This is a genomic window from Agrobacterium sp. FDAARGOS_525 (genome assembly GCF_003938925.1).
Classification (GTDB): Bacteria; Pseudomonadota; Alphaproteobacteria; order Rhizobiales; family Rhizobiaceae; genus Agrobacterium; species Agrobacterium pusense.
The window spans coordinates 1,224,037-1,454,722 of record NZ_RKIU01000004.1 but is presented as its reverse complement, the minus strand read 5'-3'; the positions used below and the strand labels follow the sequence as shown (position 1 = coordinate 1,454,722).

The 230,686-nt window shown below is 58.1% G+C and carries 211 protein-coding genes, 2 tRNA genes, 1 other RNA gene and 7 pseudogenes (2 of these 221 running past the window's edge); 100 read left to right on the top strand and 121 right to left on the bottom strand.

The features are described from left to right. From EGT36_RS23120 to istA (EGT36_RS23055), 14 genes are all read right to left on the bottom strand, one after another. Nucleotides 1-65 carry the 5' end (the start) of a head-tail connector protein gene (locus EGT36_RS23120; RefSeq protein ID WP_125271125.1) on the bottom strand. It extends 517 nt beyond the left edge of the window, so 65 of the gene's 582 nt are visible here — the first part of the coding sequence; it begins with the start codon at nt 63-65; its stop codon lies beyond the left edge, outside the window. Between the two features lie 3 nt (nt 66-68). After that, on the bottom strand, nt 69-260 hold the full coding sequence (locus EGT36_RS23115; RefSeq protein WP_086132836.1) for a hypothetical protein: 192 nt from the start codon (nt 258-260) through the stop codon (nt 69-71). Nucleotides 261-325: 65 nt separating this feature from the next. Further along, nucleotides 326-1,534, bottom strand: a complete 1,209-nt coding sequence (locus EGT36_RS23110) for a phage major capsid protein (RefSeq protein ID WP_045534037.1) — start codon at nt 1,532-1,534, stop codon at nt 326-328. Nucleotides 1,535-1,562: 28 nt separating this feature from the next. Beyond that, nucleotides 1,563-2,228, bottom strand: a complete 666-nt coding sequence (locus tag EGT36_RS23105) for an HK97 family phage prohead protease (RefSeq protein ID WP_063950524.1) — start codon at nt 2,226-2,228, stop codon at nt 1,563-1,565. A 5-nt stretch (nt 2,229-2,233) separates the two neighbouring features. After that, nucleotides 2,234-3,463 carry a phage portal protein gene (locus tag EGT36_RS23100; RefSeq protein WP_125271047.1) on the bottom strand — a complete coding sequence of 410 codons (1,230 nt, stop codon included), beginning with the start codon at nt 3,461-3,463 and terminating at the stop codon, nt 2,234-2,236. Continuing rightward, the gene (locus tag EGT36_RS23095; protein ID WP_125271124.1) at nt 3,460-5,142 is read right to left on the bottom strand and encodes a terminase large subunit; all 1,683 of its coding nucleotides are present in this window, start codon (nt 5,140-5,142) and stop codon (nt 3,460-3,462) included. Before EGT36_RS23095 ends, EGT36_RS23100 begins: the two co-directional genes overlap by 4 nt. Further along, nucleotides 5,142-5,459 carry a hypothetical protein gene (locus EGT36_RS23090; RefSeq protein ID WP_125271123.1) on the bottom strand — a complete coding sequence of 106 codons (318 nt, stop codon included), beginning with the start codon at nt 5,457-5,459 and terminating at the stop codon, nt 5,142-5,144. Before EGT36_RS23090 ends, EGT36_RS23095 begins: the two co-directional genes overlap by 1 nt. Before the next feature lie 743 nt (nt 5,460-6,202). Next, nucleotides 6,203-7,021 carry a hypothetical protein gene (locus EGT36_RS23080; protein ID WP_125271043.1) on the bottom strand — a complete coding sequence of 273 codons (819 nt, stop codon included), beginning with the start codon at nt 7,019-7,021 and terminating at the stop codon, nt 6,203-6,205. A gap of 102 nt (nt 7,022-7,123) precedes the next feature. Continuing rightward, nucleotides 7,124-7,384, bottom strand: coding sequence for a hypothetical protein (locus tag EGT36_RS23075; protein WP_125271042.1), 261 nt, complete (start codon nt 7,382-7,384; stop codon nt 7,124-7,126). Further along, entirely contained in the window at nt 7,371-7,640 is a 270-nt protein-coding gene (locus EGT36_RS23070; protein ID WP_125271041.1) for a hypothetical protein, read from the bottom strand. Before EGT36_RS23070 ends, EGT36_RS23075 begins: the two co-directional genes overlap by 14 nt. A gap of 30 nt (nt 7,641-7,670) precedes the next feature. Then, nucleotides 7,671-8,087 (bottom strand): hypothetical protein, encoded by a 417-nt coding sequence (locus EGT36_RS23065; RefSeq protein WP_125271040.1) that lies wholly within the window; start codon nt 8,085-8,087, stop codon nt 7,671-7,673. 663 nt (nt 8,088-8,750) lie between these two features. Next, nucleotides 8,751-8,820, bottom strand: a tRNA-Met gene (locus tag EGT36_RS30375). A 227-nt stretch (nt 8,821-9,047) separates the two neighbouring features. Continuing rightward, the gene (gene istB, locus EGT36_RS23060) at nt 9,048-9,782 is read right to left on the bottom strand and encodes an IS21-like element helper ATPase IstB (RefSeq protein WP_003501246.1); all 735 of its coding nucleotides are present in this window, start codon (nt 9,780-9,782) and stop codon (nt 9,048-9,050) included. Between the two features lies 1 nt (nt 9,783). Next, the gene (istA, locus tag EGT36_RS23055) at nt 9,784-11,283 is read right to left on the bottom strand and encodes an IS21 family transposase (RefSeq protein ID WP_052821263.1); all 1,500 of its coding nucleotides are present in this window, start codon (nt 11,281-11,283) and stop codon (nt 9,784-9,786) included. 127 nt (nt 11,284-11,410) lie between these two features. On the opposite strand from istA (EGT36_RS23055), the gene EGT36_RS23050 reads away from it, so the two are divergent. Then, complete coding sequence (locus tag EGT36_RS23050) at nt 11,411-11,896, top strand: helix-turn-helix transcriptional regulator (RefSeq protein ID WP_172965699.1); 486 nt, start codon at nt 11,411-11,413, stop codon at nt 11,894-11,896. A gap of 4 nt (nt 11,897-11,900) precedes the next feature. Here the strand turns inward: EGT36_RS23050 and EGT36_RS23045 are convergent, their stop codons facing one another. Further along, the gene (locus EGT36_RS23045) at nt 11,901-12,365 is read right to left on the bottom strand and encodes a hypothetical protein (protein WP_125271121.1); all 465 of its coding nucleotides are present in this window, start codon (nt 12,363-12,365) and stop codon (nt 11,901-11,903) included. A 108-nt stretch (nt 12,366-12,473) separates the two neighbouring features. Between EGT36_RS23045 and EGT36_RS30625 the strand changes: the two genes are divergently transcribed. The 5 genes from EGT36_RS30625 to EGT36_RS23025 all read left to right on the top strand — a co-directional run bounded on the left by EGT36_RS30625 (nt 12,474) and on the right by EGT36_RS23025 (nt 15,115). Beyond that, on the top strand, nt 12,474-12,644 hold the full coding sequence (locus tag EGT36_RS30625; RefSeq protein WP_172965698.1) for a hypothetical protein: 171 nt from the start codon (nt 12,474-12,476) through the stop codon (nt 12,642-12,644). Between the two features lie 73 nt (nt 12,645-12,717). Then, nucleotides 12,718-13,518, top strand: a complete 801-nt coding sequence (locus EGT36_RS23040) for a phage antirepressor KilAC domain-containing protein (RefSeq protein WP_125271120.1) — start codon at nt 12,718-12,720, stop codon at nt 13,516-13,518. A gap of 57 nt (nt 13,519-13,575) precedes the next feature. Then, the gene (locus EGT36_RS23035; protein WP_125271119.1) at nt 13,576-14,028 is read left to right on the top strand and encodes a hypothetical protein; all 453 of its coding nucleotides are present in this window, start codon (nt 13,576-13,578) and stop codon (nt 14,026-14,028) included. Continuing rightward, a complete protein-coding gene (locus tag EGT36_RS23030; RefSeq protein ID WP_125271118.1) occupies nt 14,025-14,693 on the top strand; it encodes a hypothetical protein in 669 nt (222 codons plus the stop codon). Before EGT36_RS23035 ends, EGT36_RS23030 begins: the two co-directional genes overlap by 4 nt. Continuing rightward, nucleotides 14,690-15,115, top strand: a complete 426-nt coding sequence (locus tag EGT36_RS23025; protein ID WP_125271117.1) for a hypothetical protein — start codon at nt 14,690-14,692, stop codon at nt 15,113-15,115. Before EGT36_RS23030 ends, EGT36_RS23025 begins: the two co-directional genes overlap by 4 nt. On the opposite strand, the gene EGT36_RS31150 is transcribed toward EGT36_RS23025, so the two are convergent. Then, on the bottom strand, nt 15,112-15,375 hold the full coding sequence (locus EGT36_RS31150; protein ID WP_286084330.1) for a hypothetical protein: 264 nt from the start codon (nt 15,373-15,375) through the stop codon (nt 15,112-15,114). The genes EGT36_RS23025 and EGT36_RS31150 overlap by 4 nt on opposite strands. Between EGT36_RS31150 and EGT36_RS23020 the strand changes: the two genes are divergently transcribed. After that, nucleotides 15,262-16,848: a recombinase family protein gene (locus EGT36_RS23020; RefSeq protein WP_286084344.1), complete on the top strand. Its 1,587-nt coding sequence runs from the start codon at nt 15,262-15,264 to the stop codon at nt 16,846-16,848. The genes EGT36_RS31150 and EGT36_RS23020 overlap by 114 nt on opposite strands. Here EGT36_RS23020 and EGT36_RS23015 read toward each other — a convergent pair. The 24 genes from EGT36_RS23015 to ruvC form a co-directional block, all read right to left on the bottom strand. After that, nucleotides 16,805-16,881: transfer RNA gene (locus EGT36_RS23015), tRNA-Met, on the bottom strand. The two genes, EGT36_RS23020 and EGT36_RS23015, sit on opposite strands and share 44 nt — an antisense overlap. A 136-nt stretch (nt 16,882-17,017) precedes the next feature. Beyond that, the gene (gene mnmA, locus EGT36_RS23010; protein WP_004445712.1) at nt 17,018-18,214 is read right to left on the bottom strand and encodes a tRNA 2-thiouridine(34) synthase MnmA; all 1,197 of its coding nucleotides are present in this window, start codon (nt 18,212-18,214) and stop codon (nt 17,018-17,020) included. Nucleotides 18,215-18,420: 206 nt separating this feature from the next. Continuing rightward, complete coding sequence (locus EGT36_RS23005; protein WP_037094639.1) at nt 18,421-19,611, bottom strand: OpgC family protein; 1,191 nt, start codon at nt 19,609-19,611, stop codon at nt 18,421-18,423. 448 nt (nt 19,612-20,059) lie between these two features. Continuing rightward, complete coding sequence (locus tag EGT36_RS23000; protein WP_022563039.1) at nt 20,060-21,133, bottom strand: Tim44 domain-containing protein; 1,074 nt, start codon at nt 21,131-21,133, stop codon at nt 20,060-20,062. A gap of 217 nt (nt 21,134-21,350) precedes the next feature. Next, a complete protein-coding gene (gene serA, locus EGT36_RS22995; RefSeq protein WP_003506257.1) occupies nt 21,351-22,946 on the bottom strand; it encodes a phosphoglycerate dehydrogenase in 1,596 nt (531 codons plus the stop codon). Between the two features lie 82 nt (nt 22,947-23,028). Further along, nucleotides 23,029-24,207, bottom strand: coding sequence for a phosphoserine transaminase (locus EGT36_RS22990; protein ID WP_022563040.1), 1,179 nt, complete (start codon nt 24,205-24,207; stop codon nt 23,029-23,031). Nucleotides 24,208-24,419: 212 nt separating this feature from the next. Next, the gene (locus tag EGT36_RS22985; RefSeq protein ID WP_004445720.1) at nt 24,420-25,259 is read right to left on the bottom strand and encodes an outer membrane protein; all 840 of its coding nucleotides are present in this window, start codon (nt 25,257-25,259) and stop codon (nt 24,420-24,422) included. Between the two features lie 186 nt (nt 25,260-25,445). Further along, nucleotides 25,446-26,798 (bottom strand): phosphoglucosamine mutase, encoded by a 1,353-nt coding sequence (glmM, locus tag EGT36_RS22980; RefSeq protein WP_004445721.1) that lies wholly within the window; start codon nt 26,796-26,798, stop codon nt 25,446-25,448. Nucleotides 26,799-26,988: 190 nt separating this feature from the next. Next, nucleotides 26,989-28,953, bottom strand: coding sequence for an ATP-dependent zinc metalloprotease FtsH (gene ftsH, locus EGT36_RS22975; protein WP_004445722.1), 1,965 nt, complete (start codon nt 28,951-28,953; stop codon nt 26,989-26,991). A 154-nt stretch (nt 28,954-29,107) separates the two neighbouring features. Further along, entirely contained in the window at nt 29,108-30,448 is a 1,341-nt protein-coding gene (gene tilS / locus EGT36_RS22970; protein WP_125271116.1) for a tRNA lysidine(34) synthetase TilS, read from the bottom strand. Nucleotides 30,449-30,479: 31 nt separating this feature from the next. Continuing rightward, complete coding sequence (ybgF, locus tag EGT36_RS22965; protein ID WP_022563043.1) at nt 30,480-31,487, bottom strand: tol-pal system protein YbgF; 1,008 nt, start codon at nt 31,485-31,487, stop codon at nt 30,480-30,482. Nucleotides 31,488-31,645: 158 nt separating this feature from the next. After that, nucleotides 31,646-32,179 carry a peptidoglycan-associated lipoprotein Pal gene (gene pal / locus EGT36_RS22960; protein ID WP_004445728.1) on the bottom strand — a complete coding sequence of 178 codons (534 nt, stop codon included), beginning with the start codon at nt 32,177-32,179 and terminating at the stop codon, nt 31,646-31,648. Nucleotides 32,180-32,388: 209 nt separating this feature from the next. Beyond that, nucleotides 32,389-33,696 carry a Tol-Pal system beta propeller repeat protein TolB gene (gene tolB, locus EGT36_RS22955; protein WP_004445729.1) on the bottom strand — a complete coding sequence of 436 codons (1,308 nt, stop codon included), beginning with the start codon at nt 33,694-33,696 and terminating at the stop codon, nt 32,389-32,391. Nucleotides 33,697-33,716: 20 nt separating this feature from the next. Beyond that, nucleotides 33,717-34,886 (bottom strand): cell envelope integrity protein TolA, encoded by a 1,170-nt coding sequence (gene tolA / locus EGT36_RS22950; protein WP_072493288.1) that lies wholly within the window; start codon nt 34,884-34,886, stop codon nt 33,717-33,719. 9 nt (nt 34,887-34,895) lie between these two features. Next, entirely contained in the window at nt 34,896-35,357 is a 462-nt protein-coding gene (tolR, locus tag EGT36_RS22945; protein WP_004445732.1) for a protein TolR, read from the bottom strand. A 57-nt stretch (nt 35,358-35,414) separates the two neighbouring features. Beyond that, nucleotides 35,415-36,134, bottom strand: a complete 720-nt coding sequence (gene tolQ, locus EGT36_RS22940; RefSeq protein WP_003523238.1) for a protein TolQ — start codon at nt 36,132-36,134, stop codon at nt 35,415-35,417. Nucleotides 36,135-36,395: 261 nt separating this feature from the next. Continuing rightward, the gene (gene ybgC, locus EGT36_RS22935; RefSeq protein WP_004445735.1) at nt 36,396-36,836 is read right to left on the bottom strand and encodes a tol-pal system-associated acyl-CoA thioesterase; all 441 of its coding nucleotides are present in this window, start codon (nt 36,834-36,836) and stop codon (nt 36,396-36,398) included. Beyond that, the gene (locus tag EGT36_RS22930) at nt 36,833-37,369 is read right to left on the bottom strand and encodes an NUDIX hydrolase (protein ID WP_006697168.1); all 537 of its coding nucleotides are present in this window, start codon (nt 37,367-37,369) and stop codon (nt 36,833-36,835) included. The genes ybgC and EGT36_RS22930 overlap by 4 nt, the downstream gene beginning before the upstream one ends. Further along, nucleotides 37,366-37,890: an NUDIX hydrolase gene (locus EGT36_RS22925; protein ID WP_125271115.1), complete on the bottom strand. Its 525-nt coding sequence runs from the start codon at nt 37,888-37,890 to the stop codon at nt 37,366-37,368. The genes EGT36_RS22930 and EGT36_RS22925 overlap by 4 nt, the downstream gene beginning before the upstream one ends. Further along, the gene (locus EGT36_RS22920; protein WP_004445740.1) at nt 37,887-38,468 is read right to left on the bottom strand and encodes a DinB family protein; all 582 of its coding nucleotides are present in this window, start codon (nt 38,466-38,468) and stop codon (nt 37,887-37,889) included. Before EGT36_RS22920 ends, EGT36_RS22925 begins: the two co-directional genes overlap by 4 nt. A gap of 33 nt (nt 38,469-38,501) precedes the next feature. Next, nucleotides 38,502-38,720 (bottom strand): hypervirulence associated TUDOR domain-containing protein, encoded by a 219-nt coding sequence (locus EGT36_RS22915; RefSeq protein ID WP_004445742.1) that lies wholly within the window; start codon nt 38,718-38,720, stop codon nt 38,502-38,504. A gap of 52 nt (nt 38,721-38,772) precedes the next feature. Next, the gene (ruvB, locus tag EGT36_RS22910) at nt 38,773-39,813 is read right to left on the bottom strand and encodes a Holliday junction branch migration DNA helicase RuvB (protein ID WP_004445743.1); all 1,041 of its coding nucleotides are present in this window, start codon (nt 39,811-39,813) and stop codon (nt 38,773-38,775) included. Nucleotides 39,814-39,935: 122 nt separating this feature from the next. Next, nucleotides 39,936-40,553, bottom strand: a complete 618-nt coding sequence (gene ruvA, locus EGT36_RS22905; RefSeq protein ID WP_037091966.1) for a Holliday junction branch migration protein RuvA — start codon at nt 40,551-40,553, stop codon at nt 39,936-39,938. Nucleotides 40,554-40,582: 29 nt separating this feature from the next. After that, nucleotides 40,583-41,095, bottom strand: coding sequence for a crossover junction endodeoxyribonuclease RuvC (gene ruvC, locus EGT36_RS22900; protein WP_004445748.1), 513 nt, complete (start codon nt 41,093-41,095; stop codon nt 40,583-40,585). Between the two features lie 223 nt (nt 41,096-41,318). Here ruvC and EGT36_RS22895 point away from each other — a divergent pair, with 223 nt between their 5' ends. Beyond that, the gene (locus EGT36_RS22895) at nt 41,319-42,320 is read left to right on the top strand and encodes an LLM class flavin-dependent oxidoreductase (protein ID WP_004445749.1); all 1,002 of its coding nucleotides are present in this window, start codon (nt 41,319-41,321) and stop codon (nt 42,318-42,320) included. Between the two features lie 55 nt (nt 42,321-42,375). Here EGT36_RS22895 and EGT36_RS22890 read toward each other — a convergent pair whose 3' ends face one another. Continuing rightward, entirely contained in the window at nt 42,376-43,122 is a 747-nt protein-coding gene (locus EGT36_RS22890) for a YebC/PmpR family DNA-binding transcriptional regulator (protein ID WP_004445751.1), read from the bottom strand. Between the two features lie 198 nt (nt 43,123-43,320). On the opposite strand from EGT36_RS22890, the gene EGT36_RS22885 reads away from it, so the two are divergent. Next, a complete protein-coding gene (locus EGT36_RS22885) occupies nt 43,321-43,824 on the top strand; it encodes a pyridoxamine 5'-phosphate oxidase family protein (protein WP_125271114.1) in 504 nt (167 codons plus the stop codon). 37 nt (nt 43,825-43,861) lie between these two features. Here EGT36_RS22885 and EGT36_RS22880 read toward each other — a convergent pair whose 3' ends face one another. The 4 genes from EGT36_RS22880 to EGT36_RS22865 all read right to left on the bottom strand — a co-directional run bounded on the left by EGT36_RS22880 (nt 43,862) and on the right by EGT36_RS22865 (nt 47,593). Then, nucleotides 43,862-44,704 carry an MBL fold metallo-hydrolase gene (locus EGT36_RS22880; protein WP_034497294.1) on the bottom strand — a complete coding sequence of 281 codons (843 nt, stop codon included), beginning with the start codon at nt 44,702-44,704 and terminating at the stop codon, nt 43,862-43,864. 112 nt (nt 44,705-44,816) lie between these two features. Next, nucleotides 44,817-45,641 (bottom strand): TIGR00282 family metallophosphoesterase, encoded by an 825-nt coding sequence (locus EGT36_RS22875; RefSeq protein WP_004445757.1) that lies wholly within the window; start codon nt 45,639-45,641, stop codon nt 44,817-44,819. A gap of 72 nt (nt 45,642-45,713) precedes the next feature. After that, nucleotides 45,714-46,331, bottom strand: a complete 618-nt coding sequence (locus EGT36_RS22870; protein WP_037091970.1) for a 5-formyltetrahydrofolate cyclo-ligase — start codon at nt 46,329-46,331, stop codon at nt 45,714-45,716. Continuing rightward, nucleotides 46,331-47,593: a hemolysin family protein gene (locus tag EGT36_RS22865; protein WP_004445761.1), complete on the bottom strand. Its 1,263-nt coding sequence runs from the start codon at nt 47,591-47,593 to the stop codon at nt 46,331-46,333. Before EGT36_RS22865 ends, EGT36_RS22870 begins: the two co-directional genes overlap by 1 nt. Before the next feature lie 1,223 nt (nt 47,594-48,816). Here EGT36_RS22865 and EGT36_RS22855 point away from each other — a divergent pair. Genes EGT36_RS22855 through EGT36_RS22840 form a run of 4 tightly spaced genes read left to right on the top strand, consistent with a single transcriptional unit; the run spans nt 48,817 to nt 52,102 of the window. Continuing rightward, entirely contained in the window at nt 48,817-49,851 is a 1,035-nt protein-coding gene (locus tag EGT36_RS22855) for an SIR2 family protein (RefSeq protein WP_125271113.1), read from the top strand. Continuing rightward, entirely contained in the window at nt 49,851-50,480 is a 630-nt protein-coding gene (locus EGT36_RS22850; RefSeq protein ID WP_172965697.1) for a hypothetical protein, read from the top strand. The genes EGT36_RS22855 and EGT36_RS22850 overlap by 1 nt, the downstream gene beginning before the upstream one ends. Continuing rightward, nucleotides 50,477-51,196, top strand: coding sequence for a hypothetical protein (locus EGT36_RS22845; RefSeq protein ID WP_125271111.1), 720 nt, complete (start codon nt 50,477-50,479; stop codon nt 51,194-51,196). Before EGT36_RS22850 ends, EGT36_RS22845 begins: the two co-directional genes overlap by 4 nt. A gap of 27 nt (nt 51,197-51,223) precedes the next feature. Beyond that, nucleotides 51,224-52,102: an RNA helicase gene (locus EGT36_RS22840; protein ID WP_125271110.1), complete on the top strand. Its 879-nt coding sequence runs from the start codon at nt 51,224-51,226 to the stop codon at nt 52,100-52,102. A gap of 100 nt (nt 52,103-52,202) precedes the next feature. Here EGT36_RS22840 and EGT36_RS22835 read toward each other — a convergent pair whose 3' ends face one another. After that, nucleotides 52,203-52,778: a recombinase family protein gene (locus tag EGT36_RS22835; protein ID WP_125271109.1), complete on the bottom strand. Its 576-nt coding sequence runs from the start codon at nt 52,776-52,778 to the stop codon at nt 52,203-52,205. A gap of 950 nt (nt 52,779-53,728) precedes the next feature. Between EGT36_RS22835 and EGT36_RS22830 the strand changes: the two genes are divergently transcribed. Beyond that, on the top strand, nt 53,729-55,153 hold the full coding sequence (locus tag EGT36_RS22830; protein ID WP_125271108.1) for a hypothetical protein: 1,425 nt from the start codon (nt 53,729-53,731) through the stop codon (nt 55,151-55,153). A gap of 111 nt (nt 55,154-55,264) precedes the next feature. Here EGT36_RS22830 and EGT36_RS22825 read toward each other — a convergent pair whose 3' ends face one another. Both EGT36_RS22825 and EGT36_RS22820 read right to left on the bottom strand, forming a co-directional pair. Then, the gene (locus EGT36_RS22825) at nt 55,265-55,525 is read right to left on the bottom strand and encodes a DUF3892 domain-containing protein (protein ID WP_286084329.1); all 261 of its coding nucleotides are present in this window, start codon (nt 55,523-55,525) and stop codon (nt 55,265-55,267) included. A 161-nt stretch (nt 55,526-55,686) separates the two neighbouring features. After that, nucleotides 55,687-56,424, bottom strand: coding sequence for a hypothetical protein (locus EGT36_RS22820; protein ID WP_125271106.1), 738 nt, complete (start codon nt 56,422-56,424; stop codon nt 55,687-55,689). A gap of 329 nt (nt 56,425-56,753) precedes the next feature. Between EGT36_RS22820 and EGT36_RS22815 the strand changes: the two genes are divergently transcribed. Beyond that, nucleotides 56,754-57,002: a hypothetical protein gene (locus tag EGT36_RS22815; protein WP_125271105.1), complete on the top strand. Its 249-nt coding sequence runs from the start codon at nt 56,754-56,756 to the stop codon at nt 57,000-57,002. A gap of 57 nt (nt 57,003-57,059) precedes the next feature. Here the strand turns inward: EGT36_RS22815 and EGT36_RS22810 are convergent, their stop codons facing one another. The 3 genes from EGT36_RS22810 to EGT36_RS22800 all read right to left on the bottom strand — a co-directional run bounded on the left by EGT36_RS22810 (nt 57,060) and on the right by EGT36_RS22800 (nt 59,478). Then, nucleotides 57,060-58,409, bottom strand: coding sequence for a hypothetical protein (locus EGT36_RS22810; RefSeq protein ID WP_125271104.1), 1,350 nt, complete (start codon nt 58,407-58,409; stop codon nt 57,060-57,062). A 68-nt stretch (nt 58,410-58,477) separates the two neighbouring features. Next, complete coding sequence (locus tag EGT36_RS22805) at nt 58,478-58,810, bottom strand: zinc ribbon domain-containing protein (protein WP_125271103.1); 333 nt, start codon at nt 58,808-58,810, stop codon at nt 58,478-58,480. Between the two features lie 11 nt (nt 58,811-58,821). After that, entirely contained in the window at nt 58,822-59,478 is a 657-nt protein-coding gene (locus EGT36_RS22800; RefSeq protein WP_125271102.1) for a hypothetical protein, read from the bottom strand. Nucleotides 59,479-59,695: 217 nt separating this feature from the next. Between EGT36_RS22800 and EGT36_RS31365 the strand changes: the two genes are divergently transcribed. Next, a complete protein-coding gene (locus tag EGT36_RS31365; RefSeq protein WP_112540194.1) occupies nt 59,696-59,911 on the top strand; it encodes a helix-turn-helix domain-containing protein in 216 nt (71 codons plus the stop codon). Nucleotides 59,912-60,194: 283 nt separating this feature from the next. On the opposite strand, the gene EGT36_RS22790 is transcribed toward EGT36_RS31365, so the two are convergent. The 4 genes from EGT36_RS22790 to EGT36_RS22775 form a co-directional block, all read right to left on the bottom strand. Then, entirely contained in the window at nt 60,195-62,081 is a 1,887-nt protein-coding gene (locus EGT36_RS22790) for a site-specific integrase (protein ID WP_125271101.1), read from the bottom strand. A gap of 68 nt (nt 62,082-62,149) precedes the next feature. Then, nucleotides 62,150-62,308: non-coding RNA, 6S RNA (ssrS, locus tag EGT36_RS22785), on the bottom strand. A gap of 76 nt (nt 62,309-62,384) precedes the next feature. Continuing rightward, nucleotides 62,385-62,762 (bottom strand): cell division protein ZapA, encoded by a 378-nt coding sequence (locus EGT36_RS22780; protein WP_004445763.1) that lies wholly within the window; start codon nt 62,760-62,762, stop codon nt 62,385-62,387. A 10-nt stretch (nt 62,763-62,772) separates the two neighbouring features. Continuing rightward, nucleotides 62,773-63,045, bottom strand: coding sequence for a DUF4164 domain-containing protein (locus EGT36_RS22775; RefSeq protein WP_037091971.1), 273 nt, complete (start codon nt 63,043-63,045; stop codon nt 62,773-62,775). A 324-nt stretch (nt 63,046-63,369) separates the two neighbouring features. On the opposite strand from EGT36_RS22775, the gene tkt reads away from it, so the two are divergent. The 5 genes from tkt to EGT36_RS22750 all read left to right on the top strand — a co-directional run bounded on the left by tkt (nt 63,370) and on the right by EGT36_RS22750 (nt 71,093). Next, on the top strand, nt 63,370-65,352 hold the full coding sequence (tkt, locus tag EGT36_RS22770) for a transketolase (protein ID WP_004445766.1): 1,983 nt from the start codon (nt 63,370-63,372) through the stop codon (nt 65,350-65,352). Between the two features lie 62 nt (nt 65,353-65,414). Beyond that, nucleotides 65,415-66,425, top strand: a complete 1,011-nt coding sequence (gene gap / locus EGT36_RS22765) for a type I glyceraldehyde-3-phosphate dehydrogenase (protein ID WP_004445768.1) — start codon at nt 65,415-65,417, stop codon at nt 66,423-66,425. A gap of 315 nt (nt 66,426-66,740) precedes the next feature. Next, complete coding sequence (locus EGT36_RS22760; RefSeq protein WP_022563051.1) at nt 66,741-68,606, top strand: potassium/proton antiporter; 1,866 nt, start codon at nt 66,741-66,743, stop codon at nt 68,604-68,606. A gap of 67 nt (nt 68,607-68,673) precedes the next feature. Continuing rightward, the gene (locus EGT36_RS22755) at nt 68,674-69,876 is read left to right on the top strand and encodes a phosphoglycerate kinase (RefSeq protein WP_037091973.1); all 1,203 of its coding nucleotides are present in this window, start codon (nt 68,674-68,676) and stop codon (nt 69,874-69,876) included. Between the two features lie 191 nt (nt 69,877-70,067). Then, nucleotides 70,068-71,093 carry a class I fructose-bisphosphate aldolase gene (locus tag EGT36_RS22750; protein ID WP_004445772.1) on the top strand — a complete coding sequence of 342 codons (1,026 nt, stop codon included), beginning with the start codon at nt 70,068-70,070 and terminating at the stop codon, nt 71,091-71,093. 54 nt (nt 71,094-71,147) lie between these two features. Here EGT36_RS22750 and EGT36_RS30620 read toward each other — a convergent pair whose 3' ends face one another. Then, nucleotides 71,148-71,303, bottom strand: a complete 156-nt coding sequence (locus tag EGT36_RS30620; RefSeq protein WP_004445774.1) for a hypothetical protein — start codon at nt 71,301-71,303, stop codon at nt 71,148-71,150. A gap of 137 nt (nt 71,304-71,440) precedes the next feature. Here EGT36_RS30620 and EGT36_RS22745 point away from each other — a divergent pair, with 137 nt between their 5' ends. The 3 genes from EGT36_RS22745 (at nt 71,441) to rcdA (ending at nt 73,835) form a co-directional block, all read left to right on the top strand. Then, a complete protein-coding gene (locus tag EGT36_RS22745; protein WP_004445776.1) occupies nt 71,441-72,730 on the top strand; it encodes an MFS transporter in 1,290 nt (429 codons plus the stop codon). Continuing rightward, nucleotides 72,727-72,918, top strand: a complete 192-nt coding sequence (locus tag EGT36_RS22740) for a DUF1192 domain-containing protein (protein WP_004445779.1) — start codon at nt 72,727-72,729, stop codon at nt 72,916-72,918. Before EGT36_RS22745 ends, EGT36_RS22740 begins: the two co-directional genes overlap by 4 nt. A gap of 401 nt (nt 72,919-73,319) precedes the next feature. Continuing rightward, nucleotides 73,320-73,835 (top strand): protease adaptor protein RcdA, encoded by a 516-nt coding sequence (rcdA, locus tag EGT36_RS22735; RefSeq protein WP_003506184.1) that lies wholly within the window; start codon nt 73,320-73,322, stop codon nt 73,833-73,835. A gap of 152 nt (nt 73,836-73,987) precedes the next feature. Here rcdA and rpmE read toward each other — a convergent pair whose 3' ends face one another. Then, nucleotides 73,988-74,209 carry a 50S ribosomal protein L31 gene (gene rpmE / locus EGT36_RS22730; protein WP_003497640.1) on the bottom strand — a complete coding sequence of 74 codons (222 nt, stop codon included), beginning with the start codon at nt 74,207-74,209 and terminating at the stop codon, nt 73,988-73,990. Between the two features lie 260 nt (nt 74,210-74,469). Here rpmE and EGT36_RS22725 point away from each other — a divergent pair, with 260 nt between their 5' ends. Next, nucleotides 74,470-76,269 (top strand): ABC transporter transmembrane domain-containing protein, encoded by a 1,800-nt coding sequence (locus EGT36_RS22725; RefSeq protein WP_037092114.1) that lies wholly within the window; start codon nt 74,470-74,472, stop codon nt 76,267-76,269. A gap of 1 nt (nt 76,270) precedes the next feature. Here the strand turns inward: EGT36_RS22725 and EGT36_RS22720 are convergent, their stop codons facing one another. From EGT36_RS22720 to EGT36_RS22695, 6 genes are all read right to left on the bottom strand, one after another. Then, the gene (locus EGT36_RS22720; protein ID WP_037091976.1) at nt 76,271-77,917 is read right to left on the bottom strand and encodes an FAD-binding dehydrogenase; all 1,647 of its coding nucleotides are present in this window, start codon (nt 77,915-77,917) and stop codon (nt 76,271-76,273) included. 89 nt (nt 77,918-78,006) lie between these two features. After that, nucleotides 78,007-79,038: a peptidoglycan -binding protein gene (locus EGT36_RS22715; RefSeq protein ID WP_004445789.1), complete on the bottom strand. Its 1,032-nt coding sequence runs from the start codon at nt 79,036-79,038 to the stop codon at nt 78,007-78,009. 2 nt (nt 79,039-79,040) lie between these two features. Continuing rightward, complete coding sequence (locus tag EGT36_RS22710; protein ID WP_037091978.1) at nt 79,041-80,057, bottom strand: hypothetical protein; 1,017 nt, start codon at nt 80,055-80,057, stop codon at nt 79,041-79,043. Nucleotides 80,058-80,258: 201 nt separating this feature from the next. After that, nucleotides 80,259-81,059 (bottom strand): inositol monophosphatase family protein, encoded by an 801-nt coding sequence (locus tag EGT36_RS22705; RefSeq protein ID WP_004445792.1) that lies wholly within the window; start codon nt 81,057-81,059, stop codon nt 80,259-80,261. A 164-nt stretch (nt 81,060-81,223) separates the two neighbouring features. Then, the gene (locus EGT36_RS22700; RefSeq protein WP_022563054.1) at nt 81,224-82,324 is read right to left on the bottom strand and encodes a tetratricopeptide repeat protein; all 1,101 of its coding nucleotides are present in this window, start codon (nt 82,322-82,324) and stop codon (nt 81,224-81,226) included. Between the two features lie 8 nt (nt 82,325-82,332). Beyond that, nucleotides 82,333-82,986, bottom strand: coding sequence for a thiamine phosphate synthase (locus EGT36_RS22695; RefSeq protein WP_034497636.1), 654 nt, complete (start codon nt 82,984-82,986; stop codon nt 82,333-82,335). Between the two features lie 104 nt (nt 82,987-83,090). Here EGT36_RS22695 and EGT36_RS22690 point away from each other — a divergent pair, with 104 nt between their 5' ends. Beyond that, entirely contained in the window at nt 83,091-83,855 is a 765-nt protein-coding gene (locus EGT36_RS22690) for a sulfite exporter TauE/SafE family protein (protein ID WP_006697178.1), read from the top strand. Between the two features lie 101 nt (nt 83,856-83,956). Here EGT36_RS22690 and EGT36_RS22685 read toward each other — a convergent pair whose 3' ends face one another. Beyond that, nucleotides 83,957-84,133 carry a YdcH family protein gene (locus EGT36_RS22685; protein ID WP_003506164.1) on the bottom strand — a complete coding sequence of 59 codons (177 nt, stop codon included), beginning with the start codon at nt 84,131-84,133 and terminating at the stop codon, nt 83,957-83,959. 234 nt (nt 84,134-84,367) lie between these two features. Here EGT36_RS22685 and EGT36_RS22680 point away from each other — a divergent pair, with 234 nt between their 5' ends. The 5 genes from EGT36_RS22680 (at nt 84,368) to EGT36_RS22660 (ending at nt 87,168) form a co-directional block, all read left to right on the top strand. Continuing rightward, the gene (locus tag EGT36_RS22680) at nt 84,368-84,571 is read left to right on the top strand and encodes a YdcH family protein (RefSeq protein ID WP_003497661.1); all 204 of its coding nucleotides are present in this window, start codon (nt 84,368-84,370) and stop codon (nt 84,569-84,571) included. Nucleotides 84,572-84,619: 48 nt separating this feature from the next. Beyond that, nucleotides 84,620-85,087: a 5-(carboxyamino)imidazole ribonucleotide mutase gene (gene purE / locus EGT36_RS22675; RefSeq protein WP_034497641.1), complete on the top strand. Its 468-nt coding sequence runs from the start codon at nt 84,620-84,622 to the stop codon at nt 85,085-85,087. Nucleotides 85,088-85,098: 11 nt separating this feature from the next. Beyond that, a complete protein-coding gene (locus tag EGT36_RS22670) occupies nt 85,099-86,175 on the top strand; it encodes a 5-(carboxyamino)imidazole ribonucleotide synthase (protein WP_037091980.1) in 1,077 nt (358 codons plus the stop codon). Between the two features lie 146 nt (nt 86,176-86,321). Next, nucleotides 86,322-86,447, top strand: a complete 126-nt coding sequence (ykgO, locus tag EGT36_RS22665; protein WP_003497670.1) for a type B 50S ribosomal protein L36 — start codon at nt 86,322-86,324, stop codon at nt 86,445-86,447. 100 nt (nt 86,448-86,547) lie between these two features. Then, nucleotides 86,548-87,168: a tetratricopeptide repeat protein gene (locus EGT36_RS22660; RefSeq protein WP_037091982.1), complete on the top strand. Its 621-nt coding sequence runs from the start codon at nt 86,548-86,550 to the stop codon at nt 87,166-87,168. Between the two features lie 69 nt (nt 87,169-87,237). On the opposite strand, the gene EGT36_RS22655 is transcribed toward EGT36_RS22660, so the two are convergent. From EGT36_RS22655 to EGT36_RS22645, 3 genes are all read right to left on the bottom strand, one after another. Beyond that, entirely contained in the window at nt 87,238-87,495 is a 258-nt protein-coding gene (locus EGT36_RS22655; protein WP_006314683.1) for a DUF2312 domain-containing protein, read from the bottom strand. A 147-nt stretch (nt 87,496-87,642) separates the two neighbouring features. Beyond that, on the bottom strand, nt 87,643-87,948 hold the full coding sequence (locus EGT36_RS22650) for a DUF1244 domain-containing protein (protein ID WP_006697181.1): 306 nt from the start codon (nt 87,946-87,948) through the stop codon (nt 87,643-87,645). Between the two features lie 15 nt (nt 87,949-87,963). Continuing rightward, nucleotides 87,964-88,752 carry an N-formylglutamate amidohydrolase gene (locus EGT36_RS22645; protein WP_037091985.1) on the bottom strand — a complete coding sequence of 263 codons (789 nt, stop codon included), beginning with the start codon at nt 88,750-88,752 and terminating at the stop codon, nt 87,964-87,966. A 292-nt stretch (nt 88,753-89,044) separates the two neighbouring features. On the opposite strand from EGT36_RS22645, the gene EGT36_RS22640 reads away from it, so the two are divergent. Both EGT36_RS22640 and pyk read left to right on the top strand, forming a co-directional pair. Next, nucleotides 89,045-89,431 carry a DUF1036 domain-containing protein gene (locus tag EGT36_RS22640; protein WP_318252556.1) on the top strand — a complete coding sequence of 129 codons (387 nt, stop codon included), beginning with the start codon at nt 89,045-89,047 and terminating at the stop codon, nt 89,429-89,431. Further along, complete coding sequence (gene pyk, locus EGT36_RS22635; protein WP_004445813.1) at nt 89,431-90,870, top strand: pyruvate kinase; 1,440 nt, start codon at nt 89,431-89,433, stop codon at nt 90,868-90,870. Before EGT36_RS22640 ends, pyk begins: the two co-directional genes overlap by 1 nt. 82 nt (nt 90,871-90,952) lie before the next feature. On the opposite strand, the gene EGT36_RS22630 is transcribed toward pyk, so the two are convergent. From EGT36_RS22630 to EGT36_RS22625, 3 genes and pseudogenes are all read right to left on the bottom strand, one after another. Further along, nucleotides 90,953-92,824, bottom strand: a complete 1,872-nt coding sequence (locus tag EGT36_RS22630) for a peptidoglycan L,D-endopeptidase MepK (RefSeq protein ID WP_037091988.1) — start codon at nt 92,822-92,824, stop codon at nt 90,953-90,955. A 209-nt stretch (nt 92,825-93,033) separates the two neighbouring features. Next, a pseudogene (locus tag EGT36_RS31540) lies at nt 93,034-93,204 on the bottom strand (helix-turn-helix domain-containing protein); the annotation flags it as partial. A gap of 183 nt (nt 93,205-93,387) precedes the next feature. Further along, nucleotides 93,388-94,578 (bottom strand): annotated as a pseudogene (locus EGT36_RS22625) (sigma-54-dependent transcriptional regulator); the annotation flags it as partial. Between the two features lie 170 nt (nt 94,579-94,748). Between EGT36_RS22625 and EGT36_RS22620 the strand changes: the two are divergent. Both EGT36_RS22620 and EGT36_RS22615 read left to right on the top strand, forming a co-directional pair. Then, nucleotides 94,749-96,599: a M3 family oligoendopeptidase gene (locus tag EGT36_RS22620; RefSeq protein ID WP_112637017.1), complete on the top strand. Its 1,851-nt coding sequence runs from the start codon at nt 94,749-94,751 to the stop codon at nt 96,597-96,599. A gap of 101 nt (nt 96,600-96,700) precedes the next feature. Further along, nucleotides 96,701-97,336: an aminotransferase class IV family protein gene (locus EGT36_RS22615; protein WP_037092115.1), complete on the top strand. Its 636-nt coding sequence runs from the start codon at nt 96,701-96,703 to the stop codon at nt 97,334-97,336. Here the strand turns inward: EGT36_RS22615 and EGT36_RS22610 are convergent. Beyond that, nucleotides 97,333-98,241 carry a GGDEF domain-containing protein gene (locus EGT36_RS22610; RefSeq protein ID WP_037091992.1) on the bottom strand — a complete coding sequence of 303 codons (909 nt, stop codon included), beginning with the start codon at nt 98,239-98,241 and terminating at the stop codon, nt 97,333-97,335. The genes EGT36_RS22615 and EGT36_RS22610 overlap by 4 nt on opposite strands. Nucleotides 98,242-98,493: 252 nt before the next feature. Here EGT36_RS22610 and EGT36_RS22605 point away from each other — a divergent pair, with 252 nt between their 5' ends. The 6 genes from EGT36_RS22605 (at nt 98,494) to EGT36_RS22580 (ending at nt 105,557) form a co-directional block, all read left to right on the top strand. Further along, nucleotides 98,494-99,939: a homospermidine synthase gene (locus tag EGT36_RS22605; protein ID WP_125271100.1), complete on the top strand. Its 1,446-nt coding sequence runs from the start codon at nt 98,494-98,496 to the stop codon at nt 99,937-99,939. Between the two features lie 146 nt (nt 99,940-100,085). Then, complete coding sequence (omp10, locus tag EGT36_RS22600; protein WP_003506132.1) at nt 100,086-100,460, top strand: outer membrane lipoprotein Omp10; 375 nt, start codon at nt 100,086-100,088, stop codon at nt 100,458-100,460. Between the two features lie 217 nt (nt 100,461-100,677). Further along, entirely contained in the window at nt 100,678-102,594 is a 1,917-nt protein-coding gene (locus tag EGT36_RS22595) for a 5'-nucleotidase C-terminal domain-containing protein (RefSeq protein ID WP_125271099.1), read from the top strand. Nucleotides 102,595-102,947: 353 nt separating this feature from the next. Continuing rightward, nucleotides 102,948-103,982, top strand: a complete 1,035-nt coding sequence (gene hemH / locus EGT36_RS22590) for a ferrochelatase (protein ID WP_006697190.1) — start codon at nt 102,948-102,950, stop codon at nt 103,980-103,982. 58 nt (nt 103,983-104,040) lie between these two features. Continuing rightward, nucleotides 104,041-105,090, top strand: a complete 1,050-nt coding sequence (locus EGT36_RS22585) for an SPFH domain-containing protein (RefSeq protein ID WP_037092008.1) — start codon at nt 104,041-104,043, stop codon at nt 105,088-105,090. A gap of 2 nt (nt 105,091-105,092) precedes the next feature. After that, on the top strand, nt 105,093-105,557 hold the full coding sequence (locus tag EGT36_RS22580) for an NfeD family protein (RefSeq protein WP_004445832.1): 465 nt from the start codon (nt 105,093-105,095) through the stop codon (nt 105,555-105,557). 34 nt (nt 105,558-105,591) lie between these two features. Here EGT36_RS22580 and EGT36_RS22575 read toward each other — a convergent pair whose 3' ends face one another. Continuing rightward, the gene (locus EGT36_RS22575; protein ID WP_004445833.1) at nt 105,592-106,587 is read right to left on the bottom strand and encodes a KpsF/GutQ family sugar-phosphate isomerase; all 996 of its coding nucleotides are present in this window, start codon (nt 106,585-106,587) and stop codon (nt 105,592-105,594) included. A gap of 58 nt (nt 106,588-106,645) precedes the next feature. After that, a complete protein-coding gene (locus EGT36_RS22570; protein ID WP_006697194.1) occupies nt 106,646-107,011 on the bottom strand; it encodes a PAS domain-containing protein in 366 nt (121 codons plus the stop codon). Nucleotides 107,012-107,424: 413 nt separating this feature from the next. On the opposite strand from EGT36_RS22570, the gene uppP reads away from it, so the two are divergent. Next, nucleotides 107,425-108,918: a polysaccharide biosynthesis protein UppP gene (gene uppP, locus EGT36_RS22565; protein ID WP_125271098.1), complete on the top strand. Its 1,494-nt coding sequence runs from the start codon at nt 107,425-107,427 to the stop codon at nt 108,916-108,918. 58 nt (nt 108,919-108,976) lie between these two features. On the opposite strand, the gene galU is transcribed toward uppP, so the two are convergent. Continuing rightward, on the bottom strand, nt 108,977-109,864 hold the full coding sequence (galU, locus tag EGT36_RS22560) for a UTP--glucose-1-phosphate uridylyltransferase GalU (protein ID WP_037092012.1): 888 nt from the start codon (nt 109,862-109,864) through the stop codon (nt 108,977-108,979). 195 nt (nt 109,865-110,059) lie between these two features. On the opposite strand from galU, the gene EGT36_RS22555 reads away from it, so the two are divergent. The 4 genes from EGT36_RS22555 (at nt 110,060) to EGT36_RS22540 (ending at nt 114,857) form a co-directional block, all read left to right on the top strand. Further along, nucleotides 110,060-111,283: a lytic murein transglycosylase gene (locus EGT36_RS22555; protein WP_125271097.1), complete on the top strand. Its 1,224-nt coding sequence runs from the start codon at nt 110,060-110,062 to the stop codon at nt 111,281-111,283. A gap of 65 nt (nt 111,284-111,348) precedes the next feature. Beyond that, entirely contained in the window at nt 111,349-112,584 is a 1,236-nt protein-coding gene (locus EGT36_RS22550) for an SGNH/GDSL hydrolase family protein (protein ID WP_004445840.1), read from the top strand. A gap of 246 nt (nt 112,585-112,830) precedes the next feature. Continuing rightward, nucleotides 112,831-113,505 carry a response regulator transcription factor gene (locus EGT36_RS22545; protein WP_004445841.1) on the top strand — a complete coding sequence of 225 codons (675 nt, stop codon included), beginning with the start codon at nt 112,831-112,833 and terminating at the stop codon, nt 113,503-113,505. Beyond that, complete coding sequence (locus EGT36_RS22540; RefSeq protein WP_035208593.1) at nt 113,502-114,857, top strand: sensor histidine kinase; 1,356 nt, start codon at nt 113,502-113,504, stop codon at nt 114,855-114,857. The genes EGT36_RS22545 and EGT36_RS22540 overlap by 4 nt, the downstream gene beginning before the upstream one ends. Nucleotides 114,858-114,940: 83 nt before the next feature. Here EGT36_RS22540 and EGT36_RS22535 read toward each other — a convergent pair whose 3' ends face one another. Continuing rightward, nucleotides 114,941-116,395 carry a glutamate synthase subunit beta gene (locus EGT36_RS22535; protein ID WP_004445843.1) on the bottom strand — a complete coding sequence of 485 codons (1,455 nt, stop codon included), beginning with the start codon at nt 116,393-116,395 and terminating at the stop codon, nt 114,941-114,943. A gap of 179 nt (nt 116,396-116,574) precedes the next feature. After that, entirely contained in the window at nt 116,575-121,320 is a 4,746-nt protein-coding gene (gltB, locus tag EGT36_RS22530; RefSeq protein WP_125271096.1) for a glutamate synthase large subunit, read from the bottom strand. A gap of 370 nt (nt 121,321-121,690) precedes the next feature. Between gltB and EGT36_RS22525 the strand changes: the two genes are divergently transcribed. Continuing rightward, the gene (locus EGT36_RS22525) at nt 121,691-122,743 is read left to right on the top strand and encodes a threonine aldolase family protein (protein WP_004445845.1); all 1,053 of its coding nucleotides are present in this window, start codon (nt 121,691-121,693) and stop codon (nt 122,741-122,743) included. Nucleotides 122,744-122,773: 30 nt separating this feature from the next. Here the strand turns inward: EGT36_RS22525 and EGT36_RS22520 are convergent, their stop codons facing one another. The 9 genes from EGT36_RS22520 to EGT36_RS22485 form a co-directional block, all read right to left on the bottom strand. After that, nucleotides 122,774-123,463 (bottom strand): response regulator transcription factor, encoded by a 690-nt coding sequence (locus tag EGT36_RS22520; RefSeq protein WP_006697199.1) that lies wholly within the window; start codon nt 123,461-123,463, stop codon nt 122,774-122,776. 49 nt (nt 123,464-123,512) lie between these two features. Next, the gene (locus EGT36_RS22515) at nt 123,513-126,227 is read right to left on the bottom strand and encodes a DUF4118 domain-containing protein (RefSeq protein WP_125271095.1); all 2,715 of its coding nucleotides are present in this window, start codon (nt 126,225-126,227) and stop codon (nt 123,513-123,515) included. A 54-nt stretch (nt 126,228-126,281) separates the two neighbouring features. After that, entirely contained in the window at nt 126,282-126,848 is a 567-nt protein-coding gene (gene kdpC, locus EGT36_RS22510; RefSeq protein WP_022563077.1) for a potassium-transporting ATPase subunit KdpC, read from the bottom strand. A gap of 12 nt (nt 126,849-126,860) precedes the next feature. Continuing rightward, nucleotides 126,861-128,945 (bottom strand): potassium-transporting ATPase subunit KdpB, encoded by a 2,085-nt coding sequence (gene kdpB / locus EGT36_RS22505; RefSeq protein WP_125271094.1) that lies wholly within the window; start codon nt 128,943-128,945, stop codon nt 126,861-126,863. 43 nt (nt 128,946-128,988) lie between these two features. Further along, nucleotides 128,989-129,153, bottom strand: a complete 165-nt coding sequence (locus EGT36_RS30615; RefSeq protein ID WP_004445852.1) for a hypothetical protein — start codon at nt 129,151-129,153, stop codon at nt 128,989-128,991. 9 nt (nt 129,154-129,162) lie between these two features. After that, nucleotides 129,163-130,866: a potassium-transporting ATPase subunit KdpA gene (gene kdpA / locus EGT36_RS22500; RefSeq protein WP_037092025.1), complete on the bottom strand. Its 1,704-nt coding sequence runs from the start codon at nt 130,864-130,866 to the stop codon at nt 129,163-129,165. Nucleotides 130,867-130,899: 33 nt separating this feature from the next. Continuing rightward, on the bottom strand, nt 130,900-130,989 hold the full coding sequence (gene kdpF / locus EGT36_RS22495; protein WP_003506089.1) for a K(+)-transporting ATPase subunit F: 90 nt from the start codon (nt 130,987-130,989) through the stop codon (nt 130,900-130,902). A 319-nt stretch (nt 130,990-131,308) separates the two neighbouring features. After that, complete coding sequence (locus tag EGT36_RS22490; protein ID WP_006697206.1) at nt 131,309-132,256, bottom strand: asparaginase; 948 nt, start codon at nt 132,254-132,256, stop codon at nt 131,309-131,311. Next, a complete protein-coding gene (locus EGT36_RS22485) occupies nt 132,253-133,704 on the bottom strand; it encodes an amino acid permease (RefSeq protein ID WP_037092026.1) in 1,452 nt (483 codons plus the stop codon). The genes EGT36_RS22490 and EGT36_RS22485 overlap by 4 nt, the downstream gene beginning before the upstream one ends. 270 nt (nt 133,705-133,974) lie before the next feature. On the opposite strand from EGT36_RS22485, the gene EGT36_RS22480 reads away from it, so the two are divergent. Beyond that, nucleotides 133,975-135,402: an aspartate ammonia-lyase gene (locus EGT36_RS22480; protein WP_286084328.1), complete on the top strand. Its 1,428-nt coding sequence runs from the start codon at nt 133,975-133,977 to the stop codon at nt 135,400-135,402. Here EGT36_RS22480 and EGT36_RS22475 read toward each other — a convergent pair. The 4 genes from EGT36_RS22475 to EGT36_RS22460 all read right to left on the bottom strand — a co-directional run bounded on the left by EGT36_RS22475 (nt 135,371) and on the right by EGT36_RS22460 (nt 141,505). Next, a complete protein-coding gene (locus EGT36_RS22475) occupies nt 135,371-136,087 on the bottom strand; it encodes a FadR/GntR family transcriptional regulator (protein ID WP_037092030.1) in 717 nt (238 codons plus the stop codon). The two genes, EGT36_RS22480 and EGT36_RS22475, sit on opposite strands and share 32 nt — an antisense overlap. 188 nt (nt 136,088-136,275) lie before the next feature. Continuing rightward, nucleotides 136,276-139,347 carry an efflux RND transporter permease subunit gene (locus tag EGT36_RS22470; RefSeq protein ID WP_125271093.1) on the bottom strand — a complete coding sequence of 1,024 codons (3,072 nt, stop codon included), beginning with the start codon at nt 139,345-139,347 and terminating at the stop codon, nt 136,276-136,278. Beyond that, a complete protein-coding gene (locus EGT36_RS22465) occupies nt 139,344-140,429 on the bottom strand; it encodes an efflux RND transporter periplasmic adaptor subunit (RefSeq protein WP_037092034.1) in 1,086 nt (361 codons plus the stop codon). The genes EGT36_RS22470 and EGT36_RS22465 overlap by 4 nt, the downstream gene beginning before the upstream one ends. Then, nucleotides 140,429-141,505 carry an efflux RND transporter periplasmic adaptor subunit gene (locus EGT36_RS22460; RefSeq protein ID WP_037092116.1) on the bottom strand — a complete coding sequence of 359 codons (1,077 nt, stop codon included), beginning with the start codon at nt 141,503-141,505 and terminating at the stop codon, nt 140,429-140,431. The genes EGT36_RS22465 and EGT36_RS22460 overlap by 1 nt, the downstream gene beginning before the upstream one ends. Nucleotides 141,506-141,803: 298 nt before the next feature. On the opposite strand from EGT36_RS22460, the gene EGT36_RS22455 reads away from it, so the two are divergent. Beyond that, nucleotides 141,804-142,418 (top strand): TetR/AcrR family transcriptional regulator, encoded by a 615-nt coding sequence (locus EGT36_RS22455; RefSeq protein ID WP_112637020.1) that lies wholly within the window; start codon nt 141,804-141,806, stop codon nt 142,416-142,418. A gap of 53 nt (nt 142,419-142,471) precedes the next feature. Here EGT36_RS22455 and EGT36_RS22450 read toward each other — a convergent pair whose 3' ends face one another. Beyond that, the gene (locus EGT36_RS22450) at nt 142,472-143,506 is read right to left on the bottom strand and encodes a LacI family DNA-binding transcriptional regulator (RefSeq protein WP_004445871.1); all 1,035 of its coding nucleotides are present in this window, start codon (nt 143,504-143,506) and stop codon (nt 142,472-142,474) included. Nucleotides 143,507-143,646: 140 nt separating this feature from the next. Here EGT36_RS22450 and EGT36_RS22445 point away from each other — a divergent pair, with 140 nt between their 5' ends. The 6 genes from EGT36_RS22445 to EGT36_RS22420 all read left to right on the top strand — a co-directional run bounded on the left by EGT36_RS22445 (nt 143,647) and on the right by EGT36_RS22420 (nt 149,798). Then, nucleotides 143,647-144,681, top strand: a complete 1,035-nt coding sequence (locus EGT36_RS22445; RefSeq protein WP_125271092.1) for a Gfo/Idh/MocA family protein — start codon at nt 143,647-143,649, stop codon at nt 144,679-144,681. A 12-nt stretch (nt 144,682-144,693) separates the two neighbouring features. Beyond that, nucleotides 144,694-145,596, top strand: a complete 903-nt coding sequence (locus tag EGT36_RS22440) for a sugar phosphate isomerase/epimerase family protein (RefSeq protein WP_037092039.1) — start codon at nt 144,694-144,696, stop codon at nt 145,594-145,596. 61 nt (nt 145,597-145,657) lie between these two features. Continuing rightward, the gene (locus tag EGT36_RS22435; RefSeq protein WP_037092041.1) at nt 145,658-146,890 is read left to right on the top strand and encodes an ABC transporter substrate-binding protein; all 1,233 of its coding nucleotides are present in this window, start codon (nt 145,658-145,660) and stop codon (nt 146,888-146,890) included. Nucleotides 146,891-146,998: 108 nt separating this feature from the next. After that, a complete protein-coding gene (locus tag EGT36_RS22430; protein WP_125271091.1) occupies nt 146,999-147,901 on the top strand; it encodes a carbohydrate ABC transporter permease in 903 nt (300 codons plus the stop codon). Continuing rightward, nucleotides 147,898-148,725 carry a carbohydrate ABC transporter permease gene (locus EGT36_RS22425; protein WP_037092042.1) on the top strand — a complete coding sequence of 276 codons (828 nt, stop codon included), beginning with the start codon at nt 147,898-147,900 and terminating at the stop codon, nt 148,723-148,725. The genes EGT36_RS22430 and EGT36_RS22425 overlap by 4 nt, the downstream gene beginning before the upstream one ends. Next, nucleotides 148,722-149,798: an ABC transporter ATP-binding protein gene (locus tag EGT36_RS22420; protein WP_037092044.1), complete on the top strand. Its 1,077-nt coding sequence runs from the start codon at nt 148,722-148,724 to the stop codon at nt 149,796-149,798. The genes EGT36_RS22425 and EGT36_RS22420 overlap by 4 nt, the downstream gene beginning before the upstream one ends. A 182-nt stretch (nt 149,799-149,980) precedes the next feature. On the opposite strand, the gene EGT36_RS22415 is transcribed toward EGT36_RS22420, so the two are convergent. The 4 genes from EGT36_RS22415 to EGT36_RS22400 form a co-directional block, all read right to left on the bottom strand. Beyond that, nucleotides 149,981-150,757 (bottom strand): ABC transporter permease, encoded by a 777-nt coding sequence (locus tag EGT36_RS22415; protein WP_004445883.1) that lies wholly within the window; start codon nt 150,755-150,757, stop codon nt 149,981-149,983. Next, entirely contained in the window at nt 150,744-151,511 is a 768-nt protein-coding gene (locus tag EGT36_RS22410) for an ABC transporter ATP-binding protein (RefSeq protein WP_034497358.1), read from the bottom strand. Before EGT36_RS22410 ends, EGT36_RS22415 begins: the two co-directional genes overlap by 14 nt. 63 nt (nt 151,512-151,574) lie before the next feature. Further along, nucleotides 151,575-152,576: an ABC transporter substrate-binding protein gene (locus EGT36_RS22405; protein ID WP_022563095.1), complete on the bottom strand. Its 1,002-nt coding sequence runs from the start codon at nt 152,574-152,576 to the stop codon at nt 151,575-151,577. A gap of 46 nt (nt 152,577-152,622) precedes the next feature. Further along, complete coding sequence (locus tag EGT36_RS22400; protein ID WP_172965696.1) at nt 152,623-153,705, bottom strand: 4-oxalomesaconate tautomerase; 1,083 nt, start codon at nt 153,703-153,705, stop codon at nt 152,623-152,625. 105 nt (nt 153,706-153,810) lie between these two features. On the opposite strand from EGT36_RS22400, the gene EGT36_RS22395 reads away from it, so the two are divergent. Further along, the gene (locus EGT36_RS22395; RefSeq protein ID WP_125271089.1) at nt 153,811-154,707 is read left to right on the top strand and encodes a LysR family transcriptional regulator; all 897 of its coding nucleotides are present in this window, start codon (nt 153,811-153,813) and stop codon (nt 154,705-154,707) included. An 83-nt stretch (nt 154,708-154,790) separates the two neighbouring features. Here the strand turns inward: EGT36_RS22395 and EGT36_RS22390 are convergent, their stop codons facing one another. Then, nucleotides 154,791-155,501 carry a DUF2161 domain-containing phosphodiesterase gene (locus EGT36_RS22390; protein ID WP_037092049.1) on the bottom strand — a complete coding sequence of 237 codons (711 nt, stop codon included), beginning with the start codon at nt 155,499-155,501 and terminating at the stop codon, nt 154,791-154,793. 85 nt (nt 155,502-155,586) lie between these two features. Next, nucleotides 155,587-156,870: a cystathionine gamma-synthase family protein gene (locus EGT36_RS22385; protein ID WP_125271088.1), complete on the bottom strand. Its 1,284-nt coding sequence runs from the start codon at nt 156,868-156,870 to the stop codon at nt 155,587-155,589. Between the two features lie 123 nt (nt 156,871-156,993). Here EGT36_RS22385 and EGT36_RS22380 point away from each other — a divergent pair, with 123 nt between their 5' ends. From EGT36_RS22380 to EGT36_RS22360, 5 genes are all read left to right on the top strand, one after another. Further along, a complete protein-coding gene (locus EGT36_RS22380) occupies nt 156,994-157,461 on the top strand; it encodes an Lrp/AsnC family transcriptional regulator (protein ID WP_006697222.1) in 468 nt (155 codons plus the stop codon). Between the two features lie 159 nt (nt 157,462-157,620). Continuing rightward, complete coding sequence (locus tag EGT36_RS22375) at nt 157,621-158,586, top strand: MYG1 family protein (RefSeq protein ID WP_037092051.1); 966 nt, start codon at nt 157,621-157,623, stop codon at nt 158,584-158,586. A 152-nt stretch (nt 158,587-158,738) separates the two neighbouring features. Next, nucleotides 158,739-160,007, top strand: coding sequence for a sugar ABC transporter substrate-binding protein (locus tag EGT36_RS22370; protein ID WP_037092054.1), 1,269 nt, complete (start codon nt 158,739-158,741; stop codon nt 160,005-160,007). Nucleotides 160,008-160,018: 11 nt separating this feature from the next. Then, nucleotides 160,019-161,107, top strand: a complete 1,089-nt coding sequence (locus EGT36_RS22365; RefSeq protein ID WP_037092055.1) for a carbohydrate ABC transporter permease — start codon at nt 160,019-160,021, stop codon at nt 161,105-161,107. Beyond that, nucleotides 161,104-161,985, top strand: coding sequence for a carbohydrate ABC transporter permease (locus EGT36_RS22360; protein WP_081950644.1), 882 nt, complete (start codon nt 161,104-161,106; stop codon nt 161,983-161,985). Before EGT36_RS22365 ends, EGT36_RS22360 begins: the two co-directional genes overlap by 4 nt. An 84-nt stretch (nt 161,986-162,069) precedes the next feature. Here EGT36_RS22360 and EGT36_RS22355 read toward each other — a convergent pair whose 3' ends face one another. From EGT36_RS22355 to EGT36_RS22330, 6 genes are all read right to left on the bottom strand, one after another. Then, nucleotides 162,070-163,368, bottom strand: coding sequence for a hypothetical protein (locus EGT36_RS22355; protein WP_037092057.1), 1,299 nt, complete (start codon nt 163,366-163,368; stop codon nt 162,070-162,072). Between the two features lie 95 nt (nt 163,369-163,463). Beyond that, entirely contained in the window at nt 163,464-165,428 is a 1,965-nt protein-coding gene (locus EGT36_RS22350; protein WP_037092059.1) for a glycosyltransferase family 2 protein, read from the bottom strand. Between the two features lie 148 nt (nt 165,429-165,576). Then, nucleotides 165,577-167,031: an HlyD family secretion protein gene (locus EGT36_RS22345; RefSeq protein WP_004445911.1), complete on the bottom strand. Its 1,455-nt coding sequence runs from the start codon at nt 167,029-167,031 to the stop codon at nt 165,577-165,579. A gap of 500 nt (nt 167,032-167,531) precedes the next feature. Continuing rightward, nucleotides 167,532-168,569: a sensor histidine kinase gene (locus tag EGT36_RS22340; RefSeq protein ID WP_037092062.1), complete on the bottom strand. Its 1,038-nt coding sequence runs from the start codon at nt 168,567-168,569 to the stop codon at nt 167,532-167,534. 4 nt (nt 168,570-168,573) lie between these two features. Then, complete coding sequence (locus tag EGT36_RS22335; RefSeq protein WP_004445914.1) at nt 168,574-169,011, bottom strand: response regulator; 438 nt, start codon at nt 169,009-169,011, stop codon at nt 168,574-168,576. Continuing rightward, nucleotides 169,008-170,462 (bottom strand): sensor histidine kinase, encoded by a 1,455-nt coding sequence (locus EGT36_RS22330; RefSeq protein ID WP_125271087.1) that lies wholly within the window; start codon nt 170,460-170,462, stop codon nt 169,008-169,010. Before EGT36_RS22330 ends, EGT36_RS22335 begins: the two co-directional genes overlap by 4 nt. Nucleotides 170,463-170,672: 210 nt before the next feature. On the opposite strand from EGT36_RS22330, the gene EGT36_RS22325 reads away from it, so the two are divergent. Next, nucleotides 170,673-171,047: a response regulator gene (locus EGT36_RS22325; protein ID WP_006699868.1), complete on the top strand. Its 375-nt coding sequence runs from the start codon at nt 170,673-170,675 to the stop codon at nt 171,045-171,047. Nucleotides 171,048-171,091: 44 nt separating this feature from the next. On the opposite strand, the gene EGT36_RS22320 is transcribed toward EGT36_RS22325, so the two are convergent. From EGT36_RS22320 to EGT36_RS22300, 5 genes are all read right to left on the bottom strand, one after another. After that, nucleotides 171,092-172,084: a sensor histidine kinase gene (locus EGT36_RS22320; protein ID WP_125271086.1), complete on the bottom strand. Its 993-nt coding sequence runs from the start codon at nt 172,082-172,084 to the stop codon at nt 171,092-171,094. A gap of 13 nt (nt 172,085-172,097) precedes the next feature. After that, on the bottom strand, nt 172,098-172,553 hold the full coding sequence (locus EGT36_RS22315; protein WP_037092067.1) for a response regulator: 456 nt from the start codon (nt 172,551-172,553) through the stop codon (nt 172,098-172,100). After that, nucleotides 172,546-174,756 carry an ATP-binding protein gene (locus EGT36_RS22310; protein WP_037092069.1) on the bottom strand — a complete coding sequence of 737 codons (2,211 nt, stop codon included), beginning with the start codon at nt 174,754-174,756 and terminating at the stop codon, nt 172,546-172,548. Before EGT36_RS22310 ends, EGT36_RS22315 begins: the two co-directional genes overlap by 8 nt. A gap of 119 nt (nt 174,757-174,875) precedes the next feature. Continuing rightward, a complete protein-coding gene (locus EGT36_RS22305) occupies nt 174,876-175,916 on the bottom strand; it encodes an SAM-dependent methyltransferase (RefSeq protein WP_125271085.1) in 1,041 nt (346 codons plus the stop codon). Beyond that, nucleotides 175,913-176,701 carry a DUF1295 domain-containing protein gene (locus EGT36_RS22300; protein WP_037092072.1) on the bottom strand — a complete coding sequence of 263 codons (789 nt, stop codon included), beginning with the start codon at nt 176,699-176,701 and terminating at the stop codon, nt 175,913-175,915. The genes EGT36_RS22305 and EGT36_RS22300 overlap by 4 nt, the downstream gene beginning before the upstream one ends. A gap of 188 nt (nt 176,702-176,889) precedes the next feature. On the opposite strand from EGT36_RS22300, the gene EGT36_RS22295 reads away from it, so the two are divergent. From EGT36_RS22295 to EGT36_RS22265, 7 genes and pseudogenes are all read left to right on the top strand, one after another. Beyond that, a complete protein-coding gene (locus EGT36_RS22295) occupies nt 176,890-178,263 on the top strand; it encodes an NAD(P)/FAD-dependent oxidoreductase (protein ID WP_125271084.1) in 1,374 nt (457 codons plus the stop codon). Next, nucleotides 178,260-179,077: pseudogene (locus EGT36_RS22290) on the top strand (DUF1365 domain-containing protein). Before EGT36_RS22295 ends, EGT36_RS22290 begins: the two are co-directional and overlap by 4 nt. Further along, nucleotides 179,064-180,296, top strand: coding sequence for an SAM-dependent methyltransferase (locus tag EGT36_RS22285; RefSeq protein WP_037092078.1), 1,233 nt, complete (start codon nt 179,064-179,066; stop codon nt 180,294-180,296). The pseudogene EGT36_RS22290 and the gene EGT36_RS22285 overlap by 14 nt, the downstream one beginning before the upstream one ends. A 27-nt stretch (nt 180,297-180,323) precedes the next feature. Continuing rightward, the gene (locus tag EGT36_RS22280) at nt 180,324-180,701 is read left to right on the top strand and encodes a DUF2147 domain-containing protein (protein ID WP_037092089.1); all 378 of its coding nucleotides are present in this window, start codon (nt 180,324-180,326) and stop codon (nt 180,699-180,701) included. 73 nt (nt 180,702-180,774) lie between these two features. Next, on the top strand, nt 180,775-181,206 hold the full coding sequence (locus tag EGT36_RS22275; RefSeq protein ID WP_004445929.1) for a DUF2177 family protein: 432 nt from the start codon (nt 180,775-180,777) through the stop codon (nt 181,204-181,206). Between the two features lie 125 nt (nt 181,207-181,331). Then, nucleotides 181,332-181,874, top strand: coding sequence for a sigma-70 family RNA polymerase sigma factor (locus tag EGT36_RS22270; protein WP_037092120.1), 543 nt, complete (start codon nt 181,332-181,334; stop codon nt 181,872-181,874). Then, nucleotides 181,871-182,581: an anti-sigma factor gene (locus EGT36_RS22265; protein WP_004445932.1), complete on the top strand. Its 711-nt coding sequence runs from the start codon at nt 181,871-181,873 to the stop codon at nt 182,579-182,581. Before EGT36_RS22270 ends, EGT36_RS22265 begins: the two co-directional genes overlap by 4 nt. Before the next feature lie 157 nt (nt 182,582-182,738). Here the strand turns inward: EGT36_RS22265 and EGT36_RS22260 are convergent, their stop codons facing one another. From EGT36_RS22260 to istA (EGT36_RS22250), 3 genes are all read right to left on the bottom strand, one after another. Continuing rightward, nucleotides 182,739-183,155, bottom strand: coding sequence for a hypothetical protein (locus EGT36_RS22260; RefSeq protein WP_004445933.1), 417 nt, complete (start codon nt 183,153-183,155; stop codon nt 182,739-182,741). A gap of 192 nt (nt 183,156-183,347) precedes the next feature. Then, entirely contained in the window at nt 183,348-184,082 is a 735-nt protein-coding gene (gene istB, locus EGT36_RS22255; protein WP_003501246.1) for an IS21-like element helper ATPase IstB, read from the bottom strand. Nucleotide 184,083: 1 nt separating this feature from the next. Further along, nucleotides 184,084-185,583, bottom strand: coding sequence for an IS21 family transposase (gene istA, locus EGT36_RS22250; protein ID WP_052821263.1), 1,500 nt, complete (start codon nt 185,581-185,583; stop codon nt 184,084-184,086). A gap of 507 nt (nt 185,584-186,090) precedes the next feature. Here istA (EGT36_RS22250) and EGT36_RS22245 point away from each other — a divergent pair. Beyond that, entirely contained in the window at nt 186,091-187,173 is a 1,083-nt protein-coding gene (locus tag EGT36_RS22245) for an ATP synthase subunit B family protein (RefSeq protein ID WP_006699858.1), read from the top strand. 78 nt (nt 187,174-187,251) lie between these two features. Here EGT36_RS22245 and EGT36_RS22240 read toward each other — a convergent pair whose 3' ends face one another. From EGT36_RS22240 to EGT36_RS22220, 4 genes are all read right to left on the bottom strand, one after another. Then, nucleotides 187,252-189,135, bottom strand: a complete 1,884-nt coding sequence (locus EGT36_RS22240) for a PAS domain-containing HWE histidine kinase family protein (RefSeq protein ID WP_245280351.1) — start codon at nt 189,133-189,135, stop codon at nt 187,252-187,254. Nucleotides 189,136-189,467: 332 nt separating this feature from the next. Further along, nucleotides 189,468-189,761: a DoxX family protein gene (locus EGT36_RS22235; RefSeq protein ID WP_037092095.1), complete on the bottom strand. Its 294-nt coding sequence runs from the start codon at nt 189,759-189,761 to the stop codon at nt 189,468-189,470. A 561-nt stretch (nt 189,762-190,322) separates the two neighbouring features. Continuing rightward, nucleotides 190,323-190,592: a hypothetical protein gene (locus tag EGT36_RS22225; protein WP_034497418.1), complete on the bottom strand. Its 270-nt coding sequence runs from the start codon at nt 190,590-190,592 to the stop codon at nt 190,323-190,325. Between the two features lie 60 nt (nt 190,593-190,652). Beyond that, a complete protein-coding gene (locus EGT36_RS22220; RefSeq protein ID WP_037092101.1) occupies nt 190,653-191,426 on the bottom strand; it encodes an SDR family oxidoreductase in 774 nt (257 codons plus the stop codon). Nucleotides 191,427-191,560: 134 nt separating this feature from the next. Here EGT36_RS22220 and EGT36_RS22215 point away from each other — a divergent pair, with 134 nt between their 5' ends. Then, complete coding sequence (locus EGT36_RS22215) at nt 191,561-192,484, top strand: LysR family transcriptional regulator (RefSeq protein ID WP_035208651.1); 924 nt, start codon at nt 191,561-191,563, stop codon at nt 192,482-192,484. A gap of 362 nt (nt 192,485-192,846) precedes the next feature. Next, nucleotides 192,847-194,603, top strand: a pseudogene (ggt, locus tag EGT36_RS22210) (gamma-glutamyltransferase). 98 nt (nt 194,604-194,701) lie between these two features. Here the strand turns inward: ggt and EGT36_RS22205 are convergent. Further along, nucleotides 194,702-195,283: a TetR/AcrR family transcriptional regulator gene (locus tag EGT36_RS22205; RefSeq protein WP_022563124.1), complete on the bottom strand. Its 582-nt coding sequence runs from the start codon at nt 195,281-195,283 to the stop codon at nt 194,702-194,704. Between the two features lie 306 nt (nt 195,284-195,589). On the opposite strand from EGT36_RS22205, the gene EGT36_RS22200 reads away from it, so the two are divergent. After that, nucleotides 195,590-196,546, top strand: coding sequence for an XdhC family protein (locus tag EGT36_RS22200; protein WP_479829886.1), 957 nt, complete (start codon nt 195,590-195,592; stop codon nt 196,544-196,546). 158 nt (nt 196,547-196,704) lie between these two features. On the opposite strand, the gene EGT36_RS22195 is transcribed toward EGT36_RS22200, so the two are convergent. Then, a complete protein-coding gene (locus EGT36_RS22195) occupies nt 196,705-197,097 on the bottom strand; it encodes a winged helix-turn-helix transcriptional regulator (protein ID WP_022563258.1) in 393 nt (130 codons plus the stop codon). Nucleotides 197,098-197,178: 81 nt separating this feature from the next. On the opposite strand from EGT36_RS22195, the pseudogene EGT36_RS22190 reads away from it, so the two are divergent. After that, nucleotides 197,179-197,909 (top strand): annotated as a pseudogene (locus EGT36_RS22190) (SDR family NAD(P)-dependent oxidoreductase). An 87-nt stretch (nt 197,910-197,996) separates the two neighbouring features. Here the strand turns inward: EGT36_RS22190 and EGT36_RS22185 are convergent. Further along, nucleotides 197,997-198,749, bottom strand: coding sequence for an SDR family oxidoreductase (locus EGT36_RS22185; RefSeq protein WP_037092199.1), 753 nt, complete (start codon nt 198,747-198,749; stop codon nt 197,997-197,999). 96 nt (nt 198,750-198,845) lie between these two features. Here EGT36_RS22185 and EGT36_RS22180 point away from each other — a divergent pair, with 96 nt between their 5' ends. The 4 genes and pseudogenes from EGT36_RS22180 to EGT36_RS22170 all read left to right on the top strand — a co-directional run bounded on the left by EGT36_RS22180 (nt 198,846) and on the right by EGT36_RS22170 (nt 200,952). After that, nucleotides 198,846-199,796, top strand: coding sequence for an AraC family transcriptional regulator (locus tag EGT36_RS22180; protein ID WP_037092201.1), 951 nt, complete (start codon nt 198,846-198,848; stop codon nt 199,794-199,796). A 22-nt stretch (nt 199,797-199,818) separates the two neighbouring features. Further along, nucleotides 199,819-200,038, top strand: a pseudogene (locus EGT36_RS22175) (IS3 family transposase); the annotation flags it as partial. 525 nt (nt 200,039-200,563) lie between these two features. Continuing rightward, nucleotides 200,564-200,695, top strand: a complete 132-nt coding sequence (locus tag EGT36_RS31145) for a hypothetical protein (protein WP_255447022.1) — start codon at nt 200,564-200,566, stop codon at nt 200,693-200,695. After that, complete coding sequence (locus EGT36_RS22170; protein WP_125271083.1) at nt 200,692-200,952, top strand: hypothetical protein; 261 nt, start codon at nt 200,692-200,694, stop codon at nt 200,950-200,952. Before EGT36_RS31145 ends, EGT36_RS22170 begins: the two co-directional genes overlap by 4 nt. A gap of 432 nt (nt 200,953-201,384) precedes the next feature. Here the strand turns inward: EGT36_RS22170 and EGT36_RS22165 are convergent, their stop codons facing one another. Both EGT36_RS22165 and glgP read right to left on the bottom strand, forming a co-directional pair. Next, nucleotides 201,385-201,591: a hypothetical protein gene (locus EGT36_RS22165; RefSeq protein ID WP_125271082.1), complete on the bottom strand. Its 207-nt coding sequence runs from the start codon at nt 201,589-201,591 to the stop codon at nt 201,385-201,387. Between the two features lie 76 nt (nt 201,592-201,667). After that, nucleotides 201,668-204,172: an alpha-glucan family phosphorylase gene (gene glgP / locus EGT36_RS22160; RefSeq protein WP_125271081.1), complete on the bottom strand. Its 2,505-nt coding sequence runs from the start codon at nt 204,170-204,172 to the stop codon at nt 201,668-201,670. An 814-nt stretch (nt 204,173-204,986) separates the two neighbouring features. On the opposite strand from glgP, the gene EGT36_RS22155 reads away from it, so the two are divergent. The 3 genes from EGT36_RS22155 (at nt 204,987) to EGT36_RS22150 (ending at nt 206,833) form a co-directional block, all read left to right on the top strand. Next, a complete protein-coding gene (locus EGT36_RS22155; protein WP_125271080.1) occupies nt 204,987-205,223 on the top strand; it encodes a DUF2934 domain-containing protein in 237 nt (78 codons plus the stop codon). Between the two features lie 420 nt (nt 205,224-205,643). Beyond that, a complete protein-coding gene (locus EGT36_RS31140) occupies nt 205,644-205,910 on the top strand; it encodes a transposase (RefSeq protein WP_003507130.1) in 267 nt (88 codons plus the stop codon). Continuing rightward, nucleotides 205,793-206,833, top strand: coding sequence for an IS3 family transposase (locus tag EGT36_RS22150; RefSeq protein WP_235915193.1), 1,041 nt, complete (start codon nt 205,793-205,795; stop codon nt 206,831-206,833). Before EGT36_RS31140 ends, EGT36_RS22150 begins: the two co-directional genes overlap by 118 nt. 15 nt (nt 206,834-206,848) lie before the next feature. Here the strand turns inward: EGT36_RS22150 and EGT36_RS22145 are convergent, their stop codons facing one another. Continuing rightward, entirely contained in the window at nt 206,849-207,352 is a 504-nt protein-coding gene (locus tag EGT36_RS22145) for a TetR/AcrR family transcriptional regulator (RefSeq protein ID WP_097143511.1), read from the bottom strand. 227 nt (nt 207,353-207,579) lie between these two features. On the opposite strand from EGT36_RS22145, the gene gltS reads away from it, so the two are divergent. The 7 genes from gltS to EGT36_RS22110 all read left to right on the top strand — a co-directional run bounded on the left by gltS (nt 207,580) and on the right by EGT36_RS22110 (nt 216,424). Continuing rightward, on the top strand, nt 207,580-208,776 hold the full coding sequence (gene gltS, locus EGT36_RS22140; protein WP_097143510.1) for a sodium/glutamate symporter: 1,197 nt from the start codon (nt 207,580-207,582) through the stop codon (nt 208,774-208,776). 813 nt (nt 208,777-209,589) lie between these two features. After that, the gene (locus tag EGT36_RS22135) at nt 209,590-210,657 is read left to right on the top strand and encodes an HlyD family secretion protein (RefSeq protein ID WP_097143512.1); all 1,068 of its coding nucleotides are present in this window, start codon (nt 209,590-209,592) and stop codon (nt 210,655-210,657) included. Further along, nucleotides 210,654-213,443: a ribosome-associated ATPase/putative transporter RbbA gene (gene rbbA, locus EGT36_RS22130; protein WP_125271079.1), complete on the top strand. Its 2,790-nt coding sequence runs from the start codon at nt 210,654-210,656 to the stop codon at nt 213,441-213,443. Before EGT36_RS22135 ends, rbbA begins: the two co-directional genes overlap by 4 nt. A gap of 3 nt (nt 213,444-213,446) precedes the next feature. Further along, nucleotides 213,447-214,559 (top strand): ABC transporter permease, encoded by a 1,113-nt coding sequence (locus EGT36_RS22125; RefSeq protein ID WP_125271078.1) that lies wholly within the window; start codon nt 213,447-213,449, stop codon nt 214,557-214,559. A gap of 247 nt (nt 214,560-214,806) precedes the next feature. Further along, nucleotides 214,807-215,472, top strand: a complete 666-nt coding sequence (locus tag EGT36_RS22120; RefSeq protein ID WP_097143469.1) for a sigma-70 family RNA polymerase sigma factor — start codon at nt 214,807-214,809, stop codon at nt 215,470-215,472. A gap of 2 nt (nt 215,473-215,474) precedes the next feature. Beyond that, nucleotides 215,475-215,945, top strand: coding sequence for a hypothetical protein (locus EGT36_RS22115; protein ID WP_097143470.1), 471 nt, complete (start codon nt 215,475-215,477; stop codon nt 215,943-215,945). Continuing rightward, nucleotides 215,942-216,424 (top strand): periplasmic heavy metal sensor, encoded by a 483-nt coding sequence (locus tag EGT36_RS22110; RefSeq protein WP_235917010.1) that lies wholly within the window; start codon nt 215,942-215,944, stop codon nt 216,422-216,424. Before EGT36_RS22115 ends, EGT36_RS22110 begins: the two co-directional genes overlap by 4 nt. 40 nt (nt 216,425-216,464) lie before the next feature. Here EGT36_RS22110 and EGT36_RS22105 read toward each other — a convergent pair. Continuing rightward, nucleotides 216,465-216,842 (bottom strand): annotated as a pseudogene (locus EGT36_RS22105) (transposase); the annotation flags it as partial. A gap of 355 nt (nt 216,843-217,197) precedes the next feature. Between EGT36_RS22105 and EGT36_RS31135 the strand changes: the two are divergent. The 12 genes from EGT36_RS31135 to EGT36_RS22045 all read left to right on the top strand — a co-directional run. Then, complete coding sequence (locus EGT36_RS31135; protein ID WP_235906872.1) at nt 217,198-217,521, top strand: hypothetical protein; 324 nt, start codon at nt 217,198-217,200, stop codon at nt 217,519-217,521. Nucleotides 217,522-217,604: 83 nt separating this feature from the next. Next, the gene (locus EGT36_RS22095) at nt 217,605-218,222 is read left to right on the top strand and encodes an SH3 domain-containing protein (protein WP_097143472.1); all 618 of its coding nucleotides are present in this window, start codon (nt 217,605-217,607) and stop codon (nt 218,220-218,222) included. A gap of 267 nt (nt 218,223-218,489) precedes the next feature. Next, entirely contained in the window at nt 218,490-219,113 is a 624-nt protein-coding gene (locus tag EGT36_RS22090; RefSeq protein WP_235906873.1) for a DUF3313 domain-containing protein, read from the top strand. 232 nt (nt 219,114-219,345) lie between these two features. Further along, on the top strand, nt 219,346-220,374 hold the full coding sequence (locus EGT36_RS22085) for an efflux RND transporter periplasmic adaptor subunit (protein ID WP_097143476.1): 1,029 nt from the start codon (nt 219,346-219,348) through the stop codon (nt 220,372-220,374). 112 nt (nt 220,375-220,486) lie between these two features. Then, entirely contained in the window at nt 220,487-221,467 is a 981-nt protein-coding gene (locus tag EGT36_RS22080) for an efflux RND transporter periplasmic adaptor subunit (protein ID WP_151610257.1), read from the top strand. Continuing rightward, nucleotides 221,464-224,514, top strand: coding sequence for an efflux RND transporter permease subunit (locus EGT36_RS22075; RefSeq protein ID WP_097143473.1), 3,051 nt, complete (start codon nt 221,464-221,466; stop codon nt 224,512-224,514). Before EGT36_RS22080 ends, EGT36_RS22075 begins: the two co-directional genes overlap by 4 nt. A gap of 118 nt (nt 224,515-224,632) precedes the next feature. Then, nucleotides 224,633-225,805, top strand: a complete 1,173-nt coding sequence (locus tag EGT36_RS22070) for an alpha/beta hydrolase (RefSeq protein ID WP_235906878.1) — start codon at nt 224,633-224,635, stop codon at nt 225,803-225,805. Nucleotides 225,806-225,856: 51 nt separating this feature from the next. Beyond that, nucleotides 225,857-226,045, top strand: coding sequence for a hypothetical protein (locus tag EGT36_RS31130; RefSeq protein ID WP_235906875.1), 189 nt, complete (start codon nt 225,857-225,859; stop codon nt 226,043-226,045). Nucleotides 226,046-226,397: 352 nt separating this feature from the next. Then, nucleotides 226,398-228,806 carry a phosphoketolase family protein gene (locus tag EGT36_RS22060; protein ID WP_125271077.1) on the top strand — a complete coding sequence of 803 codons (2,409 nt, stop codon included), beginning with the start codon at nt 226,398-226,400 and terminating at the stop codon, nt 228,804-228,806. Nucleotides 228,807-228,879: 73 nt separating this feature from the next. Further along, nucleotides 228,880-229,074 carry a hypothetical protein gene (locus tag EGT36_RS22055; protein WP_125271076.1) on the top strand — a complete coding sequence of 65 codons (195 nt, stop codon included), beginning with the start codon at nt 228,880-228,882 and terminating at the stop codon, nt 229,072-229,074. Between the two features lie 119 nt (nt 229,075-229,193). After that, on the top strand, nt 229,194-230,201 hold the full coding sequence (locus EGT36_RS22050) for a GGDEF domain-containing protein (RefSeq protein WP_125271075.1): 1,008 nt from the start codon (nt 229,194-229,196) through the stop codon (nt 230,199-230,201). A gap of 143 nt (nt 230,202-230,344) precedes the next feature. Beyond that, on the top strand, nt 230,345-230,686 hold the beginning of the coding sequence (locus EGT36_RS22045) for a LysR family transcriptional regulator (protein ID WP_125271074.1). Its footprint extends 591 nt past the window's final position; only the first 342 of its 933 coding nucleotides appear in the window; its start codon is at nt 230,345-230,347; its stop codon lies off the right edge, out of view.

Sequence of the window (230,686 nt, the reverse complement as noted above, 5' to 3'; positions counted from 1 at the left end):
TTTTTCACCTCTTCGAGAGAGATTGGCAGCGCTTCTGGCGCGGTAACGCGGACGGGACGGTGCATGGATCAAGCGCTCTTGTTTTTCGGGGCGGCCTTCTCGGCCTTGTTCGACGGCGCGGGATCAGCCTTAGCTTTCGTCTCGCGCAGCACGCCGTTGTTGATCAGGTGCTGAACTTCGCCCTGCGCGGCTTCGCGGGTGTCTCCCGGCATGTACATCTTGTCGCCGAAGTGCTGGCGAAGGACTTCATAGGTTTTCATGATGGCTCTCCTTCGGTTCATAGAGAGGGCAACCGAAGCTGCCCTCCTTGATGAGCCGAAGCCGATCAGGTCACGCGACCGAAATCGCCGTAGATGAAGGCTTCAGGACGATAGACCGCCAGAGCGAGACGCTCTTCCGCAAGGATCGTGATCAGGTTGCGAATGAAGTCGTCATCGACGTAGGCCGCCTCGATCCGGGCATCCCAGCGGTCGAACACCTGGGCGCCGAGCTTGAACGCACCGACGAGAACCTTGTCGACCGTCATCGCCTGGGTTGCCACGACCGGCAGGCCCCACAGCGTCGGGCTGATGGTGCCCTGCGGATTGCCGATGATGTAGCGGCCGGTGGTGTCCTTCAGCGTCTCGATCCACGCCCAATCGCTCGGGTGCATCACGATACCGGTGGACGGATACTCGGCCAGCGCCGCCTGGAGCATCATCAGACGGATCATGTCGATGCTGGTCGGAGAAGCCAGAGTGATCGGCGCCGAGTAGGCGGTTGCCTGCGGGATGATACCGTTCAGGTTCTGGCCGGTTCCATCGCCGTTGAGCAGCTGGTTTTCTTCCACATAGGCGAGGCCGTAGAGGAGGCGCTGGTCGATCATCGAGCGGAGCTGCGAGATATCGTCCAGAACCTGCTTGGATGCCTTCATCCAGTGGGCGATTACCTTTGCCGACGTCGTCACCAGATCGAGCTTGAGATCGGACGAAGGCTTCAGAGCGCCTTCGGCGACACCAGCCGCGTTGTTGGTGAAGCCGGTTTCCTTCACGTATTCCAGCGTGTTGCCGTCCATTCGGCCCTGCGAAAGCAGGTCGCGAACGGTGAGACGGCGCTGGGGCAGCGGAAGGATGCCAGGCAGGCGAGTATTGGCGATTGCGTCACCAACGGAGCCGGCAGCATCAGTCGTCGCCGACGTCAGCGTTGCCTTCACCTTCAGGTCAGCGCCGCGTGCGCTCTTGGAGAACTTGCTGTCCTGGAACGACTTGAAGCCTTCCGATTCAACGAACTGCTCACCGAGAGTTTTGGCGGGATCGTCACCGCCCTTGCCGCCGCGGGCCATCTTCTGTTCCAGCTCGGCCATCTGCTCGGTCAGGCCGTTCATCTTCAGAAGGGCTTCGTCGGCCTTTTCCTTGAGAGAAGCCGTCAGTTCTTCGCCGGACTTCGCCTTGCCAAGGGCTTCCTCGGCAATCGCCTTGACAGCGTCAACCGCCTGGCGCTGCTCAGCCTTGATCTCGGCGGCGAGATCGGCCACCGACTTGTTTTCGTTGCTCATGGTTTTCTCCTAAGAGCGATGTTGGGGATTAGCTGGCCCGCAGAGCTTTCAGGAACGCAGCCGTGTCATTCGCCTTATCGCCCTCGGAATCGCTCCGAATGGCCTTGGCATAGCCGTGCGAGGCGATCGCAACAGCCATGCTTTTCGGAACCCCTGCCTCGCGCAGGATGTCCTCGAAATCCTTGATCGGCATGGGATCGCCGTCGCGCAGTCGGCGGGCGAACTCATCCATGCGTTCTGATTTGACGCTCTCGATCCGGGCGCGGCGGTTGGCCGGGAATGTCACCGGAGAGATTTCGTAAAGATTGAGCTTTTTCAGGAGCCGAACGGCGCCGTCTTGGTCGGTATCTTCCTCACGATAGCCGATGGACAGACCGCCGATGGCCTTGTTTTTGGCAAGCGTGTGGACCTCGCGCGCCCGCTGGATATCAAGCAGGAACCGGCCCTTGCCCCACAGGCCCTTTGCGTCCTCGGCCAAATCCTCCCAGACCCCGATCGGCTGGTGGGCATCATGGTTCCAGAGCATCAGGACGTTGGAGCCTTCACGCTTGTGCTTGGCCAGGCTCTCAACGAAAGCGCCGGGCATCACCTTTTCGCCGTAGCTGTCGATGTTCCCAAAGATGGAACCGTAGCCTTCAAAGGTGCCGTCTTCCGACAGGTCTTTGACCTGCAGGGCGAAATCCTTCGTTTTCATGTCGTTCATTCCTCGTTGGGAGGGGGCAGTTGGGTCTGCGTTCCGGCCTGAGTGATCGGAACGTTCTGCATCTGCATACGCGGGACATCGCCGCCATCGACGGCAGGCATGTTTTCGAGCGCTCTGACTTCGTTGATCGTCATCCAGCCGTTGGTGAGGCCAGACTGATAGAAGCTCGCCCTTGCCGCGCTATCGCCGCGCAGGAGGCCTTCAAGGTTGAACTCAATCGTGATACCGCTGGCTCGGTCTTCCGGCTTGAGCAGTTGCTTCTCCAGCGCCTGCTCGATGCGCTTCAGCCGGCGGCGAAGTGTGAACTTCTGGAACGCCAGGGTTTGCTGCTCAAGGCCCGTTCCCCAACTGGTGGACTTCTCAGTCCGGCCAACCATGTGAGGAGGCACGCCAAAGAACCGGCAGATTTCCTCTACTGAGAAACTGCGAGATTCCAGCATCTGCGCGTCTTCAGGCGTTATCGTGAGCTGCTGCCACTTCGTGTCGCCTTCGAGAATGAGTGGTCGACCGGAGTTCATCGCGCCGAGATAGTTCTCAACGAGATTGGTTTTCGCGATCTCTCGCTGCTCTGGCGACAGCCATGCTGCGAAAGTCAGCACGCCAGATGGGCGCAGACCATTTTTGAACGTACTGCCAGCCGAGCGATCAACCGCCCGCGCCAGGCTGAAGGTGTTCCGGCCGAAATGCAGCGTCGACATGCCGCCAAGCGGGTTGCCGCCGAAGCCGCGGATATGCATCATGGCACCGTCTGTCTCGACATAGGACTTGCCATCCTCGGTCCAGCGGTATTCGATCGATCCATTGCTCAGCCTGCGAACCGAAACAAGGTTCGGCGCGACGGGATGAAGGCCAGAGACTTGGCCGCCGCTGCGCTCGATGCGGGCATAGGCGTTGCCCCACAGTTCGAGCGAGGCACTGACGAACTCCCAGAAGTCGACCGCCGTCTGGTCATAGTTCGGGCTGTCGTGAAGCACACGATAGAGCCGATGGTCGCGCGCCACTGTGCGCTTTCCCTGCGCATCGGTGCGATAGACCATCAATGGCAGGCTGGCGATGGTGCCGGCAAGCAAGTTGACGCAGGCCCAGACAGCCGACAGAGACAGCGCGGTTCTGTCCGTCACCAGTTCGCCCGCATCGCCGCGCATCGCGTCAGGATACCAGCCGTCCGGCTCCCGAACGGTCAGGCGCCGAACAATCGCGCTCTTGATCTTCTGGATTGCGTTCACGCTGCACCTGCCAGGCTCTTGAAATAATCGTCCATTCCGGCCCCCGGTGCTTCTGGGTTTCTGCTCATGACCGTCACGGCGTCAAAAAGCGACATGACAGGGTCAATCTTTGCATCGCCCGCATTCTGTTTCGTCGCCCGAATGGCCGTAGCCGTGGGCTCGATCTTCAGGTTTGACACGCACCAGTCCATCAGAGCGGACGGAGCATGCTTCAAGGTGCCGTTCGCAAGCTTGCGCTCAGCCGTCTTGATGCTGTTCATCATCGCGTAGCCCTGAGGCGCGCCGACGAGATTTCCAGCCTCCTGCGTCACGTCGATCTCGGCCAAAGCTTCGATCATCTCGCCAAGGCCGGCCGGGTCAACAGCGACAGAGGCCAACAGCCCGCGGGCCTTGATGTCGGAGATGATCTCCACGATCTCGGAGATATCCTTCAGCTCGTCATCAACGATTCTCAGTAACCCGTCGCGCTTGAAGTCGTTGAGCTTCGAGGCAATCGACTTGCGCCGCTCCAAGACGCCCTTGTGGCACCACGCATGCGACCAGGACAGCCAATCGCGGGAGCCTCGTTCACGTCCCAGCACCGTCAGCCCGAAAAGGTCATCGAGGCCGCCGCCATCGATCCCGACCACGACAACCTCCGAACGATCCAGAACGCTTTCCAGATCGATTGTGTCATCGGCCTTGTCGGCCCAGAAGTCGGCACCGGCCCAGCGGTTAGACCGGAGGTTCATTCCGATCTCGATGTTCAGGTGTTTGGCCAAGAACGTGTTGCGCGTCTCGCTGTCCTTGGCAACTTCCTTGACCAGTTCCTCCTCGATCCACTCGGCGCTAACAGAGCGGCCAAGGTTCGGGTTTGTGATGTAGAAGTTCAGCGGATCGAGATATGATTCCGCCTCGATCATCGCCTTCGGAAACTCATAGATCACCCCGAGGCTCTTGCGATCGGCGATCTTCCCGTCGCGCACATCTCGGAAGTAATCGAGCTTTGCCTTAAAGACGCCCGCTGGCGGCGCATCGCTCTGCGTCGATAGATAGATCACAAATCCCTCTGGACGCGACACAAGGCCGCCTGTGGCCTCCCTGAGCATGGCATCCGCGTTGTTGCGCTTGCCGAAGATCCAGAGTTCGTCCACTAGGACGAAAGCAGCCTTCTTGCCGCCTACCGTATCAGTGTCAGCCGCCACCACCTTCAGCTTCGCTCCGGTCACCCGGTGAGTGATCGTGCGGAAGTTATCCTGAATGTGCAGAAGGTCAGTCAGATCGGGATCAGCGCGCACCATGTCCGCGGCCGGTCCATATGAGTTGTTCGCGATCTCGATCGTCGGCGCCAAAATCAGCAGTTCTGCCGAGTGTCGCCAGTTGCGGATCAGTGCCGTCAGCATAATGCCGGCGGCGATGGTCGACTTCGAGTTCTTCTTCGAGATCAGCAGGAAGAACTCGCGGATATTCCGTTTCGCGCTATCATGGTCATAGGCGCCGAAGATGGCCTTGACGAAATCGAATACCCACTCCTCGCAAGCCTCCCCGAACGTCGGGCTGCCAGGAGCATCCACGATCTTGAGGGACTTGAAGACGTCAAGCGCTGCTTCAGCTTCCTCTGGGAACAATGGATCGAACGGGATGAGCGATTCACCGGCGACAATGCGCCGCTCCCAATCCTGACAGCTTGTGTCCCACATCAATCATTGCTCACGATCAGCTTCGGTGCGGACGGCGTTGCAAAGCGGCCACCGACGCTATGGGCGGCCAGCTTCTGCTCTTGCTTCTTGCCCATCTTCTCCGGCTTCGGAGCGCGCTTCTCCTGCGCTTTCACGGCACCAACCTGCTCGAGCATCTTGTTCTGGGCCGTCACATTGCCCTTCATGGCTTCGGAATAGCGCGCCATCAGAATGTCAGCCGTCACCTTTGCGCTTGCGATTTCCATGTCAGCAGAAAAATGAACCACCAACGTCTTCACCGAAATGCCGATCGCCTCTGCAATTGCCTCCTGAGACATGCCGCTTGCCCGAAGAACTCGGACTTTGTTGCGATCATCATCAGAAGGCGCAAAAGGCAGCCGACCGCTGTTTTTGTTACCTGCCATGGCTCCAAATTCTCGCTTCGGTAAAAAAATTGTGCGCGTGAGTGGGGCGCGGGTCTAGAAAGACATGCCTTTTCAAGGTTTTGCCTACCCCCCCGGTATTTGCTTTAGGGCTAGACCTATGCGCGTCGCTCTTCGCGTTGCTTGTCGCTGTTATGACAGTGCGCGCACAGCGTCTGGAAGGGACCAGACCAGAACCTAGCCTCATCTCCACCATGTCTCTCTGTATGGTCGCAGTGCAGACCGTTCTTGGAGACATCGACCCTGCCGCATCGCCGGCATGTGAAGTTATCCCTTACCAAGATCGACCATCTGAGCTTCTGCCATCTGCTGGTCTTGTACCATTGGCGCCATTGCTGCGAGGTATCGCGCTCACGGTGCCTTGCCTTCTCATCCCCTGTTGCTCTGCCTATCAGTGGCTTGATGGTGGCGATCTGGGGTTTGAGGGTGGTTAGCTTAGCCATTCTCGCTCATATCGACCCCTAAAATAGGAGGAAATAGCTACATCAACTACATGCCCATAGAAGCAGTCCGGTATTGGACAACTCCTGCATCCGAAGGCGACCTAATTGAGCTCCTTTTACCCCGACCCTCTGCGCGTTACTGAGGTCGCTGAGTAGCTCTGCACCGACTAAGGGCATACGGATTCCGAAAACAGCTCAAAGCTTTGGCGCTTTAGTCTGATTGCCATATCTTTGTGAATCGACAAAATTATCAAACCGTGGCTTCCACTTTTCGATCTCTTCTTGAAACCTTTTGCGGCCCACCAAATAGGTGCGATAGTCGTTCAAATAGCTCGAAATGCTGCACACGCGATCGGGCTCTTGCCGGCAGTTGTATAAGTTGAAAGTCAACGACATACCGACTCCAGATCGATAGATATCGTAAATTTCTTCCGCGTAAACATCGCGATTATCCAAGATAGGACGCTGGTAAAAAACTGCTTTTTGAGACGTTTTCTCAAAATTTGGTCCGAGAACATAAACGATGTTAGCGACGCCAGTCTTCAGCTCTTCATTGTTAGGTTTCCCGTACTTTGCATGGATAGCGTCAAGCGCACTCGACAACGAAGGTGCTTTCCGCGCATCCCAATACTTAGTGCTCCTCGATATGGAAACTGCGGCCTCGGCTACCAAAGGAAACGAACAAGTAATATTGACGTCGTAACTGGCTTCTTCATCCTTGTGACGAAAAATAACTGTGCCCAAGAAAGGTTCTGTCTGCCTGACAAGATACTGTCGAGTGACGAAATTCACTTGCTCGACTATTTTCTTTTCTTCCCAAGTGCCTGCGGGCTTTTCAAGTTCACTGCAGCGTGTCCTCGTCTTGAAACCGCCGACATCGAAGCAATTCTCGCAAGGCATGATTTTAGTCGGTGTAAATGGAAGAGGTATTTCTTTTGGTATTTCTTCAGCGTACGCCGCTAAAGTGAGAAACACAAAAAACGCAAAGAAAAACGGCCCAAATATTTTTTTCATCTAAACCTCACCTTAATCCTATGTTTCGGCAGTTCCTGAATTAAGCTGGTTCAAATCGCTAACGCAACCGATATTCCCTCTCCCGCTCTTGCTCGGTGGTGGTCATGGGGTGGGGAACGCGGAATATGCGACATCACCGCTAAATTGCCCAACCGTCGGGTCATAAACGATGCCGTCGACTTCAACCCACACATGACCAATGCCATTAGCTTCTCCACGAACGATGGCAGCAGAGAAGCCCTGTAAAGACAGAACCTTTGCCAACACATCTGAAGCGGCTCCGCATCGATAAGTACCTTGGTGAAGGCCTACCGTCTCAGAAATAAGTTGGCACCAATCAGCCGGGCTTTCAGGCAGGTTCATAGGTGGCACCGAATATGGCGGGCTTGCACGGGTATAGCTCACCTTGGACACCCTTGATAATCCAGTCACCATAGTCGGCACGCATCTCACCTTCGAGCGTCTTGATCGAAAAGTAGCCGTGGTATCCACCAGACCAAAATACTGTGCCGTTCGCCAGCGCCTCAGAAAGCCAACCGGGCATCTCGCTTCGATGAGGCTTATCTTCTGTATTGCACCATGCCTCTATCTCGACAGGCTTCTTGCGGAACCAAGGCATTGCTCTCTCCATGTGGGCGGGTGAATGGGGTTAGTGGAGATGAACGCCAGTTTCTGAGGGGTTGCGAGCAGCCGAGGGCATCGCCTCGACCTGTCGCTCAAGCTGGCGAACACGCCGATTCAGCGTCTCACGCTCATCATCGGCGCGCCAAAACATGTCGCGATACCACATCGGAGATTGACGAGTGAAATGCAGACCATGCCAGAACAAGCACACGTCCCAAGTCAGTCCGTTGTTGGTTCGATAGGCATATGCGGAAATGAGAGTGCCAAATCCTGCGCCGATGCCATCCTTGCTGCGGCGGGCATAGAACTTTGGCCGTATCACCTCATGGCGACGGAAGCTAAGTATCCACGACCAAGTGAGGCTGTGAGGCGAGTGGAACGAGGCGACGTTGAATGTCTTCTTGTCGCTCGTCTTGCTGAAAAGCTTCAAGCCCTTGAACATCTCTCATCCCCTGAAACGATTGCAGCCCCACCTTGTTACGGGCGGGGCTGGTGATACATGCCTGCCTAAAGGCTTACGGATAGGCGAGACGGCTTCCACGTCTCTCCGGGTATATCGCTCCCGGTGCTTCTGGTCAGGAATGCCGGGGATTATCCGGACCATACCTCCCTTACTCAGCGGCGCATTTTCGCGCTTGGCCTTTTAGAGATTCCTGATTTGCTGCGAGGGGTGCAACCGGGGTATTGGCCCGGGGCGGACTTTTCGCTTTACAGCGCCGCCTCGCATTCCGTTGCCCTGTTGGGCGAATTGGTGCCCCTCCTAGGTCTCCAGTTATTCCCCGGCTGGGGAGACTCCACGCGACGGGTTTACCGTTTCTGCTTTCGCTTCATCAGGCGTTAGCGCCGGGCCAGATGTTCCAATAGTCTGAGGGGCGTGTTGGAACCCACGCTTCGTTGCCCATCGGGCGAATGTTGGAGCAGAGTGACGGGATTGCACCGCCAGCTTAACCGAGTGTCGCAGGAAGGCTGATCAATTCCCACCGCTCTACCAATATACCCTCTAGGGTTCTGCTTGATCGCATGCCGAGCGCCAAACACTCGGATTACTCTACACCCTTGCGGGGAGGACGGCCTTGGCTGATTACCGCGTCGTCATGCGATTGGTTGCAGGCTCCGGAATTGAACCGGATATTTCGAGGTTATGAGCCACGCGGCTTACCGTTTGCCCTGCCTGCTCTGTTTCTGCCGCTGTTTCCCCGGGCGTCCATGTGTCCCAGGCTGTGGCTTTAACCCGGCTTAGTCCCGCATAGGGCGCCGGGTGTCAATCGGCGTCGTAACGGGACCCCTTATCGGCTCCCAAAAGGGACCCCTGCCTCTAGTTGCATCGGGTCAGCGCGCGTAGGCCCGGGGCTCTCCATTTAGCGCAAGGGCCTGCGGGCGCGGGTTGTTTGTCTTTTCGGCTTTAGCTTTGAGAGCGGTTTTTAAAGCGCCAGGATTCGTTCCCGGTTTCCACGATCTCGCAATGGTGGGTGAGCCTGTCGAGCAGAGCGGCGGTCATCTTGGCGTCGCCGAATACGGCCGGCCACTCGCCGAAGGCCAGGTTCGTCGTGACGATGATGGACGTCCGCTCGTAGAGCCTGCTGATGAGGTGGAAGAGGAGCTGGCCGCCCGCCTGGGCAAATGGGAGATAGCCCAGTTCGTCCATGATGACGAAGTCGAGCCTGGTGATGAAGTCGGCCAGCCGTCCCTGTTTGCCGCTACGTGCCTCCGTCTCGAGCCGATTGACGAGGTCGACGACGTTGAAGAAGCGGCCGCGTGCGCCATTGCGGATCAGAGCACGAGCAAGGGCGATGGACAGGTGAGACTTTCCCGTGCCGGTTCCGCCGACCAGAACGATATTGTGCTGCTCGGCGAGGAAGGCCCCGGTTGCGAGTTGGCGCACCAGGCCTTCGTTGACCGGCGTGTCGGTGAAGTCGAAGTCGTCGATGTCCTTGGCCAGCGGCAGCTTGGCGACGGTGATCTGGTATTTGATGGAGCGCGCTTGCTTCTCGGCGATCTCCGACTGAAGCAGGTCACCGACGATGCGCGGCGGTTCGTGCTGTCGCTTGATGCCGGAGGCCATGATCTCGTCATAGGCGCTACGCATGCCGAACAGCTTCAGCGTGCCCATCATGTCGAGGATTTGGGATCGTTCCATATCAGCTTGCCCTCCTCAGGCTGTCGTAACGGGCGCAGTCGGCCAGAGGCTCATGGGTCAGGCGAAGCGCATCGGGGATGGAAAGGATGGCGGCCGGCTGCGGATCACGCTTGCGGGCCAGAATGTTGATGATGACGGCGGCCGAGAACACGCCCTGATCGATCGCCTCCTGGCAGGCCGCTTCGACGGCGGGGAGCCCGTCCAGGCCCACGCATTCGAGGATCGACACCATCTGCCGGTCGCCGTCATGCATTGCCTTCAGCCGGCGGCGCACCTTCTCCATGGCGGCGGGCAAAACCCAGTCGTGGAACGGCGCACCGTTGCGCAGTGCTCCCGGTTTGCGGGTCAGGACCGGCACGTAATGCCAGGGATTATAGATCGTCTCGCCACGGCCGAAGCAGCGATCGTGTTGGCCGATTTCCACGCCATCCTGCCGGATGACGATGCGATCTGCATAGGCATGTATCTCGGCAGGGCGGCCGACTGCCGTAGACAGTACCGAGTATTTGTTGTTGTCGAAACGCACGAGGCAGGTCTTGCCGATCGAGGCCTGCACAGCGTGGAAGCCGTCGAATTTGCCGGGATAGCCGACCAGGTGCGGCCGCTCCGCATCGAACACCTCCCAGATCGTGCGCTCCGTCTGATCGACGTGCTTATGAGCGCGGGCGTAACTGATGCACTTGTCCAGCAACCAGCCATTCAGTTCATCGTAGGATTTGAAGCGCAGTCGCGGCGTGAAGAAGCGTTCGCGCACCAGATTGACCTGGTTCTCGACCTGGCCTTTCTCCCACCCCGACGCCGGCGTGCAGGCCACCGGTTCGATCAGGTAATGGCTGCACATCTGTAGGAAGCGGCGATTGTATTGCCGTTCCTTGCCGACGAAGACCGTCTCCACCGCGGTCTTCATATTATCATAGATGCCGCGCGTGCAGGCCCCGCCGAAGAAAGCGAACGCCCTGTCATGGGCGTCGAAGACCATCTCTTGCGTCTCGCGCGGATAGGCTCTCACATACATCATCCGGCTGTGGCAGAGCCGGATATGCGCAACCTTCACCGTCGTCGTCACGCCGTTCAGCACGACAATCTCGTGGCTCCAGTCGAACTGGTAGGCCTCGCCCGGCGCGTAATAGAGCGGCACATAGGCTTGCGCCGTCACGGACCCGCGCTCCTTCGCCCATGTTCGGGCGTAACGCCGGACTGTGTCGTAACCGCCCTCGTAGCCGAGGTCGCGCAAGTCCTCGAATATCCGGATCAGTGTCAGCCGTTCGCGAGAAGATTTGGCCTCATTGGCGAGGAGCATTCCATCGAGCTGACCGCGCCAGGGGCCGAGCTTCGGCTGAGGTTGACGGGTCCGTTCGTATTTGAACTCCGTCTCATCGGTGCGCAAAACCTTCCGCACCACTTTCCGCGATATGCCCAACTCCCGGCAGATCGCCTTGATCGACTTGCCCTGAACATGGGCTAGCCGCCGTATCTTCAGAATTGTTTCCACAATAAGCATCCGAACAAAAAGCCTCCGATGAAACCGGAGGCTGTTGTAACCCCATTGCAAATGGGGGTCCCGTTTGGACGCCGATCACCCCATGTGCGGGGTCCTTATTCCATGCCTAATCACAATGAATGTGGAAATGAAGGTTGGTGACGAGGCGGTCATCATGCGCCGCGTCACAACCGTCGGGCCACAGATCCGCTACGCGCGTATCGCACGCAACATGGGGCAAGCCGACGTTGCAGACGCTCTAGGCGTCACGGTTCAGGCGGTCAGCCAGTGGGAGCGCGACGAGACCACGCCGTCTGGCCTCAACCTCTTGAAGCTGCACAAATTGCTCGCGCTGGAAATCCCTTCCAATCTGGCAGGCCTTGAGGCCGTCCACCTCGCAGACGAGGCCCTGCCGGAGAACGAAGCGCGGGAAGGCGGTTCCCATGCTACGCCTTCTCGCGTTTCCGAACTCCTCGAATACACTCAGGAAATCCACGATCTGCTGCACGCGCTCGACAAGATGGGTGACGGCATAGGCGGCGCTGATGGGTTTGCGGTTTCAGCTGTAGCTCTCAGCGCAAAGTCGATAGCTGACAACGTTGCCCACGCTCTCCAGACAATGGGAGCGGAGTGATGCGTCAGTCTTTCTTGCTACTGCCGTCGTCTTCGAGAAACTTGGCATATTGCTGCTTGATCTCGTTGAAGTGCTTTATTGCCTGCTCAGCGCTTTCAAAGGCATGCATCGCCGCAGATGCGTCAACGACAGCGCCCAAAGCAACAAGGATTTTTGACGATACTTCTTCGATCTCCACAATATATCGGATCGCGTCTACCGGATTCATTGATGAAGGCTCGCCATCTGGCAGCACTTCATCGAAGGCTCGGGTAAGAAGGTCAGAAAGCTCATTCCCCCCATCCCGTAGCACGTCGGTCATTTCACTGGTTTTGAGACCGACCTGGCAAAGCCTTCGAATGGCTTCACCGCGAGACCCGATGCGGTTTTCGAACCGCCAGTCATCAACAGCCTTCAGTTCGTCTTCCGACATCATGATCGGGACGCGCTGGTCTTTGAGTTCGTCAACGGGTTTCTTCGGTCTAGCCATGCCCGCTTTTATACATGAGTGATTATCTTGCGCAAGAAAACGTTTGACGACACTTCGAAACAGGGTTAACGTTTTCTTGTGCAAGATAATACGAAAACGGAGCACACCATGAAAAAGGAACCGACTGATCAGCGAGTGCCGCTGATGATGGAGGAAAGTCTACTGGAAAAGGTTGACGAATACCGCTTGTCAAAAAGGATCTGGTCGCGCGGAAAGGCAATACGCCAACTGATCGAATGCGGACTGAAAGCGGAAATGTCGGCTTTGGCCGAAAAATAGGCAGCAAACGGGGAAAAGTTGTCGAGGCCAATCCCCGCCGCTGCGAAATCACCAGAAGCAAAGGAATTGCCTGATGAGCGATCACAGGGATAGCACAACTGTGCCAACAGTTTCAATTGGCAACCTCACTATCGAGAAGGTCGAAGGTGAAGCGCGCGTCGAGGACATCGTTCTCGCAAAGCGCCTTGGCTTTACAGATCCCAAGTCCATACGAAGGCTTATCAAGCGTCACGCCACTGCGCTTGAGCAGCTTGGAAAGCGGGTCACGGTGTCCCGCTTAGGCCTTGGAGGCACGGCGGAGGTAAACTACCTCAACCGCAAGCAGGCGATTTTCATCACCGCGAAGTCTGAGACTGTAATAGCCACTGAGGTGACCATCGAAATCGTCAAGCGGTTCGATGATTACGAGAACGGAACAGCCCGTCAGCCCATGACGGCCGAAGACCTGATCCGGAATCCAGAACACCTGCTTGCGATCACGCAAGGGTACGCCCTTCAGATCGCAGACATGCGCCGTGATATGACAGTGATGCAGGAAGACGTTGACACCCTTCACCGCATCACTGGCGCCGATGATATGTTCGGCGTTCGCGAAACCGCCAAGCTGGTGCAGATGCCGCAAAACCGTTTCGTTGAATGGTTGAAGCAGAACAAGTGGGCGTACCGGCAGACCGGTAGCAACAAGCTGCTGGCCTATTCAGAAAAAGAAAAAGCAGGGTTGTGCCGGAATGTTGCGAGGTCCTATCGGAAGGATGATGGAACGGAAGGCGTTCGCGAAACGCTGAAGTTCTACCCTAAAGGCGTGGTCGCAATCGCCAAGAAACTCAATGTGACGGTCACAGACGCCGATATGGCAGCCGCGCGCGAACAGTAACCAGCGACCGGCGCGCACATAGCGCCGATCTCCACCCCTACAATTTGGAGAATGATCATGCCGAACACGATTCCGGCCGCTGGCGAAGCCATGCCAGAAGTTACCCTTGAAGCGATGATTGCGCGGCACAACGCAGCGATCGAAGCAGCGAATAACCGTAACGGCCCCCTCGAAGACAGCCCCGAGGAAATTGAGATGCATTCCGCAATGGATGCGTTTTTCGAAAGCTCGGCCCGGCTGACGACTTTTGATGGGCTGATTGCTGCGCTTCGTCTTGCCGACAAGGAAAACGAGGATTTCGACTGTTCTGTGGTCAGCGCCACGCTCGTGAAGGGCGCGCTTGCTTACCTCGAAGGTCAGACGGCGAAGGAACGGCTTTCCGATCTCCTGCATCAGGCAGGGCAGATCATCCGCGATAATCCCGATTTGGCGATCGATCGCATCACCATCAATCACGATGGCGTCCACACCCTCATCAAAATCCCGGTCACTGAGGAGCATTCAGCATGAAAACGACCCGTCGCACCTTTCTCGGCGGCGTAGCTGCTGCCGCTCTCCCTGTAGCTGCCACGGCCTGCGAGACTGTAACGACCGCCCAGACCGAGCCGTCGGCGCTGGCAACGCTGATCTCTGCCTACAACGACGTCACAGCCGAAGCCAATCGCATCGACGGTTTGTCGGAGGCCCTTTGGGAAAGTCCCGAGCGCCCGCCAGTAGCGAAGCTCGAGAAAGCCGAACTGACGCACAGTTACCGCTGGCACATGCTGAAGCAGCAGTTCGTGATGTCGCGCGATGCTGTGAATCACCTATTCGACTGCGAGGCGAAGGTTTTCAAGATGAACGCCGATTTCTGCGGAAACGCGCAGAACTTCGCGCCTCACTTTGCCAGGATCGAAGCTGATCGTCAGCATTATCTCACGATGTTCGACGCCCGCGAAGCGCGCTATCAGGCATGGGCCACATCAAGCGGCTTCCATGATCTCGGCAGAGAACAGGATCGGCTTGCCGATCTGGAAAACGATCTGAACGAAGCCATCATCGCGCATCCGATCGCCACACTGGAAGACGCGCGCATGAAAGCCGCGCATATCAAGAAGGTCTACGGCTCGTCCATGACCGGCCAGGATCAGGCCGTCTTCCTCGCAACCCTCATCAATTCGGGAGAAGAAGCATGATTACGGCGATCAATGGTATCCCTGCTCAATTTCTTCGGCCCGAGCAGGACTGGCTCGATGAACTGGATATGACGGCTTTCGAGGGCCGTCAGTTTAACGCCGTGTACGAAGCACTGTCGCTCGCGATAACCGGGCTTTCCGGCGTCATGAACCAGCCCAGGAGCAAGACCGACAAAGGCCTCAAGCCTGCAGGTGAATATCTCAGCACGATGTTGGAGTTTATGCACTCCGAACGGACCCGGCTGATCGAGACGCTGAACCACCGGAAGCCCAAAGACGACGACGAGGCGCATATTCGCATGTGTCTGCTCGTTCAGTACGAAGCCGAATGCGAGGACATGAAGGCAGGCGAGTTGGCTGCGTTCGTCAAGTCTTTCGACAAGATAACCCCTGTGGATAAGTCGAATAACGGGGAGAACTAATCAATGGAGAAAGAAAATCCTTTGATCGAGTTCGCGAAAGCATTGGCAAGGTGGCAGGCCAAGGAAGACGCTGAAAGCCTGCGACCGTCCAATGACGACGTGAAACCCGCCACACCCGCCAAGAGATCGAAATGAAACGCGCTGCAATCTACGCCCGGTATTCGACCGACCTGCAAAACGACAAGTCCGTCGAGGATCAAATCAGGCTTTGCGAAGCCCACGCGCAGCGCATCGGGGCGCAGATCGTCAAGACGTTTCACGATAGAGCAAAATCCGGCGCGTCCATGTTTGGGCGGGCTGGCCTGTCTCAACTCATGCAGGACGCGGAAAACGGAACATTCGAAGTTCTGATTTCGGAATCGCCCGACCGTGTTTCCCGAGACATTGCCGACCTGGCGCATATTCACAAGACGTTGAAGTTTCGCGGCGTCGAGATGAACTGCGTGAACGGCGGCGTCATGGACACGATGCAAATCGGCATGTATGGCGTCGTCGGCCAGATGCAGCGCGAGGAAGGCGCTAAGAAAGTCAAGCGTGGCATGGTCGGCGTTGTGCGGTCTGGTCGACACGCCGGCGGTAGGGCTTACGGCTATGAGCCGGTACCGGGAAAGCCGGGAGAGCTTCGCATTCTTCCTGATGAGGCCCAGATCATCGTCCGGATTTTCAAGCAGTATGCGGCCGGGACATCGCCGCGCACTATTGCCGGCGCATTGAACGAAGAAGGCATCGCCCCTCCCCGCGGCGATAAGTGGAACGCGTCAACCATCAACGGCAGCGGGACGCGTGGATATGGCATCCTGCGCAATCCGATCTATGACGGCCGGATGGTTTGGAACCGGGTGCGGATGGTCAAAGACCCCAGCACCGGCCGCCGCGTTTCCCGCACGAACGACGCAAGCGAACATGAGACGATCGATGTTCCGCATTTGCGCATCGTGGACGAGTGGCTTTTTCAGAAGGTGCAGGAAAGAAAGGCCGCGACCGGCGGCGAACACAAGATGATGCAGCCCAGATCGAAGCGGCTGCTTTCCGGCCTGCTGCGCTGTGGAGCGTGCGGAGGCGGAATGGTGATCGTCGGGCCGGATCGGGGCGGCAATCGCATCCAGTGCAGCACCTACCGCGAATCCGGAACGTGCGATAATCGCAGGCGGTTCTATATCGACCGGATTGAAGAACAGGTTATCGACAGCTTGCGCATGGCGTTTGCCGATACGAGCGTTATCGAGGCCTACGTGAAGACTTACGAGGAGGAGTTGAAGCGGCGGCGCGGGAATGCCTTCAAAAGCAGGGCGGCGGCGCAGCGCGGCTTGAATGATGCGAAAGATGGCATCACGAAAATTGTTGAAAAAATATCGAAAGGGCTCATCGAAGACGACGAGGCGGCGGTTTTGCTGGCTGGCCTTCGCGAGGAGCGGAATAAATTTCAGGCCATTCTCGACAGCGTCGAGGAGCCGGCAAATGTGATTGAGCTTCAGCCGAAGGCTTTGTTGCGCTTCCGGTCGAGCATCGAGAGCTTGGCTAAAATCTTGCGATCGAGTGACGGCAACGTGCCGATGGAGCTCGGGGAGACGTTTCGGCAACTGGTTGCCGCGGTCGTTGTAGAACCGACACCCGCGGGCGAAGCCTACTCGGTCAGCCTGAAGGCTTATCTCTCAAGCCTTATGAGTTCTGAACTGTCGGTGATAAAGTTGGTAGCGGGAGAGGGACTTGAACCCCCGACACGCGGATTATGATTCCGCTGCTCTAACCACCTGAGCTACCCCGCCACAGGGGAAACGTGACAGTCATGTGACCGGCTCGTTCCATCAGGATGAGCGGCTTATAAGGTGCCGCTCCCCAAAGTGTCAAGCGCAAGATGCGCAAAAAATTCGCTTTCCGCATCGCTGCAAAAAGCGAGTGGTTTCAGGCGGCAACCGGCTTTTCCAGAAGCGCCTTGAGCGACGCCTCGGCCTCCGCCGAGCGCTCGGACCGTTCAATGAAACCGCCGCCGTACACGCGGGCATCCGCGCCCGGCGCGGAATAAAGCACGCAGGCCTGACCGGGCGCGACACCCGCCTCTCCGGTCATCAGGTCCACATAGATACCATTCTCATCCGCATGCAGCACTGCCTCCGTCGGAGGACGGGTGGAACGCACCTTGGCGAAGCAGGCGAAGCCCTGCCCGGCGTCGACGGCCAGGTCGCCATCACCCAGCCAGTTCATGTCACGCAGATAGACGCGGCGGGTTTCCAGCGCCTCACGTGGGCCAACGATGACCCGGCGGCCACGCGCATCGAGATGCACGACGTAAAGCGGCTCGCCCGTCGCAACACCGATACCGCGGCGCTGGCCGATCGTATAATGCACGATGCCATCGTGGCGGCCGAGCACACGCCCGTCGAGATGCACGATATCACCCGCCAGAGCCGCATTCGGCTTCAGCTTGTTGATGATATCGGTATATTTGCCCTGCGGCACGAAACAGATATCCTGGCTGTCGGCCTTTTTGGCAACGACAAGCCCCATTTCTTCCGCCAAAGCCCGTGTTTCGGCCTTGGAGAGGCCACCGAGGGGAAAGCGCAGATAATCGATCTGTTCCTGCGTGGTTGCGAACAGGAACCAGCTCTGGTCGCGGTCGCTGTCGATCGGCCGATAGAGCGCGCGGCGGCCCGCCTGGCCGGGAACGGGGTTGGGCCGCGAACGGATGTAGTGGCCCGTGGCCAGCGCATCGGCACCCAGTTCCTGCGCGGTCGCTAGAAGATCGGCGAATTTTACCGTCTGGTTGCAGGCAACACAGGGAATGGGGGTCTCACCCATCGCATAAGCTTCCGCAAAGGGGTTGATGACGGTTTCACGGAACCGCGCTTCATAATCCAGCACGTAATGAGGGATGCCCAGCGTTTCGCAGACCCGGCGCGCATCGTCGATATCCTGGCCGGCGCAACAGGAGCCGGCGCGGTGCACGGCGGCGCCATGGTCATACAGCTGGAGGGTGATGCCGAGGACATCGTAGCCCTCGCGCTTGAGGATACCGGCCACAACAGAAGAATCGACGCCACCGGACATGGCGACAACGATCCGGGTATCTTCCGGCCTCTTGTCAAAATCGAGCGTATTCACGTTTTTTCCCATCGTCAGTCATAACGGGGGTAAAGGCCCCGCCGCCTGTCGGTCATCCGCCGCGAGAAACCCTGCCCACCAAACGGGCCGTCCTGTCTCGCCATACCGCGGATTTAAGGGCTGCATATAGAAAGGAATGGCCTCACACGCAAGTACGGGGCGGAAAACCGCCCCGTAAAGCCGTCTGATTCCCCTTGTGGAGGGCTTCAGGCGCCAGCCGTCTTCTGGCCGCTGCTGCCGAACCACTTGTCGCGCTCCCGCCACAGGGCGGGCATGGCCAGCAATCCGATGGCCGTAAAGGCGATCAGCGTCTTGTTCAGCTGCGACAGTTCCGCCGTGCGTCCATCGAGATAATAAACGCCATAGACGATCGCCACGTGCCAGACATAGACCTGCAGCGAGTGGCGGCCGAGCAATTGCAGGAACTTCAGCGACAGCACCCAGATAACGCCTTCGGCGATGGAGCGCACGAGCGGGCGGTGGTGATGCGGTCCGGCAATCACGAGCCAGGTGAGGCCAACGCCGACGGCGAGGAAGTTGATGAGGTAGACCGGGCCGAAATCGGCGCGGATTTCCATCGTCGAAAACTTGCCCATCATGAATTCCGGCATCAGACCCCACGCGGTAGCGATGCGGAGCGGCATGAAGAACAGGCAGATGACAAGCGCGGCCTTCGGCAGCCAGGTATGCTCCGGGGAGAAAATCTTCTTCCACGGAATGCGGTTCTGCGCCGTCATAGCACCCATCACCAGCGCCGAGTAGAACACCAGCTGCCAGCCGAGCAGGTTGAAGCTGACGCGAATACCCTGTTCGTCCGCGCCCTTGACGAGTTCATTGAGAGGCGTCGTCACAATCTGCTGCAGGCCAAGCTGTCCCGCCATCCAGACCAGCAGCGAGCCGGCCATGACATAGGCCCACTTGCCATCGAGGCAGAGCTTCACCAGGACAGGCGCGAAAATCATGTAGACAATATATTGCGGCAGAATGTCCATGAAGGTCGGCTGGAAGAGAAATGTCGCAATTGCCGTCAGACGCAGCGGATCGTCGAAAGACGTCATGCCGAGCCAATTGTACCAGATGTAGGGCGCATGCGGGATGATCATACGGAAGAACAGAACGGCGATGACGAGACCCATCGCATAACGATAGAGTTCCAGCGCGCGGTTCCAGATCATCTGTTTACCGGCGTCATAGCCATATTTCATCATCTTGCGCGCATATACCATGCCGATCAGCAGGCCGGACAGGAATACGAAGCCCTGCGCGTCCTCGACAAAGGCGAACTGGCGATGGTTGATTTCCACCAGCCAGAAGCCGCCGGCAAACACCAGATGGTTGATCAGCATGAAGACGAGGAAGTAACCACGCATCCCGTCGATCAGGTCAAAGCGTTTCATTTCGATAGCTCTCCGTTCTCGCGGGCCGTGCATTGCCCGGCCACCCAGCCCGGCCTGCGAGATGCCGGGAATTGGATTGTCAACGCGTTTTTGCCGCTGAGGTTCCGCTCCCAAAGCGGTTTAGAACCGGCACGAAAAGTCACATTGACGTGTACGCCCTGTGGTTAGGACGCGGGGACTGAATGCCCGATGAATGAAAAAAGGCAATTCCGTGAAACGGATGAGCCATGCGCTCGGAACATACCAAGGCAAACAAGCCTCAAGGCCTTGCATGGCAGGGGAAAGCCGAATCCGCCGCGCGTGGCTGGCGGATATATCACCCGTAAGATCTCCCAATCTTTTTTGGCGGCATCCCGCCATGCTTTTTAGGAAGCTTATCGAACGAAACGGATAAGGCCCGGCGGTGAAGCGACCGCCGGGCCTTATCCGTTTAAGAGGCTCTGATTCGTCAGGCGGCGGCCTGGATGGCGGCGACCTGCCAGTTGTCGTTGCCGGGGCGGCGGACAAAGGTCCACATTTCCACCGATTCGGACGGATGTTGCTCGTCACCTTCGATCACCTTGCCGGAGGTGCGGTCGCGCATCACGTCGATGGCAGAGTAGCGCATCGCGACTGTCGCGTAGTCCTGCCCTTCTTCGTGCCATGCTTCGGCGACATCGCCCTGCAGTAGCGTCACCTCGCGCACGTCGTTTTTCACACCGCTGGTCGCGTTATCGCTGAGTTCTTCAGCGAGATAAGACATGGCTTCGGGCGTCGTCAGTTTGCGCAATGTGCCATAATCCTCGGCGGCATAGGCAGCCTGCACGTCTTCCAGCATTTTCTGGAACGTCTCGAGGTCGCCCTGCGTGATGCCGATTTCGTCGCCCTCCGAGATGGCGTTGGCGTGGGGCGTGGGCTTTGCCGTTGCGGCAGCAGCAGCCGCTCCGCCCGCAGCGCCGGCCATCGCGCCGATCTTCGGGATCTTGAACGAGGATGCGGCCGGACCCGCCTGCGAACCGCCATTATAGGAGGAGCCGGAATGATCCGTGCGGTGCGAGCCGTTGGCCGATCCATAAGCGGGCTGGCCCTGACGGCGCGACGCGAAGAAGCGCATGGCGAGCATGACCAGAAGGCCGATCAGCGCAACCTGCAGCAACATGCCGAAGAAACCGGCCATGCCGCCGAAACCACCACCCAGAAGCATGCCGAACAGACCGCCCATCAGCAGGCCGCCCATCAGACCACCCATCATGCCGCCGAAGAGGCCACGATTTTGCTGCGGCGCCTGTGCGCCAGGACGTGCCGGCTGAGCAGCGCCAGGAGCTGCCTGGTTGGTGTTGGGCGTCATGCTGCGGTTAATCGGCGCGGTCTGGCCGGGCGCAGTGCTGGTCGAAGGCGGAGCGGAGTAGGTCCGCGTGCCACGGCTGCCGAAACCGCCGCTGGCGCGACGTGCTTCTGCCATATCAACCGCCACAAAAGACACCGCGATACCAAGCGCGGCGACTGCGAACAAACCCTTGAAGCGCCGAAAGGCAGCAAACATCGTTATCTCCTATTGGCCGCCCTCCCATGAGCGGCATCTCAACAGGCGATATAGCAACTCATGATCATCATTTTTAGACCGCTCGGCTTAAATTTTTTGTGATATGCAACCAAGGCGTGAGGCGCGTGAAATCTGCCGCAAATCGAAAGCTGGAAGAAAACCGGCACAGGGTTTCCCCTGCACCGGTTCCTATTGTCCCCTTGGGAGGAACGATAGATCAGTCGACGTTGAACGTCAGCGGCTTGACCTGGCGGATGGCCGGGTTGGCGCGCAGCTTGTCCAGCACCTCTTCGGAAACCGGACCGTCGACATAAAGCAGGGCGATGGCGTCGCCGCCTTCCTTTTCACGTCCAAGCTGGAAGTTGGCGATGTTGACGCCAGCCTCGCCGAGCGTGGTGCCCATGAAGCCGATCATGCCGGGAACGTCGGTATTGGTGATGTAGATCATGTGCGATCCGACATCGGCATCCATGTTGATGTTCTTGATCTGGATGAAACGTGGCTTGCCATCCGAGAACACCGTGCCGGCAACCGAGCGGATCTGGTTTTCCGTCTTCACCGTCAGCTTGATGTAACCGTCGTAAACGCCGGTCTTGTCGCGCTTGACCTCGGAAAGGATGATGCCTTTCTCCTTGATCATGACCGGGGCCGAAACCATGTTCACGTCGGCAACCTGACTGCGGATGAGGCCGGCCAGCAATGCACTGGTCAACGCCTTCGTGTTCATGTTGGCGGTTGCACCGTCATAAAGGATTTCGATTTCCTTGGTGGCGCTTTCCTGTACCTGGCCGACGAAAGACCCGAGAACATCCGCGAGACGGATGAAGGGCTTCAGACGCGGCGCTTCCTCAGCCGTGATCGACGGCATGTTGATGGCGTTGGACACGGCACCCTTGACGAGGTAATCCGACATCTGCTCGGCAACCTGCAGGGCAACGTTTTCCTGTGCTTCCGTGGTCGAAGCGCCAAGATGCGGCGTGCAGACGACGTTAGGAAGGCCGAAAAGCGGGCTCTCGGTGGCGGGCTCGACTTCGAACACGTCAAAACCGGCACCGGCGACATGGCCGGACTTGATGGCTTCCGCAAGGGCAGCTTCATCCACAAGACCACCACGGGCGCAGTTGACGATACGTACGCCCTTCTTGGTCTTGGCAAGGTTCTCGGCGTTCAGGATGCCGCGCGTCTTGTCGGTCATCGGCACATGCAGGGTGATGAAATCGGCCTGGGCCAGCAACTCGTCCAGCTCAACCTTGGTGACGCCCATTTCCTGCGCGCGCTCCGGCGACAGGAAGGGGTCGTAGGCGAGAACGTGCATCTTGAGGCCAAGTGCACGCGAGCAGACGATCGAACCGATGTTACCCGCACCGATGACGCCGAGCGTCTTGCCGGTGATTTCGACACCCATGAACTTCGACTTTTCCCACTTGCCGGCCTGCGTGGAGCTGTCGGCTGCAGGAAGCTGGCGGGCGACGGCAAACATCAGCGCAATCGCGTGTTCTGCCGTTGTAATGGAGTTGCCGAAAGGCGTGTTCATGACGATGATACCGCGGCGCGAGGCAGCCGGGATGTCAACGTTGTCGACGCCGATGCCGGCGCGGCCGATGACCTTGAGGTTGGTCGCGGCTTCGATCAGCTTTTCGGTTGCCTTGGTGGCAGAGCGGATGGCCAAGCCATCGTAATTGCCGATGATTTCAGCAAGCTTGTCCTTGTCCTTGCCGAGCTTCGGCTGGAAATCAACTTCGACGCCACGATCACGGAAAATCTGGACGGCGGTTTCCGACAGTTCGTCGGATACGAGTACGCGAGGTGCCATGGTTCACGGGCTCCTTGAAAAACGGTGCAGTTTTGAAAGCGGGAACTATGCGGCCCTGCATCAGCGCAGGGCCGGTATCAAATCAGGCGGCAGCCTTGGAAAGTGCTGCCTTCTGCGTCTGGTAAGCCCAGGTGAGCCAGGGCATGACGGCTTCCATATCAGCCGTCTCGATGGTGGCGCCGGCCCAGATGCGCAGACCGGACGGGGCGTCGCGGTAAGCGCCGATATCGAGGGCGACATTTTCCTTTTCGAGCAGGGCGACGACGCCCTTGGCAAAATCGGCCTGTGCCGCGGCATCCAGCGCCTGGACCTCGGGATCGACGATCTTGAGGCAGACGGACGTATTGGAGCGAGTTTCCGGCTTCACGGCCAGGTTAGCGATCCAGTCGTTCTTCTCGATGAAGTCGTAGATAACCTTGGCATTGGCATCGGCGCGGCCGATCAGCGCCTTCAGGCCACCGAGATTCTTTGCCCAGAGCAGCGCGTCGATATAATCTTCAACGCAGAGCATGGACGGCGTGTTGATGGTTTCACCGGTGAAGATGCCTTCGATCAGCTTGCCGCCGGAAACCATGCGGAAGATTTTCGGCAGCGGCCATGCCGGTGCGTAGCTCAAGAGACGCTCAACGGCGCGCGGCGACAGGATGATGACGCCATGGCCGCCCTCGCCGCCGAGAACCTTCTGCCAGGAGAAGGTGACGACGTCGAGTTTCGTAAAGTCCATATCCTGCGCGAAAGCCGCCGAGGTGGCGTCGCAGATGGTCAGGCCCTTGCGGTCGGCGGGAATGAAATCGGCGTTGGGAACACGAACGCCAGAGGTCGTACCGTTCCAGGTGAAGACCACGTCGCGGTCGAAATCGACTTCGGCAAGGTTCGGCAGCAGGCCGTAATCGGCCTCGAACTTGCGAACGTCCTTCAGCTTCAGCTGCTTGACGACGTCGGTGACCCAGCCGGCGCCGAAGCTTTCCCAGGCCAGCATATCGACGCCACGTTCGCCGAGCAGCGACCAGAGCGCCATTTCAACGGCGCCGGTGTCGGATGCGGGAACGATACCGATGCGATAATCGGCGGGAACATCAAGAACTTCACGGGTGAGATCGATGGCCTGCTTCAGCTTGGCTTTGCCAACCTTGGCGCGATGCGAGCGACCGAGCGGCGCATCGGAGAGAGCATCTAGCGACCAACCGGGGCGCTTCGAGCAGGGACCAGAGGAAAAATGCGTATTGCCCGGACGGACGTCCGGCTTCACGATATCTGTCATTTGACTACCCTTCCAGATAGGCGCTCCACGTTAGGGTGGAGTGTCCTGACGCCGTTGCTATTCCTGTCGCCGATCCCAGTCAAGCGGAATATGTCGCTACGCAGAAGAATCTTGGTCCATATGCGTCATGTCCCTTGCCACATGCCGATAAAACAAAACCGCCCGCACCCGGAGGATGCGGACGGCCCGAAACTATCAGGTTGGCGTGACGATTATTTATAAACGGCAGGCTGCAGAGGAATATCGGCAGGCGGCATGTATTGCGCGGTGTCGCAACCGTTGAAGACATAACGGCCGCCGACACGCACTTCATGCGAATAGAGGCCCTTGTCACGGCCGGGGCCGCCGCCATTCTCATAGGCGAACATGTCGCCCTTGTTGATGTGACGGAAACGGTAACCGATATCGGCCTTCAGATTACAGGTAACATCAATGGATGCGCCAGCCATAAGGGCGTAAGCGAAACGCCACTTGCCCCTGCCGCCGTGTTCGGTGGTCGGGTCGCAGCCAAGACCATTGACACTGCAGGATGTGTTGCGCAGCTTGTCCCACTTGACGTAGGAGCCGCCGATACCACCGCCGACATACGGCGTCACGCGTCCGTAAGTCCCGAGATCGACGTAGGCATTTGCCATCAGAGTATAGGCGCGAACCGAGCTAAGATCCTCCGAGACGCAGCGGCCGGGAACGGAACCGCAGAAACCGCTCGTGGAGCCACGAAAATCCGACTTGCCCATATAGTCGAAGGTCACGTCACTGCGGAAATAGTTGTTGAACTGATAACCGACACCGGCGCCAATGACATAGCTATCGTCGATCTTCGCGGTATCGAAATCAGCGAGATAGCCACCAGGGCCACCCTGATAATAATTGGCACCACGCAGCTTATTGAAAGAATAACCGACGTCGCCTCGCAGATACCAGCCGCTTGCCTGGGTGATCTCCACTTCGGGAGCATAGGTCGGCGCAGGCTCAGCTTGATAAAGATCGGCGGCAATGGCGCTGGTGCCGGTCAGCAGGACGGCCAGAAATCCGGCCAGGGCGTTTTTCATGACTTCCACTCCAGAAGAGGCACGTGCGTTTGCGGCAGCAGATGCCAGTGAACTGTTCAGTCATGGAGATTGACGTAAAATGGTTAAGTCCCGATTAACCACGCTCATTCACTATATTTATTAGTAAATACTCAAAGAAAAAGCTGGCGGAAGGCCGGCTTTTTGCTGATTTATTGTTGCTATGCCTCACGCGGCAGAGCGGGCATTCGCGATGATGCCGACAAGATCATTGACGATACGCTCCACCTTCGCGCTATCGTCGCCTTCCGCCATCACGCGGATCAGCGGTTCGGTGCCGGAAGGGCGGATGACGAGGCGGCCATTATCGGCAAGCGCACTTTCCGCATCCGCAATTGCCTGCTGCACGACCGGGTTTTCCAGCGGTTTGCCACCGGAGATACGGACATTCTTCAAAAGCTGCGGCACGGGCTCGAACTTGCGGCAAACCTCGCTCACCGTGCGGCCGGAGCGCTTGACCTTGGCGAGAACCTGCAATGCCGCAACGAGCCCATCCCCCGTCGTGCCGTAATCCGACAGCACGATATGGCCGGACTGCTCACCGCCAACATTGAAATTGTGGTTGCGCATGTGTTCGACCACATAGCGGTCGCCCACCTTGGTGCGGGCAAGGGTGAGGCCCTTGTCGCCAAGAAACCGCTCAAGACCGAGATTGGACATGACAGTTGCGACGATGCCACCGCCGCGGAGCGTGTTGTCTTCGGCCCAGCTGTCGGCGATGACGGCCATCAGCTGGTCGCCATCAACTATCTCACCGCGTTCATCAACGATGATGACGCGGTCCGCATCACCATCCAGCGCAATGCCGATATCGGCCCGCACCTCGTGGACCTTTTTCTGAAGGGCTTCCGGGTGCGTGGAACCGCATTCGAGGTTAATGTTGATGCCGTTCGGCTCGTTGCCGATGGTGACGACCTCCGCGCCGAGTTCCCAGAGAGCCGCGGGCGCCACCTTATAAGCCGCGCCATTGGCGCAGTCGATGGCGATTCGCAGGCCGCTCAATGTCACGTCGCGCGGCAGGGTGCGCTTCACGAACTCGATATAACGATAGATGTCGCCATCGACGCGCTTCGCCCGGCCGATTTCGGCAGGTTTCGCCAGTTGGGCGTAGATATCCTTGTCGAGGAGGTCTTCGATCTCCAGCTCCAGCTCATCGGAAAGCTTGTAACCGTCAGGCCCGAAAAGCTTGATGCCGTTGTCGGAGAAGGGATTGTGCGAGGCCGAGATCATCACGCCGATATCCGCGCGCAGCGAGCGGGTCAGCATGGCGACGGCCGGCGTCGGGATCGGGCCGAGCAGGAAGACATCGAGACCGGCGGCGGTGAAGCCGGCAACCAGGGCGTTTTCCAGCATATAGCCGGAAAGGCGCGTATCCTTGCCGATGACGACACGATGGCGATGATGGCCACGGCGGAAAATCGTCCCGACGGCAATGCCAACCCGCATCGCCAGATCAGGCGTCATGGGGAAGACGTTCGATTGTCCGCGGATACCATCGGTTCCGAAATAACGGCGTGCCATTTGAACTCCAAATCTTTTCCAGCGTTCCGGCACAAGCTGAAAACAGCCGGAAGCGTTTTTGGCTAGATGCCACAAACCACGATAAACAGCACGTAAATTACCGCAAAAATGGCTTATATCTTGTTACCAAAATGAAAAGGCCACCCGGAAGCCCGGATGGCCTTTTACAATTTCTAACAGACGCGGTCGATCAATGCGGCTGCGGCTCCATGCCGCCTTCGGCTTCACCGTCGCCCTTTGCTTCACCGTCACCCTTCACTTCACTGGGACCGTCCTTCTTGGTGCCGGCCTTCGGCACCGCGGAACCACGGCTGCCCGGAGAATCGTCGCCCAGATCGCGGGCGGGTTTTTCGCCCTTCAGCAGTGCCTTGATCTCGTCACCCGTCAGGGTTTCGTATTCGAGCAGACCCTCGGCAATCGCAACGAAACCATCGTGATTTTCCGTCAGAATGCGGCGAGCCTCGGCATAAGCCTCGTCGATCAGGCGGCGAACTTCCGTGTCGATCGTCTGGGCTGTGGCTTCGGAGACGTTCTTCGACTGCGAAACGGAGTGGCCGAGGAACACTTCCTGCTGGTTTTCACCATAGGAGACCTGGCCGAGCGCATCGGAAAAGCCCCATTGCGTGACCATGGCGCGGGCAAGCTTGGTTGCCTGCTCGATATCCGAAGACGCGCCCGAGGTAATGTTTTCCTTACCGAAGGTCAGTTCTTCGGCAACGCGGCCACCCATCATGATCACGAGGCGCGACACCATCCACTTGTAGCTCATGGAATAGCGGTCGCCTTCCGGCAGCTGCATCACCATGCCAAGTGCGCGGCCGCGCGGGATGATCGTTGCCTTGTGCAACGGATCGGCCACGGCAACCTTCAGAGCGGTGATGGCATGACCGGCTTCGTGATAGGCGGTCAGCTTCTTTTCGGCCTCGGTCATGGCGGAGGAGCGGCGTTCCGCGCCCATCATGATCTTGTCCTTGGCGTCTTCGAACTCCTGCATGGTCACCACGCGCTTGTTGCGGCGGGCGGCCATGAGGGCGGCTTCGTTGACGAGGTTCATCAGATCCGCACCCGAGAAACCGGGGGTACCGCGAGCCAGAACCTTGAGATCGACATTCGGCGCGAGCGGCACGTTGCGGATATGCACCTTGAGGATGCGTTCGCGGCCAACGATATCAGGGTTCGGCACGACAACCTGACGGTCGAAACGGCCGGGACGCAGAAGTGCGGGGTCGAGAACGTCAGGACGGTTGGTGGCGGCGATGAGAATGATGCCCTCATTCGCCTCGAAACCGTCCATCTCAACCAGCAGCTGGTTCAGCGTCTGTTCGCGCTCGTCGTTACCGCCGCCGAGGCCGGCGCCACGATGGCGGCCGACGGCGTCGATTTCATCGATGAAGATGATGCAAGGCGCATTCTTCTTCGCCTGCTCGAACATGTCACGCACACGGCTGGCACCGACGCCAACGAACATTTCCACGAAATCCGAACCGGAAATCGTGAAGAACGGCACATTGGCTTCACCTGCGACGGAACGCGCAAGAAGCGTCTTACCGGTGCCCGGAGGACCAACAAGCAGAACGCCGCGCGGAATCTTGCCGCCGAGGCGCTGGAACTTCTGCGGGTCACGCAGGAATTCCACGATTTCCTCAAGATCCTGCTTGGCTTCATCCACGCCGGCAACGTCGTCAAACGTCACGCGGCCATGGGCTTCCGTCAGGAGCTTGGCCTTGGACTTGCCGAAGCCCATCGCACCGCGCGAACCACCCTGCATCTGCCGCATGAAGAACAGCCAGACGCCAAGAATGAGAAACATCGGCAGAAGCGTGCCGAGATAGCTCAGGAAGCCCGAGGAGCCATCGCTTTCCGGGCGCGCCACGATGGTCACGTTCTTGCTCTGCAAGCGCTCCATCAGGCTGTCGTCGATGACGGGGGAATAGGTCTGAAAGGCCGTGCCGTTTTCGGTATAGGTTCCGAGAACCCGGTTACCGGTGACGGTCACGTCGCGAACTCGCCCGGAATCCACGTCGCGGAGAAACTGGGAATACGGAATTTCCCGTGAACCCGTTTGCGTCGGCGACGTCTGGAACATGCTGAACAGCGCGATCAGCAAGAGGGCGATCACGGCCCACAAGGCGAAATTTCTGAAATTTGGGTTCATCGAACTCCCCGAACTCACACGGGCACAACTACTGCCCGCTATTACGTGCCCTTAACATAAGGACGACATCTGCCCTTGCCAAGGCAAAGCGCATTATCTGATGCGTTTTGGTGTAAAAACTGTTCCAAGGCAATTCACGAAAATGAGGCCTGATTTAAACCGGGGGCTGTGGATAGGCGGCGTGCAGGAGGCGCATGGCAATCACATTGGCCAACTCAAGGTCGAAACGCGGAAGAAAAAGATCATAAGGCGCAAGCAGCGGGCGGATCGCCGCCACGCCGGACCCCGGAAATTCCAGATCGTGATTTTCGCGCACGAAGACCGGCATTGTCTGGCTGGAGCGTTTCAATATCCCCGGAGGAATGACACCGGAAGGTTTGATCGGAATACCCATTGTGTCTCCGGCGCCAAAAGCGCGGACGACTATCTCTGCATCGGAACGGTTGAACACGTCAAAGCGCTCGTCCCAAACCATCCTCGCGCCCGGCGGCATTCGCAGTGATGGAATGTTTCTGTTTTCCCGCATCAGGTAGAGGGTATCCTTGCGGTAATCGAACACGACGCGGTTCGCCGTTATCCTTCCCGGTTCTCGATTCGCGACAAGCGCCATCACCCTGTCCATCGTGTCAGAGGCCATGGGATATCGTCGACCGCCGATAACACCTGATAGCGCCGACAACGCGTACCGGATAACAGCGGGGTCTTCACCGAGGCTCTCAGCGTTTATCCTGATTAAACCAAGGAAAAAAAAACAAGAGTTATGATGTACAAACCGGGCTGCGCGTGCGGATAATTCCGACCTTGTGTCTGACGTTCCGTACGGAAAAAGACGAGGCGTATCGTCCAGTGCCTGCCGCACCCTCACCCGCTCATATTTGCGGTTTTCATTGCTGGGATCATCGATCCAGCCTTGCGCCCTTTCGAGAAGATAATCGCGAATGGCTTGGCGCTCGCAATGCAGAAATGGCCGCATGACCCAGTGACGCCCACCATACAGCACGGCGTCTGCCATACCCGACAAGCCGAGATTATCAGCCCGTTTACCGCGGGCGGCGCGCATCGCAACCGTTTCCCGCTGGTCGCCCCGTGTATGCCCCGTCACGATGACATCGGCGCTCATCGTGTCCGCGACACCAGCAATCAGATGGTAACGCGCCAGGCGCGAGGCCTCGGCCAAACCGGAGGCGGGTTTTTGGTCTTCCCAACGGCGCACGGCATGAAAGATGCCAAGCCCGGCGCATAACGTGGCGACTTTTTTTGCCTCGTCAGCGGATTCGGGCCGTAGCGCATGATCGACCGTGACGGCCGACAGCCGCACCTGATCCCCTGAACCGATGGAAGCTTCGTGCAATGCGAGCAACAAACCGGTGGAATCGCTGCCGCCGGAAATTGCAACGAGAATATGCGCAGGTTTGCGCAGTTTCGCGACGAACAATCGCGCAGCCTCAAGCGGGACAAGCCCGGTTTCGTCTGGAATGCTGGTCTTGGCAGGCATGGACAGACCGCACTTCAATGGGAAAGAGGGATCAGCAGCTCAGCCGCTTCTGTTCACTGGCGACTTTGTTCAGCACGGTCTTCGAGGCATTGGGGTAACGCTTCGGCACCTCGCGCAGCGTGGCGCAGGCCGTTTCGGTATTATCGAGAGCGGCAAGGGACATGCCAAGCTTCATAAGCATTTCCGGAGCCTTCGGAGACTTGCCATAGGCCTGGTGGCCGTTAAGAAAGGTCTTCGCGGCTTCGTTGAACTTGCCCTGAGAATATTGCGCTTCACCCAGCCAGAAGCTCGCATCCGCGGCTTTCGTGCCCTTGGGGTAACCCTGCAGATATTGTTGGAACCCCTGCTCCGCCAGCTTGTAATCACCGGAAAGGACATGACCGTAAGCGGCCTGGTAGATATCGCCTTCGCTGGTCAGCGCCGCTGTATTGACGGGATCGGTCTTGCGCGTGCTGTTGCCTGTTGTCACGCCGGGAAGGCTGCCGGAAGAATTGTTGGCGCCTGAATTGAGCGTGCCGCCAATAGGCATCCCCTTGGAATCAAGTTCGATCGAACCGAGCGTGGTCTCACCCGGCGCGCCTGTCGGAGCACTGGAGGGAGCAGACGGTGAAACGGAAGCGCCACCCTCGGGTGGCGTTTCGATGATCGTTGCAACGTCGTCGGTCGGGGGCGTCGCCGGACTGACCGGACTTGCCTCCGCCTTCTTTTTCGGCGTTGCTGCAGGACTTCCGCCCTTTCCGCTTTCCAGTTCCTGGAAGCGGAACTCATTGTCTTCCTGCGCCTTGCGGATCGTCTCCTGCATCTGCAAAAGCTGGAAGCTCATTTCCTCGATACGGCCGTTGAGTTGCCGGATCTGTTCTTCAAGCTGCTGAACCCGATAGGCTTCATTGGCCTGAACCCGGACGACCGGGGGCTGCTGCTGAGAATTGATCGTGCCGAAGCTACCCCCCGCACCGAACAGCGGACCCGAAACGGCTGTGCCGCTCAAGCCGGTGCAGGCTGCAAGCCCCAGCATTCCCGCCACGACAAGTTTCTTCATCTCATTCGTCCTGCCTTAACTGATTTGCACCGGAATAGTGCAAGCCGGATTTTTTCCATATCGACCGAAAAAGCAACTTAACTTCGGCCAAACTATGAAAAAAACATAAGGCGGCCCGAAGACCGCCCTTTATTTACGTTCACAAAAACGTCAGGCGATTACATGCCTGCGCCGCCGAGAACCGTGACCGCGCGACGGTTCTGCGACCAGCAGGAAATGTCGTCGCAAACCGCGACCGGACGTTCCTTGCCGTAGGAGATCGTCTTCATGCGGCTTGCCGGAACACCCTGAGAGGCCAGGAAGTCGCGGGTTGCTGCCGCACGGCGGGCGCCGAGTGCCAGGTTGTATTCACGCGTGCCGCGCTCGTCGGCATGGCCTTCGACCGTGATGGCGTAGTTCGGGTAACGGGCAAGCCACTGTGCCTGGCGCTGCAGGGTCTGCTGGGCGTCGGCGCGGATCGAGGTGGAGTCCGTGTCGAAGAAGATGCGGTCGCCGACATTGACCGTGAAGTCCTGCTGGGAGCCCGGCGTTGCAGAGCCTGCGCCACCAAGGCCGAGTTCACCGGCGCTGTTCGGCATGTTCTTCTTGTTCGCGCAGCCTGCGAGAGCAAGCGCGAGCGTCATGGCGATGACAGCCGGGTTACGGGCCAGTTTCTGCATGGGGCTGAGTGCCGAAATATGTGTACGGCTCATCGCCGGTCTCTCCTTAGGATTTCAATAACGTTGCCGGACACTAACTGATCGCGGTTAATAGCCGGCAAACGCTTATGGTTAACAGAAAGGAAATGTCCCAGTTTTTTGCTCCCTCACAACACTTTGCGGCAAGAAAGAGGCACATTTCCCTGTGGAATGCGTAAAACATCACGGCACCGGTTTAAGCCGGCGCCGTGATGGCAGTCATATCAGTCCAGAAGCGGCGACCAGGCCGGGTCTGAAGCGAAGGTCGGTGTCTTGATGAGCTGTTCATTGTAGCCCGTCAGGTCGATCGAATAGAGCTGCGGACCGCCCGCACCCGCGTTCTGGCGGAAGAACATCAGTACGCGGCCATTCGGTGCCCAGGTTGGCCCTTCATTGTGGAAGCCGCTGGTCAGGATTCGTTCGCCCGAACCATCCGTCTTCATCACACCGATCGAGAACTTGCCGCCAGACTGCTTGGTGAAGGCAATCAGATCGCCGCGCGGGGACCATACCGGCGTGGAATAGGAACCATCGCCGAAGGAAATGCGCTGCTGGCCGGAACCATCGGCATTCATGACGTAAATCTGCTGGCGGCCGCCACGGTCACTTTCAAAGGCAACACGCTGACCGTCAGGCGAATAGGACGGGGCCGTATCGATCGCCGACGTGTTGGTCAGGCGTGTCGTGGTACGAGAGCGCAGATCCATGGTGTAGATATTGGCGTTGCCATCCTGCTGAAGGCTCATGATCACCTTCTGCCCGTCAGGCGAAAAGCGCGGCGAGAACGTCATGCCTGGGAAGTTGCCGACGACTTCACGCTGTCCGGTTTCCAGCTGCAGCAGATAAACGCGTGGCTGCTGGCCTTCAAAGGACATGTAGGTCACTTCCTGACGGCTCGGCGAAAAACGCGGTGTCAGGACGATGTCGTTCGAGTTGGTCAGGTTGCGGACGTTGAAACCGTCCTGGTCCATGATCGACAGCTGCCGCTTGCGGGCGGTCTTTGGTCCGCTTTCGGAAACAAAAACGACGCGGGTATCGAAATAGCCCTTTTCACCGGTGACGCGCTCGTAGATGGCATCCGCGATGATGTGAGCGACACGGCGCCAGTTTTCAGGCTGGGTGAAGAACTGCTGGCCCGTCATCTGCTGATTGGCGAAGGTATCCCACAGGCGGAATTCGGCGCGCAGGCGGCCGTCGCTTTCGCGCGTCACGCGACCGGTAACGAGCGCCTGCGCGTTGATGACCTTCCAGTCTTCGAAACGCGGCTGCTGATCCGGATTGCTGATCTTTTCGATGAAGGCGTTCTTGTTGACCGGCGCAAAGAGACCGGACCGCTGCAAGTCGGCGGCGATGACCGCGGAGACCTGCGCGCCGATGCCGTCGCTCGACATGAAGTCGGTGATGGCAATCGGCAGCGGCTCGACATTACCCTTGTTGATATTGATTTCCACCCGTGCAAAAGCCGGTGCGGAGAAAACCGACATGAGGGCCGCGACAGCGAGCACCAGCCGGATCGGCGAAAATATCTTCATGTTGCCAGGCCTTTCAGCATTCATAGCAATTCACTGGGATCGAAGTTCACGACGACTTCGTTCCATGCATCGTATTTGTCGGCAGGAAGGTTCGTGAACGGAGCAGAACGCATGATGGCGCGATAAGCTCCGCCGGAAAGGGCACGGCGCGTCCCTTCGGAACCGCCCGTCGCCTCGATCTCGGGCCGACCGATGATGGAGCCATCACGGTCGAGCTTCATGGTCACCCGGACGCGAACGTCCGAGGCATCCGCCATGCCGGGAATGATCTGCCAGTTCTTCTGGATCGCGCCGCGTAGCGCATCCATTTCCGTCTGGCTGAGCGTCGAGCCGCCCGTTGATTTCTTGCCGCCAAGGGCTGCCGTCTGCGTCGAGCGCTTTGCGCCGCCGCCGGAAGGCGCCTGCTTGTTCAACAGCGCGGCAATATCGTCGGCGTTGAAATCGCTTTCTTTCGAGGAAGCGGACTTCGCAGTCTCCTGCTTCTTCTCGCCGGGCTTCTTATCGGAAGGCTTGTCCGTCGACTTTGCCTGATCCGGCTTTTTCTCAGCTGGCTTTTCGGCCGGTTTCTGCTCCGCTGGCTTCGTCTCGGCCTGTTTCGGCTCTTCCGGCTTCGGCGGCTCGGGCCTCGAATTCGGACGGGGAACGTTCTGCGGCACCGGTATTTCTGCCGGCTCCTGCGTGGCAGGCGGCGGTTCTTCCGCCTTGGTTTCCTGCGGCGGCGGCTCGGTCTTGGGCTGCGGTGCGACTTCAGGCTTGGTCTGCGGCAAGGCGGCCATTTCCTGCGGCTTGGGAGCCGAGGTTTCCTCCTTCACGATTTCCTTCACCTCATTCGCTTTGGTATCAACGACGGGCTGCGGCTTCTCCTGCTTTGGCGGTGCGGCCGCGGCGATATTGTCGTTAGGCTTGGCGGTCGGCGTCGGCGGCGCCTCGATATCCGCGGTGTTATTGCCAATATTCTGCGCGTTCTCGATGATATCGGGACGGGTTGTCGGAACAGGCGCGGATTTTTCCGCCTTGGGCGCATTTTTATCGCCCTGCTGTATCTGGGTCAGTTCCTCGATCGGCACCAGCTCCACCGGCAAGGCCTCAGCCTGAGACACGTCAAGGGGTTCCGGCGAGCCCAGGGAGACAAGGGCGAAAGCCAGAAGCGACGCATGCACGATCGCGGATGTGGTAAGGCTGCCCTTCATCGCTTTACGTCAATTGTCCTGTTTCTGCTGGGTCACAAGGCCGATGTTTTTGAAACCGGCCGCCTGGATACGCGCCATCACATCCGCAACGACGCCATAGGCGGCAACGGAATCCGCGCGCACGAAAATGCGTTCGTTATAGCCGGTCGTGGCGATTGCCTGCAGCTTGTCCGCCACTTCAGCCGCCTGGATTTCCGTTTCCTGCAAATGGATCTGGCCATTGGCATTCACGGAAATGGTGATCGGTTGCGTGTCCGAATTCAACGCATTGGCGGAGGTCTGCGGCAGGTCGATCGGCACGCCGACAGTCATCATAGGCGCCGCCACCATGAAGATGATGAGCAGCACGAGCATGACGTCGACCAGCGGCGTCACGTTGATTTCGCTGATCGCGCCGCCTCTGCGCCGTCCGCCGCGTCCACCCCGGCGTCCGCCGGAACCGCCGCCGCTGCCACCTGCTGACATACCCATATCATCTACTCCGTTTTGCCTTGCGGCAAATCACTCGACGGCATTGCAGTCGGCCGCTTACTGGGCGGCCTGCCGTGTCTGAAGTTTTTCATCGATCTGTCGCGACAGGATTGCCGAAAATTCGTCGGCGAAACCTTCCATTCGGGCGGAAAGCTTGTGTGCGTCAGCCGTGAACTTGTTGTAGGCGATAACCGCGGGAATAGCCGCGACAAGGCCGATCGCGGTTGCAAGAAGCGCTTCCGCGATACCGGGAGCCACGACCGCGAGGTTGGTGGACTTCGAACCGGCAATCGCCTGGAACGAGGTCATGATACCGACAACCGTGCCGAAGAGACCGATAAAGGGGCCGGCCGAACCGATGGTGGCGAGCGAGCCGAGGCGCGCCTCGTATTGTTCGCTTTCCCGCGCCATGGTCACGTCCATTGCCCGGTCGATACGCATCTGCAGGCCGATGGGCGAACGTGCGCCACGCTCGAAGGATTTTTTCCATTCGCGCATGGCCGAAACGAAAATTGCGGCCAGACCGCCATTCTGGCGCTCCGCCAGCGTGCGATAGAGCTCTTCAAGAGACTGGCCCGACCAGAACACCTGTTCGAACTGGTCGAACTGGCGCCTCGCCTTGCCGAAGCTCACATATTTGTCGAAGACGATTGCCCACGTCCAGACCGAGGCGGCGATAAGCCCGATCATCACGAGCTTAACGATGAGGCCCGCCTGCATAAACAGCGCCCAGAGACTTACATCATGCGTCGCCGCTGCCAAACCTGCCTGTTCCATAAATATCCAATCCCCGAATCCAAACGCCCGGTACGGGACCGGGCGATTCAAACGCGTGTTAACGCTCGAAGTCCTGCGGCAACAGCCGCCAACCCCTTAGCCATACCCCGATACTTGCCAGTAAGCCTTACTTGCCAATAAATTTGGTGAAAGGAAGGCGTGCGCTGCACAAATGCCAGTTGCTAAAGTAAGACACCATTATGGTTAAAGGAGTGTTACAACCCGGCCACGCCCGGCGGATTTACTGATCCGGCCCATCAATTACTTCAGAAATTTTTCCGCCACCGTCTCGGGAAGACGCCTTGGCCGGCCATTGGCATTGATGACGGCTATGATGACCTTGGCGGCGACGAGCAGCGTTTCACCGCGCCTGATTTCCTGATTAAGCACCATTTTTGCGCCCCCGGCCTTCTCGGTGATGGTGGTCACCGTCAGCACGTCGTCCATCCGGGCGGGGCTTTTAAAATCGATCTCCATGCGATGCACGACGAAGACCAGACCTTCTTCATCAGCGGTCAGAAGCGCACTTTGTTCGCAGCCGAGGCAACGCAGGTAATCGGTACGGCCCCGCTCAAGAAAATGCAGGTACCGCGCATGATAAACCAGGCCGGAAAAATCGGTGTCCTCGTAATAGACGCGTTGCATCAGGCGGTGACCGTGTTCGATCAGTTCACCCGACAGCGAAACCAAAAGCTCGCTCATAATGTCTCCTTGGGATTTTCAGTAGCGTCGGAGCGGCCCTCGCGGACAATCAGATGCTCGTGCCGCAGGGGCAACGCCTCGATGCGCTCTGCGATGAAGCGCGGGCGCAGATCGTTCCTGATCAGCGCGGAAGTTCGTGAAGGCAGCCAGCGGAATTCGACCTCGATGCCATCCATCACCCTGTGGACGATGTGGTTTTCATGGAATGGCAGGGCATGGCCCAGCGAAACGAGATAATAAAATCCCAACTCATGGGCCCAATAACCGTCATAGGCGAAAAAGTTTTCGGCCGACCATAAAAGGCGCTCCACCGAACACGTCCGATCAAGCTCCTCACCGATCTCGCGAACAATGGTCTGCTCGGAGCTTTCACCGATTTCAGCCCGACCGCCAGGCAAGGCCCAGTAGTCATCCCCTGCGCCACGCTGCACCAGAAGATGATCACTCTGAAAAATGAGGGCTGCCACGCGCATGCTGAAAAGCTGCGGTCTGCGATCCAACCGGATCATGTGACGTTGGGGCGGAGAGGTCATTTATCGTCCAGATCGCCGTCGTGCCAGACAAGGTGTCGCGTGGCCCTGGGCAGGTTCTCTATTTCGTCGGCGATGAAATAGGGGGGAATATCGAGCTCCGTCAATGCCTGCCGGGTTGCCGCGACCCAGCGAAACTCAAGCTCGTTATCGCCATCCTGAACACGGTGAATAATGTCGGTGGGATGAAAGGCAAGCGTTTGCGGCAGGTCCATCAGGTAATAAAAGCCGAGTTCGTGCCAGTCCTTGCCTTCGTAATGGAAGAAATTTTCGACCGCCCAGAGAAGCCGCCCGATCTTGGCTTCCACACCGAGCTCCTCGACCATTTCTCGCGCCAGCGTTTCTTCTGAGCGCTCACCCATTTCGGCACGCCCGCCTGGAAAGGTCCAGAATTTTTCATGTGTGGCCCGGTGCACCAGGACGTAGCCATCGCGGAAGGCCAGCCCCGCGACCCGCATCTGGAAAATGCGCTTCGGCTTGAACTTGATGCGGATGCGGATGTCCTGCTTGGTATCGTGTGTCATTGGGCGGGCCTGCGGGCTGGAAACATCAAATCGGTTTCCGTCCACCCTAATGCATCCATCTCGTCTTTTCTCGCCTTTGCATCATCTCCCACAATGAATTCATCCAGTTGCGGCGGCTTGACCGGGGTCCCGGACAGCATCGCATGCGCCTGCCCGCGATGATGCGTCTGGTGCTGGAAGAGATGCGACAGAACGTCGTCGCAGCGATCCTGCTGGATACGCCTGCCGCGGTGGATATTGACAATAGCGGCGAGGCGATCTTCATCGAGCCCGTCGACAAGAGCGATCAACACCTCGTCAAGCTCTGTCTGGGCGCCTTGCAACGCCAGCATGTTGGCAAAGGGTTCCTCTACGGCAAAGGCGGCCAGTCCCAGTGTGCCGCCCTGCAACGCATCGATATAAAAGCGGTCGACAGTGTAGATATGATTGAGCGTCGCACGCAGCGTCGGGAAGAAACTGATGCGGCGGGCAACAAACGCCTCCTGCGAAAGCTGGAGACAGGCTTGATGCAGCCGGTAATTGGCGAGCCGGTTGTTGCGCGCAAGTTTGCGGAAAACCCGCAGCGGATCATAAGGCATCGGCATCCCTCCCGTAACACCTAACGGCGTCGTTCAATCGGTGCGTTCGAGCTCTGATCTGCTTTTCAGAACCTTGCCGCCATCTTCCTGTTCGATGAGATAAGCGGGTTCGTCTTTGCTGGCCTTACGCTTTATCGTGGAACCGGAAATCGTTCTTTCGACATCTTCGGTGAAGACTTCAAGGATTTTCCCTTCACCTGTACCCGTGCCCCAGTTCCAGCGGACCTTCGTACCCTTGCGATATCCAGACATGACCATCTCCGTGCCAAAGACGATCAAAGCCGGCAAGGCGGGTTTGTTCCCCTCAATCGTCCTCAAGCGTGAGCCGGAACTGTGCTGCCTCGAGATCCTTCGGCGGCTGCATGCCCAGATGTTTCCAGGCCGTGGCGGTCAGGATACGCCCGCGCGGCGTGCGCTGGATGAAACCCTGCTGGATCATATAGGGCTCGATGATATCCTCGATCGCGTCGCGCGGCTCCGACAGTCCGGCAGCAATGGTCTCGATGCCGACCGGGCCTCCTCCAAAATTGACGGCGATCATGGTCAGATACCGCATGTCCAGCTGGTCAAGACCCATATTATCCACCAGCAGCCGCGTCAAAGCCTCGTCGGCGATATCCCGGGTAACGGCTTCCGCCCGTGCCACCTCGGCAAAGTCGCGCACCCGGCGCAGAAGCCGTCCGGCAATGCGGGGCGTGCCACGCGCCCGCCTCGCCACTTCGCGGGCACCCTCATCCGTCATGTTGAGACCCATCAGCCGCGCACCGCGACGGACGATAAGTTCCAGTTCATCAACCGTGTAAAAGGACAAACGCACGGGAATGCCGAAACGGTCGCGCAGCGGTGTCGTCAAGAGGCCGAGGCGGGTGGTGGCGGCGACAAGCGTGAATTTGGAAAGATCGATCTTCACCGAACGCGCCGCCGGGCCTTCCCCGATGATCAGATCGAGCTGGAAATCCTCCATCGCCGGATACAGGATTTCTTCCACGGCCGGGTTGAGGCGATGAATTTCATCGATGAAGAGAACATCGCGCTCTTCAAGATTGGTCAGGAGCGCGGCGAGATCGCCCGCCTTGGCGATTACCGGCCCTGAGGTGGACTTGAAGTTTACTCCAAGCTCCTTGGCCATGATCTGCGCCAGCGTGGTCTTGCCGAGGCCGGGCGGACCGACGAACAGCACGTGATCCAACGCCTCGCCACGATTCTTGGCGGCCTCGATGAAGACCTTGAGATTGGCGCGCGCCTCCGCCTGCCCGGTAAAGTCGTCCAGCGACTGCGGGCGCAGGGTGGTGTCGATGTCCTCACCGCGCTTTTCCGGGGTGATCAGTCTGTCCGCATCGCTCATTCAGGGCATTCCATTATTTCTAGAATTCATGAGGTCGTCTTCGCCGCTATAACATGGCTGTCGCGCCAGGGCGCGTCACGAAATTCAACACCGCGTCCGGACGCTTGTGTAACGGGCTCACCTTACCGTGAAAGCTCCTTCAGCCCCAGCCGGATCAACTTGGCGCTATCCGCGTCCTCACCGCCATTTTTCAGCGCCGCGGCGACCGCATTGGCGGCCTGGTCACGCGAATAGCCGAGATTGGTGAGTGCAGATACGGCGTCCGCCACCGGCGCGGAGGCTACACCCTCCCCGAGTTCCTGCTTCAGTCCGATAGCCCCGGACGCCTCGCCCGCGAAAGCCGGGGCCTTGTTGCGCAATTCGGTCACGAGCCGCACGGCCACTTTGGGCCCAACCCCCGGCGCACGCGATATTGACGCCTTGTCCTGGAGCGCTATGGCATTGGCAAGCTCGGTGGGCGACAGGGTGGAAAGCACCGCAAGAGCGACTTTCGATCCGACGCCCTGCACGCTCTGCAAAAGGTTGAACCATTCCCGCTCCAGCGCCGAAAGAAAGCCGAAAAGCTTGAGCTGGTCCTCTCGTACATAGGTTTCGATGAAGAGGATCACGGCCTCTCCGACGGAGCCTATTTTCGACAGCGTGCGCGCCGAACAATAGGCGACGTAACAGACGCCATGCACATCCACCAACACGTAATCCGTGCCGATTTCCTCGATGCTGCCCTTCAGTTTTCCGATCATGATCGCGCCCGCTGCAATGAGACTTAAAATTAACCGGCCGCCAGCAGCCGACGCATCCTGTCACCGCCGCGATTATGGGCGTGGCAGATTGCGATCGCGAGGGCGTCCGCCGCATCGTTACCCTTGAACTCGGCCTTCGGCATCAGGATTTTCAGCATCATGTGAATTTGCTGCTTTTCACCATGCCCCACGCCGATGACAGCTTTTTTCACGGCGTTCGGCGCATATTCGAACACCGGCAAACCGGCACGCGCCGGAACAAGCATGGCAATGCCGCGCGCCTGTCCGAGTTTCAGCGTGGCCACCGCGTCCTTGTTGACGAAAGTCTGCTCCACAGCCGCCTCATCGGGCTGATGGCTGTGCACGATTTCCGCCAGGCCGTCATGAAGCTGGCAAAGCCGGGAGGCGAGATCCATGTCGCCATCTGAAGTCACCGTGCCGGAAGCGACGAAACGCAGGCTGTTTCCCAATGTGTCGATCACGCCCCAGCCGGTGCGCCGTAGTCCGGGGTCAATGCCGATGATCCGAATCGTCTTTTGCATGAGGTACCTTATCTTTCCGGCCGCGAGACTGCCAGCGATAAGTGAACAAAACGACAACATTCCCGGATACAGACGTCAAGTCAGGACCAAAGTTGTGCCAGTACCGACCTTTGGCAAAGGCCAATTTTTTTGATCCATCCTTCAATTCTACGCGACTTGTCTGGTAAATCCGTAGACGCGCCTTACATCCGCTGCAAAGACCCAGATTACGCAGGAGCGTCGGATGATCCCCTTTTCCCTTCTCGATCTTTCGCCCATCGGCGAGGGCGAGAGCGTCAGCGCGGCGCTCGAAAACTCCCGCCGGATGGCGATCAAGGCTGAAGAACAAGGTTATAACCGGATATGGCTGGCCGAACATCACGGCATGCCCGGCATCGCAAGCGCCGCGACGTCGCTCGTTATCGCCCATGTGGGAGCGGCCACGAAACATATCCGCGTCGGCTCCGGCGGTATCATGCTTCCCAACCACTCCCCGCTCGTCATTGCCGAACAGTTCGGGACGCTTGCAGCACTTCTGCCCGGCCGGGTCGATCTTGGCCTGGGCCGCGCCCCCGGAACGGATATGCGAACCGCACGGGCGCTGCGCCGTAATCTCGACGCCGGTGCGGAGAATTTCCCGCACGACATCGTCGAATTGCAAAGATATCTCGGCCCGCCCCAGCAGGATCAGGCGATCCTCGCCGTACCCGGCATGAATTCGAACGTGCCTCTCTGGCTGCTCGGTTCCAGCACCTATAGTGCGCATCTGGCCGCAGCCCTTGGCCTGCCCTATTCCTTCGCATCCCATTTTGCCCCTGACATGCTGATGGAAGCGATCCATATCTATCGCGAGCGCTTCCAGCCCTCCGAGGTGCTGGACAAGCCCTATGTGATGGTTGGCGTGATGGGTGTAGGCGCCGATACCGACGAGGAGGCGCAGCATCTCTTTACCTCGTCACAGCAGCAATTCGTCAATCTGCGGCGCAATGTGCGCACGCAGTTCCCGAAGCCCGTGCACAGCATGGAAGGCTACTGGAACGAGATGGAGCGCTTCTCCGTGGAGCACACGTTGCGTTTTGCCGCCGTTGGCGCGCCTGAAACGATCCAGCGTCATCTCGACGGTTTTCTGGCTGAAACACAGGCGGATGAGCTGATTGTCTCGATGCCGATCCACGACATCGAAAAGCGGCTGCGGTCGGTCGAGATTTTCGCCGACGTGCGGACATCCATCAAAAAGGCCGCCTAAACAAAAAGCCCCGGCGCGGATCGCTGCCGGGGCTTTTTTTAGGAACGTGAAAACGTCAGGCGGAAAGCTTGGCGAGAATTTCTTCCGACACTTCGAAGTTCGAATAGACGTTCTGCACGTCGTCATCGTCTTCGAGGTTGTCGATGAGTTTCATCAGCGACTGTGCCTTTTCTTCATCTACCGGTACCGTGTTCTGCGGCTTCCAGATGGCCTTGACGCTTTCGGCTTCGCCCAGCACGCCTTCCAGCGCCTTGGATACCTCGTTCATCGCTTCGAAACCGCAGATGATGATGTGGCCGTCTTCGGAAGATTCAACATCGTCCGCACCGGCCTCGATGGCCGCTTCCATCACCTTGTCTGCATCGCCGACTTCCGCCTTGTAGGAAATCTCGCCGACACGGTCGAAGGAGAAGGAGACCGATCCGGTTTCACCCAGCGCACCACCAGCCTTGGTGAAGATGGATCGTACATTGGAGGCAGTGCGGTTACGGTTGTCTGTAAGCGCCTCGACGATGACGGCGACGCCGCCAGGGCCGTAGCCTTCGTAGCGGACCTCATCATAGTTCTCGCCTTCGGCACCCGCAGCCTTCTTGATGGCACGTTCGATATTGTCTTTCGGCATGGACTGGGCCTTGGCGTTCTGGATGGCCAGACGCAGGCGCGGGTTCATGTTCGGGTCGGGCATGCCCGTCTTGGCCGCAACGGTGATTTCGCGCGCAAGCTTGGAAAACATTTTGGACCGCACGGAGTCCTGCTTGCCCTTGCGGTGCATGATGTTCTTGAACTGTGAATGACCAGCCATGGAAAACCTGATTTATCGTAATTTGGAGATTGCGGGCCTTATAAGTGCGATAGGCTCATCGTTCAAGCCCGCAGGCGCTTTCTCTTGCCGCAACAACAGAAGGAACTGATTTATCCGCTCTTCGTTCTGATCATGAACGCGACGGAGAAGGCCATCTTGTCCACTCCGCCGCAGCCCCAAACCGGAAGGAGAAGACATATGGTCAGCCTGACTGAAGCAAGAGAAGCCCCGGCCCGCCAGCTCTGGGACGAGATCAATTCCGTCCATGCCGGCATGCTCGGCCTTGAGGGCCTGCACAGTCACATGCAGCCTATGGCGCCCCACGCTGACCCCAAGACCAACACGATCTGGTTTTTTTCCAAAAAAGACACGGATCTGGTAAAATCGCTCAAATCCGGATCCCGTGCGCATTTCTGCCTTGTGGGCAAGGATCATGATTATCACGCCTGCCTTTCGGGCGTCCTCGAAGCGCGCGATGACAAATCAAAGATCGACGAATACTGGAATTCAGTCACCGCCGCCTGGTACGAGCACGGCAAGAGCGATCCGCAACTAACGATGCTGGCGTTGCATGTCGATGATGCCGATATCTGGGCTTCGACGGACAGTACGCTGAAATTCGGCTGGGAAATCGCCAAGGCAAACATGTCGGATGACAAGACGCCCGACGTCGGCGTTCGCCTGCACCTCACCTTCGCCTGAGAACCCGCTCCCCGAGCCTTTCCCCGCCCGTCGCCATTTACATGCCTTTCGGCACCAGTATCTGCGGCTGGCGGGGAAGGTTTCTCATCGAGACCCGGATGACCGGATCGCTCGCATAGGCGATAGCGAAATTTTCGCCAAACATAGTCAGAAACTGCTCCAGCGGCGGGCCGGTGCGATGCATCGGCAGGATCAGCGCAGAGCGCAGGCGCTTGACCACCCTGCTCATGCTGTCGGCCCCCATGGTCAAACCACCATCGACAGGCACCATCAACACATCCAGGCGGCCGATCTCGGCATAATGCGTGTCCGTCAACTCATGATGCAGATGGCCGAGATGGCCGATACATAGCCCGGCAACCTCGAAGATGAAGATGGAATTGCCGTTTTCCTGAAAAGACTCATAATCTCCCCAGCGGTTGCGGATGTCGGTTGAGACATTGCGGATGTAAACGTCGCCCACGAGCACCTTGTGCTCGGCTTTTTCTCCCGGCGTATCGCTCCAGCCATGCAGCACATATTGAATGGCCGGGTCCGGATTGAGGGTGAAATGTGTTGAATGCGCCCGGTTCATGGTCACCACCGTCGGCATGACGGGAGGGCGATAGACGCCGTTATAATCCGTGGCAATCGTTACCCCGCCGGGACTTTCGATCAGGTAGGTGGAGTGGCCGATGAAGCTGATTTTCACCTCTTCCTTCGCCGTGGCCTGAGCCAGCTGAACATTGCGCGCATCGAAGCGCGCGAACATCACGCCCGGAATGGCGCTGGCGATCGCCTGGCACTGGCTGACGGGAGGACGGCTCGCCGACTGGGAGAAGGCCGCTCCCGAACAGGCGATCAGTCCTGTTATTGCAAGCATTAGCACGCGCAGCATCATGCCACTCCCCTGAACTTGCGAAGCTGAGAGGATGGGACAGGTTTTGCCGAGCGTCCAGTTACATCAGCAACTGAAGGCTGGCACTCTCGTCATTGTGAACGCTTTGGCGGGATCAAACCCAGAAGGAAGGCAGCGTTTCCGAAAGTCGCGGCCCGATGCGCAGCGGCGCAATTTTTTCCGCAAGCCCAGTCCGGTCGGAAATCTCCACCCCGACACCGCAGATCGTGGCAGGCCCGCTCGCCGCCTCAAAGCGGCCCTTCGGCATCTTGGAGATAAAGCGGTTGATCGGCTCTTCCTTGTCCATTCCGAGGGAACTGTCATAATCGCCGCACATGCCCGCATCCGACATGTAGGCGGTTCCGCCGTTCAATATCTGTGCGTCAGCTGTCGGAACATGGGTGTGGGTGCCGACGACGAAGCTTGCACGGCCATCCACGAAATGTCCGAAGCACTGTTTCTCGCTGGTCGCCTCGGCGTGAAAATCGAAGATGATGGCATCCGCCTGTTCCTTCAGCGGGCAGGCCGCAAGAATGCTTTCCGCCGACTTGAAGGGGTCGTCCAGCTCCGGATGCATGAAGACCCGCCCCATGATGTTGGCGACCAATATGCGTGCGCCGTTGCGGGCATAAAAAATGCCCGAGCCCTTGCCCGGCGTACCCTCGGGGTAATTGGCGGGCCGCAGGAACTGGTCATGGCGCTCGCAGAAGGAAACCGCCTCTTTCTGATCCCAGACGTGATTGCCGGTGGTGACAACATCGGCACCGGCATTGATGGTCTCGAGATAGATATCCTCGGTGATACCGAAACCACCAGCAGCATTCTCACCGTTGACGATGACGAAATCCAGCTTCAGATCGGAAATCAGCCCCGGCAATCGCTCCCAGACAGCCGTGCGTCCGGTCTTGCCAACCATGTCTCCGAGAAAAAGAAGCCTCATTCACCCGCCCCGATCTTGCGCATGTTTCGATATTTCGTCCCCTCTAACGGGTAATCCATCTTTTAAAAAGTGCTAAAGCGCCTTTTGCTCACTATCGGAGATCGACAACGGGGCTGAAAACCAGCGCAGACCGCTTTCTGTCAGAATGGCGTGAAGCGAGACATCGTGCGGTTCCGCGGGGATGTCTGCCACTTCCTGGCAGTCAAAGGCGACACCGATGAGAACGGGCTGTTTGCCCTTGGCGTGCAACCGCGCGATGGCGCGGTCATAATGGCCTGCGCCATAACCAACCCGTTGCCCGTGTCCGTCGAAGACGGACAGAGGTACGAGCAGTATATCGGGATCGAGAAGCTCCGCATCCTCACCCGGACCGGTCGTGCTGAAGCCGGTCTTCACCAGCGGCGTATCCCTCTCGAAAGCCCTGAAGACAATGGTTTCACGATCCAGCACAACGGGAAGGACGAGACGTCCACCCCTCGCCCGCAACGCTTCCATCAGCGGACGGGTATCCGCCTCCGAGCGGATCGGCATGAAGCCGGAGATGACGGTCCCCGGCACAAGGGGAATATCCGCGGCACCGTGGGCGGTAATGAACCGGCTCTTCTCGTGCCGTTCCGCCAGTGTCAGAGCATCTCGCGCGGCGAGCCGTTCGCCGCGCAACCTTGCTTTTTCGGCAACGTCACCGGGCATCAGGCGGCCCGGCTCACGAGAACCTTGTCGATGCGGTGACCATCAAGGTCGATGACCTCGAAACGCCAGCCGTTGCGGGTTACATGTTCACCCAGTTCCGGCAGGCGACGGAACTCGTCCAGGACAAGTCCGGCGACGGTCTCGAACTCGGCGTCCTCATTGATCTGGAAGCCCATGCGATAAGCGAACTCATCGGCAGGCATCCAGCCGGCAACGAGGAACGAACCGTCCTCGCGCTCGACCATGGCCGGCTCTTCGTCGTCATCTTCCTGAAAGGCACCGGTAATGGCCTCCAGCACGTCGCCGGAGCTGATGATACCTTCGAAATGGCCGTACTCGTCATAAACGAGGACCATGTGCACGGTGGAGCGACGCAGCGACTGGATGACGTCAACGGCGCTCGTCAGGTCGGACACGACGGGCACCTCGCGCAGAAGCTCACGAATGTTGAGCTCCTTGCCGGAGGCCAGCGCATCGAAGGCGTCCTTGGCGAAAAGCACGCCAAGAATTTCGTCGGACGCGCCGTTGCGCACCGGCAGACGCGAACGCTGCGTCCCGCGAAGCTGCTCGCGGATTTCCTCGGCGCTGTCTTCGATATCGACCACTTCCACGTCGCGACGCGGCGTCATCAGGCCGCGCGCGTTTCGGTCAGCAAGGCGCATGACGCTGGTGATCATCGCCGATTCTTCGGTCTCGATCACGCCGGCGCTATGGGCTTCGGCCAGAACGGTGCGAATTTCATCGTCGGTAACCGACGCGTTGGATTCGCCACTATGGCCGAGAAGCGCCAGAATGGCCTTACCCGACCGGTCGAGCAGCCACACCAGCGGCGCGCCGACCTTGGACAGCAGCATCATGGTAGGCGCAACACGCGCGGCAATCTTTTCAGGATCGCGCAACGCAATCTGCTTTGGCACCAGTTCGCCGACGATCAGCGACAGATAAGTAATGGCGACGACGACCGAGCCGACGCCAATTGCATCGGCCGCACGGTCAGGAACACCCTGCTCCAGAAGCCACGCCGTAAAGCGGGCACCGAGCGTGGCGCCGGAAAATGCGCCCGAGAGGACGCCGACCAGCGTGATGCCGATCTGCACTGTAGAAAGAAAGCGTCCGGGGTTTTCGGAAAGGCTGAGCGCCTGTGTGGCGCCCTTGCTGCCTTGCGTGGCAAGCACCTTTAGCCTCGCCGGTCTGGAGGAGACAACGGCAAGCTCGGACATGGCAAGCACACCGTTCAATACGGTGAGCAGGACCACGATCATAATTTCAGTAAACAAGTTTAGCTCTTTGGGCTGTTGAACGGCACGTCGCGGTTTTGGCCGCAGCGCCCCTTTTTAAAGGGCATGACAGACATACCAATCCGGATAATAGGGAATTGTTCCGCCATTGCAATGACAGGAATATAAAAAAGCCGTGCCCGGCAGTTATGAAAAATGACTGTCGACTATCTCGAGGGTACAGGGAAGCATCGGAATTGTCCCGAAACTTCAAGCGCGTTCCACGGCGACCGATGGAGATTTACGATCCTGGGTGCCTACAAAAGTAGGTGGGCACCGTGTGTCCAGCCCCACGGGACTGGCAATTGATTTCATTCAACTTCTGATCATTTAATAGATTGCCGTTTAGCAAACGGTGTCAAAATTTGCAATGGGATTTTCCGAGAGGAACGTTTGAATTACGCCAATTTAGGAGAGAGATGTCGCCTAAACGCTTTCTCATTTATGCGAACTGAGGGTCGCGACAAACTATCCTATTATTCTATCCCGTTGCCCCCGAATTCGCGAAGCGCTTGACTATGTTTGGACAGCCGCGTTCGCCGTGCTGGCAAATGTCGTGAACAAATAATGGTCTATACACAGCCGTTCACATGCTAAGTCTCGTTTGAGCCTGTGAGTTGCATTCTGTTCACGGTTTGTCTGTTGACGAATCGATAAATCTTTGAGACGTTGCGAAGCAGCAAGCAGCACACCTTTTTGTTTTTAATGACGAGGTGTGCCTGTGGATCAGCAAATATCAGTCAAATTCCTGTTCTTCGAAGCCAGTGCATCTGGTCTCGTTGCGGTTGTCCTTATCTTTATTCTCGCGATTTTGGCTATGGGGTTAGCGGCTTACAGAAAATGAGCGTCTGCGCTTCCTGTCTTCCACCGGCATACAGCCCATCTCGTTGTGGATAGAATGGTGTTTTCGAGAACATCATTGACCCAACAGCCGTGCTTCCTCACACTGCGAAGCAGCAAGCAGCACCTCATTTTTTCAAATGGAAAGGTGCGCCCAATGCCCAAGATCACCATCAAGTTTCTCGGACTGGAAGTCTCTGCCCAAGGGGTGTTGTCCGTTTTACTGGCGTCGGTATTGCACTAACCGCGTTGGCAGTAATCTGGGCATATCTCGAAAAGCGAGACCTTCCCCGCGAAAATAGCATTGCAAGCCAAACTCAACGCATGATTTAGTTCGCGGTGGGTAGATTACATATCAGGCGGCTGGAATGTTTCGGGATAATACTGTCTTCATAATTGGTGCTGGTGCGAGCCACGAATTCGGCTTGCCTGTTGGTGAGGCGCTCATGAAACAGATACAGACCAACTCACGCTTTCATTTTGACTTTGGCACGATGAAAGAAGGCGTGGAGCCAATTTTTCGATGCTTGGTCAATAGATATACGAAAAACAACGAAGCAATTAATGCCCGTTTTTTGGCAATGGCTGAAATACATCGGGCGATTGACCATGCTGGCTCAATAGACGAGTTTATAAACCGCCATAACGGCGACGAGATAATCGCAGAGGTAGGAAAGCTACAAATCGCCTACGCAATCTCGAAAGCAGAGCGGTTAAGTAAGATGGCTCAGATCACGCCACAATCAGACCGTTCTTCAGAGCCAGATTTTTCTGACACTTGGATAAAGCCTTTTACGCGAATGCTATTCGATGGCGTCCGAAACAGTGATGTTGAAACCCTCGGGAACAACATAACGATCATATGCTTCAATTACGACCGCTGCATTGAAACGTACTTAGAATACGCCATCGTGAAGACGTTTCGCGATGTCTCGCCAGACATGGCACGACAGATAGTCAAAAACATCAATATTATCCATCCCTATGGAAGCCTTGGCGACCTCCGGCATCATCCATTCGGGGCTGAACCGACGCCAGAACGCGTTTGGGCAATGAGTGAAAATATAGTCACTTGGTCTGAATCCATGAACAGTGACATCTCCCCAAAAATTCAGGATGCAATGACCAACGCGTCAACGGTAATCTTTCTTGGATTTGCCTTTGCTCCGCAAAATATGAAGCTTCTAGAGGTTGAGAATGGGTTCGACGGAACTCTTCGAGAAGTGGAAACCTTCGCTACTGCCTACGGCTACAATGCAGTCATAAATGAGCGACTACAGGCGAAAATTATCGACCTCTTTCCTTCTGAGTTTCCGACGATAGATGAGGACAAAGTTCACATCCAGTATGATATGAAATGCGCCGAATTTCTGAGAGCTCATGGCATGGCTTTGGTGGTGTGATGGGCGAAAGAACGGGCGACGACATTTATATCAGTCCGAAGTACAAAATTGAGCGCTGGAAGGCGCTTGATCTTGATCCGGAAAATCCCAATGAAGACGACTGGAACACGGCGGTCGATATTCTGGATGACCGGATAACGGAGCGTTTCTTAAAACCCGCTCAATATCTTATCAATACACCACTTGAAGGTTCTCAGCCAACGTTCGGTTTCGCAATCCTAGCGTTGGATTTTCTGGTGATAGAAACCATCCAAGGGTTTCGAAAGGGTGTACCTAACCATAACGGAAAAAGCGAAAAGCTTGTAGTCGGCTTCCTCAAGAAATGGAATGCGTTCAGCCAATGCGTGCCCCCGGGCACTGGCGTAAAAGGACAAGCAGAAAGACTATACGTTGATGGGAGATGCGCCCTACATCATAGCGGCACAACGGATAGTCTCATAGTTGGCATCACAGGCGAAATGATCGCTTTCAACGGCGATCAGACGATCCGTATCAATAGAACCGAATTTCACGAGCAATTAGTTGAAGAGTTCAAACGATATTTGAACGAATTAAGAGATCCCGCATCAGCAGATTTGCGAAAAAACTTTAGAAAAAAAATGAACTCGATTTGTGGGATCGCAGAGTGATTAGATGGAACAACGTTAACTGGCTGTTCGTGGCAGGTGTTGCAACTATCGCCTACATGTTCACCTTTGTCTATTGGATAGGGATAGATCGGATTTTGATCTATCCAACAAACAACTCTCTTAATGAAGTCGGCGATTTTATTGCTGGCGTTTTCTCACCGCTAGCATTCATTTGGCTTGTCGCAGCAGTCCTCACGCAAAGACAGGAATTGACTGAAACCCGTGATCAATTCGCTGAGAACCAGAAGGTGGTTGATGCGCAATTGAAAACCATCAACGAACAATCCGATTTGCTTCAGCAACAACACACGCTGGCAGAAGAGACCGCTAAGAAGACCTATCGCTTGAGCCTTTTTCAAGAGCGATACAAAATCTACGAAGAATTTATCGCGTTCGGAGAGAAGCACGAAAAATCAAAATATGATGATGCCTATCTCGAAATGGTCGACTTAACACACAAAGCTTCTTTTGTGTTTGGAAAAGAAATTTACGAATATTTTGGTGAGATCGCTCAGGTAATATACGACCTCGAACAAGATCGCTATGAATCCACAACTTATGAAGATGATGGCGCAGGGAATAGAAAAGCTATCATCACCGATGTAGAGGCGGCAAAAAGAATAAGCGACACGGAGGGTTGGCTCTGGGAGCAATTTTTCCTGTCTGAAGAACGCAAAGACAGGTTCTTTTCGTCGCTCCGCATAAGTGACGAGTAGCTATGATGCCGGAATGGGGAAAATATAATGAACACGAAGCCGGTTAAAAACGACACTGACAACGCTCCGTCAGGTCAACGTCCGTATTGTGGCATTATCATGCCGATTGCCGCAATGGGAAAATACGAGAAATCTCATTGGGATCGGGTGCGTATCATCCTTGATGAAGCGATTGAGGAAGCTGGCTTCCAACCGAGGCTCGTAAGCGAGAGTGAAGACATTGGCGTAATCCATGCAAGGATCGTCCAGAACTTATACGATGATCCAATTGTAGTTTGCGATGTCAGCGGCAAGAACGCAAACGTTATGTTCGAGCTTGGTTTGCGTCTGGCATTCGACAAGCCGACAATCGTCATCAAAGACGACCTAACCGACTACAGTTTTGATACGTCACCAATAGAGCATATTAACTATCGGGCGGACTTACGTTTTGACGATGTGCGTGATTTTAGGAAAAGGCTTGCAGCCGCGATGAAGGGTAGCGTCGCTCAAAAGGAAAAGGATGACACCTATTCCCCCTTCCTTGGGCATTTCGGCAAGTTCAAGTTGACTGGACTTGAAACAAAGACTGTTAGCTCAGACCAATTTATTATCGAACAGCTAAAAAGTCTTCAGGAGCAGGTAACGCGCTTAGTATCTGCGCAGCCAACGAAGGATGCAACTAACTCTCGGTCCTTGGATCAAGTGCTCATGAGAAACAGTTTGAAAAACATGGTTGTGTCCCTTCTCCAAACGCAAGATTTTGATTTGAATGATCAAGTTAATCTTTATAAGTTTTTCGAGACGCTGCATCTGAAGATGAAGGAGCGCGATATCAAAATGTCGGATGCAACTTTCAACAACGTTGTTGCTCCTCTCATAGTCGAGTACAGAAAGGGGAAAAGCGGGTCGCAAAGTCTCGTTTAAGGCTGACTGCGAATCCCGCGCCCACGCGCCGTAGCCCCACTTTTTCATCCAAAAGCATTGGCTTTTTGTAATTATTGGACAATCCGGCATGATTGCTCAACTATTTTGATCGATTGTCTGTGTACGCCAAAGCTCTATACACGGACGCTTTGCTCAATGTGGTTGCTTCCATTATTTCGCGGATGAGAGCGCCATCTGCTCTCATTTTCTGAACCGTAGCGAGAACGCTTGGCGTCAACTGGACCTTACGTCCAAACTTCACGCCTTTGCTCTTTGCTCCAGCAATGCCATCCATCTGGCGTTCCTTGCGAAGATCAGTTTCGAATTCGGCTATCGAGGCGAGAATACCAAACATAAGCTTTCCGTATTTCGAGGTTGTGTCGATTTCCGTCTGATCGAGACATTTAAAGCTAACGCCTCTGTCCTGAAGATCGCCAACGATGCGATAGAGATCGGACGTGGACCTTGCCAGACGGTCGATGCGGGAAACCAAAAACGTGTCACCCTTTCTCGCAAATCGCATGGCTTCTTTCAGCTTTGGTCTCTCCTTGTCCAATCCAGACTTCTTCTCTTCGAATAGATGATCAGGCTCCACCCCGGCATTCAGCAGTCTGTCCCGCTGAACCTCTAATGACTGCCCAACTGATGAAACTCGTGCATAGCCTATGAGCGCCATGTCTTGAAACTCCTAAGATATTATTGGAATAAATTTTAAGACATGAAAAGAGACACGTCAACGACTGCAATCGAATACGTCTCACTGAGTTTACATTTTGAGACACTACAAGCCCTGAGAAAAGGGCTTTGAATAGCTGATTGAAAATCGGAATTTGGTAATGTCCAAAATTACCACTTCGGCGTCTAAGTTCGAATGATGTCCATAATTCTTGCTCCGCTATCTCTTATAGAGAATTATGGACATATTGCCTTTTACTTCATGGACATCTTTGACGACCTTTGATCATCTAATCAAATCAATTTGAAAGGAAATAATTAGAGCAAGCATGTTGAGCGAAGCGAGACATGCGAAGCTATTTGCGAAGCAAATTCCTGTACGATCACTTGAAATATAATCAATCAACCAATTACCAATCTCAATTAGATTCAATCTTTCGCATGAACCTCACTTCGTTCGGTATTCGCTTCGCTCATGATTTAAGGTTGTAATTATTCGGTCAGTTACGAGCAGAACGAATGAGCGAAGCGAATGAGTGAATGCGCATTCCCTTTCTTGAAAGAAAAGCGTTACGCGTACCACTACTGATGCACTGAGACGCCGGAAGTGTAATTTTGGATACAAGAATTTGTCGGAAATCGATCTTTCTAGTTGATTTTTCTATCAATTTAAGCTAATATGACCAATCTTAATCGAGACCTCCGTTCTCGGAAAATAATCAAAAATAATTCGATTAAGACCTGTTTTCTGGCTTTTTCAGAAACAAAACCCCTAAATATATCGAAGTTAAGAAAAGGTCCTGCAAGTCCTTTCGTTGACTTTACGAACGGGACTGCTGATCTTTTCACAACCTTATTGCATTCAAATCTCTCGCAATATCGGGTTTCCGAAGGTTCTTTGCAGGACCGCCTTCGGAAACCTTTTTTTATTGCCGATTTTAGAGAACAGAAATGCAAAAAATTTATTACGTATCCGCGCCTGTTGGCGCTGGTAAATCATACGCGCTTTTGGACCATATCAATAAGACCACTCACGCTGCGCATATTATCGCAACACAAACGAACGCCGTTTCTGACGAGCATGCGAGCCAGCTTCCAAACGCTAGTCTCATCAATTCGGAAGAGAAAGGCACATCGGCGTGGTCTCAACTTCGGGATCAAATTGACGATGAACATTCCGTGTTAATCTGCAATCAGCAAGTCGTTCTGAACCAATTTGGTCGATCAATTGACAGACATCTCTACATGGATGAGCTTCCTGATATTCATAAACGATTGCAGACCCGATCAAAGATCACGGGCTTCGCGAAGGTCTTTCTTCCCAAAATAATTTACATAACAGATGACACGAACAAGTCCTTCATCCAAATCTTTCCGACGCCTGAACTGGACCTGATCGCAAGGGAGGGTTTCGGCGTATTCAGCGGTGAAGATCGTGAGCTTTTGGAAGAAGTCGCGCAAGCTGCTCGTTCCCCTCATCACTTGGTTTATCTGGAAGCGGCTCCTTGGCGTTTCGTGTTGGCTGGAGAGGAACGTAAGCTCACATTTCACATCATCACGTTGCCTTCGATTTTTCGGCAATTCGAGGCTACGACACTTCTCGGCGCTAACGCAGAAAACTCACTAGCAACACTGGTCTGGACAAAGCTCGGTCTTGTCGAGTTCGAACCGCATCCGATGGGTGGCAATCTTCAGTACAATGATCTCTCTCATAAAGCTGATCTGGTGAACCTGTACTACTTCTCTGAACTCGCAGCCTCAAAGACTCTGTTCGATAATAAGGAGTTTGGCGGAAGGGCGAAACTCTTTGGTGCCGTTCGAGATGCTGTGTCGCGCATGTACAATGGCAAAACGCCGCCACATATCGTATGTTTCAACAAAGATTTTCTCAAACCTGAGAACATTTGGACTTTGCCGAATGCTGAAATCATCAGCCCTGATAGCCGTGGCATAAACAAGTTCAAGGACAGGACGGTAGCGATTTGCTTGGCGGCACTAAACGACACTCCAGATACTATCAACTTCTTCCAGTCGGTGTTCGGTATCAGTGGTGAAAAACTCGCCGCAGCAAGGACATATGAGCGATACAGCCAATTCTTTGGACGTACAGCCCTTCGGGACTACCAATCAAAACAGACGGTCGATTTATTCTGTTTTGACCACGAACAGGCGATGTTCATGCAGGAGCTTATTCCCGGAGTTAGAAAGCCACAAATGATTGATCTAGTGAACCCGGAACCCGCGCTAAAGAAAATCATTCGCACCAAGCAGAAAGACATGACGGTTGAAGAGCGCCGTGAGTATGATCGTAAACAGAAAGCTATCCAGCGCGCTCGAAAGAGAGCCGCTGCCGCTGAACAGGTCGCGCAACTATAACTCGTGAAACTAGGGGGTGCGAGTCACCCCCAACACCCCCTGCTGCATTTCCTGTTTATTTTTATCAGGTCATCCAGAATTTTTTTGCGCTCATAGCCTTTCGAATGGGGCTTATGGGCATTCCGGCAAATTCAGCAGATTGTTCGGTTCGTCACCGTCTGCCGTTGTTTTCAGATATTTGTTGCCGAAACGACTGACCGAAACAATGACATCCACTTGGTCGCCGGTAGGCTGTTCCACATAGAATGCCTCAGTCCGCTTCTCGATGCGAGAAATCACTTCGTCAGTAGTCAATGTCCATTGAGTCTGTCCCACGCCTCCCACGTGAGTTATGCGGTTATAAATGTCATTTCTAGGCTGCTTCTTTATCACCGGATTCTGAATCTGCCTGCCATAGAAATCCTCCTTTACCTAAAGCAGGAGAAATATGGCATATCGAAAAGTTAGATAAAACTAAAATATACAACTTCTTGTGGATAGATAATTATAGGGACACGTTCACATACCCACGCCGCACTTCCTGCTTCTTTTTATCAGGTCATGGGTGAAGCTTCACCATTATCCGGTGCCGGAACCCCATAATTGAGCGGTGGCAACATATGAACAAGCTTCGGAAACGCCGAATAGATCAGTGCCACCACGTCATTCAATTTCTGGCGGGCTTCTTCAGTGAGCGGCACTTTGAGCAGCTTCTTTTCGAACGTAGAGAGATAATCATCTCCTTGAACGTTTCCGATTATGAACTGTTGCCCGCCCTCGATATCGACCGCGTGCAATTTGACCTCTTCCAGCGAACCCACTGCTTCAGCCCTATGACCAGCGGCATGGCGAGCAATATTGTAGTTTGGAAATGCCCGTTCCAGTTCGCCCGCAGCTTTTCGCAGGCTGTCTGCATCAGAGTCCGCCTTGATCGTCTCGGTAAAGCGCATGTTCGCCCTTATCTGCATTAAGGCTTTCCCGACATGAAAGAGCGTCATAGCGGCTTCTCTGCCTGCCATTTCGTCCCAATTCTTCAACAGATGCATATGGTTGTTGAAAACGAGCGTGTTAGGTTCTTCTGTGCGTAGGACGCTCTCTCGCAGGTCTTGGACGTGTCGGTGAAGCCCAACAGCAGATGCGTAGTCGTTTACGTAGGAACTGAGATTTCGCAGATTGAGCAACGAAATCATCGAATGGTGCTGTTCTTCCTCGGTCGGGAGTGCTGCAACAAACTCTTTGAGTTCAGCAGCATCATAAACACCCGGCGTACCCGGCACAAAGCTGTGGTTCATATCTAATCCCTGTGATTTCGAGATGCAGCCCGTTTTGCGAGCCGATTCGCAAAAAATAATAGAGAGGGCAATTACGCCTAAATCCCGGCATGTTTTCCCGGCTCAAATCATCTGCCATTATCGGCACAATTGCCGTGTTCTCGGCTCGAACCGTGGCTTCTCTACTACGGGCTTGGATGCGGAACGCTTTCCAGATCGCTTATTGAGTTGAACAAGACCAGCCGAGTGATTGAGAAAAGCCACGCCAATGAATGTTCGTGATTGATCGATTGGACGCCCTGAGCGGAGAGAAGACGAATACAGCGCGTAGGCATTTTATGGAGAATCGTATGAGTTTAAATGCTCCTAACCGTTGGAAGCAAATGATCGCCGTTTCCATCGACCAGCAATACAGCGCAAAAGCCGCAAGGCTTTTCGGAACGCCCGCGATATTTACTCAAGGTCGGCACAGCTTCATATGGGCACGATTCACGTCTCATCGTGGAGACGATGAAAGGGTAGTTTGGGATTTGTCCACTCTGCTCAACGATCTTCCAGAAGACGCTTGGTACATCGACTGGAAAAACTCACGATATTGATCACCAGCGGGTAATCTACCGCCTTCAATCGCCATGTTGCTTTTGGTGCAGGGAAGCTCATCTGAAGCGTGGGTCCTGCGGCACTATCAGTCCACCGCCCGTGCTTTGCTTTTCACGCTTTTTCAATCTCGCGTTTTCGATACCGGGCGGAAAAATAGATGCCAGCTTTCGGCACGCCTTCCAGTGTTCATAATTCATTTCTGTCATCCCTGTCAGAACAACAGCCATTGTAAACAGCGCGTTCAACTCGTGCGCTCTTCGAGAAACGGCTTGTTTATCAATCCTTGGATCGCGCTTTAAAATTTCCGCTTCATCCTTCAGGAAATCCGCTTCGGCTTTTTCCATCTCTTGTCGCGACAAATAAGCCGGGAACTGATTTTCTCTGGCTTTGAAGCACGCAAGGAGCAAATCGTGGGCTTCGTAAAGGTCCAGCAACGCCGCGACATTGATATTGTCGTATTCGGTCATCCCCGCGCTCGGTGAGACATTGGCGGACGGTTGCTGATCTGTCTGCGCTTTAGCGTGATCGGCGTTAGCGCTTTTGTTTCCTAAAGCGGGAACTTCATTTGCGCCGCTCATTTCTCGTTTGCTTTTGAAAGCGCTGATATTGTCGTCGATGTCTTCATAGCAGACGTCTGAATCGCCAATTGGATGCTTCGCCAACGAGTCCCAGGTTCCGGCATTGAAGATCATTGACTCAAGTACACATTGATCGCCATCCCGCCACGTCGCAATCAGAAGCCGACTGCCCGCAATGTGCTTTAGCGTCACAGGTCCGGCTTCCTCACCGCCATACGGAAAGCGAACCTGCTGACCTGTTTTGAGATCGCTTACGAAGGCTATCGAACAACTCGACCCACAGCCGATTTGCGTAATCGCATATTGACCGGCGAAATTTACCCCTGCCTTCATGCCGTTGGAGATGCGTGTGCGAAAAGTGGCGAAGTCGCGATCCCTACCTTTGAAATCGGGGAGTCTGATCGGACCTGAGTAGATGCCGGATACAGGAAATCTGTCCATAGACAAGAAGGGAAGATCGGAATCCGAGACTACTTCAGTGTCGTTGCCCTCATCCATTCCTTCGTTGTCGAGAGCTTCCTCTTGAGCAATGGCGCGCTCATCCCAGAGCGACGCCATAAGATCGTATCTTCGATACAATTCGTCAGCGCTCAGGATTTTGATAGTCGTGATACAGCGGTTTTGACGAACCACCTCGACAAAGCGTGCGCTGCCTTTTTGTCGATAGATGGAAACGACGCTGCCATCCTTTCGTCCGATATCTTCAGAATGGGATTTTAAATCCGCATTGTGGCGTTGAATATCTGCTTCCTTCAGGCAAGCAGAATTGGCGACTGTTGCCGATACGACAACCGCAAGAAACGAAATGCCAGAGAGTTTCGCAAGCATCAGCAATCCATCAGTTGCATTAAAATCTACAGGGCACGCGGGCGAATATTTCGCCTCTGATCTCCAAATTAGACGACCTTCGGTCTGGTGAAGAGTACGAACATCCCAAGGACGATTGCGCCTAATACCCACACAGTCAGCACCATCGCCAAACCAATACCTGTTCCGATTGCCGCTCCGGCTTGTTCCGCACCCGTAAGTGTCCCCATATCTTTCGTGGCAGCATTGAAGCCTGCAACAGCCCATAACAGCATCAGTGCGTTGAATCCGATGAAGGACCATTTGAACAGTTTCCCGAAGAAACCGCGCTTTGGCTTGCGAAGCTGTGTACCGCAAGATGGGCATTTGAATGCCGCGTCGCTGACGTTGTTGTTGCATTCCGGGCAGCTGATAATCGCCATGATCAATTCTCCTATTTGGAAATGTCAGTGAATTTGAAAAGGAATTCTGGAGCGGTCATTGCGCCGCGAATGGTAATGCTTTGTTCGAACAAACCGTCCGCTTCAGCGCGGATGAAGTTGCCGGAAACCTTTACCTTGTCGCCAACCGACATATTTACGAGGGCAGCGTAAAGCGGAGTTCCCTTTTCGATCAGGGTCGAATGCAGGACATCCGAGATGGCATTGTTCCATGTTGCGAGGTCAATGTTTGAAGCGACGCGAACGGTGACAACCGCATCGCCGTCATTGTTCGTTTCCAGCTTGTGGAGCGTACCCGACCATCCTTCAGCGCGAAGCTGTCCACCGACCGCTTTCAAGATCGCCATACGGCGTTCGTCTCGCAGAATACTTTGCTGAAGCTCATTTCCGGCAGAGTCGAAACGGGTTTTGTAATCGCTGATTGCCGCGATGAAAGTTGCCTGCTGTTCTGGTAAAGGCGCGACGGTGGATTTGATGGCTGACGCAGACGCGGCGGTAGCACTGTCGCCAGCAGCCGCGCCTTTCTCCGATTCACCCGAACCAAAAATTACGCTGGTAATCACCAATGCGGCGAAACCGCCGACCATTAATTTCAGAGCGCCAAATCGCTTTTGAGGCGCGCCGCACTGCGCGCACGCCTTAGCACTCACGGAAACCTGCTTGTGGCAGACCCTGCATGCGGTCCACAAAGTTTTGGATTTCAAGTTATCCCCCAAATGCCTACGACTCGTTGTCCAATAAATTAAATACCATTCCTGCCGTTTTGGCATAATTGGTTCTTATGTATATTTGAAGTCCCCAATTGAAAAATTGGGGCTTTTTTTGTCGAAATCGCTAAACTCGTCGGAACATGAGCAACTGATCCGTATGATTACGCGTAAGCGGCACGCGGCTGGCTATACGCAAGAGTTTGTTTCGAACGCCATCGGGCAGCATCAGTCCTACATGGCTAAACTGGAAACGGGTCAACGCCGCCTCGACGTCGTTGAGTACATAGCTATTGCTAAGGTAATTGGGTTTGACCCGGCAGCGGAGCTTCACGTTTTAGCCGCTCAATTCGATTTGAAATCGTTCCGGGGGTAGATCGTGGTGGATGCGGCTACCTTACCGGCTGAATTCACCGCCATGAAATCCGTGCCCACCACAGATGATGAAACGCGGGTATGTTTGACGTCGGGGGGGCGGGCATGGCGTCACCGCAGCTTCCAACCCTATCCCGGTCGCGTGTATCCGTTAAAACTTTCCGCTGGTTACGCGAACCTTCAATTGCGGGCAGAGAAAAATTGATGTGGTTGAATTTATTATATTAGCATAGGCAATTGGTTTCGACGCCAGTTGCGAATTGCAGAAACAGCTTCCACAAATATCAAAGTAATACTTTATTGATGCGCAAGGCATTACACACTACGAGGCTATCTCTGTCGCCCGGGCGATGACTTCTAAAGGGCTGTATGCATGATAGATCAAGCTTACTGTAAACAATTGACCGTATACCTTCATATAGCAACGTAAGCCCATACCCGTCACCGTAGACCCCACGCATTCCTTTTTGCGAATGTCCCTGCAATTGATCCATGATAGCGCTATCCACACGGCTATCACGACATGCCTGTTCAAAAGAATGCCGCAGCGAGTGCCAGACCTTTTTGGGTCCTTTGATACGTGCTTTGCCCAGAAGCTTGTTGAACATCTTCGACGCATGGCGGTGTCTTTGAGTCGCTGGGCCTATCGGAATGTCCGGAAAGAGCCGGTTTCCGTTTGGAATAGTTTGTACGAAATCTATGAAACCGAGTTCGATGAGCGTCGGATGAACCGGAATATTGCGAAGTGAAGATTCGTTCTTAACCCTTTTTCCAGTCTGCTCTTCTTCGTGATCATTGATGTCGATGAACCAGATGCCGTCCTCACAACCAATATCTTCCCGCATAAGCTGGACGACTTCCATCAGCCTTGCCCCCGCGAACAATGCCAGCAGAGGAACCCAAAAGCGCCCGTGGGAATGCATCGAGATGTCACCGGGATCATACCAAGATTTTTCGGTTCTAACGCCTGTGAAAACCGGGCTTCGGAAGAGCTTATTCAATTCATCAGATGTGAATCCATGGCGCTTGTCTTTCTTGCTCCCGTTGCGTGAAGGGGGCGGGATCATTGGCTGCACGATATTCTGGAGAGCGTGATCATATTCGGTACGTGACCAGCCGAAGACGATGTTCGCGGCGGTCATGATCTGCCTCACACTTTCGGAAGACAAACCGGATAGACCAAGTTTCTTTGCCTGCTCCGCAATCTGAATTCTGGAAAGTCCCTTTAGCTCCTTCCGCCCATGTGATTGCGGTGGCACAGCAAAAAGCGTGCTCTTCAGAAGACGGATATCGTTCTGGGTATATCGGTTTAAAGGCTTGTCACCGCAGATGTCGATGAATTGTTTGATCTGCGACCGACGAGTAGCATCGGTCTTTGCGCTCCATTTTTTCTCACGACCGACCAGATTGAAGCATTCATTCGAGATGATCGACATAAGTGGAAGATCGCCCGAAGTTGACTTGCTGATGGAAACTTCAGTTGTACCGAGGCTAATCATTTCATACGGGAGAAACTCCTGCCATGCATGAAGCGCCTTTAGTTCGGCGTCCATCAACGCTTTAACAAGTATCGCGCGCCGAACAGTCGACAAATCGGGAATCTGTCGTTTGGCAATTATATCCCACTCGTGAAAAGCACCGGTTTCCTTTGCTTGTTTAATAGCTGCCATACGTGCGGTCACGTGAAGCCGATTCACGAGAGACAGAAGGGACGCAAGGTCGTTCTGCTTGCGGCAATCCTCAATGAAGGCCCCGTAGCCAATAGGAAGGCTGATCTGATGCAGATAGGCTTCAAGATCATCAGAGGCAGCCCGAAAAGCCGCCGATCTTCGTCCCATTTCCTCCGCTTCGACCGAATTAGCATGATCAGCGACAATACGTTTGAAGGCAGGATTACCCTTCACTCGTGATCCACTGCTCGAAGCGAATAACACCAAATCATCGTTATGGTCAGTCCGAAACTGAGCAAAACCATTATCCACATTAACAATTACTGCCGGAAGCCGCCGAACAGCGTCTCTAAAATCGCGTGTCTTGAGGGATATTTGTTCGATCTGCTTGCCATACAAAGAACGAATGTCAGCAGGCACCTTGACCCGATGATAATAATAGCCATTCGGATGCAAATAAAGGCGATGACGTTTTAGCATTTCGGACCGATTGACTTTCACACCAGTATCAAAATCGGTGTGAAAAAGCTGCGTTAAGATCCGAAATTCAACAAAATCAAAGCAAAAGAGCGCGATCCACGGCGACCGATGGAGATTTACGATCCTGGGCGCCTACAAAAGTAGGTGGGCACCGTGTGTCCAGCCCCACGGGACTGGCCAGGGACAGCTCCCTTTGGATCGAGTATGGCCCCAGGGATTGTGGTTCCTGTCGAGAAGCGCAGAACGCATTCCAGATATAGGACGGATCGGGAAAAACCGCCAGAGGCGCAGAGCGAAATTTTATCGCTTCGGAATTCCGGATGATCAGTGTGCCGCCGGTTTTGGGCGGTCCAGCAATTTTTCGGTAATGCCGTTCAGCCGGTCGGCCAGATCGCCGATGGCAAGCGCCACCATCTCATCCGACTTCGCCTTGTGCTCGGCCATGCCATCGCGATTGCGGGAGAGGGATGCCACCTCACCTTCCAGCTTCTCGATCTTGCGGTTGAGCTCGGAAAGCTCGTCCATCACCATGATACCGGCCATCACCGTTAGCCTCAGGTCGCCGATTTCTCCGAACTGGCTCTTGAGATGCCCGACATACCGGTCGAAACGGGTGGCGAGGTCGGTCAGGTGGTCTTCCTGGCCTGCTTCGCACGCCATGCGATAGGCCTTTCCGTCGATCATAACAGTAACTTGCGCCATGATACCGCTCCTATCGATCCAGCACCGCGCGGATCGTCTCCATGGCCGTCACCAGCCGGCGCGAAACCTCGCGATTGACTTCTTCAAGACGGTTAGCGCGAAACTCGGCCTGGTCCAGTTCCTGCGCCAGTCTGGCGCGGTCGACATGGACGCGCTTCACCTCGTTATCGATCTCGCCGGTCTCTCTCTGCCGCTCGATACGCACATCGATGGCATTTTCGAGATTTGTGATGGCAGCATTCAGCTCCGTCAGCGCAGATTGTAAGGTCTTCTCAGCCGACATCGTTTTTTCCAACTCGCACGCCACCGGCCGAATCGTCCGGTTTCAGGCCATTTAAACGCTCACGAGGTTATTACCCGATTTACCATCCCGTCAATCAAACCAGTGCATTGTGGCGTTTTGCTCTGTGGATGAACGAAGAAACCGGGCCGGACGGGACACGAAATCCGTTCCAGCCCCCGCTTTGCGAAACGATTTTTATCGACCGCAGAACCGCAATTGCCCGTCGATTTATTGACTTGCCTGCCTCACCTGCTATGGATCAACCCGCTTTTTGGATAGTTGCGTAAAACTATCTCCTTTCACCCGGAAACAGACGGAAAAGCCATGATTTCTCGCGACAAACACAACCGGATGGCAAATGCGATCCGCTTTCTTGCCATGGATGCAGTGGAGAAGGCCAACTCAGGCCATCCCGGTCTGCCGATGGGCGCCGCTGATGTCGCCACCGTTCTCTTCACCCGTTATCTGAAATTCGATCCCAAGGCGCCGCTCTGGCCGGATCGCGACCGTTTCGTGCTGTCGGCAGGTCATGGTTCGATGCTTCTTTACTCGCTGCTCTATCTTACGGGCTACGAGGACATGACGATCGACGAGATCAAGCGTTTCCGTCAATTCGGTTCCAAGACCGCTGGCCATCCTGAATATGGCCACGCCACCGGCATCGAAACGACCACCGGTCCGCTCGGCCAGGGCATCGCCAACGCCGTGGGCATGGCAATCGCCGAACGCAAGCTGGAAGAGGAGTTCGGCTCCGACCTGCAGAGCCACTTCACTTATGTACTGTGCGGCGACGGCTGCCTCATGGAAGGCATCAGCCACGAAGCCATCGCGCTTGCCGGCCATTTGAAGCTTAACAAGCTCGTTCTCTTCTGGGATGACAACAACATCACCATCGACGGCGAAGTTGGCCTCTCCGACAGCACCGACCAGATTGCCCGTTTCCAGGCGGTTCACTGGAACACCATCCGTGTTGACGGCCATGATCCGGATGCGATCGCCGCTGCCATCGAAGCCGCACAGAAATCGGACCGCCCGACCTTCATCGCCTGCAAGACCGTCATCGGTTTCGGCGCGCCCAACAAGCAGGGCACCCATAAGGTTCATGGCAACCCGCTCGGCGCAGAAGAAATCGCTGCGGCCCGCAAGAGCCTGAACTGGGAAGCCGAAGCTTTCGTCATTCCGGAAGACGTGCTGGATGCATGGCGTCTTGCCGGTCTGCGCTCCACCAAGACGCGTCAGGACTGGGAAGCCCGCCTCGAAGCCGCTGAGGCCGGCAAGAAAGCCGAGTTCAAGCGCCGCTTCGCCGGCGACCTGACGGGCAATTTCGATAGCTCGATCGATGCTTTCAAGAAGAAGATCATCGAGAACAACCCGACCGTTGCGACCCGCAAGGCCTCGGAAGACTCGCTCGAAGTCATTAACGGCGTGCTGCCGGAAATGATCGGCGGTTCTGCCGACCTGACGCCGTCCAACAACACCAAGACCAGCCAGATGAAGTCCATCACGCCGACGGACTTCTCCGGCCGTTACCTGCACTACGGCATCCGCGAACACGGCATGGCTGCTGCCATGAACGGCATCGCACTGCATGGCGGTCTCATTCCTTATGCGGGCGGCTTCCTGATCTTCTCGGACTACTGCCGTCCGTCGATCCGTCTTGCCGCGCTCATGGGCATCCGTGTCGTCCACGTTCTGACGCATGATTCCATCGGCGTTGGTGAAGACGGCCCGACCCACCAGCCGGTGGAGCAGATCGCTGCCCTTCGCGCCATTCCTAACCTGCTCGTCTTCCGCCCGGCGGATGAGACCGAGACGGCGGAATGCTGGCAGCTGGCGCTGGAACAGAAGCATCGTCCGTCTGCGCTGGCCCTCACCCGCCAGAATCTCGCTCCTTCGCGCAAGGAATATGAAGAGAAGAACCTGTCTGCTTACGGCGCCTACGAACTCGTCTCCGCCAGCGACGCCAAGGTTTCGATCTTCGCTTCCGGTTCGGAGGTCGAAGTGGCTCTGAAAGCGGCCGCAACGCTGAAGGACAAGGGCGTATCCGCCCGCGTCGTTTCCGTTCCCTGCTTCGAACTCTTCAAGGAACAGCCGGAAACCTATCGCAACGCCATCATCGGCAAGGCTCCGGTCAAGATCGCGGTGGAAGCCGCCATCCGCCAGGGCTGGGATTACTTCATCGGTAACGATGGCGCTTTCGTCGGCATGCACTCCTTTGGAGCGTCCGCCCCGGCGAAGGATCTCTTCAAGCACTTCGGTATCACGGCAGAAGCTGTCGTCGCCGCAGTCGAGGCAAAACTTGCGTAAGGGCTTCCCAAGCCCTCACCATTCAGCAAAGACCAAGCCCATTCTTGATCGGGAGACTGTAAATGACTGTAAAAGTTGCCATTAACGGCTTCGGCCGCATCGGCCGCAATGTTTTGCGCGCCATCGTCGAATCCGGCCGCACCGATATCGAAGTCGTCGCCATCAACGACCTCGGCCCGGTTGAAACCAACGCTCACCTGCTGCGCTACGATTCGATCCACGGCAAGTTCCCGGCCGACGTCAAGGTCGAAGGCGACACCATCATCGTTGGCGGTGGCAAGCCGATCAAGGTGACGGCCGTTCGCGACCCGGCAACGCTGCCGCACAAGGAACTGGGCGTCGATATCGCGCTTGAGTGCACCGGCATCTTCACAGCCCGCGACAAGGCTGCTGCCCATCTGACGGCCGGCGCCAAGCGCGTCATCGTTTCGGCTCCCGCTGACGGCGCCGACCTCACCGTCGTCTTCGGTGTCAACCATGACCAGCTGACGAAAGATCACCTCGTCATCTCCAACGCATCCTGCACCACCAACTGCCTCGTGCCGGTCGTGAAGGTTCTCGATGACGCCGTTGGCATCGATCATGGCTTCATGACCACGATCCACTCCTACACCGGCGACCAGCCGACGCTGGACACCATGCACAAGGATCTGTACCGCGCCCGCGCCGCAGCCCTGTCCATGATCCCGACCTCGACGGGCGCCGCAAAGGCTGTTGGCCTCGTCCTGCCACACCTCAAGGGCAAGCTTGACGGCACGTCGATCCGCGTTCCGACCCCGAACGTGTCGGTCGTCGACTTCAAGTTCGTGGCCAAGAAGAGCACGACGGTTGCCGAAATCAACGCAGCCATCAAGGCGGCTTCCGACGGCCAGCTGAAGGGCATCCTCGGCTATACCGACGAGCCGCTGGTTTCCCGCGATTTCAACCACGACAGCCACTCGTCGATCTTTGCCAATGACCAGACCAAGGTCATGGAAGGCAACTTCGTGCGCGTCCTGTCCTGGTACGACAACGAGTGGGGCTTCTCCAACCGCATGTCGGACACGGCTGTCGCCTTCGCGAAGACCATCTAACGAATACTCATCAGTCGATGCATTCCGGCGGGAGCGATCCCGCCGGATTTTTTATTCCCGGTTTTCCTCTACAGTGCCGCCATGTTTTCAATTTCCTGCCTTTGTCTGGTCCATTTTGAAACGGACAAGGGACGCAGGGATAACGGTCGTGCGCAATGCACTTCGGCCCTGCCGTATCTTTCGATACACCCCGCCTTGCGTTACCTTTCAACGCCGCCGACCGAGCGCTGACAGACCGCAACCCGTGGCGCATTGACTGCGAACGTGCAGAGCAATCATTGCGGTGGCCAGCGCGGCGTGAAAGAGGCGGTGGACGTGGAATCATTTTATCTGTTGTTGCTGGTGGCAACTGTTCTTGTCCTCGTCGCCGCCTTCTCGAGCCTCATCGCCTACCGATTCGGCGCGCCGCTGCTGCTGCTCTTCCTTGTGATTGGACTTGCGGCGGGTGTGGACGGACTCGGTATCGAATTCACCAACAACCCTCTCGCCTATATGCTCGGTTCACTGGTACTTGCCGTCATCCTGTTCGACTCCGGGTTTGGCACGTCGATCCAGTCTTTCCGGCTTTCCGCGGCACCGGCAATGGCGCTTGCCACGGTCGGCGTTATTCTCACATCCGTCTTTTTCGCGGGCGCAGCCGCCCTCCTGCTCGGGCTCTCCTGGCTCGAGGGCCTGCTGCTCGGTGCCATCGTCGCCTCCACCGATGCGGCAGCGGTGTTTTTCCTGCTGCGCATCGGCGGCATCCACATCCGCGATCAGGTACGCTCCACGCTGGAGGTCGAATCCGGCACCAACGATCCAATGGCCATCTTCCTCACAGTCGCCCTGGTCGAGATCATCGCCAAAGGACAGGGCCTGGCCGGTATCGACAGCGGTTTTCTGCTGCTTTTTGTTGAGGAAATGGGCCTCGGTGTGATCGTCGGCGTGCTGGGCGGTCTCATGATCGCCGCCGTGGTCAACCGTTTTGCCGCCGATCGGGGACTGGCGCCGATCTTTGTGCTTGCGTTGGCGCTGCTCGTGTTTTCCTTCACCGGCACGATTGGCGGCAGCGGCTTTCTGGCGGTCTATGTCGCCGGCATTGTCGCCGGCAATCGCAGGATCTTCGCCAAGGAAACGATCCGTCGCTTCCACGAAGGGCTGACGTGGCTGGCACAGATCATCATGTTCCTGATGCTCGGCCTGCTTGCCACGCCGTCGCAGTTTCCTGCAATCGCAATTCCAGCCATCCTGCTGGCGCTGTTCCTGATCTTCGTCGCCCGTCCGCTCGCGGTCTGGCTCAGCCTCATGCCGTTTAACTACACCCAACAGGAAACCTCTTTCGTCGCCTGGGTGGGCCTGCGCGGCGCCGTCTCCATCCTGCTTGCCATCATGCCCATCCTCGGCGGACTTGATGACGCCCAGATCTATTTCAATGCCGCCTTCATCATCGTGCTGGTATCGCTCCTCGTGCAGGGCTGGACCATCAAACCGGTGGCAACAAGGCTGGGGCTGATCGTGCCGCCACGCATGGGCGAGGTGGACAAGCTGGAGGTTGACCTTCCCGGCACGGCCAATCACGAACTGATTTCCTACCGCGTGGCAAAGGGCAGCGCCATCCTGCAGGGCGAGCGCATTCCCCGCTGGGCGATGCCTTCGCTGGTGGTGCGTGACGGTAAATCGATTCGCTACCAATATGCCGGGCGACTGCGTGAAAATGATCTTGTCTATCTCTTCATCGCCCCCGGTTATTCCCGCCTGATCGACCGGCTCTTCGCGAGCGCCCTGCCCGTCGCCGATGACGACGCCGATTTCTTCGGCACCTTCGCGATCTCTCCCGCCCGGCCGGCGAAGGAGCTTGATGCCGCCTATGGTCCCGGCCTGCTTGCGCCAGCAGAACAGGCAATGAGCATCGCAGAACTCATCGAGACACGTCTTGCCGGACGGGCCGATTATGCCGACCGCGTGCGCCTCGGCTCCATCGTCCTGATCGTGCGAACTTTGGACGAACATGAGGCGATAGCGGGTGTCGGAATTTCGCTGGAGCCGGTCGAACCGGCTACCACCCTGCCGATCTTCATCAGCTTCTCGGAAATTTTCAAACGGGTGCGTGACTATCTGGCGCAGCGGCGTCACTCGCGTTCCACCGCTACCGCACAAGACGTGGTCGCACCTTCAAACACCGTGAGAGAAAATGAAGCCTGACCGGCTTGCGTCGGCAATCAGGCATAGTATGGTCCCTGCCGAACTCGCAACAAATCAGGATCGACCTATGCCCGCTTTCAAGACCATCGATGACCTCAACGACATTGCCGGAAAGCGCGTTCTCGTCCGCGTTGATCTCAACGTGCCGGTCGCGGATGGCAAAGTTACGGACAAGACCCGTATCGAGCGGGTCGCGCCGACCATTCTGGAACTTTCCAAGAAGGGCGCAAAGGTTATTCTGTTTGCCCATTTTGGCCGTCCGAAGGGCGAACCCGTGGCTGACATGTCGCTTTCCCAGATCGTACCGGCAGTTGAGGAAGTGCTGGACCATGCCGTCTCCTTCGCGTCCGACTGCATCGGCGCGCCGGCGGCGGAAGCCGTTGCGAAACTGAATGACGGCGATATCCTGCTTCTGGAAAACACGCGCTTCCACAAGGGCGAAGAAAAGAACGATCCCACCTTCGTCGAGGCTCTGGCGGCCAATGGCGATATCTATGTCAATGACGCCTTCTCCGCCGCGCATCGCGCCCACGCCTCCACCGAAGGCCTCGCCCGCCACCTGCCCGCCTATGCCGGCCGCACCATGCAGGCAGAGCTTGAGGCTCTGGAAAAGGGCCTCGGCCAGCCGGTGCGTCCCGTCGTCGCCATCGTCGGCGGCGCGAAGGTTTCAAGCAAAATCGATCTTCTGATGAACCTCGTCAAGAAGGTCGATGCCCTCGTCATCGGCGGCGGCATGGCCAACACCTTCCTCGCCGCCCGTGGCGCCCAGGTTGGAAAATCGCTCTGCGAGCACGATCTGGCCGAAACCGCAAAGCAGATCATGATCGAGGCCGCGACTTCCGGCTGTGCCATCGTGCTGCCGGAAGACGGCGTCGTTGCCCGCGAATTCAAGGCCGGTGCGGCCAGTGAAACGGTCGACATCAATGCCATTCCCGCTGACGCCATGGTGCTCGATGTCGGCCCGAAGTCGGTTGAAAGCATCAAGGCCTGGATTTCACGCGCGGAAACGCTGGTCTGGAACGGGCCGCTCGGCGCCTTCGAAATAGAACCCTTCGATGCAGCCACCGTGGCTGCCGCAAAACATGCCGCCGAATGCACGAAGGCCGGCAAGCTCGTCTCCGTCGCAGGCGGCGGCGACACCGTGGCCGCGCTCAACCATGCCGGCGTTTCCGAGGATTTCTCCTATGTTTCGACCGCCGGCGGCGCCTTCCTTGAATGGATGGAAGGCAAGGAACTGCCGGGCGTTGCCATCCTGACCGCCGCCAAGTAAACTTATCTCACTTGCCTGACACGAGGCCGGACAAGCGATGCTTGTCCGGCCTCGTTTTTTGGTAAGTGCACGCGGGAGGAAAAGTTTCAAACGATTGAAATCATTTCAATCGTTTCAATGAGTTAGCGTGCCATTTCCCTGCCCTGGAACTTCTGTTATCGGAAATTTATTGTGCCTTGGGAGAATAGCAAATGACCGAACGTCTCGAAGACATCGCAATCAAAATGGTCGCCGACGGCAAGGGCCTGCTCGCCGCCGACGAATCCACGGGAACGATCAAAAAGCGTTTCGACAGCATCAATCTGGAGTCCACCGAGACCGCCCGCCGCGACTATCGCGAGATGCTGTTCCGTTCCGACGACGCCATGAAGAAATATATCTCCGGCGTCATTCTCTATGAAGAGACCCTGTTCCAGAAGGCTGCCGACGGCACACCTTTCGTTGATATCATCAAGGCGGCTGGCAGCCTGCCGGGGATCAAGGTGGATATCGGCGCCAAGCCGATGGCCTTCCACCCGCATGAATTCATTACCGAAGGCCTCGACGGTCTTTATGAGCGCCTGCGCAAGTACCATGAAGCCGGTGCGCGCTTCGCCAAGTGGCGTGGCGTCATCACCATCGGTGAACAGCGCCCGAGCTGGGGTTCGATCAAGGCAAACTCCCAGTCGCTCGCCCGTTATGCCGCTCTCTGCCAGCAGGCGGATATCGTGCCGATCGTTGAGCCTGAAGTCCTGATGGACGGCGAGCCGGGCACGCACGACATCGACCGCTGCGCGGAAGTCACGCAATGGGTTCTGCAGACCGTCTTCGCGGACCTCTTCGACGCCCGCGTGAACCTCGAAGGCATGATCCTCAAGCCGAACATGATCATCGACGGCAAGAAGGCCCGCAAGGCTTCCGTCGAGGAAGTGGCGGAAAAGACCGTGAAGGTCCTGAAGGCGACCGTACCTTCCGCCGTTCCGGGCATTGCCTTCCTTTCCGGCGGCCAGTCCTCCGAAGAGGCAACGGCGCATCTCTCCGCCATGAATTCCGGTTATGACCTGCCCTGGTCTCTCACCTACTCCTACGGCCGCGCGCTTCAGGATACGGCCCTCAAGACCTGGGGCGGCAAGCAGGAGAATGTCGCTGCCGGCCAGCGCGCCTTCACGCACCGCGCCGCCATGAACAGCCTGGCGGCCAAGGGCAACTGGAAGCAGGAACTCGAAAAGGCAGCCTGAGGCTTCGCTCCAGAGCTTTAGTGAATGAAAGCCGCCTCCCGGGGCGGCTTTTTCTTATGGGCGCAGAAGCAGCGTTACCGACCAGATGACAAAGGCGGCAACCGCTATCTTCCAGCAATCGCCCCGTTTCTTCAGCCCCGGCAGGCCGAGCGGCCGGATAATCTGGACGGCCATGGCCAGCAGTAAAAAAAGGCCGATCGCCTTCGTCATTTATTGAGCCTTTTCTTTATTTCTGCATCGTCACAGGCTGGACATTTTTACCGTTCACCAGAAGAGTGCAACTCATTCGGGTAACTCCCGTTGTATGACCTGTCCGACCGTCCGTCCGAACGCATGAGAGTGTTGTCATGAGCAGAAATCTTCTACCCGTATTCGCTCTTTTATCCAGCACTCTGTTTCTCTTTCTCGGCAACGGTCTTCAGGGCCTCGTGCTGCCAGTGCGTGGCTCGGCAGAGGGTTACTCCAACGAGATACTTGGTTTCCTCGGAACCTCCTGGGCTGCGGGCTTCGTTGTTGGTTGTTTTGTCGCGCCGGCCATCGTGCGCCGTGCTGGCCATGTGCGGGCTTTTGCGTCTTTCGTCGCATTGGTATGCCTGACCGTGCTCATGACCGGTCTCATCGTTGATGACGTCTGGTGGATTACGCTGCGTGCGCTTACCGGCTTCTGCACCGCCGGCACCTCAATGATCATCGAAAGCTGGCTGAACGAGCGTGCCACGAACGAAAGCCGCGGCATGATCTTTTCGCTCTATATCGCCATCACGCTTCTGGGCGTCGTGGCGGGACAGATGATCGTGCCGATGGGAGATATCAGCAATACCTCGCTGTTCATGATCTGCGGCATCATTTATTGCATCGCCATTCTGCCGGCAACGCTTTCAAAGGCGGCCAGTCCACAGCCTTTGCAGAAGGTGAAACTGGATTTGCCGGCGCTCTATCGAAACTCCCCGGTCTCCTTCGTCGGCATTCTGATGATCGGCATCGCCAACGGTGCGTACGGCACGCTCGGCGCCGTCTTCGGTGCCCGGGCAGGCCTGGATCCGACCATGATCGCCATCATGGTGTCCGTCACGATTTTCGTCGGCGCATTGGCGCAGTTCCCGGCGGGTCGCCTTTCGGACAGGATAGACCGTCGTTACGTGCTGGCCGGCCTCGCGGGGCTTGGCGCCGTCGCGGGACTTGCGGTCGCAGCCGTGCAGCCGCATCACGTCTACGTTCTGATTCCGATGATCGCCGTTTACGGTGCAGCCGCCAATGCGCTCTATCCCATCGCCGTGGCGCACGCCAACGACTTTGCGGCGTCCGAGGATTTCGTCAAGGTTTCAGGCGGGTTGCTGTTGCTTTACGGCGTCGGCACCATTATCGGACCGACGCTCGGCGGCGCTGTCATGACCTATTCCGGGCCCTATGCGCTGTTTCTGGTCACAGCCGTCGCCCATATTTTGATTACTGCCTATGCCATTATCAGAAGCCGCAGGCGCGCCGCGCTTTCAACCGACGAGAAGGATAATTTCTCGACGATGATGCCGACGACGCCTTCGCCGCTGGTGACACCGGAGAGTATTGCGCTTGACCCGCGCGCGCCGCAATATCCCGGCGAGGATGGGGACTACGTGGAAAAAGGAGCAGGCATATGAGCCTCTTTGACGACGACCGCCCGCAAAAACCCGCTGCACACCAGATTGGCAGCGATCTCAGCCTCCTCTCCGTGGACGAACTGGACAGCCGGATCGAGCTTCTCCAGGCCGAAATCACCCGACTCGAAGAGGAAAGAAAGCGGAAATCCGCGGGAAGACAGGCGGCGGAGAATCTTTTCCGATCCTGATGCGCGGTGACCAATAAACCCGGCCCGCACGTGCCTAACGGCAGACTCGGTTCAACGCGCGTTCCAAAATAAGAGGTTTTGGGTCAGTCTTTCGTTTACCATTAACCAAAAATTAAGCTTTCTGAGAGATTACTATACATGTCCAGTTCTTCTGGATTTCAGGCATCTTCTCCGTTCGGCGAATTGGTCTGATTTTTCTCCCTGTTTTACCTTGAGAGCCGCTTTCGCGGCTCTTTTTTTGCCGCCGCCGGCTTCGGTAAAACTGTGGGTATTAACCCTTCTTTAATAATTGCCTTGCGCATTTCAGGTAAAGATACCATCCTGAAAACACTAAAGGCCGGAACAAAATATCCGGATCGTCGTTGCCTGACAGTGTGGTGCGTGAGCAGGGATTTAAAGAAATGTCGGAACAGGTTTTAAATACCATAAGCTTTGCGGGGCGCGCGGCTGCTTCCAACCAGTTCAAGACCCTCTATACCGAAGGCATGACCCTGGTGGAGGAAACTGCGAGCTATCTCGACGGCGCCGGCCGCGCTGCCTCAAAAGTTCTGCCGCGCATGGCCTCAGTGCTTTATGCCGCGGAATCGATGCGCCTCACGACTCGCCTGATGCAGATGGCCTCCTGGCTGCTGCTCCAGCGCGCCGTCAACAACGGTGAAATGACCCGAGATCAGGTTTTGAGCGAGAAGAATAAGGTTCGCCTCGACAGCTTTAACGTCGACCGCAACGCGCCCGGCTGGAACGACCTGCCGGAGTCCTTCCGCGATCTTATCGAGCGCTCGCTGCGTCTCCAGAACCGCATCGCCCTGCTCGACCGCGAAATCTATCGCCCCTCCGAAGCCGCGAAGGTGCCGGACAATGAGAACAGCGTTCAGGCGCAGCTCAACCTTCTGCGCACGGCTTTCTCGATCAACTGAGAAAACACCACATTGAGTGGACAATTTGAAAGCAGGCTCACCGGCCTGCTTTTTTTGTTTCAGCGGTCATGCGGGTAGATGCCGACGCCAAAACAGCGCAACAAAAAAGCCCGGTCAAACCGGGCTTTTTTAACAATCCGTCCGCAAGGGAATCAGAGGCCGAGGCCACCGAAACGCTTGTTGAACTTGGAAACGCGACCACCGCGGTCCATAAGCTGCTGGTTGCCGCCCGTCCATGCCGGATGGGACTTGGGGTCGATTTCAAGGTTCATGACGGCGCCTTCCGAACCCCAGGTAGAGCGGGTTTCGTATTCGGTGCCATCGGTCATGACCACCTTGATCGTGTGATAATCGGGATGGATATCAGCCTTCATGACAATCTTCCTGGTTAAGTGACGTGCGGTCCATTTGCCGCAATTGCGTCAACTGAGCCAATTCAATAAATGAAGCCATAGTCCAGATGGGCTATGGCTTCCCAATTCGATGCGGAGCCTATACATGAAGGTCGCCGAGATAACAAGAGCCTGCTATCCCCTTGTGAAAGGAGATGGCTGCCGGGCAGGAATTTTACCGCAGACCGGAAATTCGCCCGCAAAAGGCCGAAAAATGGCGAAGAACGAGGAGCATAGAGGACGTGGCAGACATCGAACAGCATAAAGCGGTGAAACAGAGAAGCCTGAAACCGCTCCTTGGCCTGTTTCCTTATCTCAGGCGTTATCGTGGCTTGATGGCTGCGGCTCTTTTTGCACTTGTTCTGTCTTCCGCCACGACTCTCGCCTTGCCGCTCGCCGTTCGCCGCATCATCGATCACGGTTTTCAGACGCCTGATGGCGGTATGATCAACAGCTACTTCGCCATGCTTTTGGCCATTGCGGTTGTTCTCGCGCTCGCCAGCGCCATGCGTTATTATTACGTCATGACGATCGGCGAGAGGGTCGTTGCCGATCTGCGCCGCGATGTGTTCGCCCATCTCACCACGCTGTCACAGCAATTCTTCGATGCCAACCGCTCAGGCGAGCTCACCTCGCGACTGACGGCCGACACGGTGCAGATCCGCTCCGCATTCGGCTCATCTGCGTCGGTGGCGTTGCGCAACATCATCATGTGCTGCGGCGCCGTGGCGATGATGATCTATACCAGCCCCGGTCTTTCCGGACTCGCGCTGCTGGCCATTCCCTTTATCGTTTTTCCCCTGATTGCCTTCGGGCGCTCGGTCCGCGCCCGCTCCCGTACGACACAAGACACATTGGCCAATTCCGCCGCTTATGCTTCCGAGACGATTGCGGCGAGCCGCACCGTACAGTCCTTCAATGCCGAGACGCTGGCGAATGCCCGTTATGGCGCTTCGGTGGAAGCGGCCTATCAGGGCGCACGCGCCGCCATCGGCGCACGCTCCATCCTCACCGCCGTCGCCATCACGCTCGTCTTCGGCAGCGTTGTCGGCATTCTCTGGTATGGGGCGCAAAGCGTCCTGTCCGGTAGCATGACCGCGGGAACGCTCGGTCAGTTCGTGCTTTATTCGGTCATCGCGGCCAGCGGCCTTGGCCAGCTATCGGAAGTCTGGGGAGAACTGGCGCAGGCCGGCGGCGCGGCAGAACGGCTGTCCGAACTGCTGGACGAGCGCTCGCCGGTTCTCGATCCCGTCGCGCCCGTCACTCTGCCCCAGCCGCCGCGTGGCGAAGCCGCATTCGAGAATGTCGATTTTGTCTACCCGCTCGCGGCAGGACGGCCGATCGTCTCCGGCCTCTCCTTCAAAGTCAGTGCCGGCGAAACCGTCGCAATCGTCGGACCCTCCGGTGCGGGCAAGAGCACGGTCTTTTCGCTGCTGATGCGCTTTTACGATCCGCAGCAGGGCCGTATCACCATTGACGGCGCTGATATCCGCGACGTCAAGCTCGCCGATCTGCGGGCGCGTCTATCCATCGTCCCGCAGGATGTGGCGATATTCGCCTCCTCCATCCATGACAATATCGCCTTTGGACGGCCTGACGCGACACGGGAAGAAGTGCGCGCCGCAGCCATCGCCGCGCAGGCCGACAGCTTCATCGAACGCCTTACCGACGGATATGACACCCAGGTGGGAGAGCGCGGCGTGACGCTTTCCGGCGGGCAGCGCCAGCGCATCGCCATTGCCCGCGCCATCCTGCGCAACGCACCTATCCTGCTTTTGGACGAGGCCACGTCGGCGCTCGACGCGGAAAGCGAGACACTGGTACAGAAGGCTCTCGATGAGCTCATGAGCAGCCGCACCACCATTGTCATCGCCCACCGCCTTGCCACCGTTCTCAAAGCCGACCGCATTCTGGTGATGGATGAAGGCCGCATCATCGAGGAAGGCACGCATCAGAGTCTCATTCGCCAGAACGGTCTCTATGCCCGGCTCGCCCGTCTGCAATTCCAGACCGGGCCCGAAGAACTGCGCGCACAGGCTTGAGTTACGTCAGCACACTGCGCCCCGCAACGCGCCCGGAAAACAGGCATCCTCCGAGGAAAGTGCCTTCAAGCGCGTTATATCCATGCATGCCGCCACCGCCGAAACCAGCCACCTCGCCAGCGGCATAAAGCCCCGGCACCGGCTCACCGCCGGCGTCCAGCACCCTCGTCTCAAGGTCGGTGTGCAGGCCGCCCAGGGTCTTGCGCGTCAGCACATGCAGACGCACGGCAATCAAAGGCCCCATGGCAGGATCGAGCAGGCGATGCGGTTTCGCCGTTCGCATCAGCCGGTCACCGAGGTAACGGCGCGCACCGTGGATCGCCGTTACCTGCGTATCCTTGCTAAAGCCGTTTTCAATCTCACGGTCGCGCGCTTCGATCTGCCGGCGGATGTGGTTGGTGTTCAGACGATCATTTCCGGCGATGGCGTTCATCGCAGGCACCAATTCTTCCAGCGTATCACGAACGGCGAAATCCTCGCCCCGTTCCATGAAAGCCCGCACGGGTCCAGGCGGCTCCTTTCCCAACCTTTTCAGCAACAGGCGCATGTTCTTGCCCGTCAAATCAGGATTCTGCTCCGAACCTGAAAGCGCGAACTCCTTCTTGATGATCGCTTTGGTCAGAATGAACCAGCTGTAACCGCTGCCACGTTCACCCAGCATCTTCAGTGTGCCAAGCGTATCAAAGCCAGGCATGGCCGGCGCATGAAGCCGGTCACCATTCGCATCGCACCAGAAGGACGAAGGACCGGGCAGAATGCGGATGCCGTGACCTGGCCAGATCGGGTCGTGGTTTTTGACACCCTCGGTGTAATGCCACATGCGGTCACGGTTGATGACCCCGCCACCCGCCGCCTCGGTGATGGCGATCATGCGGCCGTCCACATGCGCCGGCACACCGCAAACCATGTTTTGCGGCGGCTGGCCCAGTCGTTCCACGGGCCAGTTGCGCCGTACCAGCTCCTGATTTCCGCCGATGCCGCCGGAACTGACAATGACCGCAGCAGCGGAAAGACTGAATTCGCCCTGCTCTTCCCGGCTGCTCTCCTCTCCGCGTTGCACCGGATCGCTTGCAAGAACCGCGCCGGAAACGCCGGTCACCCGGCCATCGGCGATATCCAGCCGATCAACCCGGTGGCGGAAGCGGAAGGATAGCCGCCCATCCGCCGCGATCAGCTTTGCCTTTTTAACGAAGGGAGCAAGCACCCCGGGGCCTGTGCCCCAGGTGACATGGAAGCGTGGAACAGAATTGCCATGGCCATCGGCCAAACCGCCGCCACGCTCGGCCCAGCCGACAACGGGAAACCAGCGCATACCCATGCGGTGCAGCCATTCCCGCTTCTCACCGGCAGCAAAATCGAGATAGGCCTCCGCCCAGCGACGCGGCCAGTGATCTTCCGGGCGATCAAAACCGGCCGAACCGAACCAGTCCTGCCTCGCAAGGTCGAGACTGTCTCGCACGCGCATCCGACGTTGTTCTGGGCTATCGATGAAAAACAGGCCGCCAAGCGACCAGAAGGCCTGTCCGCCCAGGTTCTGCTCACCCTCCTGATCAACCACGCAGACGCTGAGACCTCGCGCGGCAGCCTCCGTTGCCGCAACCAGCCCGGCAAGCCCCGCCCCGACAACGATCACATCATAGCGTTCCATCAGCCCCTCCCAGATATGACGGAATTACTTTTACGCGAACGTAAGTTTACTTTCGTCGGAAGGCAACCACCCAGATGCGGTCCGCGATTTCAGCGCTCGGTCAGCTTGAGTTCGATACGGCGGTTCTGCTGCCGTGCCTCCGGTGAGTCACCTTCTGCAATCGGCTGATATTCTCCAAAGCCGGCAGCGACCAGACGGTTTGCCGGCACGCCCTTGGAGATCAGGAACTTCACAACCGAAGTGGCACGGGCCGAGGAGAGTTCCCAATTGTCGCGGTAGCGGCCGGAGCCGGACAGCTGGACATTATCCGTATGGCCATCGACGCGCAGGACCCAGTTGATCTCCGCCGGGATTTCCTTTGCGAGATCAAGCAGCGCGGTTGCGAGCTTCGCCATTTCCGCTTGCCCTTCCGGATTGAGTTCATTGCCGCCGGAAGGGAAGAGCACTTCGGATTGGAAGACAAATCGGTCGCCGACGATGCGGATGTTTTCACGATCGGACAGAATTTCGCGCAACCGCCCGAAGAAGTCGGACCGATAGCGGTTCAGTTCCTGCACCCGCTGCGCCAGCGCGACATTGAGGCGGCGGCCGAGATCGGCGATCTTGACCTGAGAAGAGGCATCCTTGGCTTCCGAAGCCTGCAGCGCGGCTTCGACCGAGGCAATCTGCGCCCTCAGCGCCGCAATCTGCTGGTTGAGCAACTCGATCTGCGCGGAGGCGCGGGAATTGGCCTGCCGCTGCTCGTCCAGTTCACCGGTGAGACTGCCGATACGGGCGTTGGCGCTGGCATTGTTGCCGGAGCCAGCGTCGAGCAGTGCCTGCAGCCGCGACCGTTCATTCTCAGACGCGGCAAGAGTGGATTGCAGGCTCGCCAAGGCGTCCTCCACATCCTGCTTGTTGCCCTTTTCCATGGCCAGAAGTTCGGTCAATTCGGCAATCTGGCTGTTGAGACGCGTCAGCACCTCGTCCTTGCCGGTAATCTCACGCGACAGCACGAATTGCGCGAGCACGAAGACCGTCAGCAAAAACATGATGGCCATCAGCAGCGTCGACAGCGCATCGACGAAGCCCGGCCAATAATCCACACCCCTGTCGCGGCGGCGGTTGCGCGCAAGCGCCATGGCTATTCGCTCCCGTTATCGTGCCGGGTGCGTCCGGAAGACTTCGTATCGCTGTCAATCCGCGCCGAAAGCCGGTCGAGCGTGCGGCGGAGCGATTTGGATTCCTCCTGTTGCGCCTCGATCCAGTCGCGCAACATCTGCTGTTCGCTGCGCATGTTCTTGACCAGACCCTGAATGCCTTCGGCAAGACTGGTCATGGCCGCGAGCGAACGCTCGGTGCTCACCACGGCCCCTGCGTCGCCCCGGGACTCCCTTGGGGCGTCCGTCGTATCCGTCACCGAGGAAAGCCAGTTTTCGAGTTGGGTGTAGAAACGGTTCTGGGCGCGGCCGGCCTGAAGATCGAGAAAACCGAGAATAAGCGAACCGGAAAGACCGAGCAGTGACGAGGAAAAGGCCGTTCCCATACCCGCCAGCGGCGCGGTGAGACCGGCCTTAAGCGAACCGAGAATATCATTGCTGTCACCGGCGCTTGGGTCGAGAGACTGGATGACGTTGCTGATGGCGCCAATGGTGCCGATAAGGCCCCAGAAGGTGCCGAGCAGGCCGAGAAATACCAGCAAGCCGACGAGATAACGCGAAGTATCACGCGTCTCGTCGAGGCGCGTTGCGATGGAATCGAGGATCGTGCGTTGCGTAACGGCAGAAAGGCGGACTTCACCACGCTTGCCGATCAGCGTGCTCATCGGCGCAAGCAGTTTGGGCGCGCGACCGACCTTTTCGACGCTGCCGGCGGCACGAAAGGCGTTGAACCAGCGGACTTCCGCACGCAGGCTCATCGTCTGCGTAAACACCAGAATGATGCCGATGGCGAGCACACCGAGAATGAAGCCGTTGAGCCCCGGATTGGTCATGAAGGCGGTGTGCGCCTGCCGATAGAGAATCGCTGCCAGAAAACCGACGAGGATCAGAAACAGAACCATCGTCCAGAGAAACGGTGTGGGGCTGGACAGCTTGTGGCTGTATTCCCGCGTGGTCACCGGTTTCTCGACGCCAAGATCGAGCAGCTCCGAATCCGCCATAACGTTCGCATTCCCTTTGGTCAGCTATCCAGCGGAAGCTATTTGAAAATTGCGACGATTTGAAGCGAAAAGCCGGTCTTTCGTCACAGGCTTTTCACGAAAGAAGGCATGGAGCCGGGCGAGGGAAAACAAAAATGCCCGGCGAACATTCGCCGGGCATCGAAAACTTGTAAAAAACGGCAGGTTTTTTGCTAAAACCAATCAGCGGCCCGGAATAGGACGGTTGGCCACCTCAACGAGCGCCTTGTGGATATATTCGTTGCCTGCAGCAACGGAACTGCTGCCGAAGATATCGGTGCCGCCCTTGATGTCGGAGGCGAAACCACCGGCTTCCCGAATCAGCACGAGGCCGGCCGCCATGTCCCACGGCGAAAGATCGGCTTCCCAGTAACCGTCGAGACGGCCAGCGGCAACGTAGGCGAGATCGAGCGACGCCGCACCCATGCGACGGATGCCTGCAGCCTCCCCCATGACGTGACGAAGCTCGACCAGGAACTTGCCGTGGTTGCCGCGGCCGAGATGCGGCACGCCGCAGCCGATGACGCAATCCGTCAGCGCCTTGCGCGCGGCAACGCGGATGCGGCGATCGTTGAGGAACGCGCCGCCGCCACGCTCGGCGGTGTAGAGTTCGTCGGTGGCAGGATTGAAGATCACACCGGCGACGACTTCGCCGTTACGCTCAAGCGCGATGGAAACCGCAAAATGCGGAATGCCGTGCAGGAAGTTGGTTGTGCCATCGAGCGGATCGACGATCCAGCGATGTGCACCATCGGTTCCCTTTTCCTCGCCGCCTTCCTCACCAAGGAAATCATAGGTCGGGCGCGCCTTCATCAGCTCCTCGCGCACGATCTTCTCGGCCTTCAGATCCGCCTGCGAAACGAAGTCGCTCGGTCCCTTGACCGAGACCTGCAGGTTCTGCACTTCACCGAAGTCACGCGACAAAGACTTACCCGCCTTGATGGCGGCCTGAACCATGACATTGAGAAGGGCTGAACGGGCCATCGATGTTTTTTCCTGGAAAGCTTGCGAACCGCCCGGAAGCTCACCGGGCAGGCACGTCATTATTTTCTTGAATTGAAAGTTTGCGGTTCAAGACCACAAAACGCGCGGAAATTCAAGGTAAAAAGCCCATGGGTCAACCGCGGCCAGGGAACGCAACCCTTCCATCAGGTCGGACGGAAACGATTTGCGGCCTCGATCGCCTTCTTCTGCTGCTCGTCATTGATGCCGAGATAGAAGTCCTCGAGAGACGGATCCTTCAATCCGGCGCGGCGGGAAAGCACGTACCATTTGGCTGCCTCAACCGGATCAGGCCGGGTACCGAGTGCCTGAATATAGAGATGCGCAACCTTGTTCTGCGCCACGACATTACCGCGCTGTGCTGCGCCATAGAGCCAGCGGAAGCCTTCGTCGAGATTACGCTCGCCACCAAATCCGTTGACCAGCCAGATACCGAGATCGACCTGTGCAGTGTCATAGCCGGCCTTTGCGGCGCGCATCAACCAGTCGCGCGCCTTTGCCTTTTTCTCGGCAGGCACATCCTTCACGGACCAGTAAATTTGCGATACCGCATATTGCGCATCGGCAATGCCCTGTTCGGCGGATTTTTCATAGAAGGGCAAAGCCATCAGCAGACCCTTGGCGCCCGGATTTTCCGAAACCAATATCTGGCCCCAGTTGAACTGGGCAGAGGCGTTGCCGGCTTCCGCTGCACGACGCATGAAATCATCGGCCTTCGCCTTGTCACGCGTAACGAATTTTCCTTCCATCAGGATAAGGGCAAATTTGAACATGGCGACGGGATCGCCGCCCTGTGCGGCCTGCTGATACCAGAACGCGGCTGTTTTCTCGTCACGCGCAATGCCAAGTCCGCGCGACATCATTTCCGCCACCAGCGTCTGGGCGGGTGCGTCACCGTTCTGCGCGCGGTTCAGCGCCTTATCAAGCGCCTGCACATATTCGCCGCGCTGGAAATGGCCATAGGCCTCATCCACCCGGCCCTTGAATTCCTTCTCAGGCGGCAGTGCCGGCAGATCCGCACCCATGCGCTGATAGACGTTCACGCCGGCTGAGGGCTGCAAGTCCTTCTGCTCTTCAGATTGCACCCTGCCCTGACGGGTCGGCTGAGCCTCATTTTCCAGCTGTCGGGAAAGCGCATTGTTTTCACTCTGCGGCCCGGATTGAGCAAGAGCGACGCCCGCCGGCGCGGCGAAAGCAAACGCCAGCAGTGAAACAGAGAGGCAGAAATGAAGCGAGCGCATGATCATCGCCTGTATCAACCGTCAAACCGTGGCGCTTTTTCGTCAAGCAAAGCGTTGATTTCAGAAACGGCCTGGGCGGCGCCACCGACATTATCGAAAACGCCGCTGCGCATAGCCACGAACTCCACGCCCGTCTCCGCCACGGCAACCACGGACGAGAGGTCCGTGCCGCCCATGACGATGGCGGGGATTTCGATCATCGACGCCCACCACTCACCGAGCGCCAGGTTCTTGGGATGCGCCTCGGGCTTGATGTCGCCTTCGAGCTTCCCGAAAAACACGTAATCCGGATTGGCCTCGCCCTGCTCCAGCGCCTTGTGGCGGTCATCGGCATTTCCGCCGCCGACGATCAGTTTCGGGGTGAATTTTTCCACAGCCTCCGAAAGCGCCTCGGCGTTACCGACCACATGCAGCCCGTCTGCCTTCACCCGGCCGGCAACACGGCTGTCACCGGCAATGAGCGCTGCGGCGCCCGACGCCTGCACGAGGGGTACGATCAGTTCGGCGCGTTTCTGGAAAGCGGCGTCATCCAGACCATATTGCGGAATGATGACCGAAGCGACATCGCCTCCCCGCAGCGCGGCTTCCACATCTGCCGCCTGCTTTTGCGCATCGTCCGATTGCGGGACGATCAGGACAAGGCGGCAACGGTCTTCAACAATGCTCATCGTTTCGTCCATTTCAAGCAGACGACGCTTCCGACGCGATCTGCACTCGTTTTCATATGACAAATCCGATAAACCGGACCGGCGAAAGGATCAACCATACATCCATGCTGACCGATTTTCATTTTTATCTCGTCGCCATTCCCGCAGTGGTTCTCGTCGGCCTTTCCAAAGGGGGACTGGGCGGCGCGCTGGCGCTGATGGGCGTGCCACTGATGGCGCTTGCCGTATCGCCCGTGCAGGCGGCGGCGATATTCCTGCCGATCCTGATCGTCATGGATATTGTCGCGCTCTTCGCCTGGCGGCACTACAACCATCGCCAGACGCTCCTTGTCATGCTGCCGGGGGCTATCGCCGGCATTGCGCTCGGCTGGGCAACTTCGAGCATGATCTCCGCAGATGCCATGCGTCTCGTCGTCGCCTCGGTCACGATCCTGTTCGTGTTGCGTTACTTTTATGAGAGTTTCAAAAGCCGCAATGGTCAGGAAATTCCGGCAGAACCGCAAAGGCCGGCCGCCGCCACGCTCTGGTCCAGCCTGTCCGGTTATGCGAGTTTCGTGGCCCATGCGGGTGGACCGCCCTTCCAGATCTACGTTCTGCCGCTGAAACTCGACCCGAAGACCTATACCGGCATGAGCGTGCGCTTCTTCGCCATCATGAATGCGATCAAGCTCATACCCTATTTCGCACTTGGCGCGCTCGACGCCACCAACCTCAAGACATCGGCAAGTCTGCTGCCCGTCGCGATGCTGGCGACGCTGGCCGGTGCAAGAGTGGTGAAATACCTTAAACCATCCGTGTTTTACCCGCTGATGTATGCCATGGCGTTGATTGCGGCACTGAAACTGCTGTGGGACGGACTGCCGTTCTAATACGGCAATAAAAAAGCTCTGGCAGCAGGTTTTCGCCGCCAGAGCTCGAAAGGTCAGACCGCCGACCCCTCATTCATCGAGGGCCAGCGATCTGCCATAAATCAGTGTCTTGTGGAGGCTTTGAGCCTCTGGAGTTCATCCTTCAGGCGCAGTTTACGACGTTTAAGGTCCGCGATCTCTCTATCGTCAGACGACGGGGAAGCAAGAATACTTTCGAGCTCCTCCTCCAGAGCACCGTGTTTCTTTTCGAGCGATGCAATATGAGCCTGAATGGTCATGCGGCACGTCCTTCCTTTTTGAACCTACCTCCAGCTCTCCATCGCTGGAGTTTCAGGTTTGCGACGACAATGTGACACGGATCGGTCGGCTTGTCGAAGGCGAAATGAAGGCAATAAGTGGGCAATTTGGTCGCAACGGATAACTTCCCGTTACCGCGATTTGATGATAGAGGCTCGTGAACGATCACATACGCGCCGGAGGCTATCCGGCTGGCATAAAATGGGGATGACAAGATGCCCGATCAGGACCAGGCGGACATCAGGCTCACGCTGGCGCGGCTGCGCCAGGAGCATGAGGATTATGACGCGGCGATCAATGCGATGATCCAGACCAGCTGCGACGCGTTGCGGATACAACGCATGAAAAAGAAGAAGCTGGCCGTCAAGGACAAGATGACCCAGCTGGAAGATCAGGTCATTCCCGATATCATCGCCTGAGCCCGGAGACATTACGTGACAGCAGAAACGCCCCCCGTCGCCATCATCATGGGCAGCCAGTCCGACTGGGAGACCATGAAGAACGCCGCCGACACGCTGGATGCGCTCGACATCGAATACGAAGCCCGCATCATTTCCGCCCATCGCACCCCTGACCGGCTTTACGATTTCGCCAACGGCGCGAAAGACGAAGGCTTCAAGGTCATTATTGCGGGCGCCGGCGGCGCTGCCCATCTGCCGGGCATGACAGCTGCCATGACGCCGCTTCCGGTCTTCGGCGTTCCGGTCCAATCGAAGACCATGTCCGGTCAGGACAGCCTCTATTCCATCGTGCAGATGCCCGCCGGCATCCCGGTCGGCACGCTCGCTATCGGCAAGGCCGGCGCGATCAATGCCGCCCTTCTCGCGGCCGCAGTGCTGGCGCTTGGCGATGAAGACCTTGCCGATCGTCTGGACGCCTGGCGTGCGCGCCAGTCGGCGGCTGTCGCGGAATACCCCATGGACAGCGCCCAGTGACGACACACGACATGGCAAAGACAACCAACCTCACCATCGGCATCATCGGTGGCGGGCAACTCGGCCGCATGCTGGCGATGGCCGCGGCGCGTCTCAACCATCGTACCATCGTGCTGGAGCCGCAGGCGGATTGTCCCGCGGCACAGGCCTGCAACGACCAGATCGTGGCAGCATATGATGACGAAAACGCACTTGCGCAACTCGCAAGCCGCTGTGATGTCGTGACCTACGAATTCGAGAACGTGCCCGTTGCCGCAGCAGAAAAACTCAGCGCCTCGGTTCCCGTTTATCCGCCGGCACAGGCGCTCAGCGCCTCACAGGATCGCTTGACGGAAAAACGCTTCCTCAACGATTGCGGCATTCCAACCGCCGATTTCCGCGCCGTGGATAGCCAGGAAGAACTGGAAGCCGCGCTGGCCGCCTTTGGCGGCAAAGGTGTGCTGAAAACCCGTCGCATGGGTTATGACGGCAAGGGACAGCGCCTCTTCCGGGGAGGCGAAGACCTCGCGGGCGCGTTTGCAGCGCTTGGTGGCGTGCCGCTGATTCTTGAAAGCTTCATCGCCTTCGAACGCGAAATTTCGATCATCGCCGCCCGTTTCCGGGACGGGACCGTGACCTGTTACGATCCGGCCGAGAACGTTCATCTGAACGGCATCCTGCACACATCCACCGTGCCGGCCGCACTTTCGGATGCCGCAAGGGGTATTGCCGTGCAATCGGCGGAAAAGCTGCTGGCCGCTCTGGATTACGTCGGCGTTATCGGCATTGAGTTTTTCGTCCTGCCGGATGGATCGCTGGTCGCCAATGAAATGGCGCCCCGCGTGCACAATACTGGCCACTGGACGGAGGCGGCCTGTGTGATCTCGCAATTCGAACAGCATATCCGAGCCGTATCGGGCCTTAACCCCGGCAACACTGATCGCCATTCCGACTGCATCATGACCAATCTGATCGGCGATGACATCAACGACGTACCGGCATGGCTGTCGAAAAAAGACTGTCTCGTCCACCTCTACGGCAAGACGGAAGCACGGCCGGGCCGCAAGATGGGCCACGTGACGCAGCTTCTGCACACAGGAAAAGCCTAGTCTTTTAAGGCAAAGACGCGGGCAAGTGTTGACAGGCAGGGCTCAAACAGGTATCTGCCTGCCAACCGAAAAGAGCGCGCCCCGTTGCGCGCTTTTGATTGTTTGAATAGCACGGCACAAACCGTGCAAAACTGCGGACCAGTAAAATGAAGATCAAGAATTCGCTTAAAGCGCTTAAGGCCCGTCATCGCGATAACCGCCTGGTTCGCCGCAAGGGCCGCGTCTACATCATCAACAAGCAGAACCCGCGCTTCAAGGCTCGTCAGGGCTGATTGACTGCGACTGCGGTTCGCGATCAGATCGCGGATCACTTTGTTGACAGACCAGAAGTTTGCATTTGATATTGGGCGCAGTCGGGTTAAGCTTTAACCCATGCGCCCAAATCGTTTTTGCACCGCTCTCATTATTGCTCAGGGCTTCATGGTCTCAAGCCTCGCGTTTGCGGGAACGGCTGCTGTTGCCCAAGCGGCAGACGGAAAGCCAGCTGTTGCTGTCGAATCGGCGCCATCACCCGCCAAGACAATCGACACGCTTTTCGCTTCGCTGAAAAAGGAACGGAATGCGGTCAAGGCGCGCAGCATCGCCAACCAGATCGCCTCCGAATGGAATGACTCCGGCAGCGCAACGATCAATCTCCTGATGCAATGGGCGGGTGAAGCTGCCGACGAAAAGCGCAACGCCGCCGCTTACGATTTTCTCGACCAGGTTGTTTTGCTCGATCCCGACTATGTCCAGGCGCCCTATCGCCGCGCCATGGTCCATTTCGCCGATGGCGACACCCGCAAGGCAATGGCGGATATCAACCTGACGCTGGAAAAAGAGCCGCGCTATTTCCCTGCCCTCGCAAGCCTGGCCAACATCCTCGAAGCCTCCGGCCGCGACGAGCTGGCGCTGAAAGCCTGGGAGCGTTATCTGGCGCTTTATCCTGCAGACAAGGACGCCCGCAAGGAAGCCGTCGATCTTTCGGAAAAGCTAGCGGGCACGCGCGGCTGATGTCGAGGGCAGTTTAAACAAAAATCGCCGCAGAAGCGGCGATTTTTCCATTGAGGCATTTTCAGCCGATCATTCCATGCCGAGCGCGGCCATATAAGTCTGAAGAATCGTTTCTTCCTCGATGCGCTCATTGGCATCCTTCTTGCGCAGGCGGATGATGGTACGGATCGCCTTGGTATCGTACCCACGCCCCTTCGCTTCGCCCATGACATCCTTGATATCACCCTGAATAGCAGCCTTTTCTTCTTCGAGGCGCTCGACGCGCTCGATGAACTGACGCAGTTCGGCGGCGGCGACGGTTTCGGTGGTGCTGGTTTCGTCCATCATATCATCCTTCATTGGCGGCCCGCATGTGGGCCTTGTTCATTCAAACTGGCAAGGCGTTCGCCGGTCGCTGCCAGCAGGCAGCAAAATTCAGGCCTGTGAACTGCCCACTGAAAGGCGTCCCGTCAAGTCGATTCCGTCGGTGAAGACTTATTCCTTGGGCCGGTTCTGCTCGAAAGCGGCTTTCTGGTCGCCACTCGCTTCGCCCTGGTATTTCTCTTTCCAGTCCTCATAGGGCATGCCGTAGACGATTTCCCGGGATTTTTCCTTGCTGAGCGGAACACCCGCTTCCTCGGCCGCTTCACGGTACCAGTTGGAAAGGCAGTTGCGGCAGAAGCCCGCGAGATTCATCAGGTCGATGTTCTGCACATCGTGGCGTTCACGAAGATGTTTGACGAGACGCCGGAATGCGGCCGCCTCAAACTCGATCTGCCCGTTGTCGTTCTCATTTGTCATGGCGAAACTCCAGGCTCAATAGGGGCCGGTGCGGGAAGCGAACAGCTGATATTCATGCAGAACCGGATCGTCATTCATTGCGGCAAAAATGGGAGCGAGCCGGTCTGACCATTCGGCGATCCCCTCCTCGTTCCCGATCAGATCCTGCCTGACCTCCAGAAGTGCGTGCGGTATACCCTTCGCCATACAATGACGATACATGGTATCGCCCTTGAGTGCTCCGTCATAGGGTTCGTTGTCGCCGACGAGAATGTCGCCGGTAGCGCGCAGATGCGCCAGCAGCGGATCGACCGCGCGATGATCCGTATCCCACAGAACCGCCGCATGCCATGGCCTCGGCGTTTCCTTCCAGTACGGTGTATAGGAATGCAGTGACAGGACGAGCGGCGCTTCTTCCGAGGCCTCGGCCACACGGGTCAGCACGCTGTCCACGGCATTGTGATAAGGCCGGTGAAAAGTCTCGATCCGCTTTTGCCATTCCTCGTCGGAAATCGGATGGTTTCCGGGGATGATCGCTCCGTCCGAGATTTTCATGATGAGAGTTGGATCATCCTCACCACGATTCGGATCGATCAGCAGCCGCGAGAAACGCCCGAGCACCGCCGGCACGCCAAGGCGCGCAGCCAGCGAGCGCGTTAGCCCCTCTATACCGATATCAAATGCGATGTGGCGATGAAAAGCGGTTTGCGGAAGACCAAGATTGCCGTAGTGTGCCGGCAGAAGGTTCATGGCGTGGTCTGCCAGCAGAACCATGCCTTTGTCATAATCGCCTTCTATGATTTCATAGGGTATGAAGTCGTTCATCGATGATTTTTCTGGGGCAGCATTGAGGAGAGAAACTTGATGGCATGGCTTGAGGCCGGGCGCAAGTTACGGCGGAAGAACAGCCATCTACCTTATCGCACTCACGATCCCACGAACAATATAATCGATTAAACTCGCGTTGACTTTCTTGGGCGGCCACGCCAAGAAGTGTGTTCATTATAACCATGGAATCCGGATGGAAGCCGTGACTCAGTCATCTCTCGCTCGTCCCCGCCACATCAGGCACCTCGCCCGTCTTTTTTCCATAGCGGCATTGTTTCTGACCCCTTTCATGATCGCGGCGCCCGCGTATGCGGATTTTCGCGTCTGCAACAGCACGCAGAATCTCGTGGGGGTCGCAATTGGCTATCGGGCACAGGAGGGCTGGGTCAGCGAAGGTTGGTGGCAGGTCCCCGCCTCGACCTGCGCGACGCTGATCGAAGGTGAACTGCAGTCACGTTATTATTATCTCTATGCCGAGGATGCCGCTCATGGCGGCCGCTGGACCGGTGACGTCAACATGTGCGTGGCGGAAAACGAGTTCAAGATCACCGGTGTGGATGATTGTTATGCCCGCAGCTTCCAGAGAATGGGTTTCAAGGAATATGACACGGGCAGACAGGGCAGCTGGATGGTCCAGCTTTCCGATACGCCAGGCACACAGGGAAATCAAAACTGATGAAGCGTAACCGCAAAGTCAAAATTCTTGCAACTCTCGGCCCTGCCTCCTCCGATGAGGCCATGATCGAAAAGCTGCATCTCGCCGGCGCGGATCTTTTCCGGATCAACATGAGCCATGCGAGCCACGACCTGATGCGGACGCTCATTCAGCGCATCCGTTCGGTCGAGAGCCGCAACGGCCGCCCTATCGGCATTCTGGCCGACCTGCAGGGTCCCAAGCTGCGCGTCGGAAAATTTGCGGAAGGCAAGGTCGAGCTCGTACCTGGCCAGACCTTCACCCTTGATAACAACGACGCACCTGGCGACAACACCCGCGTTTTCCTGCCGCACCCCGAAATTCTCGAGGCGGTCAAACCGGGCCATCGCCTGCTGATCGATGACGGAAAGCTGCATCTGCGCGCTGAAAAGAGCGACGGCAAGAGCATCGTCACCACGGTCATTTCCGGCACGCGCATTTCCGACCGCAAGGGTATCAGCCTGCCCGACACTCTGCTCGGCGTCGGCGTTCTCACCGACAAGGATCGCGTCGACCTCGATGCCGTGCTGGAAACCAACGAGGTAGACTGGGTCGCGCTTTCCTTCGTCCAGCGTCCTGAGGACCTGGCTGAAGTGCGCAAGATCGCACGCGGCCGCGTCGGCCTTATGTCCAAGATTGAAAAGCCGCAGGCGGTCGAGCGCATCGAAGAAATCATCGAGCTTTCTGACGCCCTGATGGTTGCCCGTGGCGACCTTGGCGTCGAAATGCCACTGGAAGCCGTTCCCGGCATTCAGAAGCAGCTGACCCGCGCCTGCCGCCGCGCAGGCAAGCCGGTCGTGGTTGCCACGCAGATGCTCGAATCGATGATAACAGCGCCTGTACCGACCCGCGCTGAAGTGTCCGACGTCGCCACCGCCGTCTTCGAAGGCGCTGACGCGATCATGCTCTCTGCCGAGTCTGCCTCTGGCGATTATCCGGTCGAAGCCGTTTCCACCATGGCCTCCATCGCAAGCACCGTGGAACAGGATCCGCATTATTCCAACATCATCTACGCGCAGCGCGCCCAGCCGGAACCGACAGGCGCCGATGCGATTTCGCTGGCCGCCCGCCAGATTGCCGAAACCCTGAAGCTTGCGGCGATCGTCACCTACACATCTTCGGGCACGACAGGTCTGCGCGCCTCGCGCGAGCGGCCGCAGGTTCCGATCATCGCCCTCTCGCCGATCATCCAGACCGCACGCCGACTGTCGGTTGTCTGGGGTCTGCACTGCGTCGTCACCGGCGACGCCAGCGATCTGGACGACATGGTGAACCGCGCTTGTCGCATCGTCGTTTCCGAAGGCTTCGGCAAGCCGGGTGACCGTATCATCATCTCCGCCGGCGTTCCGCTCGGCACACCCGGCGCGACCAACATGGTGCGTATTGCCTATATCGGCTCGGACGGCCAGAGCGGCGTCTGACGGACAGATATCAGGAACAAAAAAACCCGCCGTCACCGGCGGGTTTTTTATTGGCCTCTCGGGCCGCATTGGCAATGAAGGCTCAGTGCATCTTGACCGGCGTGCTGAAGCGGCTCGATTCGATGGCGACCGCGCCCGGCTTGAAGCTTGCCGACGTCGCGGAAGCCGACATATCGTGGCTCAGCATGCGGTTGGCGACAACCCGCGGCGCCTTGACCGAACGCCCGGTCGTGCCCTTGTTCTGATTGAGCGCCCAATCCGAAATCAGGTCCTGTGTCAGACGCCCGCCGCCGACCATGGCCTGGTGGGAAACCGCAGCATCCTGCTTGCTCGGGCGTGCGCCCTTGGTCGGCAGGCCGGCAGTGAGACCACTATTGATGGCAGGTTTCAGATCGAAAGCGTCACCGAAGCCGGGCTGTGGTTCTGCCTTGGCCGTTTCAGCAGGTGCGACCGTGACCTTGTGATTGACGGCAGCCGGGAAAGGAGCGGCTGTCGGCGTGACGGCTGACTGAACCTGCGACCGGGCAGCCTGACCGCTCTGTTCCAGAGCTGCGACCACCGTTGGTGAAAGGGTGTCCTGCTGCGTCTCGGCGAGGTCGTCTTCACCCTCCGGATCGGCATTCGCGGCCGCCAGCAGGGCTTCCGCAACAGCCGGACGGTTGGCGGGGACCGGAACAGAGGCCAGTTCGCCCGTTGCTGCGGGCGTTGCGCCTTCAGCGGAAGCGGTGAGAACAGAACCCTCGGCATCCCCCTTCATGCCACGCGGCCCGAGAAGCGTCGGCACCGGAACTGAAACCTCGGCGAGATCGGCAAATTGCTGACGCTCGGCAGGCGCGGATGTGGGCGTCGGTGTGGTCGCTGCCTGCAGCGCATCCTGGGCTGCGTTACGCGCCGGCGAATAAAGCGCGGTCGCAAGGCCGGTATTGGCAGGCGGCTGGTTGCCGAATGCGGGACGGGCCGTGGGCAACGGGGCATCGGTCACACCCGGAAGTGCCTGGGCCGAAGCAACGGCGATTGTCGGTTCGGGCTCAGGAGCCGCCTGCTGCGGAGCTGCCGGGCGAGCAACCGCCGGACGTTCGGCGGGCTCGGGCGCTGCGATGCTATCGGGATCTTCATCCTCGTCACCGCCGCCAAACAGGGCCTGCAACAGGGTCTTGCGCTTGCCGCCGCCCGAAGAGGCCGGACCGGCACCGGCACTGGAAGCAACTTGAATGGAAGAGGAACTGACGCGCTTCTTGTAATCGGCAAGCGCCTGCTCATAACCGGGAAGCGGCTTGCCATCGGAAGGAAGATGCAGCGTATTGCCATTCGGGAAGATGCGGACGAGTTCCTGGCGGCTCATGCGCGGCCAGGCACGAACGCCGCCGACATCCATATGCACGAAAGGAGATCCCGATGTCGGATAGAAACCAACGCCGCCGATCTGCATCTGCATGCCGATCTCGCGAAGACGGGAAAGTTTCACGCCGGGGATATAAAAGTCCATGGCCTTGCCCAGCATGTGCTGGCTCTTCTCTGCGACACCCTTGGTGCGCGTGCGCAGAAGACCATTGGTTTCAGGCGAGCGGAAAGCCGACACGACGTTGATATAATCGGTGGCACCGCTTCGGCGATAGACTTCCCAGACGAGATCGAAAAGGCGCGGGTCCATGCGTGTCGGCTGGTTGCGACGCCAGTCGCGCAGGAACCGGTTCAGCTCCTGCAGACCCTTCTGGTCATATTTTCCATTGCGCTTGAAGGTGATGACCGCCTTCTCGCGTGTGTGGATATAATACAGCTTGAGACTGCGCGTTTCGGCGGCGGCTTCCGTCGCCGAAACACCAACGAAAGGCATTGCGGCGAGCATCAGGCAGGCAAAGGTGACAGCGCGTGCCGACAGCTTCGTGCATATATCCTTGATCAAGCCGCGCGCCATCTTGCCTGAAAGCGCGTTATTCCGATGCAGATATGGCAATTCGATCCCCGCCTGGAAGACAATTTATGTCACATTGCCTCAAATGAACGTCAAATACGGTGACACGATGGCAAAATTGCCACACACATACAACCTTCCTCTATATAGTGAATCAGCCACTAACAAGAGGTTTATAGACGGTAAGCGGATATCCTTGCTCAGAAGTTAACGAATTTTGCGATCTGCCCTCGAATAAGTGCCTTGCGCGATCATGCGACGTCTCGAAGCGGATCATCGGGATCGATGCCGTAATCCTTCAGCTTGCGATAAAGTGTCGAGCGGCCGATGCCGAGCTTTCTGGCAACCTGGCTCATCTGCCCGCGATAGAAACGCAGGGCGAAACGAATAAGCTCCTCTTCGATCTCCGCCAGCTTCCGGATGTTGCCTGTCTCATCCGTGCTGGAGATCAGGCTTCCTCCCCGGTAGATGGTGGTTGAAACATCCGCCGGTTCATCCGTGACGACATGGTTTTCGACGGCTGGTGCCGGTGGCGAATAGGCTGCGAGCTTCAGTGACGATCCGGATGGCGAGCGGATGACATCCTCTGCGTCATCGCCTGTCGAGAATTCCGGCAGTTGCAGCGCGATCTGCGGAAAATCGGCATCCGACAGTTCCCCGCCCTGCGACAGCACGACGGCTCGGAAGACGGCATTTTCAAGCTGGCGAATATTGCCGGGCCAGTCATAGGCGGTCAGCAGCGCCAGCGCGCTGGCATCCAGGCCGACGGGATTGGGCAGCTTCTGCTCCGCGGAAAAACGTTCGGCAAACACCCGTGCGAGGTGGGGGATATCTTCCTTCCGGCGACGCAAGGCGGGAATGGTAATCGGAAAAACATTGAGGCGATAATAAAGATCCTCGCGGAAGCGGCCTTCCTTGACCTCCTCGATGAGATTCTTGTTGGTGGCCGAGATCAGCCGCACATTTACTTTCTGCACCCGAGCGGAACCGACGGTTTCTATTTCGCCTTGCTGGACGGCGCGCAGCAGCTTGACCTGCACGTCCAGCGGCAGATCCCCGATCTCGTCCAGGAACAGCGTGCCACCATCCGCTTCCATGAATTTGCCGACGTGCTTTTCCGTCGCGCCGGTGAAAGCGCCCTTCTCGTGACCGAAGAGAATGCTTTCCACGAGATTATGAGGAATAGCGCCGCAATTGACTGTAATAAAGGGCTTGTTCGCCCGGTCGCCGGCGGACTGGATGGCCCGGGCGACCATTTCCTTGCCCACGCCCGACTCACCCTCAAGCACCACGGGAATGCTGGACTGGGCGGCGCGCTGCGCCAGTTCGATCACCCTCAGCATTGCGGGGCTTGCGGAAACGATATCGGTAAAATTCACTGCATTGCTCCGTCCGCGCCTGCCCGTGCGGGCCTTTGCCTCTCTTCTGTCGAGCTTGAGCGCATTGGAGATGGCGGCGCCGATCCTTTCCGGTGAGACCGGCTTGACGACGAAATCGAAGGCGCCGGCGCGCATTGCCTGCACCACCGTATCGATGCCGCCCTGCCCCGTCTGGACGATGACCGGAACGTCGACGCCCAGTTCACCGACGGCTTTCAGAAAACCGAGACCATCCATCTCCGGCATCATGAGATCGAGGACGACGACATTTATTTCACCGCTATATTGCTTGAGGAGCTCCAGGCCGGCCTTGCCGTTCTCGGCAAGCAGGGCCAGGTGCCCATAACGTTCCACCGCATTTTTGAGCAGGCGGCGCTGGACGGGATCGTCGTCTATCACAAGAACATGCGCGGTCATTTTTAGCTCCGGTTTCCGGTTTATGGACCTGCGTCATGCGGTCCCTTGTGCCGCACTCTGGCACGGGAGACTTGAACATCCAGTTTTGAGAATTGCTTGCATTTTATCCATTGCCGCGGGAAACAAAGGCCCCATATGCTGCGCAAAGCATAATCAGAAGGACATATCGGATGACCCTCAACCAACCCGTTCCGCAGCCTGTCTTCGCCCTCGCCGAAACAGCCACCCCACTGCTCGGCGACCTGCCCGGCTGGAAGCTTTCGGACCTTTATCCGTCGGGAGATTCGGCCGAATACAGGGGTGACCTGGAGAAAGCGGCGTCGATGGCGGCTGCTTTTGAGCAGAAATGGAAGGGCAAGCTTGAGGCCGCCGCAAAAGCGACAGGCGAAAAGGGCATCGGCGCGGCGCTGAAGGAATATGAAGCGCTGGACGATCTTATCGGCCGCATCGGCTCTTTTGCCGGGCTCACCTATTTTTCCGACACATCCAATCCGGCAAACGGCAAACTCTACGGCGACGCCCAGGCGAAACTGACGGATATTTCCTCCCACCTCCTGTTCTTCACGCTCGAACTCAACCGCATCGACGACGCCACGATGGATGCCTGCATGGTGAATGATGCGGCTGCAGGGCATTACCGCCCCTGGCTTGTGGATTTGCGCAAGGACAAGCCGCACCAGCTCGATGATCAGCTCGAACAGCTTTTCCTTGAAAAATCGATGACCAGCGCGGCGGCGTTCAACCGCCTCTTCGACGAGACGATGGCAGATCTGCGTTTCGACATAGACGGTGCAAGCCTGCCGCTGGAAGTGACGCTCAACATGCTTCAGGAGCCGGAACCGGAAACCCGAAAGAAGGCGGCGGAAGCGCTGAGCGCCACCTTCAAGGCCAATCTGCGGGTCTTCACGCTCATCACCAACACGCTCGCCAAGGACAAGGATATTTCCGACCGCTGGCGCAAATTCGAGGATATTGCCGATAGCCGCCACCTGGCGAACCGCGTCGAGCGCGAGGTTGTCGATGCGCTGGCGGCGGCAGTCAAAAAAGCCTATCCGCGCCTTTCGCATCGCTATTACGCCATGAAAGCGAAGTGGCTTGGCATGGAGCAGATGAATTATTGGGACCGCAACGCACCCCTTCCCGATACGTCGAACACGATCATTTCGTGGGATGAGGCAAAGGATACCGTACTTTCCGCCTATGGCGACTTCGCGCCGGAAATGGCCGATATTGCCCGCCGCTTCTTCGATGAAGAATGGATCGACGCCCCTGCCCGCCCCGGCAAGGCGCCGGGTGCCTTTGCACATCCCACCGTGCCCTCGGCCCATCCCTATGTGCTGGTCAACTATCTCGGCAAACCACGCGACGTGATGACGCTTGCCCATGAGCTTGGCCACGGCGTGCATCAGGTTCTGGCCGGCGAACAGGGGGCCCTGATGTGCGCGACGCCTCTCACTCTGGCTGAAACGGCCTCGGTGTTCGGGGAAATGCTGACCTTCCGCAAACTGCTCGATGACACGAAGGATGTTCGGGAACGCAAGGCCATGCTCGCCCGCAAGGTCGAGGACATGATCAATACGGTCGTGCGCCAGATTGCTTTTTATGAATTCGAGCGCAAGCTTCACACTGCGCGCAAGCAGGGTGAACTAACCTCCGAGCAGATCGGCGACTTGTGGCTTTCCGTTCAGGCCGAGAGCCTGGGTCCGGCGATCCGGATTTCCGAAGGCTATGACACCTGGTGGACCTACATCCCCCATTTCATCCACTCGCCCTTCTATGTGTACGCCTATGCCTTTGGCGATTGCCTGGTAAACTCGCTTTATGCGGTTTACCAGAAGGCCGAGTCGGGCTTTCAGGAGAAGTATTTCGAGCTTCTAAGGGCGGGCGGCACCAAGCACCATTCGGAACTCCTGAAGCCCTTCGGCCTTGATGCGACCGATCCCTCCTTCTGGGACAAGGGGCTTTCGATGATCGAGGGGCTGATCGACGAGCTGGAAGCGCTGGATAACAGGCAGGCTTAATCTCATACACCGGCAGGGCTATCCTGTTCCGGATAAGCTTTGCCGGTTGATAGTGCCGGCACAGGATGCCGGTCATCAATTTCGGGCGACGAGCACGGGCCATGAAACGCAAACCCGCCGATCTGACCTTGAGGGAAACGCTGCGCTGGGAGCCACAGACCGGCTTTCAGCGCATTGACCAGCATATCCGCCGGCTGCTGCGCTCTGCCGACGCGCTCGGTTTCCGTGCCCCGGCCAATGCGGTTCAGGCGCTGGAAAAGGCGGTGGGCGGCGACAAGCCGCTCTGCGTCAGGCTGGTGATGAACTACAAGGGGGAACTGGACATCGAAACCACCGAGTTCAAGCCCCTGCGACAGGATACGGTCTGGCGGGTTCGTATCGCCCGGAACGTCACACTCGATTCCACTGATACCTTCTATCGCCATAAGTCCTCGCGCCGCGAACCCTATGACGCCGCCCGTGCTGAATTTTCAGCCGGAGAGGCCGACGAGGTGCTGCTGCTCAACGAACGCGGCGAATTGTGCGAGGGATCATCGACCAGCATTTTCCTGGAAATGCCCGATGGGCAATTGCTGACGCCGCCGCTCGACAGCGGCATTCTGCCGGGCGTGCTGCGCGCCGATCTGATCCGCGAACGCAAGGCGCGTGGCCAGGCGCTGAAGCCGGAAGACATTGCCGGCCGCAGGCTCTTCGTCGGCAATTCGCTGCATGGGCTGGTTGCGGCGGAACTCATCTAGACCGTTACCGCCAGAAGCCGGTCGCGGCCCTTCTCCTTGGCCGCATAAAGGGCCTGATCGGCACGCGTGAAAATATCGTCCGCGCTTTCCGCCGTCCGATAGGCCGTCATGCCGGCCGAGCAGCTGTAGGAAAAATCCGGAAAATCCGCGAGAGGTCGCGAAAGCCGAACTCGCTGCAGCAGCCGCTCGACAATGTCCCGCCCCTCGGCAAGAGACGTTCTCGGCAGGACGAGCATGAACTCTTCACCACCGATCCTGCCGAAACAATCGACCCTGCGGATGACGGAATGGGCGACGCCGACAAAATCGCGCAGCACCGCGTCACCGCACTTATGACCGAAACGATCATTGATCTGCTTGAAAAAATCGATATCGAGTGTGCAAAGGCAAAAAGAGGCCTCCAGCCCCTTTGAGACCTGCTCGACCTGCAATGCCAGCTTGGCGAAGACGAAGCGGCGGTTCGCCGTTCCCGTGAGTTCGTCCGTCTGGGAGGCGCGTACGGCCAGATCCCTGTCCTGCCTCAGCGTTCTGTAACCCTGGCGCAATTCGGTGACATCGCTTGCAACGCACAGCATCCAGCCATCCTGCTGCACCGTTTCCGTCATCCAGAACCAGCGGCCGTCATACATGTCCATCTCAAAGGCGCGGTAAGGCAGCTTGCCGCGACGGGACTGCGCCGACAGCAGCCATCCCTCGAAATCATTGTTGCGAATGACGACACCGGTCCGCAGCCGGTGGTTCAGCCGCATGATATCCGCCCAGGTCGGAAAATCATCCTCGGCAAGCGTGAAGCTCTCCCGAAACGACGGATTGGCATGCCGCAACCGATCGTCGGAATCATAGAGGGCGATCAAAACGGGGGTGGCACTCTGAAGCGCTGTTACACGCGCGAAAAGATCACTCAACAGGCAACTCCTGTGATGGAGAAATCCCTCCCCCATCATCCCGTCAAGCCCCCCTCGAGCCTTGGTCGATGGCGAAAAGAAGAGTTCAATTATAAACGCGCCCTCTAAAATGCGAAGAGGCAGAATGAAGGGAAGAGAAGCTGAACCGACCTTGCGGGCAGCACCGTCATATGTCCGTCATCTGCCTGCCCTTTATTGTGGCACGCTTTTGTGATCTAGCTTACTTATTGGCTGAAAAAGGAAAATTGACGAATGACGGACGCAAACCACCCGATTTATGGCGATATCGATGGCCCAATCATCATGATCGGCTTCGGCTCCATCGGGCGCGGCACTCTTCCGTTGATCGAACGTCATTTCAATTTCGACCGGACCCGCCTCGTCGTCATCGATCCGCGCGCAGACATCGCCCCATTTCTGGCCGAGAAGGGCATACGTCATATCCAGACACACCTCACAAAGGAGAACTATAAGGAGGTTCTCAAGCCGCTTCTTAAAGGCGTGCGGGGTCAAGGTTTCTGCGTCAACCTTTCCGTGGATGCCGCATCCGTCGACCTCATGCGGATCTGCCGTAAACACGGCATGCTCTACATCGACACCGTCGTGGAGCCATGGCCCGGCTTTTATTTCGATGCCGATGCCGACAATGCCGCGAGAACGAATTATTCGCTGCGCGAGACCATGCTCAAGGAAAAGGCGCGCAGACCCGGCGGCACGACGGCCGTTTCGACCTGCGGCGCCAATCCGGGCATGGTCTCGTGGTTCGTGAAACAGGCACTCGTCAATCTCGCAAAGGATACCGGCGTCGACATTGAGGAGCCGCAGTCCCATGACCGGGAAGGCTGGGCGAAACTGATGGAGCGGCTTGGCGTCAAGGGTGTTCACGTGGCTGAACGCGACACCCAGCGGGCGAAAGAACCCAAGCCCTTCGGCGCTTTCTGGAACACGTGGTCCGTCGAAGGTTTTATCGCGGAAGGTTTTCAGCCGGCAGAGCTCGGCTGGGGAACGCATGAGAACTGGATGCCGAAAAACGCAAAAAAACAGAAGAAGGGCAGCAAGGCAGCCATCTATCTCGATCAGCCGGGCGCCAACACAAGAGTTCGCACATGGTGCCCGGGCCTTGGGCCGCAATATGGATTTCTCGTCACGCACAATGAGGCGATTTCGATTTCGGATTATTTCACCGTCCGCAACGATGGTGGCGACGTGACATACCGACCCACCTGCCATTATGCCTACCATCCCTGCAACGACGCGATTCTCTCCCTGCATGAACTCTTCGGCAATGGCGGCATTCCCCAGCCGGTTCAGCATGTGCTGGGCGAAGACGAGCTTGTCGATGGCGCCGACGAGCTGGGCGTCCTGCTCTTTGGTCACGAAAAAAACGCCTATTGGTATGGCTCCCGGCTCAGCCTGCAAGAGGCGCGGTCGCTTGCCCCGAACCAGAACGCGACCGGACTGCAGGTCAGTTCGGCGGTGCTGGCCGGCATGGTCTGGGCGCTCGAAAATCCTCAGGTCGGCATCGTCGAAGCCGACGAGATGGACTATCGCCGCTGCCTTGAAGTGCAGCGCCCCTATCTCGGCCCGGTCGAGGGTCATTATACAGACTGGACACCGCTTGATGGTCGTCCCGGCCTGTTCCCCGAAAATCTCGACAAGTCCGATCCCTGGCAGTTCCGCAACATCCTCGTGCGCTGATGGAAGAGTCTCATATTTGCCACGCCGGGACTTTCCTGAATGACCTCAGGAACCGGGGAGAGCGAACAACGTTGCCTTGAAATAAAGAACGCTTCACGGCATGGTCGAAGCAAGAAGCTTTTATCGAATCGCAGGAGAACAGGCTCATGAACTTCAAGACAAGCGCGGCTTTGCTTTCAGCCGCCATCGCGGTGTCTTCATGCGTCGCGCCGGGTCCATCGCAGCAAACCTCGATGGCGCCGTCCCTGTCCCGCGGGCCGGCTGTCGACGGCCGCTGGATCGACCGCAACGGCATCGTATCGACCTTCCAGAACGGCGCCTTCTCCACCCGGTCAACCGACACCAACACGCTGCTGGCCTCCGGCACCTATGTCACCATTTCGCCGACACTTTACGAAATCAATATGACGTCGCTGGTGCGCAACACGCAGTCGCGCGTCAACTGCGCCCTCGTCTCCCCGTCACAATTGAACTGCACGACGGACACAAACAGCCAGTTCTCGCTCACGCGTCAGGGCTGATAATATCACCTATTCAATAAGATAAACCCCTCAGACGCACGCCTTTGGCGTGCGTTTTTCTTTATTGCCTACCTGTCATAATTTCGCTTGCGGCGACTGCCGCTAAATGGAAACATCCGGTTTTCGAAAGACTGACATGTTTTCGGACTAAAGAATGAGCGCGGTCGGAGAATGATCAACCGGCCAGGGCTTCCGCTTTGAACAGGAGAGAGGGACCATGAAGAAAATTTTGGGACTGGGCATGCTGAGCGTTTCGGCGATAACGCTTTCCGCCGGCGCGGCTCTGGCCGATTATGAGCTCAACATTCTTCACATCAACGATTTTCACTCCCGTATCGAATCGATCAACAAATTCGACTCGACCTGCTCTGCGGAAGAGGAAGGCAAGAATGAATGCTTCGGCGGTGCCGCGCGCCTGCTGACAGCGATCAACCAGGCAAGGGATGCCCTGAAGGCCGGGGGGAAAAACGTCCTGCTGCTCAATGCCGGCGATAATTTCCAGGGCTCACTGTTCTACACCACCTACAAGGGCACGGTGGAAGCGGAAATGCTGAATGCCATGAAGTTCGACGCGATGACCGTCGGCAACCATGAATTCGACGATAGCGAGGACGGGCTCGCCGGCTTCCTCGACAAGGTTCAATTCCCCGTCGTGACCGCCAACGTGGTGGCCACCGCCGCCTCTAAAATCGGCGACCGGGTAAAGCCGTCCATCGTGCTCGAGGTCGGCGGACAGAAAATCGGTATCGTCGGCGCCGTTGCCAACGATACGGCCGAACTGGCAACACCTGGTCCCAACATCACCATTGCCGAAGATGTCGCGAAAATTAGCGAACAGGTACAGAAGCTGAAGCAGGACGGCGTCGATAAGATCATCGCGCTCACCCATGTCGGCTACCCGCGCGATCTGGAATTCATCGCCAAAATTCCCGATGTCGATGTTGTGGTTGGCGGCCATTCGCATACGCTGCTGTCGAACACCGACCAGAAAGCCGAAGGCCCTTATCCGACGCTCGTTGACAATCCCGGCGGCTACAAGGTTCCTGTCGTGCAGGCCGGCCAGTACAGCAAATATCTTGGCGACCTCAAAGTCGTCTTCGACGACAACGGCGTGGTGAAGGAAAGCAAGGGAGACCCGATCCTCGTCGATTCCTCCTTCAAGCCCGATGAAGCCACGCTGAAGCGTATCGATGAACTGAAGGCGCCGATCGAAGCCCTGAAAGCCAAGGTGGTCGGCACTTCTGAGGGCCCGATCGAGGGCGACCGCAAGATTTGCCGCGTGAAGGAATGCTCGATGGGCAATCTGGTGGCCGACGCAACGCTGGCCCGCGTCAAGGATCAAGGCGTCACCATCGCTTTTGCAAATAGCGGCGGCCTGCGTTCCTCCATCGATGGCGGCGATGTCTCCATGGGTGAAGTGTTGACGGTTCTGCCGTTCCAGAACACCGTCGCAACCTTCCAGCTCAAGGGCGAGGATATTCGTGCCGCCCTCGAAAACGGCGTCAGCCAGATTGATGACGGTGCGGGCCGCTTCATGCAGGTTTCCGGCATGAAATATTCCTTCGACCGCTCGAAGCCGGCCGGCAGCCGTGTCGTTTCCGTCGAAGTCAAGGAAGGCGATGCCTTCGTGCCTCTCGATCCCGCCAAGACCTATATCGTTGCGGCCAATAACTACGTGCGGACCGGGGGTGACGGCTTCAAGGTTTTTGCGACCAAAGCCATCAACGCTTATGATTTCGGCCCCAATCTCGAGGAGGCCGTCGCGGCCTATATTACCGCCAACAGCCCCTATAAGCCCTATACGGATGGCCGCATCGCCGAAGTGACGCCCGCAGGTTACGTCGCCCTGGCGAAGCCCGCAGCACCCGCGCCGGCAGCGACGACAGCCGCTCCGGCCGCCACACCGGCACCCGCGCCTGCAGCCCCTGCCACCCCCGCACCGCCCACAACGACGCCTGCTGCAGCTGCTGCAGCCGCTAGCAAATATGTGGTGGAAAAAGGCGATTCGCTCTGGAAAATTGCTGCAGAGAAATATGGCGACGGCGCGCTCTGGCAGAGAATTGCCAAGGCAAACACGCTGAAGCATCCGAACCACATCGAAATCGGCGAGGAGCTGGAACTGCCGGCTCAATAAGCGGGGCTACAGCAGACAGGGCAATATGCCGCAGACACGAAGCCGGCCCTCGAATTTCTGGGCCGGCTTCTTTTTTCTAATTAAAAACAGATACTTACGGTAACAATTTTGCCGCCTGAAGGCATGTGCCTGCCGGAATGGCGGAAATAGCCGGTGGCGGTGGTTTAATCCTGAAGAATTTCGTCTAGAACACGATGAACAAAGTAACGCCACGGGCGTATAGCTCGGGCACGTCCGGCCAAACTTCATTGCGGTTTGCGTTGGGGTCAATAAACAGACGATGGAGCGTGTCCAGCCATTATCCGAGGCGGAGCGTCCTTCGCACAACCAGTTCGAGTTTCAGGGTATCATTCATGGTGACAGAACTATCCGCACTCCCCGCGAACCATCCCCGTGTCGCATTTGGCAAGGTGGGCGTGCTGCTCGTCAATCTCGGCACGCCCGATGGTACGGATTATTGGCCGATGCGCCGTTATCTGGCGGAGTTCCTGAGCGACAAGCGCGTGATCGAATGGTCGCGCCTCTACTGGTACCCGATCCTTTACGGCATCGTCCTCAACAAGCGCCCGCAGAAGGTTGGCAAGGCCTACGAGGAAATCTGGAACCACGAGCGCAACGAAAGCTACCTGCGAACATATACGCGCAGCCAGGGCGAGTTGATGGCGCAGGCATTGAAGGATTTGCCCAACGTGGTTGTGGACTGGGCAATGCGTTACGGGCAGCCTTCCATCGCCTCGAAGATCGACGCGCTTAAAGAACAGGGCTGCGAAAAAATCCTGCTTTTTCCGCTTTATCCGCAATATGCCGCGTCCACCACGGCGACCGTGAACGACAAGGCGTTTGAACATCTGATGAAACTGCGCTGGCAGCCGGCGATCCGCACCGTGCCGCCCTATCATGACGATCCCGCCTATATCGAGGCGCTCGCCGCCTCCGTCAAAAACCATCTGGCGACGCTGGACTGGGAGCCGGAGATGCTGATCACCTCCTTCCACGGCATTCCGCAATCCTATTTCAAAAAGGGCGACCCCTATTACTGCCATTGCCAGAAAACCGCCCGTTTGCTGCGGGAGGCTCTGGGCTTGACCGAAAAGAACTTCATGATCACGTTCCAGTCCCGTTTCGGACCGGAAGAGTGGCTCCAGCCCTATACCGACAAGACCGTGGAAAAACTCGCCTCGGAAGGCATCAAACGTATAGCCGTGATGAATCCCGGCTTCGTATCGGATTGTCTTGAGACCCTGGAGGAAATTGCCGGTGAAGCCGGAGAAATCTTCCTGCATAATGGCGGCGAGAAATTCACCCACATCCCATGCCTGAATGACAGTGCCGAGGGCATGACCGTTCTCGAAAAGGTTGTGCGGCGGGAGTTGCAAGGCTGGGTGTAATCTTGCCATAACGATACGGGGGTAAAACCCTGATCATGATGTGCTGGAGGGTAAAGTGATGATCGCATTGGGCGGTTTCGACATCGTCGTCTTGGCAGCCGTGGTTCTGGTCATTCTGGTGCTGTTTGCCGGCATCAAGACCGTGCCGCAGGGATACCGCTATACGGTGGAACGTTTCGGGCGCTATACGCGCACGCTCGAGCCGGGCCTGAACCTCATCGTACCCTTCTTCGAGCGCATTGGTGCCCGCATGAACGTGATGGAGCAGGTGCTCGACATCGCCACCCAGGAAGTCATCACCCGCGACAATGCCAGCGTTTCCGCCGATGCGGTGGCGTTTTATCAGGTTCTGAATGCAGCGCAGGCTGCCTATCAGATCGCCAATCTGGAAAACGCCATCCAGAACCTTACCATGACCAATATCCGCTCGGTCATGGGTTCGATGGACCTCGATGAATTGCTGTCGAACCGCGACGCCATCAACGACCGCCTTCTGCGCGTGGTGGATGAGGCCGTGGGACCTTGGGGCATCAAGGTCACCCGCATTGAAATCAAGGATATCGCGCCGCCGAAGGATCTCGTCGATTCCATGGCGCGGCAGATGAAGGCGGAACGCGAAAAACGCGCGCAGGTGCTGGAGGCGGAAGGCGCCCGCAATGCCCAGATTTTGCGCGCGGAAGGCGCAAAACAATCCGCTATTCTGGAAGCGGAAGGCCAGCGCGAAGCAGCGTTCCGCGACGCCGAAGCGCGCGAACGTCTCGCCGAGGCCGAAGCCAACGCCACCCGGATGGTGTCGGAAGCCATTGCTGCCGGCAATGTCCATGCCATCAACTATTTCGTTGCCCAAAAATACACCGAAGCACTTGCAGAGATTGGCACGGCCAAAAACGCCAAGATCGTGCTGATGCCGATGGAGGCCTCGGCGCTGATCGGCTCTCTCGGCGGTATCGGCACGATTGCGAAAGAGGTCTTCGGCAACGGCGGTGACGCGCCCACTGCTCCCGCCGCCCCCGCATCCTCCCGCTCCGTGCCGCCGACACGGGCTTCGGGCCAGACGATTAACGTCACGGCTCCCGGCAATCCCTTCGGTTCTTCCTCGGAGAAGTGACGATGCTGCAAGGGCTTGCCACGGAACTTGGACCATGGAGCTGGTGGATCGTAGCTTTCGTGCTGCTCGCTGCCGAACTCATCGCCCCCGGCGTCTTTCTGATCTGGATCGGCCTTGCCGCGCTGGTCATCGGTGCGCTCTCCCTGCTCCTTTGGCAAACAGCGTTTTGGGCGTGGCAATTGCAGTTAGTGATGTTTGCCGCGCTCTCCGTCGTTTTCGCTCTGCTCGGCCGGAAATACTTCGGCAGAAACCGGGCGACAAGCGACGAGCCCTTCCTCAACCAGCGAGAGGCAAGCCTTGTCGGCCGCACGGCGACGCTTCAGGAACCGATTGTCGAAGGGCGGGGCCGTATCAGGCTGGACGATACCTGGTGGCCGGTCAACGGCGAAGACCTGCCGGCGGGAACCCGGGTGAAGATCGCTTCCGCCCGGGGACGAACGCTGACAGTCGAGCCGTTAGAGCGATAGGTTTCAGGATCAGCCTTCTCAGGATCGGCTGGCCTCAGGCTACGCCGATTCTTAGCAGATCGTGGAAATGCACCAGTCCTATCGGCCGGTTATCGTCATCGACCACGATCAATGCGCCGATGTGGAATTTTTCGAGCGTTGCCAGCGCACCCGTTGCCAGGACCGATTTTTTGACCGTTTTGGGCGTCCGGGTCATGATATCGTCCACGGTCAATTCGGCAAGATTGCGCGACAGGTTGCGCGCCATGTCCCCCTCGGTGACGATGCCGCACAGACGCCCGTCCTCATCGAGAACGCCGACGCAGCCGAAATGCTTGCGAGAGAGAACACCCACGGCTTCCGGCATGGCCGTTCCTCTGTTGACCAGCGGCACACGATCACCGGTATGCATTATGTCGCTGACCAGCGTGAGACTGGCGCCCAGCTTGCCGCCGGGGTGAAATACCTTGAAATCGCCCGCCGTAAAATTGCGCGCTTCCAGCAGCGCAACAGCAAGGGCATCACCAAGTGCAAGCTGCATCAATGTGGAGGTTGTGGGCGCAAGGCCAAGCGGGCAGGCTTCCTGCTCATTGGGAACCAGCAATACGATATCGGAAGCCTTCGCCAGCGATGATGTCTCGGAACAGGTGAGCGCGATCAGCGGAATGGAAAAGCGGCGCGAATAATTGATAATGCTGCGCAATTCGGCACTTTCCCCACCCTTGGAGATGGCCAGAACCACGTCGTCGCCGCCGATCATGCCCAGATCGCCGTGATTGGCCTCCGCCGCATGGACAAAAAATGCCGGCGTTCCAGTGGACGCAAAGGTGGCCGCCAGCTTCGCACCTATATGCCCGCTTTTGCCCACACCGGTTATGATGAGACGGCCGTTCGACTGGCCGATTGTTTCGATCGCCTTGCAGAAGGGGACCGAGAGACCGTCTCGCAGAGCCGTCTCGAGGGCGGCAAGGCCCGCCCGCTCCATCGAAATCGTCCGTACGGCGGATTCGATGGCATTGTCTTCGACCAAGTTGACGGCGCGCGTAATCATGGGGGACTGTTACTCTTTCAGCCGGAATAAGTCCACTCCCTGCCGGAAGCCGCCTGCTTTAGTGGCGCAGATCCGGCGGAGAAATTTCCTCCATGGTTCCCAGCCGCTTAAAGGGAATGTTTTCTTCATCGACGAGATATCGGCCAGCGGTCCTCACCCAGGAAACCGAACCGTCGGTGCGGCGCACGGCATATTCCTGACTGTAGAAGCTCGCATCCTTCAGGGTGTTCAAGGCGGTCTCTATCACCCGATTCCGATGATCAAGATCCACTTTTTCGAGTATCTGGAAAATACTGATGCCCTGCATTGCCTGTCTTAGTGGAATTCCGAATAGTTCAGCGCACACTTCATCCAAATAGAAGCGGTCATTGGTAATATCCCAACAATAGAAACCGACCTGTTTGATATTCAAAACGGCTTTCATGAAACGACACTGTCACACAAAATAAAATTCAATACGATTTGCCGGGCAATGGAAGGTCAACTTTCGTTAATCATAGGGCGATTCCGTGCCAAATTGAAACGTTTTAATCTTTTCATATTAGGAATATTTTGCATTTGCGAACAGCCCCGCTGCCGCCAGCTCTGACCGGTGCGCGCAGGTAACGGGAGTGGACGACACTCCAGGACGCCTCCCCGTGACATCAGGAAATTCCCGCGATCTTTATCAACTGTTAACCATAAAAAACCTATTGTTAAAGCGATGTTAAAACTTGCGTCGACTGTTTGGTCCCTGGTTTGTCCATGTCGTTTCGTCGGCCTTTCTGACTGGGGCCTGCGGCAATGTATTGGCGGACTGTCGGTCCGGCATTCGGCCCATTCGCCGGGTGAAAAGGAATGACTGTGAAGGGCACCGCCACACGTCTGCCGACGTCGCGGAAAGCAGCAACCCTGCTGCTCGCCTGCACGTTTTTTTACCACCACGAAGATGCTTCCGCACAGACGGCGACTGCCGCCCCGGCAATGCCTGGCGCCGCTGCCACGGCCGATGGCATTGGCTCCGCCGCTCCCGCGCCGACCCCCGGGACAATGGCGGGCACGGCCCAGGCCACAACGGCACCTGTCCCCACGCCCCAACTCTGGCGCCCCTCAAATAATCCCGGTGACGCGATTTCCGAGCAGCAGGACGAAGCGGGGCAGCCCTATGCCGACGCAGACAACCCCTATGAGCCGACCGTGGACGGGGGCGAAAACCCACGCGTTGTTACCGAACCCGGACAGACTCCGGGAATTCGGCTGGGCACCCTTCTGCTCCGGCCTTCGATCAGTCAGACCATCAACACGGAAAAACAGAGGAATACGGGTGGTCCCTCGCGACGAAACTATCTGACGACGGGCATACGCGGAACGCTCACCAGCGACTGGTCCCGCCATGCTTTGACCGTCACTGGAGACGGCGCGTGGGAGAAAAACTTCGGTGATAAGGACGGAGAAGAACCAAGGGCGCGGATAGAGGCCGATCTGCGTCTTGACCTCGGATCAGAAACAACCGCCAACCTCAAGGCCGGTTACGAATTCAGCCGTGAAGACACGACCGATCCCAATGCCTTGACCGGCGCCGCCGTGCAGGGTGGCGAACACCGTTTCAGCGCCGGGGCATCGATAGAGCGGGATTTCGGCAAGCTGCGAGGCCTGGCCGCGCTTGACCTGTCCCGTACGGTGTATACCGACGCGAAGGGTCTCGATGGCCGGCCGATCAGCCTCAGTGACCGTGACCAGAATGGTGCGAATCTGCGCGGACGCCTCGGCTATGAGCTGTCACCAGCGCTGATCCCCTTCCTCGAACTGAACGCCGGCACAACGAAATATGACAGCCGCCTCGACAATTCCGGTTATGCCCGCTCCTCCAATGCCTATGGGGCGAAGATTGGGGCAGAGGTCGATCTCGGCGAAAAGACCCGTGGCGAAGCCGCCATCGGTTATCTGCGCAAACAATATGACGATGATCGCCTTGCGTCGATCGGCGCGTTGACGCTGGACGGCGAACTTAACTGGTCACCCCAGCGCGGCACGAATGTCAATCTTGGCCTGCGCACGACAATAGAGGATTTCGCCGGCGGCCCGCAGGGCGGATGGGTTTCCTATCGCCTGGATGCCGGGCTGACCCACGAATTGCGCAGCAATCTGGTAGCGCGATTGACCGGCCAAATCGTGCATCGCACATTCCCCTCCTCCGACACGGAGGACGCCGTGGAATATACGGCGGGTGCCGGCCTGACCTGGAGTCTCAACCGTTATCTCGATCTGACTGCCGATGTCAGCTACCAGTGGACACCGGTTTATGACAGCAGCGAACTTCGCGTCGGTGCAGGGCTTGTCCTGAAGCGATAAGCGCCAAATAAAAATCCCGGCGCGAAGGCCGGGATTTTGTCATCTATTCTCTGGTCTCTCACTTCAGCCCGTTGATCAGGGCCTTGATCGGCTCTTCGATTGCCGGACGGATATCGCCGCGCTCGAGAGCGAAAGCGACATTGGCCAGAATGAAGCCATCCTTGGCACCGCAATCGAAGGTCTGACCGCGGAAATGATAGCCTGCAAACTCTTGCGACTTGGCAAGCGTCAGCATGCCGTCCGTCAACTGGATTTCATTACCGGCGCCACGCTCCTGATCTTCGAGAATATCGAAAATCTCGGGCTGAAGAATATAGCGGCCGTTAATGTAGAAATTCGAAGGCGCTGTACCCTTTGCAGGCTTTTCAACCATTTCGGTGATCTTGAAACCCTCACCCACGGTCTCGCCCACGCCGACGATACCATATTTATGCGTCTGGTCGGGAGCGCATTCCTGCACGGCGATGACGTTGCCCTGGGTCTGGTCGTAAAGTTCGACCATGCCCTTCAGGCAGCTTTTCTGAGAATGCATGATCATGTCAGGCAAAAGCACGGCGAAGGGCTCGTCGCCGACGATATCACGGGCGCACCAGACCGCATGGCCCAGGCCGAGCGGCACCTGCTGGCGCGTGAAGCTTGCGGTGCCTGCCTTGGGCAGAAGGCCAGCCAGCAGTGTCAGCTCGGCATTCTTGTTGCGCTCGCGCAGCATCTGTTCAAGTTCAAATTGAATATCAAAATAATCTTCGATCACCGCCTTGCCGCGGCCGGTGACAAATACAAAATGCTCGATACCGGCTTCTGCCGCTTCATCGACGACGTACTGAATAACCGGCTTATCTACGACGGTGAGCATTTCCTTCGGAACTGCCTTGGTTGCGGGCAGAAAGCGCGTGCCGAGACCTGCGACGGGAAATACGGCCTTCCGAATTTTCTTATGTTCTACCACATATTCCTCCTGAGAGATAACACTTGATCACAATCCCCGCACGCTGTTGTTATTTCAAAAACAACAACGTTTTGTAAAGGGTGACGCTACCATCTATTAATGGTAAAGAATTTGTTGACGTTCTTTTGTTATCCATGATGACGCCCGATGCGTTTTCGCAATCGAAATGACATTCGAGAGAACGAAAGACAGACGATGACAAAGATGATCCTTTCAGATGTCCGCAAATTCGGCTGCATGGTGGCTGCTGGCCTCGTAATCTCGCTGGCGCCGGTTTCGGCCCGCGCCGATGCGGGATTCCGTCAGTGGATCAACCAGTTCTATGCAACAGCCGCGAAAGAAGGCATTAGCAAGGCGACCTATCAGAAAGCCTTTGCCGGCGTTAGCGAGCCGGATCCCGACGCGTTGCGCAAGGCCACTTTCCAACCGGAATTCACAACGCAAATCTGGGATTATCTCGACTCCCGCGTCAATCCGTACACGGTGCGGATTGGCCGTGAAATGAAGATGAAGCACGCGACGACCCTCAACTGGATCGAGCGCAACTTCAACGTCGACAAGCACATCATTCTCGCCATCTGGTCGATGGAATCGAATTACGGCGCGGTTCTCGAAAAGCCGGAGCGTCTGCACAACATCCCGCAGGCGCTGGCAACGCTCGCCTATTCCGATCCCAAGCGCGCCAAATTCGCGCGTACGCAATTGATTGCCGCGCTCAAGATCCTTCAGGCGGGTGACGTCACCCCCAAACAGCTGACGGGCTCCTGGGCCGGCGCGATGGGCCATACCCAGTTCATCCCGACAAGCTACCTGCTTTACGCGGTAGATGCGGATGGCAATGGCAAACGGGACATCTGGCATTCCGTCCCGGACGCTCTCGCAACTGCCGCCAATCTTCTCGCGAAAAACGGCTGGGAGCCCGGCCGGACATGGGGTTACGAAACCGCCGTTCCGCGTGGCGGCGCGCGGTATGAAGGCCAGACGAAGACCATCGCGGAATGGGCAAAGCTTGGCTTCACCCGCCCCAACGGCAAGAATTTCACCCGTGGTTCCGACCGCGCGATGCTGAAACTACAGGGCGGGGCAAACGGCCCGGGCTTCCTGATGATGAAGAACTTTTTCACCATCAAGAAATACAACGCCTCCGACAGCTATGCGCTCGCCGTCGGACTGCTCGCGGATGAAATCGCCGGTTACGACGGCATGCAGCAGAAGTGGCCGCGTCCGGACGGTACGCTGGATATTCGCGAAAAATTCGAACTCCAGACCCGCATGAAGGAACTCGGCTATTATGACGGTGAAGTCGACGGCAACTTCGGCTCCGGTTCCAAGGCCGCCATCAGTGCCATCCAGTCACGCATGGGGATGGACGCGGACGGCCAGCCGTCGCAGCGGTTGCTGAGAGCCCTTCGCAACTGATAATGTGCCGGCGAGTTCGGCGGCAGTTACGAAACGCCGCCGAAATATCCGGAAGGGCCGATGTCATGAGTACGAAACCTGCGGAAAAAACTGGAAGAACCGGCTGGCGTTTCTGCGCCGTCCTTCTTTCCGCTGTTCTTGCCATGCCGCTCGTTCCCTCCGAGAGCTTGGCACAGGAACAGCGGCGCACCCTGTTTGAAATGCTCTTCGGCAGGCCGGTGGGACGCGATGGCGGATCAGGCCGCGAATACCAGCCCCGCAACCGGCGCGATTTCCCGTCCGCGCCGCGTGAAAGATCGGTTACCCGCCCGCAACCAGCAAGGAAAGCGCCTTCGGTGGTGCAGATGCGAACCGCTAAGCCGGAGCCTGCCGCCAAGCTTGAAAATGCCAGGCGCGTCCTTGTTATCGGTGATTTCCTCGCCGGCGGAATGGGGGAAGAGCTGGTCAATGCCTTTGCCAGCTCGCCGGCAATTGCGGTCGATGTGCGTGCCAATGGCTCTTCCGGCCTGGTGCGCACCGATTATTACGACTGGTTCAAAAACCTGCCGCAATTCATAAGCGAGACCAACCCCGCCACCATTGTCATCATGATGGGCTCGAACGATCGCCAGCAGATGCAGATCGGCGATATCAAGGAAAAATTCGGCACGGAGGTCTGGCTCAAGGAATATGAGAGGCGGATCGATGAGCTTCTCACCCTCGCCGGCCGCCCGAAAGTGCCGCTATTATGGGTGGGTCTGCCCGCCTTCCAGTCTCCCTCGCTTTCTGCGGATCTCGTTGGGTTCAACCGGCTTTACCGCAGCCATGTGGAAAAATTCGGCGGCGAGTTCGTGGATGTCTGGGACGGTTTTGTCGACGAAGCCGGCAAATTCGTCATCACCGGTTACGACATGAACGGTCAGCAGGCCCGCCTGCGTGAGGCCGACGGTATCGGCATGACGCAGGCCGGAAAGCGCAAGCTTGCCTTTTACGTCGAGAAATTCGTCCGCCGGCACCTCGACGGCGCCGGACCGGACCTTGTGAAACTGGACGGCAGCAATCTGCCGGCACTCACCTCCCTGCCGGCACTTGGCATCGATGCGGGACAGGTGCGCACCCAGCCGATCAGCCTTACCGATCCCGCTCTCGATGGCGGCGACAAACTGCTCGGTGATGTCCCTCTTTCGGCCGCACCAACACGCGTCTCCGTCGTGGAATCCCCGCGCGAAAGGCTGACCAAGCGTGGCGAAATGGCCGATGCGCCGGCAGGCCGCATCGATGACTATCGGATGACGCCCGATACCACACAGGCAAAGCAATAGAAGCTTGCCCGCCGTCTGCCGCCCAGTCGGTCGGCGTAATGTTCAGGCAATCCCACGATGACAGGATAGCTGCAGCTTTGCAGGAATGCGGAGATCGGTCACAAACCTCCGCCGCTCCACCGATTTCGCACGGCGATATGTATTCGACGGCGACGCGTCGCTTGCCTTGAGCGTCACCGGCACCGTCGTTTTTTACTTCATGTGCGCGCTTCACCCTAAGCGTGCCGACAATGCCGAGACGAATTCATGCGCCTGCTGCTTGTTGAAGACGAACGTGAGATGGCAGCGGCCCTGTCTGCCGCGCTCCATCGGTTCGATATTATCGTGGATACGGTCGGAACACTGGATCTCGCTCGACACGCCATCATGGATGGTGTCCACGATCTCGTTGTGCTGGACCGGCAACTGCCCGATGGTGACGGCATCGAACTGATAGAAAATCTGCGTCTGCTGCCAGTCACCCCACCCGTCATAGTGTTGACGGCCCAGGGCGGGCTCGTGGATCGGGTGAAGGGCCTGAACCTCGGTGCAGATGACTATATGGCCAAGCCTTTCGCCGTCGAGGAGCTACTTGCCCGCATTCGCGCCCTGATGCGCCGACCCGCCGGAACCGTGGCGATGACGGCGAAACTCGGCAGGCTGGAGTTTTGTTTCGAGACGCGCGAAGTGCGTATCAACGGCGCGTTTCTTCCGCTGACGAGACGGGAGTTGCTGATTCTCGAAGCCTTGCTGCGACGACAGGGCAGAACAGTGCTGCGCTCGCTGCTCGAAGAGGCCGTCTATAACTTTGACGATGAAATCCAGTCCAATGCGCTCGATTCCCACATTTCCCGCTTGCGGCGCAAATTGCAGGCCGCGGACGCCGCCGTGGAGGTGCATGGCATTCGCGGCGTGGGATATCTTTTGAGGGCGACGGGATGAGATTGTCAAAGAGAAAGTCACTGAAGCGGCGATTGACCATTCAACTGCTCCTCTTCCAGATCGGCAGTCTGTTGATCGTCAGCGTCGCGTTCTTTGCCTATCTGTTGAGCGACGGTGTCGGCAGCGCTCTTCTTAGCTCGGAGGCGGCGCAGATAACTGCAAACGCTTTGATCCGCGATACGGATGGGAAGCTTACGCTGAAAGAGACGGCCGAATATGCCAAACTCCGGGAAAAAATGCCCGATTTCTGGTTTGTTGCGCTGAGCGACAAGGATGAGCTCATCCAGGGTGGCCCTGTGCCCGAGGCCTACAGCAACATGGAGAAGGAGTTAAACGACATCAAGATTTCGAACATTCGCGAAGCCGGGATGTCCTACTCCTATTTTGCCGTTCTTTACCTTGCGGTTGTTCGCCGTGCATCCGGGCCAGCCGGAGAGTTCGTGATGGTCGGAAAAGGCGATCTTTTCAGCATGACGCTCCCTGTTCTGCTGTTTTCCAACATCATGATTTTCCCGGTCCTCGTCCTCATCTCCATTGCGACCACGATAGCAATTCCCTTGATCATCCGCAGGGAATTTCGGGCACTCTCGACGATTGCCAAAACCGCGGAAGCGATCGATATCGACAGACGCGGATATCGCTTGCCCGACAATGATATTCCACGGGAAGTGCAGCCGCTGGTGCATGCCGTCAATGGTGCACTCAAGCGCCTGGACGATGGCTATGAACGGCACAAGCGCTTCATTCTCGACGCCGCGCACGAATTGCGCACGCCGGTCGCCATTCTACAGACGCGTGTCGAAACTCTGCTGGAAGGGCCCGCACGCAGCCGGATTTTGGCGGATGCCAACCGTATCGGCGTGCTGGCCGAACAATTGCTCGATCTGCAGCGTCTCGGCGGCCAGAAGGCGCCATTGGTGCCGCTCGATCTGGTCAATCTCTGCAGATCGGTTGTTGCCGATATGGCACCGCTTGCCATCTCGCAGGGTTATGAGCTCTCATTTGAACCGGAGGAAGAACCGATCCTTGCACTTGCGGACGACCCTTCCCTGCGGCGAGCCCTGATGAATATCGTGCAAAACGCCATAGAACACGGCGGCAACCGCGGAACCATAACGATGACAGTGGCGGCCAATCGGGTGATAGAGATCGCCGACGAAGGCAACGGCATTCCTGAAAAGGAGCGGGAACTCGTCTTTGATGCCTTTCATCGCCTGCAACCTAGAGACCGGGGCACGGGCCTCGGGCTTAATCTCGTGCAGGAAATCGTGCGGTATCACGGCGGAGATATTACTATCGGGGATTCATCCAGCGGTGGGGCCTGCTTCCGGATTACGCTTCCCTATTGCTGAAAAAAGAAGCGCTCGTTTTCTGACATCAAAAAAAGGCCTGTTGCGGGTGCGACAGGCCTTTCCATTTTTATCCATTTGCCGGCTTAGCGCGGAAGAACGGTCGCGCCCATCAGCGCTTCATCGATAGCACGCGCCGCCTGACGGCCTTCGCGGATCGCCCAGACCACCAGCGACTGGCCACGGCGCACATCGCCCGCCGCCCAGAGCTTGTCGACAGAGGTCCTGTAATCCGTCTCGTTGGCGACGACATTTGTGGAGCCACGGCGGTCCGTGTTGAGTGTCAGCTTGCCGTCCATTTCCTTCAGAACGCTGTCCGTGAAGGGACCGGAAAAGCCGATGGCGATGAAGGCGAGATCGGCCTTGATGATGAACTCCGTGCCGGCAATGGGCTTGCGTCGGTCATCCACCTGGCAGCACTTCACACCTGTCAGCACGCCGTCTTCGCCAACGAATTCGAGGGTCGCCACCTGGAACTCGCGGATGGCGCCTTCGGCCTGCGAAGACGAGGTGCGCATTTTGGTTGCCCAGAAAGGCCAAACCGCCAGCTTGTCTTCCTTTTCCGGCGGCATCGGGCGTATGTCGAGCTGGGTGACTTTAACAGCACCCTGGCGGAACGCCGTGCCAACGCAGTCGGATGCAGTATCGCCACCGCCCACAACGACGACATGCTTGCCGCCCGCGAGGATCGGATCGGCCGGCCAGCCAACGCTGTCAATGTTTTCACGACCGACGCGCCGGTTCTGCTGCACTAGATAGGGCATGGCATCATAAACGCCATGCAGATCCGCACCGCCGATGCCGGCCGGGCGCGGGGTTTCCGAGCCGCCGCAATAAAGCACGGCATCGTGATCGGCGAGGAGCGCCTCCACCGTCACATCGACGCCAACATTGACGCCACAATGGAAGGTAACACCTTCGCCCTTGATCTGCTCGACACGGCGGTCGATGAAGTTTTTTTCCATCTTGAAATCGGGGATGCCGTAACGCAGCAGGCCGCCGGGCTTGGATTCGCGCTCATAGACGTGAACCTCGTGGCCGGCGCGGCCAAGCTGTTGCGCCGCCGCCATGCCCGAGGGACCGGAACCGATGATGGCGACCTTCTTGCCGGTGTGGATCGTCGCCGGCTTCGGCACGATGAAGCCCAGCTCATAGGCCTTGTCGGCAATCGCCTGTTCGACGGTCTTGATCGCGACCGGCGCATCCTCAAGATTCAGCGTGCAGGCCTCCTCGCAAGGGGCGGGACAGACGCGACCGGTGAATTCCGGGAAGTTGTTGGTGGAATGGAGGTTGCGGATCGCCTCCTCCCAGTTGTTATTGTAGACCAGATCGTTCCAGTCGGGGATCTGGTTGTGCACGGGACAGCCTGTCGGGCCATGGCAATAGGGAATACCGCAATCCATGCAGCGCGCCGCCTGCTTCTGCACCTCGGCATCCGACATCGGAATGGTGAATTCGCGGAAGTGGCGGATACGATCCGATGCGGGCTGATACTTGCCCACCTGCCGGTCGATCTCCAGAAAACCTGTAACCTTGCCCACGTTTATGTCCTCACATCAAAGCGGAGCGCCTGTCGGGCCCCAGTACCAGGTGGCGAAACCCAAAGCCGCCCCAGCACGATGAACTCAAATCCGGTCTCGCCGCCCGTCCAAGTGATCGCCACGAATGGCGACCGCTGTTATCAGCGAGATCAGGTGGTGTAGTGTCCTCACACGACGGATTACTCCGCCGCCACGCCCATGCGCATGCGCTCCATTTCCTCAAGCGCACGACGGTATTCAACCGGCATGACCTTGCGGAACTTCGGACGGAACTCGCTCCAGCGATCGAGTATATCCTTGGCACGCGACGAGTTCGTGTAATGGAAGTGGTTGGAGATCAGCTGGTAAAGGCGCTCCTCGTCGTGGCGAGTCATGTCTTCGGAAACGTCGACACGTCCCTTGTGCATGAGGTCGCCGCCGTGATGGTGCAGCTTTTCCAGCATGTCGTCTTCTTCCGGAACCGGCTCCAGCTCAACCATGGCCATGTTGCAACGCGTGGCGAAATCGCCCTTCTCGTCGAGAACATAAGCCACGCCGCCGGACATGCCGGCCGCGAAGTTGCGGCCGGTCTCGCCAAGAACGACCACAATGCCGCCGGTCATATATTCGCAGCCGTGGTCGCCGACACCTTCGACAACCGCAACCGCGCCGGAGTTACGCACCGCGAAACGCTCGCCAGCCACGCCACGGAAATAGCACTCGCCGGTTATGGCGCCGTACAGCACGGTGTTGCCCACGATGATCGAGTTTTCCGCGACGATACGGGCGTTTTCCGGCGGGCGCACGATGATGCGGCCACCCGAAAGACCCTTGCCGACATAGTCGTTACCGTCACCCACCAGATCGAAGGTGATGCCTCGAGCGAGGAACGCGCCGAAGGACTGGCCCGCCGTGCCGCGCAGCGTCACATGGATCGTGTCATCCTTCAGACCCTTGTGGCCCCAGCGCTTGGCGAGCGCGCCGGAGAGCATCGCACCGGCGGAGCGGTCAACATTTCTGATCGGCACTTCGAAGACCACGGGTTCGCGGTTTTCCAGCGACGGCAGGGACTTTTCGATCAGCTTGCGGTCGAGAATGTCATCGATCGGATGCTTCTGGCGTTCGGTCCAGAACGTCGCTTCCTTGGGTGCCTCGACCTTATGGAAGATGCGGCTGAAATCCAGACCCTTCGCCTTCCAATGCGCCAGCATCTCATCCTTCTCGAGCAGTTCGGAAGCGCCGATGATCTCGTCCAGCCTGGTCACCCCAAGCGAGGCAAGGATTTCGCGCACTTCTTCGGCCACGAAGAAGAAGTAGTTGATGACGTGTTCCGGCGTACCCTTGAAGCGCTTGCGCAGAACCGGGTCCTGCGTGGCAACGCCGACAGGGCAGGTGTTGAGATGGCACTTGCGCATCATGATGCATCCCGCCGCAATCAGCGGCGCGGTGGCGAAGCCGAATTCATCCGCACCGAGCAGCGCGCCGATGATGACGTCGCGGCCGGTCTTCAGACCACCATCCACCTGCAGGGCAACGCGCGAGCGGAGACCGTTCAGCACCAGCGTCTGCTGGGTTTCGGCAAGGCCGATTTCCCAGGGCGAACCCGCGTGCTTGAGCGACGTCAGTGGTGACGCGCCCGTGCCGCCATCAAAACCGGCGACGGTGATATGGTCTGCGCGGGCCTTGGCCACACCGGCCGCAACCGTTCCGACGCCGACTTCCGACACCAGCTTCACCGACACATCGGCTTCCGGATTGACGTTTTTCAGGTCGTAGATCAGCTGCGCCAGATCTTCGATGGAATAGATATCATGATGCGGCGGCGGCGAAATGAGGCCGACGCCCGGGGTGGAGTGACGGGTCTTTGCAACCGTCGCATCCACCTTGTGGCCGGGCAGCTGGCCGCCCTCGCCGGGCTTTGCGCCCTGCGCTACCTTGATCTGCAGCATGTCGGCATTGACAAGGTATTCCGTCGTCACACCGAAGCGACCGGATGCGATCTGCTTGATGGCGGAGCGTTCCGGGTTCGGCTGGCCGTTCAACAGCGGCATGTAGCGGTCGGATTCTTCCCCGCCCTCGCCCGTGTTGGACTTGCCGCCGATGCGGTTCATGGCAATCGCGAGCGTCGTATGCGCCTCGCGGCTGATTGAGCCGAAGGACATCGCCCCGGTCGAGAAACGCTTGACGATATCGGCTGCCGGCTCGACCTCATCGATGGAGACCGGCTTGCGACCGAGTGCTTCCGCCGACTTGACCTTGAACAGGCCGCGAATGGTGTTCATGCGCAGCGCCGTTTCGTTCACCATGCCGGCGAATTCTCGGTAGCGATCCTGGCTGTTGCCACGCACGGCGTGTTGCAGCGAGGCGACGGCGTCCGGCGTCCAGGCATGGCTTTCGCCGCGCATGCGATAGGCGTATTCTCCGCCGATATCGAGCGTGTTGGCGAGGATCGGGTCCTTGCCAAAGGCCGCTGTGTGGCGCGCCACGGTTTCTTCGGCGATTTCGGTCAGGCCGACACCTTCGATGGAGGTGGCGGTGCCGAAGAAATATTTCTCGACGAATTCCGAAGACAGGCCGATGGCGTCGAAAATCTGCGCGCCGCAATAGGACTGGTAGGTGGAGATGCCCATCTTGGACATGACCTTGAGGATGCCCTTACCCACCGCCTTGATGTAGCGATAAACGACTTCATCATCAGACACTTCCTTCGGGAAGGCGCCGTGCTTGTGCATGTCGAGCAGGGTATCGAAAGCGAGGTACGGGTTGATCGCCTCCGCACCATAACCGGCCAGAAGGGAGAAATGGTGGATTTCGCGCGGCTCACCGGTTTCGACGACGAGACCGACCGAGGTACGCAGACCCTTACGGATCAGGTGGTGGTGCACGGCGGCTGTCGCCAGAAGTGCGGGGATCGCGATGCGATCCGGGCCAAGCTGGCGGTCGGACAGAACGATGATGTTGTAACCGCCGCGGACGGCGGATTCGGCCCGCTCGCAGAGGCGGTCGAGCATTTCGGGCATGCCCTCGGCACCGCGCTCCACATCATAGGTGAAGTCGAGCGTCTTGGTGTCGAAACGGTCTTCCGTGTGACCGATGGAACGAATCTTCTCCAGATCGCCATTGGTCAGGATCGGCTGGCGCACTTCCAGACGCTTGGCGCGGGCAGCACCTTCGTGGTCGAGAATATTCGGACGCGGGCCGATGAACGACACGAGGCTCATGACGAGCTCTTCGCGGATCGGATCGATCGGCGGGTTCGTGACCTGCGCGAAATTCTGCTTGAAATAGGTGTAGAGCAGCTTCGACTTGTCGGACATGGCCGAAATCGGCGTATCCGTGCCCATGGAGCCGATGGCTTCTTGGCCCGTCGTCGCCATCGGCGACATCAGGAGCTTGGTGTCTTCGCTGGTGTAACCGAAGGCCTGCTGGCGGTCGAGCAGCGACACGTCGCGGCGCAGCGCGCGTGGTTCGACAGGCTTCAGCTCTTCGAGGATGAGCTGCGTGCGATCTAGCCAGCTGCGATAGGGATGCTTGGCGGCAAGCTCGTGCTTCACTTCCTCGTCGGAAATGATCGCGCCCTTTTCCATGTCGATCAGCAGCATCTTGCCGGGCTGCAGACGCCACTTCTTGACGATGCGCTCTTCCGGCACTGGCAGCGTGCCGGCCTCGGAAGCCATGATGATGCGGTCGTCATCAGTGACGAGGTAACGGGCCGGGCGCAGGCCGTTGCGGTCGAGCGTCGCGCCAATCTGCTTGCCGTCGGTGAAGGCAACGGCGGCGGGACCGTCCCACGGCTCCATCAGGGCTGCGTGATATTCGTAGAATGCCTTGCGTTCGGCAGACATGGATTGGTTACCGGCCCAGGCTTCCGGGATCAGCATCATCACCGCGTGGGCCATGGAATAGCCACCGCGGACGAGGAACTCGAGCGCGTTGTCGAAACAGGCCGTGTCCGACTGGCCTTCATAGGAAATCGGCCAGAGCTTGGAGATGTCGTCACCGAACAGCGCGGACGAAACCGATGCCTGACGCGCCGCCATCCAGTTGACATTACCGCGCAGCGTGTTGATTTCGCCGTTATGGGCGACCATGCGATAGGGGTGCGCCAGCTTCCACGACGGGAAGGTGTTGGTGGAGAAACGCTGATGCACGAGCGCGACAGCCGATTCGAAACGCGGGTCCGAAAGGTCCTTGTAATATGCGCCCACCTGATAGGCGAGGAACATCCCCTTATAGACGATGGTCGAGGAAGAAAGGGAAACGGGATAGAAATCCTGCGTTTCCTTGCCGCCGCCTTCGTCATAGATGCGGTTGGAGAGAACCTTGCGGATGAGGAACAGCTTGCGCTCGAAATCGGCATTGCTCGCGGCATCGCGGCCGGCGCCGATGAAGACCTGCACATGGTGCGGCTCGGTCGCTGCGATATCCGGCGCCTTGGAAAGCGAGGAATTGTCGACAGGGACATCACGGAAGCCAAGGAACTGCTGGCCCTCTTCGCCGGTGACGTCGACGATGACCTTCTTGTAGTGCTCGATGCGGGAGGGATCGCGCGGCATGAAGATATGACCGACGGCGTATTCGCCAGCCTTCGGCAATGTCACGCCCTGCGCGGCCATTTCCTCGCGGAAGAAGCGGTCGGGAATCTGCACGAGAATGCCCGCACCATCGCCCATCAGCGGATCTGCGCCGACGGCGCCGCGATGGGTCAGGTTTTCAAGGATGAACAGGCCGTCCTTGACGATCTGGTGCGACTTGACGCCTTTCATATGGGCGACAAAGCCAACGCCGCAGGCATCATGTTCATTGGCGGGATCGTAAAGACCCTGCCTTTCCGGCAAGCCGCCCGCGAAACGCGCTTTCGCAGAAACGGGTGCAGCCGTAGCCGCGGTGGGACAGTCAGTGGTCAGGGTTGCGGCGGCGATGTCCGCCTGCGGCTCGTTCGTCATTTTTGTCCCTCCTGCAAATTACTTGCACGGTTTCATGCGAAGGTCCGGCGCGACGCAAATTTCGCTCTTTGGCAAAATCCGCATTCTCGCCGGCTGGATCAAATTTAGGACAGTAAGACTGTCTCAATTCCCGAGGATTTTGGCAGAAACCGGCGGAATTGGCAAGGGCGCGAATCCAATTAGTGAGACCGTCGTTTTATAGCGAAGTTTCGATACTGACCCATTGCGCGAAACTTTCTGTCGCAAATCCCGCCTCCTTATTGCTTTCATTGCCGGATTTGCCAATCGAGGAGTTAGGTCCTAGAACTTTGCCAGTCGTCGCTCCATGCATTTCCCAATCAGAACCCCAGCTATCGGAAAGCCTTCAGAGATGTTTTTTGCTTCAGACAATTGGGCTGGCGCCCACCCGGCCGTCAATGAACGGCTTTCGCGGGAATCCACCCGGTTTGCCTCCGCCTATGGCACCAGCGAACTCGATCTCTCCATCGAAAAGCGCTTCAACGAGATATTCGAGCGCGAGGTTGCGGTGTTTTTCGTCGCCACCGGCACGGCGGCCAATTCGCTTTCGCTGGCCAGCATCGCGCGCGCCGGCGGCCTCACCTTCTGCCATTCGGAAGCCCATGTGATCGAGGACGAATGCGGCGCGCCGGATTTCTTTTCCGGCATGCGCATGGTCGCAGTCGAAGGGCCGAACGGCAAGATGCTGCCCGAAAACCTGATCGAGCGCATTGCCCGCTATCCGCAGGATGCCGTTCACCACGGCCGTGCCGCCGCCATCACCATGACGCAGGCGACCGAAGCCGGCACCGTCTACACCCTCGACGAAATTGAAGCCATCTCCAAAATCGCCAAGGAAAACGGCCTGCCGCTGCATATGGACGGCGCGCGTTTTGCCAATGCGCTGGCCGCCCTTGACACCACGCCGGCCGAAATGACCTGGAAACGCGGCGTTGACGTGCTGTCTTTCGGCGGCACGAAAAATGGCTGCTGGTGCGCGGAAGCGATCGTTTTCTTCGATCCTTCGCTCGCTCGGGATTTCTCGTTCCTGCGCAAACGCACAGCGCAACTGTTTTCGAAGTCACGTTTCATTGCAGCGCAGTTTGAAGCCTATCTGCAGGATGATCTTTGGCTCGGTCTCGCCAGCCATGCCAATGCCATGGCTAACCGGCTGCGCGCGGGCTTCGGCTCGCTGAACAGCGCGCGCCTCGCCTGGCCGACCCAGGCCAACGAAGTTTTCGCCATTTTGCCAAAGGCAGCCGCGCAAGCAGCGACGGAAAAAGGCGCGAGGTTCTATGACTGGCTGGAGCCGCGCGACATGCCGGAAAAAGTCGGCAAGGACGAAGTACTGATCCGCATGGTCACCAGCTTTGCGACGACCGAGGCCGATGTAGATGAATTCCTGTCCATCTGCGCTGCCGTCTGAGATATCGGAGGGCGTCGCCTTGCGGCGCCCTCAAACCTCCTGCAACCGGTAACCCACCCCGGTTTCTGTCAGGATGTAACGGGGCTGATCGGGGATTTTTTCGATCTTCTGGCGCAGTTGGCGCACATAGACCCGCAAATATTGGACGTCGGTCAGTTCATCCCATACGTGCTCCAGCAGGAAGCGGTGCGTCAGCACCTTGCCTGCGTGCTGAACCAGCACCCGCAGAATATCGTATTCCTTCGGGGAGAGCTTCACCTCCCGGTCCTCCACCCTGACGATACGCCGGACAAGATCGACCGAAAGATCGCCGGTCTGAAAGACAGGCCGTTCACCCTGGCTCTGGAGCCGGTGGCGCAGCGCGACACGGATGCGGGCGACGAGTTCGTTCATGCCGAAGGGCTTTGTAATGTAGTCGTCGGCTCCCAGTTCCAGTGCCTTGACGATACCTGCTTCATCGGTTCGGCTGGACAGGATGATGACCGGCAACGCCACCCCCTCGCTGCGCCATTTCGCCAGAAGATCGTGTCCCGACATATCCGGCAGGCCGAGATCGAGAATGACGAGATCGGGCTTGTCCTGCTCGACCAGCTCCATCGCCACCTTCGCATTCATCGCCTCGCTTACCGTATAATCCTGCGTCGACAACCCCACCCGCAAAAGCTTGCGGATCGGCGGTTCATCGTCAACGATCAGAATGTTAACGGCGGAATTGGTCATTCCAGGGTCTCCTTTGGCGGCGTAGTGGGAGCGGGGTCGCCATTTCGGCTCAGGCGGCGCCCTTTTCATGATCTAGCACAGGCGCGTTGGCGGGAACGGGCAAAGTTACCGTGAATTGCGCACCTCCCCGACCCTGCCTGTTCTCCGCACGAATCGAGCCACCCATGGCCTCGATGAAACCCTTGCAGATGGATAGCCCCAGTCCGGTTCCCGCCTGCACCTGATCGGTCTTGCGCACCCGGTAGAAGCTGTCGAACACCCGCTCCGCATCTTCGGGAGGAAAGCCCGGCCCCTCATCGGCCACGGACAGGAATACGTGCCTTCCCTGCTGCCAGCCCCGGAGTTCGATGACCGTGTGTTCGGGAGCATATTTGGCCGCGTTGTCTATGAGGTTGAACAGGACCTGTTCGAATAGCACGGGATCGACCCTAAGCATCGGCAGATCAGGCGGAATATCCAGGACAACCTCATGCCGCACAATGATTTTCGCGGCACGCGAAAGCGCTGTCCCGACAATGTCGCCGAGGAAATGCAGCCCGTAATTCGGCTCCATTGCACCCGATCCGATCCGCGTCATATCGAGAAGATTGGAGATGAAGCGGTTCAGCCGTTCGGATTCCTCAACGATTGTCGAAAGCAGATCGGCGCGCGCATCGGGCGGGATGTCCTCGGCAAAGTCCTTCAGCGTTCCGGCCGAACCCAGAATAGCCGCGAGCGGGGTTTTGAGGTCGTGGGAAATGGAGGTGAGGAGTGCGGTGCGCAGTCGGTCGGTTTCCGCGGCCAGCCTTGCCTTGTCGACATCCGAGGCAAGCTGGATACGTTCGATCGCGAGTGCAGCCTGGTCGGCCAGCGCATCAAACAGGCGCTGTTGTTCAGGTGTCAAAAGCGGCCCGCTTCGGTCATCATCCAACCCGACGACGCCGACGGCACCGCTGCCGGTGCGGAGCGGCAGATAAAGCCGCCGGGCGCCCGGCAATGTGTCTGCGCCGCGACCAGCCGCCTTGTCGTGTTCCCATGCCCATTGCGCGGCCGCGATATCGGCATCCACCAGCGTGTCATCGGGCGGATAACCGGCCTTGACGGCAATGGCGTTGTTCTCAGGCAGAAGCAGCACCACCCTCACCTTCAACATCGAAGCCATCTGGTAAGCGGTAGCCCACAACACATCATCCAGCGTCGCCGTTCCGGCAAGCTTTTTGGAAAACAGGTAGAGATCTTCCGTCGTGCGCGCCCTTACCCGCGCCGAGGCCGCCTGCCGTTGCACCGCAACCGTGAGGTTGGAGGCAACAAGCGCCACTCCGAGATAAAAAAGCAACGCCAGAACGCTGTCCGGCGCGCTGACCGTCAGCGTGTATCGTGGTTCCAAAAAGAAAAAATTGAATGCGACGGCGCCAAGCAGCGAGGCATACAACGCAGGTCCAAGTCCTCCGCGAACAGCGGCCGCCAGCACGGCCATGAGAAAAACGAGCGCCAGATTCTGAACGTCGAGCGTCCGGTCAAGCACGATGCCGACAACGATGGCGAGCGCTACGAACAGCGTGCTGTTGAGATAGGAGCCTATCGACCAGCGCGAGCGGGACGGTGCGGCCTTCACGGATTGCGCCGGCTTCTCTTCATTCTTGTCGCCGGAAATGACGTGCACACTGATATCGCCGGCATGGTCGATCAGATCATGCGTCAGCGAGCGCTGAAAAATTCGCTGCCACCAGGATTTTCGCGGGCGACCGATGATGATGTGGGTGAAATTGTTTGTATTGGCGTAGGAGATGATCTCCCGCGTCAGGTCAAGCGCCGGCAGGGTTACCGTCTCGCCGCCAAGCTGCTGGGCAAGCCGCATGGTGCCGGCCAGCCGGTCCTTCTCCGCCTCCGACAATTGCTGCGACCGCGGCGTGTCGAGATGCAGTGCGGTCCATGGTGCGCGCAGCCGGTCCGCCTGCCTTCGGGCATAACGCACAAGACCGGGGCCGTTGCCGCCATGATCAAGACAGACCAGAACCCTGTCTCCGGCCGCCCAGGGGCCAGAGATGGCATGGGATTGCATGTGATTGAGCAATTGCTCATCCACCCGCTGCGCGGTGCGCCGGAGCGCCAGCTCGCGCAATGCCGTCAGGTTACCGCGCGAAAAATAATTCTCGATGGCGCGCCGTGCCGTACGGGGCAGGTAAACCTTGCCATCCTGCAGCCGCTTGATGAGGTCATCAGGCGTAATATCGATGATTTCGACATCATCGGCCCGGTCGATGATGCTGTCGGGCACGGTTTCACGGACACGGATGCGGGTAATCTGCGCCACCACATCATTCAGGCTTTCGACATGCTGGATGTTCAGCGTTGTGTAGACATCGATGCCCTGCGCGAGGATTTCCTGAACATCCATATAACGCTTGGGGTGGCGGCTGCCTGCAGCATTGGTGTGAGCAAGTTCATCGACCAGAACCAGGTCGGGGCGACGCGCGAGGATCGCGTCGATATCCATCTCCTCAAGCATCTGGCCGCGATAATCGATACGTTTGCGAGGGACGACCTCCAGCCCCTCGACCAATGCCTCGGTCTCCCTGCGGCCATGTGTTTCCACGACGCCGATAATGGTGTCGACGCCATCCGCAAGCTTCGCCCGGCCTGACATCAACATTTCATAGGTCTTGCCGACACCGGGTGCGGCGCCCAAAAAAATCTTCAACCGGCCCCGCGCCTCGCGCTTGGCGTTTTCCAGAAGCGCATCGGGCGACGGCCGGCCGGGCATGTTGCTGATATCGTCAGGCATTTAACCACCAGTGGTCGAGGCTATGGCTTGCGAACAAGCCATAGCCATTTCAATTCATGAGCCGGCCGCGTCAAGAGCCATGTTGAGCGCAAGAACGTTTACAACGGGCTCGCCCATGAAGCCGAGTTCCGGAGCTTCGACGTGACGCTCAACGATGGCGCGCAATGCCGCTTCATCCATGCCCCTCGCTTTGGCGACACGCGGAACCTGGAAATAGGCGGCTTCCGGCGAAACATGCGGATCGAGGCCGCTGCCCGAGGCCGTCACCAGATCGGCCGGCACCGCCGAGGCCGGATTTTCAGCTTTCGCGGCCTCGTAATCCTGTTTCACCCGGTCGATAAGCTTGGCGCTCGTCGGCCCGAGATTGGAGCCGGAGGACGAGGCCGCATTATAGCCATCGCCGGCGGCGGAAGGACGACCATGAAAATAAGTCTCGCCAGTGAAGGCCTGCCCGATCAATTGCGATCCGACCACCGTGCCATTTTTTTCGATCAGGCTGCCATTGGCCTGCGCGGGAAAAAGCGCCTGCGCCAGGCCCGTCATGCCGAGCGGATAGGCAAGGCCGGTGATGGCCGTGGTGGCGAGGATCAGCACCAGTGCGGGACGAAGCTGTCTAAACATTGTCTTTACTCCTCAGGCGAGACCGAGCGCCGTGATGGCGAGGTCGATGGCCTTGATGCCGATAAAGGGAACGATGATGCCGCCGAAGCCATAGATGACCAGATTGCGCGATAGCAGCGCACCTGCACCGATCGGGCGATATTTGACGCCCTTCAGCGAGAGCGGGATCAGCGCGATGATGATAAGCGCGTTGAATATGATGGCCGAGAGGATGGCGCTCTGCGGCGTCGAAAGTCCCATGACATTCAGGACGCCAAGCTGCGGATAGAGCGCCAGGAACATTGCCGGAATGATGGCAAAATATTTGGCGATGTCGTTGGCAATCGAGAAGGTGGTCAGTGCACCGCGCGTCATCAGCAACTGCTTGCCGATTTCGACGATCTCGATGAGCTTGGTCGGATCGCTGTCGAGATCGACCATGTTGCCCGCCTCGCGGGCGGCCACGGTACCGGTGTTCATGGCAACGCCGACATCGGCCTGCGCCAGCGCGGGAGCATCATTGGTGCCGTCACCGCACATGGCGACGAGCTTGCCCTTCGCCTGCTCCTCACGGATAAGCTCCAGCTTGTTTTCCGGTGTCGCCTGGGCGAGGAAATCATCGACACCCGCTTCCGCAGCAATTGCGGCGGCGGTCATCGGATTGTCGCCAGTGATCATGACAGTGCGGATGCCCATGCGGCGAAGCTCCGCAAAACGCTCGCGAATGCCGCCCTTGACGATATCCTTCAGCTGCACGACGCCGAGAAGCTTGCCATCCCGAACAACGGCGAGCGGCGTACCCCCGGTCTTGGCAATTTCTTCGGCAATTGTCCTTATGCCGCGCATGGCATCCGTTTCGGTTTTGACGGCAAGCGCCACATTGCCCTGTTGCGAAGCGCCGCCGTCAACATAGGAAAGAACGGCGTCGACCGCCCCCTTGCGAATGGAGGAGCCTTCGAAATCGACACCGCTCATGCGGGTTTGGGCGGTGAAGGGGACGAAATTGGCATGCAGCTTCTGCATGTCACGGGCACGGATGCCATATTTCTCCTTCGCCAGAACCACAATGGAGCGACCTTCAGGTGTTTCGTCAGCAAGGGACGCAAGCTGGGCCGCATCGGCCAGTTCCTGCTCGGAAACGCCGGCGACGGGGCGGAACTCGGTCGCCTGCCGGTTCCCGAGCGTGATCGTGCCGGTCTTGTCGAGCAAGAGCGTGTCCACGTCGCCAGCAGCCTCGACGGCGCGGCCGGACATGGCAAGCACGTTGAAACGCACCAGCCTGTCCATGCCGGCGATGCCGATGGCCGACAGAAGCGCGCCGATGGTGGTGGGGATGAGCGTGACGAACAGCGCCACCAGCACGATGATCGGGATCGAACCGCCGGCATAGGCCGCGAAACTCGGTATGGTCGCGGTGGCCAGAACGAAGATCAGCGTCATGCCTGCGAGAAGAATGTTGAGCGCAATCTCGTTCGGCGTTTTCTGGCGTTCAGCACCTTCGACCAGGGAAATCATCCGGTCGAGGAAGGTGGAGCCGGCAGCAGCGGTGATGCGGACCCTTATCCAGTCCGACAGCACCTGCGTGCCGCCGGTCACGGCAGAGCGGTCGCCACCGGATTCGCGGATGACCGGGGCGGATTCGCCTGTTATCGCCGCCTCGTTTACCGAAGCAACACCTTCGATGACCTCACCATCGGAAGGGATGATATCGCCTGCCTCTACAAGAACGACATCTTTCACCTTCAGGCTGGTGCCCGCCACCATACTGTATTGGCTACGGTCATCGCCGGCGAGCAGTTTCGCCTGGGTTTCTGTGCGGGTCCGGCGCAGCGAATCCGCCTGCGCCTTGCCGCGCCCTTCGGCGACGGCTTCGGCGAAATTGGCGAACAGCACGGTGAACCAAAGCCAGAGATTGATCTGGAAGGAGAAGCCCAGATTGGCGCCGCCCGTGATGAGATCGCGGATGAACAGCACCGTGGTCAGCACTGACACCGTCGCGACAACGAACATGACAGGATTGCGCGCAAGCGTGCGCGGGTTGAGCTTTTTGAATGCGGCGGCGATGGCCGGCACGAGAATGCGAGAATCTAGGATGCTCACTTGTTTGGACTGGCTCATGAAGAGGCTCCAGCGTTTGAACAGGGCGACCGATCAGGGTCGATCAGCCCGTGATAACTTCGAGAGCGACAACGGCGGCGAACAGAGCCGCCATCATCGCGAGAATGAGATTGGAGGCGCACCAGCCGCCGGGCGTGGCGCTGCCTCTGACGGGAGCGCCGTTGCGGGCGGGAACGATGCGGCGACGTGCGGATTTGCCTTCGTTCATGACATCACCTCAAAAAAGCTGACCTGCCGCCATGACAAGATGTTCGGCAACCGGGCCGAGCGCCAGCGCAGGCAGGAAGGTAAGGCCGCCGACGATCAGGATCGTGCCGACCAGCAGGCCAACGAAAAGCGGGCCATCCGTCGGGAAGGTGCCTGCAGAGGCCGGAACGGTCTTCTTGGTGACCAGCGAACCCGCAATGGCGAGTGCGGGAATGATGACCAGAAAGCGGCCCATCAACATGCCGAGACCAAGCGTGATGTTGTACCAGGTCGTGTTCCCGGTCAGGCCGCCGAAGGCCGAGCCGTTATTGGCGGCCGCCGAGGTGTAGGCATAGAGGATTTCGGAAAAGCCGTGCGGGCCCGCCGTCCCAATCGATGCCACAGCCGAGGGCAGGATGGTGGCCGTGGCGGTGAAGACCAGCATGGCGAGCGGCAGGCAGAGAATGGCCAGAACCGCCATCTTCATTTCCTTGGCCTCGATCTTCTTGCCGAGATATTCCGGCGTGCGCCCGACCATCAGCCCTGCCACGAAGATGGCGATGACGATGAAGAGCAGAATGCCGTAAAAGCCCGCACCGACCCCGCCGACGATCACCTCGCCCAGCTGCATGTTGATGAGCGGGATGAGACCACCCAAGGCCGTGAAGCTGCCGTGCATGGCATTGACCGCGCCGCAGGACGCAGCCGTGGTGATGACCGCGAAGAGCGACGAGAGCGCCAATCCGAAACGGACTTCCTTGCCTTCCAAATTACCGCCTGCAAGACCGAAACTGTGCATCAGCGGGTTTCCGGCTGCTTCCGCCCAGTAGGTGACGGCAACGCCGGCGATGAACAGCACGCCCATGGCCGCAAGGATAGCCCAGCCCTGGCGCTGGTTGCCGACCATGCGACCGAAGACATTGGTGAAAGCTGCGCCGATGGCGAAGATCGATACCATCTGGATCATGTTGGAAATGGCATCGGGGTTTTCGAAGGGATGCGCCGAATTGGCGTTGAAGAAGCCGCCGCCATTGGTGCCCAGCATCTTGATCGCGAGTTGCGATGCGACGGGGCCGACGGCAATCGTCTGCTGCGCGCCTTCCAGCGTCTGCGCGTTCACATAGGCGCCGAGCGTCTGCGGCACGCCGAGCCAGACGTAGACGAGCGTCAGCACGATGCAGAGGGGTAATAGCACGTAGAGCGTGGAGCGGACCATATCCACCCAGAAGTTGCCGATCGCCTTGCCGGAAGCGCGCGAGAATGCGCGGATCAGGCCGATGGCGATTGCCATGCCGGTTGCGGCGGAAACGAAGTTCTGCACGGTGAGACCGGCCATCTGGGTCAGATAGGAAAGCGTGCTTTCGCCGCCATAATTCTGCCAGTTGGTGTTGGTGACGAAGCTGACGGCCGTATTGAAGGACAATTCTGGTCCGACGGCCGCCATTCCCTGCGGATTATAGGGTAGCACGGCCTGAAAACGCATCAGGGCATAGAGCAGGGCGAAACCGAGAAGATTGAAGAGAAGCATCGAGACCGCATAGGTCGTCCAGTGCTGCTCCTCCCGGTCACTTGTCCCGGCAAGGGCGTAAAGTCCGCGCTCGACCGGCACAAGAACCGGCGACAGCAGCGTGCGCTCGCCATTGAAGACACGCGCCATATAGAAGCCAAGCGGCTTCACCAGCGCAAAAATGATCCCGCAGAAAAGCAGGATCTGGAACCATCCATTGAGGGTCATGGTATCAAACTTTCAACAGCCGCCGCTTCCCGATCAGAAACGTTCGGGGCGAATGAGAGCATAGGTGAGATAGGCAGCGATAAAGACCGTGACGGCGCCGCTCAGGATATAATCAAACGTCATCGCAGCCTCCGTCTAAAGCCGGTCGCAGGCGCGCGTGTAGGCGAAGCAGAGGGCGAAGAACACCGTGGCTGCGCCGATCAGAACAATATCCATCATTGATGGGACTCCTTTTTAATCGAGGAGCCGGACAGGAAGAAAAGCGCCGTCATGTGGGACGTCGCTTTTCATTCTTTCTGGCTGGGAAGAAACACCATCCCTTCCCGCACAGAAGAATGCACCCGAACCGCATAAAGGTTCGAGACGGCCACAGGGGCAATAAAATAGGAATCCTATAGGAATTTCGATGCCCGCTGACCGGACATCGCTTCCGCCAATCAAGTCAGCTGTTGTCACCGAAAGCGGAAACGATGGTTTCCGCCGGACTTTTGTCCGCCAGCAGCGCGGCCAGCAAAATGCGCGCCTGGCCCGGACGAAGTGTGGCTGAATGCACGGCGCCCGCTGCGACGAGATCATGTCCACCGCCGCCGCCGCCGTAACTCGCCACGAGCCGCCCTTCCGGCACGCGGCTGGAGACGACGACCGGAACGCCGCGTTCGGCGCAGCGCTTCACGGCTTCGGCGATACGCGGATTGGCATTCCCGGAACCAAGTCCAGCAAGAACGATGCCTTTCGCGCCCGCCTGAAGGCTTGCATCGATATGGGTGGCATCACAGCCAGGATGAATGGCAACGATATCGACGCGCTGATCGGCCACCGGGGCGGCAAGCAACGGTGTTCGGGCGGCAGCCAGTGGCCGGGTCGAGCGGAATGCGTCTGCCTCGTCCGCGCTCAGCTTGTAGAGCCCCCAGGCCGAGAGACAGCGACCGCCGAAGGAGAGAAGCACACCCTTAGCAGCATTCGCCTGATCGAGCGCTGTTTCTATGGCTCGAGCCAGATTTGCCGGTCCGTCTGCGTCCTTATGGTCTGCCGTAAACTGTGCGCCGGTGAAGACCACCGGCTTCGTGATGGCGTGCTGCAAATGGACGAGTAGCGAGGATTCCTCCATTGCATCGGTTCCGTGCAGAACCACGATACCCGCCACTTCGGGATCGTCGAGTTCGATACGAACGGCATCGCTGATGGTCTGCATGTCGGCAAGCGTCAGGCTGGACGAATCTTTCGCCATGAGGTCCACCGGCTTCAGCCGGGCGCCGATTTCCGGTACCAGCGCAAGCAGATCTTCACCGGAAAGGCTGGGCGTGCTGGCACCATCGGCACCGCGCCGACTGGCGATGGTGCCGCCGGTGGCGATGACCGCCACCAGAGGTATCGCGCCCTGCCCGCTCAATGCGATGCTCCCGCGCGTTCAGCCGCAAGGCGATAGATGCGGTCACGCAGCAGATACCAGCCGATGACGAGCGCCGGGATGATAAGCAGCAGCGAAGCGATGGTCCAGGAGCCGACGGGATAGTCGAAGGCCATCAGCACCAGCACGCCGAACAGAAAAACGAGCGTGAGGATGCCGGTATAGGGCGCGCCGAACATGCGGAAATCCGGACGCACCAGTTCACCGCGCTGCGAAAGCTGCCAGAGTTTGAGCTGGCAGAGCACGATGACGGCCCAGGCGCAGATGATGCCAAGCGCTGACAGGTTGAGCGCGATTTCGAACGCGGCGGCGGGGACAACGGCGTTGAGTGCGACGCCGCACACGGTAACGACGGCAGTGACCGCGATGCCACCATAAGGCACGCCATTCTTGTTCATCTTCGCCAGCGCTGCCGGGGCCGAGCCGGAGACAGCCATGGAGTGAAGGATGCGGCCGGTGGAATAGAGCCCGGCATTGAGCGAGGACAGGACGGCGGTCAGAACAACAAGGTTCATAATGACATCGGCACCCTGCACGCCGATGGAGCCGAAGAAGGTAACGAAAGGGCTCTCACCGGCCTTGTAGGCCGTGTAGGGCAGGAGCAGCGTGAACAACAGCACCGAGCCGACGTAAAACACGACGAGACGCAGGACGACGGCGCGGATGGCGCGCGGCATAACCTTGCGCGGGTCCTCGGTTTCGCCTGCTGCCGTACCGATCAACTCGATCGAGGCATAGGCGAATACCACGCCCTGGATGATGACGAAGGCTGGAAGAATGCCATTCGGGAAGAAGCCGCCATTGTCAGTAATGAGGCTGAAGCCGGTAACGTGGCCTTCGATGGGCGTACCGAAAATGACGAAATAAACGCCGACGACGAGGAAGATCGCGAGCGCCAGCACCTTGATCAGGCTGAACCAGAACTCCAGTTCCCCGAACACCTTCACCGACAGCATGTTCATCGCCAGTACGACCACCAGCGCCGTCATCGCGAATACCCACTGATCGATGCCCGCAAGCCACGGTACGTATTGCTTGAAGAAATTCATATAAAGCGCAACGGCGGTGACATCGGCCACCGAGGTCATGGCCCAGTTGAGCCAATACATCCAGCCGGCCGCAAAGGCCATCTTCTCACCGTAGAACTCACGGGCATAGGACACGAAGGAACCGGAGCTGGGGCGATGCATGATCAACTCGCCGAGCGCACGCAGCACGAGAAACGCGAAGAAGCCGCAGAGTGCATAAACGAAAACCAGAGCCGGACCGGCCTGTGCGAGACGCCCGCCGGCACCCAGAAAGAGACCCGTGCCGATGGCGCCGCCGATGGCAATCATCTGAATCTGGCGCGGCTTAAGGGCTTTATGGTAACCGAGATCCTCTTCGGCGAAGACCTCACGTTCGGCGGGTGCCGTTTTTCCAGAATGCATGGATTTATCCTCCCGATAAAACGCTTGTAGTCGGCAATTAGCCGGAAATCAAAGTGGAACTGGCGTCGTCCCCAAGGCTGGAAATATGGCCAGCGAATGCGCTCATGCTGTAAAGCTGCATGACAGATTTTTGCCGTCATAAGTCGAGACAATGGCTTTCGTCAAGAGCTGTTCGCCAATATTGACCTTCCTCCCCCGCAGGCATATGGTCATTAAATCTGTAAGACAGCTTTACAGATTTTGCAACGCTTGAAGCCAGTGGAGGAAGAAGTGAGCGTGACGCGCAGTGAGCATGATTTGCTCGGGTCGAAGGAAATTCCGGCGAATGTTTATTGGGGCGTGCACACCGCGCGCGCGGTGGAAAACTTCAAGATCACCGCGGTGACTATTGGCCATAATCCCTACCTGTTAAGGGGTTTGGCCTATGTGAAAGAGGCGGCCGCACGTGCAAATCACGAACTTGGCCTGCTCGACAGGGATCGGATGGAGGCGATTGCGGAAGCCTGCCGCGAAATCCGCGCCGGCGCTCTTCATGAGCAATTCGTTGTGGATGAAATCCAGGGCGGAGCCGGCACATCCACCAACATGAACGCCAATGAGGTCATCGCCAACCGCGCGCTGGAACTGCTTGGGCACGAAAAGGGCGATTATGCCCGGCTTCACCCGAACGATCACGTCAATCTCAGCCAGTCGACCAACGATGCTTATCCGACCGCGGTGAACGTTGGCCTGATCGAAGCGATTGACGACCTGGCCGCCTCGATGGGCGTTCTGAAGGACGCCTTCGACCGCAAGGCGCAGGAATTTGCCGGCTTCATCAAGATCGGGCGCACGCAATTGCAGGATGCGGTACCGATGACGCTCGGCCAGGAGTTCCGCACGTTCGTGGTGATGCTGGGTGAAGACCAGGCGCGTCTGATCGAATCCGCCGCTCTGCTGCATGAGATCAATCTGGGCGCCACCGCCATCGGCACCGGGCTCAACGCACCGCGCGGTTATGCCGAGCTTGCCTGCCGACATCTGGCGGAACTGACCGGCCGGCCGCTGGTGACGGCCGCGGACCTTATCGAAGCCACACAGGACCCCGGCGCCTTCGTGCACCTCTCCGGCGTGCTGAAACGCGTCGCCGTAAAGCTGTCGAAGACTTGCAACGACCTTCGCCTGCTGTCGTCAGGCCCGCGCGCCGGGATTGGCGAAATCACCCTTCCCTCCGTTCAGGCGGGCTCCAGCATCATGCCGGGCAAGATCAATCCGGTCATTCCCGAAGTGGTCAACCAGGTGGCCTATGCGGTGATCGGCAACGACATCACCATCACCATGGCCGCCGAAGCCGGGCAGCTGCAGTTGAACGCCTTCGAGCCGATCATCGTGCGTGCGCTCTCCCAGAGCATCAGCCAGCTAAGCGCCGCATGCCGCACACTGGCAGAGCGATGCGTGGACGGCATCGTCGCCAATCCGGCCATCATGGCGCAGCGCGTGGAAGAATCGATCGGTCTCGCCACGGCGCTTAACCCGCTGATCGGTTATTATGCGGCGACGGAAGTCGCCAAGGAAGCGCTTGCCAGCGGGCGTACCGTGCCGCAGGTGGTTCTTGAACGTGGTTACATGACAGAGGCCGAACTGCAGCAAGCGCTCAGTCCACGGCACCTTGCCAATCTGCCAGCGGTCACGGCTGGCGAAGCCGATCTTCGCCAATGATCGTCGTCACTACCTGCTTCACCTGCCCGAGGTGAAGCTCCATCGCCTCACGCGCCTCAGACGCTGAACCGCGCCGGATCGCCTCGACGATCCGGCGATGCTCGAAATTGGAAGCGACGCGGCGACCGGCCATAAGGTTAACCATCTCTGATTGCTGGGCGACGGCCTCGCGGGCGTCCGCCACCACCTTGGCAAAGAGGCGGTTGGCGGAGGCCTCCGCGATGGCGCAATGAAACTGGCCATCCAGCAATACCCAGGGATGCGGCCTTTCCTCGGTTTCCATGCGGCTACAGAGATCGAGCAAAACCTGCAGTTGGGCGTCCGTGCGACGCAAGGCGGCCCACCCTGCAGCCGGCACTTCGATGAAGGGGCGGGCCTCGATCAGGTCGCGTGCGGAATAGGCACCGTAATTCAGTTCCGATGGCGGCGTCGGGGTCATCACATACGTGCCGCTGCCTGTGCGCGTCTGCGTCAGGCCGAGCGTCTGGAGAGACCGCAGGGCCTCGCGAATAATCGGCCGGCTGACGCCGTAACGCGTTGCGAGATGTGCTTCCGAAGGGAGCCGGGTACCGACCGCAAGCTGGCCTGTCGTGATGGCGGAACGGATATCATCGAACACCGCTTCCGCGGCATTCTTGCGATTGATTGGCTGTCCATCCGCAAGCCAATCCGACAAACCGCCCATCTTTAAATCCTCCGCACTCTCAATATGTCCGCGATATCGACGCAACCGCCCAAATACAAAAGGACGGCTGCCGCTCTCGCGGCTAAGCCGACCTTCCTAACATCATCCTGCACGCGGGAACAACGACGGTGGATATTTTTATTGGAGCGAGGAGGCAGTGCAGCCACCACCTCGCCCGGCATCCGATATCACGCCTCGATTTCAGCGCCCTCCGGCTTCTCATCCTCGCGCGGAATACGAAACCAGGCAACGTAGAGCGCCGGCAGAAAAAGCAGGGTAAGCGCCGTGCCGACCACAATGCCACCCATCATCGCATAGGCCATCGGCCCCCAGAAGATTTCCCGGGATATGGGGATGAGGGCAAGCGTTGCCGCCGCCGCCGTCAGCATGATCGGCCGCATGCGGTGTTCGGTCGCCTCAATGACGGCACGCCAGGCCGAGACACCTTCGCTTCGCAGATGCTCGATCTGCACGACGAGGATGACCGAGTTGCGGATGAGGATGCCGATCAGCGCCAGCACGCCGAGAATGGCGACGAAGCCCATTGGCGCATTGGAGAAGAGCAGCGCCACCACCACGCCGATCAGGGCCGTGGGCGCCACGGCGAAGACCAGGAACAACCGGCTGAAGCTTTGCAGCTGAACCATCAGGATCGTCGCCATTGCAAACAACATCAGCGGCACCACGGCGACGATCGGCGCTTGCGAATCCGCGCTGGATTCCACCGAACCGCCCGTCTCCACCTTGTAACCCACAGGAAGCGTTTTCTCGGAAGCCTCTATTTTCGGCTTCAGCTGCGTCACGATCGTTGCGGGCTGCGTCGGGCCGATGATGGCAGCCTTGACGGTGACCGTCGGTATCCGGTCGCGACGCCAGATGGTCGGTTGCTCCAGCTCGTAGCGGAAATTGGCAATGGCCGAAAGCGGCACGGCCTTGCCGTTGGTCGCCGGCAATTGCAGATTCTGCAAGGTTTCGATGGACCCGCGCTCCGACAACTGCGCCCGCGCCACCACGTTCACGAGGTAGATGTCGTCCCTGACCTGTGTGACCGTAGATCCCTCGACAATGCTGTTCATGGCGTTGGCGATATCTTCCGAGGAGACGCCGAGCTGGCGTGCCTTGTCCTGCAGCACATCCACCTTCACCACACGTGTCGGTTCGTTCCAGTCCATGACCATGTTGGACAACAGCTGGTGTTCGCCGACAATGCCCGACAATTGCTGCCCGAGCTCACGGACCTTCTGGATATCCGGGCCGCTGAGGCGATATTGCACCGGCTTACCGACCGGCGGGCCGATATCGAGCAGTTTCACGAAGGCGTCAGTGCCGACGAATGTACGGTCCAGATATTCCTGCAATTCGGCGCGCACCTTGTCCCGCACGTCCAGCCCCTTGGTGACGATGACGGTCTGGCCGAAAGTGACATCAGGAGTCTGCACGTCGAAAGAGAGGATGAAGCGCGGCGCGCCTTCACCGACATAGGTCGTCCAGTGGTCAATATCCGGATTCTTGGCGAGCATTTCCTGCTCGAACTGCGCCATCTGCCGGTTGGTTTCGGCAATCGAGCTGTTCTGCGGCAGGTTCCAGTCAACGATGAGCTCCACACGGTCCGAGGACGGGAAGAACTGCTGCTGCACGAGGCTCATGCCACCCACGGACAGGCCGAACAGGGTTATGGTGAGGATGATCGTCACCCAGCGCCAGCGCAGCGCCCGGCCGAGAAGCCAGGAAAAGGCCGAGGCGAACCGGCCCTTCTTCTCGTGGTGAGATTTCATTGTCTTCGGCAGAATCGTCACGCCGAGCAGGGGCGTGAACAAAACCGCGACGATCCAAGACACGATCAGCGAAACTGCAATCACCACGAAGAGTGTGAACGTAAACTCACCCGCTGCGCTGTTGTTGAGGCCGACAGGAATAAAGCCGGCAACGGTGACCAGCGTACCGGTCAGCATCGGGAAGGCGGTGGAGGTGTAGACATAGGTCGCCGCTTTTCTGAGATCGTCTCCGACCTCAAGCCGCGCGACCATCATTTCGACGGCGATCATCGCATCATCCACGAGAAGCCCGAGCGCGATGATGAGAGCACCGAGCGAAATGCGTTGCAGCGAAATGCCTGTGTATTCCATGTAGACGAAGGTTATCGCCAGCACGAGCGGAATGGAAACCGCCACCACCATGCCGGCCCTGAGGCCAAGGCTGATGAAGCTGATGACAAGGACGATGGCGATGGCTTCGAACAGCGCCGAGGTGAAGCCCGAGACCGCCTCATCGACGACGGCAGGCTGATCGGACACCCGGTGCACATCGACGCCAACTGGCAGATCCGCCACCACGCGTTTCATCTGCGCATCCAGCGCCTCGCCGAAATGCAGCAGGTTCGCGCCGGTTTTCATGCCGATTGCAAGGCCGATGGCCGGCTGGCCGTTGAAACGGAACAGCGAGGACGGCGGATCGACATAACCGCGCCGGATCGTCGCTACTTCCGTCAACGGGAAAAAGCGGTTGTTGACGCGCAGGTTGATCGCCCGCAGACTGTCTTCAGACGTGAACTGGCCGCTGACGCGAAGCGCCACGCGCTCAGGTCCTGCATTGACGAAGCCGGACTGGGTGACGGCATTCTGCGATTGTAATGTCTTGATGATGGACTGCTGATCAATGCCGAGCGCCGCGATCTGTCGCGTGGAAAATTCCAGATAGATCGTCTCGTCCTGTGCGCCGATGACATCGACCTTGCCGATATTGTCGACGCTCAAGACCTTGGCGCGGGCATCTTCCACCAGGTCACGCAATTGCCGCTGGCTGAGACCGTCGCTGGTGAAGGCGTAGATATTGCCATAAACGTCGCCGAAACGGTCATTGAAGAAGGGGCCGACCACGCCGGATGGAAACTCGCCCTTGATGTCGCCGATCATGTTGCGCACCCGCACCCAGGTCGGTTCGACATTGCGCGCCTTGGTTTCCGGCACCAGCTCCACAAAGATCGTCGTGCGGCCCGCCACCGTCTGGCTGCGCAGATGATCGAGATTATCGAGTTCCTCGAGCTTCTTCTCGATCCTGTCGGTCACCTGCCGCGCCACTTCCTCCGCCGAGGCGCCGGGCCACTGGGCACTGATCACCATGGTCTTGATGGTGAAGTTCGGGTCTTCCTCGCGACCGAGGTTGAGATAGGAAAAAACGCCGGCGAGAACGAAAACCAGCATGAAATACCAGACAAGCGAACGGTGTTCGAGCGCCCAGTCTGAAAGATTGAATTTCTTCACTGACGGACCTCCTGATCGATCCTGATGGCCTGTCCATCCTTAAGCTTGTGAACGCCAGCGCTGGCAACGCGCTCGCCGGGTTTGACGCCGCCGGTGATGCGCACGCTGCCGCCTTCGGCAGGTTCACCCTCTATCGTGACCGGGCGCGCCGTGACGGTCGCCGTGTCGGCATTAACGATCCAGACGGACCAGCCGCCCTCCGTTTTCAGCAGGGCCGATGCCGGCAGCATGATCCGCGGTTCGGAAGCAGCAAGCACGGAAGCCGTGACGACGGAACCGAGGCGGAATGCCGCCGGCGCATCCTGCAGACTGATCTTGGTCCGTCGTGTGCGCGTTGCCGTTTCGGCTGCCGGGGCGATTTCCCGCACCACGCCGGTGGTTCGGATTTTTGGATCGAGCTGCAGGGCGATCTCGAAGGTCGAGCCGATATCCAGACGCTGCGCCGCAAATTGCGGAACATCCACCACTACATCGCGCACTTCCGGGCGGGCGATGGTGACGACCGTCTGGCCGGCGGAAACAACCTGGCCGATTTCACCCGATGTGGCCGTGACAACACCGTCGAATTCCGCATGGAGCTGCGCGTAACCCAGCTGTTCTTCCGCCTTGTCCAGGTTTGCACGGGCCTTGGCGACGGAGGCATTGGCGGTGCGCGTCGCCTGTTGGGCTTCCTCCAGCGCCGCCTCGGTGCCGCTACGCGCCTCCGCCAGCACACGCTGGCGCTGTTCGGTGGTCACGGCATTGGCGAGCTGCGCTTCGGCATTGGAAAGATCCGACTGCGCGCTCTTCACCGACAGTTCAAGCGCGAGCGGATCGATCGAGGCCACCACATCGCCCTTCTTGACCAGATCGGCGACATCGACGTTCCGCGCTATGATCCGCCCGAGGACGCGAAAACCGAGATCCGTCTGAATGCGCGATTCCACCGTTCCGGTGAGCTGCAGCGCATCCGCCGACTTTTCCTCAACCACCACCGAGAGCACCGGTCGCGGCGCCTCGGCGGCGGCCTCCTGCTTTTCCTGACAGGACGAGAGCGCCATCGCGGACAGCAGCAAAAACAAGCTTCTGTTTATCCTGAACATTATTGTGCCTGCCCCTTTTTATAGGCGACCTTTTCACCGGTTCGGAGGAATTTGGTCCCGCCCGTGACCACGAGATCGCCGGGGTTCAGCCCCGCCGAGACGACGAATTGACTGGTCTCATAATCCGCAACCTCGATCGGCCGCATGGAGACTTCGGAGGATTGCGGATCCACCACCCAGACGGCGGGTCGGCCTTTTTGCGACGTCATTGCCGACCATGGAAGCTCGATGGCATCCACCTGCCTGAAGCGGAAATGGCCGGATACCGGCGCACCAAGCGGCATGGTCAGATCGCCGTTAAGACCGACCTTCACCCTTATCGTACCATTGTCCGGATCGATCGTCGGAGAGATTTCCCGCACGGGGGCCGCCACGGCGCGGGCGGGATCCGAAAGGAGGCTGACATTGACGAGATTGTCGATGTCGCGCTCCAGGAAGAGAGATTCGTAGACATCAAACACGGCGTCGCGCGGCCCGTCATGCGCCAGCGTGAACACGAGCTGGGCAGCCTGCGCCACCTGGCCTACTTCGACATTTCGCGCCGTGATCACGCCATCCGCATCGGCCCTGAGTTCCGTATACGACAGCGCGTCGCGCGCCGTATCGAGCTGCGCCTGGGCCGATCTGACCGCGCCCTGCGTGGTAAGCAGCGTCTCCTGGGCCTTGTCGACGGCCGAGCGCGAGGTGACCTGCGTCCGGAAAAGACTTTGCTGGCGATCGAATGCCAATTGTGCCTGCGTCTGTTGTGCTTCGGCCGATTGCAGGTTGGCAAGGGCAACATCGATGTCGGCCTTCTGCTCCTCCGGATCGATGCGGGCGAGCAGTTGCCCTGTCGTCACCCGCGCGCCCACATCCACCAGCCTTTCGGTGATTTTGCCACTGACGCGAAACGACAGGTCCGTCTGAACCCTCGCCCTCACTTCGCCGGTGATGATGCTGCCACGGTCGATCGGCTGCTTCTCCGCCTTGACCACATCGACAGTTCGCAGCGGCTTTTCGGCCGGCGGCTCTTCATTGCTGCAGGATGACAGGGCAAAAACGCCGCCCACCGCCCATGCGATAAGAATGGTTCTCATGCTGACCTCTTGATCTTCGCCCTCATCCATAATATTTAACTGACTGTATAGTCAATGAAATTCTTATGCCGTCGCTCTGGGAGCTTTTCGGGGTATCGCTGCCCTAGAGAAGGATCATTGCGGACTGCCCGACGCATTCGCTGGCAAGCAAAGGCATATGTTGACATATCGAGCATCAAACCACCTGCGGAAATCGGTTCCGGTTTTTGCACTGGTGCGATAGGCAGACCACCTGTTACTTCCGCCGATCACGACGGGTAGAAGGGCACGCGCCGACAATATGTAAGGATCCGGGGTAATGGCGAAAACGAAACTCTCACGTGCAGAACAGAAGATACAACGTCCGCTGCAAATTCTCGACGCCGCATTTGAGGAATTCACCAAAAGGGGATTTACGGCAACGCGGGTCGAAGACATTGCCGACCGGGTGGGAGTGACGAAAGGCACGGTCTATGTCTATTTCGAAACCAAGGAAGCCCTTTTTGCCGCGATGATCGAGCACGTCGGCAGACCGTTCCAAGAGGCATTCGAAGCCTACGAACGCACCTCCGACGATCCGGTCGAGGAGCTTCGCCTGCTTCTCGAATTCCTGTTCGAAACGCTGGTGGATGACCGGCGTATGCGGGAACTCTTTCGTTTCGTCGTGGCCGAGGGAGCCAAGTTTCCGGATCTGATAGACCACCACCATGAAATTCTGATGGCGCCGGTGCTCGCCCGCATCAATGCTATCCTGGACAAAGGTGTCGCGAAAAAGAGATTCAGGGCCAACGCGCCCGAACTTGCGCATGTCGTCATGTCACCAATGGTCGGAACATTGGTTTTCAGGCTGATTTTCGACGACCGGCGCAGTCTGGACAAGGAGGCCGTCATCAAGGTTCACCTCGACGTGCTCATGAACGGCCTGCTCCCCTGAGCAGCCAAAACATCCTGCCCGCCGCGGGCTGGATGGAACCCCACCTGGCTGACCTACGATACCGGACCTGGATCGCTCTCCCCCGCCACGAGCACCATCGGCCATATGCAATGGCGGGCCTGGGCGGGATAAAATGGCGCATAGGCCGGCATTGTCGACAAAAGAGTCTGCGCCACCGTAACGCCGAGATCATGCAGCGACATGCGGAAGCTTGTCAGGCGCGGTTCGAGAAACTGGCCGCGCGGGCCGTCACGAAATCCGATGACAGCGAGATCCCGCCCCGGTTCGAGCCCCGCTTCCGCAAGACGACGATAAAGACCGACGGCCATCAACTCATAGATCAGTACAATCGCCGTCGGCCGAGGCCGCATCTGCAGCCATTCGCTGGCGGCGTGATAACCGCCCTGCTCGCTCGATTTCGCCCGGATGACCAAAGAGGAATCATAAGCGATGCCATTATCGTCCAGCGCACGCCTGTACCCATCAAGGAACACATGCCCGAGATTGATATCGCTGTCGGGCGCGGCTACCGCGATCGAACGATGCCCGGAGGCCACGAGGCGATCGATCGCGCTTTTCGCGACGCCCTCGAAATCGAGATCCACCCAGGCATGATCCGTACTGGAGGCGGTCCGCCCGAGCGCCACGAATGGAAGCCGATTCTGCTTGAGAAAATCGACACGCCTGTCGATTCGCCGGGTGGCAGAAATGATCATCGCATCGACCATGCGGCGCGCCACCATACGCTTGAGATATTCGTCGGGGTCCTCTTCTCCCGGGCAAGGCAGAACGATGAGATCGAGGTTGTGACCGGAAAACACGCTTTGCAGGCCATCCGTCAAGCCGAGAAAGAAGTTGTCGGCGTTCTCCACCGTCTGCGCGTCACTGCCCGTCATCAGACCAATGACATTGGTCGTTCCCTGCCGCAGGCTGCGGCCTGACTGGTTGGCGACGTAACCCAGTTTTTCCGCAGCCTCGAGAACGCGGCGCCGTGTCTCTTCGTTCACGTCGGGCTTGCCGTTCAGCGCACGGGAAACAGTGCCGATCGATATCTCGAGGTAATCGGCAAGCTGGCGAATTCCTTTCATGCGCTCCCCTTCCAAATCCCGGCCCGCAATCTGCGCGCCACTTGATGGTCTTGACATATCTAACATCATCGGAATAGTCTCGTAAACGTTTACGACGCTCTGCGCAAAGAGGAGTTTGCGAAAGAGTCCGGGGAGATGAGATGACTTTTAATGCCGTTTTATGCGGGTGCGGAGCTATGGCCAAAGGCTGGCTGCGCGCCATCCAGTCCTCGCCGGAAATCGCCGGCGAAATCAGGATCGCGGGTCTGGTGGACCTGAACGAGGGCACGGCCCGCGCGCTTGCCGAGGAATTCGCCCTCACCGGCGCGGTCATCGGCACCGATCTTCGCGCGGTTCTCGCCGAAACGAGAGCCGACATTCTTTTTGACATCGTCATCCCGCAGGCGCGTTTTGCCGTAGTCGAAGCCGGTCTCGCAGCTGGATGCCATGTGCTGAGCGAAAAGCCGCTTGCAGCCTCGATGGAGGAAGCCGCGACGCTGGTGGAACTGGCGAAAAAAGCTGGCAGAATTCACGCTGTGGTGCAAAACCGTCGGTTCGTGTCCGGCATCAGGCGTCTACGCCGTACGTTGGAGGAAGGCGTCATCGGTGAACTGACCGCCATCCACTGCGATTTCTTCCTGGGGCCGCATTTCGGGGGGTTCCGCGAGGAGATGAAAAACGTCCTGCTTCTCGATATGGCAATTCACACCTTCGACGCGGCCCGTTTCGTCGCCAATGAAAAGCCGCTCTCCGTCTTCTGTGTGGAGAAGAACCCGGCGGGCTCATGGTATGCGCATGGGGCCAGCGCCAACGCGATTTTCGAGTTCTCTAACGATGTCGTCTTCACCTATCGCGGCTCGTGGTGCGCTGAAGGCGAGCGGACAAGTTGGGAAGCACGCTGGCGGCTGATCGGCTCCAAAGGCATGATTCTCTGGGATGGCGAAGAAAGTTTTTCCGCCTCGGTGGCTGGCAACGAACAGGGTCTTCTGCGTGACTTCAAGACCGTAAACGTTTCCGATGCTGTGTCAGACAAGGTCGCGCGCGGCCATGCCAGCGTCATTCTATCATTTCTCGAATCCATGCGTACCGGCGAGATGCCGGAAACAGCCTCCTTCGACAATATCAACAGCCTCGCAATGGTGATGGGCGCGATCGAAAGCGCGCGCCTTGGCCAGCGCGTTTCCATTGCAGCATAAGGACCGACAGACGTGAGCAATCCGGCAACATCCATCCGCATCGGCACCATGATCAGCGCCACCAAGGGTCAGGCGGCCGAACGTATCGGGCAGATCGCCGATCTCGGCTTTGAAAGCTTCGAGCCCTTCTTCTGGCAGACGACCAACGGTCAGGACCTTGCCGAACTCGGCAAGCGCTGCCTTGATGCAATTGGCGACCGCGATATCACCATCAGTACGCTCGGCATGTTCGGCAATCCGCTGGAAGAAACCGATATCGACCTTCAGACATTGCAGGGCTGGAAGGATTGCATCGACAACGCCCATCATTTCGGTGCGAATTGCGTGGCAGGTTTCACCGGCCGCCTGCGCGGCAGGCCGCTGCCGGAGAGCCTGCCCAGATATAAGGAAATCTGGAGCGAGCTTGCCAGGCGTGCCGCCGACAAGGGCATAAAGATCGCATTTGAAAACTGCGCCATGGACGGCAACTGGCAGACGGGCGACTGGAACATTGCGCATAATCCCGATGCCTGGGAACTGATCTTCAACGAAACGCCGGACGAGAATATCGGCATCGAGTGGGAACCCTGCCACCAGATGGTTTATCTGATCGATCCGCTACCGCAGATCCGCAAATGGGCGAAGAAGATTTTCCACGTGCATGGCAAGGACGCGACCATCCGCTGGGACGTCATCCGCGAGCACGGCATTTTCGGCAAGGAGAAGTTCGTCTTCATGCGCACGCCGGGTTTCGGCGACAGCAACTGGACCGACATTATTTCCGAGCTGCGCCTCGCCGGCTGGTCCGGCTCGATCGATATCGAAGGCTGGCATGATCCGGTCTACCGCGATGCGCTGGAAATGACCGGACAGGTGCATGGCCTGAACTATCTGAAAAAATGCCGAGGCGGCGATTTCGTCGTCGATCCGACATAACGGAAACCTTTTGGGAGAAGGTTCCCGAGATTGCAGAGACGATAACCAAGAGGAGGAGATTATGGGTATCGCAAAATGCATGATGGCCGGCGCGTTTCTGTTGGCGGGCGTGTCCGCCGGCGCGATTGCGGCACAGGCAGAGGACGTGACTTTGACCTTGTGGTCGCTGGACCGGGATATCCAGCCGGCTCCAAATCTCATCAAGGAGTTCAACGCGCTCAATAACGGCATCAAGATCGAATACCGGCAATTGCAGTTCGATGACGTGGTGAGCGAATCCATGCGCGCCTATTCGACCGGCAATGCGCCCGACATCATCGCCATCGACAACCCCAACCACGCCATGTTCGCCGCACGCGGAGCCTTCCTCGATGTGACCGACATGATAGCCAAGTCCGATGTCATCAAGACGGAGAATTATTTCCCCGGCCCGCTGAAATCGGTGATGTGGGATGGAAAATATTTCGGCGTACCGAAGGCGACCAACACGATCGCTCTTTATCACAACAAGGATCTGTTCAAGGCCGCCGGGCTGGATGCGGCAAAGCCGCCGCAAACCTGGGATGAGCTGGTTGACGCGGCACGCAAACTGACCAACCCTTCCAAGAACGTCTATGGCATCAGCTTCAGCGCCAAGGCGAATGAGGAGGGCACATTCCAGTTCCTGCCCTGGGCGCAGATGGCTGGCGCCACCTACAAGAACATCAACACCGAGGGAGCCGTGAAAGCGCTCGAGACGTGGAAGCTGATGCTGGACGAAAAACTGGCTTCGCCCGATACGCTGACACGCAGCCAGTGGGATTCTACCGCGACCTTCAACGCCGGCAACGCCGCCATGGTCATTTCGGGCCCATGGGAAATCGACCGCATGCTGAAGGACGCGAAGTTCGACTGGGGCGTCACGCTGCTGCCGGTTCCGGCGCCCGATGCGCCGCGCTCATCGGCCATGGGGGACTATAACTGGGCGATCTTCTCGAAGACCAAACATCCTGAAGAGGCCTTCAAGGCGATCGAGTTCTTTGTCTCGCAGGACAAGGACATGTTCAAGAATTTCGGCCAATTGCCGGCGCGTTCGGACATTCCCGTACCGCCCACCGGAAATGCTCTGAAGGATGAAGCGCTCAAGACCTTCGTCGAGCAGCTCAAATATGCACAGCCGCGTGGCCCCTCGCCCGAATGGCCGAAAATCTCGAAGGCCATTCAGGATGCCATTCAGGCCGCGCTGACGGGACAGATGTCTCCGAAGGACGCACTCGACCAGGCTGCACAGAAAATCAAGCTCGTCGATGGTTGATCAGGGAGGCGGCCGGCATGTCCGGCCCCATCCGCAGGGTTCCTCCCGGTGGGGTCGCTTGCCGTGATAAGCGGCGGCGGCCCCGAGCGGAGCTTGCGAGGATTTCTTATGAAAAAGCTGCTTTCCAGCATCAGCGATGGTCGCGATTTCGATATCGCCCTTGTCGCCTTTCCTTTGGCTTTCCTCTTCGTGATGGCGGGGTTACCCCTGCTTTACAACATCGTCATGAGCTTTCAGGAAGTCGACATGTTCAGCCTGGGCACCTTCGTGCGCCCGTTCGTCGGTTTCAAGAACTATGTCGATCTGTTCCGGCAGCCGGAAACCTGGCCCATCCTGATGAATACGGTAACCTTTGTCGTCGCTTCCATAGCGGGGCAATTTGTCATCGGCTTCGGTCTGGCTCTGTTTTTCTGGGTCAATTTCCCCGGCGCCACCTGGCTGCGGGGCCTGTTCCTCGTTTCATGGGTCATGCCCGGCCTCGTTGTCGGTGCCATCTGGAACTGGATTTTGTCCGGCGACTTCGGGGTTCTGAACTTCTTCCTGCGCGAAAGCGGACTGATATCAGGCAATATTTTCTGGCGTTCGGATGCGAATTTTTCGCTCTGGGCGGTTGTGATCGCCAATATCTGGCTCGGCACCTCCTTCAACATGATCCTCCTTTCCGTCGGCCTCGCCTCCATTCCCGGCGATCTTTACGAAGCCGCCGAGCTTGATGGCGCCAACGCCTGGCAGCGCTTCTACACCATCACGCTGCCCATGATGCGCTCCACCATCGGCGCGATCATCTCGCTCGGGCTGATCTTCACCTTGCAGCAATTCGATCTATTTGCCGCCATTACCGATGGCGGACCCAATAACAGTTCCAACGTGGCGCAATATTGGGCCTGGGATCTGTCCTTCCGGCAATATGACTTCGGCAAGGGCGCGACGATTTCAGTCATCATGATCGTTTTCGTCATGCTGGCCTCCATCGTTTATGTGCGCTCCACACGGCATGAGGTACGCGGATGAGCATCAACAACCGTAACCGCCTGATGCTGGCAATCGCCATCATTCTTGCCATCATCTACCTCTTCCCGCTCTACTGGATGTATCTGACCTCGCTCAAAAGCGGCTCGGAGATGTTCGCCAACCCGCCCTCCTTCTGGCCTGGTGAACCACAATGGCAGACCTATGCCTATGTCTGGAACAGCCGCAATATGGGCCGTTACCTGTGGAATTCGGTGCTGATCGCTTCGAGTGCGGTGTTTTTGATCACCATCCTCGGCGTCGGCTGCGCCTATGTGCTGGCCCGTTATCGCAATGTCTGGGTGGATATCGGTCTGTTCCTCGTCCTGATGCTGCAAGTCCTTCCAGCTTCATTGATGATCACGCCGATCTTCGTCGGTTTCTCGCAATTCGGGCTTCTGGATTATCCACGCCTGTCGGTCATCCTCGCCATTGCGGCGAAAAGCATGCCCTTCTTCGTTGTGCTGGTGCGCGCCACCTTCATGGCCGTGCCGCAGGAACTGGAGGAGGCAGCGCTCGTAGACGGTAATTCGAGGGTCGGCGCGTTTTTCAATATCGTGCTGCCGCTTGCCAGAAACGGCATCCTCGTCAGCGCCATTCTCATCTTCATGCAGGCCTTCGGTGAGTTCGTTTACTCCAAATCGATGATCCAGGCGGCGGAACTGCAGCCCGCCAGCGTCGGTCTCAATTCCTTCATGGGGCCCAACACCAGCGAATGGAACAACATCATGGCCTATGCGACCATGTATGTGACGCCCATTCTCGCCCTCTTCATTCTCTTGCAGCGCCGCATCGTATCCGGCCTGACATCAGGAGCGCTAAAATGACCCTTCAGATCGAACTATCAGGCGTCAATAAATATTACGGCGCTTTCCATGCCCTGAAGAACATCAACCTTTTCATCAAGAAGGGCACCTTTGTCGCCCTTGTGGGACCATCCGGCTGCGGCAAGTCCACGCTTCTGCGCTCGCTTGCCGGGCTGGAGAGCATCTCGGCCGGTGACATGCGCATTGCCGGCACGCTGATGAACGGTGTACCGCCGCGCAAGCGCGATGTGGCGATGGTATTCCAGTCCTATGCGCTCTACCCGCATATGACGGTCGAGGAAAACCTCACCTATTCGCTGCGCATGCGTGGTGTCGCCAAGGCGGAAGCCCGCAAGGCCGCGGAAGAGGTTGCCGCCACGACGGGGCTTTCCAAGCTCATGAAGCGTTATCCCCGAGAACTCTCTGGCGGGCAGCGCCAGCGTGTCGCCATGAGCCGGGCGATTATCCGTAATCCGCAGGCCTTCCTCTTCGATGAGCCGCTCTCCAACCTCGATGCGGCCCTGCGGGTTCACATGCGCAAGGAAATCCGCGCCCTCCACGACCGCCTGCATGCCACCTCGGTCTATGTCACCCATGACCAGATCGAGGCGATGACCATGGCCGATCATGTCGTCGTGATGCGTGACGGGGTAATCGAGCAGCAGGGGACACCGCTGGAGCTCTATGACCATCCCGTCAACCGCTTCGTCGCAGGCTTTATCGGCTCCCCAGCCATGAACTTCATCCCGGCGACCGTGAGTCCGGATGGCGCATCGCTCCAGCTGCGGTTCGGCGACGGTGAACCCCTGCAGTCGATCAGAAGCCCCGCCCCCCTGCAGCCGGGCAAACATCTCATCGTCGGCATCAGGCCCGAACATATCAGCCCCGCTACTGCAACGGGAGCGGCGTTGACACTGCCCGTCTCCGCTGTGGAGACAACGGGCTCGGCAACTTTCCTAACACTCGGCACATCCACGGAACTGGTGATTGCGATACAGGGCCGCAGCCCGGTCAAGGCCGGCGAGGTCATCGGCCTCGACGTTGACCCGTCCGATATGCATCTCTTCGATGAAGAGACAGGCGCTGGCCTGTAAACGGGTGAACCGCAGCGAAGCGGGACGCCGATCATCTTCGGTTGACGATCCCCGATCGTCCAGCTCCAGAACTCGAAGCTCTGCCGTGTAATGTCGGAAAGGCCATGGCCCACATCGCCGGGACGGTTCAAAAAAACGGGGCAGCCAAATGGCTGCCCCGCTGGATTTCAGCTACCCCGACCTCATGCAGGCCGCTCTTCGCCTGCGTTGGGCCTCCACGTGATCAGCCTTTTCTCTGCGACATCGAGAATGAGGTCGATGATGAGGACGAAGACCGCAAGGATGATGATGCCTGCAAAAACGCCGACCGCATCGAAATTGCCTTCCGACCGGGCAATGAGGTAGCCGAGGCCTGCAGAAGCCCCAAGATACTCTCCGATGATCGCGCCAACCACCGCAAAGCCGACGGAGGTGCGCAGCGACGACAAAATCCAGCTCGCCGCAGCGGGAAAATAGACATGACGCAGCAGATCGGTGCGCCGCGCCCCGAGGATGCGGGTATTTGACAGCACGACCGGATTTACTTCGCGCACACCCTGCATGGCGTTGAAGAAGGTGACGAAAAAGACGAGCGTAACCGCAAGGGCAACTTTCGACCACAGACCGAGGCCAAGCCAGAGAACGAATATCGGAGCCAGGACGACGCGGGGAATGGCGTTTACCGCCTTGATGAACGGATCGAGCACGCGGGCGACGAAGGGGCTGAGGCCCAGCCAGACGCCAGCGCCCACCCCGAGACCGGTGCCGATGAGATAACCGAGCACGGTTTCGCTGAGGGTAATGCCGACATGCTTGTAGAAGCCGGCATCCGCAACCCAGTCGATCACCTGCCTGACGATATCGTAGGGTGCGGGAAAGAAGAAGCGATCAATGGCGCCGGAGGACACACCGAGTTGCCATCCGCCAAGAAGCACGACCAGGAGAACGACCTGTATGATACGAACATTAACGGCTTGCATAGCTTTTCTCCACTTCGCCGCGCAGGGACGCCCAGATATCGCGATAGAGCGTCATGAATTTCGGATCGAGTTTGATTTCAGCGACGTTGCGGGGTCGTTCGAGATCGACGGGAAAGCTCTCGATGACACGGCTCTTCGGACCCGCAGCCAGAACGACGACCCGATCTCCGAGCGCAATAGCCTCCTCCAGATCATGGGTAATCATGACCACCGCCCGGCGATCCTCCTGCCACAGGCGCAGCAATTCGTTCTGCATGAGATGGCGGGTGTGGATATCGAGTGCCGAGAAGGGCTCGTCCATCAGGATGACTTTCGGCTCGGTAATCAGCGCCTGCGCCATCTGTACGCGTTTACGCTGCCCGCCGGAAAGCTGATGCGGAAAACGGTCGCCAAAACCCTTGAGGCCGACTTTTTCAAGCCATGCCATGACCTTGGCACGCCGCTCGTCCTCGGCAACGCCCCGGAACATCAGACCAAGCTCGACATTTTGAAATGCGGTCTTCCAGGGAAGGAGGGCGTCCTGCTGAAACAGATATCCGATATTGTTCTGCACGCCCTGGACCGCTGAACCGTCGATGGAAACCGTGCCCTGCGCGGGCTTCAGCAAGCCAGCAATGGCATTGAGGATGGTCGACTTTCCGCACCCGGTCGGTCCGACAATGGAAAGAAACTCGCCATCGCCGACCTTGAGGTTAACGTCCTGGACTGCAACAAACGCACCGAATGCCATGGTGACGTTCTCGATCGCGACCATGGGCTGTGGTTTGAAGTCCGCCACTGGCTCTAGCTTTCTGACTGGGGATGACATGGCGGCCTCTCAGTTTGCAGCCTTCGAAGCCGCGGCTTCGACGAACTTGTTGGTATAGGTGGTGTTGAGGTCGATCGACGCCTTTGCCACTGCCTCGTTGAAGGTCTTGAGAACGGCAAGCGGCGTTTCGAGATCGCCGGGCTCGAATTTGCCGTCTTCCGAGAAGATAGCCTTCGCGGCTTCGACGGCCTTGATGTAGGTTTTCTTGTCCCCGGACACGAAGTCGTCAGGAAGCTTCTCGACGATTTCTTCCGCCGAATGCTGCTTCATCCAGTGCAGCGCCCGTACCGTGGCATTGGTGACCTTCTGGATCACTTCGGGATTCGCGTCGATATACTCCTGGGTCGCGTAAAGCACGGAGGTCGGATAGATGCCGCCATAAACATCTTTTGCGCCCTGATCGCTGCGTGCATCGATGAGGATTTTGCCCAGCCCGCGTTCGACGACAATCGTGGCCGCCGGGTCATAATTGACGAGCAGATCGATCTTGCCCTGCTGCAGGGCCGCAACGGCGGCAGCACCCGAGCCGACGCCGATGATGGAGATATCGTTGTCGCTTAAATTGTGCTGCTTCATATAGTAGCGAATGAAGAAGTCCGAGGAAGAGCCTGGCGAGGTGATACCGACCTTCTTGCCCTTGATCGTCTCAGGCTTTGCGGGATCGAAGTCAGTATCGTTCTTGCCTGCAAGAACCAGACCCGAGTTGCGGGCGAGCTGAACGAAGCCCACGACGTGCTTGTTCTGGGACTGCATCTGAATGGTGTGGTCATAAAAACCGACGGCGACGTCCGTGGAGCCGGCGACGAGCGCCTGTAGCACCTTCGAGCCTCCCTGGGCAAAGTTCTCGGTCGTCACATCAAGCCCCTCTTCCTTATAAAAGCCGAGGCTGGCCGCAACGGGGAAAGGCAGGTTGTTGAGGTTGTATGAGCCGACGCTCATTCTGACAGATTCGGCATTGGCGGTTGCCGCCAGCGCACAGAGCGCAGCCGTTGCAAGCAGGTATTTACGCATGAGGGTCTCCTCCCGTTTCGCGATATTTTAGCCACTATGGCCTTGTCTATGCTGCGTCTTCAATCACAGCCATCGGCTTGGCGAAGGCAAAGCCTTCGAACAGCCTGCGCGCCGTCCTTACAAGTCCGGCTGTTATGGCTCCGTTTCGCATTTCCAGCTGTACATCCAGACGGCCTGCGGGATGTTCGATGCGGATCTGGGTCGGCACGGAAAGCCCTCCTGCCGCACTATAGGCGACGGTGCCTTCCGTTACGGCCGCCGTCGCGATGCCGACAGCGCCGGTTGTCGCGAGGGCAGGATGGCACTCGTTCGGCATGAAATACCTGACCGAAAATGTTCCACCCCGCCGCGCCGGCGCTATGAGCACCGGCTTTGGAATGACCATATCCCGAACGTCTCCCATCCCCATCATCTTTCCAGCCTCGATGCGTATGCGGGTCATCCGTTCAATCAGGTCTCGATTGGCGGAGAGCGATTGCGGATCTTCGTAGCCGGTGACGCCGAGATCAGCTGCCCGCATGAGAACCATCGGAATGGCGCAATCTATCGCCGTTACGTCCACCCCGTCGATCACATCGACGGGTTTTCCGGTCGGCAACAGCCTGCCGGTTTTCGCGCCGGCTGCATCCATGAATGTCAATGCGATGGGTGCCGCAAGACCCGGAACACCGTCGATCGATGCGTCACCAAGATAAATTACCTCGCGGCCCCGCGTCGGCACCTTCGCCTCGATCAGTTTGCCGGTATTCACGTTGTGAATCCTGACAAGCGTATCATTACCCTGCGCCGGCACGAGCCCCGCCTCAATCGCGAAGGGACCGACGGCGGCCAGCATATTCCCGCAATTGGGGGAATAATCGACATGCTGCCTGTCGGTGCGCACCTGTGCGAACAGATAATCAATTTCGGCGCCGGCGACCGTGGAAGGTCCGATGATCGCCACCTTCGACGTAACCGGATTGCCCCCGCCGATACCGTCGATCTGCAGCGGATGGCCTGAGCCCATGATGGACAGCAGAGCCGCATCCCTTGCCGCCGGATCTCGGGGCAAATCGGAAGCCAGAAAGAACGGTCCGCGAGACGTTCCGCCGCGCATCAGCACACAGGGTATCTTCATCAGATCGTTCATGATTAGCCTCAATCTTGCATTTTGCGGATCAATGCGCCGCGTTGTTGCAATATGGGCAAAAGAGTCTAATCTGTTAAATGCAATGTTTTGGAGGTTTATTGCGAAATGAGCATCAATTGCGAAATACTGGATTTGCGCGCATTTCAATCCGTAGCTGAGCTTGAGAGCTTTCACAGGGCAGCGGAGGCGCTGCATATCTCCCAGCCGGCGCTCACCCGCCGCATTCAGAAGCTGGAGCAGGCCATCGGCGCACCGCTTCTGGAGAGAACGACTCGACATGTCGCTCCCACCGCCATGGGCCAGGAGGTGATGCCGCTTGTCCGGCGTATGCTGGAAGAATTCGATGGGTCGCTGTTCGCCATGAAAGATGGCGCGCAACGGCGCGGCCTCATCACGATGGCCTGCGTTCCCACCGCCGCTTTCTACTTTCTTCCCACGGTTATCAAGACCTTCAGTCAGCAATATCCAAATATCAGGCTGCGCATCAGGGATCTGACGGCAAATGAGGGGCTGCAGGCGGTTGCGAGAGGCGAGGTGGAATTCGGCATAAACCTGATGGGCAATTCCGATCCCGAACTGTCATTCGAACCGCTCATCGATGATCCGTTCGTGCTGGCGATGAGGAAAGATCACCCGCTGGCGAATTTCGAAACGATTGAATGGAATCAACTGGAAGCCTATCCGCTCGTCGTCGTGGACCGTTCAAGCGGCAACAGGACCCTTCTAGACGGCGCGCTTGCGAGACACAATCTAAAGCTGAACTGGTTTTATGAGGTGACTCATCTCAATACTTCGCTCGGGCTGGTCGAAGCCGGGCTGGGGATTTCCGTTCTGCCGCGGCTGGCCACGCCGCAGGACGAACATCCATTTCTCATCACCAGGCCGATCGTCAATCCCGTCGTCTCCCGTACGATTGGCATTGTACAAAGGCGAAGCAGTGCCCTTTCGCCCGCCGCGGAAAAATTCGTCCGGCTGCTGCTGGAGACCTGGAAGACACAGTAGTCACCTGATGGGTCGGGGATGCCCGGGAGGCCCCCTGACCCCGCAATCCTGATCTCCTGAAGTCTTGGAAAGGTTTTTCGCCGTCAGGTTTCTTCGAAGCCGACCGTGCCTCGCACAATCCCGTCGACAGCCTTTGCCGGCACGTCCTGCTGTGGCCACCGCTGCAGGGCTTCGAGTCCGGCCTCGGTCAGACCGTAGACTCCCCGGTCGAGTCGTTCGAACCAGCCATAAACATTCGAAAGCAGTATCTTCCCGGCATCGGGTATATTGGACCTGACCTCACGCACGCGCATCGGACCCGACGCCAGCGCCACGGCGCAGCCAAGCGCCTGCTGGCGATACGCTGTCATTATTGGCATGCGCGTGCTCCCACCCGCCGTGGGATCGCCCCGCCGCCTCTGATGTTCCCGCATGAGCCGCGACCGCCGTTTCGGATTGGTTCGCGGCATCGGCGAAACGGCGCCGACGATGATGCTGACGTCACCGGCATCGGAGATTCCCAGCATACCGATCCCGAGCCTGCGGCAAAGATCGCGGTAACGCCTGTCAGCCTCGCGGCCCTTACCCCTGGCAGAGACCCGGGCGGCGATCCACACCTCATCTGCGATAGCCGCGCGATCGACAGCCTGCAAAATGAGCTCCAGATTGAAGCTCAGCTTTAGCTCGCAGATGACGACGACGGGGGGATCGTCATCGCTCAAGCCAACAAGATCACAGCCACCCACTTCGCCCTTGACGGTATAACCCGCCTCTTCGAGGAAATCTTTCACGGGCAGATAAAGCGAAGTTTCCATATGCCTGAAGGTTCACGTGACTATACTACCCCCAGATATATCGATCCGCCTGCACAGGACAACCTCTTGGTTGGCACGTGAAGCGTCAGACCTGATCCAGTGAAAGGGTCAGGTCGGCGATAAGATCGTCGGGGTGTTCGATGCCGATTGACAGCCGGATCGTGGAATCAAGCACACCGATACGCTGACGGACATCGGCAGGAACGCCTGAATGCGTCATCGTTGCGGGATGAGAAGCAAGGGACTCCGTGCCGCCAAGGCTTACCGCAAGTTTGAATATGTTGAGCGCATTGAGAAATTTGAAAGATGCGGCCTGCCCGCCGACAATGTCGAACGAGAAGGTGGATCCTGCCCCCGAACATTGGGCGGCAAACACCTTGCCAACCGCGGATGCCGGATCGCTGAATGGCAGGTAGTGGATTTTTTCGACCTTGGGATGGGCATTCAGGAATTCAGCCACAAGCCTGGCGTTGCTGTCCGCCCGTTCCATCCTGATTTGCAGCGTCTCCAGGGAACGTCCGAGCATCCAGCACGAGTGCGGATCGAGCTGCGTGCCGATCGCCCCACGCAGGGCCTTCACCTGCTTCATCACATCCTTGCGCCCCAGCGCCGCCCCGGCGATAAGATCGGAATGCCCGCCAACATATTTTGTCAGCGAATAGAGCGAAATATCGGCGCCATGTTCTATGGGCCGCTGGAATACAGGACCAAGAAGCGTGTTATCGCAGGCGATGATCGGCCTGTGCCCCTGCCTTTTGCCAATCACCTCGGCGACCCAGCCTATCATGGCGATGTCGACAATGCTGTTCGTCGGATTGGCGGGGGTCTCGATCAGGATAACGGACACCCTGCCTTTCGCCATCGCCTCCTCTGCCGCCGCCATGACCGAGGTTTCGCTGACACCATCGGCGAAACCCACTGCGGACACGCCGAAATTATGAAAGGTCTTCGCGAGAAGCGTTTCCGTGCCGCCGTAAAGGGGCTGGGAATGGAGCACCGTATCGCCGGGCCGCACGAAGGCGAAAAGCGTCGTCGAAATCGCGGACATGCCCGAGGAGAAGAGCGCACAGCTCTCCGTCCGTTCATAAACGGCAAGACGATCCTCGACGATCTCGCTGTTTGGATGGTTGAAACGCGAATAGACGAGACCGGCGCCTCTGCCCTCCGGCGGCTCCTTGCGCCCGGAGACATAATCGAAGAAGTCGCGACCATCTTCTGCCGACTTGAAAACGAAGGTGGATGTCAAGAACACCGGAGGCTTCACGGCTCCCTCCGACAACTCCGGATCATACCCGTAATTGAGCATCTGGGTTTCGGGATGAAGAGCATGGTTGCCGATATGGGTTTTGGACGGATGCGGCGCGGTCATTTCCGATGATCCCTCAGCTGGCGTTGAACTTCCTGCAGGTTACACGCAATGAAGTCGAAATGCCTTGCATTTTGGAGCGTTTATATGCCCCATGAAGCAATATATTGCGGAGAATTGTAATTTATGTCGCAGAAAATTGCAGACCCGATCGACCGGCGGATACTTCGGGAATTGTCCGCCGATGCACGGATCACGAATAACGAACTCGCCGAGCGCGTGGGGCTGTCGGCATCCGCATGTCTACGCCGGCTTCGACGCCTGGAAGAAATGGGTGCCATCAAGGGATATTCCGCCATCATCGACCCGGCGATCGAGGGATGGACCATGACCGCTCTCGCATCCATTCGCCTCAGCCGCCAGCACGATGATGAAATCCGGATGTTCGAAGCGGCGGTTCTTGAGTGGGACGAGGTTCTCGAATGTCATCTTGTCACGGGCACGAAGGATTACATGCTGAAGGTCATGTGCGGCGGACTGGAGGATTACGAGCGTTTCATCAAGGACAAGATCGCGAAGCTGAAATGCGTGGACACCATCGAGACCAGCTTCGTCATGAATACGATCAAGACGCGGCGCATCTGGTCGTCGTAACGCGCGGACAATGTCGCGCTGGCTGCATGCTGTCCGCACCTTCCGGGGGAAATTTTGATCCGAATTAGGGTCGTGGCGGGTTGAGATGATGTACGGCAAAGGGTATCAGGTGCCCCATTCTCGGGCGGCTCTTCCGCAAGCAACAAGGCACATCCTGACATGAACCCGGACTTCCTCGTCACCCATTCCGGCGGCTTCCATGCCGATGAACTTCTGTCGAGCGTTGTGCTGACACGGCTTTTCCCGCAGGCCCGCCTCATCCGCAGCAGGGCACCGGAATGGCTCGCTGCCGGTGCGGACCGCATCATCTACGACGTGGGCGGCGCCTACGACGCAGCAAGAGGAATGTTCGACCACCACCAGCGCGGCGCGCCGTTACGCGATGACGGACAGCCCTACAGTTCGTTCGGGCTGATCTGGAAGCATTTCGGCCGCGATTATCTTGCTGCCTTCGGCGTTCCAGAACACCACATCGAAACCATTCACGCTTCTTTCGATGCCGGTTTTGTGTTGCCTGTTGACCTTGTTGACAATGGGGCGCTCAGCCCCTCGACCGCCGGACCGCTCGCCGGGCTGACCCTGCCCGTCCTGCTCGAAACTCTGAAACCCGTTTTTGATGACACCGATCCCGAAGCGGACAATCGCAATTTCCACGCGGCGCTGGGCATTGCCCGCAGCTTCGTTGAGGCAAAAATAACCAACAGCGCCGCAAAGTTGCGCGCCGAAGCGCTAGTAAAACAGGCTATCGTGGATGCTGGCGAAGGGCATATTCTCGAGTTGCCGATGGGAATGCCGTTCCGGCCCGCCATCGTGAAGGCAGGCGCCGATCATCTGCTCTTCGTCGTTCATCCGCGTAACAACGACTGGTGCCTGACCGGTATCCGGCGCGCCGACGAGGGCTTCGCGTTGCGGGCGGATCTGCCGGCGGCCTGGGCAGGCCTGACTGACAAGGATCTGGAAGCGGTTTGTGGCGTGGAAGGCGCGACCTTCTGCCATAACGGCCGGTTTGTCGCAGCTGCAAAGACCCGCGACGCCGCGTTGGCCATGGCAGAACTGGCGGTAAAAGAGGCTCTCTCCTTCAGCAACAATGCACCGGCGACAGAGCCGTCAAATGGCGGGACCTGAGCGCCTGGCTGCTGATGCGGTTCGGGCGGGGCAAATCCGCGATCCTGTCTGCATTTTTTAAAACGCGGTTCTCCGCATAGCGTCTGGACGCAAATTTCTGCGGAACAATCTGTAGATGTTGAAGTTACCCTTCGTGAGGAGGAGGACCATCTATGACCAGCAGAGCTATTTTTGCGGGGGCAGCAACTGCCCTGTCGATGCTTTTTTCCACCGCCGCACTGGCCCAGACCGACCTGACGATGTGGTATCACGGCGCAGGCAATGTTGAAGAACGCAAGATTCTGGCCGGCATCATCGAGGACTTCAACTCGTCCCAGTCGGACTGGCGGGTCTCGCTTCAGGAATTCCCCCAGAATGCGTATAATGAATCGGTCACCGCTGCTGCGCTTTCCAACAAGCTGCCAGACATTTTGGATGTCGACGGTCCGAACATGCCCAACTGGGCGTGGTCCGGATATTTGCAACCACTGAAGATCGACGAGGCAAAGCTTGCGAATTTCCTGCCCGGCGCCGTGGGCCGGTGGGGAGACAAGCTCTATTCGGTCGGTCTGTGGGACGCTGCCGTGGCGGTTTTCGCCCGCAAATCGGTGCTCGATGAAAACGGTATCCGCATTCCAACTCTTGAACAGCCGTGGACCGGCGAGGAATTCAACGCAGCCCTTGAGAAGCTCGCTGCCAGCGGCAAGTTCGAATATGCCATCGACCTCGGCATGGCCGATAAAACCGAATGGTACAGCTATGCCTTCAGTCCCTTTCTGGAAAGTTTCGGCGGCAGCCTGATCGACAAGGCGAATTATCGAACCGCCGAGGACTTCCTCAATGGAGACAATGCCGTCAAGTTCGGGGAGTGGTGGCAATCCCTGTTCGCCAAGAAGCTTGCACCCGGGACATCGCAATCACCCGCCGACCACGAAACCGGATTTCTGGAAGGTCGCCACGCCTTGCAATGGATGGGCAACTGGGTTGCGGTGAAGGCTCTGGAAAAATACGGAGACGATCTGCTTTTCCTGCCTGCGCCTGATTTCGGGCAGGGTCCGAAAATCGGCGCGGGGTCATGGCAGTTTGGCGTTTCGGCCACCAGCAAGCATCCCGAAGGGGCTTCCGCCTTCATCGAATTCGCCATCCAGGACAAATATCTCGCGCAGTTTTCGGATGCGATCGGTCTTATCCCGGCCACGTCCTCGGCAGCCCAGATGACGAAGAGTTACAAGAAGGGCGGCCCGCTCGAAGTTTTCTTCGAACTATCCAGACGCCAGGGTACGTTGCGTCCTGTCACTCCGGCCTACGCCTTCATCTCGCCGGTCTTCTCCAAGGCTCTTTCCGACATTGCCAACGGTGCGGATGTGGCCGATACCCTCGATAATGCAACGGACGAGATAAACAACAATCTGGAACGCAATTCCGGTTACCAACCCAAATAGGGGCGTGATCGATGGCGCTCTTTTCTTCACAGGGAAAACCGGCCCGGGACAGCTTCACGGGCTGGTTCATGGCCGCACCGGCGGTGGTGCTGATCGGGCTCTTCCTGATCACACCATTTCTGCTGGGGCTGGGTTTTTCCTTCACCAACCAGAGGCTCACATCTCCCAACCCGACGGAGTTCGTCGGCTTTGAAAACTACAGCCGGCTGCTGGGCGTCGGTTTGCTGACGCTCAAGCCGGAAAGGCAGGCCGATGGAAGCATCAGCCGGGATGCGGATGGCTCCATCGCCTATCCGAGAATTCGTAATTTCACCCGCAACAACTCCGACTATCCTCATCTGGACGGAATGCGGGAATATAAGAACTTCAGTTGGGGCGAGAACCGGATCGTCATTCTCGCACGCGACGTCGTATTTCTGACCGCCGTCGTAAACACCCTTTCCTTCGTGGTCGTGGTCGCGCCGGCTCAGGCGGCGCTGGCGCTGTTTCTTGCCCTGTTGGTGAACCAGAAAATCCCCGGCGTCACGATTTTCCGTGCGATCTATTTCATGCCTGTGGTCTTGTCGGTGGTCGTGGTGGCGCTTCTCTGGCGGTTTATTTATGCCGCCGATAATGGGCTCTTGAACAGCCTTCTGAGCTATATGAGTTTCGGGCTCTTCCAGCCTGTCGACTGGCTGGGCAGAACCGATACCGCCTTATGGGCCATTCTGGTGATGTCAGTCTGGCAGGGCGTCGGTTTCCATATGGTCATCTGGCTTTCCGGCCTGCAGACCATCTCGCCCGATCTCTACGAGGCAGCGGACATTGAAGGCGCGAGCCGCTGGCAGAAGTTCCGCATGATAACCTGGCCGCTGCTGCGCAACACGGCCGTACTCGTTATCATCGTCATCACCATGCAGGCTTTTGCGCTTTTTGCGCAGATCGATGTGATGACCAAGGGCGGGCCTCGCGACTCTACGCAGAGCATCGTCTATCAGGCGGTTGAGCGAGGATACCGCCAGCAGGACATAGCCGCGGGCTCCGCAATTTCTGTCGTCCTTTTCCTGCTTGTCCTGTGCATTTCGCTCACCCAGCGCTACCTGACAAGGGAGAAGCAATGATGCAGGCCGGACGCCGCAAAAGTCCCGTTTTTCTCATCGGCAATTACGCGCTCATGCTCGCCTTCGCGGCGATCTTCGTCCTGCCCCTGTTGTTCATGGGGTTCTCATCGCTAAAACCGAACGACCAGCTGTTGAGCGATGCCACTTCGATACGAGCCTTCCTGCCGGTGGGAGATCTTTCGCTCGAAAACTATACTGCGGCTTTCGCCCGGGCGCCGATTGCGACCTTCATATTCAATTCCGTTGTGGTAACTGGCGTCACCGTATTTCTCGCCCTGCTGCTCGGCTCGCTTGCCGCCTTCGCTTTTACGTTTTTGAACTGGCGCGGCAAGGACCTTCTCTTCTCGATCATTCTCGCCACGCTCATTATTCCGTTTGAGACGATTGCAGTGCCGCTGCTGCTGGAGGTCAACAATCTGCCATGGATCGGCAGCGGCGGGTTTACCTGGGGTTGGCTCAATTCCTGGCATGTGCAGATCATTCCATGGATCGCGGACGGACTGACGATTTTTCTCTTCGTCCAATATTTCAAGGATCTGCCGAAGGAATTACTGGAGGCGGCACGCATCGACGGAGCCAGCTGGCTGCGTATCTACGCACAGGTGGTAATGCCGCTCAGCGGGCCGGTGATCGCAACAGCTGCGATCTTGAAGTTTCTCGTCATGTACAGCCAGCAGTATCTATGGCCGCTTCTCGTCACGCAGTCCGAGGCTTACCGGCCGGTTATGGTGGGGCTGCAGTATTTCTTCCAGCTCAACACGCCCTGGGGTGAAGTCATGGCCTATCTCACCATTATTACCCTGCCCGTGCTGATATTTTACCTGTGTCTGCAGAGACTTTTCATCTCCAGCATCGCAGCAAGCGGGATAAAGGGATAGCGTTTTGAAGGCTGCCCGGCATCTTAAACCGCCAGGCCTGCGGCCATCCGGTCTTCTCGCGATCCCACGACAATAACATCCTCCTTACCCCCTGCCGGGACGGGCATAATTCCGACAGGGACGCGCGCAACTGCTTTCTCTCAAAAACGGGTTCCAGTCTTTCGCCGCCAGGATTGCCCAGGCAGTAGCGCCGACATGCGGCAGTCTGAAATATTTGAAATCGGCAGAGGTCGAGGCAGGCCCGATCATCAGCCCCGTCGTCAACTCCGGCCCGACAGTGGCATAGACCAGGCCATCGGGCGATACCTCAGCATCAATGGTGGCAAGCAGGGCTTCGGCCCGCCCGGCGTGGCCTGCATGCTGAAACGCAAGCGCTGCCTGCGCCGTGCCTTCCAGCCAGATGCCGTCCCGGTCATCGTTGAAATCAAAGCCTTCCCCGACCGCATAGTGCCGGTCGACCCATTCCAGCACGCGCTCGGCGCGGCCGCGGAATTCCGGAACGGCGAGGATGGGCCAGAGTTCGGAATCTATTCCCGACTGGGTTAAATTGGGCCGATCGCTGCCGGGCAGGCTACCAACATAAAAACGACCCTGCTGCTCATTCCACATGGCGTCGAGGAACTTGCCTGCCCTGTCCTGCATCGTCCGCCAGGTTTTATCGTCCCCACTCTCGGTGAGCCAGCTGGCAACGGCGTAAACGTCAAGATTGTGCTCCGTCGATTTCCAGTCGAGTTTCACCGGAGACGGTTCGTGGCCGAATGTGCCGCCCGTGTAACCGATGTCGCTGTCACCCTTGGTATATGCATCGATCCAGCGCATGATTTTTGCCGCGGCCTGCAAATAGGCTGGATTGTCGGAGCGCTCAGAGGCGGTAAGCAGGGCAAGGGCCGCCCAGGCGAGATTGCCTGTCGCACTGCCGACCTGATAGCCGTCTTCGACCCAGGCATTGCTGGCGGCATTCCAGAAACCGGGCAGGAGCATAAGCTCCGTTTTGCTGACGACCGGGCCGGAGCGATAGGCGTTGCGCAGGCGGCCATCACTGTAACGGCGGTCACGGTTCACGGCCAGCAGCAGCGCATCGGCAACCCTTGTTGCTTCTGCGTCTTTCCCACATGCAAAAAGAGCGATGGATGCCAGCGCATTGTCATAGGTGAAACCCGTATTCGAAAGCGCCGGATCGAGCGCCTTGCCACCGGGCGCAGGCTCGAAGCTGCGGAACACGAAGGGCGCGGGAGAACCATCCATCTTCCCGGCAAGACCCGCGCATAAGCGCGAAGCGAGCATATCGCGGACGGATCCGGATGCAGCGCGCCCGTCACCTCCAGCCAACACTGTCATGACACAGGACATCAGGATCGCAGGGATGATCGATCTGAGAGGCATGAGCGGAATTCCCGTTTGATCGAAACCTTTCAAGGCGGCAGCCGGCCATCGGGACCGTGTTGTGTCCGGCAAAGTCCTGTTCAATTGCCCCCTGATTAGCTGAAGGCCCTTGCGAGCAACATCTGCATGGATTTTATCAGGTCGCCCTGTTCCGCCACATTTTCCGGTGCAGTGCGGAAAAGCAGCCGCAGGATAGCCCGATGCTGCTCGGCGGTTGCAGCAAGGCAGAATTTTCCGGGTATTAACTGGTCTTTTGTTGCATCGATCTGCAACCAGCCCACCTCCGGCACGAATATGGCCTGCGCTTCTGTAGAAGAAGTGAAACCCGCAAGCGTCACGGTTTCAGTCGACAGTGCCACGATCTTCACCCCTGTCACCGCATTGCCCTGCCGTAATTGTCCGCCAAGGTTTACGCTGATCGGCTCCTCCCTGTCGAAACGTGGCAACTCGATGCAGCAGATAAGGCTAATGAAGGCAATCACCATGGCGACGGCCGACCAGATAAGGTTGAGACAATCGCGCGCCGAAAATTCCACGGGTGCGTCCCATCCATAAACGGCAATCAGCACGGAGATGGCCGAAGTGAGGGTTACAAGGGCAAAGAATAGCGCCGTCGGGCCGTGAACGCGCACCTGTGACCTGTCTCCGCCCTTTTCCGTGACCTTGAAGGGGCGTCCGAAAGGTTTTCGCACGGCCTGAAAAAGCGTGATCGTGATCGGAACGGCGGTCAGTGCGTGTGTCACCTCGGTGAAAAGCGGCAGTGTGCGCTTTCCCGATATCCAGGTGGAATAGGCCCAGAACAGCGCAAGCGATGACAGACCGAGTTGCATGAACATCAACTCATCGGCCTGGAGCGCGGAAACGCCGGTCAGCCAATAGATTGAAGGCGCGAGCAGCAGGCAAAGGATGAAGGGTTTCGAAAGCCAGCAGAACAGGCCGTGCAGATAATGCAGCCGCTGCGTCAGGGTGAAATTGCCGCGCCACAGCGGCCCGGTCCGCAAAAGTCCAATCTGGATGGTGCCGAGACACCAGCGCGTGCGCTGCGTGATATACTCCGGCAGGCCTTCTGCCGATAATCCGACGCTGAGCTTTTCATTGAGCCAGCGTGTCACATACCCCCGTTCCATCAACCGGTAGGTCAGCAGCATGTCTTCCGAAAGTGCATCATGCGGGAAACCTCCGAGTTCGTTCACCGCTGCCCGCCGCAGAACGAAACTCGTTCCGACGCAGAACGCACAACCGACTGCGTCCTTTGCAGGCTGGAATACGTCAAAGAATACCCGTTGATCATCCACGAAGGAATTGCGGATACCGAGATTATGCTGGATGGGGTCGCTGTTGAAATAAAATTGCGGTGTCTGCACCACGGCCACTTTGGGATCGGCAAAAAGCCCGGTCACGCGTGACAGGAAATTGGCCTGCGGCGCAAAATCAGCGTCGAGAACCATGATGAAATCTGAAACTTCCGACAGCGCATTGGTGTGGACAAGCGCATTGTTCAGGTTCCCCGCCTTTGCGTGCTTATTGTCCGGCCGCGTCACGTAATTGACGCCGACTGTTTCGCAATAGTCCCGAACCTCGGACCTGCGCGTATCGTCGCAGACGAAAACGCGCAACCGCGGATATTGCATTGCCTGAGCCGCGACAATCGATTTTTCAAGCACGTTCAAAGGTTCATTGTAGGTGCAGATGAACACATCGACCAGTGGCGCATTGGGATCGCCCGTAATCCCGGCTTCGGCTTCGTCTGCAATGGAAGACCAGTCCGTTCGTCTTGTCAGGATCAAAATCGATCCCATCGCATAAAGCACGGAGATCAGTTCGAAAGTGAAATAGATGTAATTCCAGGCGGTTTCCAGCGAAAGCTCTAAGGGAGGCAGCGTATCGGTGGCGCGCCACAAAATATAGACGCTGAGCGAAAGCAGCATGATGGCGCTGAACGCCAGCCGGTCCAGCGTTCGCCGCGGGTCGGCAAGCATGGTGAACAGGATCGCGCAGAGGGCGATGATGAGATTGACATAAAGGACGGACTGAACATCGCCCTCTGAAGTGAAATACATCGCTTGTCCTCATGGTTGACCGGATACGTCCCAAAAGCCGCGCCCGATAGCGTGCGCGAATGAGGCTGCTTCGACTGTGTGAAACAGGTGGGTCGCCCTGCGGGCGTCGTGGACGCGCCCGCAGGGGCTTGCCCAATCCATGCGGGTGTCAGGATTGGGTGCGCGGTGCTTTCGCGGTGGCATCTGCACCGCTGATCGCATGCTGCGTGATGATATCCGGCTTTGTAGTGGGCGCCGCTATTCCCGGCGGCTGTTGCGGCTGCCCGCCCATGCCCATCTGCTCGAATATTTTCTCTCGGGATGTCTCGATGAGCGTCCAGGCGGCCTGCCTCACGTCGGGCATTTCGCTGGCGGATGCCTGAGCAAACTGGAAGAGGCTTGCCGATGCCTCGTGCACATATTCCCGGGTCTTGCCGAGCCATTCGCGCGGCAGACTTACACTCACCCAGGTACCGACCGAACAGACGCCGTTGTTCATAAACTGGCTCTCGGATGTCCCGGCCATGCGGATATAAGCGTAAAGCTCCCGCCGCTCCGTGGGGGGAAACGGTACGGCATAATCGAGGTCGACGCGTTCGGTGGTTCGGGGCACCAGGCGCTCTACCACCCCGTCCGCTTCCTGCGCCCAGGCATCGGCATTTACCTTTACCCTTGAACCCACGGAAAGGGCCTGCGCCTGACGTTCGGAAAAAATTGCCACGACGAAAGCGTTGCGACAGTCGAGCGCCTCCGCCAAGGTGTCGCCGGCCACCACTTCACGTCCCGTCACGGCAACCGGCTTATAAAGCGTCGTGCCCGGCGGAATGGCGAGATCGGCGCGGGTCAGTCTGTCGATACGCGCGGCCTCCGCGGAGGCAAGCGCTTCGAGTTCGCTTTTCCGCGTCTGCATGGTCGTCATCTGCATCTGGATTTGCAGCAGATCGGCGGACCTTGTGCGGATTTCCTGCTGAAGATTTTGCAGGGATTGCAGGTCGGAACCGATATAGATGCCCTGGCGCGCGAAGCTCATTTCCTTGTTAAGCTTGTCGACAGCAACTTTCGCGGCCTGCAGTTTTGTATCTTCAAGTTGTATCGTATCGGCGATGTCGTCGCCAATTCCGAAATAAACACCCTTGGCAACCAGCTTCTGTTTGCGCACCGCTTCTGCTTTCGCGATGCGGGTCGAATAGGTCACCATCTGCAAAGCAGCCTTTGCCGCTTCAAGGTCGGATTCTGTTCTCTGCAGTAAAGCCGCTTGCTGGCTGAGAAGATCATTGTTCAGATTGTCGACCCGGCTAGCATAATCGCCGATAATCGCGTTTTTCTGGCGAAGTTCATTGTCGAGCGCCGCCAGTTGCACTTTCAGGCCGATCAGAGTGGTGTTGTCGACCTTGTCGTTTTCAACAGCCGCCCTGCCGTTACCGGATATTTTCACCACGCCACTGATGGGGGTCGTCAGCGGAATGACGGGAGCATTGATCAAGGCGCGGTTTGTCTGCGAAGTGAAGACAGGTGGAAACACGGAGGAGGAAAACACTGTGGCGACAACACCGAGAACAGTATATGAGGCCAGCCTGACCGAGGCGCCTTGAGGTTTTTCTTTATCTCTATTGCGGAACAGCATGGCACGAACTCCTGTTTTGTTGAACAGCATTTCCTCCCGCAGTATTAAAATAGTCCATCAAGTTTTTTTGCAGCGCAACATCGTTAAGATTGCATTAAGACATTTTCCGAGATTGCCGAAATACTATGCATCTGCCGGCTTTATGGACACAAAATTTCACCCATGAAAACTTCCTGGGTCAAATTTCAGTCGTTCCATATTAGCTGTGCCTTTATAGCGGCAGCCGGCACCCGCCTTGTGCACTTTGCTCGACCGGGGCGCACAACCTGAGAATGTACCGCGTTTCCACTATGGCAGAGAGAAAAATTTTAAAGAATCGCTTTGGCGGCAGGTCGCTCTGCTCTGAGCGCCGAAAGCGGCTTCACTCTTCCGTGCTTCGGGCAAAATATTTTGACCATTCGTTCGCGCTGAAGGCTATGGGGACGGCCAGGAGGTCCAATCGCTCTCCGCTAGACAGCCGTTATATCGAGATATAATCGCAAGGCACGGCGGCCATGCCGTCACCGTTCATTCCATATCATCGAGAAACGGGTGCCTTTTTTGAGTTCCGGGTGCGTGTGCGTCTGCTCGACCCGGGCGCCAATATTCTGCGCCATCGCCATGATCAGCTTGGTGCCGAGACCGGTGCCGCGAGGGGCTGAATCCGGTTTCACACCGACGCCGTCATCCTCCACAACAAGAATGAACCGGCCGTCCTGGGCGGACAGGTTAATGCGCACTGTGCCTTCTTGATCCGGATAGGCATATTTGAGCGCGTTTGTCAGAAGTTCAGTGACGATGACACCGAGCGCAACGGCATGGTCGGCGTTCAGATCAACCTCACAGAGTGACGTTTCGACCGTGATGGAGGAAGAGCCCGGAACAGCTTGGAACAGGTCGCCTATGATCGAGGTGAGATAGGAATTCAGGGATACGAGACCCACATTCGCGGTATTGTAGAGACTGCGATGAACGCCGGCGATCGCAGAAATCCGGCTCTGCGTCTCCAGCAACGCCGTTTCTGCTTCCTGGGACTTCAGCGTATTGATCTGCAGCCGGATCATGGCGGAAACCAGTGAGAGACTATTCGCGATGCGATGGTTCATCTCTTTCACCATCATTTCCGCATGCTCTTTGGCCTTTATCAGCAGACGGTCAGCTTCCTCTTTTGTCTGCCGCAGGCGATGGTTTTCAAGCGCCTGATTTATGGCTGCCAGCAACAGCGGAAAAAAGTCGTCTCCAACATTCTTGATGACGTAATCGGCGGCACCAGCCTTGAGCGCGTCTATGGCGATCTGGGCCTCGTTGGACCCCGTTACGTAAAGAACGGGAACCCGGGCCGGCACCGTCTCGATAGCCGCCAGAAACTCCATTCCCGTCGCCGTCTGAAAATAGTGATCGAGAACGACGACATCGAATTGCCCGTTTTGGAAAAGCTCAAGCCCGGAAGCAACGGACGCGGCATGGACCACCTCCATTCCGTGGCGACCAAGGACGCGGCTCGCAAGCCGCGCCAGAGCCGGGTCGTCATCGACATACAAAACGCGCAGAGCCATCATGCCTTCAGGGTATCTGTATTACGGAAAAGAAAAGGCCGAGATTTTTGATGGCATTCGCGAAGCCCTCATAGTCGACCGGCTTTGTTATATAAACATTCGCGCCGAGATCATAGCATTTCTGAATTTCGGTTTCGTCATCAGTGGTCGTCAAAACCACGACAGGCAGACGGCGGGTGTATTCATTGCTTTTGATCTGCTCGAGAATGCTGATGCCGGACATGTCGGGGAGATTGAGGTCGAGCAAAACGAGCAGATAGCGATCTTTGCTGACGAGCCCGTCCCGGCTTTGGCCCAGGATATAATCCAGCGCCTTTGCACCGAGTGTGAACGGCACGATCTCGTTGTTGACACCTGCTCTGCGCACATTTTTCTCGATCAGACGGGCATGTCCCTCGTCGTCTTCGATCATCACGATCGTTACTTCCTGACCGGTCGCTTTCATTTGTCGCCTTCCTTCGTTACTCTTCTGAGGTCACTCGGAAGCAGCAAGATAAATGTGCTGCCTTCCCCGAGTCGCGACTCCACCCTAATGTCACCTCCTAAATTTCTGATTAGCGAACGGACATGTGCGAGACCTATTCCTTCACCGGGCTGGTCCTGTTCACCCGCCCGACGAAACAGTTCGAAGACACGCTCAAGATCCTGCTCACCGATACCGCGCCCGTTGTCGCCAATTTCAATGGCGATCGCGCCGCGCCCGGCCGGATAGGCGCGTGCCGTTAACCTCAGAGGGCGCCCAGGCATCTGATATTTCACCGCGTTATCGAGAAGATTACCTAGAATCTGGTCGAGAGATATGCGGTCCGTCACGACTGTCAGCTTGGGCGTGTCGACATGAATCTCTCCTCCATTGGCCGTGATCTGATGGCGCACGGTCTCTGAAAGCGAGGAGAGCAAAGTTTCGATATCGACTTTCTCAGGCTGAAGCTTGCGCTGGCCGTCACGGGATATCTTCAGAATGGCGTTGATCAGCTGGTCCATCTTGCGGGTCGATGAACGGATAAACCCGATGGCTTCGGGTATGTCTTCCTCAACCGCCAGCCGCGCCTCTCGGATCACGTCCTGCGTCAGCGTTTTTCCATCTGCCAGGACATAGTTGGTGACCGGCTTCAGCGACGTATCGAATTCGGAAAGGAAGCCCATGATGTTGACAAGCGGCGCCCTCAGATCATGAGTAACGATATAAGCGAAGCGCTGAATTTCCTGGTTGGCCCGGCGAAGATCGCGTGTTCTTTCCTCGACACGCTCCTCAAGATGGCGATTGAGTTCGTCCACATCCTCCCGCGACCTGTTTAGCGCGCGAATATAAGTAAAGACGAGCAGTATCGACCCGCCGACCACGATGAGAATTGCAACGGCACCGCCAATCGTTACCCAACGAAGTGTATTGGCGGCGCCCAGTTGATCCGCAACGATGACGCGCAGGCGATCGTCGGTATCCGACTGAAGGTCCGACAGAACACTCCTGATCTCATTCATGAAGCGTTTGCCGTCGTTATTTCGAACGACCTCGGCTGCCTCGGTAATGCGACCCGCGCGCTGCAAATCGATGGTTTCGCGTGTCTCGGAGAGCTTTGCGTCGATCGCCTGCTTCAAGCCAGCGAGAGGTTGCTTATATCGCTCTTCCCCTTTCAGAAGATCGAGAAGTCGCGCCTGGCGTTCGGGCAAGCCCTGAACGGCCTCTTCGTAAGGCCCCAGATATTCGCGATTGTTGGTAAGCAAATATCCCCGCTGGCCGGTTTCGACGTCCTGCATCGTCGTCAGCACATCCAGAATTGCGGCACGGACACGGCGCAGTTCCGCCGTTTCCTGGGAATAGAGATTATTCACCTGCACCAGCCACAAAGATGTGGAGACCATGCCAATCAAAATTGCAACGCCAACAGCAAGCATCAAAAGGCTTCGCTGGGCAAACGGTGAAAAACCAGTCACAGCAGTAACATTCCCGGTAGGCAGTTAATTCGCGGCACAAACTAGAGTACGCAAGCGACGGATGCGAATGATTTCTTTTTACACAAGGGTGGAACCACCTCGATCTTCAGGCGTTCAGCGCTGTTGGTAAAATGTCCGGGCGCGCCTGCGACCATGTGAATGCGGTAAGCTATGCAATATGATTTTCAGGGAAAGCATATCCTCGTTCTGGAAGACGACGCCCTTCTGGCGATGGATATGGAGGACTTTCTGTCCGACCTCGGTGTCGACGTCATCGGGCCGGTTTCCGATATAGCCGCAGCGCTGGAGAAAATAAGCGCAACCGATCTGGATGGAGCGGTCATCGACCTCAATCTCAAGGGCGAATTATCCTTTCCCGTGATCGAACGACTGAGGGCCGAGAGCATACCTTTCGTCATCTGCAGCGGATATGCCGAGATACCCGGTATTCGCACGCAATTGACAGGGCTGACGATCATTTCCAAGCCGTGCGATTTTGATAATCTCCCGAATGTTCTGGCGACCGAATTCGCGCATACCGGCTAGCGGGAAAATACCCGCAACGTCCGGTAACGCTGATAGGCGACACTTCAGTCCAGAGGGAAAATCACCCGATATTTCAGGCCGTCGCGATCATAGCGGATTTCGCTGTCGCCCTGCAGTTCGTACTGGGCTCCCCGTGTAACTAGGGTCGTTCCGAAACCGGTCTCCAACGGAGCGGAAATGGGCGGGCCACCGCTTTCATGCCAGCGCAGCTCGATAAGGTCCCGGCCTTCATCGTTACGAAGCCTTTCCCAGAACACCTGCACCTTCCCGGTCGCTTCTGAAAGCGAACCGTATTTCTGCGCATTCGTCACCAGTTCATGTAAAATCATACCAAGCGCCAATGCGGATTTAGGCGATACGCTAACCCCGTCCGGACCGTCGAGCTCGACGCGGCTGGCAAAAGTGTTATGGGGTTCAATTGCCCGCTTCACGACATCCTTGAGATCGGTTTGCCCCCAGTTGCTCTGGAAAAGCAGGGCATGACTTTCGGCGAGCGCACTCACGCGGGCCACGAGCCTCTCTTGATAATCCTCTACGGATGAACTGCCTTTTGCAGTGCGGCGAATGATGGAAATGACCATCGCCATCGTGTTCTTGACACGATGGCTGAGTTCGCGGACGAGCAGCTCCTTGTGCATTTCCGCCCGTCTCCGCTCCTCCTTTTCCCGTGCTTCCGCGAGAGCGCGACCCACTGCGGAGGGCAGCCTCGCCAGTCGCTGCTTCAGAACATAATCAGTGGCGCCGCGCCTGAAGGCATCGATCGCCGCGTCTTCGCCGAGAACACCGGAAACGAAAATGAAGGGCGTGTCGGGTCTCGTTTGCATGACGACATCAAGCGCAGCCATGCCGTCAAAGTCCGGCAGGGAAAAATCTGCGAGAATGATATCGAACTGCTGATTTTCCAGCGCCTCGATGAAGGAAGTTTTACCCACCGCCCTGGTTACGACAGGGGGCGGAGAGATCCGTGAAAGCTGATCCTCGATCAGTTCGGCATCGACCGAGCTGTTTTCGAGAAGAAGAAGCTTGCTTTGCTCCATCTGCGGCATCGCCTCACGCACCATTGCGGCGCGCGCCCGGCGGCGGTTCGTTCAGCAGGGCCCAGAACACGCCAAGATCCTGTATCGCCTTAAAAAACTGATTGAACTCCACCGGCTTCACCACAAAGGCGTTCACGCCGAGTTCGTAGCTCTTTACGAGATCCTGTTCTTCACGGGAGGAGGTCAGCATGACGACCGGAATATGCTTGAGGTGATCGCTGCCCTTAACGGTCTGGAGGACCTCGAGCCCATCAACCTTCGGCAGCTTGAGATCAAGAAGAACCACGGTTGGGTCACCGGCAGGCCGGTTGTGGAAGCTACCCGAGGCGTTGAGATAATCAAGCGCTTCGGCACCATCACGCGCAATGACGACCTCGTTCGCCAGTTGACATTTTTCCAGCGCAGTTAGCGTCAATTCCAGATCGCGTGGATTATCCTCCACGAGAAGAATAGGTCTGAGTTCAGGCAATTTTTTCCTCTTCAACTTTCGTAACCGGCAATGTAAAGGAGAACGTGGCTCCCTCTCCCACAGTTCCCTTAGCGCTGACCGAACCGTGGTGGCGTTCAACAATTCGTCTTACCAGCGCAAGTCCAATTCCCGTTCCCTCAAAATCCTCTACCCGCTGCAATCTCTGGAACACACCAAAAAGCTTGCTGTAATAGGCCATGTCAAAGCCGACACCGTTATCCTCGACCGAGTAGGTCACGCCACCTTCGGTTTCTGCCGCGGAAATGGTGATAATCGAAACGGGTTTCTGGCGGGAATATTTGATCGCGTTGTCAACGAGGTTGTACCACACCTGCCGAAGCAGGGTCGGATCTCCGAGCGATACGGGCAGATCGCCGATATGCCATTCGATCTGCCGATCAGCGATGGAATGAGCGAGGGACCGGCGAACCTCGTTCACGACTTTCTCCATGTCTACCGGTACCATTGTGATTTGGGTGCGGCCGAGCTGCGAGAAATTCAGAAGATCATCCACGAGCCTGCCTGCGCCGAGTGCCGCTTCGGAGATCATCTGCAGATAGTGGAGCGATTTTTCATCCAGGGCGTTGCTGCGTTCGCGCAAGAGCTGGGCGAAACCGACAATATGACGGAAGGGCGCGCGGAGATCATGCGAGACCGAGTAGGAAAATGCCTCCAGCTCCTTGTTGGTCCTCTGCAATTCTTTCGTCAGATCCGCCATTTCCTCCGCCTTGCGCAGGACGATGCCGATGATCGCGCCACGCAACTCCCGCGCCGCTGCAAGCTCGGGGGCTGACCACGGTGAGGCTGTGTTGCGCACCTGCTCTTTCCAGGTTTCGAACGATTTGCGCGGATGAATGCGCCCGCTCTCATGCACTGTCTTGTGCGGATCCCCGCCCCAGCGCACCGTCTTTACGACTTCCGGCCGAAACCAGATCAGCCAGCTTCCGTGCAATTCCGAAACCCGCATCGCGATGATCCCGCTCGCCACGGACGCAAACGCCGCAGCAGCGGGATAATCGCTGGCAAGATTGTCTGTGGCAAACAGGTCTGCAACCTCGCGCTCGCCGAGCCAGCGGATCAATCCTTCGACCTGCTCCTGCGAGGGAGTCTTGCCCACGAGATGGTACTCATCGCCAAAAAGGAGTGCCGCTCCCTCAGCCCCCACCTGCTCCAGCAGATCGTCCTTTTCGCTCTCCCCGCCCAGAAGGCCGTCAACCCATCTTTGTGCCGCCGCCATCCGCTTGAGCAGGCGAGCCTGGACATGACCAAGTTCCAGCCGGCGCGAAGCATCCTGAGAACTTTGCTCCATTGCGATCCGCATCGAAAGGAGCTGGGCGGCGAAATCGCATGCTTCGCGCACGGCGAGCGAGACGGAGTGCGGGGCGGCGTGATGGCATGCGATCAGCCCCCACAATTTGCCATTGACGATGATTGACACCGACATCGAGGCCGCCGTCGCCATGTTACGCATGTATTCCAGATGAACGGGCGAAACGCTGCGGAGCTGTGAAAGGCTCATATCGAGCACTGCGCCCGTTTCCGAGTTGACCTGCGGCATGACAGGCACGGGCTTGTAATCGACGTCCGGGATCATACGCAGACGGTTGACCGTATAAAGCTTGCGCGCCTGCGGCGGGATGTCGCCGGCCGGGAAGCGAAGCCCGATATATGAAGGCAACGCCCCGCTGCCAGCTTCCGCCACGACATGACCGCTCCAGTCGGAACCGAAGTCATAAATGAGGGTCCGGTCATAACCGCTGATCGAGGAAACAAGCTGTGCAACTCGAGACAGTGCGTCGCTCAGCGACGGCGTGCTGTTGAGATATTGGGCGAGGCCTGTCAATTCGCTCATCAGCGCTTCGGCGGATGCGCCCGGGCCTGTTCTCTCAAGCTCGACGATGATCACGTTTCCCGACCGATGCGCCGAGACATCGAGTTTTTTTTCGGTCCAGACATATCTGAAGCTGCTTTCGTCACCGGAATACCAAGCCGGTAATGCCTCGATAAAAGGCAATGTTCCCCGGTCTGGAATCACCCCGATCGATAGAGGTGCATCTAGAAAATCCTGCAGGTTATCGCTCGCCTGCACGACGGCCAACTGACGCGCGGACAGCACGAAGAGTGCGCCATGTTGCTGGATAGCGCCGGGAATGTGGATGGGCTCGGCGCCGCAACTATCCAGCTTCGGCGTGACTGAACTCATGACTTTCTCCAGCCGCTCTGTGATCGACGGCCTGCTCAAAACGCGGCCAGCCTAGCCATTATTCTACGGATGTAAACGTTTGCTTACGCGAAATTGTTTCGCCGTCGGCCACGTCCCTCTCAGGCTTCGGCAACAACAGCGGGCTTCATGAGATAATGACCCACACCCCAGACGTTACCGTCCTCGTGACCAAACAGCCCGGCCGTTGCGAGAAAAAACAGACGCCAGCGGCGTTCCCATAACCGTGCGTCAGCGCCATAAACCCGCTGCAGGATCGGCCTTATGTGGCCGATTTCCCGATCGAAATTCTCAAGCCAGGCGAGAGCCGTGCGCCGATAATGCGATCCAGGCCAGTTCCATTCCCTTTCGACGGTGAGAACCCTGCTGAAGCGATGGGGAAGATCAAAAGCGGGCATGATGCCGCCGGTGAAAAAATGCCGGGCAATCCAGTCGGCGGGGTTGTTGTGGTCGAAACGATAGGATCGGCTGCGGTGGTTGAAGACATGGAGGAAAAACTTGCCATTAGGTTTCAGCCAGGCACGAACGCGTTCGAAGAGCACCTGCCAATTCGACATATGTTCGAACATTTCGACCGATACGACGCGATCAAAGTGATCGCCGGTCGCAAAATCGTTCATGTCTGCGGTCACCACGGAAAGATTGGACAGCCCGCGCTCACGCGCGCGGCCAAGGATGGATTCCCGTTGCGATGCGGAATTGGAGACAGACGTGATCCGCGCATTGGGAAAACGCGCTGCCATATAAAGCGACAGCGAACCCCAGCCGCAGCCGAGTTCGAGAATGTCCATGCCGTCCTCCAACTCGGCATGGTCTACCGTCTCGGCGAGAGCAGCTGTCTCCGCTTCATCGAGGCTTGTCTGGTTATGGGGATAATAGCAGCAGGAATATTTCCGCTGGGCTCCGAGAACCAGTGCGAAAAATTCGGCGGGGACTTCATAGTGTTGCCTGTTCGCCTCGTTGGTATGGCTTGCGACGGGGAATTTCGCCATATCCGCCGCAAAAGCCGCCTCGGCATCCGGCGGTATTTTTGCGAGCCGCCGTTTCGTTCTTGCGCAGAGCATATCTATTCCGGCGAGTGTAACGCTGTCGTTGAGCGCCGCGCGTTCTGCGGCATTGATGGCAAAGGCGAGCATATTCATGGCGTTTCCTCGTTTTTGCGCGGCCCCGGAAAGAAGGCGTTGACGCGGCGTTGCAGGGCACGGAATTTTTCTCCGCGCGATTTCAGCATGTGCTCTTCAAGCGGCGGAATACCGGAGACATGGACGAGCAGCCAGTACATCATGACGGGCGCGGCAAGCGACGCCCAGGACAAGCCGTGCGCCTGAAGGGCCACCAGCGGCAAGCTGCACCAGAAAAGCCATTCGAAGAAATAATTGGGATGGCGTGAATAACGCCAGAGACCGGTTTCACATATACCGGTTTTCGCTTCGTGGGTTTTCCTGAATTTCGACAGCTGGGCGTCCGAGAGCGCTTCACCTGCCAGTGCAACAAGCGCGACCATGGTGGCGAGAAGATCTATGGTACGCGGGAAAATCCGGTCGTTGCTGGCGGCTAGATAAACAGCCAAAACAAGCACAAAGGCGGCAACCGCCTGTATTTGCAGGAAGAAGAAAAGCCGCCGGGGACCGGTTTCGCCCCATTGCTCCATGAGTTTTGCATAACGCGGATCTTCCCCGCCACCCTGCGTGCGCAGGCCTATGTGTCCAGCAAGCCGCAGGGACCATACGACAACGAGACAGAATACGATACTGCGCCGCCCGCCATCGCCCTCCGCCAGCAACACAGCCAAGATGCCGCCGAGCCCGACGCTTGCCGACCAGACAGTGTCGATCCAGCCGCTCGAGCCGGTCGCTCTTTGTAATGCCCAGGCTCCTGCCATCAGCAGCGACATCAGAATGGCAAGCGTCAGGATCACGGAAAACATCACTACTTCGCTCACCACTTTTAATCGATCGAGGCCGGGTTTCGTGATGGCAAATACGGCCTAACCGGCAAAAGAGTTTCAGGGTTCGAAAAAAATTCGAAAAACCACCTGCCGCTGAAACTTATCAGACGGCTGCCTCGTATCTGCGCTGTCCAAAGACAATTTCTACAATGCGATAGCGAGGATCGATGACCGACACCGAAACAATGCGACGAGACAACCGGCGCCGCATCGCGATAGTGGGAACGGGAATTTCCGGTCTGTCAGCAGCCTGGCTCTTGTCGCAAAGGCACGATGTCACTGTCTTCGAGGCGGCAGACCGCGTCGGAGGCCACAGCAACACGGTGACATTCGATACGAGGAATGGCCCGATCCATGTCGATACGGGTTTCATTGTCTATAACGACTGGACATACCCCAATCTGACCGCGCTTTTTCGAAAGCTGAACGTGCCGACCGCAGCCTCGAACATGTCGTTCGCTGTTTCCCTTGATAATGGCGGCTTTGAATATTCCGGCGGAAACGGGTTTGGCCTGCTCGCACAGAAGAGAAATGCTCTAAAACCCCGCTTCTGGTCGATGCTTGCGGACCTCCTGCGATTTTATCGCAACGCCCCGCGTGACCTGCACTCGATGGCTGACATTTCCCTCGACGATTATCTGACGCGTAATCGCTACGGCGCAGCGTTCCGCGACGATCATCTCTACCCGATGGCTGCGGCGATATGGTCCACACCGGCCATGGAAGTAGGCCGTTATCCGGCGGCGCATTTCATCAAGTTCTGCCGCAATCACGGTTTGCTGTTGCTGCGCAACCGGCCGGTCTGGCGCACCGTCGTTGGTGGCTCGCGCGAATATGTAAAACGCCTCACGGCACCGTTTGCAGACAGAATTCGCCTGTCAACGCCAGTGACGCATATTCGCCGCCTGCCGCACGGCGTCGAAATTACAACTGCGCAGGGTGAGATTGCCGGCTTCGATGACGTGGTCATCGCGACGCATGCGGATCAGGCGCTGGACTTGCTGGCCGATGCGACACGTGTCGAAAAACGCATTCTCGGTGCCTTTGGTTATACGCGAAACCGGGCCGTGCTTCACACTGACAACACCTTCATGCCGCGCCGCCGCGCGGCTTGGTCAAGCTGGAATTATGTGGCCGACACGCGCACCGAAGCGGGCCAGCCCAGCATCACATACTGGATGAACCGGCTCCAGCCGCTCGGCGAAGCCGAGGATATTTTCGTGACCTTGAACCCGGCGCGGGAACCGCATCAAGGAAAGATCATCGCCGAAGAGACCTATCACCACCCCGTCTTTGACGCCGGAACTGAACAGATGCGCCAGGAACTATGGGCCTTGCAGGGCTTGCGAAACACCTGGTTCTGCGGCGCCTATTTCGGTTCCGGTTTTCATGAAGACGGCCTCCAGGCCGGGCTTGCCGTCGCTGAAGATCTCGGTGGCCTGTCCCGCCCATGGAAGGTGACGGACGACAGCGGCCGGATCATCCGCCTCGATTTGGAGACGATTGCCAGGGACACGCGATCCATGGAGGCGACGGCATGAAGCCTCTCCTCGTCTCTGCGCTTTTCCCTGGCCATGTCACCCACGCCCGGTTCAAGCCAAAAACCCACAAACTGGACTATCGAATCTATTCGCTATTTCTCGATCTCGATGAGTTGGAGACGCTGGACCGGAAATTGCGGTTTTTCTCGGTGGACCGGTTCAACCTGTTTTCATTTCATCGCAGGGACCGAGGCAACGGCAGCGGGCTTGGGCTGCGCCAGCAGATAGATGCGGCAATGACGGCGGCGGGCATGACAGCGGATGGAGGGCCGGTGCGCCTGCTTACCATGCCGCGTTTGCTTGGCTGGGCCTTTAATCCGCTCAGCGTGTTCTTCTGCCATGGCCGCGACATGGAACTCAAAGCCATCCTTGGGAAGTGGACAACACTTTCGGCCAACGGCATTCCTATCTGATCCCCGTAGAGGCCGGCATGGGCGCGGAGATCGTACAGCGCTGTGACAAGGCTTTTTATGTCTCGCCCTTCATGGACATGAACCTTCACTATGTTTTCCGCGTCATCCCGCCTGGGGAGAGGCTGAAGATCGTCATTGAAACATTCGACGATGATGGCGCCGTCCTGACCGCCCGGCATCTTGCCCGAAGGGTCGAACTGACCGATCGAGCCTTGCTGAGAGCCTTTGTCACCATTCCTTTCCTGACCCTGAAAGTCGTTCTCGGCATTCACTGGGAAGCGCTGAAAATCTGGCTGAAGGGGGTGGCGCTGAGAAAGCGCCCGCCGCCACCCGCACAGCCAATATCCTTCGTTCACCCTTCATCGTCGCAAATCGAGGCCAGAATTCATGACCCCGTTTGACAATCTCTCGGAATTACCGGTGCAGAACACCCGCGTCAGCGGCCGTATGGGCCTCGGCACTTGGCTCATCACCCGGCTGCTGAACAATATTCACCGCGGCCGGCTTCGCATCACCCTCCCCGGCGGCGGAACCATCGAAAAATCGGGGACATCGGAAGGCATCGACGCCATTCTCGTTCTGCATAACTGGCGGGCAATCCGCCGTCTGTTCGTCAATGGTGATATTGGCTTTGCGGAAGGCTTCATTGAGAACGACTGGTCCACACCGGACCTGACCGCGCTTATCCGTTTCGCCGCGCAAAATCGTGATGCTTTCACGAAATCAATGCGCGGCAGCCTGCCCATGCGCCTCATCAACCGGCTTGCGCACGGGCTGAACGCCAATACCAGACGTGGCAGCCGACGCAACATCGAGGCGCATTACGATCTCGGCAACGAGTTTTACCGGCAATGGCTCGATCCCTCGATGCTTTACTCCTCGGCGATTTTCAACCTGATGACACCAACCCTTGAGGCAGCGCAGCAGAGGAAACTCGAGCGTATTGCGGAAAAGTTGCAGTTGACCGGCAACAAGGATGTGCTGGAAATCGGCTGCGGCTGGGGCGCGCTCGCCATTCACCTCGCCACGCAGCACAATGCCAACGTGACCGGCATCACCCTGTCGCCCTCCCAGTTGCGCTGGGCGGAAAATGCTGCGGAAAAAACAGACAAGGCTGACCGGATCAAACTGAAGCTGCAGGACTACCGCGACGTCAAAGGTCAATTCGACAACATCGTCTCCGTGGAAATGTTTGAAGCTGTCGGCGAAGCCTATTGGCCAAGCTATTTCGGGACGCTGAAGCGCTGCCTGAAACCCGGCGGTCGGGCGGTGCTGCAAATCATATCCATTGAAGAAAACCGCTTCGATACGTATCGGCGCAAGGCCGATTTCATTCAGAAATACGTGTTTCCTGGCGGCTTCCTGCCCTCCGATTCAGCTTTGGAAAAAGCCGTGGGGCAAGCCGGCCTCAAACTCACGGAAAAGGAGCTTTTCGGCCAGTCCTATGCGCTCACACTGGCGGAATGGCGCCAGCGTTTCCATGCCCGGTGGCAGACTATTTCCCTGCTCGGCTTCGACGAGCGCTTTCGGCGGATGTGGGACTATTACCTCTGCTATTGCGAAGCAGGTTTTGCCGAGGGAACCATTAACGTCGGGCTGTACACAATAGAACACGGATGAGGCGGGACTAAAAAACGGAGAACCACGATGAAGATCCTTGGATTGGCAATTGCATCCGCCCTGTCTCCGTTGCTGGCAGGGACAAGTGCGACGGCAGCCGATATCAACGGCAACTGGGCGCGGGGCGACGGCAAGGCGAAAGTGCTGATCGCTCCCTGCGGCGAGAAAATATGTGCGACAAACACATGGATCAAACCCGGCACCCAGAAAGAAAAGACCGGCGATCGCCTGATCATGGACATCAGGCCGGGCGAGACGGGCAATTACACCGGCACGGCCTTCGACCCGCAGCGGGATAAATCCTACAACATAACGGTGACGGTGGCAGGCAACAACATGACTACGAAAGGCTGCATCATCGCCGGTCTGCTGTGCAAGGGTATAAGCTGGACCAGGATCGACTAGCCACGTCCCAGATCCTCCCTCTCTCGTCAACCAGACCAAAAAGTCGCCTGATCAATGGCAAAGGAAAAAATCGATGAAGACATATCTTGCCGCCTATTTCTTCACCCTGGTTGCCTTTCTGGTGATCGATTTCATCTGGTTGAGCACCATGGCGTCACGACTTTATCGACCGGCCATCGGCGATCTTCTGGCGGAAAATTTCCGTCTCGCTCCGGCGATCATCTTTTATCTCATCTACGCCGCCGGCCTTACTTTTCTCGCCGTGCGTCCGGCACTTATTTCGGGACAATGGAGCACGGCGCTGCTTTACGGCGCTGCCGTGGGCTTCATGGCTTATGCCACATATGATCTGACCAATCAGGCGACGCTGAAAAGCTGGTCGACGACCCTGACCGTTGCCGATCTGCTGTGGGGCACCTTCGTCTCCGCGGCAGCGGCCGTCATCGGCTTTCTTGTCACGGTACGCATCATTGGCCCGTTGGAAAACTCGGCAGGCTGGCCATGATGACCATCGCCTCCTGCAGCCTGCGCCCGATGATCACAGGGCGTGTCCGGAACGAACTTCCCAAGCATCTCTTGTCTTCCTTCGAAAGACGATCCTATAAAGGAAGAATAGCAAGGAAGGTTCGAATGCAGGGCACAGAGATCGCAAGCCTTATCCACCGCGTCGGCATGGGTGATCGTTCAGCATTCGTCTCGCTTTACCAGGCAACAAGCCCGAAGCTTTTTGCGATCTGCCTGAAAATCCTGCGGGACAGAACGGACGCCGAGGAGGCGCTGCAGGAAATTTATATCAAGGTGTGGCAGCGCGCCCGCACATTTGCCGCTAGTGCCGGCAAACCGGCGACATGGCTCGCCACCATCGCGCGCAACCACGCCATAGATACGATTCGCGCCCGCAGACCTGCTGGCAATGACATTGACGAGGCATATGACCTCGTCGACGAAAGCGTTCGCGATCCTGAACAGCATGTTGTTCTGGCGGATGAAGGCCGCAGGATCGACGACTGCATGCGGGAACTTGAAACTGTGCACGCACAGGCAATACGCCGGGCCTATGTCGAGGGTCTGAGCTATCTCGAACTCGCCGACGAATTACGCGTGCCACTGAATACGGTTAGAACCTGGCTGCGGCGCAGTCTTCTCAAACTCAGAGAGTGCATGCAGCGATGACGACGGGCGACCACAGCGGCGGAATGCACTCGCGCGATGAAATACTCGCAGGCGAATATGTGCTCGGTGTCCTGCCGCTTGAAAAGCGCCGCGAAGTGGAACAGCGTATCCAGGAGGACAGGGTCTTCGCGCAACTGGTGCAGCGCTGGGAGACCGAGTTTTCAGACTTTAACGCCGATTACCAGGAAGAGACGCCCAGCGCCGCTATTCTTGCCCGTATTCAAGAGCGTCTGTTCGGCAGCAGAGCGGTCAACACGAATGGCACCTTGTGGAACTCCGCATCTTTCTGGCGCTGGATATCTGTGGCCACCAGCGCAACCGCCGTGGCTGCCGTCGTTTATGCCGCGTTCCCGGAACAACGGGACGGCACAAGCCCGCTTGTGGCCGAGCTTGCGACAACCGACAGCCAGGTCAATCTCCTCGCGTCCTACGACGCGGAATCGGGCCGAATGCGTATCGTTCCCGTGGCGACCGGAAAGACGGACGAAAAGTCACTGGAACTGTGGCTCGTCATGGACGGCGGCAAGACCCGCTCGCTCGGCGTTTTCCAGCCCGGCACGAATGGCGACCTCGTCATTCCCGCCGACATGCGTGGCAATATAAAGGAAGGTACGACTTTCGCGATCAGTGTCGAACCATTCGGTGGTTCACCGACCGGTCAGGCAACCGGTCCGGTCATTGCTGTCGGCACCGCCCGGTGGGGTTGATGCCCCAGTGGGCCGTCTCCAGCCATGGTATTGTCATGCTGCCGCCGGAAAAGAAAGACGCAATTCCGTGTCCAGCATGGCTGCAGAATCCAGGACTGGCAAGGGTGATCCGCCGTATCTGAAGCGAAACGCCGCGCTGCTGCGGCCGTTCTCAATTTTACCGCCACCGCCATCCGTCTTTTCGCAACGTGCTGCAGCCCAACACGTAACCCACACCCGCGGCCAGGCAAAGTGAAGCCCAAGGACTTCTGCCGATCGCGCGGCGTGCGGCGCGGCGATTGATCCGGGCAACCGCATTTACAGACACCAAAGCCCGTGAAGCGGTTTCGCCAGCACGGACTTTCAAACTGTCGATCTCGGCGCGCAGTGCGTTTATCTCATCGCTCAATTGCGCTGCAAGGCTGTCATCGCGCTCCGCTACCTCTGCAAGCGCCGCGTCAACGAGGGGAGCGTCGGAGATTTGCGGCTGGACACCCGCGTGGTTCGGCTGTCCGTCGCCCTCTGATGGCGCGGGAACAGAACTGCCATGTTGTTGAAAGGTATTTTGGTTCATCGAAGCCTCCTTGATCAGCATCTAACCCGCGCCTCTCTCGGATGTTCCAGCAAGAATGATTGCTTTGCGTTGTCAATCGGCGTCGTAACGGGACCCCTTATCGGCTCCCAAAAGGGACCCCTGCCTCTAGTTGCATCGGGTCAGCGCGCGTAGGCCCGGGGCTCTCCATTTAGCGCAAGGGCCTGCGGGCGCGGGTTGTTTGTCTTTTCGGCTTTAGCTTTGAGAGCGGTTTTTAAAGCGCCAGGATTCGTTCCCGGTTTCCACGATCTCGCAATGGTGGGTGAGCCTGTCGAGCAGAGCGGCGGTCATCTTGGCGTCGCCGAATACGGCCGGCCACTCGCCGAAGGCCAGGTTCGTCGTGACGATGATGGACGTCCGCTCGTAGAGCCTGCTGATGAGGTGGAAGAGGAGCTGGCCGCCCGCCTGGGCAAATGGGAGATAGCCCAGTTCGTCCATGATGACGAAGTCGAGCCTGGTGATGAAGTCGGCCAGCCGTCCCTGTTTGCCGCTACGTGCCTCCGTCTCGAGCCGATTGACGAGGTCGACGACGTTGAAGAAGCGGCCGCGTGCGCCATTGCGGATCAGAGCACGAGCAAGGGCGATGGACAGGTGAGACTTTCCCGTGCCGGTTCCGCCGACCAGAACGATATTGTGCTGCTCGGCGAGGAAGGCCCCGGTTGCGAGTTGGCGCACCAGGCCTTCGTTGACCGGCGTGTCGGTGAAGTCGAAGTCGTCGATGTCCTTGGCCAGCGGCAGCTTGGCGACGGTGATCTGGTATTTGATGGAGCGCGCTTGCTTCTCGGCGATCTCCGACTGAAGCAGGTCACCGACGATGCGCGGCGGTTCGTGCTGTCGCTTGATGCCGGAGGCCATGATCTCGTCATAGGCGCTACGCATGCCGAACAGCTTCAGCGTGCCCATCATGTCGAGGATTTGGGATCGTTCCATATCAGCTTGCCCTCCTCAGGCTGTCGTAACGGGCGCAGTCGGCCAGAGGCTCATGGGTCAGGCGAAGCGCATCGGGGATGGAAAGGATGGCGGCCGGCTGCGGATCACGCTTGCGGGCCAGAATGTTGATGATGACGGCGGCCGAGAACACGCCCTGATCGATCGCCTCCTGGCAGGCCGCTTCGACGGCGGGGAGCCCGTCCAGGCCCACGCATTCGAGGATCGACACCATCTGCCGGTCGCCGTCATGCATTGCCTTCAGCCGGCGGCGCACCTTCTCCATGGCGGCGGGCAAAACCCAGTCGTGGAACGGCGCACCGTTGCGCAGTGCTCCCGGTTTGCGGGTCAGGACCGGCACGTAATGCCAGGGATTATAGATCGTCTCGCCACGGCCGAAGCAGCGATCGTGTTGGCCGATTTCCACGCCATCCTGCCGGATGACGATGCGATCTGCATAGGCATGTATCTCGGCAGGGCGGCCGACTGCCGTAGACAGTACCGAGTATTTGTTGTTGTCGAAACGCACGAGGCAGGTCTTGCCGATCGAGGCCTGCACAGCGTGGAAGCCGTCGAATTTGCCGGGATAGCCGACCAGGTGCGGCCGCTCCGCATCGAACACCTCCCAGATCGTGCGCTCCGTCTGATCGACGTGCTTATGAGCGCGGGCGTAACTGATGCACTTGTCCAGCAACCAGCCATTCAGTTCATCGTAGGATTTGAAGCGCAGTCGCGGCGTGAAGAAGCGTTCGCGCACCAGATTGACCTGGTTCTCGACCTGGCCTTTCTCCCACCCCGACGCCGGCGTGCAGGCCACCGGTTCGATCAGGTAATGGCTGCACATCTGTAGGAAGCGGCGATTGTATTGCCGTTCCTTGCCGACGAAGACCGTCTCCACCGCGGTCTTCATATTATCATAGATGCCGCGCGTGCAGGCCCCGCCGAAGAAAGCGAACGCCCTGTCATGGGCGTCGAAGACCATCTCTTGCGTCTCGCGCGGATAGGCTCTCACATACATCATCCGGCTGTGGCAGAGCCGGATATGCGCAACCTTCACCGTCGTCGTCACGCCGTTCAGCACGACAATCTCGTGGCTCCAGTCGAACTGGTAGGCCTCGCCCGGCGCGTAATAGAGCGGCACATAGGCTTGCGCCGTCACGGACCCGCGCTCCTTCGCCCATGTTCGGGCGTAACGCCGGACTGTGTCGTAACCGCCCTCGTAGCCGAGGTCGCGCAAGTCCTCGAATATCCGGATCAGTGTCAGCCGTTCGCGAGAAGATTTGGCCTCATTGGCGAGGAGCATTCCATCGAGCTGACCGCGCCAGGGGCCGAGCTTCGGCTGAGGTTGACGGGTCCGTTCGTATTTGAACTCCGTCTCATCGGTGCGCAAAACCTTCCGCACCACTTTCCGCGATATGCCCAACTCCCGGCAGATCGCCTTGATCGACTTGCCCTGAACATGGGCTAGCCGCCGTATCTTCAGAATTGTTTCCACAATAAGCATCCGAACAAAAAGCCTCCGATGAAACCGGAGGCTGTTGTAACCCCATTGCAAATGGGGGTCCCGTTTGGACGCCGATCACCCCATGTGCGGGGTCCTTATTCCATGCCTAATCACACTTTGCGTCGCGTAAAGCCCTGGCCGGTGGGTCTTGCGAACACTTGCTTCAGCTATCGCACAACACCGGGACCGCGCCTCGTCAGACGTCGCCGTCAATGGGTCAAACTGTCGAAGGTTCTTTAGAGGCCGGCGACGCGAGATAAGACACATCGCAGACAGGGAATCGGTCTTGAATCCGGATTTGCCTGCGACGGCGATCGGGGGTGAAACTTTTTTGAGCGCGACGAGTTTGGTTCACGAGCAATGAAGCTCGCATTTCCCACAGCATGCAGTCATCCGCCATGCGGAGAATCTGCCCCCTTTCGGAGGAGATACCGTGAACTCTATCATTTACCTAGTCGGGCTGGTCGTGGTCGTCCTGTTCATTCTCTCACTGTTGGGGTTACGCTAATGGTTGATCCAATCGTTACTGACGCCAATCGGAGCTACGTCGACTGGCCTGCCATTTTTGCCGGAGCGTTTATTGCCTCCGGGGCAATGGCGGTTCTCACCGCGTTTGCCAGCGGATTGGGACTGAGTTCAATCTCGGCGGACAATGGCGGTGAGATCAGTTCAGTCTGGCTGATCATAACCGGCCTCTTCGTAGTCATTTCCATGGTCGGCTCTTACATGCTGGGCGGTTACATCACCGGCCGGATGCGCAGACCCGCAGGGCAGGCGGACCGAAACGAATTGACCGTTCGTGACGGCCTGAATGGGCTGGTGGTTTGGGGGATTGGAACGGTCGTCTCGGCATTCCTAGCCCTGGGCGTTCTTTCAGGTGGTGCAAGAGCTGTTGGAAGCGCCGCCCAGACAGCAATTGAGGCAACGGGAACGGCGGTTGGTGGAGCGGCGCAAGGCGTCGGACAGATCGCCGGGGGAATCGTTTCGGGAGCCGGCAGTGCCGCTGGCGGTATCGCGCAAGGGGCCGGGCAGGCAGCAGCGCCCAGCATCGAGCAGATGCTTCCGCAGGGCCTCAGGGCCAATCCCCTCGATTATTTTACTGATACGCTGTTGCGAACGGATGGACAGGCAGCGTCGCCGCAGGCCGATCAAACGGTCGGTGACTACCAGCGGCAAATAAGCGGCATCCTGGGAAATCTGCTGTCGACAGGCGAAATTTCCGACGCTGACAGAAACTGGCTCACGACACAGATTGCTACGCGTACCGGCATCAGCCAGACCGATGCCCAGAACAGGGTCAATCAGACGGTGGAGCGGGTGCAGGCCGTACGGACGGAAGCGCAGCAAAAAGTCGATGAGGCACAAAAGCGCGTCGACGAAATGAAGGCGCAGGCAGAGAAAGCGCTGGAGGATGCCAAGAGGCAGGCGGCTGACGTTGCGGAGAAAGCACGAATCACCGGCATTCTGACCGCGTTTTTATTGGCGGCTTCAGCAATCGTGTCCTCTGCAGCAGCTTACATCGGCGCTGTTCACGGTGGACGACATAGGGATGAAGGACGAATCTGGGGCGGCCTCGCCTACAGGAGATAGCCCTTCATATCTGCAGAGGAGTCCCGCCCGTCTCGGGCGGGGCCCCGATTATAAGCCATTCCGCGCTCTTCGGCCTCATTACGCCGCGCCATCATCCTTCGACATTTCCGCCTCAATGACGCAGATCACACCGCTCTTCTCGTAGACGAATTTCGTCTCGCCCTTCAATTCGGCGGACAGAAGCCGCTCGATGAGCGTCGAACCGAAACCCCTGCGCCGGGGCGGAGCAACCTCCGGCCCCCCTCGCTCCTCCCACACAATCCGCAGGCGGTTATCTGCAAGAGGCTCGAATTGCCACGAGATGGATACCTGGCCGCCAGGCGCGGACAGTGCACCGTATTTTGCCGCGTTGGTCGCCAGTTCGTGGAGAGCAAGGGAAAGTGACACGACCGCTCTCGGGGGCAAGGGAACGCTAGGCCCGCCAATCTGAAAGGCGTCGACGGGATAAGGTGACAAGGCCTGCTGCATGACGGCCTTGAGATCTGCGTGCTGCCAATCGGCGTGCACCAGCAGGTCCTGCGCTCTGCTCAGCGACGCCAATCTGCTGGTGAAGGCTTCCACCTCCTCGTGGTTTGCCTTGTCGCGACCAAGCGTTTGTCTCGCAATTGCCGTCACAGTCGCAAGGACGTTCTTGACGCGATGATGGAGTTCATTGACGAGAATGGATTTCAGCCGCTCTGCATCCTTGCGGGCGGTGATGTCGTGCGCCGTCTTGGAGGCGCCTATAACACGTCCGTTGGCGTCGCGGATCGGCGACACGCTGAGAAGCACCTCGACAAGCCGCCCGTCCTTTCGACGACGCTGCGTCTCGTAGGGTTCAACGAAACGGCCTGCCCTGACCTCCGTTAGGATCCTCGGCTCCTCTTCCTGCCTCCCATCCGGCACCAACATCAGCACCGACCGGCCGACGACTTCATCCTGCGAATAACCATAGAGCTTTTCCGCAGCTGCGTTCCAGCTGGTGATCTTCATATCGAGATCGATGCCCATAATCGCGTCGTTGGAAGAGGCGATCATCGACGCGAGGTGTTTCTCGATCTCCTGCGCGTGTCGTCTCTCGCCGATATCGACCGAAATGGCGACAGCTTGCGACATGTTTCCCCCGTCATCGCGGATTGCGGAGACCGAGTTCGCGACCCACACCAGACTTCCGTCACCACGGACGTAGCGCTTTTCTATCTCGAAGCTTTCACCGGTCTGAACCATGTGCTGGAACAGGCGCTGGTTTTCGGGAAGATCGTCGGCAAACGTAATCTCCTGCATGCGGATGCCGATCAGCTCGTCCCTCGGCCGACCGACGATCCGACAGAAATGATCGTTCACGCTGAGGAGTTTTCCGGTCAGATCGCCCAGGGCTATGCCAGCGGCTGACTGCGCGAAGATGGCCCTTAGACGCTCCTCGCTCTCTCGCAAAGCCGCATCCGCCTTCACCCGCTCGGTCGTTTCGTTGACGATGCAGAACACACCACGCACGGTGCCGTCCTGATCCGCGACCGGAGAATACGAAATGTCGAAGTACACCGTTTCGGGGTAACCGTGTCTTTCGATATAAAATGGCCTGTCTTTTGCGGCGACCGTTTCTCCCTTCGCAAGGACGCGCTTCAGCAGCGGCTCAAGGTCATCCCAGAGTTCGTTCCAGTATTCTCGGGCGGGTCTGCCGAATGCGTGTGGGTGCTTGTTGCCTATGGTTGGCGCGTAGGCGTCGTTGTAGAACGCGACAAACTCCGGTCCCCAGAACATCACGATCTGCGCCTGTGAGGGAAGCATGATGCCGATGGCGGCATGCAGACAGGCAGGCCATTCCGATTTCGGGCCAAGTGGCCCTGATGCCCAGTCCACTGTGTCGAGGAGGCTGGATACGGGAACTGCGAGCGTGTTAACCTTGTCCAGGACGACGATCTCCACTGAGGATTTATAGAAGCAGCCTATAGAACTTTCGGGTGCGAGCAAAGTGTCTGTCACGGTTGCGGCATGTTTCCTGTGTCTGACCGTCGATATCGGCCGAAAGTCATCATGGCCGATCGTATTTCAATCAAAGCCCCATATATCTCCATCCGAGCGGCCCACCCCCGATCGCCTCCGCCTGCCTCCTGCAGTCCAGGGTCCTTTTCGGTGTGTCACTGGACCGTCTCGCTGCCCTGCATGAATACACGCATGAAGGAACGAGATGAAACTGCTTGCAAGCTATTTGGCCCGGCTTAAGAACGATACACATCACGTCAGCGATAACCGTGCTGCCTTTTAAATAAACCTCCGTGCGGCACCGGAATGCTGCCAAACCGTATTATGATTGGCTACTTCGCCCCGAACCACGGACGATACCTGCCAGGCCCCGTCACGAAATACAAAAACAGGGCCCCAACGATCGCCAGATTCTTGAAGAATTGCCCCTGCTGGGCATAGCGCGCCTCTTCCGGGAAAGACCAGAACGCATGGCTGAGCAAGGTGGCGACATAGGTAAAAGCCAGCAGTATCGCACCTGTTTCCCGGGCCCTTACCCCGAATATCAAGGCAGCGGCACCGAGGATTTCTACCAAAATCACAAGATATACGACGAGGCCGGAAAAAGGCACGCCCTTTGCGGCCAAAGAACCCGCAAAGCCGGAAATTTCGAAGAGCTTACCGACACCGGCTGCAGGAAGAGCGCGCTGATCGAAAGGCGCCCAAGAAGAATTATCGCATCATTTATCTTTGCAGTCATTGGAAGTTGCTGTTGAATCTTGCTTCGGCACTCTCGGCAGATTTATCATCGCGCCGCGCCTGTGGGCGCTACGAAGCGGCATGATCCATGCCGCCTTCCCTTCACGGCGCGGGCTGCTGCCATCCGTGCGCGCGCTTCTGGACTTTCTGGCGGATGAATATGCAAGACTTTCGGCTTTCGAGAGACAGCAAATTTTACCGTGAACCCCGCACAGGTGACCGTTGAACGTGCACGCTGGTTTCTGCGCACGTTGCGCAGTCAACGGTCAAACGGCCCCAATCCAGTATCAGTTTCTCCCGATCCTCACCTTTAGGCCGCTGCCTGGACGCCGCTTGCAGCTATCGATCAGGTTCCGCCGACCGAATGGAATGGCGTTGTTGTCGCCCGCGCCAACCATACGCAAGACAAGGAATCGTGCGCCGAACCGGCAGCCAAGTGCCGCTACGTATCAGGCCCTAGCGATTTGCCATACAGCGATCGCAGCTATTGCAGCCGGTATTGCGGCGACAATCAAGAAGATGGGCAGTTCCTGCATCACCGTGTAACCCGCTTTGGTCACGCCCACCCACATATTAACCAGCGCCATCGCAAGCCAGAGGGGGATGAAAGCTTTCGCGGCGACAGCCACACTTGCCGAATCCTCGCCCCACAGCCAACCGAACAGGCAGAATACACCGAACAGGGCAATGCCGCCCAGAATCACCAACATCATATGCATGATGCCAACCTTTCATGCCTCGCAGGCGAGAACGGGCGCCGAAGCCCGTTCCCCCAGTCGTTACTTGGTCGTATAACCGCCGTTGACGAGAATGGTTTGGCCCGTCATCCACCAACCATCCGAGACCATAAAACGGATGTAGGGGACGATGTCCTCGATGTCGGTAAGTCCCGTCTTGGAGAAACCGGAGAGCGCCGCCGCGGTCTTGTGGTAGGCGACGGCATCCGCTCCCTCGGCGGGATAGAAAAACGGGGTGTCCATCGGGCCGGGCCCGATCGCCGTGACCGAGATGCCGCGCTGACCGAACTCCTTCGAGGCTGCGCGGGTGAAATGCTCGACCGGCGCCTTGGTGCCCGCATAGCTCGCATAGAAAGGTGTGAACGCGCCGAGCAATGAGGTCACCAGCGTTACCAGCTTGCCGTTGTCATTAAGGTGCCTGCCGGCTTCCTTGATGAAGAAGAATGCGGTTTTCGCGTTGACGGCACTCATTTCATCATATTCGGCTTCAGATATCTCCAGGATTGGCTTCTTAAGGACCTTACCCACCGTGTTGATTGCAATGTCAGGGCGGCCGATGGCAGCGACAGCCTCGCCGAACAGCTTTTCGACGGCGCCCGCCGTTGTCAGGTCGGCTTTCAATGCCACTGCCTCGGCACCGGCCGCCTTGACTGCGGCCACTGTTGCATCCGCCTCCCCTTTGGTGGCAGCGCTGTTATAATGGATCGCAATTGCTTTTGCGCCGTGTGAGGCGAGATCGCGTGCTATCAGCCCGCCCAAATTCTTGGCGCCCCCGGCGATGATGACGGTTTTACCCTTGATGCTGTGATCGGTCATGGATGGCCTCCTTTTGCAGATGGGCAGCCGCATCTGCGCCCGCCGTCGCCAGCCAGAGTATCGTCTGGATTTTCGTGATAAAGTCATCCATTCTGGTTTCACTTGTTTGAAACCCCGCACAATCTGAGGCTCTTGTGGATCGCATCGACCTCTTTCGTGTGTTCACCCGCGTTGTGGAGTGCTCAAGCTTTACACGTGCAGCAGACACACTCGGCCTGCCACGGTCTACGGTTTCAGCTGCCGTTCTGGAACTGGAGGCGCGCGTCGGCGCCCGCCTGCTGCACCGGACCACCCGCAAGGTTTCAGCGACGCAGGATGGGTTGGCTTTTTACGAGAGGTGCCAGCGCATTGTCTCAGATGTCGAGGACACCGAGAACATCTTCCGACAAACCATCTCACGGCCATCGGGCAGGCTGAGGATCGACGTTCCGGGCCGGATCGGCCGGTTGATAATCGCGCCCGCCTTGCCGGATTTCCTTCATCGATTCCCTTTGATCGATATCGAGCTGGGGGTTACCGACCGCGCAGTCAATCTCATTGAAGAGAGTGTGGATTGCGTTTTGCGGGTCGGTGCATTGACCGACTCCGGTTTGATCGCGCGACAGATAGGCAGGCTGCCACTCATCAACATCGGCAGCCCAGCCTATTTTGCCGCGCATGGCACACCTTTCGCCCCGGACGATCTGTCGCAACATTGGGCAATTAACTACGCATCTCCTTCCACGGGGAGAATTGAAAGCTGGGAATGGCTGGAAAACGACACCGTTCGCTCGATGTCTATGCGTGCCCGCGTGACGGTCAACAGTGCAGAGGCCTATATTGCATGTTGTCTGGCAGGAATGGGTCTTATTCAGATACCTGCCTACGACGTCCGAGATCACTTGCAAAACGGCGCCCTGATCGAGGTGATGCCGGATTACAGGGCCCAATCCCTGCCCATGGCGCTGCTCTATCCACACAGGCAGCACCTCTCCCATCGTTTGCAGGTCTTCATAGACTGGTTGGAGGCACTGCTTAAGCGGGAGCTCCTGAGCGACGCCATTCTTCTTGAGGATTGACCTGGGGCCGAGACCAGAATGAGATTGTCCGGCAGCGGACCGATCACGCAAGACAACTGACACTCAGGCAAATCACCACCGCGATAATGCTGGCGGCGAAGGCTCCATGACGCGCCCTCAACGCATGTGTCACCTTCCGGCATGATGGACACGGGCCGAAACAGTCATCATAGTGCAGCAATAGAGCGACGCTACGGTCCGTCACTGAATGGCGTCACGGGCAGAGGCCGGCTCTTCCGAGAGCGAAGAGAAAGTTCGGGCAACCATCCCTGCCTCGGCCATTATGGGATTCACTGGCCTGCCGGCTCAGCTGGATGCTCTTCTCATGTTAACGCGGTGCGCCGCGCTGGAGGACAAGGCGAATGAAAACGAGATTTCTCGGTGGGACTGTCCTCGCTTTGGTGCTCTCCACCGCAATTGCCTCCGCTCAGCAGGCCTCTGACACTGTCGCGCCCGAAAATGCGACGGGAGCTGCAACTGCCAGACGTGTCGAGTCAAAGAGCTTCATGGTCGCCGCGGCCAATCCGCTCGCGGCTGAGGCGGGACGCGAGGTGATCGCAGCGGGCGGAAACGCCATAGATGCGATGGTGGCGGTGCAGACCGTGCTGGGCCTTGTCGAACCGCAGAGTTCCGGTCTCGGCGGCGGTGCCTTCCTGGTTTATTACCATGCAAAAACCGGCAAGTTGACGACGTTGGACGGCCGCGAGACGGCGCCCCGGGAAGCTACGCCTAAGCTCTTCCTGGATGATAAAGGTCAGCCGCTTAAATTCCTGGACGCAGTCATTGGCGGCCGTTCCGTTGGCACGCCGGGAACGGTGCGACTCCTGGAGGAAGCCCATAAACGGTATGGAAAAGCGGAATGGGCGAGCCTTCTGAAGCCCGCCGAAAAGCTGGCGACCGAGGGGTTCAAAGTATCACCGCGTCTTGCCTCCCTCATCGCTTCGGAGGGCGACCGGCTGAAGAAATATACAGAAGCCCGGTCATATTTCTTCGACGCCTCAGGGGCCGCCCTGCAAACCGGTGCCGTGTTGAAGAACCCGGCCTATGCCGAAACGCTTGCCGTGCTTGCCAAAGGCGGCGCCGACGCTTTTTACAAGGGGACAATCGCCGAGGCGATCGTCAAGACCGTGCGCGAAGCCGCCGACAATCCGGGCGTCTTGTCGCTGACCGACCTGTCCAACTATCGTGTGATCGAGCGCGCACCGGTCTGCTTCAATTATCGCGCTCTTGATGTGTGCGGGATGGGACCGCCGTCTTCGGGTGCCGTCGCCATCGGTCAAATACTCGGCCTGTCGGAGAATTTCGACCTGAAGAGCCTGGGGCCGAAGAATGTCGAAAGCTGGCGCATTATCGGCGATGCGCAACGCCTCGCCTTTGCCGACCGCGAGCGTTATGTCGCTGACGCCGATTTCGTCCCCCTGCCGATCAAGGGCCTGCTGGACAAAGCTACCTAAGCGAAAGGGCAAAGCTGCTCGATGGCGACAAGGCGTTGGCCAAGGATGCCGTCAAGGCCGGCGAGCCTGAATGGGACCACGCGCTCCTTTGGGGCCGGGATGCGGCGCTCGAGTTGCCCTCCACGAGCCATTTTGTCATTGCCGACAAGGACGGCAATGTGGTCTCTATGACGACGACAATCGAAAACGGCTTCGGCTCGCGTCTGATGACGAATGGTTTCCTGCTCAATAACGAGTTGACAGACTTCTCGTTCAAGACTCACGACGGCGGCCTGCCGGTCGCCAACCGCGTTGAGCCCGGTAAACGGCCGCGCTCGTCGATGGCCCCGACTATCGTGATGAAGGATGGTAGACCCCTGCTCGCCATTGGTTCACCCGGCGGCAGCCAGATCATCGGCTATGTGGCACAGGCGCTGATCGCCTACATTGACTGGGGCATGCCCGTTGAGGCGATCGTCGCCCAGCCACATCTCATCAACCGGTTTGGCACATACGATATCGAGGCCGGCACCAGCGCAGAAGATCTGGTGGGATCGCTCAAGGCGCTGGGTTACGAGGTAAAACCGGGTGAAATGAATTCCGGTTTGCATGCCATTGAGATGACCGCAAACGGGTTGGCCGGCAGCGCCGATCCCCGGCGCGAGGGAGCCGTTGTCGGAGAGTGAATGCGTCACGGCCACGAGCACCAGAACAGCGTGGAGGGTGTCTATCCGCCAAGATTGCAGGCACGAGGCGACAGTTCCCATATGATCTGGATACCTGACTAACGCCGCAGCCCATCCATGACCAGCCGGACGATCCTGTGCGCGCGGTCACGCCAATCCGGCCCTTCCGGTATGGAATAGATGCCGAAGAGCGCGTTCAGGACATCCGCACCTGCGATGTCTCCCTTTACGGCGTCAGCCTTGACGGCATTGTCGAGTAGCTCCTCGAACGCCGTATGCAAGAGCTTCGAGCCCTCCGCAAAAAGGGCGGAGTTGGAGGTGAACAGGAGTTTCAGACTGTTGGCCATGCCCCTTTTTGCCGCCATGTAGCTAACAAACCGGTTCATCCATTCTTCAACGGCTTTCGCGGGCTCTTCTTCCCGGATCAGGTCGCGCGCGGCCGTCGCAAGAATTTCCAGCTCGCGCCGATAGACGCCCTCCACCAGATGTTCGCGCGTCGGGAAGTGCCGGTACAGCGTCCCTATGCCAACGCCTGCACGCCTGGCAATATCTTCCAGCGAAGCCGCCGCGCCCTGCTCTGAAAATGCCAGCGCCGCGACTTCAATCAGCTTTTCCCGATTTCGCCGGGCGTCTGCACGCAAAGGGGCCGGTTCAACCGGAGGCGTCTGCTCCTTGGGCACGTGAAAGGCCGCTCCATTAAAAAATAGCTTGACGGACGACTGCAAGCCACTAAGTTAAACGGAGGCGCCTCCGTTTATGGGTGCGCCATTCGCTTCTTTAAATCAGATATGAGGCGGATGTCATGCCGAAATCAACGATTGGCGCTGATGAGCTCCCGACAACTCCAGAGTTCCTGAGGAACTTAACCTTCTGTCGCTCATTCTGATGTCACAATGCAGGAGGCACTTATGACACGATCGGCCGATAGCATCAGACATAACGATAATCCCGCAGATTGGTTGCGTCGCAGTGCCGATGCCTCAATCTTGGCAACACCTCAGCAAGCTTTTTCCACTGACAGGGCCTACGACGTCCTGAACTTTGCCATCGAGACCATGAAGGCAGGGCTTGAGGTGGCGCTGTGCACCTTGGTGGAAATACGCGGAGGCTCGTCCCGGCCGCTTGGCGCGCATATGGCGGTCGCGGAGGATGGCAGGTACTGCGGATATGTTTCTGGCGGATGCACGGAAGCGGCTATCGCCGCCGAAGCCTTGCAAGCGATGAAGAGCGGCCATGATCGCTTCGTCATGCTGGGCGAAGGCTCGCCGTTCTTCGATATCGTGCTGCCCTGCGGAGGCGGCATTACGGTTGCGATTCATCTTGTCAGGAACGTTGAACCGCTCTGTTCCACCAACATGCAGGTCGATCACCGGCAATGCGCATCTCTTTGTTATGCACCGGGTCTCGAGCAACTTTCGCCCGGCCTCCAGAGCAAGCCGACCGGCTGGGATGGCGATGTCTTCGTCACCCACTATCGGCCAAAAGTACGGACGGTTTTTTCCGGGCGCTCGCTCGAAGTGGAAAACGCCGTCAGCGTCGCGAGAGCTGCAGGATACGACGTTGTTCTCCTTGAGGATTCGCCGGGAACCAACATCGATGCATCGTTGATTGATCCCGACACGGCCGTTGCAGTTCTCCAGCATGACCTGGATCGGGAAATCCCGTTACTTGAGGCCGCTCTGCGCGCATCGCCTTTTTACATTGGCGCACTCGGCAGTTCCCGCACTCATGAGAAACGCGTCGAGCGATTGCGCCAGATGGGTCATTCGGATGAGTCAATCGCCCGGATCAAGGCTCCGATCGGCGTTTTTGGGCGGGCAAGAGACGCCTGCAGAATGCCTTTCGCTCGCACGGACGATCCCAGCGTCATCGCAGGCGACAACATCCACGTCCTGATCAGTTCGATATCGCTCTTCTCGAGTTTCCGCATCTCTCCTAGATAGTGCCGATCTCCTTTCGTTCAACGAGGTGAACTGTTCGGCGACCGCAGATCCAAACCAGCCTACGATTATCGGAAACGTCCTGCTTAGCCGAGGTATGGCTCTCCGGTTTAAAACGACGGGCCTTCCGGCCAGCAGGTGCTCAAGCGGCCATCGCGATATCAGCGATGATTTGCCCTGTTGTCATAAAGCAGCGCAGCGGCCTCGACCTTATCGCCATTAGCTACTGCCCATGAGCACAGGGCCTCAAACGGTTGCCGCAGAGAATGGCCCAGCGGGGTGATCGCGTATTCTACACCCACCGGCTGGGTCGGCAGGACGGTCCTCGTCACAAGACCGTTCCGCTCAAGCCTCTTTAGAGCATCGGCCAAGGCCTTGTGGGTGATACCGTCGAGACGGCGCTTGATCTCGTTGAAGCGCGAGGGCCTGGGACAAATCACCGTCAGGATCAGGATTGTCCATTTGTCCGCGATCTTGTCGAGCACGGGGCGAACCTGCGCCATGTCTCTAAGGGCGCACTGAGAAAGTGCTTCAAGGTCAGTATACTCGTCCATATCTAGGCTACTTAAGGTGCGTAATTGATACCAGATATCTAATGTATATCATGCAGCGACCATCAATTGAAAGGACTTACGATGGCTCGGATGAGTAACAAGGTTGCCCTGATTGTCGGGGGCGCCAAGGGTATCGGCTTGGCAATTGCAGAGCGGCTTTCGGCCGAAGGAGCGATGGTCTTCATCACCAGTCGCCGAAGCGAAGATGCCGAAAGGGCGGCAAGTGCCATCGGTCATGGTGCGGTCGGCATTGTCGCCGATGCGGCGCTCCCCGAAGATATGCGGGAGGCGGTCGAAAAAGTGAGAAGGGAACACAGCCGTATCGACGCGCTGGTCTTGAACGCCGGTCTTTCCGAGCCCGCCCAGATCACGGAGATAACGCCTGAACACTTTGACCGCCACTTCGACGTTAACGTTCGAGGAATGGTCTTCGGCTTCCAGGCGGCTCTGACGGCGATGAGGGAAGGCGGCTCGGTCGTCCTCGTCGGGTCAATTGCCGATAGCGGCGGCTATGCTTCCTATGGCACATATGCTGCGACCAAGGCAGCCGTGCGTTCCTATGCACGAACCTGGACTGCAGAACTGGCATCCAAAGGTATACGCGTTAACGTCGTCGCACCGGGTCCAACCGATACGGAAATGATGGCTGCGGTTCAGCCAGACATGCGCGCGGCCATTGTCGCTCCGATTCCGATGGGACGGATGGCGCGCCCGCCGAAGTGGCTGCAGCTGCCTTGTTCCTGTTAAGCGATGAGGCGAGTTACATCGCCGGTGCCGAACTGTGCGTCGATGGCGGCTTGCGGCAGGTCTGAGCCAGAATTCGAAACGCCGTACCCGATCTGGAATGACCGGGTACAGCAAACGCTCGACAGAGAAGCGACGGGTCGCAATTTCGCTGATTACAGGCCCGCCTCAGCCATCCATAGCGCTGCGTCTGCACCTGCCGGTATGCGCAGTGGCGCAGACGGATCGGTGGCAGCCTTCCAGATCGCTTCCGCGACATCGCGCGCGTGGGTCACAGGGCCCTTGTCGTCCTGAACATTCCTGACGAACTGGTGCAAAAGAGGCGCATAGTCCGCGTCGTCCATGCCGCGCAGGTGTGGGCGGGCACTGGCGCCGAAACTCGTTTCCGGCGAACGTCCGGGCAAAACGATGTGGACGCGAACGCCGAAGGGCTCCATTTCAATCGCAAGGGACTCGCTGAGCGCATTCACTGCGGCCTTGCTGGCGCGATAAACCCCGATGACCGGCAGCGGTTTCAGTGTGACCGAGGACGTAACGTTGATAATGACGCCAGCCCGGCGACGACGCATTTGCGGGCCGAGGGCCTGGATCATCGCCAGAGTGCCTATCGTGTTCGTCTGAAAGAGTGCCTGTGCGGTCTGGGATGCAGTCAGTTCGACAGGAGATGGTGCTCCGAACCCGGCGTTATTGACGAGAACATCGATTTGACCCGTTGCCTTCACAAGCTGTGAGATGCTGTCCGGGACGGTGACATCGAGTGCTAGAACACGCAGACGCCGGGACGCTGGGAGGAAGCTTTCGTCGGGCGTTCTCATCGTGGCGATCACGTCCCAGCCTTTTTCGAGGAACAGTTTTGCAGTTTCCAGGCCAAAGCCCGAGGAACAACCGGTTATCAGAATTGCGGGCATTATTTTCTCCATAAGTGGCTGTGTCATTATGGTAGCGACCCGAAGGAAGACTTTATATATTCGAAGCTCCTCATTTCTTTAGTAATAGTCCTGGATATGACAACAGACCCGCTCACCGAGATCGTCACACTCCTGCAACCCGCCGCCCGGGCGTCGAAACTGGTGGAGTGCGCCGGTGCATGGCGTATACGTCGTGAGGGCACAGGCGAGCCGTTTTATTGTGCCATCCTGGAAGGGCAATGCCGGGTCACTTTCGGTGGCCGACAAACGTTTATCCTGCAGGCCGGAGACTTCATTCTCGCGCCTGCCATGCGCGATCTCGTCAATGAAAGCTCCAACGCCACAGCCGACTTGCCGGCAACGGTTCCGACAAAGATCAATGAGGGACATTTTCGTGTGGGACCACATGACGGCCCACCCGCACTACGAATGCGTATCGGACATTGCAGCTTCGGCACACCGGATGCGGCCCTGCTCGTTTCCCTGTTGCCGGACGTGATTCTGGTTCGCGACAAACCCCGGCTTGCGACGTTGATGCAGTTGATCGACGAGGAGACGCAGGAACGGCGCGCAGCGCGCGAACCGGTTCTGGAACGACTTATCGAGGTGCTGTTGATCGAGGCACTAAGGTCCTCAACCGACACCAATTCTGCACAGGGCCTCGGCAGAGGGCTTGGTGATGAGCGCCTTTCGGCGGCACTTCGGGCTATGCATGACCGTCCCGGCCATCCCTGGACCGTCGTTGATCTGGCGAAAGAGGCGGCGCTCTCCCGTTCGGCATTTTTTGCGCGCTTCAACCGAATAGTCGGGGTTGCGCCAATGGAATACCTGCTGACATGGCGTATGGCGTTGGCGAGGCAGCTCTTGCGGAGTGGTGATCTCGCAATCGACGATGTAGCCGAGCGGGTGGGATATGGATCAGCAAGTACGTTCAGCGTGGCTTTTGCCCGACGCACCGGCATCCCTCCTGCTCGATACGCCCGTATGGCCGCACAGAACGGCGAGGCAGGAGACAACCGATTGCTACGGCCACTGACAGAATTATAACAATGCAGTTGCCTATCGACAATACGCCCGACCAGCGCTTTCAAACTGGCGCAGCGATTCCAACGATCATCGACTAAACTCTGGACTCGGGTGGCTGACATCCGCCGAGTTCTTCGCTCAGACAATCAACCCGCGACGTGACGTGATGAGGTGCTGCGAAGCCAGAATGGATCCGCACCTCAACCCGCCGTTACCGTCCAGAATACAGCAACCCAATCCGCTGGAGCGAACTCAAAACTGGACAAAGTCTGGGGACAGGGTCAAAGGTCATGGAGGTTGAGAGATCGACACGCAACAGAAACACAAAAAGCTCCTCGACGCTGACGCGGAGGAGCTTTGTTAAGACGAGAATTTTGCCTGTTTGATCGTAGCTGTTTAGCGCGCTGGCTCGTAGCTTTGGGCTATTCTGGGACACTGTATCGTAGGGTTTTGGTTGCGGGGGCACGCAACCATCTCAACTTGCTTTTCCGGACCGCAGCATAAGTGCTGATTGTTGCCAAGGTTGTGGTCGAGGGTTCGAATCCCTTCGCCATCTCCAGTTTTCTACAATAAAATCAAACACTTAAGAAGCGCCATGCGGGGCGCTTTTTGATGACAACAAACAATTACGCATGTGTTGTCATCAGCTTGTAAGCATGAGTAAGTGTATTTCTGGACATGGCAGCGCAGCTTTGACGGCGATGACGCTCTTTAAGCAATCATCACCGCCGCCTCCCCATCAAATGATCTCTCCCAATTGAAGGCGACACGTTTGCAAACGGGCGCGGATGAGCGCCAAGGTCGGACAGGTTGTGTTCGAGGAGCACAAGCAGCAATGGCTGAGCGACGGCACCGGCCTTTACCCGCGCGACTATTCGGAAGCCACGGCGCGCGAGGTCGACATGGCCTCCGCGACATGATCGAGGAGTCGTACACGACGGCCAAGCAATTGCTGAAGTCCTGTCTGGACGAATTAAAGGCTGGTGCACGCCTCCTTCTGGAGCGGGAGACGATCACGCCGGACGATTTCCCGTCGCTACAGCGCCATGAGGAGGAAATTGCCTCGACTGTACCCCCGGAGGCGCCGGCTGACGGGCCGTCCGTCCCTTCCCGCAACGCCCCTTACGGGCTTCGGCACCATGACGTGCAGGATGGCTCCGCTATTTCTGGAAATTGATCACGATGCGGCCCTGGATATCACCGTTGTGCATCCGAGAAAAAATGCCGTTGATGTCCTCCAGCGCCTTGCTGTTTTCCAGCCCTGGCATATTGCTTATAACACGCGATCAAACGGCCGGAGATAGAGCCGACACCATAGTAGCGCTGGATAACACGAACGATTAGACGGCATAACACATTGTGTGCCTCATGATCACTGCTGGCTCTTTTTTGGTCGCAGTGCCGTCTATTGGAGGCGGTTGGCGTAGAATGTGGCCTCTGCTTGTGGAACAGTTACTTACTACCGACGTCCTTTTTGAATGTGTTGGGGCTTGATGACCCCCGCGCGATGGCCAACGGCGATGGATTTTCTAAAGGTAAGGATTCTTATTGTCGACGCCATCGTAGTTGCTGGCATATTCCACGGCCGGATCTTCTCGCCAAGTGAACATCATTCCATCTCTTCTGGTATCGCCCAGGAGCGGAACACCGATGCGCCCTTCACATTCTCCTCTGCGGTTTTCCTGTCTTGCCGGAGGTGGACGGACCGCGACGGTGTATCGGCGGGACGGACGAACCGCTTTTTCGGCTTTTTGACTTCCACGATGAACTGGCCGGATCTGTCGCGTTGCTTCGACGTGTTGGAACGGAACATCATCACATCTCCTCTGTTTGTGTCACTTGCTCGATTTTCGTTGTTTTTACGTGGGTATCGTGCAACTGCAGACCCTTCTCTACCGCTGCCAGGCGACCCTGGCGTCTTCCAGAGGCAGGCGGGCGAGCGGGTGATAGGGGACAATACGCGGCGTGAAGTCGGAGACCGGGCGGTTTGGGGGGATGGAGGCGCGGTATCGATAAGAGCCTTGGCCCGAATCCTGTCCTGTCATCACCGCGACGAACGCATTTTCTCCCCGCGCCGGTTCGGCGTAGAGTTCCACTCTGACCATCTCCGGCAGCAGTTCGCCAAGATAGACCTCGACGGAGAAAAGGCGGGTGTCTTCAGCCTCTTCCGTATTCACGGCGCCGAAGTGCACATGCGGCCAGAGCCTGTCGAGGTCCTGTTTCCATCGAGCCAGTTCCCGCGCGACCTTGCCGCCTGCCGCCGCGCGCGCTTGATAGGCCACGACGGCAGGAAGATAGAATTTCTCCGCATATTCCCGGACGGTGCGATTTGTCGAAAACCGCGGCGCGAGGCGGGCCATGCTTTCGCGGACCCGCTCAATCCAGCGAGAGGGAATGCCATCTTGATTGCGGCTGTAGAATTCGGGAACGATGACGTCCTCCAGGAGCGAATAGAGTGCATCCGCTTCCGCCTCGTCAACAGCCGGATCGTCTCCGTGCTCCTCGCCGTCGCCGATAGCCCATCCGACCTCGGGCTCATAGGCCTCCGCCCACCATCCATCGAGTTCCGATAGATTGAGCCCGCCGTTGGCAAGGATTTTCATGCCGCTGGTGCCGCTGGCTTCCCAGGGCCGGCGTGGTGTGTTGATCCACACATCGACCCCTTGAACGAGCCATTCGGCCTGGCGCATGTTGTAGTCGCGCACGAAGATAAGTCGGGATCTCAGTTCCGGCCGTCTGGCAAATTCGTTCCAGGCTTTGATCAGCGCCTGGCCCTCGGCATCCTGGGGATGGGCCTTGCCGGCCAACACGAGCTGGACCGGGTGCCGGGCATCGGCCAGGATGCGGACCAGCCTGTCGGGATCGCGCAGCAGAAGAGCAGGACGTTTGTAGGTTGCGAAGCGGCGCGCAAATCCAAGGGTGAGCGCATGCGGGTCGAAGATTCCATGGGCGTCGTCGAGCCCACCGCCGCTCTCGGCATCTTCCACGCGCTGACGCAGATATTGCTTGCGAACCCGATCGCAAAGGTTTTGCCTCGATTCATTGCGCATTCGCCAGATTTGCCGGGCGTCGATCTCGCGGATGCCGGTTTCCAGCCTAGTCAGGTCGCCACGCCAGCGATCCTTGCCGGCGGCTTCGGTCCACAGGGTGTCGGACTGAACTGAATCCCATGTCGGAACATGTATGCCGTTCGTTACATGGCCGATTGGGACGTCGTCGGTCGGCCAACCAGGGAAGAGAGGTTGAAAGAGCGACCGGCTAACCTTTCCGTGGAGCGCGCTGACGGCGTTCACTGCGCCGCTCGCACGGATGGCGAGGTAAGCCATGTTGAACGGCTCGAGGTCATCGTTGCGATCCTTCCTGCCAAGGGCCAGAAAATCGGCGATGGCGATGCCGAGATGATTTTCGGCATAAGAGCGGAAGTACTTTGTGATCAGTTCTGGCGCGAAGCGGTCGAATCCGGCCGCGACGGCGGTATGGGTGGTGAAAACATTGCCGACCCGTGTTGCCGTCAGAGCCTCGACAAAAGATACGTCATTGTCGATCCGGAAGCAGCGGATGCGCTCCAGGGCGGCGAAGGCCGCATGCCCTTCATTCAAATGGCAGACCTGAGGTTCGAGCCCGAGTGTGCGGAGGAGCTGCCAACCGGCCATTCCCAATATCATTTCCTGCATCAGACGCGTCTCGGGGCCGCCGCCATAAAGCTCGCTGGTGATGCATCGATACGTCGCGGGATTTGCGGGATCGTTCATGTCCAGCAGGTAAAGCTTCAGTCGTCCGATCTGGACTTCCCAGGTTCTGATCCAGAGCTTGCATCCGGGAAGGTCGATTTGCAGTCGCAACCATTCGCCATCAGCGGAACGCAAGGGCTGGATAGGCAACTGATCCGGCTCGTTGACCGGGTAGAGGGCTTCCTGGCTACCGTCCGGCCCGATCGATTGGCGGAAGTAGCCTTGTGAATAAAGTAAGCCCACTCCGACAACCGGCACGCCCAGATCGCTGGCGGTTTTCAGCTGATCTCCCGCTACGTTGCCCAGCCCGCCCGAATAGATTGGCAGGGCTTCGGTCAGCATGAACTCCAGGCTGAAATAGGCTACGGTTTTCAGTTGCGAAGTTGGGTGAGCCTGCTGGAACCATCTCGATTCGTTTGCGGCCTCCCGCTTCTCCTTCAGCAGTGCCTCAACGGTGTGAGCGAAGCCGGGCCGGGCAAGCAAAGCGCTTGCCCTGGAGCGCGAGACGGTGTGGAGAACACCCCATGGATTGCCCGTGGTTTCCCATGTTTCGGCATCGAGTTCCCTCCACAGCCGGTCGGAGGCGTGGTTCCAGGACCAATGCAGGTCTAGAGCCAGCTCCCGAAGGGCGAGCAACCCGCTTGTCTCTTCTGGCTGCCCGTCCATGCACTCCTCCGAAATTAGAAAAACTGAAAGCGAACTCTTCTGCGAATCTCAGTATCCGTCCGCCTTAAAGCACCATGAACTCTATAGATGGCCTTGTCATCATGCGTTGACTAAAATCAATCAGAAAGCAGGAGGGGATCGCGAGGGTAACCACATGACGGCAGTTGCGTCCGCGGAAAGCCGAAATGTTCCGCGATCGTCGCTCGTCTACGCGCTCATGGGCGAAAAGATTGTCGAACAGCGGCTCTTCCTATCACTAGGCGCGAAATCCTTGATCCGGTCCCACTGATCGCCACATAGCGCATCACCACTGACAAAGATTCATATCACTAGGCGCTGGGCGACCAGCACTCGGTGACAAAAATTATCATCGAGTGATGATTCCTGTTGTCATCGAGTGATGATTAATCTAAATTGCCCTCAAAACGAGGCGGCTGGCAATTTCTTATGAAGATCTATCCAACACCAGCTTGATTAGGGTTCTAATTTAGATTCTGCCACCGGACTGGGGTTGCAGGGAATTTCAGAAATATTCCCTAATTCACTCAAAAGTTGGGGATCAGAACATTAGTTGTCTTTTGTTCTTGGCTCTACCCCAAAGGCCATGATGTCATGATCGATTTCTTTGGTCGCCTGTCCGGCCAGGATCGGAGGGAACGGCAGCGCCGCATCGATGACTTGTTCGATGGGCGGGGCTTGCTCCCCTTTCCGGTGACGCTGATATTCCGAGAAAGTGGAGGCGTATGACGGACATTGGCCTGCCTGATCCGTTACAACCGCAGCAACAATTCACACACCTGAGGAAGAAGATCAAATGTCGGACATCGATGAGAACTGGGTTCGCAATCGCGCGCATGAATTATGGGAAGCCGAAGGGTGCCCGAACGGAAAAGAACTCGACCACTGGTTTCAAGCCATGGATGAATATCTGTCTTTGGTCGAAAGCGATGGGGAGAGTTCCCCCAGTGACCCTATCTCGGTTCAGGATACCGATAGTGGAGAAGCTACCGTAAAGAGACAGTCCAGATCGCCGGGAAAAACGACAGACTAGGAAAACGGCGTTTCCAGGCCCAGTTACGCTCTTAGTGCTAGAACGGATTTCGATCTGATTGAAGCACTGGGGATTCGCAAATCGGCAGGGAGCTGATTCAGACTGTCTGCTAGGTCGGAGGCTGGCGGAAATGTCGAAGGCTCTGTGGCCGGTCTTCGCGTTCCGCCTGTCGGATCGGCCGACAACAGGTGGTGCCTCGCGTTCGACCGCGGCGATCCTGCGCGAAACCCATCCGGCTATCAGCGACGCGTCTCGCTTGGGATTTGGTCGTAAGACGCGTCGCAGTCACTCATCTCGGGGTCAAGAAGGGTCGCAATGACTCGCTTGACGTCCTCTTCCAGCACATTGCGCCCATCTTGACCTTGCCCCGTTGAAATAATCCATTTTGAAGTAAGCTCTGGCCATCGAGAGGACCAGGGAATGAAGCGCAACCGTTTCACAGACGAACAGATCATCGGCATTCTGAAGGAGCATGAGGCAGGCACACCGGTCTCGGAGCTTTGCCGCAAGCACGGCGTTAGCGATGCCAGCATCTATAAATGGAAGGCCAAATTCGGCGGCATGGATGTATCCGAAGCCAAGCGGCTGAAGACGCTGGAAGACGAAAACACGAAGCTGAAACGGCTCCTGGCAGACGCCATGCTCGACAATGCCGCTTTGAAAGACCTTTTGGGAAAGAAGTGGTGACGCCCGCAGCAAGGCGGAAAGCTGTCACTCATCTGATGGATCGCCACCAGATGAGCGAACGGCGGGCGTGTAAAGCCATCGGCTTTTGCCGGATGACGATCCGTTACGAAACCAGGCGCCGCGATGATCATGACCTTCGCGAGCGGATGAAGGCGCTGGCGCATGAACGGCGCCGCTTTGGATATCGACGCCTTCATGTACTGCTCAGGCGTGAGGGTCACCTTGTGAACCACAAGCGGCTCTTCCGGCTTTATCGGGAAGAGAAGCTGACGGTGCGCAAGCGCGGCGGTCGGAAACGAGCGATAGGCACACGAGCACCGATGCTGATCCCGCTTGCCGCCAATGATCGCTGGTCACTGGACTTCGTGTCGGATCAGCTCACCGATGGTCGCAGGTTCCGGGTGCTTACGGTCGTTGACGATTGCACCAGGGAATGCCTGGGCCTCGTCGCCGATACGTCCCTTTCCGGCCTGCGGGTTGCCCGTGAACTGGACCGGATCATCGAGGGGCGAGGCAAGCCGAAGATGATCGTCAGCGACAATGGCAGCGAGTTCACCAGCAACGCGATCCTGCAATGGACGGATCGGACCAAGGTGGAATGGCACTACATCGCACCGGGCAAACCGATCCAGAATGCCTTCATCGAAAGCTTCAATGGGCGGCTGCGAGACGAATTCCTGAATGAAACTCTCTTCTCGTCACTGACCCATGCCCGGTCAGCGCTTTCAAACTGGCGCAGCGATTACAACGATCATCGACCACACTCCGGACTCGGCTGGATGACACCTGCCGAATTCGCTCAGATAATCAACCCGCGACGTGAAGCGGTGCTGCGCAGCCGAAATGGCTCCGCACCGCAACCCGCCGCTACCGCCGCAAATACAGCAACCAAAAACCGCTGGAGCGAACTTAAAACTGGATAAAACTTGGGGGCAAGGTCAATCTTTCAACAGGGTTTCGGCCTTGATCACGTCCTTGAGAATACCGACCCCCGCCAGAAACGCGGCGACCAGTGCAGCGCGCCTCTTTGGCACCATCGTCAGCTTGCTGACGAGCGGAGCGATGAAATCTTCTTCAAGGAATTCGTTGAGCACGCGGGAGGCTGCCGGACTACCGAAAGACTGCACAACGATATCCAGTGCTCCGATCTCGTTGACGCCTTTTCGCGACAGGACGTGCTTGGCTAGAACGGAGGACAGACTTTCTCCTTCCTCAGTGAAAAGCAGGTCGGGTTTGCCACTCGCCTTGACCGCTTCGTAGAAGAGCTTTTCCTTGGAGCCGAAGGAACGGTGAACATAGGCCATATCCACCCCGACGTCGGCTGCAATATCGCGGAGGCCCGTATGGTCATAGGAGTGGGTCGAAAAGCGCAGAATGGCAGCCTTCAGAATGCGGTCGCGGGTCGTATCGTTGGCGTCCGGACGGATGACTCGATTGGGCATACTTTCTCCTCAATGCCTATTGACCTGCTGTCAAGTTTAACGCCATAAAGGGCGACCGTCAACGAATGATGACTAAGATTTATCATAGTATATAAAGCGATTAACTCCGGCGGGCGGCCACGCGCGGCAAGAGTTCCTCAGTAGATCGCCAATCGCGCCAAGCCGTCTGGCGACGCTGTCCTTGAATTCGGGGGAGGTAGCGGAGCAGGCGGGAAGTTCGGTGAATAATGCAAGTCGATGCCTTCCTTTCCTTCACGATCGCAGTGATCCTTCTTCTCTCTGGCAAGATCGCCACCATGAACGCCGGTATCCTGCGCCGCTATTCGATCCCCGAGCCGGTTGTCGGCGGGCTGCTGTGTGCGGCGGTCGTCGCGCTCGTTTTTGCCCTCACGGGCGACAAGATTGTCTTCGAGCTCGGCATGCGGGATTTTCTTCTGCTGCTCTTCTTTGCCGGCATCGGCCTCAAAGCCGATGTCCGCAGCCTTTTAGCTGGAGGCCGATCGCTGGCGATCCTTCTCGCGCTTGCCATCGTTTTCATGCTGATCCAGAATTTCGCAGGTCTCTCGCTTGCGTCTCTATTCGGACTTGAGCCGAAAGCCGGTCTCATGGTCGGGTCGATCTCGCTAACGGGGGGTGTCGGGACTACGCTCGCCTGGGCTCCCATCTTCACCGACAGGCTAGGGATCGCTAACGCGCTGGAACTCGGCGTGGCAGCCAACACCGTGGGACTCATCTCCGCCTGCGTCGTCGGCGGTCCGATCGCGGCGTTCCTGATGAGGCGCCATCGCATCGCGGGTACCAATAACGTCGAACTCGACGTCGGCGCGCCGTTCGATCGGCCACAGACCAAACTGGACTATTTCTCTGTCCTTTGGGCCATTCTGGCGCTGAACATCTCGCTGATGCTCGGTTTCGGCATCGATAAGCTGATCGCGCTGACCGGACTGACTGTGCCGACCTTCGTCAGTTGTCTGGCCGCTGGCATCCTGATCCGAAACCTTATGCCGATGGCTGTGGGCTCAACGGTGCGGCGACTCTGGCCCGGAGTCGAGGATGGACTGGCGCTTGTCTCCGATCTCGCGCTTGGCCTCTTCCTGACGATGGCTCTGATGGGGCTGCAACTTTGGCAGCTCGACGGTGTCTTTGTCTTCATTGCCTGCGCCCTGGCGCTTCAGGTCGTTCTGACGGTGGTCTACATCGTGACGATCGTCTTTCGGCTCATGGGGCGCGACTATGAGGCGGTCGTCATATGTGCCGGATTTGGCGGCATCACACTGGGGTCGACGGCGACAGCGATCGCCAACCTGACGGCGGTCACACAGCAACATGGAGCCGCGCACCGGGCATTCATCATTGTCCCGCTTGTCTGCGGCTTTTTCATCGACATCGTGAACGCACTCGTCATCTCGGCTTTCGTCGGCTGATCACGCGCGCGAATTGTCATCGGTTGGTTCGACGGGGTGAAATGTCCGATCACGCCGAGACCGTCTGCCGTAGCGAACCGCGAGCACTCAGGGCGAAAGGGTTGCCTTCACCAGACAGAGTATCATCAAACGATGGCAAGGGCATCATCACCTGTTGACAATGCAGTCAACAGGTGATGATATAATACAATTCAACGTGTCCGTTTCGATACGCATGCTTGTTGGTAGATTTTATGTAACCAACAATGAAGTGAGGGGCAATGAAAACCAGCAAGGCCAGAAGGTTACGGAATAGGTCGACACGCAACGTCAGAATGACTTCATTCTATTTGATGAAACCATTCTCATCGTCTTTGGTCGGCTTTTATTCTGGAAGATATAGAGGAAGCCTTAAGGCGACATTGCGCCTCGTCCCAGAGCAAGCGACCTGCCTTCGCAAACTGTCGACGATCGATCAGCCTGCCGAGATGCTTGCTGCTCGCGGCAGCAACATCCGCGAGTTTATGACGGGTTGGATGGACGAGGGAAGGCACATGTCCGAACAGGGCATGGCCAATCTCTCGCCCGTCGCATGACCCCAAGCACGTAGCGATCGATCGGTGCGCGGTGCCCTGTGTGCACAGCCTTCGGTAGGGACACGTTACACACCAAGCACAAGGCTGGGACCGGTCGTGAACATGGATCGGCCGCGGCACATGTCAATCAACATATGGTAGGTTTTATGGCGAATACTCAATCCCGACATTCGAACGCGACAACCAAAAAATCTCAAGGGCTTTCCCTCAGTGACAAAAAAACTGGGTGGATGCAGTCGTGAAGGCCGCTAAAAATTGGATTTTGGCCGTTCTCGGCGTCGTGGTTCTCGCTGGCGGTTACTATGGCTGGCGGATGTATGACGGTACAGGCCTCCCGGCCGGGATTGTCGGCGGCAACGGTCGTATCGAGGCAACCGAAATCGACGTCTCCGCCAAGACGGCCGGGCGGATCAAGGAAATCCTCGTTGATGAAGGAAGTCTCGTCGCTGCCGGACAGGTGTTGGCGCGCATGGACACCCAGCAACTGGAGGCTCAGCGGAAGCAGGCTGAAGCCGCTCGTCAACGCGCCGTGATCAGTGTGGAAACGGCGAGGAGCCTGCTCGCCCAAAGGGAGGCGGAAAAGGAATCCGCAGCTGCGGTGATCGCTCAACGCGAGGCTGAACAGGATGCCGCGGAACGAAAACTTGCCCGGACCGAGCAACTGATCAAGACGAACGTGACCTCCCAGCAAACGCTCGACGACGACCGCGCGGCGGCACAGAGGACGCGCGCGGCCACTGCTGCAGCCCAGGCTTCACTGTCCGCCTCCGATGCGGCGATTGGTGCTGCGAAGGCCCAGATTGTCGATGCCGAGGCTGCCGTCATCGCTGCAGATGCGGCGATTGAAAGTATCGTGGCCGATATCGACGACAGCACGCTCAGATCGCCACGCGATGGGCGTGTGCAGTATCGCGTCGCGCAGCCCGGAGAGGTTCTGTCCTCCGGCGGGCGTGTTCTCAATCTCGTCGATCTTAGCGACGTCTACATGACGTTCTTTCTGCCGACCGCCGAAGCCGGCCGGATTCCGATCGGTTCGGAGGTTCGTCTTGTCCTCGATGCCGCGCCGCAATTCGTGATCCCGGCCAGCGTGAGCTTTGTGGCCGATGTCGCCCAGTTCACACCGAAGACGGTGGAGACAGAGGAAGAACGGCAGAAGCTGATGTTCCGGATCAAGGCGAAGATCAGGCCGGAGTTGCTTCGCGAGCATATCCAGCAGGTCAAGACCGGGCTTCCAGGTATGGCCTATGTCCGGATCGACCCCAAAGCGAAGTGGCCTGAGCAACTCACGAAAGCGCTCGTGCAATGACCGAGGAAACGCCGCGAAAGACGGAGGACAAGACGCAGACTGCGCCGGTCGCGAAGCTGGCGAAAGTCGGCCTGTCCTATGGTAAAATCAGGGCGCTCGACAACGTGAGCCTTGATATCCCGTCGGGCATCATGGTTGGCCTCGTCGGCCCGGACGGTGTCGGCAAGTCGAGCCTGCTTAGCCTCGTCGCCGGCGCCCGTACGGTTCAGGGCGGCCGGATCGAAGTGCTTGGCGGCGACATTGCCGACGCGAGGCACCGCAACCGCACCTGCCCGCGGATCGCCTACATGCCGCAGGGCCTTGGCAAGAACCTTTACCCCACGCTTTCGGTATTCGAAAACATCGATTTCTTCGGGCGCCTGTTCGGCCAGGACCGGGAAGAAAGGCAGCGTCGTATCACCGACCTGCTGGAGCGAACGGGACTTGCTCCTTTCCCGGACCGCCCGGCCGGAAAACTTTCCGGCGGCATGAAACAGAAGGTCGGCCTCTGCTGCGCGCTGATCCACGATCCGGATCTCCTCATTCTCGACGAACCGACCACCGGTGTCGATCCGCTGTCGCGTCGGCAATTCTGGGAACTGATCGACGACATCCGGCGCGAGCGTCCGGGAATGAGCGTGATCGTCGCGACTGCCTATATGGAAGAAGCCGCGCGCTTCGACTGGCTCGTCGCTATGGACGCCGGCCGCGTGCTTGCAACCGGAACGCCTGCCGAATTGCTGTCCCGCACCGGGGCCGCCAATCTCGACGCCGCCTTCGTCGCCCTCCTTCCGGAAGAAAAGCGGCAGGGCCATCACGAGGTCGTCATACCGCCCCGACCCGATAGAGGGGAGGCGGAGTTCGCGATCGAAGCCGAGCACCTGACGATGCGCTTCGGCGATTTCACGGCGGTCGACGATGTCAGCTTCCAGATCCCGCGCGGCGAGATTTTCGGCTTCCTCGGCTCGAACGGCTGCGGCAAGACAACCACGATGAAGATGCTGACCGGTCTCCTGCCGGCAAGTGAGGGAACCGCGAAACTGTTCGGACATGAGGTCGATCCGAACGATATCGAGGTCCGGCGAAAGGTTGGCTACATGAGCCAGGCCTTCTCGCTCTACACCGAGCTGACGGTTCGTCAGAACCTCGATCTCCACGCGCGTCTCTTCAATCTGCCGCTCGAAAAGATCCCGGCGCGCATCGCCGACATGGCCGCACGCTTCGACCTCACCGAGATCATGGATGCGTTGCCCGACGCGCTGCCGCTCGGCATCCGGCAAAGATTGTCGCTCGCCGTGGCAATGATCCACGCCCCGGACATCCTGATCCTCGACGAGCCGACTTCCGGTGTTGATCCAGTCGCGCGCGACGGCTTCTGGCAGATTCTGTCCGACCTGTCGCGCAATGACGGGGTGACGATCTTCGTTTCGACGCACTTCATGAACGAAGCAGAGCTGTGCGACCGCATCTCGCTGATGCATGCCGGCAAGGTTCTCGTCAGCGACGAGCCTCGTGCCATAGTGGAAAAGCGGGGCGCGGCGACGCTTGAAGAAGCCTTTATTTCTTATCTTGAAGAAGCAATTGGCGAACAGGCTTCACCTGCGCGAGCACCCCAGGCGCAGCGTGAGGAGGAGGAGGCGGATGGGGCGGCGCCGCCCCGAGCCCCATCTGCCCACTCTGCCTTCAATCTGCGCCGCATGCTGGCCTATACGCAGCGCGAGGCGCTCGAGTTGCGCCGCGATCCGATCCGCGCAATGCTTGCCGTTCTCGGCAGCGTCATCCTCATGTTCGTCATCGGCTACGGCATCAACTTGGATGTCGAGAACCTGTCCTTTGCCGTGCTCGATCGCGACGATACCACAGTCAGTCGCGACTACACGCTCCAGATCGCCGGTTCCCGCTACTTCACCGAAAAGGCGCCGATCACCGACTACAACGACCTAGACCGGCGCATGAGCAATGGCGAGCTCAGCCTGGCGCTGGAGATTCCGCCTGGGTTCGGACGCGATGTCTCGCGTGGCACAAAAGTCGAGATCGGCGCCTGGATCGATGGGGCTTCGCCATCGCGCGCCGAGACCGTCCAGGGCTACGTGCAGGGCATGCATCAGACCTGGCTGACCCAGAAGGCGCGCGAACTCTACGGCGACGCGGCGACGATCGGCCAATTCCAGATCGCGCTCAGATATCGCTACAATCCGGGCGTCGACAGTCTGATCGCCATGGTGCCGGCTGTCATTCCACTGCTCCTGATGCTGATCCCGTCCATGCTCGCGGTCCTGAGCGTCGTCCGCGAAAAGGAGCTCGGCTCAATCGTCAATTTCTACGTGACGCCGGTGACGCGCTTCGAGTTCATCATCGGCAAGCAACTGCCCTACATCGCGCTCGCCATGCTGAACTTCGCCATGCTGACGGCGTTTGCGGTGTTCGTGTTCGGGGTGCCGCTGACCGGGAGCTTTCTCACGCTCGCCCTGGCGGCCTTCCTCTACGTCATCATCGCGACCGGAATCGGACTTCTGATTTCGAGCTTCATCAGCAGCCAGGTCGCCGCCATCTTCGGCACGGCCCTCATCACCATAATCCCGGCCGTCCAATATTCGGGGATCATCGACCCCGTATCGTCGCTTCAGGGGATGGGCGCCTATATCGGCCAGATCTATCCTGCAACCTATTTCGTGACGATCGCCCGTGGCACTTTTTCGAAGGCGCTCAACTTCAACGATCTTGCAACCTCCTTCATTCCTCTCCTGATCGCCATTCCCGTTCTTACCGGAATGACCGTGGCCTTCCTCAAGAAACAGGCGGCGTGATCCATGCGACTGGCCAACGTCATTCAACTCGGCGTCAAGGAATTGCGGGCGCTTGCACGCGATCCGATGCTCGCCGTCCTGATCGTCTATGCCTTCACGCTGTCGATCTACACCGCCTCGACGGCAATGCCGGAGACACTCAACAACGCGGCGATCGCGGTCGTGGATGAGGATCAGTCTCCTGTCTCCTCACGCATCTTGACGGCATTTTATCCGCCCTACTTCACGATTCCAAAAATCATCTCGCAGCACGAGATGGACCGCCGCATGGACAGCGGCCTTGATACCTTCGCCCTCGACATCCCGCCGAACTTCCAGCGCGACCTGCTCGCCGGCAAGGCGCCGACGATCCAGCTCAATGTCGATGCTACCCGGATGACCCAGGCCTTCAGCGGCGGCGGGTACGTCCAGTCGATCGTTTCGGGCGAGGTGAATGAATACCTCAACCGTTACCGGGGAAATACGACTGTCCCCGTCGATCTGGCGCTGCGTTCCCGCTTCAACCAGTCGCTCGACAAGGGGTGGTTCGGGGCAATCAACAACGTGATCTCCTCGATCACCATGCTCGCGATCGTTCTCACGGGTGCTGCCCTCATCCGCGAGCGTGAGCATGGCACGATCGAACACCTGCTCGTCATGCCGGTCACTCCGACCGAGATCATGGTGAGCAAGATCTGGTCTATGGGACTTGTGGTGCTTCTTGCCTCGACCGTTTCGCTTGTCTTCGTCGTGCAGGGCCTTCTCAAGGTGCCGATCGAAGGTTCCTTGATGCTGTTTCTGGCAGGCACGGTGCTTCAGCTGTTCGCCACCACTTCGCTTGGCATCTTTCTCGCGACGGTGGCCGGTTCAATGCCACAGTTCGGTCTTCTCCTGATGCTGACCCTGCTGCCATTGCGCGTCCTGTCGGGCGGGGTGACGCCGCGCGAGAGCATGCCGCAGATCATCCAGGACGTCATGCTCGTCGCACCCGATACGCACTTCGTCATGCTGGCGCAGGCGATACTGTTTCGAGGCGCGGGCCTGGATGTCGTCTGGCCTCAGTTTCTGGCGTTGCTGGTTCTTGGGGTGGCGCTGTTCTTCTTCTCGCTGCGCCGTTTCAGGGCGTTCCTGCGCTAGCCCAGCGGTCAAGCCCGAGCTGTGCGCGCGGCATCCTGGGGCAAGGATTGACGATCTGGTTGTAGGGCGATGGCGCGATATGAGCGCAACGGTTGAACCTGCGGCCATGCAATTCCCGTCTGCGCGTTTGGGCGGGAAGTCGCCCGCGTGCCTATCGGGATTGCCGCGCATAATCTCGATCGCATGAGGGGGAAACAGGTGCGCGCCCCGTATAAGCTGCAAGAGCCGGGAAAAGCGAGCGGCGCACATGCAGGCACAGGAATTGGCAGCGCGATGGCAGGAGATGGAACTCGAATGGGACGCGCTCGCGTTGCTAGTCAGGCGGACTCTGGGCACCGGCATGGTCGAACCCCGGGCCTATAACAAGGTTGCTGATGACAAACTCCTGTTCTGGTCTGCACAAGGAGACCGGAGAGCCTTCGACGAAATCGTTGTTCGTCACGGTGCGTTTGTTCTAAGTGTAGCCAGCCGCATAACCCCGAATTTTCGCGATGCTGAGGACATCGCCCAGGATGCAATGGTCAAGGTGTGGCATCACGCTGGCCGCTTCAACCCAAAGCGCGCTCGATTGAGAACCTGGCTTTATCAGATCGTCGTCAATCTCTGTATTGATCGCCGCCGCCGTAAAGAGCCGGTCCCCCTTCCAGACAACTTCGATGCTGTCGATCCAGGAGCCGCAGCAGACGAGATTTTGACGAGTACCGAGCGCGATGCCGCCCTGGCTGCAGCTATTCGCGCATTGCCAGCGAGCCAGCAGGCCGCGATGATACTCGTCTACGAGGAAGGCATATCCGGCGCTGAGGCGGGACGTATTCTTGGGCTGTCGGCCAAAGCAATAGAGCGTCTGCTTGCGCGCGCCAGAACTACACTTCGTGAGCGGCTGCTGGCAGAGCGTGATAAACAGGGAGAATAAATATGTTGAAGATCGAACGTTTTACGTCCCTGGCGCGAAGTTACGGAGCGAATATTGACCTCTGGCCTGTAGAGGTGCAGGCCGATGCGCTGTCTCTGCTAAAGATCTCGAAAGTGGCGCGTACCGTTCTTGCGGAGGAGCGCTTGATGGATGATGCGCTAGCGGCGGCGCGCAGGCATCAAGAGATCTCCCTGTGGCCGCCGGGCGAGCGTAGTGTCGCCTTGGTGCGCCTGAGAACGAACGTCGCTGCGCGAATAGCGCCAGCACCATCCGGACCCTCCCGGTTCGGTGCACGGCTTTTTGCGCAAGTTCGCGGGCTATGGCCCCATCTGAATTGGCTGGGTATTTCCTCCGGCAGCGGGATAGCAGTGGCTGCGGGTCTTTTTATCGGGATGCATTTCCCGAACTTACCCGCCTCCGGTGATCTGCTCTCCACACTTCAGGTCGCATCGATCCCAATTTTCATGGAATGAACAGCAATATGGTTCAAACACAGGATGGCACAAGAAAATGGCTGCGAATTGCTCTTCCCATATCGCTCGTGTTGAACATGTTCCTTCTCGCTTTTGTGGGAGGGCAAATGCTGCGTGCGACACCGGAGGTCCCCAGAGGTGATGATCCTTTAGCTCGCATTCTTGCTGTTGCGGAAGCGACCCTTCCCGCTTCAGACGCCAGGTCGTTCCGTGAGACTCTTCTCAAGGAAGAACCGCGATATGCGCGAGCCGTGAGGAAAGTTACCGAGGCTCGGCAAGAAATGCTGAAACAGATGTCTGCTGATCCGTATGATCCTGTCGCAACCCTGGCGGCCCTCAGTGCAATGCAGTCCGCCTGGACGGAGTTCATGGACGCAATTGGCGGTCCATTGGTGGATGCGATAGGTCAAATCTCCCCCGAAGGAAGGCGCACGGTGGTTGCCGATCAAAAGGCAAAGGGAATACTGCGCGTTCCGTAACGGTCGCCGATCCGTCGCGGGCTAGACCGATCAGTTATCGCACGATCGCCTGCCGCGTGTCCGACGGCTTCATCGCACCGGTCTTGGCCGCCACCGAGAGGTTCTCCCGTAGAAGAGCCGTTATCCGCTCCTCGCCCATGCGCTGATGCCAGCGCGTCATCGACGAACGGTCCAAATGCAATCTGTGCTGGAAGAGCTCCCCACCGCAAAAATACTGGAAGTACGGACTGTCGTGGTAGCGGACGCAAACCCCATCATCCGACAAATTGAATGTATGCTTGAGGATTGCCAGCCCTGCCATCAGCCGGGTCGGCAGCTGCCGCATACCTGATCCATCCTGCAAAACCTTGCCAAAACGCTCTTTCAGAAACGGCCAGTCGATCATCTGCGCCAACTGGACCAGCTCATGTTGCATGTCCTTCCCTTACTGCTGCTCACCATAAGATCTCAGATCTGAATGGCAGCTCCGAAAAAAATCCAACCGGAATGTCGCATCGGGCGCCGCACTTCGTATCAGTAGCAATTCATCCATTCGGGAAGCTGCTGATGATTGAAAAATACCGACCGAAAACCATCGCAGCGCTGGCGCGAGCAACGGCCGTTTGCCTCGGGGCCAACCAGTTATGGAGTAGGTCAATCTTTCAGAATGCACCGTTGCCTCGAACCCTTGGCAACAGGTCGGATGGCGATTGCCGTTAATTGCATTTCGCTCCGTGGCAAGAAAGAAACTGCCCGGACATCGACCTTCTATTCAGCATTACAAGCGAGGGACAATGAGTAAGAGGCGCGGTTTTACCTGCTTTGCTTTGATGCTGCTTGCCGGCATTTCCGTCTCTGTTAACGCGGCTGCCCGCGAGCGGCCCGTCACGATCCCATGGGAGAACGAATCCATCGAGGCGCTCTGTTTCCCGATGGAAAACGGAATGCCGAATACCGTTTGCGTCACTCTGTATGCCGCCGAGGACGGATATGAGCTGTGCGTGTCGAACGAGGCGGCTTCGACGGAGAGATGTGTCAGCGCCTACCGCTTTGGCGACCCTGATGGCTCCGAAGACGATGGGCCAAACGACAGCCGTTGGAGCGTCGTCAACTTGTAAATATTTGAACGACTTTGATCTGCTCGTTCAAGTTGTCGGACGCGTTGACTCAGGAAAGCTCAACGATTTCAAAGGAGAAAGTTATGAACATAAAGCGTATTTGGGTTACGCGCCGCCGTATCCTGGGTGCATTGGCAGCGCTGTGTATGGCCGTCGCATCAGGCCCGGCTGTAGCGGCAACAAAAGGAGCGACGGTCGGCAGCGTCAATCTGAGGGCCGGGCCGGGAACATGGTATCCAGTGGTCATGACGATGCCGCCGAGCGCAGCTCTTACCATCTACGGGTGCCTTGATGCAGCGTCCTGGTGCGACGTCTCGTGGGGAGGAGCACGCGGCTGGGTCTCTTCGAACTATGTCAGCATCTACTATCAAGGCCAAACAGTAGCTCTTTCACCGGCGCTCATTCCGATGATCGGATTGACCGTTGTCGCCTTCAATCAGGCTTACTGGAACAACCATTATGCCGGCCAGCCGTGGCACGGACAGTGGAACACGTATTATCGCGGCGGCCCGGGCTACGGCGGCGTTGCGCGAGGTGGCTGCGTCGGAGCGGCATGCGGCGGTTCTGCCGTTGTTCGCGGCCCTTACGGCGGCGGCGCCGCGGCACGAGGAGCATGCGGCCCAGACCGTTGCGCCGGTGGCGCGATCATGCGGCAGCCTGGTGGCGGCCTCCAATTCCGTAGGGGCGTCGTGGAGCGTTAAGACGAACCTCAAGCCGGAGACGAGTACACGCCGTCCCCGATCGTTAGCCATGACGCAAGTCAGGCCGAGGCGGATCACCGCCTCGGGATTTTCGTTCAAAAGCTGAGGACCGTTCTGCCGGTGAAGAAAACACCGTGACAGCGGGCCATGCACATGAGGTGAACTTTGGATAATCGCGCAAATAGTCTGACCCCGATTTCCGGTCCGTCCCAGGCACCTCGGAGGCGGCCTTCCAATATTTGGGTGCGTGGCCTGGCGGCTTGCGCGATGGCGCTCGCCCTCGCCGCCTGCGCAACAACACCGCCACCGTCTCAAGCGCTGTCTTCGTCGGCGTTTCTACGCCCGACCTCGGACAAGACAAGGCCCTATGCCTACCGTCGGCCGGATGTGAATTTCGCAGCCTACAGTCGTGTGATTATTCCACCCACGGCGATCTATGCAGGGCCGGACGCCCAATTCGGCAAGATGTCGGCTACCGACCGGCAGGCACTTGCCAGCTACATGCATCAGGAGTTTTCCAAGGTCCTCAGCCGACGTCTTCAACTCGTTGCACAGCCCGGACCGGGTACGTTGCGCGCCAGGCTGACACTGACCGGTGCAGAAGCAAGCACACCGGTGCTGTCCACCGTTTCGCATGTTCTGCCGGTCGGCCTTGTCGTCAATGCGGGCGCTCAGGCCACTGGCGGTCGCGGCACATTCTCCGGCTGGGTGTCCTATGCCGTCGAGATCGAGGATGCCCAGACCGGCGCCCTGCTCTACGCCCATGTTGCGAGCAGAAGCGCGAACGCACTCGACATCACCGCCAATTTCGGGGGGCTCGACGCCGCGAAGGCCGGGGTACGCTCGGCGGCGGACCAACTGGGCAAAGAATTGGCCGGCAGCACCCGGTAGCCGCAAGCGTCAATGCGTCAGCCGTTTCGCCCAACGCGTCTGGACGTCAAGACACGACAAGCGCCCCGCGCCAGAAATCTGCCGGCTCGAAGCCTCGCAGACAATCGCAGGAGATCTTACTCTGACTGGAAGTTATTTGAAGAAGCAAGAACGATATGATGCCGGCGAGTTTACGAGCCGGCATCGCACTTCCAAAATTCGATTTCGCGTGATTGGTCTCGGTTTGACCGGCATGTTGCTTGCGGCATGCGACGACAATGCCAAGACAACAGCGGCGCCACCGCAGCCGGTACGCGTGATTCACGCTGCAATGATCGAGCATCAGCGCAGCACAGGCGTCTCAGGCGAGATACGAGCGCGCATCCAGACCGACCTCGCGTTCCGCTCCGCCGGCAAGGTCATAGAGCGGCGGGTGGATATCGGTTCACATGTGCACGCCGGAGATGTTCTGGCTCGGATCGATGACACCGAGCAACGCGCCGACGTGGAGTCGGCTGAGGCTGGTCTTCTGGCGGCGCAAGCGACACTCAATCAAAAGAAACTCGCCTTTCAGCGCTATCAGACATTGGTGGAGACACGCGCAATCGCCCAGTCGACCTACGATCAGGCGAAAGAGGAATTGGCGACGGCAGAAGGGTCGCTGGAGTCCGCCAAAGCGTCCCTGGCGATCACTCGCGACGCACTCTCCCACACCGAACTCAAAGCCAATGCTGACGGCATCATCACTGCGCGCAGCATCGAGGTTGGGCAGGTCGTATCAGCGGCACAGCCTGCCTTCACGCTCGCCCATGATGGTCCCCGTGATGCGGTCTTCGATGTCTTCGAGGCATTTTTCCTGGCCGGGCCACCGGGCGATGAGGCGACCGTGGTGCCAGTCTCGAATCCTGGCGGTGGTATCCCTGCAAAAGTGAGAGAGGTCGCGCCGGTCATCGATACGACGACCGGAACGATCCGCGTGAAATTGGCACTTCCCGACAATGTCCAATGGTCCCTTGGAACTCCCGTGATCGGCACTTTTCAAGCGTCTCAAGAGGCTGCGATCACATTGCCGTGGAGCGCGATGGCGTCGGCTGACGGGAAGCCCGCAGTTTGGATCGTGGATGCGGCCAAGCGCACCGTCGCACTTCGCCCGATCACTGTAGCAAGTTACCGCGCAGGCGAATTCACTGCCGCAAAGGGGGTCTCCGCACAGGAACTGGTTGTCACGGAAGGCGGCAAGTTCCTTCGGCCCGACCAGGTCGTGAACTGGGAGGGTAACTGAGATGAAGCGCCCGTCCCCAGCTACTATGCTCTATATCGCAACAGTCATCGTCTGGTCCTTACCCTACCAGCCCGCTGCAGCGGAAAACACGCCACCGCGACCCGTAGTCTGGATGGACGTGACAGCCGGTCGTTCCCAAGCCTTGAGTTTTGCCGGTGTCGTTCAGCCGCGGGTGGAGACCGAACTCGCATTCCGGGTTCTTGGCCGTGTTATCGCGCGACAGGTTGAGACAGGCGACATCGTCAGGAAGGGCGACATTCTCGCGGAGATCGATCCGCTCACATTGCAGCTCGCCGTGATCAGCGCGCAAGCCGATCTCAGAAATGCGAATGCCCAACTCGAGAACGCCGTGATTAACGAGCAACGCAAACGCATGCTCGCTGCGACTAACACCGCCAGCGTTGCCGACCTCGAACTTGCCGAACAGGGGCTCAAGTCGGCACAGGCGAATGTCGCGAAAGCGCAAGCCAATCTGGCCAAGACCCGGGAGCAGCTTGGCTATGCTCGGTTAGAGGCGGAGTTCGACGGCGTGATCACCTCAACCTCCGTTGAAGTGGGCCAGACCGTTACAGCCGGACAAGCCGTCCTGAAACTCGCGCGGCTCGATCAGCGCGATGTCATCATAGACGTGCCCGAGGCGCAGGTTTCGTCTATCACTTCGTCCAACCATGTAGACGTTGCGCTGCAGCTCGATGGCAGCTTGCGGACATCCGGACAGGTCCGGGAGATCGCTCCGCAGGCGGACGCGGACACCCGAACCTACAGGGTGAAAATCGCCCTGGAAAAGCCCCCCGAGGTCTTCCGCTTCGGTGCGGTCGTGACCGCCACGTTCACGGAGCGCCAACGCATCCAAGCCGTGGAAGTGCCCCGCTCGGCAATCGTGGAGAAGAATGGCGTCCCTAGTGTTTGGGTGATCGATCCGAATACCCTGAGCGTGTCGTCGCGTACGGTTGTCCTGGAACAAACCGGGCCGGAGAACCCACTTGTACGGGTCAAATCGGGACTGACCGCGGAAGAAAGAGTCGTGGTTGCAGGAGTCAGTGAACTTCAGGAGGGACAGAAGATAAGGCCAGGACAGGAGATGCGCCCATGAAGAATTTCAATCTATCGGACTGGGCGCTCGAACATCGTTCCTTCGTCTGGTATTTCATGATCGCCTTCGCGGTCGCTGGCATGTACGCTTACCTCAACCTTGGACGCGAGGAGGATCCGTCTTTTACTATCAAGACGATGGTGATCCAGGCGCAATGGCCGGGCGCTTCGGCCGAAGAGGTCACCCAGCAGGTCACCGATCGCATCGAGAAAAAGCTTCAGGAGCTCGACAGCCTCGATCGGACGCGGAGCCTCACGACCGCCGGCAAGACCACGATCTTCGTTGATCTTCTTCCGACCACCAAGGCGCGCAATGTCCCAGCGACCTGGCAGCGCGTCCGCAACATGATTGGCGACATCCAGCAGCAGTTTCCGTCAGGCGTCGTCGGCCCCTTCTTCAACGATCAATTCGGCGATGTTTACGGAAACATCTTTGCCTTCACCGCCGACGGCTTGAATCAGAGGCAGTTGCGCGATCTCGTCGAGGATGCCCGCACCAAGGTCCTGACAGTGCCGAATGTTGGCAAGGTCGACATCATTGGCGCCCAGGACGAGGTGATCTATCTGGAGTTCTCCACCCGCAAGATCGCAGCGCTTGGAATCAATCAGTCCGACATCGTCGAAACCCTGCAAAAGCAGAATGCCGTCACCCAATCGGGCTTCATCGACGCCGGGCCGGAGCGCATCGCTCTGCGCGTCGGTGGCCGCTTCATCTCCGAAGACAGCCTCCGGGCGATCAACCTGCGCGTCAACGATCGCTTTTTTCCGCTGACGGATGTTGCAACCGTCAAACGTGGTTACGTCGATCCTCCATCGTCGCTGTTCCGGTTCAATGGCAAGCCGGCGATCGGGCTTGCAATCGGAATGAAGGCCGGTGGCAATCTACTCGAATTTGGTCACGCTCTCGACGAGATGATGGAGCGCATCGTGCAGGATCTGCCGCTCGGCGTGTCCGTCGATCATGTCTCAGATCAACCGGCCGTGGTCGACGAAGCCGTTTCCGGCTTTACCAGAGCTTTGTTCGAGGCTGTCGCCATCGTGCTCGCCATCAGCTTCATCAGCCTTGGCCTGCGCGCCGGGCTGGTCGTGGCGATCTCCATCCCGCTGGTGCTCGCCATCACCTTCATGGTGATGCAGTATTCCGGTATTTCGCTGCAGCGTATCTCGCTCGGCGCCCTCATTATCGCGCTCGGCCTTCTGGTCGACGATGCAATGATCGCCGTCGAAATGATGGTGGCCCGCCTGGAGGTCGGTGACACTCTGCGCAAGGCCGCGACCCATGTCTACATATCGACTGCCTTTCCGATGCTGACCGGCACGCTGGTCACCGTCGCAGGGTTCCTGCCGATCGGTTTCAACAACAGCAGCGCCGGCGAATTCACCTTCACGCTTTTCGTCGTACTGGCGGTTTCGCTGACCGTGTCCTGGATCGTCGCCGTTCTGTTCACCCCTCTGCTGGGCGTGACGATCCTGCCGAAGACAATGAAAAAGCACGAGGAGCACAAGAGCCGTATGGGAGCAGCCTTCTCATGGCTGCTTCAGCTCTGCCTTCGCTTTCGCTGGACGACCATCATCGTGACAGTCGCCGCGTTTGGCCTGTCCGTTGCCGGGATGTCGCTGGTTCAGCAGCAATTCTTTCCCGCGTCCGACCGTCCGGAGTTGATCATCGACTGGAACCTGCCGCAAAACAGTTCCATGGCCGAGACGAACCGGCAGATGGCGCAATTCGAGCGGGAGAAGCTCGCCGGCAATCCCGACATCGATCACTGGTCGAGCTATGTCGGTAGGGGTGCCCCGCGCTTCATTCTGTCCTTCGACGTCCAGCCCGACGATCCCACCTTCGGCCAGATCGTCATCGTCTCGAAGGGTCTTGAGGTCCGCGACCGGCTCAGGGCCGACTTGCAGGCTTATTTGCTGAAGACTTTTCCGGGCACCGACGCTTTCGTCAAGACGCTGGACTTCGGTCCGCCGGTCGGCAAGCCGGTCCAGTACCGAATTTCTGGCCCGGATATTCAGAAAGTGCGCGAGTTAGCGCAAAAAACTGCCGGGATCGTGATGTCCGATTCTTCTCTGACCGGCCTCGTCTTCGACTGGAATGAGCCTGCACGGGTAGTGAAGGTCGACGTTCTCCAGGACAAGGCCCGGCAGCTCGGTGTTTCTTCCGAGGATATCGCAACGGCGCTGAACGGCATCGTCCAGGGCGCGACCGTGACGCAGGTCCGCGATGCGATCTATCTGATCAACGTTGTCGGACGGGCGGAGGCACAAGAACGCGCCTCTATTGACAGTCTGCTCGATCTCCAACTGCCAAGCGCCAGCGGGAAGTCCATCCCGCTCTCCTCCGTCGCCAAATTCGATTACGACCTGGAGCAACCGACGATCTGGCGACGCAACCGGATACCGACGATCACGATCAAGGCCGGTATAAGGGACACGATGCAGCCTGCGACGATAGTTCGGCAGCTCGACCCGAAGATAGAAGAACTGAAAGCCTCTTTGGAACCGGGATACGATATCGCCGTCGGCGGTACGGTCGAGGAGAGCTCCAAGTCCCAGGCGCCGATTATCAATGTGGTGCCGGTCATGATTTTCGTCATGACGACGCTTCTGATGACGCAACTTCAAAGCTTCCATAGATTGCTCCTCGTCTTCTCGGTCGCCCCGCTCGCCTTGATCGGTGTCGTCGCTGTGCTCGTTCTGAGTCGAGCGCCATTAGGTTTCGTCGCAATCCTCGGCGTGCTTGCCCTGATCGGTATCCTCATCCGAAACTCGGTCATCCTGATCGTCCAGATCGAAGACCTGCGCAAGGCAGGGACCCCTCCGTGGCAGGCCGTCGTCGAGGCGACGGAGCATCGGATGCGACCGATCATGCTGACGGCCGCCGCGGCGACGCTGGCGTTGATCCCCATCTCAAGAGAGGTGTTCTGGGGACCGATGGCCTACGCCATGATGGGCGGCATCGTCGTCGGAACCGTCCTGACCCTGCTGTTCCTTCCCGCTCTCTACGTAACCTGGTTCAGGATTCCCCGCGATGTCGAACACAATTGACTACACGTCATCGCTACGACGGCTTTCGTCAATGAATGCCGTTGCCGCCCGAAAAGCCTGCTCACGCAATTCGCGCTCATGGCGAGGGCGCATCGTATTGTTTCCCCTCCTTCTTTCCATGCTCAGCGGCTGCGCGGGCCGGCCGGAGAATGTCCTTCAGCCCGTGGCGTTGACGACGAACGACACAAGCCGCGTCGACATGCTGGTCGCGACCACCCGAAAACCCGCCGCAGATCCCGGCGAGCTTTATTCCGGAGAGCGCGGAACGGCGATCTCGCTCAACAACCTCACCGTTTCCATCCCGCCGGATGAGGCGCGGAAGGTCGGGGAGGTCCAGTGGCCGAAGCGCGTGCCCCCGAACCCTGAGAAAGAGTTCGCCGTGCTCAAGGACGAGAAGGTCAGCTCAGAGCATCAGGCGCTCAACTGGTTTCGCAAGAACCGTAATGCAAAGCGGCAGGTGATCATCTTCGTGCATGGCTTCAACAACACCTATGCAGATGCTGTCTTTCGTTTTGCCCAGATCACCCATGACGCGGGAACCGATGCCGCTCCGATCCTGTTCACCTGGCCCTCCCGTGCCAGCGTTCTTGGCTATCTCTACGACAAGGAAAGCACGAACTATTCACGCCGTGCCCTGGAGGATTTGATCATCCAGGCTGCCCGCAGCCCTGACGTCGGCGATATCACGATCCTTGCCCATTCCATGGGGACATGGCTGACGGCCGAGGCTCTGCGCGGGATCGCGATGCGCGAAAAGACGATCCCGGCGAAGGTCCGCAACGTCGTGCTGGCGTCGCCCGATATCGATGTCGACGTCTTCCGCCGTCAACTCATAGAGATGGGGCCGAAGCGGCCGCAGTTCACCATTTTTGCCTCGACGCGCGACCGGGCGCTTGAGGTTTCGAGATGGATCTCCGGTGGAGTCAACCGTGTCGGCGGTGTCGATACCACCCCTTATACCGGCGTGCTGAAACAGCTTGGGATCACAGTGATCGATACCAGCACCGTGCGTTCCAAGGACGCCCTCGGTCACAACGCCTTTGCCGATAGTCCAGAAATCATCGGGCTCCTGGGGAAACGTCTGGCTGGACAATCCCTCGAGGGCGGCCAGGTGACATTGGCCGATCACGTCGGGATGGCTGCAATCGGTACGGTCAATCTGGCCGGCTCCGCGGCGAGAACTGTCGTTGCGGCCCCGATGTCGGTGGTCAGCCCAGAAGCGCGAAAGATCTTGCAACAGGAACTGTCCGGGACGTCTGGAGGACTAGTCAATGGCCAGATCGCTTACTGACTGTCAGCGAGGTTGTATCGTTGGCTTTTAACGATGAAGGGAAAATGGGCAATGAACGTCACTTATGGTTTTGGCGGCTATATTGTACCCATTACTGGCGCAGCCAGCGGTATTGGGCTCGAGGTTGCTCAAGCAATGATGTGGCTTGCATCGGACGCTGGCAGCTACGTGATTGGCCATGCACTACCTGTCGACGGTGGTGTGGCCATGGGTGGCAACGCCAGACATCTGGAAGACTGATCAACTACGACGGAAATCCGGCATCCTGCTGACAATGAGCTCATGCAGCCGCCGGTCCAGCAATATTTCCGTTGGGGAGACAATGTCTTCCAGCCGTCGCAAGAGTTCACTTCTTTCTATCACTCAGTAAATTCTGGGTGCCCATCACCATGACCAACAATAATCTCAGTCGTCAACGAATAAACGCAATAGTTTCTGTATTTTCACTTGCCATCATCCCACATGAACGGATATATGGTCGCTGATAGTCATCACATGATGACTTGGAATTAGCATGTCGATTCAGGGGATGCTGGTTTTTCCCACGTCAGCCAAACTGTTGGCGTGCTTTGGGCGAGCTGAGGGCGGGAATATGCAGCAAAAAAATTTCAACACGGCAGCCTCATTGGACGCCGCAGAAATCAATCTAATCCATCGCTACTGGTGCGCCGCCAATTATCTATCGGTCGGCCAGATCTATCTTCTCGATAATCCGCTCCTGCGCGAACCGCTGCAGCCCCAGCATATCAAGCCGCGCCTGCTCGGCCACTGGGGCACAACGCCGGGGCTGAACTTCATCTACGCGCATCTCAACCGGGTGATCAAAAAGCGCAACCTCAGCGTCATCTATATTTGCGGTCCGGGCCATGGCGGCCCAGGCATGGTCGCCAATACCTGGCTCGAGGGCATCTATAGCGAGATCTATCCAGAGGTTCCGGAAGACGCCGAGGGCATGCACAGGCTGTTCCGGCAGTTCTCCTTCCCCGGCGGCATTCCGAGCCATGCGGCACCGGAAACGCCCGGATCGATCCATGAAGGCGGCGAACTCGGCTATGCACTCGTGCATGCGTATGGCGCGGCCTTCGACAACCCGAACCTGATCGTCGCCTGCGTGGTGGGTGACGGTGAGGCGGAAACCGGACCGCTCGCCGCAAGCTGGCATTCCAACAAGTTTCTCAACCCCGCCCGCGACGGTGCCGTTCTGCCGATTCTGCATTTGAACGGCTACAAGATCGCCAATCCGACGCTGCTTTCGCGCATTCCCGACGAGGATCTCAAGAAACTGTTCGAAGGCTATGGCTACGAGCCGATCTTCGTCGAAGGCCATGAGCCGGAAGCGATGCACCGGCTGATGGCAGGCGCAATGGACAAGGCAACGGATACGATCCGGGTTATCCAGGACAAGGCTCGCCATAGTTCAAAGGGGGGTGGAACGCCCTATGCCGAACTGCCGCGCTGGCCGATGATCGTGCTGCGCAGCCCGAAAGGTTGGACGGGGCCAAAGGAAGTCGACGGCAAGAAGGTCGAGGGTTTCTGGCGCTCGCACCAGGTGCCGGTCGCCAATTGCCGGGAGAATGAAGACCACCGCAAGATCCTCGAAGAGTGGATGCGTTCCTACGATCCGGAAGATCTGTTCGACCTCGCTGGCGGGCTGAAGCCGGAACTGAAGGCGCTGGCGCCGGAAGGCGAACGCCGCATGGGTGCCAACCCGCATGCCAATGGCGGGGTGCTGCGCAAGGAATTGAAATGCCCGCCGCTTTCCGACTACGCGGTCGATGTGCCGGAGCCCGGCAAGACCGTGGTGCAGACGACGGAAGTCCTCGGGAAATATCTACGGGACATCCTGACCCTCAACGATACGGAGAAGAATTTTCGCATCTTCGGCCCGGACGAGACGGAATCGAACCGGCTGGGTGCCGTGTTCGACGTGACCGACCGCGTTTGGATGGAGAAGATCGAACCCTATGACGTACATCTGTCGCCCGACGGGCGGGTGATGGAAGTGCTGTCGGAGCATCTGTGCCAGGGATGGCTGGAAGGCTACCTGCTGACCGGCCGGCACGGCTTCTTCTCCTGCTACGAAGCCTTCATCCACATCATCGACAGCATGTTCAACCAGCATGCCAAGTGGCTGAAGGTGACGCGCGAGCTAGAATGGAGAAAGCCGGTCTCGTCGCTCAACTACCTGCTCACCTCGCACGTGTGGCGGCAGGACCATAACGGCTTCAGCCACCAGGATCCGGGCTTCGTCGATCTCGTCGCCAACAAGAAGGCAGACGTGGTGCGCATCTACCTGCCGCCAGATGCCAACACGCTTCTGTGGGTGGCCGACCATTGCCTCAAAACCTGGGACCGGATCAACGTGATCGTCGCCGGCAAGCAGCCGGAGCCGCAATGGCTCAGCATCGAGGATGCCGCCAAGCATTGCCAGGCCGGTATCGGCATATGGGACTGGGCTGGCAATGAAGAGGATACGATCTCGCCTGACGTGGTGATGGCATGCGCCGGCGACGTGCCGACGATGGAAACACTGGCTGCGGTATCCATTCTGAGAGAAGCGATCCCGGACCTGAAGATTCGCGTCGTCAACGTCGTCGACCTGATGACGCTGCAATCAAAGGATCAGCATCCGCACGGGATTTCCGACGAGGATTTCGACCGGATGTTCACCACCGAGCGGCCGGTGATCTTCGCCTATCACGGCTACCCCTACCTCATCCACCGGCTGACCTATAAACGCACCAACCATCAGAACATCCATGTTCGAGGTTTCGTTGAGGAAGGCACGACCACGACGCCCTTCGACATGACAGTGCTGAACCAGCTCGACCGCTACCACCTCGCCATCGAGGCGATCGAGCGCGTGCCGGGCCTGAAGGAAAGGGCCGGTCATGTGGTCGAAAGCCTGCGCGGCAAGCTGCAGGAGCATTTCGCCTATGTCTGTGAACATGGCGAGGATATGCCAGAAATCAGGGACTGGGCATGGCGATCCGGTTCTTAGTTTTCGACAGTAGAACAACATCCAGCCTGTCCCTGCTCCAGAACGTTTGTGACAAGAATTCGAGACGTTTCCTATGGTTCGTATCCTAGCCCAAGCAATTCTGTCTGCTGCAGGCGTTGTGGTGGCCCTCTTCGTTTCAAGAGACGCGGTGGGTTTTCCTGTCTACGAAATGGTCGGCACGCTGTTGTTGATCGCAGCTTTGGCTGTCATCGTCTGGTACGGTCCGCGTGTTGTTAAAGCGCTCTTCGGCCCCCGCTCCAAAGAGTGATCGAACAGGGTGAGGAAGGTGTGCGTGACACGGAACAGCAATCCTTCCTGAAGCTATGAAATGCTCGAAAACGGAAAATTCACGAAGGTAAACAATGCGGAGTTGCAACAGGAGATAGCGTGGAGGAGTTTCTTGAGCGAGTAAAGCATACCAGGCTCTCGCTTCGGGATAAGCACATCATTCTTGATGCTCTGCCAATTCCAATCTCGTGGGCGACAATACCGGTGGGTAATATCCAATTCATGAACCGTGCTTTCAAGGAGACCTTCGGTTATAACGAAAGTCATTTCTCAACTGTGGATGCATGGATTGAACAAAGCTATCCAAAACTGGAACAGCAACTGTTAGCTCGTCAGTACTGGAACCGTCTGTGGAAAGCCGATTCCACCGGAATATCCAAAGTAGAACCATTGGAACTGGACGTGGTGTCGGCGAATGGCGGTATCGTCACCGTCAACCAGCGTGGCGTCCTTCTACATGACATAAGGGTCGGGATTGCTACATTCGAGGATTTCTCCGACCGAAAGCGGGTGGAGGAGACGCTAAGACGCATCGCCTTCGAAGACCCGTTGACGAGCCTTGGTAATCGGCAGCGGTTGTCAGCGAAATGGACCAGTATCGCAACATCTTATGAAGACGACGTGCGGCCGATGACCGCTCTTATTCTGATCGATCTCGATGATTTCAAGAAAATCAATGAACTACTGGGACATGATGCCGGTGACGAAGCGCTGTTCTTGATCGCCAACAGGCTTCGCGCGTGTGTTCGCGGCGACGATACAGTGTACCGATTAGGTGGGGATGAGTTTGCCATTCTCGTCGAGAACATGAGATCGCCGTACCAGGCAGAGCAGGTTTGCCGACGTGTCGAAAGAGCGCTCAAGTGTCCCATCCGGATTGCCGGGACGAGGATTGTGCTTGGCGCAAGCGTTGGTGTGAGCTTCTATCCTGACGACGCGACTGATCTGGCAGAAAATCGAATCAAGCGGGCCAGTAAGGGTGGGTGGGCATGGTTCTCACCACCGGAAGCCAAGAGATATCCGAAGGGCTCACCGGAACGCAACGTGCATGACCTCGAGCGGCCTATTACGGACAATGGAGGTGTCGGCGTTCGCATGACGGGATAGCGGAGCGACCGACCGAGCAAGTCAAGTTGGCAGCATAGATGAATGGCGAAGGGAAAAAAGCGAAAGCAAGGGATTGGATGCGGACTTCAAGAACCAAATTGTCGCTCGGCGATTACTTTTAGGGCAGCATAAAAGACTGTTGGATGCCAGACCTCGCGCTTGACCTGCGATACTTACGATACGCGTTATTGGTTGCCGAACACGGAAGTTTTCGCCGTGCGGCGGATGCCGTCGCCATGTCCCAATCTACTGTAAGCCGCCGAGTCCAACTGCTTGAACGGCGTCTTGGCGTACCCCTTTTTACTCGCAGTCGGACCGGAGCAAAATTGACCGCTGCAGGAGCGCGGTTTCTGCAAAACGCAGCATTCGGCGCATCTCATTTGCATCAAGCTGTGAAGGACATGCAAACGGCGCATCACGGCGACACAGGTGAGATACGAATCGGGCTGATGACGTCCCTGGCAAGCGGCTTCCTTCCCAATCTC

Excerpts from the sequence above, each read along its gene's own strand:
- EGT36_RS23115 (WP_086132836.1), bottom strand. The coding sequence starts at position 260 with ATGAAAACCTATGAAGTCCTTCGCCAGCACTTCGGCGACAAGATGTAC.
- EGT36_RS23110 (WP_045534037.1), bottom strand. The coding sequence starts at position 1,534 with ATGAGCAACGAAAACAAGTCGGTGGCCGATCTCGCCGCCGAGATCAAG.
- EGT36_RS23105 (WP_063950524.1), bottom strand. The coding sequence starts at position 2,228 with ATGAAAACGAAGGATTTCGCCCTGCAGGTCAAAGACCTGTCGGAAGAC.
- EGT36_RS23095 (WP_125271124.1), bottom strand. The coding sequence starts at position 5,142 with ATGTGGGACACAAGCTGTCAGGATTGGGAGCGGCGCATTGTCGCCGGT.
- EGT36_RS23090 (WP_125271123.1), bottom strand. The coding sequence starts at position 5,459 with ATGTCTCAGGAGGCAATTGCAGAGGCGATCGGCATTTCGGTGAAGACG.
- EGT36_RS23080 (WP_125271043.1), bottom strand. The coding sequence starts at position 7,021 with ATGAAAAAAATATTTGGGCCGTTTTTCTTTGCGTTTTTTGTGTTTCTC.
- EGT36_RS23075 (WP_125271042.1), bottom strand. The coding sequence starts at position 7,384 with ATGAACCTGCCTGAAAGCCCGGCTGATTGGTGCCAACTTATTTCTGAG.
- EGT36_RS23070 (WP_125271041.1), bottom strand. The coding sequence starts at position 7,640 with ATGCCTTGGTTCCGCAAGAAGCCTGTCGAGATAGAGGCATGGTGCAAT.
- EGT36_RS23065 (WP_125271040.1), bottom strand. The coding sequence starts at position 8,087 with ATGTTCAAGGGCTTGAAGCTTTTCAGCAAGACGAGCGACAAGAAGACA.
- istB (WP_003501246.1), bottom strand. The coding sequence starts at position 9,782 with ATGGAACGATCCCAAATCCTCGACATGATGGGCACGCTGAAGCTGTTC.
- istA (WP_052821263.1), bottom strand. The coding sequence starts at position 11,283 with ATGCTTATTGTGGAAACAATTCTGAAGATACGGCGGCTAGCCCATGTT.
- EGT36_RS23050 (WP_172965699.1), top strand. The coding sequence starts at position 11,411 with ATGAAGGTTGGTGACGAGGCGGTCATCATGCGCCGCGTCACAACCGTC.
- EGT36_RS23045 (WP_125271121.1), bottom strand. The coding sequence starts at position 12,365 with ATGGCTAGACCGAAGAAACCCGTTGACGAACTCAAAGACCAGCGCGTC.
- EGT36_RS30625 (WP_172965698.1), top strand. The coding sequence starts at position 12,474 with ATGAAAAAGGAACCGACTGATCAGCGAGTGCCGCTGATGATGGAGGAA.
- EGT36_RS23040 (WP_125271120.1), top strand. The coding sequence starts at position 12,718 with ATGAGCGATCACAGGGATAGCACAACTGTGCCAACAGTTTCAATTGGC.
- EGT36_RS23035 (WP_125271119.1), top strand. The coding sequence starts at position 13,576 with ATGCCGAACACGATTCCGGCCGCTGGCGAAGCCATGCCAGAAGTTACC.
- EGT36_RS23030 (WP_125271118.1), top strand. The coding sequence starts at position 14,025 with ATGAAAACGACCCGTCGCACCTTTCTCGGCGGCGTAGCTGCTGCCGCT.
- EGT36_RS23025 (WP_125271117.1), top strand. The coding sequence starts at position 14,690 with ATGATTACGGCGATCAATGGTATCCCTGCTCAATTTCTTCGGCCCGAG.
- EGT36_RS23005 (WP_037094639.1), bottom strand. The coding sequence starts at position 19,611 with ATGAAACGCTTTGACCTGATCGACGGGATGCGTGGTTACTTCCTCGTC.
- EGT36_RS23000 (WP_022563039.1), bottom strand. The coding sequence starts at position 21,133 with ATGTTTGCTGCCTTTCGGCGCTTCAAGGGTTTGTTCGCAGTCGCCGCG.
- serA (WP_003506257.1), bottom strand. The coding sequence starts at position 22,946 with ATGGCACCTCGCGTACTCGTATCCGACGAACTGTCGGAAACCGCCGTC.
- EGT36_RS22990 (WP_022563040.1), bottom strand. The coding sequence starts at position 24,207 with ATGACAGATATCGTGAAGCCGGACGTCCGTCCGGGCAATACGCATTTT.
- EGT36_RS22985 (WP_004445720.1), bottom strand. The coding sequence starts at position 25,259 with ATGAAAAACGCCCTGGCCGGATTTCTGGCCGTCCTGCTGACCGGCACC.
- glmM (WP_004445721.1), bottom strand. The coding sequence starts at position 26,798 with ATGGCACGCCGTTATTTCGGAACCGATGGTATCCGCGGACAATCGAAC.
- ftsH (WP_004445722.1), bottom strand. The coding sequence starts at position 28,953 with ATGAACCCAAATTTCAGAAATTTCGCCTTGTGGGCCGTGATCGCCCTC.
- tilS (WP_125271116.1), bottom strand. The coding sequence starts at position 30,448 with ATGCCTGCCAAGACCAGCATTCCAGACGAAACCGGGCTTGTCCCGCTT.
- ybgF (WP_022563043.1), bottom strand. The coding sequence starts at position 31,487 with ATGAAGAAACTTGTCGTGGCGGGAATGCTGGGGCTTGCAGCCTGCACC.
- pal (WP_004445728.1), bottom strand. The coding sequence starts at position 32,179 with ATGAGCCGTACACATATTTCGGCACTCAGCCCCATGCAGAAACTGGCC.
- tolB (WP_004445729.1), bottom strand. The coding sequence starts at position 33,696 with ATGAAGATATTTTCGCCGATCCGGCTGGTGCTCGCTGTCGCGGCCCTC.
- tolA (WP_072493288.1), bottom strand. The coding sequence starts at position 34,886 with ATGAAGGGCAGCCTTACCACATCCGCGATCGTGCATGCGTCGCTTCTG.
- tolR (WP_004445732.1), bottom strand. The coding sequence starts at position 35,357 with ATGGGTATGTCAGCAGGTGGCAGCGGCGGCGGTTCCGGCGGACGCCGG.
- tolQ (WP_003523238.1), bottom strand. The coding sequence starts at position 36,134 with ATGGAACAGGCAGGTTTGGCAGCGGCGACGCATGATGTAAGTCTCTGG.
- ybgC (WP_004445735.1), bottom strand. The coding sequence starts at position 36,836 with ATGAGCGAGCTTTTGGTTTCGCTGTCGGGTGAACTGATCGAACACGGT.
- EGT36_RS22930 (WP_006697168.1), bottom strand. The coding sequence starts at position 37,369 with ATGACCTCTCCGCCCCAACGTCACATGATCCGGTTGGATCGCAGACCG.
- EGT36_RS22925 (WP_125271115.1), bottom strand. The coding sequence starts at position 37,890 with ATGACACACGATACCAAGCAGGACATCCGCATCCGCATCAAGTTCAAG.
- EGT36_RS22920 (WP_004445740.1), bottom strand. The coding sequence starts at position 38,468 with ATGCCTTATGATCCGCTGCGGGTTTTCCGCAAACTTGCGCGCAACAAC.
- EGT36_RS22915 (WP_004445742.1), bottom strand. The coding sequence starts at position 38,720 with ATGTCTGGATATCGCAAGGGTACGAAGGTCCGCTGGAACTGGGGCACG.
- ruvB (WP_004445743.1), bottom strand. The coding sequence starts at position 39,813 with ATGAGCGATGCGGACAGACTGATCACCCCGGAAAAGCGCGGTGAGGAC.
- ruvA (WP_037091966.1), bottom strand. The coding sequence starts at position 40,553 with ATGATCGGAAAACTGAAGGGCAGCATCGAGGAAATCGGCACGGATTAC.
- ruvC (WP_004445748.1), bottom strand. The coding sequence starts at position 41,095 with ATGCAAAAGACGATTCGGATCATCGGCATTGACCCCGGACTACGGCGC.
- EGT36_RS22895 (WP_004445749.1), top strand. The coding sequence starts at position 41,319 with ATGATCCCCTTTTCCCTTCTCGATCTTTCGCCCATCGGCGAGGGCGAG.
- EGT36_RS22890 (WP_004445751.1), bottom strand. The coding sequence starts at position 43,122 with ATGGCTGGTCATTCACAGTTCAAGAACATCATGCACCGCAAGGGCAAG.
- EGT36_RS22885 (WP_125271114.1), top strand. The coding sequence starts at position 43,321 with ATGGTCAGCCTGACTGAAGCAAGAGAAGCCCCGGCCCGCCAGCTCTGG.
- EGT36_RS22880 (WP_034497294.1), bottom strand. The coding sequence starts at position 44,704 with ATGATGCTGCGCGTGCTAATGCTTGCAATAACAGGACTGATCGCCTGT.
- EGT36_RS22875 (WP_004445757.1), bottom strand. The coding sequence starts at position 45,641 with ATGAGGCTTCTTTTTCTCGGAGACATGGTTGGCAAGACCGGACGCACG.
- EGT36_RS22870 (WP_037091970.1), bottom strand. The coding sequence starts at position 46,331 with ATGCCCGGTGACGTTGCCGAAAAAGCAAGGTTGCGCGGCGAACGGCTC.
- EGT36_RS22865 (WP_004445761.1), bottom strand. The coding sequence starts at position 47,593 with ATGATCGTGGTCCTGCTCACCGTATTGAACGGTGTGCTTGCCATGTCC.
- EGT36_RS22855 (WP_125271113.1), top strand. The coding sequence starts at position 48,817 with ATGTTTCGGGATAATACTGTCTTCATAATTGGTGCTGGTGCGAGCCAC.
- EGT36_RS22850 (WP_172965697.1), top strand. The coding sequence starts at position 49,851 with ATGGGCGAAAGAACGGGCGACGACATTTATATCAGTCCGAAGTACAAA.
- EGT36_RS22840 (WP_125271110.1), top strand. The coding sequence starts at position 51,224 with ATGAACACGAAGCCGGTTAAAAACGACACTGACAACGCTCCGTCAGGT.
- EGT36_RS22835 (WP_125271109.1), bottom strand. The coding sequence starts at position 52,778 with ATGGCGCTCATAGGCTATGCACGAGTTTCATCAGTTGGGCAGTCATTA.
- EGT36_RS22830 (WP_125271108.1), top strand. The coding sequence starts at position 53,729 with ATGCAAAAAATTTATTACGTATCCGCGCCTGTTGGCGCTGGTAAATCA.
- EGT36_RS22820 (WP_125271106.1), bottom strand. The coding sequence starts at position 56,424 with ATGAACCACAGCTTTGTGCCGGGTACGCCGGGTGTTTATGATGCTGCT.
- EGT36_RS22815 (WP_125271105.1), top strand. The coding sequence starts at position 56,754 with ATGAGTTTAAATGCTCCTAACCGTTGGAAGCAAATGATCGCCGTTTCC.
- EGT36_RS22810 (WP_125271104.1), bottom strand. The coding sequence starts at position 58,409 with ATGCTTGCGAAACTCTCTGGCATTTCGTTTCTTGCGGTTGTCGTATCG.
- EGT36_RS22805 (WP_125271103.1), bottom strand. The coding sequence starts at position 58,810 with ATGGCGATTATCAGCTGCCCGGAATGCAACAACAACGTCAGCGACGCG.
- EGT36_RS31365 (WP_112540194.1), top strand. The coding sequence starts at position 59,696 with ATGATTACGCGTAAGCGGCACGCGGCTGGCTATACGCAAGAGTTTGTT.
- EGT36_RS22780 (WP_004445763.1), bottom strand. The coding sequence starts at position 62,762 with ATGGCGCAAGTTACTGTTATGATCGACGGAAAGGCCTATCGCATGGCG.
- EGT36_RS22775 (WP_037091971.1), bottom strand. The coding sequence starts at position 63,045 with ATGTCGGCTGAGAAGACCTTACAATCTGCGCTGACGGAGCTGAATGCT.
- tkt (WP_004445766.1), top strand. The coding sequence starts at position 63,370 with ATGATTTCTCGCGACAAACACAACCGGATGGCAAATGCGATCCGCTTT.
- gap (WP_004445768.1), top strand. The coding sequence starts at position 65,415 with ATGACTGTAAAAGTTGCCATTAACGGCTTCGGCCGCATCGGCCGCAAT.
- EGT36_RS22755 (WP_037091973.1), top strand. The coding sequence starts at position 68,674 with ATGCCCGCTTTCAAGACCATCGATGACCTCAACGACATTGCCGGAAAG.
- EGT36_RS22750 (WP_004445772.1), top strand. The coding sequence starts at position 70,068 with ATGACCGAACGTCTCGAAGACATCGCAATCAAAATGGTCGCCGACGGC.
- EGT36_RS30620 (WP_004445774.1), bottom strand. The coding sequence starts at position 71,303 with ATGACGAAGGCGATCGGCCTTTTTTTACTGCTGGCCATGGCCGTCCAG.
- EGT36_RS22745 (WP_004445776.1), top strand. The coding sequence starts at position 71,441 with ATGAGCAGAAATCTTCTACCCGTATTCGCTCTTTTATCCAGCACTCTG.
- EGT36_RS22740 (WP_004445779.1), top strand. The coding sequence starts at position 72,727 with ATGAGCCTCTTTGACGACGACCGCCCGCAAAAACCCGCTGCACACCAG.
- rcdA (WP_003506184.1), top strand. The coding sequence starts at position 73,320 with ATGTCGGAACAGGTTTTAAATACCATAAGCTTTGCGGGGCGCGCGGCT.
- rpmE (WP_003497640.1), bottom strand. The coding sequence starts at position 74,209 with ATGAAGGCTGATATCCATCCCGATTATCACACGATCAAGGTGGTCATG.
- EGT36_RS22720 (WP_037091976.1), bottom strand. The coding sequence starts at position 77,917 with ATGGAACGCTATGATGTGATCGTTGTCGGGGCGGGGCTTGCCGGGCTG.
- EGT36_RS22715 (WP_004445789.1), bottom strand. The coding sequence starts at position 79,038 with ATGGCGCTTGCGCGCAACCGCCGCCGCGACAGGGGTGTGGATTATTGG.
- EGT36_RS22710 (WP_037091978.1), bottom strand. The coding sequence starts at position 80,057 with ATGGCGGATTCGGAGCTGCTCGATCTTGGCGTCGAGAAACCGGTGACC.
- EGT36_RS22705 (WP_004445792.1), bottom strand. The coding sequence starts at position 81,059 with ATGGCCCGTTCAGCCCTTCTCAATGTCATGGTTCAGGCCGCCATCAAG.
- EGT36_RS22700 (WP_022563054.1), bottom strand. The coding sequence starts at position 82,324 with ATGATCATGCGCTCGCTTCATTTCTGCCTCTCTGTTTCACTGCTGGCG.
- EGT36_RS22695 (WP_034497636.1), bottom strand. The coding sequence starts at position 82,986 with ATGAGCATTGTTGAAGACCGTTGCCGCCTTGTCCTGATCGTCCCGCAA.
- EGT36_RS22690 (WP_006697178.1), top strand. The coding sequence starts at position 83,091 with ATGCTGACCGATTTTCATTTTTATCTCGTCGCCATTCCCGCAGTGGTT.
- EGT36_RS22685 (WP_003506164.1), bottom strand. The coding sequence starts at position 84,133 with ATGACCATTCAGGCTCATATTGCATCGCTCGAAAAGAAACACGGTGCT.
- EGT36_RS22680 (WP_003497661.1), top strand. The coding sequence starts at position 84,368 with ATGCCCGATCAGGACCAGGCGGACATCAGGCTCACGCTGGCGCGGCTG.
- purE (WP_034497641.1), top strand. The coding sequence starts at position 84,620 with ATGGGCAGCCAGTCCGACTGGGAGACCATGAAGAACGCCGCCGACACG.
- EGT36_RS22670 (WP_037091980.1), top strand. The coding sequence starts at position 85,099 with ATGGCAAAGACAACCAACCTCACCATCGGCATCATCGGTGGCGGGCAA.
- ykgO (WP_003497670.1), top strand. The coding sequence starts at position 86,322 with ATGAAGATCAAGAATTCGCTTAAAGCGCTTAAGGCCCGTCATCGCGAT.
- EGT36_RS22660 (WP_037091982.1), top strand. The coding sequence starts at position 86,548 with ATGCGCCCAAATCGTTTTTGCACCGCTCTCATTATTGCTCAGGGCTTC.
- EGT36_RS22655 (WP_006314683.1), bottom strand. The coding sequence starts at position 87,495 with ATGATGGACGAAACCAGCACCACCGAAACCGTCGCCGCCGCCGAACTG.
- EGT36_RS22650 (WP_006697181.1), bottom strand. The coding sequence starts at position 87,948 with ATGACAAATGAGAACGACAACGGGCAGATCGAGTTTGAGGCGGCCGCA.
- EGT36_RS22645 (WP_037091985.1), bottom strand. The coding sequence starts at position 88,752 with ATGAACGACTTCATACCCTATGAAATCATAGAAGGCGATTATGACAAA.
- EGT36_RS22640 (WP_318252556.1), top strand. The coding sequence starts at position 89,045 with ATGATCGCGGCGCCCGCGTATGCGGATTTTCGCGTCTGCAACAGCACG.
- pyk (WP_004445813.1), top strand. The coding sequence starts at position 89,431 with ATGAAGCGTAACCGCAAAGTCAAAATTCTTGCAACTCTCGGCCCTGCC.
- EGT36_RS22620 (WP_112637017.1), top strand. The coding sequence starts at position 94,749 with ATGACCCTCAACCAACCCGTTCCGCAGCCTGTCTTCGCCCTCGCCGAA.
- EGT36_RS22615 (WP_037092115.1), top strand. The coding sequence starts at position 96,701 with ATGAAACGCAAACCCGCCGATCTGACCTTGAGGGAAACGCTGCGCTGG.
- EGT36_RS22605 (WP_125271100.1), top strand. The coding sequence starts at position 98,494 with ATGACGGACGCAAACCACCCGATTTATGGCGATATCGATGGCCCAATC.
- omp10 (WP_003506132.1), top strand. The coding sequence starts at position 100,086 with ATGAACTTCAAGACAAGCGCGGCTTTGCTTTCAGCCGCCATCGCGGTG.
- EGT36_RS22595 (WP_125271099.1), top strand. The coding sequence starts at position 100,678 with ATGAAGAAAATTTTGGGACTGGGCATGCTGAGCGTTTCGGCGATAACG.
- hemH (WP_006697190.1), top strand. The coding sequence starts at position 102,948 with ATGGTGACAGAACTATCCGCACTCCCCGCGAACCATCCCCGTGTCGCA.
- EGT36_RS22585 (WP_037092008.1), top strand. The coding sequence starts at position 104,041 with ATGATCGCATTGGGCGGTTTCGACATCGTCGTCTTGGCAGCCGTGGTT.
- EGT36_RS22580 (WP_004445832.1), top strand. The coding sequence starts at position 105,093 with ATGCTGCAAGGGCTTGCCACGGAACTTGGACCATGGAGCTGGTGGATC.
- EGT36_RS22575 (WP_004445833.1), bottom strand. The coding sequence starts at position 106,587 with ATGATTACGCGCGCCGTCAACTTGGTCGAAGACAATGCCATCGAATCC.
- EGT36_RS22570 (WP_006697194.1), bottom strand. The coding sequence starts at position 107,011 with ATGAAAGCCGTTTTGAATATCAAACAGGTCGGTTTCTATTGTTGGGAT.
- uppP (WP_125271098.1), top strand. The coding sequence starts at position 107,425 with ATGACTGTGAAGGGCACCGCCACACGTCTGCCGACGTCGCGGAAAGCA.
- EGT36_RS22555 (WP_125271097.1), top strand. The coding sequence starts at position 110,060 with ATGACAAAGATGATCCTTTCAGATGTCCGCAAATTCGGCTGCATGGTG.
- EGT36_RS22550 (WP_004445840.1), top strand. The coding sequence starts at position 111,349 with ATGAGTACGAAACCTGCGGAAAAAACTGGAAGAACCGGCTGGCGTTTC.
- EGT36_RS22545 (WP_004445841.1), top strand. The coding sequence starts at position 112,831 with ATGCGCCTGCTGCTTGTTGAAGACGAACGTGAGATGGCAGCGGCCCTG.
- EGT36_RS22540 (WP_035208593.1), top strand. The coding sequence starts at position 113,502 with ATGAGATTGTCAAAGAGAAAGTCACTGAAGCGGCGATTGACCATTCAA.
- gltB (WP_125271096.1), bottom strand. The coding sequence starts at position 121,320 with ATGACGAACGAGCCGCAGGCGGACATCGCCGCCGCAACCCTGACCACT.
- EGT36_RS22525 (WP_004445845.1), top strand. The coding sequence starts at position 121,691 with ATGTTTTTTGCTTCAGACAATTGGGCTGGCGCCCACCCGGCCGTCAAT.
- EGT36_RS22520 (WP_006697199.1), bottom strand. The coding sequence starts at position 123,463 with ATGACCAATTCCGCCGTTAACATTCTGATCGTTGACGATGAACCGCCG.
- EGT36_RS22515 (WP_125271095.1), bottom strand. The coding sequence starts at position 126,227 with ATGCCTGACGATATCAGCAACATGCCCGGCCGGCCGTCGCCCGATGCG.
- kdpC (WP_022563077.1), bottom strand. The coding sequence starts at position 126,848 with ATGTTTAGACAGCTTCGTCCCGCACTGGTGCTGATCCTCGCCACCACG.
- kdpB (WP_125271094.1), bottom strand. The coding sequence starts at position 128,945 with ATGAGCCAGTCCAAACAAGTGAGCATCCTAGATTCTCGCATTCTCGTG.
- EGT36_RS30615 (WP_004445852.1), bottom strand. The coding sequence starts at position 129,153 with ATGAACGAAGGCAAATCCGCACGTCGCCGCATCGTTCCCGCCCGCAAC.
- kdpA (WP_037092025.1), bottom strand. The coding sequence starts at position 130,866 with ATGACCCTCAATGGATGGTTCCAGATCCTGCTTTTCTGCGGGATCATT.
- kdpF (WP_003506089.1), bottom strand. The coding sequence starts at position 130,989 with ATGACGTTTGATTATATCCTGAGCGGCGCCGTCACGGTCTTTATCGCT.
- EGT36_RS22485 (WP_037092026.1), bottom strand. The coding sequence starts at position 133,704 with ATGCATTCTGGAAAAACGGCACCCGCCGAACGTGAGGTCTTCGCCGAA.
- EGT36_RS22475 (WP_037092030.1), bottom strand. The coding sequence starts at position 136,087 with ATGGGCGGTTTGTCGGATTGGCTTGCGGATGGACAGCCAATCAATCGC.
- EGT36_RS22465 (WP_037092034.1), bottom strand. The coding sequence starts at position 140,429 with ATGTTCAGGATAAACAGAAGCTTGTTTTTGCTGCTGTCCGCGATGGCG.
- EGT36_RS22460 (WP_037092116.1), bottom strand. The coding sequence starts at position 141,505 with ATGAGAACCATTCTTATCGCATGGGCGGTGGGCGGCGTTTTTGCCCTG.
- EGT36_RS22455 (WP_112637020.1), top strand. The coding sequence starts at position 141,804 with ATGGCGAAAACGAAACTCTCACGTGCAGAACAGAAGATACAACGTCCG.
- EGT36_RS22450 (WP_004445871.1), bottom strand. The coding sequence starts at position 143,506 with ATGAAAGGAATTCGCCAGCTTGCCGATTACCTCGAGATATCGATCGGC.
- EGT36_RS22445 (WP_125271092.1), top strand. The coding sequence starts at position 143,647 with ATGACTTTTAATGCCGTTTTATGCGGGTGCGGAGCTATGGCCAAAGGC.
- EGT36_RS22435 (WP_037092041.1), top strand. The coding sequence starts at position 145,658 with ATGGGTATCGCAAAATGCATGATGGCCGGCGCGTTTCTGTTGGCGGGC.
- EGT36_RS22430 (WP_125271091.1), top strand. The coding sequence starts at position 146,999 with ATGAAAAAGCTGCTTTCCAGCATCAGCGATGGTCGCGATTTCGATATC.
- EGT36_RS22425 (WP_037092042.1), top strand. The coding sequence starts at position 147,898 with ATGAGCATCAACAACCGTAACCGCCTGATGCTGGCAATCGCCATCATT.
- EGT36_RS22420 (WP_037092044.1), top strand. The coding sequence starts at position 148,722 with ATGACCCTTCAGATCGAACTATCAGGCGTCAATAAATATTACGGCGCT.
- EGT36_RS22415 (WP_004445883.1), bottom strand. The coding sequence starts at position 150,757 with ATGCAAGCCGTTAATGTTCGTATCATACAGGTCGTTCTCCTGGTCGTG.
- EGT36_RS22410 (WP_034497358.1), bottom strand. The coding sequence starts at position 151,511 with ATGGTCGCGATCGAGAACGTCACCATGGCATTCGGTGCGTTTGTTGCA.
- EGT36_RS22405 (WP_022563095.1), bottom strand. The coding sequence starts at position 152,576 with ATGCGTAAATACCTGCTTGCAACGGCTGCGCTCTGTGCGCTGGCGGCA.
- EGT36_RS22400 (WP_172965696.1), bottom strand. The coding sequence starts at position 153,705 with ATGAACGATCTGATGAAGATACCCTGTGTGCTGATGCGCGGCGGAACG.
- EGT36_RS22395 (WP_125271089.1), top strand. The coding sequence starts at position 153,811 with ATGAGCATCAATTGCGAAATACTGGATTTGCGCGCATTTCAATCCGTA.
- EGT36_RS22390 (WP_037092049.1), bottom strand. The coding sequence starts at position 155,501 with ATGGAAACTTCGCTTTATCTGCCCGTGAAAGATTTCCTCGAAGAGGCG.
- EGT36_RS22385 (WP_125271088.1), bottom strand. The coding sequence starts at position 156,870 with ATGACCGCGCCGCATCCGTCCAAAACCCATATCGGCAACCATGCTCTT.
- EGT36_RS22380 (WP_006697222.1), top strand. The coding sequence starts at position 156,994 with ATGTCGCAGAAAATTGCAGACCCGATCGACCGGCGGATACTTCGGGAA.
- EGT36_RS22375 (WP_037092051.1), top strand. The coding sequence starts at position 157,621 with ATGAACCCGGACTTCCTCGTCACCCATTCCGGCGGCTTCCATGCCGAT.
- EGT36_RS22370 (WP_037092054.1), top strand. The coding sequence starts at position 158,739 with ATGACCAGCAGAGCTATTTTTGCGGGGGCAGCAACTGCCCTGTCGATG.
- EGT36_RS22365 (WP_037092055.1), top strand. The coding sequence starts at position 160,019 with ATGGCGCTCTTTTCTTCACAGGGAAAACCGGCCCGGGACAGCTTCACG.
- EGT36_RS22360 (WP_081950644.1), top strand. The coding sequence starts at position 161,104 with ATGATGCAGGCCGGACGCCGCAAAAGTCCCGTTTTTCTCATCGGCAAT.
- EGT36_RS22355 (WP_037092057.1), bottom strand. The coding sequence starts at position 163,368 with ATGCCTCTCAGATCGATCATCCCTGCGATCCTGATGTCCTGTGTCATG.
- EGT36_RS22350 (WP_037092059.1), bottom strand. The coding sequence starts at position 165,428 with ATGTATTTCACTTCAGAGGGCGATGTTCAGTCCGTCCTTTATGTCAAT.
- EGT36_RS22345 (WP_004445911.1), bottom strand. The coding sequence starts at position 167,031 with ATGCTGTTCCGCAATAGAGATAAAGAAAAACCTCAAGGCGCCTCGGTC.
- EGT36_RS22340 (WP_037092062.1), bottom strand. The coding sequence starts at position 168,569 with ATGATGGCTCTGCGCGTTTTGTATGTCGATGACGACCCGGCTCTGGCG.
- EGT36_RS22335 (WP_004445914.1), bottom strand. The coding sequence starts at position 169,011 with ATGAAAGCGACCGGTCAGGAAGTAACGATCGTGATGATCGAAGACGAC.
- EGT36_RS22330 (WP_125271087.1), bottom strand. The coding sequence starts at position 170,462 with ATGCTTGCTGTTGGCGTTGCAATTTTGATTGGCATGGTCTCCACATCT.
- EGT36_RS22325 (WP_006699868.1), top strand. The coding sequence starts at position 170,673 with ATGCAATATGATTTTCAGGGAAAGCATATCCTCGTTCTGGAAGACGAC.
- EGT36_RS22320 (WP_125271086.1), bottom strand. The coding sequence starts at position 172,084 with ATGGAGCAAAGCAAGCTTCTTCTTCTCGAAAACAGCTCGGTCGATGCC.
- EGT36_RS22310 (WP_037092069.1), bottom strand. The coding sequence starts at position 174,756 with ATGAGTTCAGTCACGCCGAAGCTGGATAGTTGCGGCGCCGAGCCCATC.
- EGT36_RS22305 (WP_125271085.1), bottom strand. The coding sequence starts at position 175,916 with ATGAATATGCTCGCCTTTGCCATCAATGCCGCAGAACGCGCGGCGCTC.
- EGT36_RS22300 (WP_037092072.1), bottom strand. The coding sequence starts at position 176,701 with ATGTTTTCCGTGATCCTGACGCTTGCCATTCTGATGTCGCTGCTGATG.
- EGT36_RS22295 (WP_125271084.1), top strand. The coding sequence starts at position 176,890 with ATGACCGACACCGAAACAATGCGACGAGACAACCGGCGCCGCATCGCG.
- EGT36_RS22285 (WP_037092078.1), top strand. The coding sequence starts at position 179,064 with ATGACCCCGTTTGACAATCTCTCGGAATTACCGGTGCAGAACACCCGC.
- EGT36_RS22280 (WP_037092089.1), top strand. The coding sequence starts at position 180,324 with ATGAAGATCCTTGGATTGGCAATTGCATCCGCCCTGTCTCCGTTGCTG.
- EGT36_RS22275 (WP_004445929.1), top strand. The coding sequence starts at position 180,775 with ATGAAGACATATCTTGCCGCCTATTTCTTCACCCTGGTTGCCTTTCTG.
- EGT36_RS22270 (WP_037092120.1), top strand. The coding sequence starts at position 181,332 with ATGCAGGGCACAGAGATCGCAAGCCTTATCCACCGCGTCGGCATGGGT.
- EGT36_RS22265 (WP_004445932.1), top strand. The coding sequence starts at position 181,871 with ATGACGACGGGCGACCACAGCGGCGGAATGCACTCGCGCGATGAAATA.
- EGT36_RS22260 (WP_004445933.1), bottom strand. The coding sequence starts at position 183,155 with ATGCTGATCAAGGAGGCTTCGATGAACCAAAATACCTTTCAACAACAT.
- istB (WP_003501246.1), bottom strand. The coding sequence starts at position 184,082 with ATGGAACGATCCCAAATCCTCGACATGATGGGCACGCTGAAGCTGTTC.
- istA (WP_052821263.1), bottom strand. The coding sequence starts at position 185,583 with ATGCTTATTGTGGAAACAATTCTGAAGATACGGCGGCTAGCCCATGTT.
- EGT36_RS22245 (WP_006699858.1), top strand. The coding sequence starts at position 186,091 with ATGGTTGATCCAATCGTTACTGACGCCAATCGGAGCTACGTCGACTGG.
- EGT36_RS22225 (WP_034497418.1), bottom strand. The coding sequence starts at position 190,592 with ATGCATATGATGTTGGTGATTCTGGGCGGCATTGCCCTGTTCGGTGTA.
- EGT36_RS22220 (WP_037092101.1), bottom strand. The coding sequence starts at position 191,426 with ATGACCGATCACAGCATCAAGGGTAAAACCGTCATCATCGCCGGGGGC.
- EGT36_RS22195 (WP_022563258.1), bottom strand. The coding sequence starts at position 197,097 with ATGGACGAGTATACTGACCTTGAAGCACTTTCTCAGTGCGCCCTTAGA.
- EGT36_RS22185 (WP_037092199.1), bottom strand. The coding sequence starts at position 198,749 with ATGCCCGCAATTCTGATAACCGGTTGTTCCTCGGGCTTTGGCCTGGAA.
- EGT36_RS22180 (WP_037092201.1), top strand. The coding sequence starts at position 198,846 with ATGACAACAGACCCGCTCACCGAGATCGTCACACTCCTGCAACCCGCC.
- EGT36_RS31145 (WP_255447022.1), top strand. The coding sequence starts at position 200,564 with ATGAGCGCCAAGGTCGGACAGGTTGTGTTCGAGGAGCACAAGCAGCAA.
- EGT36_RS22170 (WP_125271083.1), top strand. The coding sequence starts at position 200,692 with ATGATCGAGGAGTCGTACACGACGGCCAAGCAATTGCTGAAGTCCTGT.
- EGT36_RS22165 (WP_125271082.1), bottom strand. The coding sequence starts at position 201,591 with ATGATGTTCCGTTCCAACACGTCGAAGCAACGCGACAGATCCGGCCAG.
- glgP (WP_125271081.1), bottom strand. The coding sequence starts at position 204,172 with ATGGACGGGCAGCCAGAAGAGACAAGCGGGTTGCTCGCCCTTCGGGAG.
- EGT36_RS22155 (WP_125271080.1), top strand. The coding sequence starts at position 204,987 with ATGTCGGACATCGATGAGAACTGGGTTCGCAATCGCGCGCATGAATTA.
- EGT36_RS31140 (WP_003507130.1), top strand. The coding sequence starts at position 205,644 with ATGAAGCGCAACCGTTTCACAGACGAACAGATCATCGGCATTCTGAAG.
- EGT36_RS22145 (WP_097143511.1), bottom strand. The coding sequence starts at position 207,352 with ATGCCCAATCGAGTCATCCGTCCGGACGCCAACGATACGACCCGCGAC.
- gltS (WP_097143510.1), top strand. The coding sequence starts at position 207,580 with ATGCAAGTCGATGCCTTCCTTTCCTTCACGATCGCAGTGATCCTTCTT.
- rbbA (WP_125271079.1), top strand. The coding sequence starts at position 210,654 with ATGACCGAGGAAACGCCGCGAAAGACGGAGGACAAGACGCAGACTGCG.
- EGT36_RS22125 (WP_125271078.1), top strand. The coding sequence starts at position 213,447 with ATGCGACTGGCCAACGTCATTCAACTCGGCGTCAAGGAATTGCGGGCG.
- EGT36_RS22120 (WP_097143469.1), top strand. The coding sequence starts at position 214,807 with ATGCAGGCACAGGAATTGGCAGCGCGATGGCAGGAGATGGAACTCGAA.
- EGT36_RS22115 (WP_097143470.1), top strand. The coding sequence starts at position 215,475 with ATGTTGAAGATCGAACGTTTTACGTCCCTGGCGCGAAGTTACGGAGCG.
- EGT36_RS22110 (WP_235917010.1), top strand. The coding sequence starts at position 215,942 with ATGAACAGCAATATGGTTCAAACACAGGATGGCACAAGAAAATGGCTG.
- EGT36_RS31135 (WP_235906872.1), top strand. The coding sequence starts at position 217,198 with ATGAGTAAGAGGCGCGGTTTTACCTGCTTTGCTTTGATGCTGCTTGCC.
- EGT36_RS22095 (WP_097143472.1), top strand. The coding sequence starts at position 217,605 with ATGAACATAAAGCGTATTTGGGTTACGCGCCGCCGTATCCTGGGTGCA.
- EGT36_RS22090 (WP_235906873.1), top strand. The coding sequence starts at position 218,490 with ATGGCGCTCGCCCTCGCCGCCTGCGCAACAACACCGCCACCGTCTCAA.
- EGT36_RS22085 (WP_097143476.1), top strand. The coding sequence starts at position 219,346 with ATGTTGCTTGCGGCATGCGACGACAATGCCAAGACAACAGCGGCGCCA.
- EGT36_RS22080 (WP_151610257.1), top strand. The coding sequence starts at position 220,487 with ATGGACGTGACAGCCGGTCGTTCCCAAGCCTTGAGTTTTGCCGGTGTC.
- EGT36_RS22075 (WP_097143473.1), top strand. The coding sequence starts at position 221,464 with ATGAAGAATTTCAATCTATCGGACTGGGCGCTCGAACATCGTTCCTTC.
- EGT36_RS22070 (WP_235906878.1), top strand. The coding sequence starts at position 224,633 with ATGCTCAGCGGCTGCGCGGGCCGGCCGGAGAATGTCCTTCAGCCCGTG.
- EGT36_RS31130 (WP_235906875.1), top strand. The coding sequence starts at position 225,857 with ATGAACGTCACTTATGGTTTTGGCGGCTATATTGTACCCATTACTGGC.
- EGT36_RS22060 (WP_125271077.1), top strand. The coding sequence starts at position 226,398 with ATGCAGCAAAAAAATTTCAACACGGCAGCCTCATTGGACGCCGCAGAA.
- EGT36_RS22055 (WP_125271076.1), top strand. The coding sequence starts at position 228,880 with ATGGTTCGTATCCTAGCCCAAGCAATTCTGTCTGCTGCAGGCGTTGTG.